This is a genomic window from Branchiibius hedensis, from assembly GCF_900108585.1.
Lineage (GTDB): Bacteria > Actinomycetota > Actinomycetes > Actinomycetales > Dermatophilaceae > Branchiibius > Branchiibius hedensis.
This window is the reverse complement of the sequence record NZ_UESZ01000001.1, coordinates 226889-455277: the sequence shown is the minus strand read 5'-3', so window position 1 is coordinate 455277 and position 228389 is coordinate 226889. Positions and strand designations below refer to the sequence as shown.

General features: G+C 67.3%; 235 protein-coding genes, 1 tRNA gene and 3 pseudogenes (2 of these 239 running past the window's edge). 93 read left to right on the top strand and 146 right to left on the bottom strand.

Translation table 11 applies throughout. The annotated features are described in order from the left end of the window. The 3 genes in view from DR843_RS02355 to DR843_RS02345 are tightly spaced (at most 18 nt apart) and all read right to left on the bottom strand, a layout consistent with a single transcriptional unit that may run on beyond the window. Positions 1-156, bottom strand: the start of a protein-coding gene (locus DR843_RS02355; protein WP_245933950.1) for a GNAT family N-acetyltransferase. Its footprint begins 468 nt before the window's first position; the window shows 156 of its 624 coding nt (coding positions 1-156); it begins with the start codon at positions 154-156; its stop codon lies off the left edge, out of view. Beyond that, positions 132-1010 (bottom strand): cobalamin-binding protein, encoded by an 879-nt coding sequence (locus tag DR843_RS02350; RefSeq protein ID WP_109683926.1) that lies wholly within the window; start codon positions 1008-1010, stop codon positions 132-134. Before DR843_RS02350 ends, DR843_RS02355 begins: the two co-directional genes overlap by 25 nt. Before the next feature lie 18 nt (positions 1011-1028). Beyond that, positions 1029-2471 carry an AAA-type ATPase lid domain-containing protein gene (locus tag DR843_RS02345; RefSeq protein ID WP_109683925.1) on the bottom strand — a complete coding sequence of 481 codons (1443 nt, stop codon included), beginning with the start codon at positions 2469-2471 and terminating at the stop codon, positions 1029-1031. A 157-nt stretch (positions 2472-2628) separates the two neighbouring features. Between DR843_RS02345 and DR843_RS02340 the strand changes: the two genes are divergently transcribed. Genes DR843_RS02340 through DR843_RS02315 form a run of 6 tightly spaced genes read left to right on the top strand, consistent with a single transcriptional unit; the run spans position 2629 to position 7618 of the window. Beyond that, complete coding sequence (locus tag DR843_RS02340) at positions 2629-3675, top strand: amidohydrolase family protein (RefSeq protein WP_109683924.1); 1047 nt, start codon at positions 2629-2631, stop codon at positions 3673-3675. Beyond that, entirely contained in the window at positions 3672-4442 is a 771-nt protein-coding gene (locus tag DR843_RS02335; protein ID WP_109683923.1) for an iron-sulfur cluster assembly protein, read from the top strand. Before DR843_RS02340 ends, DR843_RS02335 begins: the two co-directional genes overlap by 4 nt. Beyond that, positions 4439-5473 carry an NAD(P)-dependent alcohol dehydrogenase gene (locus DR843_RS02330; protein ID WP_211310170.1) on the top strand — a complete coding sequence of 345 codons (1035 nt, stop codon included), beginning with the start codon at positions 4439-4441 and terminating at the stop codon, positions 5471-5473. Before DR843_RS02335 ends, DR843_RS02330 begins: the two co-directional genes overlap by 4 nt. Before the next feature lie 16 nt (positions 5474-5489). After that, positions 5490-5810, top strand: coding sequence for a putative quinol monooxygenase (locus tag DR843_RS02325; RefSeq protein WP_109683922.1), 321 nt, complete (start codon positions 5490-5492; stop codon positions 5808-5810). Between the two features lie 51 nt (positions 5811-5861). Continuing rightward, positions 5862-7163, top strand: a complete 1302-nt coding sequence (egtB, locus tag DR843_RS02320; RefSeq protein WP_109683921.1) for an ergothioneine biosynthesis protein EgtB — start codon at positions 5862-5864, stop codon at positions 7161-7163. Then, a complete protein-coding gene (locus DR843_RS02315; protein ID WP_109683920.1) occupies positions 7160-7618 on the top strand; it encodes a PPOX class F420-dependent oxidoreductase in 459 nt (152 codons plus the stop codon). The genes egtB and DR843_RS02315 overlap by 4 nt, the downstream gene beginning before the upstream one ends. Here the strand turns inward: DR843_RS02315 and DR843_RS02310 are convergent, their stop codons facing one another. Further along, positions 7619-8515: an amidohydrolase family protein gene (locus DR843_RS02310; protein ID WP_109683919.1), complete on the bottom strand. Its 897-nt coding sequence runs from the start codon at positions 8513-8515 to the stop codon at positions 7619-7621. It abuts the gene before it with no gap. A 22-nt stretch (positions 8516-8537) separates the two neighbouring features. Beyond that, a complete protein-coding gene (locus tag DR843_RS02305; protein ID WP_109683918.1) occupies positions 8538-9116 on the bottom strand; it encodes a dihydrofolate reductase family protein in 579 nt (192 codons plus the stop codon). 88 nt (positions 9117-9204) lie between these two features. Between DR843_RS02305 and DR843_RS02300 the strand changes: the two genes are divergently transcribed. After that, positions 9205-10758, top strand: a complete 1554-nt coding sequence (locus DR843_RS02300) for a sodium:solute symporter (protein WP_211310169.1) — start codon at positions 9205-9207, stop codon at positions 10756-10758. An 11-nt stretch (positions 10759-10769) separates the two neighbouring features. Here DR843_RS02300 and DR843_RS02295 read toward each other — a convergent pair whose 3' ends face one another. From DR843_RS02295 to DR843_RS02280, 4 genes are read right to left on the bottom strand one after another with little or no spacing between them, the layout of a single operon-like run. Beyond that, positions 10770-11144, bottom strand: a complete 375-nt coding sequence (locus tag DR843_RS02295; RefSeq protein WP_146202463.1) for a HicB family toxin-antitoxin system — start codon at positions 11142-11144, stop codon at positions 10770-10772. Continuing rightward, complete coding sequence (locus DR843_RS02290; RefSeq protein ID WP_109683915.1) at positions 11141-11359, bottom strand: hypothetical protein; 219 nt, start codon at positions 11357-11359, stop codon at positions 11141-11143. Before DR843_RS02290 ends, DR843_RS02295 begins: the two co-directional genes overlap by 4 nt. A 43-nt stretch (positions 11360-11402) precedes the next feature. Further along, entirely contained in the window at positions 11403-14885 is a 3483-nt protein-coding gene (locus DR843_RS02285) for a TM0106 family RecB-like putative nuclease (protein ID WP_109683914.1), read from the bottom strand. A 49-nt stretch (positions 14886-14934) separates the two neighbouring features. Beyond that, the gene (locus DR843_RS02280; RefSeq protein ID WP_109683913.1) at positions 14935-16116 is read right to left on the bottom strand and encodes an RtcB family protein; all 1182 of its coding nucleotides are present in this window, start codon (positions 16114-16116) and stop codon (positions 14935-14937) included. A 232-nt stretch (positions 16117-16348) separates the two neighbouring features. On the opposite strand from DR843_RS02280, the gene DR843_RS02275 reads away from it, so the two are divergent. From DR843_RS02275 to DR843_RS02220, 12 genes are all read left to right on the top strand, one after another. Continuing rightward, entirely contained in the window at positions 16349-17590 is a 1242-nt protein-coding gene (locus DR843_RS02275) for an alpha/beta fold hydrolase (protein ID WP_109683912.1), read from the top strand. Between the two features lie 25 nt (positions 17591-17615). After that, on the top strand, positions 17616-18692 hold the full coding sequence (locus DR843_RS02270; protein ID WP_109683911.1) for a lysylphosphatidylglycerol synthase domain-containing protein: 1077 nt from the start codon (positions 17616-17618) through the stop codon (positions 18690-18692). Next, positions 18689-19378, top strand: coding sequence for a DsbA family oxidoreductase (locus tag DR843_RS02265; RefSeq protein ID WP_109683910.1), 690 nt, complete (start codon positions 18689-18691; stop codon positions 19376-19378). The genes DR843_RS02270 and DR843_RS02265 overlap by 4 nt, the downstream gene beginning before the upstream one ends. Positions 19379-19396: 18 nt before the next feature. Then, positions 19397-20380, top strand: coding sequence for a glutaminase A (gene glsA, locus DR843_RS02260; RefSeq protein WP_109683909.1), 984 nt, complete (start codon positions 19397-19399; stop codon positions 20378-20380). A 136-nt stretch (positions 20381-20516) separates the two neighbouring features. Continuing rightward, entirely contained in the window at positions 20517-21365 is an 849-nt protein-coding gene (locus tag DR843_RS02255) for a nitrilase-related carbon-nitrogen hydrolase (protein ID WP_109683908.1), read from the top strand. 5 nt (positions 21366-21370) lie between these two features. Further along, the gene (gene hydA, locus DR843_RS02250; protein WP_109683907.1) at positions 21371-22792 is read left to right on the top strand and encodes a dihydropyrimidinase; all 1422 of its coding nucleotides are present in this window, start codon (positions 21371-21373) and stop codon (positions 22790-22792) included. Between the two features lie 6 nt (positions 22793-22798). Beyond that, the gene (locus tag DR843_RS02245) at positions 22799-23815 is read left to right on the top strand and encodes a TIGR03842 family LLM class F420-dependent oxidoreductase (protein ID WP_109683906.1); all 1017 of its coding nucleotides are present in this window, start codon (positions 22799-22801) and stop codon (positions 23813-23815) included. Between the two features lie 3 nt (positions 23816-23818). Next, complete coding sequence (locus DR843_RS02240) at positions 23819-24682, top strand: ABC transporter permease (protein ID WP_109683905.1); 864 nt, start codon at positions 23819-23821, stop codon at positions 24680-24682. Beyond that, positions 24580-25473, top strand: a complete 894-nt coding sequence (locus tag DR843_RS02235) for an ABC transporter ATP-binding protein (RefSeq protein WP_109683904.1) — start codon at positions 24580-24582, stop codon at positions 25471-25473. Before DR843_RS02240 ends, DR843_RS02235 begins: the two co-directional genes overlap by 103 nt. Continuing rightward, the gene (locus tag DR843_RS02230) at positions 25470-26237 is read left to right on the top strand and encodes an ABC transporter permease (RefSeq protein WP_109683903.1); all 768 of its coding nucleotides are present in this window, start codon (positions 25470-25472) and stop codon (positions 26235-26237) included. Before DR843_RS02235 ends, DR843_RS02230 begins: the two co-directional genes overlap by 4 nt. Before the next feature lie 77 nt (positions 26238-26314). After that, entirely contained in the window at positions 26315-27505 is a 1191-nt protein-coding gene (locus DR843_RS02225) for an ABC transporter substrate-binding protein (RefSeq protein ID WP_245933948.1), read from the top strand. Positions 27506-27573: 68 nt separating this feature from the next. After that, on the top strand, positions 27574-27903 hold the full coding sequence (locus DR843_RS02220; protein ID WP_109683902.1) for an antibiotic biosynthesis monooxygenase family protein: 330 nt from the start codon (positions 27574-27576) through the stop codon (positions 27901-27903). Between the two features lie 3 nt (positions 27904-27906). On the opposite strand, the gene DR843_RS02215 is transcribed toward DR843_RS02220, so the two are convergent. The 3 genes from DR843_RS02215 to DR843_RS02205 all read right to left on the bottom strand — a co-directional run bounded on the left by DR843_RS02215 (position 27907) and on the right by DR843_RS02205 (position 31308). Beyond that, positions 27907-29439 (bottom strand): AMP-binding protein, encoded by a 1533-nt coding sequence (locus DR843_RS02215; RefSeq protein ID WP_109683901.1) that lies wholly within the window; start codon positions 29437-29439, stop codon positions 27907-27909. A gap of 85 nt (positions 29440-29524) precedes the next feature. Continuing rightward, the gene (locus DR843_RS02210) at positions 29525-30172 is read right to left on the bottom strand and encodes a response regulator (protein WP_109683900.1); all 648 of its coding nucleotides are present in this window, start codon (positions 30170-30172) and stop codon (positions 29525-29527) included. After that, positions 30169-31308, bottom strand: a complete 1140-nt coding sequence (locus tag DR843_RS02205; RefSeq protein WP_109683899.1) for a sensor histidine kinase — start codon at positions 31306-31308, stop codon at positions 30169-30171. Before DR843_RS02205 ends, DR843_RS02210 begins: the two co-directional genes overlap by 4 nt. Positions 31309-31472: 164 nt before the next feature. Between DR843_RS02205 and DR843_RS02200 the strand changes: the two genes are divergently transcribed. Beyond that, entirely contained in the window at positions 31473-31952 is a 480-nt protein-coding gene (locus DR843_RS02200; RefSeq protein WP_109683898.1) for a DUF6326 family protein, read from the top strand. Between the two features lie 53 nt (positions 31953-32005). On the opposite strand, the gene DR843_RS02195 is transcribed toward DR843_RS02200, so the two are convergent. Further along, positions 32006-32079: transfer RNA gene (locus DR843_RS02195), tRNA-Met, on the bottom strand. Between the two features lie 60 nt (positions 32080-32139). After that, positions 32140-35166, bottom strand: a complete 3027-nt coding sequence (locus DR843_RS02190; RefSeq protein WP_245933946.1) for a UPF0182 family membrane protein — start codon at positions 35164-35166, stop codon at positions 32140-32142. A gap of 133 nt (positions 35167-35299) precedes the next feature. On the opposite strand from DR843_RS02190, the gene DR843_RS02185 reads away from it, so the two are divergent. Beyond that, complete coding sequence (locus DR843_RS02185; RefSeq protein ID WP_425451536.1) at positions 35300-35845, top strand: PPA1309 family protein; 546 nt, start codon at positions 35300-35302, stop codon at positions 35843-35845. Between the two features lie 4 nt (positions 35846-35849). On the opposite strand, the gene DR843_RS02180 is transcribed toward DR843_RS02185, so the two are convergent. Both DR843_RS02180 and DR843_RS02175 read right to left on the bottom strand, forming a co-directional pair. After that, positions 35850-37001 (bottom strand): YlbL family protein, encoded by a 1152-nt coding sequence (locus tag DR843_RS02180; protein WP_170119721.1) that lies wholly within the window; start codon positions 36999-37001, stop codon positions 35850-35852. Then, complete coding sequence (locus tag DR843_RS02175; protein WP_245933945.1) at positions 36998-37405, bottom strand: molybdenum cofactor biosynthesis protein MoaE; 408 nt, start codon at positions 37403-37405, stop codon at positions 36998-37000. The genes DR843_RS02180 and DR843_RS02175 overlap by 4 nt, the downstream gene beginning before the upstream one ends. 176 nt (positions 37406-37581) lie before the next feature. On the opposite strand from DR843_RS02175, the gene DR843_RS02170 reads away from it, so the two are divergent. Both DR843_RS02170 and DR843_RS02165 read left to right on the top strand, forming a co-directional pair. Continuing rightward, positions 37582-39024 carry a zinc-dependent metalloprotease gene (locus DR843_RS02170; protein ID WP_109683895.1) on the top strand — a complete coding sequence of 481 codons (1443 nt, stop codon included), beginning with the start codon at positions 37582-37584 and terminating at the stop codon, positions 39022-39024. Then, positions 39021-39668, top strand: coding sequence for an NUDIX hydrolase (locus DR843_RS02165; RefSeq protein ID WP_109683894.1), 648 nt, complete (start codon positions 39021-39023; stop codon positions 39666-39668). The genes DR843_RS02170 and DR843_RS02165 overlap by 4 nt, the downstream gene beginning before the upstream one ends. On the opposite strand, the gene DR843_RS02160 is transcribed toward DR843_RS02165, so the two are convergent. Beyond that, positions 39572-40222, bottom strand: coding sequence for a M48 metallopeptidase family protein (locus tag DR843_RS02160; protein WP_211310168.1), 651 nt, complete (start codon positions 40220-40222; stop codon positions 39572-39574). The genes DR843_RS02165 and DR843_RS02160 overlap by 97 nt on opposite strands. 131 nt (positions 40223-40353) lie before the next feature. Here DR843_RS02160 and DR843_RS02155 point away from each other — a divergent pair, with 131 nt between their 5' ends. Both DR843_RS02155 and DR843_RS02150 read left to right on the top strand, forming a co-directional pair. After that, entirely contained in the window at positions 40354-41229 is an 876-nt protein-coding gene (locus tag DR843_RS02155; RefSeq protein WP_109683893.1) for a hypothetical protein, read from the top strand. A gap of 10 nt (positions 41230-41239) precedes the next feature. After that, complete coding sequence (locus DR843_RS02150; protein WP_109683892.1) at positions 41240-42559, top strand: ABC1 kinase family protein; 1320 nt, start codon at positions 41240-41242, stop codon at positions 42557-42559. A gap of 210 nt (positions 42560-42769) precedes the next feature. Here DR843_RS02150 and DR843_RS02145 read toward each other — a convergent pair whose 3' ends face one another. From DR843_RS02145 to nudC, 4 genes and pseudogenes are all read right to left on the bottom strand, one after another. Then, on the bottom strand, positions 42770-43162 hold the full coding sequence (locus DR843_RS02145) for a WhiB family transcriptional regulator (RefSeq protein ID WP_425451535.1): 393 nt from the start codon (positions 43160-43162) through the stop codon (positions 42770-42772). 96 nt (positions 43163-43258) lie between these two features. Then, positions 43259-43483 carry a hypothetical protein gene (locus tag DR843_RS02140; RefSeq protein ID WP_109683891.1) on the bottom strand — a complete coding sequence of 75 codons (225 nt, stop codon included), beginning with the start codon at positions 43481-43483 and terminating at the stop codon, positions 43259-43261. 142 nt (positions 43484-43625) lie between these two features. Next, positions 43626-45739: pseudogene (locus DR843_RS02135) on the bottom strand (ATP-dependent DNA helicase UvrD2). Then, entirely contained in the window at positions 45733-46644 is a 912-nt protein-coding gene (nudC, locus tag DR843_RS02130; RefSeq protein WP_109683890.1) for an NAD(+) diphosphatase, read from the bottom strand. Before nudC ends, DR843_RS02135 begins: the two are co-directional and overlap by 7 nt. A gap of 50 nt (positions 46645-46694) precedes the next feature. On the opposite strand from nudC, the gene DR843_RS02125 reads away from it, so the two are divergent. Next, complete coding sequence (locus DR843_RS02125) at positions 46695-47969, top strand: phosphotransferase (RefSeq protein WP_170119720.1); 1275 nt, start codon at positions 46695-46697, stop codon at positions 47967-47969. Positions 47970-47995: 26 nt separating this feature from the next. On the opposite strand, the gene DR843_RS02120 is transcribed toward DR843_RS02125, so the two are convergent. Next, positions 47996-49666 carry an HNH endonuclease signature motif containing protein gene (locus DR843_RS02120; protein ID WP_170119719.1) on the bottom strand — a complete coding sequence of 557 codons (1671 nt, stop codon included), beginning with the start codon at positions 49664-49666 and terminating at the stop codon, positions 47996-47998. 364 nt (positions 49667-50030) lie between these two features. Between DR843_RS02120 and DR843_RS02115 the strand changes: the two genes are divergently transcribed. Together DR843_RS02115 and DR843_RS02110 are read left to right on the top strand one after the other, a co-directional pair. Then, entirely contained in the window at positions 50031-50705 is a 675-nt protein-coding gene (locus DR843_RS02115; protein ID WP_109683887.1) for a hypothetical protein, read from the top strand. Positions 50706-50895: 190 nt separating this feature from the next. After that, positions 50896-51663: a metallophosphoesterase family protein gene (locus tag DR843_RS02110; RefSeq protein ID WP_109683886.1), complete on the top strand. Its 768-nt coding sequence runs from the start codon at positions 50896-50898 to the stop codon at positions 51661-51663. Here DR843_RS02110 and DR843_RS02105 read toward each other — a convergent pair. From DR843_RS02105 to moeB, 4 genes are read right to left on the bottom strand one after another with little or no spacing between them, the layout of a single operon-like run. Next, positions 51658-55017, bottom strand: coding sequence for an ATP-dependent helicase (locus DR843_RS02105; RefSeq protein ID WP_245933944.1), 3360 nt, complete (start codon positions 55015-55017; stop codon positions 51658-51660). The two genes, DR843_RS02110 and DR843_RS02105, sit on opposite strands and share 6 nt — an antisense overlap. Further along, complete coding sequence (locus DR843_RS02100; protein WP_170119718.1) at positions 55014-58169, bottom strand: UrvD/REP family ATP-dependent DNA helicase; 3156 nt, start codon at positions 58167-58169, stop codon at positions 55014-55016. Before DR843_RS02100 ends, DR843_RS02105 begins: the two co-directional genes overlap by 4 nt. Before the next feature lie 41 nt (positions 58170-58210). Beyond that, entirely contained in the window at positions 58211-58513 is a 303-nt protein-coding gene (locus DR843_RS02095) for an MGMT family protein (protein ID WP_109683884.1), read from the bottom strand. After that, a complete protein-coding gene (gene moeB / locus DR843_RS02090) occupies positions 58506-59579 on the bottom strand; it encodes a molybdopterin-synthase adenylyltransferase MoeB (protein WP_245933943.1) in 1074 nt (357 codons plus the stop codon). The genes DR843_RS02095 and moeB overlap by 8 nt, the downstream gene beginning before the upstream one ends. 84 nt (positions 59580-59663) lie before the next feature. Here moeB and DR843_RS02085 point away from each other — a divergent pair, with 84 nt between their 5' ends. From DR843_RS02085 to DR843_RS02075, 3 genes are all read left to right on the top strand, one after another. Beyond that, on the top strand, positions 59664-60311 hold the full coding sequence (locus DR843_RS02085) for a TetR/AcrR family transcriptional regulator (protein WP_245933942.1): 648 nt from the start codon (positions 59664-59666) through the stop codon (positions 60309-60311). Positions 60312-60388: 77 nt separating this feature from the next. Beyond that, positions 60389-60610 carry a DUF3107 domain-containing protein gene (locus tag DR843_RS02080; RefSeq protein WP_109683881.1) on the top strand — a complete coding sequence of 74 codons (222 nt, stop codon included), beginning with the start codon at positions 60389-60391 and terminating at the stop codon, positions 60608-60610. 121 nt (positions 60611-60731) lie between these two features. Then, a complete protein-coding gene (locus DR843_RS02075; RefSeq protein ID WP_146202462.1) occupies positions 60732-61001 on the top strand; it encodes a GlsB/YeaQ/YmgE family stress response membrane protein in 270 nt (89 codons plus the stop codon). A gap of 55 nt (positions 61002-61056) precedes the next feature. Here the strand turns inward: DR843_RS02075 and DR843_RS02070 are convergent, their stop codons facing one another. Next, on the bottom strand, positions 61057-61755 hold the full coding sequence (locus DR843_RS02070; protein ID WP_109683879.1) for a ferritin-like fold-containing protein: 699 nt from the start codon (positions 61753-61755) through the stop codon (positions 61057-61059). 335 nt (positions 61756-62090) lie between these two features. Here DR843_RS02070 and DR843_RS02065 point away from each other — a divergent pair, with 335 nt between their 5' ends. Then, on the top strand, positions 62091-63401 hold the full coding sequence (locus tag DR843_RS02065; RefSeq protein ID WP_425451534.1) for a DEAD/DEAH box helicase: 1311 nt from the start codon (positions 62091-62093) through the stop codon (positions 63399-63401). Continuing rightward, entirely contained in the window at positions 63398-63805 is a 408-nt protein-coding gene (locus DR843_RS02060) for a LuxR C-terminal-related transcriptional regulator (protein WP_109683877.1), read from the top strand. The genes DR843_RS02065 and DR843_RS02060 overlap by 4 nt, the downstream gene beginning before the upstream one ends. Here the strand turns inward: DR843_RS02060 and DR843_RS02055 are convergent. Further along, positions 63792-64652 (bottom strand): RecB family exonuclease, encoded by an 861-nt coding sequence (locus tag DR843_RS02055; RefSeq protein ID WP_245933941.1) that lies wholly within the window; start codon positions 64650-64652, stop codon positions 63792-63794. The genes DR843_RS02060 and DR843_RS02055 overlap by 14 nt on opposite strands. Beyond that, positions 64649-65512, bottom strand: a complete 864-nt coding sequence (locus DR843_RS02050; protein WP_109683876.1) for a PHP domain-containing protein — start codon at positions 65510-65512, stop codon at positions 64649-64651. The genes DR843_RS02055 and DR843_RS02050 overlap by 4 nt, the downstream gene beginning before the upstream one ends. A gap of 60 nt (positions 65513-65572) precedes the next feature. Between DR843_RS02050 and DR843_RS02045 the strand changes: the two genes are divergently transcribed. From DR843_RS02045 to DR843_RS02035, 3 genes are read left to right on the top strand one after another with little or no spacing between them, the layout of a single operon-like run. Further along, positions 65573-66142 (top strand): hypothetical protein, encoded by a 570-nt coding sequence (locus DR843_RS02045; protein ID WP_109683875.1) that lies wholly within the window; start codon positions 65573-65575, stop codon positions 66140-66142. Continuing rightward, positions 66139-66759 (top strand): hypothetical protein, encoded by a 621-nt coding sequence (locus DR843_RS02040; protein ID WP_146202461.1) that lies wholly within the window; start codon positions 66139-66141, stop codon positions 66757-66759. Before DR843_RS02045 ends, DR843_RS02040 begins: the two co-directional genes overlap by 4 nt. A 33-nt stretch (positions 66760-66792) precedes the next feature. After that, positions 66793-68307 (top strand): aminopeptidase P family protein, encoded by a 1515-nt coding sequence (locus DR843_RS02035; RefSeq protein ID WP_109683873.1) that lies wholly within the window; start codon positions 66793-66795, stop codon positions 68305-68307. A gap of 58 nt (positions 68308-68365) precedes the next feature. Here the strand turns inward: DR843_RS02035 and DR843_RS02030 are convergent, their stop codons facing one another. Together DR843_RS02030 and DR843_RS20740 are read right to left on the bottom strand one after the other, a co-directional pair. Continuing rightward, positions 68366-69148 carry a L,D-transpeptidase family protein gene (locus tag DR843_RS02030; RefSeq protein WP_170119717.1) on the bottom strand — a complete coding sequence of 261 codons (783 nt, stop codon included), beginning with the start codon at positions 69146-69148 and terminating at the stop codon, positions 68366-68368. 207 nt (positions 69149-69355) lie between these two features. Continuing rightward, complete coding sequence (locus tag DR843_RS20740) at positions 69356-69490, bottom strand: hypothetical protein (protein WP_281268774.1); 135 nt, start codon at positions 69488-69490, stop codon at positions 69356-69358. A gap of 100 nt (positions 69491-69590) precedes the next feature. Between DR843_RS20740 and DR843_RS02025 the strand changes: the two genes are divergently transcribed. From DR843_RS02025 to DR843_RS02010, 4 genes are read left to right on the top strand one after another with little or no spacing between them, the layout of a single operon-like run. Beyond that, complete coding sequence (locus tag DR843_RS02025; RefSeq protein ID WP_146202460.1) at positions 69591-69998, top strand: hypothetical protein; 408 nt, start codon at positions 69591-69593, stop codon at positions 69996-69998. Positions 69999-70007: 9 nt separating this feature from the next. Then, entirely contained in the window at positions 70008-71345 is a 1338-nt protein-coding gene (locus DR843_RS02020; protein ID WP_109683870.1) for a magnesium transporter MgtE N-terminal domain-containing protein, read from the top strand. Further along, positions 71338-71859, top strand: coding sequence for a DUF1003 domain-containing protein (locus DR843_RS02015; RefSeq protein WP_109683869.1), 522 nt, complete (start codon positions 71338-71340; stop codon positions 71857-71859). The genes DR843_RS02020 and DR843_RS02015 overlap by 8 nt, the downstream gene beginning before the upstream one ends. 42 nt (positions 71860-71901) lie before the next feature. Beyond that, positions 71902-73035: an Mrp/NBP35 family ATP-binding protein gene (locus DR843_RS02010; RefSeq protein ID WP_109683868.1), complete on the top strand. Its 1134-nt coding sequence runs from the start codon at positions 71902-71904 to the stop codon at positions 73033-73035. A 46-nt stretch (positions 73036-73081) separates the two neighbouring features. Here the strand turns inward: DR843_RS02010 and DR843_RS02005 are convergent, their stop codons facing one another. The 3 genes from DR843_RS02005 to sigE all read right to left on the bottom strand — a co-directional run bounded on the left by DR843_RS02005 (position 73082) and on the right by sigE (position 74755). After that, on the bottom strand, positions 73082-73489 hold the full coding sequence (locus tag DR843_RS02005) for a twin-arginine translocase TatA/TatE family subunit (protein ID WP_170119716.1): 408 nt from the start codon (positions 73487-73489) through the stop codon (positions 73082-73084). Positions 73490-73583: 94 nt separating this feature from the next. Continuing rightward, a complete protein-coding gene (locus DR843_RS02000) occupies positions 73584-74114 on the bottom strand; it encodes an anti-sigma factor family protein (RefSeq protein ID WP_109683867.1) in 531 nt (176 codons plus the stop codon). Beyond that, positions 74114-74755 (bottom strand): RNA polymerase sigma factor SigE, encoded by a 642-nt coding sequence (sigE, locus tag DR843_RS01995; RefSeq protein ID WP_109683866.1) that lies wholly within the window; start codon positions 74753-74755, stop codon positions 74114-74116. The genes DR843_RS02000 and sigE overlap by 1 nt, the downstream gene beginning before the upstream one ends. Positions 74756-74834: 79 nt before the next feature. Here sigE and DR843_RS01990 point away from each other — a divergent pair, with 79 nt between their 5' ends. Then, complete coding sequence (locus DR843_RS01990; protein WP_109683865.1) at positions 74835-75470, top strand: O-methyltransferase; 636 nt, start codon at positions 74835-74837, stop codon at positions 75468-75470. A 69-nt stretch (positions 75471-75539) separates the two neighbouring features. On the opposite strand, the gene DR843_RS01985 is transcribed toward DR843_RS01990, so the two are convergent. Further along, complete coding sequence (locus DR843_RS01985; protein ID WP_109683864.1) at positions 75540-75707, bottom strand: DUF3117 domain-containing protein; 168 nt, start codon at positions 75705-75707, stop codon at positions 75540-75542. Positions 75708-75828: 121 nt separating this feature from the next. Here DR843_RS01985 and DR843_RS01980 point away from each other — a divergent pair, with 121 nt between their 5' ends. Further along, a complete protein-coding gene (locus DR843_RS01980; RefSeq protein WP_109683863.1) occupies positions 75829-76296 on the top strand; it encodes an NfeD family protein in 468 nt (155 codons plus the stop codon). 1 nt (position 76297) lies between these two features. After that, entirely contained in the window at positions 76298-77587 is a 1290-nt protein-coding gene (locus tag DR843_RS01975; RefSeq protein WP_109683862.1) for an SPFH domain-containing protein, read from the top strand. A 10-nt stretch (positions 77588-77597) separates the two neighbouring features. Here DR843_RS01975 and DR843_RS01970 read toward each other — a convergent pair whose 3' ends face one another. The 5 genes from DR843_RS01970 to dapE are packed head-to-tail and all read right to left on the bottom strand — an operon-like array spanning position 77598 to position 81242. After that, complete coding sequence (locus tag DR843_RS01970) at positions 77598-78842, bottom strand: hypothetical protein (protein WP_245933940.1); 1245 nt, start codon at positions 78840-78842, stop codon at positions 77598-77600. Further along, positions 78839-79414: a DNA-3-methyladenine glycosylase I gene (locus DR843_RS01965; protein WP_109683861.1), complete on the bottom strand. Its 576-nt coding sequence runs from the start codon at positions 79412-79414 to the stop codon at positions 78839-78841. Before DR843_RS01965 ends, DR843_RS01970 begins: the two co-directional genes overlap by 4 nt. Further along, a complete protein-coding gene (locus tag DR843_RS01960) occupies positions 79407-79847 on the bottom strand; it encodes an SRPBCC family protein (RefSeq protein ID WP_109683860.1) in 441 nt (146 codons plus the stop codon). Before DR843_RS01960 ends, DR843_RS01965 begins: the two co-directional genes overlap by 8 nt. Further along, positions 79844-80173: a DivIVA domain-containing protein gene (locus DR843_RS01955; RefSeq protein ID WP_245933939.1), complete on the bottom strand. Its 330-nt coding sequence runs from the start codon at positions 80171-80173 to the stop codon at positions 79844-79846. Before DR843_RS01955 ends, DR843_RS01960 begins: the two co-directional genes overlap by 4 nt. A 4-nt stretch (positions 80174-80177) precedes the next feature. Next, complete coding sequence (dapE, locus tag DR843_RS01950) at positions 80178-81242, bottom strand: succinyl-diaminopimelate desuccinylase (RefSeq protein ID WP_109683858.1); 1065 nt, start codon at positions 81240-81242, stop codon at positions 80178-80180. Positions 81243-81303: 61 nt separating this feature from the next. Between dapE and dapD the strand changes: the two genes are divergently transcribed. Together dapD and DR843_RS01940 are read left to right on the top strand one after the other, a co-directional pair. Next, positions 81304-82236 carry a 2,3,4,5-tetrahydropyridine-2,6-dicarboxylate N-succinyltransferase gene (gene dapD, locus DR843_RS01945; protein WP_109683857.1) on the top strand — a complete coding sequence of 311 codons (933 nt, stop codon included), beginning with the start codon at positions 81304-81306 and terminating at the stop codon, positions 82234-82236. Further along, entirely contained in the window at positions 82217-83137 is a 921-nt protein-coding gene (locus DR843_RS01940; RefSeq protein ID WP_109683856.1) for a hypothetical protein, read from the top strand. Before dapD ends, DR843_RS01940 begins: the two co-directional genes overlap by 20 nt. Positions 83138-83198: 61 nt before the next feature. Here DR843_RS01940 and DR843_RS01935 read toward each other — a convergent pair whose 3' ends face one another. From DR843_RS01935 to fdxA, 3 genes are all read right to left on the bottom strand, one after another. Beyond that, positions 83199-84488 carry a citrate synthase gene (locus DR843_RS01935; protein WP_109683855.1) on the bottom strand — a complete coding sequence of 430 codons (1290 nt, stop codon included), beginning with the start codon at positions 84486-84488 and terminating at the stop codon, positions 83199-83201. 200 nt (positions 84489-84688) lie between these two features. Next, complete coding sequence (gene dapC / locus DR843_RS01930) at positions 84689-85807, bottom strand: succinyldiaminopimelate transaminase (protein ID WP_109683854.1); 1119 nt, start codon at positions 85805-85807, stop codon at positions 84689-84691. Next, positions 85804-86124 (bottom strand): ferredoxin, encoded by a 321-nt coding sequence (gene fdxA, locus DR843_RS01925; protein WP_109683853.1) that lies wholly within the window; start codon positions 86122-86124, stop codon positions 85804-85806. Before fdxA ends, dapC begins: the two co-directional genes overlap by 4 nt. 187 nt (positions 86125-86311) lie before the next feature. On the opposite strand from fdxA, the gene DR843_RS01920 reads away from it, so the two are divergent. Beyond that, entirely contained in the window at positions 86312-87301 is a 990-nt protein-coding gene (locus DR843_RS01920) for an IS481 family transposase (RefSeq protein WP_109683852.1), read from the top strand. After that, positions 87252-88283, top strand: a complete 1032-nt coding sequence (locus DR843_RS01915) for a GNAT family N-acetyltransferase (protein ID WP_425451533.1) — start codon at positions 87252-87254, stop codon at positions 88281-88283. The genes DR843_RS01920 and DR843_RS01915 overlap by 50 nt, the downstream gene beginning before the upstream one ends. On the opposite strand, the gene DR843_RS01910 is transcribed toward DR843_RS01915, so the two are convergent. The 7 genes from DR843_RS01910 to DR843_RS01880 form a co-directional block, all read right to left on the bottom strand. Continuing rightward, positions 88271-88519 carry a DUF2630 family protein gene (locus DR843_RS01910; RefSeq protein ID WP_109688323.1) on the bottom strand — a complete coding sequence of 83 codons (249 nt, stop codon included), beginning with the start codon at positions 88517-88519 and terminating at the stop codon, positions 88271-88273. The genes DR843_RS01915 and DR843_RS01910 overlap by 13 nt on opposite strands. A gap of 85 nt (positions 88520-88604) precedes the next feature. After that, positions 88605-91439 carry an FAD-binding and (Fe-S)-binding domain-containing protein gene (locus DR843_RS01905; RefSeq protein WP_109683850.1) on the bottom strand — a complete coding sequence of 945 codons (2835 nt, stop codon included), beginning with the start codon at positions 91437-91439 and terminating at the stop codon, positions 88605-88607. Positions 91440-91449: 10 nt separating this feature from the next. After that, positions 91450-93174 (bottom strand): VanW family protein, encoded by a 1725-nt coding sequence (locus tag DR843_RS01900; RefSeq protein ID WP_109683849.1) that lies wholly within the window; start codon positions 93172-93174, stop codon positions 91450-91452. Next, positions 93171-93659 carry a flavin reductase family protein gene (locus DR843_RS01895; RefSeq protein ID WP_245933938.1) on the bottom strand — a complete coding sequence of 163 codons (489 nt, stop codon included), beginning with the start codon at positions 93657-93659 and terminating at the stop codon, positions 93171-93173. Before DR843_RS01895 ends, DR843_RS01900 begins: the two co-directional genes overlap by 4 nt. Continuing rightward, positions 93656-94399, bottom strand: coding sequence for a PIG-L family deacetylase (locus tag DR843_RS01890; protein WP_245933937.1), 744 nt, complete (start codon positions 94397-94399; stop codon positions 93656-93658). The genes DR843_RS01895 and DR843_RS01890 overlap by 4 nt, the downstream gene beginning before the upstream one ends. After that, positions 94399-96279: a translational GTPase TypA gene (gene typA / locus DR843_RS01885; protein WP_109683848.1), complete on the bottom strand. Its 1881-nt coding sequence runs from the start codon at positions 96277-96279 to the stop codon at positions 94399-94401. Before typA ends, DR843_RS01890 begins: the two co-directional genes overlap by 1 nt. Before the next feature lie 13 nt (positions 96280-96292). Next, positions 96293-97663: an MFS transporter gene (locus tag DR843_RS01880; protein WP_170119715.1), complete on the bottom strand. Its 1371-nt coding sequence runs from the start codon at positions 97661-97663 to the stop codon at positions 96293-96295. Between the two features lie 137 nt (positions 97664-97800). Between DR843_RS01880 and soxR the strand changes: the two genes are divergently transcribed. From soxR to DR843_RS01835, 9 genes are all read left to right on the top strand, one after another. Beyond that, positions 97801-98262, top strand: coding sequence for a redox-sensitive transcriptional activator SoxR (soxR, locus tag DR843_RS01875; protein WP_211310167.1), 462 nt, complete (start codon positions 97801-97803; stop codon positions 98260-98262). A gap of 83 nt (positions 98263-98345) precedes the next feature. Then, on the top strand, positions 98346-100067 hold the full coding sequence (locus DR843_RS01870; RefSeq protein ID WP_342767140.1) for an ABC transporter substrate-binding protein: 1722 nt from the start codon (positions 98346-98348) through the stop codon (positions 100065-100067). A gap of 63 nt (positions 100068-100130) precedes the next feature. Then, the gene (locus DR843_RS01865) at positions 100131-101141 is read left to right on the top strand and encodes an ABC transporter permease (protein ID WP_109683845.1); all 1011 of its coding nucleotides are present in this window, start codon (positions 100131-100133) and stop codon (positions 101139-101141) included. Continuing rightward, positions 101138-102118, top strand: coding sequence for an ABC transporter permease (locus DR843_RS01860; RefSeq protein ID WP_211310166.1), 981 nt, complete (start codon positions 101138-101140; stop codon positions 102116-102118). Before DR843_RS01865 ends, DR843_RS01860 begins: the two co-directional genes overlap by 4 nt. Beyond that, positions 102115-103122: an ABC transporter ATP-binding protein gene (locus tag DR843_RS01855; RefSeq protein WP_109683843.1), complete on the top strand. Its 1008-nt coding sequence runs from the start codon at positions 102115-102117 to the stop codon at positions 103120-103122. Before DR843_RS01860 ends, DR843_RS01855 begins: the two co-directional genes overlap by 4 nt. Next, positions 103119-104228: an ABC transporter ATP-binding protein gene (locus DR843_RS01850; protein WP_109683842.1), complete on the top strand. Its 1110-nt coding sequence runs from the start codon at positions 103119-103121 to the stop codon at positions 104226-104228. Before DR843_RS01855 ends, DR843_RS01850 begins: the two co-directional genes overlap by 4 nt. Before the next feature lie 49 nt (positions 104229-104277). Continuing rightward, positions 104278-104997: a VIT1/CCC1 transporter family protein gene (locus tag DR843_RS01845; RefSeq protein WP_211310165.1), complete on the top strand. Its 720-nt coding sequence runs from the start codon at positions 104278-104280 to the stop codon at positions 104995-104997. A 57-nt stretch (positions 104998-105054) separates the two neighbouring features. After that, a complete protein-coding gene (locus DR843_RS01840; RefSeq protein ID WP_109683840.1) occupies positions 105055-105951 on the top strand; it encodes an alpha/beta hydrolase in 897 nt (298 codons plus the stop codon). 4 nt (positions 105952-105955) lie between these two features. Further along, complete coding sequence (locus DR843_RS01835; RefSeq protein ID WP_170119714.1) at positions 105956-106636, top strand: helix-turn-helix transcriptional regulator; 681 nt, start codon at positions 105956-105958, stop codon at positions 106634-106636. Here DR843_RS01835 and DR843_RS01830 read toward each other — a convergent pair. From DR843_RS01830 to DR843_RS01805, 6 genes are all read right to left on the bottom strand, one after another. After that, on the bottom strand, positions 106633-108261 hold the full coding sequence (locus DR843_RS01830; protein ID WP_109683838.1) for a solute symporter family protein: 1629 nt from the start codon (positions 108259-108261) through the stop codon (positions 106633-106635). The two genes, DR843_RS01835 and DR843_RS01830, sit on opposite strands and share 4 nt — an antisense overlap. Next, complete coding sequence (locus DR843_RS01825; RefSeq protein WP_109683837.1) at positions 108258-108602, bottom strand: DUF485 domain-containing protein; 345 nt, start codon at positions 108600-108602, stop codon at positions 108258-108260. The genes DR843_RS01830 and DR843_RS01825 overlap by 4 nt, the downstream gene beginning before the upstream one ends. Positions 108603-108794: 192 nt before the next feature. Continuing rightward, complete coding sequence (locus DR843_RS01820) at positions 108795-110306, bottom strand: sodium/solute symporter (protein WP_109683836.1); 1512 nt, start codon at positions 110304-110306, stop codon at positions 108795-108797. Next, complete coding sequence (locus tag DR843_RS01815; RefSeq protein WP_109683835.1) at positions 110303-110671, bottom strand: DUF485 domain-containing protein; 369 nt, start codon at positions 110669-110671, stop codon at positions 110303-110305. Before DR843_RS01815 ends, DR843_RS01820 begins: the two co-directional genes overlap by 4 nt. A 1-nt stretch (position 110672) precedes the next feature. Next, entirely contained in the window at positions 110673-111428 is a 756-nt protein-coding gene (locus DR843_RS01810) for a LytR/AlgR family response regulator transcription factor (RefSeq protein WP_245933936.1), read from the bottom strand. 15 nt (positions 111429-111443) lie between these two features. Beyond that, positions 111444-112619: a histidine kinase gene (locus DR843_RS01805; RefSeq protein ID WP_109683833.1), complete on the bottom strand. Its 1176-nt coding sequence runs from the start codon at positions 112617-112619 to the stop codon at positions 111444-111446. A 100-nt stretch (positions 112620-112719) separates the two neighbouring features. On the opposite strand from DR843_RS01805, the gene DR843_RS01800 reads away from it, so the two are divergent. Together DR843_RS01800 and DR843_RS01795 are read left to right on the top strand one after the other, a co-directional pair. Next, positions 112720-114078 (top strand): NAD(P)/FAD-dependent oxidoreductase, encoded by a 1359-nt coding sequence (locus DR843_RS01800; RefSeq protein ID WP_109683832.1) that lies wholly within the window; start codon positions 112720-112722, stop codon positions 114076-114078. Beyond that, positions 114075-115559: an APC family permease gene (locus DR843_RS01795; protein WP_109683831.1), complete on the top strand. Its 1485-nt coding sequence runs from the start codon at positions 114075-114077 to the stop codon at positions 115557-115559. The genes DR843_RS01800 and DR843_RS01795 overlap by 4 nt, the downstream gene beginning before the upstream one ends. On the opposite strand, the gene DR843_RS01790 is transcribed toward DR843_RS01795, so the two are convergent. After that, on the bottom strand, positions 115556-116026 hold the full coding sequence (locus tag DR843_RS01790; RefSeq protein WP_109683830.1) for a glutathione peroxidase: 471 nt from the start codon (positions 116024-116026) through the stop codon (positions 115556-115558). The genes DR843_RS01795 and DR843_RS01790 overlap by 4 nt on opposite strands. 22 nt (positions 116027-116048) lie before the next feature. On the opposite strand from DR843_RS01790, the gene DR843_RS01785 reads away from it, so the two are divergent. After that, on the top strand, positions 116049-116774 hold the full coding sequence (locus DR843_RS01785; protein WP_109683829.1) for a Type 1 glutamine amidotransferase-like domain-containing protein: 726 nt from the start codon (positions 116049-116051) through the stop codon (positions 116772-116774). A gap of 4 nt (positions 116775-116778) precedes the next feature. Here DR843_RS01785 and DR843_RS01780 read toward each other — a convergent pair whose 3' ends face one another. Both DR843_RS01780 and DR843_RS01775 read right to left on the bottom strand, forming a co-directional pair. Continuing rightward, positions 116779-117222 (bottom strand): SRPBCC family protein, encoded by a 444-nt coding sequence (locus DR843_RS01780; RefSeq protein ID WP_109683828.1) that lies wholly within the window; start codon positions 117220-117222, stop codon positions 116779-116781. After that, positions 117215-117709: a DinB family protein gene (locus tag DR843_RS01775; RefSeq protein ID WP_211310164.1), complete on the bottom strand. Its 495-nt coding sequence runs from the start codon at positions 117707-117709 to the stop codon at positions 117215-117217. Before DR843_RS01775 ends, DR843_RS01780 begins: the two co-directional genes overlap by 8 nt. A 37-nt stretch (positions 117710-117746) precedes the next feature. On the opposite strand from DR843_RS01775, the gene DR843_RS01770 reads away from it, so the two are divergent. Next, the gene (locus tag DR843_RS01770; RefSeq protein WP_109683827.1) at positions 117747-118970 is read left to right on the top strand and encodes a kynureninase; all 1224 of its coding nucleotides are present in this window, start codon (positions 117747-117749) and stop codon (positions 118968-118970) included. Here the strand turns inward: DR843_RS01770 and DR843_RS01765 are convergent. Together DR843_RS01765 and DR843_RS01760 are read right to left on the bottom strand one after the other, a co-directional pair. Next, complete coding sequence (locus tag DR843_RS01765) at positions 118936-119640, bottom strand: alpha/beta hydrolase family protein (protein ID WP_109683826.1); 705 nt, start codon at positions 119638-119640, stop codon at positions 118936-118938. The two genes, DR843_RS01770 and DR843_RS01765, sit on opposite strands and share 35 nt — an antisense overlap. After that, positions 119630-119839, bottom strand: coding sequence for a TOBE domain-containing protein (locus DR843_RS01760; protein ID WP_109683825.1), 210 nt, complete (start codon positions 119837-119839; stop codon positions 119630-119632). Before DR843_RS01760 ends, DR843_RS01765 begins: the two co-directional genes overlap by 11 nt. Before the next feature lie 52 nt (positions 119840-119891). Here DR843_RS01760 and DR843_RS01755 point away from each other — a divergent pair, with 52 nt between their 5' ends. After that, positions 119892-121772, top strand: coding sequence for an ABC transporter ATP-binding protein (locus DR843_RS01755; RefSeq protein ID WP_109683824.1), 1881 nt, complete (start codon positions 119892-119894; stop codon positions 121770-121772). Between the two features lie 191 nt (positions 121773-121963). On the opposite strand, the gene DR843_RS01745 is transcribed toward DR843_RS01755, so the two are convergent. From DR843_RS01745 to orn, 7 genes are all read right to left on the bottom strand, one after another. Continuing rightward, positions 121964-122506: a hypothetical protein gene (locus tag DR843_RS01745; protein WP_109683823.1), complete on the bottom strand. Its 543-nt coding sequence runs from the start codon at positions 122504-122506 to the stop codon at positions 121964-121966. 72 nt (positions 122507-122578) lie between these two features. Continuing rightward, positions 122579-124336 (bottom strand): DUF429 domain-containing protein, encoded by a 1758-nt coding sequence (locus tag DR843_RS01740; protein WP_109683822.1) that lies wholly within the window; start codon positions 124334-124336, stop codon positions 122579-122581. 38 nt (positions 124337-124374) lie between these two features. Next, positions 124375-124674 carry a HigA family addiction module antitoxin gene (locus DR843_RS01735; protein ID WP_109683821.1) on the bottom strand — a complete coding sequence of 100 codons (300 nt, stop codon included), beginning with the start codon at positions 124672-124674 and terminating at the stop codon, positions 124375-124377. A gap of 8 nt (positions 124675-124682) precedes the next feature. Continuing rightward, positions 124683-124964, bottom strand: coding sequence for a type II toxin-antitoxin system RelE/ParE family toxin (locus DR843_RS01730; RefSeq protein ID WP_109683820.1), 282 nt, complete (start codon positions 124962-124964; stop codon positions 124683-124685). A 31-nt stretch (positions 124965-124995) separates the two neighbouring features. After that, positions 124996-126069 carry a redox-regulated ATPase YchF gene (gene ychF / locus DR843_RS01725; protein ID WP_109683819.1) on the bottom strand — a complete coding sequence of 358 codons (1074 nt, stop codon included), beginning with the start codon at positions 126067-126069 and terminating at the stop codon, positions 124996-124998. A gap of 82 nt (positions 126070-126151) precedes the next feature. Beyond that, entirely contained in the window at positions 126152-126700 is a 549-nt protein-coding gene (locus DR843_RS01720; protein WP_109683818.1) for a cysteine hydrolase family protein, read from the bottom strand. A 4-nt stretch (positions 126701-126704) separates the two neighbouring features. Then, positions 126705-127262: an oligoribonuclease gene (gene orn / locus DR843_RS01715; protein ID WP_109683817.1), complete on the bottom strand. Its 558-nt coding sequence runs from the start codon at positions 127260-127262 to the stop codon at positions 126705-126707. 39 nt (positions 127263-127301) lie between these two features. On the opposite strand from orn, the gene DR843_RS01710 reads away from it, so the two are divergent. Beyond that, on the top strand, positions 127302-128489 hold the full coding sequence (locus tag DR843_RS01710; RefSeq protein ID WP_109683816.1) for a DNA recombination protein RmuC: 1188 nt from the start codon (positions 127302-127304) through the stop codon (positions 128487-128489). 25 nt (positions 128490-128514) lie between these two features. On the opposite strand, the gene DR843_RS01705 is transcribed toward DR843_RS01710, so the two are convergent. Both DR843_RS01705 and DR843_RS01700 read right to left on the bottom strand, forming a co-directional pair. After that, on the bottom strand, positions 128515-129270 hold the full coding sequence (locus DR843_RS01705; protein WP_109683815.1) for a hypothetical protein: 756 nt from the start codon (positions 129268-129270) through the stop codon (positions 128515-128517). A gap of 34 nt (positions 129271-129304) precedes the next feature. Further along, entirely contained in the window at positions 129305-130231 is a 927-nt protein-coding gene (locus DR843_RS01700) for an NADP-dependent oxidoreductase (RefSeq protein WP_109683814.1), read from the bottom strand. A 128-nt stretch (positions 130232-130359) separates the two neighbouring features. On the opposite strand from DR843_RS01700, the gene DR843_RS01695 reads away from it, so the two are divergent. Further along, a complete protein-coding gene (locus DR843_RS01695; protein WP_170119713.1) occupies positions 130360-131268 on the top strand; it encodes an AraC family transcriptional regulator in 909 nt (302 codons plus the stop codon). 7 nt (positions 131269-131275) lie between these two features. Here the strand turns inward: DR843_RS01695 and DR843_RS01690 are convergent, their stop codons facing one another. Further along, positions 131276-131725, bottom strand: a complete 450-nt coding sequence (locus tag DR843_RS01690) for an anthrone oxygenase family protein (protein ID WP_109683812.1) — start codon at positions 131723-131725, stop codon at positions 131276-131278. A 69-nt stretch (positions 131726-131794) separates the two neighbouring features. Here DR843_RS01690 and DR843_RS01685 point away from each other — a divergent pair, with 69 nt between their 5' ends. Further along, positions 131795-132196 carry a winged helix-turn-helix transcriptional regulator gene (locus tag DR843_RS01685; protein WP_109683811.1) on the top strand — a complete coding sequence of 134 codons (402 nt, stop codon included), beginning with the start codon at positions 131795-131797 and terminating at the stop codon, positions 132194-132196. Here DR843_RS01685 and DR843_RS01680 read toward each other — a convergent pair. Beyond that, entirely contained in the window at positions 132136-132777 is a 642-nt protein-coding gene (locus DR843_RS01680; RefSeq protein ID WP_109683810.1) for a pentapeptide repeat-containing protein, read from the bottom strand. The two genes, DR843_RS01685 and DR843_RS01680, sit on opposite strands and share 61 nt — an antisense overlap. Before the next feature lie 5 nt (positions 132778-132782). Beyond that, positions 132783-133790: a 4-hydroxy-3-methylbut-2-enyl diphosphate reductase gene (locus tag DR843_RS01675; RefSeq protein ID WP_425451531.1), complete on the bottom strand. Its 1008-nt coding sequence runs from the start codon at positions 133788-133790 to the stop codon at positions 132783-132785. 140 nt (positions 133791-133930) lie between these two features. Here DR843_RS01675 and DR843_RS01670 point away from each other — a divergent pair, with 140 nt between their 5' ends. Next, on the top strand, positions 133931-135538 hold the full coding sequence (locus DR843_RS01670; RefSeq protein ID WP_109683808.1) for an ABC-F family ATP-binding cassette domain-containing protein: 1608 nt from the start codon (positions 133931-133933) through the stop codon (positions 135536-135538). Between the two features lie 5 nt (positions 135539-135543). Further along, positions 135544-136770: an exodeoxyribonuclease VII large subunit gene (gene xseA, locus DR843_RS01665; RefSeq protein WP_109683807.1), complete on the top strand. Its 1227-nt coding sequence runs from the start codon at positions 135544-135546 to the stop codon at positions 136768-136770. Positions 136771-136776: 6 nt separating this feature from the next. Here xseA and DR843_RS01660 read toward each other — a convergent pair whose 3' ends face one another. Then, the gene (locus DR843_RS01660; RefSeq protein ID WP_109683806.1) at positions 136777-138012 is read right to left on the bottom strand and encodes an MFS transporter; all 1236 of its coding nucleotides are present in this window, start codon (positions 138010-138012) and stop codon (positions 136777-136779) included. After that, entirely contained in the window at positions 138012-138596 is a 585-nt protein-coding gene (locus tag DR843_RS01655) for an ArsR/SmtB family transcription factor (RefSeq protein WP_245933935.1), read from the bottom strand. The genes DR843_RS01660 and DR843_RS01655 overlap by 1 nt, the downstream gene beginning before the upstream one ends. Before the next feature lie 82 nt (positions 138597-138678). On the opposite strand from DR843_RS01655, the gene DR843_RS01650 reads away from it, so the two are divergent. Further along, positions 138679-138903, top strand: coding sequence for an exodeoxyribonuclease VII small subunit (locus DR843_RS01650; protein ID WP_109683804.1), 225 nt, complete (start codon positions 138679-138681; stop codon positions 138901-138903). A gap of 2 nt (positions 138904-138905) precedes the next feature. Beyond that, on the top strand, positions 138906-140069 hold the full coding sequence (locus DR843_RS01645) for a cytochrome P450 (protein WP_109688313.1): 1164 nt from the start codon (positions 138906-138908) through the stop codon (positions 140067-140069). Here the strand turns inward: DR843_RS01645 and DR843_RS01640 are convergent. After that, the gene (locus DR843_RS01640) at positions 140039-140635 is read right to left on the bottom strand and encodes a DUF4245 family protein (RefSeq protein ID WP_109683803.1); all 597 of its coding nucleotides are present in this window, start codon (positions 140633-140635) and stop codon (positions 140039-140041) included. The genes DR843_RS01645 and DR843_RS01640 overlap by 31 nt on opposite strands. A 119-nt stretch (positions 140636-140754) precedes the next feature. Here DR843_RS01640 and glpX point away from each other — a divergent pair, with 119 nt between their 5' ends. Both glpX and DR843_RS01630 read left to right on the top strand, forming a co-directional pair. Then, positions 140755-141708, top strand: coding sequence for a class II fructose-bisphosphatase (gene glpX / locus DR843_RS01635; protein WP_281268886.1), 954 nt, complete (start codon positions 140755-140757; stop codon positions 141706-141708). Between the two features lie 5 nt (positions 141709-141713). Further along, on the top strand, positions 141714-142634 hold the full coding sequence (locus DR843_RS01630; RefSeq protein ID WP_109683802.1) for a carbohydrate kinase family protein: 921 nt from the start codon (positions 141714-141716) through the stop codon (positions 142632-142634). On the opposite strand, the gene DR843_RS01625 is transcribed toward DR843_RS01630, so the two are convergent. From DR843_RS01625 to DR843_RS01605, 5 genes are all read right to left on the bottom strand, one after another. Then, entirely contained in the window at positions 142631-143317 is a 687-nt protein-coding gene (locus DR843_RS01625; RefSeq protein ID WP_109683801.1) for an SDR family oxidoreductase, read from the bottom strand. The genes DR843_RS01630 and DR843_RS01625 overlap by 4 nt on opposite strands. 9 nt (positions 143318-143326) lie before the next feature. Next, the gene (locus DR843_RS01620) at positions 143327-144577 is read right to left on the bottom strand and encodes an ABC transporter ATP-binding protein (RefSeq protein ID WP_109683800.1); all 1251 of its coding nucleotides are present in this window, start codon (positions 144575-144577) and stop codon (positions 143327-143329) included. 29 nt (positions 144578-144606) lie between these two features. Continuing rightward, entirely contained in the window at positions 144607-145407 is an 801-nt protein-coding gene (locus DR843_RS01615) for a carbohydrate ABC transporter permease (protein WP_109688309.1), read from the bottom strand. Between the two features lie 63 nt (positions 145408-145470). Then, a complete protein-coding gene (locus DR843_RS01610) occupies positions 145471-146424 on the bottom strand; it encodes a carbohydrate ABC transporter permease (protein ID WP_425451530.1) in 954 nt (317 codons plus the stop codon). Beyond that, the gene (locus tag DR843_RS01605; RefSeq protein ID WP_109683799.1) at positions 146421-147722 is read right to left on the bottom strand and encodes an extracellular solute-binding protein; all 1302 of its coding nucleotides are present in this window, start codon (positions 147720-147722) and stop codon (positions 146421-146423) included. Before DR843_RS01605 ends, DR843_RS01610 begins: the two co-directional genes overlap by 4 nt. 75 nt (positions 147723-147797) lie before the next feature. On the opposite strand from DR843_RS01605, the gene DR843_RS01600 reads away from it, so the two are divergent. The 4 genes from DR843_RS01600 (at position 147798) to DR843_RS01585 (ending at position 152699) form a co-directional block, all read left to right on the top strand. Next, the gene (locus tag DR843_RS01600) at positions 147798-149477 is read left to right on the top strand and encodes a fumarate hydratase (protein WP_109683798.1); all 1680 of its coding nucleotides are present in this window, start codon (positions 147798-147800) and stop codon (positions 149475-149477) included. Beyond that, positions 149474-150097: a carbonic anhydrase gene (locus DR843_RS01595; RefSeq protein ID WP_109683797.1), complete on the top strand. Its 624-nt coding sequence runs from the start codon at positions 149474-149476 to the stop codon at positions 150095-150097. The genes DR843_RS01600 and DR843_RS01595 overlap by 4 nt, the downstream gene beginning before the upstream one ends. 72 nt (positions 150098-150169) lie before the next feature. Continuing rightward, complete coding sequence (locus DR843_RS01590) at positions 150170-151885, top strand: APC family permease (RefSeq protein ID WP_211310163.1); 1716 nt, start codon at positions 150170-150172, stop codon at positions 151883-151885. A 10-nt stretch (positions 151886-151895) separates the two neighbouring features. Then, positions 151896-152699, top strand: coding sequence for an MOSC domain-containing protein (locus DR843_RS01585; RefSeq protein ID WP_170119712.1), 804 nt, complete (start codon positions 151896-151898; stop codon positions 152697-152699). Here the strand turns inward: DR843_RS01585 and glmM are convergent. From glmM to rplM, 3 genes are all read right to left on the bottom strand, one after another. Further along, positions 152696-154042 (bottom strand): phosphoglucosamine mutase, encoded by a 1347-nt coding sequence (gene glmM / locus DR843_RS01580; RefSeq protein WP_109683795.1) that lies wholly within the window; start codon positions 154040-154042, stop codon positions 152696-152698. The genes DR843_RS01585 and glmM overlap by 4 nt on opposite strands. Positions 154043-154155: 113 nt before the next feature. Next, on the bottom strand, positions 154156-154659 hold the full coding sequence (gene rpsI, locus DR843_RS01575) for a 30S ribosomal protein S9 (RefSeq protein ID WP_109683794.1): 504 nt from the start codon (positions 154657-154659) through the stop codon (positions 154156-154158). 39 nt (positions 154660-154698) lie between these two features. Then, positions 154699-155148: a 50S ribosomal protein L13 gene (rplM, locus tag DR843_RS01570; protein ID WP_109683793.1), complete on the bottom strand. Its 450-nt coding sequence runs from the start codon at positions 155146-155148 to the stop codon at positions 154699-154701. 230 nt (positions 155149-155378) lie between these two features. On the opposite strand from rplM, the gene DR843_RS01565 reads away from it, so the two are divergent. Continuing rightward, the gene (locus DR843_RS01565) at positions 155379-155924 is read left to right on the top strand and encodes an ArsR/SmtB family transcription factor (protein WP_109683792.1); all 546 of its coding nucleotides are present in this window, start codon (positions 155379-155381) and stop codon (positions 155922-155924) included. A gap of 4 nt (positions 155925-155928) precedes the next feature. On the opposite strand, the gene DR843_RS01560 is transcribed toward DR843_RS01565, so the two are convergent. Genes DR843_RS01560 through mshB form a run of 4 tightly spaced genes read right to left on the bottom strand, consistent with a single transcriptional unit; the run spans position 155929 to position 160427 of the window. Further along, on the bottom strand, positions 155929-156927 hold the full coding sequence (locus DR843_RS01560) for a hypothetical protein (protein WP_109683791.1): 999 nt from the start codon (positions 156925-156927) through the stop codon (positions 155929-155931). Between the two features lie 22 nt (positions 156928-156949). Then, positions 156950-158632: an ABC-F family ATP-binding cassette domain-containing protein gene (locus DR843_RS01555; protein WP_109683790.1), complete on the bottom strand. Its 1683-nt coding sequence runs from the start codon at positions 158630-158632 to the stop codon at positions 156950-156952. A gap of 39 nt (positions 158633-158671) precedes the next feature. Next, positions 158672-159436 carry a DinB family protein gene (locus DR843_RS01550; RefSeq protein ID WP_109683789.1) on the bottom strand — a complete coding sequence of 255 codons (765 nt, stop codon included), beginning with the start codon at positions 159434-159436 and terminating at the stop codon, positions 158672-158674. Positions 159437-159476: 40 nt separating this feature from the next. Then, on the bottom strand, positions 159477-160427 hold the full coding sequence (gene mshB / locus DR843_RS01545; RefSeq protein ID WP_211310162.1) for an N-acetyl-1-D-myo-inositol-2-amino-2-deoxy-alpha-D-glucopyranoside deacetylase: 951 nt from the start codon (positions 160425-160427) through the stop codon (positions 159477-159479). Positions 160428-160529: 102 nt separating this feature from the next. Here mshB and pcaH point away from each other — a divergent pair, with 102 nt between their 5' ends. The 8 genes from pcaH to DR843_RS01505 are packed head-to-tail and all read left to right on the top strand — an operon-like array spanning position 160530 to position 166858. After that, positions 160530-161324 carry a protocatechuate 3,4-dioxygenase subunit beta gene (pcaH, locus tag DR843_RS01540; protein ID WP_109683787.1) on the top strand — a complete coding sequence of 265 codons (795 nt, stop codon included), beginning with the start codon at positions 160530-160532 and terminating at the stop codon, positions 161322-161324. Continuing rightward, positions 161317-161889 (top strand): protocatechuate 3,4-dioxygenase subunit alpha, encoded by a 573-nt coding sequence (gene pcaG / locus DR843_RS01535; RefSeq protein ID WP_109683786.1) that lies wholly within the window; start codon positions 161317-161319, stop codon positions 161887-161889. The genes pcaH and pcaG overlap by 8 nt, the downstream gene beginning before the upstream one ends. 4 nt (positions 161890-161893) lie before the next feature. Further along, a complete protein-coding gene (locus tag DR843_RS01530; RefSeq protein ID WP_109683785.1) occupies positions 161894-163111 on the top strand; it encodes a lyase family protein in 1218 nt (405 codons plus the stop codon). Beyond that, positions 163108-163893, top strand: a complete 786-nt coding sequence (locus DR843_RS01525; protein ID WP_109683784.1) for an alpha/beta fold hydrolase — start codon at positions 163108-163110, stop codon at positions 163891-163893. Before DR843_RS01530 ends, DR843_RS01525 begins: the two co-directional genes overlap by 4 nt. Then, positions 163890-164300, top strand: coding sequence for a 4-carboxymuconolactone decarboxylase (gene pcaC, locus DR843_RS01520; protein ID WP_109683783.1), 411 nt, complete (start codon positions 163890-163892; stop codon positions 164298-164300). Before DR843_RS01525 ends, pcaC begins: the two co-directional genes overlap by 4 nt. Next, the gene (locus DR843_RS01515) at positions 164297-165499 is read left to right on the top strand and encodes a thiolase family protein (RefSeq protein WP_109683782.1); all 1203 of its coding nucleotides are present in this window, start codon (positions 164297-164299) and stop codon (positions 165497-165499) included. The genes pcaC and DR843_RS01515 overlap by 4 nt, the downstream gene beginning before the upstream one ends. 4 nt (positions 165500-165503) lie before the next feature. After that, positions 165504-166196, top strand: coding sequence for a 3-oxoacid CoA-transferase subunit A (locus tag DR843_RS01510; RefSeq protein ID WP_109683781.1), 693 nt, complete (start codon positions 165504-165506; stop codon positions 166194-166196). Positions 166197-166198: 2 nt separating this feature from the next. Then, the gene (locus DR843_RS01505) at positions 166199-166858 is read left to right on the top strand and encodes a 3-oxoacid CoA-transferase subunit B (protein ID WP_109688304.1); all 660 of its coding nucleotides are present in this window, start codon (positions 166199-166201) and stop codon (positions 166856-166858) included. A gap of 13 nt (positions 166859-166871) precedes the next feature. On the opposite strand, the gene DR843_RS01500 is transcribed toward DR843_RS01505, so the two are convergent. From DR843_RS01500 to DR843_RS01470, 7 genes are read right to left on the bottom strand one after another with little or no spacing between them, the layout of a single operon-like run. Beyond that, entirely contained in the window at positions 166872-168725 is a 1854-nt protein-coding gene (locus DR843_RS01500; protein ID WP_109683780.1) for a sugar phosphate isomerase/epimerase and 4-hydroxyphenylpyruvate domain-containing protein, read from the bottom strand. Between the two features lie 12 nt (positions 168726-168737). Next, positions 168738-169544 (bottom strand): IclR family transcriptional regulator domain-containing protein, encoded by an 807-nt coding sequence (locus DR843_RS01495; RefSeq protein WP_109683779.1) that lies wholly within the window; start codon positions 169542-169544, stop codon positions 168738-168740. Between the two features lie 60 nt (positions 169545-169604). After that, positions 169605-170486: a shikimate dehydrogenase gene (locus tag DR843_RS01490; RefSeq protein ID WP_109683778.1), complete on the bottom strand. Its 882-nt coding sequence runs from the start codon at positions 170484-170486 to the stop codon at positions 169605-169607. Between the two features lie 58 nt (positions 170487-170544). Next, positions 170545-172257, bottom strand: coding sequence for an FAD-dependent oxidoreductase (locus DR843_RS01485; protein ID WP_211310161.1), 1713 nt, complete (start codon positions 172255-172257; stop codon positions 170545-170547). After that, positions 172250-173068 (bottom strand): sugar phosphate isomerase/epimerase family protein, encoded by an 819-nt coding sequence (locus tag DR843_RS01480; protein WP_109683777.1) that lies wholly within the window; start codon positions 173066-173068, stop codon positions 172250-172252. Before DR843_RS01480 ends, DR843_RS01485 begins: the two co-directional genes overlap by 8 nt. Beyond that, the gene (locus DR843_RS01475; protein ID WP_109683776.1) at positions 173065-174111 is read right to left on the bottom strand and encodes a Gfo/Idh/MocA family protein; all 1047 of its coding nucleotides are present in this window, start codon (positions 174109-174111) and stop codon (positions 173065-173067) included. Before DR843_RS01475 ends, DR843_RS01480 begins: the two co-directional genes overlap by 4 nt. Next, entirely contained in the window at positions 174111-175517 is a 1407-nt protein-coding gene (locus DR843_RS01470) for an MFS transporter (RefSeq protein WP_245933934.1), read from the bottom strand. The genes DR843_RS01475 and DR843_RS01470 overlap by 1 nt, the downstream gene beginning before the upstream one ends. 125 nt (positions 175518-175642) lie before the next feature. Here DR843_RS01470 and DR843_RS01465 point away from each other — a divergent pair, with 125 nt between their 5' ends. Genes DR843_RS01465 through DR843_RS01450 form a run of 4 tightly spaced genes read left to right on the top strand, consistent with a single transcriptional unit; the run spans position 175643 to position 178953 of the window. After that, positions 175643-176752, top strand: coding sequence for a DNA glycosylase AlkZ-like family protein (locus tag DR843_RS01465; RefSeq protein WP_109683775.1), 1110 nt, complete (start codon positions 175643-175645; stop codon positions 176750-176752). Next, positions 176709-177500, top strand: a complete 792-nt coding sequence (locus DR843_RS01460; protein WP_245933933.1) for a LamB/YcsF family protein — start codon at positions 176709-176711, stop codon at positions 177498-177500. The genes DR843_RS01465 and DR843_RS01460 overlap by 44 nt, the downstream gene beginning before the upstream one ends. 32 nt (positions 177501-177532) lie before the next feature. Continuing rightward, a complete protein-coding gene (locus DR843_RS01455; protein ID WP_170119711.1) occupies positions 177533-178099 on the top strand; it encodes a 5-oxoprolinase subunit B family protein in 567 nt (188 codons plus the stop codon). Then, positions 178096-178953 (top strand): 5-oxoprolinase subunit C family protein, encoded by an 858-nt coding sequence (locus DR843_RS01450; protein ID WP_109688297.1) that lies wholly within the window; start codon positions 178096-178098, stop codon positions 178951-178953. Before DR843_RS01455 ends, DR843_RS01450 begins: the two co-directional genes overlap by 4 nt. On the opposite strand, the gene DR843_RS01445 is transcribed toward DR843_RS01450, so the two are convergent. After that, positions 178950-179162 carry a PLD nuclease N-terminal domain-containing protein gene (locus tag DR843_RS01445; protein ID WP_109683773.1) on the bottom strand — a complete coding sequence of 71 codons (213 nt, stop codon included), beginning with the start codon at positions 179160-179162 and terminating at the stop codon, positions 178950-178952. The genes DR843_RS01450 and DR843_RS01445 overlap by 4 nt on opposite strands. Before the next feature lie 18 nt (positions 179163-179180). Beyond that, positions 179181-179786, bottom strand: a complete 606-nt coding sequence (locus DR843_RS01440; protein ID WP_109683772.1) for a TetR/AcrR family transcriptional regulator — start codon at positions 179784-179786, stop codon at positions 179181-179183. 87 nt (positions 179787-179873) lie between these two features. Between DR843_RS01440 and DR843_RS01435 the strand changes: the two genes are divergently transcribed. Beyond that, entirely contained in the window at positions 179874-181433 is a 1560-nt protein-coding gene (locus DR843_RS01435; RefSeq protein ID WP_109683771.1) for an MFS transporter, read from the top strand. Here DR843_RS01435 and truA read toward each other — a convergent pair. Beyond that, positions 181379-182205, bottom strand: a pseudogene (gene truA, locus DR843_RS01430) (tRNA pseudouridine(38-40) synthase TruA). The gene DR843_RS01435 and the pseudogene truA overlap by 55 nt on opposite strands. A 35-nt stretch (positions 182206-182240) precedes the next feature. Here truA and DR843_RS01425 point away from each other — a divergent pair. Beyond that, entirely contained in the window at positions 182241-182576 is a 336-nt protein-coding gene (locus DR843_RS01425) for a hypothetical protein (RefSeq protein ID WP_109683770.1), read from the top strand. A gap of 51 nt (positions 182577-182627) precedes the next feature. Here the strand turns inward: DR843_RS01425 and rplQ are convergent, their stop codons facing one another. The 7 genes from rplQ to infA all read right to left on the bottom strand — a co-directional run bounded on the left by rplQ (position 182628) and on the right by infA (position 186656). Continuing rightward, positions 182628-183224, bottom strand: coding sequence for a 50S ribosomal protein L17 (gene rplQ, locus DR843_RS01420; RefSeq protein ID WP_109683769.1), 597 nt, complete (start codon positions 183222-183224; stop codon positions 182628-182630). A gap of 49 nt (positions 183225-183273) precedes the next feature. Next, positions 183274-184299 carry a DNA-directed RNA polymerase subunit alpha gene (locus DR843_RS01415; protein ID WP_109683768.1) on the bottom strand — a complete coding sequence of 342 codons (1026 nt, stop codon included), beginning with the start codon at positions 184297-184299 and terminating at the stop codon, positions 183274-183276. Positions 184300-184445: 146 nt separating this feature from the next. Next, entirely contained in the window at positions 184446-185054 is a 609-nt protein-coding gene (gene rpsD / locus DR843_RS01410) for a 30S ribosomal protein S4 (protein ID WP_109683767.1), read from the bottom strand. 29 nt (positions 185055-185083) lie between these two features. Further along, on the bottom strand, positions 185084-185485 hold the full coding sequence (rpsK, locus tag DR843_RS01405) for a 30S ribosomal protein S11 (RefSeq protein WP_109683766.1): 402 nt from the start codon (positions 185483-185485) through the stop codon (positions 185084-185086). Positions 185486-185551: 66 nt separating this feature from the next. Next, complete coding sequence (gene rpsM / locus DR843_RS01400; protein ID WP_109683765.1) at positions 185552-185926, bottom strand: 30S ribosomal protein S13; 375 nt, start codon at positions 185924-185926, stop codon at positions 185552-185554. A 284-nt stretch (positions 185927-186210) separates the two neighbouring features. Beyond that, positions 186211-186324: a 50S ribosomal protein L36 gene (gene rpmJ, locus DR843_RS01395; RefSeq protein WP_020575560.1), complete on the bottom strand. Its 114-nt coding sequence runs from the start codon at positions 186322-186324 to the stop codon at positions 186211-186213. A 110-nt stretch (positions 186325-186434) separates the two neighbouring features. After that, a complete protein-coding gene (gene infA / locus DR843_RS01390) occupies positions 186435-186656 on the bottom strand; it encodes a translation initiation factor IF-1 (RefSeq protein ID WP_006946284.1) in 222 nt (73 codons plus the stop codon). Between the two features lie 341 nt (positions 186657-186997). Here infA and DR843_RS01385 point away from each other — a divergent pair, with 341 nt between their 5' ends. Then, a complete protein-coding gene (locus DR843_RS01385) occupies positions 186998-188329 on the top strand; it encodes a cytochrome P450 (RefSeq protein ID WP_109683764.1) in 1332 nt (443 codons plus the stop codon). Here DR843_RS01385 and DR843_RS19965 read toward each other — a convergent pair. From DR843_RS19965 to DR843_RS01370, 3 genes and pseudogenes are all read right to left on the bottom strand, one after another. Next, positions 188326-188994 carry a response regulator gene (locus DR843_RS19965; RefSeq protein WP_170119710.1) on the bottom strand — a complete coding sequence of 223 codons (669 nt, stop codon included), beginning with the start codon at positions 188992-188994 and terminating at the stop codon, positions 188326-188328. The two genes, DR843_RS01385 and DR843_RS19965, sit on opposite strands and share 4 nt — an antisense overlap. Continuing rightward, positions 188991-191246, bottom strand: coding sequence for a sensor histidine kinase (locus DR843_RS19960; protein ID WP_170119709.1), 2256 nt, complete (start codon positions 191244-191246; stop codon positions 188991-188993). The genes DR843_RS19965 and DR843_RS19960 overlap by 4 nt, the downstream gene beginning before the upstream one ends. An 82-nt stretch (positions 191247-191328) precedes the next feature. Beyond that, positions 191329-192680, bottom strand: a pseudogene (locus DR843_RS01370) (FAD-dependent oxidoreductase). A gap of 330 nt (positions 192681-193010) precedes the next feature. On the opposite strand from DR843_RS01370, the gene DR843_RS01365 reads away from it, so the two are divergent. Next, positions 193011-193268: a hypothetical protein gene (locus tag DR843_RS01365; protein WP_109683763.1), complete on the top strand. Its 258-nt coding sequence runs from the start codon at positions 193011-193013 to the stop codon at positions 193266-193268. Here DR843_RS01365 and map read toward each other — a convergent pair. The 34 genes from map to rpsL all read right to left on the bottom strand — a co-directional run bounded on the left by map (position 193265) and on the right by rpsL (position 220481). Then, the gene (map, locus tag DR843_RS01360; protein WP_109683762.1) at positions 193265-194125 is read right to left on the bottom strand and encodes a type I methionyl aminopeptidase; all 861 of its coding nucleotides are present in this window, start codon (positions 194123-194125) and stop codon (positions 193265-193267) included. The two genes, DR843_RS01365 and map, sit on opposite strands and share 4 nt — an antisense overlap. A gap of 6 nt (positions 194126-194131) precedes the next feature. Beyond that, a complete protein-coding gene (locus DR843_RS01355; RefSeq protein WP_109683761.1) occupies positions 194132-194716 on the bottom strand; it encodes an adenylate kinase in 585 nt (194 codons plus the stop codon). Continuing rightward, positions 194716-196035 carry a preprotein translocase subunit SecY gene (gene secY / locus DR843_RS01350; RefSeq protein ID WP_109683760.1) on the bottom strand — a complete coding sequence of 440 codons (1320 nt, stop codon included), beginning with the start codon at positions 196033-196035 and terminating at the stop codon, positions 194716-194718. The genes DR843_RS01355 and secY overlap by 1 nt, the downstream gene beginning before the upstream one ends. 134 nt (positions 196036-196169) lie before the next feature. Then, positions 196170-196637, bottom strand: a complete 468-nt coding sequence (gene rplO / locus DR843_RS01345; protein WP_109683759.1) for a 50S ribosomal protein L15 — start codon at positions 196635-196637, stop codon at positions 196170-196172. A gap of 1 nt (position 196638) precedes the next feature. Beyond that, on the bottom strand, positions 196639-196821 hold the full coding sequence (gene rpmD, locus DR843_RS01340) for a 50S ribosomal protein L30 (protein WP_109683758.1): 183 nt from the start codon (positions 196819-196821) through the stop codon (positions 196639-196641). Then, positions 196821-197519, bottom strand: coding sequence for a 30S ribosomal protein S5 (gene rpsE, locus DR843_RS01335; RefSeq protein WP_109683757.1), 699 nt, complete (start codon positions 197517-197519; stop codon positions 196821-196823). Before rpsE ends, rpmD begins: the two co-directional genes overlap by 1 nt. 46 nt (positions 197520-197565) lie before the next feature. Then, positions 197566-197946 (bottom strand): 50S ribosomal protein L18, encoded by a 381-nt coding sequence (gene rplR / locus DR843_RS01330; RefSeq protein WP_109683756.1) that lies wholly within the window; start codon positions 197944-197946, stop codon positions 197566-197568. Positions 197947-197949: 3 nt separating this feature from the next. Continuing rightward, positions 197950-198489: a 50S ribosomal protein L6 gene (rplF, locus tag DR843_RS01325; RefSeq protein ID WP_109683755.1), complete on the bottom strand. Its 540-nt coding sequence runs from the start codon at positions 198487-198489 to the stop codon at positions 197950-197952. Positions 198490-198511: 22 nt separating this feature from the next. Continuing rightward, a complete protein-coding gene (gene rpsH / locus DR843_RS01320; RefSeq protein WP_109683754.1) occupies positions 198512-198910 on the bottom strand; it encodes a 30S ribosomal protein S8 in 399 nt (132 codons plus the stop codon). Between the two features lie 93 nt (positions 198911-199003). Then, the gene (locus DR843_RS01315; RefSeq protein WP_052594758.1) at positions 199004-199189 is read right to left on the bottom strand and encodes a type Z 30S ribosomal protein S14; all 186 of its coding nucleotides are present in this window, start codon (positions 199187-199189) and stop codon (positions 199004-199006) included. Between the two features lie 3 nt (positions 199190-199192). Beyond that, positions 199193-199786, bottom strand: coding sequence for a 50S ribosomal protein L5 (rplE, locus tag DR843_RS01310; protein WP_109683753.1), 594 nt, complete (start codon positions 199784-199786; stop codon positions 199193-199195). After that, positions 199786-200157, bottom strand: coding sequence for a 50S ribosomal protein L24 (rplX, locus tag DR843_RS01305; RefSeq protein ID WP_109683752.1), 372 nt, complete (start codon positions 200155-200157; stop codon positions 199786-199788). Before rplX ends, rplE begins: the two co-directional genes overlap by 1 nt. A 3-nt stretch (positions 200158-200160) precedes the next feature. Beyond that, positions 200161-200529 carry a 50S ribosomal protein L14 gene (gene rplN / locus DR843_RS01300; protein ID WP_109683751.1) on the bottom strand — a complete coding sequence of 123 codons (369 nt, stop codon included), beginning with the start codon at positions 200527-200529 and terminating at the stop codon, positions 200161-200163. A gap of 119 nt (positions 200530-200648) precedes the next feature. Next, on the bottom strand, positions 200649-200936 hold the full coding sequence (gene rpsQ / locus DR843_RS01295; protein WP_109683750.1) for a 30S ribosomal protein S17: 288 nt from the start codon (positions 200934-200936) through the stop codon (positions 200649-200651). 1 nt (position 200937) lies between these two features. Beyond that, complete coding sequence (gene rpmC / locus DR843_RS01290) at positions 200938-201186, bottom strand: 50S ribosomal protein L29 (protein WP_109683749.1); 249 nt, start codon at positions 201184-201186, stop codon at positions 200938-200940. Next, positions 201186-201605, bottom strand: coding sequence for a 50S ribosomal protein L16 (gene rplP, locus DR843_RS01285; protein ID WP_109683748.1), 420 nt, complete (start codon positions 201603-201605; stop codon positions 201186-201188). The genes rpmC and rplP overlap by 1 nt, the downstream gene beginning before the upstream one ends. Beyond that, positions 201605-202459: a 30S ribosomal protein S3 gene (gene rpsC / locus DR843_RS01280; RefSeq protein ID WP_109683747.1), complete on the bottom strand. Its 855-nt coding sequence runs from the start codon at positions 202457-202459 to the stop codon at positions 201605-201607. Before rpsC ends, rplP begins: the two co-directional genes overlap by 1 nt. Then, positions 202459-202827 (bottom strand): 50S ribosomal protein L22, encoded by a 369-nt coding sequence (gene rplV / locus DR843_RS01275; RefSeq protein ID WP_109683746.1) that lies wholly within the window; start codon positions 202825-202827, stop codon positions 202459-202461. The genes rpsC and rplV overlap by 1 nt, the downstream gene beginning before the upstream one ends. 62 nt (positions 202828-202889) lie before the next feature. Continuing rightward, positions 202890-203171, bottom strand: a complete 282-nt coding sequence (gene rpsS / locus DR843_RS01270; RefSeq protein ID WP_109683745.1) for a 30S ribosomal protein S19 — start codon at positions 203169-203171, stop codon at positions 202890-202892. Between the two features lie 3 nt (positions 203172-203174). Next, positions 203175-204011 carry a 50S ribosomal protein L2 gene (gene rplB / locus DR843_RS01265; RefSeq protein ID WP_109683744.1) on the bottom strand — a complete coding sequence of 279 codons (837 nt, stop codon included), beginning with the start codon at positions 204009-204011 and terminating at the stop codon, positions 203175-203177. A gap of 24 nt (positions 204012-204035) precedes the next feature. Next, positions 204036-204341: a 50S ribosomal protein L23 gene (gene rplW, locus DR843_RS01260; protein ID WP_109683743.1), complete on the bottom strand. Its 306-nt coding sequence runs from the start codon at positions 204339-204341 to the stop codon at positions 204036-204038. Further along, positions 204338-205006: a 50S ribosomal protein L4 gene (gene rplD / locus DR843_RS01255; protein WP_109683742.1), complete on the bottom strand. Its 669-nt coding sequence runs from the start codon at positions 205004-205006 to the stop codon at positions 204338-204340. Before rplD ends, rplW begins: the two co-directional genes overlap by 4 nt. Positions 205007-205011: 5 nt before the next feature. Beyond that, positions 205012-205659 carry a 50S ribosomal protein L3 gene (gene rplC / locus DR843_RS01250; protein WP_109683741.1) on the bottom strand — a complete coding sequence of 216 codons (648 nt, stop codon included), beginning with the start codon at positions 205657-205659 and terminating at the stop codon, positions 205012-205014. A gap of 16 nt (positions 205660-205675) precedes the next feature. Next, positions 205676-205984, bottom strand: coding sequence for a 30S ribosomal protein S10 (rpsJ, locus tag DR843_RS01245; protein ID WP_006946210.1), 309 nt, complete (start codon positions 205982-205984; stop codon positions 205676-205678). Between the two features lie 431 nt (positions 205985-206415). Continuing rightward, a complete protein-coding gene (locus DR843_RS01240) occupies positions 206416-207279 on the bottom strand; it encodes a type IV toxin-antitoxin system AbiEi family antitoxin domain-containing protein (RefSeq protein ID WP_109683740.1) in 864 nt (287 codons plus the stop codon). 140 nt (positions 207280-207419) lie between these two features. Beyond that, positions 207420-209039 (bottom strand): outer membrane protein assembly factor BamB family protein, encoded by a 1620-nt coding sequence (locus tag DR843_RS01235; protein ID WP_146202457.1) that lies wholly within the window; start codon positions 209037-209039, stop codon positions 207420-207422. A 3-nt stretch (positions 209040-209042) separates the two neighbouring features. Next, the gene (ppsA, locus tag DR843_RS01230; RefSeq protein WP_109683738.1) at positions 209043-211412 is read right to left on the bottom strand and encodes a phosphoenolpyruvate synthase; all 2370 of its coding nucleotides are present in this window, start codon (positions 211410-211412) and stop codon (positions 209043-209045) included. 86 nt (positions 211413-211498) lie between these two features. Beyond that, on the bottom strand, positions 211499-212329 hold the full coding sequence (locus DR843_RS01225) for a pyruvate, water dikinase regulatory protein (protein ID WP_109683737.1): 831 nt from the start codon (positions 212327-212329) through the stop codon (positions 211499-211501). A gap of 2 nt (positions 212330-212331) precedes the next feature. Beyond that, complete coding sequence (locus DR843_RS01220) at positions 212332-213621, bottom strand: aspartate aminotransferase type Ic (protein WP_109683736.1); 1290 nt, start codon at positions 213619-213621, stop codon at positions 212332-212334. Positions 213622-213784: 163 nt separating this feature from the next. Further along, positions 213785-215881 (bottom strand): S53 family peptidase, encoded by a 2097-nt coding sequence (locus tag DR843_RS01215; protein WP_109683735.1) that lies wholly within the window; start codon positions 215879-215881, stop codon positions 213785-213787. A 214-nt stretch (positions 215882-216095) separates the two neighbouring features. Then, the gene (gene tuf / locus DR843_RS01210) at positions 216096-217292 is read right to left on the bottom strand and encodes an elongation factor Tu (protein ID WP_109683734.1); all 1197 of its coding nucleotides are present in this window, start codon (positions 217290-217292) and stop codon (positions 216096-216098) included. Between the two features lie 91 nt (positions 217293-217383). Then, on the bottom strand, positions 217384-219498 hold the full coding sequence (gene fusA / locus DR843_RS01205; RefSeq protein WP_109683733.1) for an elongation factor G: 2115 nt from the start codon (positions 219496-219498) through the stop codon (positions 217384-217386). Between the two features lie 138 nt (positions 219499-219636). Next, entirely contained in the window at positions 219637-220107 is a 471-nt protein-coding gene (rpsG, locus tag DR843_RS01200) for a 30S ribosomal protein S7 (RefSeq protein ID WP_109683732.1), read from the bottom strand. Further along, positions 220107-220481 (bottom strand): 30S ribosomal protein S12, encoded by a 375-nt coding sequence (gene rpsL / locus DR843_RS01195; protein WP_109683731.1) that lies wholly within the window; start codon positions 220479-220481, stop codon positions 220107-220109. The genes rpsG and rpsL overlap by 1 nt, the downstream gene beginning before the upstream one ends. Before the next feature lie 360 nt (positions 220482-220841). Between rpsL and DR843_RS01190 the strand changes: the two genes are divergently transcribed. Continuing rightward, positions 220842-221318 (top strand): GtrA family protein, encoded by a 477-nt coding sequence (locus DR843_RS01190; RefSeq protein WP_109683730.1) that lies wholly within the window; start codon positions 220842-220844, stop codon positions 221316-221318. Here the strand turns inward: DR843_RS01190 and DR843_RS01185 are convergent. After that, positions 221308-222093: a glycosyltransferase family 2 protein gene (locus DR843_RS01185; RefSeq protein ID WP_109683729.1), complete on the bottom strand. Its 786-nt coding sequence runs from the start codon at positions 222091-222093 to the stop codon at positions 221308-221310. The genes DR843_RS01190 and DR843_RS01185 overlap by 11 nt on opposite strands. Beyond that, on the bottom strand, positions 222090-222797 hold the full coding sequence (locus DR843_RS01180) for a class I SAM-dependent methyltransferase (protein ID WP_109683728.1): 708 nt from the start codon (positions 222795-222797) through the stop codon (positions 222090-222092). Before DR843_RS01180 ends, DR843_RS01185 begins: the two co-directional genes overlap by 4 nt. Before the next feature lie 180 nt (positions 222798-222977). Between DR843_RS01180 and DR843_RS01175 the strand changes: the two genes are divergently transcribed. Further along, positions 222978-225236: a hypothetical protein gene (locus tag DR843_RS01175; protein WP_109683727.1), complete on the top strand. Its 2259-nt coding sequence runs from the start codon at positions 222978-222980 to the stop codon at positions 225234-225236. A gap of 46 nt (positions 225237-225282) precedes the next feature. On the opposite strand, the gene DR843_RS01170 is transcribed toward DR843_RS01175, so the two are convergent. Next, positions 225283-226623, bottom strand: coding sequence for a hypothetical protein (locus DR843_RS01170; protein WP_146202456.1), 1341 nt, complete (start codon positions 226621-226623; stop codon positions 225283-225285). A gap of 375 nt (positions 226624-226998) precedes the next feature. Continuing rightward, positions 226999-228389 carry the end of a DNA-directed RNA polymerase subunit beta' gene (locus DR843_RS01165; RefSeq protein WP_109683725.1) on the bottom strand. Its footprint extends 2506 nt past the window's final position, so 1391 of the gene's 3897 nt are visible here — the last part of the coding sequence; its start codon lies off the right edge, out of view; it ends in the stop codon at positions 226999-227001.

The following is a 228389-nucleotide window of genomic DNA, read 5'->3' as shown; positions in this document are numbered from 1 at the left end:
GAGGTAGATGTCGGGCAGCAGACCCGGCGGGTCGAAGAGGCCGGACGCGTCGCCACCCATGGCGCCGGTGCGCACGCACACCTCGGCGAGCGCCGCTTCGTCCCCGGGTCGGTAGCCTCTGATCCGCCAGTTCATCGCAACCGCAGGGGTTTCCACGGTCGATCCGGCATCGGCACGTCGTGCAACAACGACGCGAGGGCCTCGACACCGTCCACCAGCCGCGGCCCGGGACGAGCAAAGGACGCGTTCGCATCGACCGCCCAGACCGGGACGTCCGGCAGCTGGTCGAGGATCTGGCTGCCCAGGCGAGCAGAGTCGGCGACGTCGTACCCGCACGGCGCCACCACGATGACCTCCGGTCGAGCGTCACGCACCGCCGCCCAGTCGACCCGCTCGGAGCGCTCACCGGCGACACCCAGTACCGATTGACCGCCGGCCAGGGTCACCATCTGCGGGATCCAATGCCCCGGAGCGAACGGCGGGTCGGTCCACTCCAGCACCAGCACCCGCGGCCGGGCCCGACCCGCGACAGTGCGAGCGACCGCGGCCAGGCGCTCCTGCAGGTCGGTCACCACCACCGCCGCTGCCTCGTCGTGACCGGTGGCCGCGCCGAGCGTCCGGATCGAGTCCACCACCTCGCCCATCGTATGCGGGTCGATCGTCAGCACCTGCGCGGTGCAGCCCAGGTAGGCCAACGCGTCATCGACCACCGAGACGTCGACCGCGCAGACGGCACACAGATCCTGCGTCACCACCAGGTCGGCAGCCAACGACCGCAACGCGTCAGCGTCCAGGTGGTAGAGGTCCTCGCCGCGGGCCAGCGCGGCGGCAACGTAGTCGTCGATCTCTCGCGGTGAAAGCCCCTGCGGCATCGCCGAATTCGAGACGATGATGCGCTCAAGCGCCTCCGGTGGCGTGTCGCATTCGAAGGTCACGCCCACCACATCGTCGCCGGCTCCGATCGCGAAGAGGATCTCCGTCGTCGACGGAAGCAGGGACACGATGCGCACGCCCCGACCCTACGTGGGTTACGCGCGGGGCACGTGCACGCCGTACTGCGACACCTTGCGGTAGAGGGTTGCCCGGCTCATCCCCAGGTGGGCGGCCGCCTGCTGCATCGTGGTCCCGGGGCGGGACAGGGCACGGACGATCTCGTCGCGCTCGAACCGTTCGATCCGCGACAACCGTCGGCTGGCGGCCGACAACACTGACGGCGGCAGGTGGCGTACGTCGATCACGTCGGCCCGCATCGCGGCGTGCCGGATCACGCGCACGAGTTCGGTGACGTTGCCCGGCCACGCGTGATCGGTCAACGCACGGCGGGCGGCGGCGGTGATCTCCACCTCGCGACCGCGGGCCCGCGCGGCCACGTGCAACGCGATCGGCACCACGTCCTCCGGCCGCTCCCGTAATGCCGGCAGCGGCACCACCGTCTCGATGAGCGGCAACAGCGGAGCGGGGACGTCCTCGAGCCGCTCAGCAGTTAGCACGATCGGCAGACCCGCGCTGGCGATGAGCAACTGGGCCAGCCGGTCCGCAGCCCACAGCGGCAACACGTCGACGTCGCCGACGATGACCGCCGTGTCGGGTTTGCCCACCTCCGGAGTCCACAGCATCAGCCACGGCTCGAGGTCCTGGGGTGCGGGAGCCGAGGCCGACAGGATCCGGCTTCGCGGTTGCACCCGCCGCAGCGCCTGCGCCAACAACGTCACGCGCCCTGCGCCGGCCTCCCCCACGGCCGCCACGACACGGCCGGCCGCGATCGCCGAACTGGCGTGATCCAAGGCCTGGCCCCAGCCGGTGGACAGCGCGAAGGTCGAACCGCTGCCCGGCTCCAGGTGTGGGGCCACCACCCGGAAGACCTCACCGCGCGGCGCCGGGTGTGGCGTGCGGCCCTGGGACCGGGTCAGCATCAGCGCCGCGGTGTTGCTGGCCGCGGACTGCGCCAGTGCCAGCAGCAGGTCGTGCGAGGAATCCGACCAGGTCGTGAGGTTGACCGCTCCCTGTAGTCGTCCGGACGTCGGGTCGAGCACGGGTGCTGCGGCACAGGTGTATTCGGTCAGGCTCTGCGCGTAGTGCTCCTTGGCCCGGACCACCGTCGGCGACCGGTCGGCAAGAGCCAGGCCCAGACCGTTGGTTCCGGCCTCCCGCTCGGAGTAGCCGAACCCGGGCGCCAGGTGCACCGCGTCCAACGCCCGCAGCAGCGAGTCGTCGCCGCTGTGCCGGTTGAGCACGATGCCGTCGGAGTCGGTGAGCATCAGGCTGATCGGTTCACCGGCGAGGGTCTGTTGCAGGTCCCGCAGCACCTGATCCCCGCATTGGAAGAACAACGATTCGGTGTCCAGTCCCCCGGTGAAGGCGGGGTGCACCTGGTCCAGCGACACGCCGTACTCCTGGCTGCGCTGCCACGACGCCAGCACCCGCTGGGACGCCGGCCGGCCATCGTGCGCCCGCTCGGGTAACACGTCCATGCCACACACCTCCTGGTGTGACCTACGTTACAAAGATCTGCGGGCGCCCGCCGGGCGCGACGTCTCAAAGTGAGACAGCGCAGGTGGGCCGGGCGGGACGTGGACGACCTACCTTCGGCGATGTGACACGAGTCACAGCACCGACCAGGAGGCCCGCATGTACACCAAGGACGGCGAGAAGTACTTCATCGTCGACGCCCACATCGCTTTGTGGGACGCGCGCGAGAGCAACCAGCGCAACATCCACGGCAAGCAGTTCATCGACTGCTTCTACGACTACCACCGCAACCTCTCCCCCGAGTCGGAGGTGTGGCCCTACGAGGACTACCTCTACCAGGGCGGCGAGCGGTTGATGAAGGACCTGTTCACCGACGGTTACGTCGACCACGCCATCTTCCAGCCGGCCTACCTCGGCGAGTTCTACAAGACCGGATTCGGGCAGACCGAGGAGGCGTTCGCCCTCACCCAGGCCAACCCGGACAAGCTGACCTACAACCACAACTTCGACCCGCGCAACGGCGAGGCCGGTCTGGACCAATTGCGCGCCGACGCAGAGCGATTCGGACTCAAGGGCGTCAAGCTCTACACGGCCGAGTGGCACGGGGAGAGCCGTGGCTGGAAGCTGGATGACCCGTGGGCCTACCGGTACTTCGAGCTGTGCCGCGAGCTCGGGATCAAGAACATCCACATCCACAAGGGTCCGACGATCCGCCCGTTGGATCGGGACGCCTTCGACGTCGCCGATGTGGATCACGTGGCCACCGACTTCACCGACCTGAACTTCATCATCGAGCACGTCGGCCTGCCCCGCCTGGAGGACTTCTGCTGGATCGCCACCCAGGAGCCCAACGTGTGGGGCGGTCTCGCGGTGGCGATGCCCTTCATGCACACCCGGCCGCGCTACTTCGCCCAGATCCTGGGTGAATTGCTCTACTGGATCGGTGAGGACCGGATCACCTTCTCCTCCGACTACGCGATCTGGACGCCGCGCTGGCTGGTGGAGCAGTTCGTGGACTTCCAGATCCCGGAGGACCTCACCGAGTACGCGCCGGTCACCACCGAGCAGAAGAAGAAGATCCTCGGCCTGAACGCGGCTCGCCTCTACGACCTGCAGGTGCCCGCTGAGTTGCAGTTGCCGACCGCCGATGAGACGGCGACCGGTCCGCGACAGCCGGAAGCGGCGGATCTGGTCGGCGCCAAATGAGCGCAGTTCTCACCCTTGAGGACTCGGTCATCGAAGCGCTCGGCGTCGTCCTTGACCCGGAACTCGACGAACCGATCACCGACCTCGGCTTCGTGCGCAGTGTCGCGGTCGATGGGTCGTCAGTGACGGTGCACCTGCGGTTGCCGACGTCGTTCTGTTCACCGAATTTCGCCTATCTGATGGCCTCCGACGCCAAGGATGCGCTGGTCGCGCTGGACTGGACCGACGGCGTGGTTGTGGAGTTGGACGATCACCACGACTCGCCGATCATCAACGCCGGGTTGGCCGGTGACCTGGGCTACCGGGGCACCTTCCGCCATGAGGCGCTGGACAGTCTGGACGAGTTGCGTACGACGTTCCGCCGCAAGGCGCACACCGCCGCCATGGAGCGTGCCCTGACCGACCTCCTGCGCGCCGACCCGTCCCGCTCGGTCGAATCGTTGGCCGACGTACGCCTGGGCGAGCTGCCCGAAGGTGAGCATCGAGCGGCCCTGGTGCGTCGGCGTACGGCGATCGGATTGCCCACGGGTCAGGACGATTACGTGCTGGTCGACCACGCGAACACCCGCCCGGGCAATGTGCCGCTTGCCGTTGCCCGGGCGCGGTCCACTCGCATCTCGATCGACGGCAACGCGCACTTCTGCCGCGGCCTGCTGCGTACCCGCTACCCCGGATCCGAGCAGGACCAAACCGTGCGGACCGACGGGCTGGAGCCCGCCGACGCCGCGTTCATTTCCCTCACCACCCTCAAGGAGTCTTTGTCATGAGCACGATGCGAGCCGTCCAGGTGGTCGGCTATCACCAGAACCTGCAGATGGACCAGGTCCCGGTCCCCGAGCCGACCGGCCCCTGGGACGTCGTGGTCAAGATCGGCGGAGCGGGTGTCTGCCGCACCGACCTGCACATCCTGGAAGGCCAGTGGGCCGAGAAGTCCCAGGTGCAATTGCCCTACACGATCGGGCACGAGAACGCCGGCTGGGTATCGGCGGTCGGCAGCGCGGTGACCAACGTGCAGGAGGGCGACACCGTCATCCTGCACCCGCTGATCACCTGTGGCCTGTGCCGGGCCTGCCGCAGCGGCGACGACGTGCACTGCGAGGCCAACGCCTTCCCGGGCATCGACACCAACGGCGGGTACGCCGAGTACCTCAAGACCTCGGCGCGCAGCGTGGTCAAGATCGACTCCTCGCTGCACCCCGCGGACGTGGCGGCGCTGGCGGACGCCGGCCTCACGGCGTACCACGCGGCGGCCAAGGCGGCCCGGCGCCTCACGCCGCGCGACAAGGTGGTCGTGATTGGTGCAGGAGGTTTGGGGCACATCGGGATCCAGGTGCTCAAAGCGCTCAGCCCGGCCGAGATCATCGTCGTGGACCGCAACGCGGACGCGGTGAAGTTGGCTCTGTCGATCGGCGCCGACCACGGTGTCGTCGCCGAAGGCACCCAGGTCGAGCAGGTGCTGGACCTCACCGGTGGCAACGGCGCCGAGGTGGTCGTCGACTTCGTCGGCGAGAACGGCGCGACGGCCGAGGGCACCGCGATGCTGCGGCAGGCCGGCGACTACCACGTGGTCGGGTACGGCGAGAACATCGACGTGCCGACCATCGACATCATCTCCACCGAGATCAACTACATCGGCAACCTGGTCGGCTCCTACAACGACCTGTGCGATCTGATGGAGTTGGCGCGGCGCGGGGCGGTGACCCTGCACACGCAGAAGTACGCGCTGGATGACTTCCAGACCGCGATCGACGACCTGGACAATGGTCGGGTGCGCGGCCGCGCCATCCTCGTCCCCTGAGTTGTTAGGAGTTGCAATGATTTTCATCACGGCACGTTTCCGGGTGAAAGCCGAAGACGCCGATCAGTGGCCGGAGATCAGCAGGTCGTTCACCGAGGCGACCCGCGCTGAACCGGGCAACCTGTGGTTCGACTGGTCGCGCAGCCTGGACGACCCGCAGGAGTACGTGCTGCTGGAAGCGTTCAAGGACGACGGCGCAGAGGCGCACGTCTCCTCCGATCACTTCAAGCAGGCACAGCAGGACCTGCCACCGCACCTGGAGGAGACGCCCCGGATCGTGAACTTCCAGGTCCCGGGCGAGGAGTGGTCCGAGCTGGGCGAAATGGCGGTCGACTAGCCGCTCTTTCGGGGGAGGTCATTGTCAGCGGCGCTGCGTAGCGTCGTTGACATGGCCTCCCCCGCTGCTGCGTCCGTGGACACCGCGTCCGACTTCATCGCCCGGTACGACGCGTTGCGGGCCTACACCGAAGCGTTGGCTTCCCCGTTGTCCCCCGAGGACCAGACGGTCCAGTCGATGGCGGACGTGTCCCCGACCAAGTGGCACCGCGCGCACGTCACGTGGTTCTTCGAGACGTTCCTGCTGGCCGAGCACGAGCAACGGTTCGCACCCTTCCAGGACAAGTATTGGTTCTTGTTCAACTCCTATTACGAGGCCGTCGGCCCACGGTATTCGCGCCCGCTGCGCGGCGTGATCTCCCGCCCGGGGGCGCACGACGTCGGGCGCTACCGCGCGAACGTCGATGACCGGATGCGGGATCTGATCGCGGGGCTGGATGAAGGGGCACTGTCGAAGGTGGCCCCGACCATCACCCTGGGTTTCCACCACGAGCAGCAGCACCAGGAGTTGCTGCTGATGGACATCAAGCACGTGCTGTCGTTGAACCCCTTGGAGCCGGTGTACGCCGGTCGGCCGCGCGCGACTCACACCCCACCCGGCCCGCTCGGCTGGGTTTCCTACGACGGGGGTCTGGTGGAGATCGGGCATCCCGGCGGTAGCGGGTTCTGCTTCGACAACGAACTGCCCGAGCACCAGGAGTTCCTGACGCCGTACCGCCTCGCGGACCGGTTGATCACCAACGGCGAGTGGCTGGACTTCATGGCCGACGGCGGCTACCGGCGCGCCGAGTTCTGGTTGTCCGACGGGTGGGGCCGGGTCCAGTCCGACGGTTGGGCAGCGCCGTTCTACTGGCAACAGGTCGACGGGGTGTGGTTCGAGCACACTCTGCACGGCACCTACCCGGTGGATCCCGCCCTGCCGGTCTGTCACGTCAGCCACTACGAGGCCGACGCGTACGCCGCGTGGGCCGGCAAGCGGCTACCGACCGAGGCCGAGTGGGAGCATGCCGCCCGACTGCACGAGGAAACGCCCTGCGCCGCAGACAATCTCGGCGACACCGCCGCGTTCCATCCGCGCGCTGCAGGAGAGCAGGACGGTCGGCTGCGCCAACTCTTCGGCGACTGTTGGGAGTGGACGCGATCGGCGTACCTGCCCTATCCCGGCTTCCACGCCAGCGAGGGTGCGATCGGTGAGTACAACGGGAAGTTCATGTCGGGGCAGATGGTGCTGCGCGGCGGGTGCGCCTTCACCCCGCCCGGTCACGCGCGGGCGTCGTACCGCAACTTCTTCCCACCCGGCGCCCGCTGGGCCCTGTCCGGGGTCCGCCTGGCCGACGATAACGTCGTGGCATGAGCCCGAAGATCGCCACGAACACCGCCGTGTCACTGGACGAATTGTTGGAGTTCGTCCGGCCGCGCCACCACCTGGTGCTGATCACCCAGCGACACGACGGTTCGCCGCAGGTGTCGCCGGTGACCGGCGGAGTGGACGACTCGGGCCGCATCGTCATCTCCAGCTACCCGCAGCGCGCGAAGACGCGCAACGCACGCAAGCGGACGCAGGTCAGCGTGCTGGTTCTCTCGGATGAATGGGACGACGCCTGGGTGCAGGTCGACGGTGACGCCGAGGTGATCGACGCGGTGGACGACGTCGAGCCGTTCGTGGAGTACTTCCGCAACATCGCCGGTGAACACTCCGACTGGGACGAGTACCGGGCAGCGATGATCACGCAGAACAAGTCGCTGATCCGGGTCACGCCGACCCGATGGGGTCCCGTGGCGACGGGCGGCTTCCCGCCGTCCTCCTGACTACTCGTCGAGGTTGAAGAGCCGGGCTGCGTTGTCCCGCAAGACCTTTCGCGACCACTCGGCGCCGAGATCAAGACCGAGGACCGCATCGACCTGGGTCAGGAAAGGGTGCGGGATGTTCGGGAAGTCGCTGCCGAAGAGGATCCGGTCACCAAAGTCCAGCAGTCGCGGCTTCGACGCCTCCGGGAACGGCATGAGGTCCTCCGTGAACGGCGTGAACACCATCGTCGTGTCCAGGTAGATCCCCGGGAAGTCGTCGGCCAGATCGAGGAACGCGTCGTACTCGGGCATGCCCATGTGCGCGATGATCAACACCAGTCGCGGGAAGCGCTCCAGCAACCGGCGGACCCCTGCCACACCGGTGTGATCGCCCGGCACCGGACCGTCGCCGGAGTGGATCACCGCGGGAATCTGCTTGTCCTGCAGTTGAGTCCACACCTGGTCCAGCAACGGATCGTTCGGATCGTAGTTGCCGACCTGGACGTGGACCTTGAAGATGCGTGCGCCCGAGTCGATGGCCTCGGCCACGTAGGTGGGTGCTTCCGGCTCGGGATAGAACGTCGCCGACTGCAAGCACTCGGGGACCTGCGCCGCGAACTGCGCTGACCACTGGTTGAGCCAGGCCGCCATTCCTGGTTTGTGCGGATAGTTCAGGCCGGAGAAGTGCGCCACGCCGAACGACCGCAACCGCGCCAGCCGGTCCGCGTCGTCACCGCGATAGGCGATCGGCCAAGCCCCGCCAATAAGCGGCCCGGCCGCATCGAAGTAGGCGCGCACCTTGGCCAACACCCGCTCGGGCATGAAGTGGGTGTGTACGTCGATCATCGAGTCCAGCCCGACGCTCGCCAACCGCCCGCGCACCGCAGTGCCTTCGTCCTCGGGAAGTGGTTCGCTCATCTCGACATCGTCGCAGCCGCGGTCAGCCCACCGGCTCGTAGGTCGCGACCAGCAGTCCGTCCGAGGTCGCCTCGCTGTCGACCAGTTGTAGCGGCACCGGGACGTCGGCAGGACCGAACAACCGGCGGCCAGAACCCAACACCACCGGATGGATCAGCAGCAGGAGCCGATCGATGAGTCCCCCGGGTAACAACGAACGGATCAACTGCCCGCTGCCCATCACGACCAGGTTCCCCTCGGTCGTCGCGCGCAACTCGGCGACCCGCGCTGGTACGTCACCGGTCACCAGCTGGGTGTTCGGCCACGGCGGCCGATAGTCCTCGTCAGAAGATGCGACGTACTTGGTGGTGTTGTTCAGGCCATCTCTGAACGGGCCACCCGCCTCGTTCCAATATCCGAGCATGTCCTCGTAGCTGAACCGGCCGAAGAGCCACGAGAAGCCTTGGCCCATGACCTTTCCCAACGCCTCGGCGACGAGCGGGTCGTCGGATGAGCGTGCCCATCCGCCGTACGCGAAGCCGTCGCGCCGGTCCTCATCGGGTCGGCCAGGACCCTGCAGGACTCCATCGAGACTGAGGTGGTTGACCACGACGACGCTCATGCGCACCCCTCCTTGTCGGGCTGAATATTATTTCCATGTCTTACAGTGTTACGGAAATCACTGCCATTGTCGTGAAGGAGCCACGCTGGTGGACAACGCCCTCAACCTCGCAGTCATCGTCATCTATCTGATCGTGATCGCGGTCGTGGGGCTACGCCTGTCCGGGCGGCAGAAGTCCGGCTCCGACTACTTCGTCGGCGAGCGCAGCATGCCGTGGTGGGCGGTGTGCTTCTCGGTGGTGGCGACCGAGACCAGCGTCCTGACGGTGATCAGCGTGCCCGGGGGAACCTACGCGGGAGCCGGATTCGGGAACGTGGAGCTCGCGTTCGGCTACATGATCGGTCGAGTCATCGTCGCGACCTTGCTCATCCCGCTGTACCGGCAGGAAGGCTTCACCAGCGCCTACCAGTACTTGGGGCAACGGTTCGGCCGGTGGAGCCAGGGCTTGGCGTCGGTGACTTTCGTGGTGACCCGGTTGATGGCTGAAGGCGTCCGCCTCTTTGCCTCCGCCATCCCGATCAAGCTGCTGCTGGATGAGTTCGGGATGAACGTCAACTACGGCGTCATCATCGTCGTCCTGACCATCATCACCGTGGCCTACACCTACCTGGGCGGGATCAAGGCGGTTATCTGGACCGACGCGATCCAGATGCTGCTCTACCTCGGTGGCGCCATCCTGGCGATCGTGGTGCTCGCCGGTCACGTCGGCCTGACGGGAGTGACCGACGCCTTCCACGCCGGCCAGTTCAAGATCTTCGACACCGACTTCGCCTTCTCCCACATCCTGACCAGCCCGTTCGCGTTGCCGACGGCGATCATCGGCGGGGCCATTTTCGCGATGGCGTCACACGGCTCGGACCAGTTGATCGTGCAGCGGATCCTGTCGACCAAGACATTGCGCGACAGCCAGAAGGCGATGATCGGTTCGGGCGTCTTCATCATCATCCAGTTCGCCGCGTTTTCGTTGGTGGGCGCCCTGCTGTGGTCGTACTACGGCGGACGCAGTGTGAAAGACCTCGGCCTGGCCACTCCGGATGACATCTACCCGAACTTCATCCTGCACGGCTTGCCCGTGGTCATCTCCGGACTGATGGTCGCCGGCATCCTCGGCGCCGCGATGGGCTCGTTGTCCTCGGCGCTCAACTCGATGGCCAACTCGACGGTCGCAGACATCGTGCATGCCTTCTCCAACAAGCAGTTGCCCGACCAGGTCGCGCTCAAGGTCGGCCGGGTGATGACCATCGTCTGGGCGATCCTGATGGCCGGATTCGCGATGCACTTCTCCGGCACGACCGGCAACGTCTATCTGACCGGTCTGGCCATCGCCGGCTACACCTACGGCGCCATGCTGGGCGCGTTCCTCCTGGGTCGCCTCGTGCCCCGGGCCGATCAGCGCGACGCCCTGGTAGCTTTCGTGGCCACCGTGATCGCGATGACCTACATCGTGCGGAACATCTCTATCGACGTGACCAAAGCAGGTGTCGCGACGACCGCCAGCATCGCGCCTCAGTGGTTGGTGCCAATAGGTGTCGTCATCACGTTGGTGGTCGGAGGCGTGATGAGCCTCTTCCACTCGCCCGCGTCGCAGAGTGACAAGAACGCACCGAGCTCAACGAACGACTCCACAGTCGTCGGCAGATGAAGGCTGCGCACTTACCCCTTGACTAATTGCTGCGCGCGTTGGTGGCTCACGTTCAACACCCGCCCGATGTCGCGTAGCGTGGCGCCCGATGCGGCTAACTCCCGTGCCGCCGCTCGAACCTCGGACGCCGCCCGGGCATTCGCTTCGGCCGATTCCTTACGCGACTGCTCGGCGGCCTGCAGGTGACGTCGAACCGAATCGCCGGGATCAATCAGCACATGGACGGTAACTGTGTCAGGTGGGACGTCAAGCGTCAGCGCGATTGCTTCGGTCGTCATCGCATCAACGTCGCGGAGCGTTCGCACCTGCGTCGCGATCCCGACCTCGGGAATATCGACGAACCACAATGATCCGTCCCGAGTCACCATTGCCGTGTAGGTGCTCACTGCCGCCACCATCCCTTGCCGAGCTTCGATTCAGCTTGTTTGTGGATAGCCCGCGTGAGGCTCTCGCCAATCTCGCTGTGTCGTGGCACGGGAACCAACTGACCGCCAGGGCTGTACACCTCGTGGTTCGCGCGCTGCCGCACCAGCAACCATTCGACATTCGCATCCTTCGCAGCCTTCGAAATGCGCTTGATCAGTATTCTGCGCGACGTCATCCTATTAGTCCAGTCCAGACTTGATGTACGTTGCAATCCCGCACTAGACACCTCCAGCTGCCGGACGACGTGTCCACGCCGCACCGTCGCACAGCGACAAGAACGCACCGAGTTCAAGGAACGAGTCCACGGTCGTGGGCAGGTAGGCGGTCAACGCGTCCGACCGGATGATCACCGCACTCCACATCGCGCGGGAGATCGCCACGTTGATCCGGTTGCGCATCAGCAGGAACCCCATGCCGCGGGGCACGTCTCCCCGCGATGACGCTGTCATCGACATGATGACCACCGGCGCCTGCCGGCCCTGGAACCGGTCCACCGTGCCGACACTGACGCCGGTCAGCTCCGCCTGGGCGAGATGATCCCTGATCAGTGCGACCTGCGCGTTGTACGGCGCGACCACCAGGACGTCCCGCTGCTCCAGTGGCCGTGGGGCCGAGTTCGGGTCGGCACGCCACGGCGTCCCCAGGACGCGAGTCACCTGCGCGACCACTGCGTCGGCCTCTTGCGGGCTCTGCACACTGTTGCCGACGTGTGGCACGGTGACCACACCCAATCCTGGCGGTACCTCCGCCAGCTCACGATGCGCCGCAACCTCCGCGGCGTGCAACCGCCCGCCGTAGGACAGCTGCGACACGCGCTCACACAACACCGGATGCATCCGGAAGGACTCTGCCAGGAAGTACCCCTGCTCCGGCGCGATCGTGTCCGCGCCGTCCATCAACCAGGCCAGCGCGGACTCATCGACCGCTTCGGGGTGACTGGCCTGGCTCACCTGCGGCAACTGCTGCGGATCCCCCACCAGCAGAAGTCGTTTCGCTGAAACACCGGCCCCGATGGTGGCCGCCAGGGAGAACTGCCCTGCCTCCTCCACCACCAACAGGTCCAGCGAGCCGGGCGGCACGTCCTGACTGCAGAACTTCCAGGTCGTCCCGCCGTACACGAGTCCGGTCGTGCGGGCCAAAAACGCGGCACGGTCCTTCGGCTTCGTCACGTCGGTCCACTCGGGCGAGTCGGTGCGCGGGTCCATCTTCCCGACCGCGTCAGCCTCGAGGCCACCCCGCACCAGTGCGTCCAGCAGGTGCTCCACTACGGCGTGCGACTGTGCGACCACTCCGATGCGCCAGTGATGTTGCTCGACAAGGGTTCTGATCACCGCACACGCGGTGTGGGTCTTCCCGGTGCCGGGTGGGCCCTGCACCGCGACGTACGAGTCGGCCATCGAGGTCAGTGCTGTGACGATGTCCGTGCCGTCGTCGCCGGAATGCGGTAGTCGCCCGCTCCCGACCAGCCGCGACGACCGGCGAGTGAGCAGATCGGTGACCGCGTTCTGCGGGAGGGGATCGCTCAGTGACTCCTGCGCCACCAGCGCGATCCGGTCCGCGATGACCTTCGAGCGCGGCGGCGACCCGGGAAGGAGCGCGACCGGCAACTGGGGAAAGGTCAGGTCTGCGGGTCGGCTCTCGGTCACCACGACGACGTCGGGATCATCGGTGAACTCAACGGCCGCTTCGCCCGAGCGCAGCAATGTCGCTGAGCCGGTGGGGAATTGGGCCTTCGGTGGCCCGGGGGCGTCGTACGCGATGGAGACGCTCGACCCTGGCGCGCTGCCAGGGCCCCATCGACCCGTCAGGCGCAGCACCCGGCGAGAGGCTGCGTTGGATCGTGTCGACGAGGGCGTCCAGTCCTGCTGCACCTCGATCTCATCGATCACGAAGACGTCACGTTGGCTTTCCAGTTCCTCCCGTGGTTGCCCGAGCAGATCGATGTGCTGCCACCACTGGACCTTCTCCTCACGCCGGTAGTAGGACAGCGCCGCGGCCAGCAACGCGCGGGCTTGCTCCTGGGCAGTGCGTTGCGCCGGGTCGAGTGGCCCGGAGGCTGCCACCAGCTTCTGGACGAGCGCGGCGCGGGCTTCCTGCTCGGGCGTGAGCCCCGGGGCGGTCACCAGTTCCTGCGCGGGGGCCTCGGCGCCCACCACCACGCCGGCCTCCGGGGCGCGCGCCAGCAGCCAGTCACGTAGCCGCAGCGTCGACAAACAGTCGTAGCCGTTGTAATCGGCCAGGTCACTGCGGATCCGCTCCGCCCCGGCGACGTCGCCGTCGCTCGTCTTCTGCAGGAACTCGTGGAACGCGACGATCGAAGCGTCGCCGGCGGTGACCCCGTCGGCGTCGCGCAGCTGGTCACCCATGTAGAGCGGCTCCAACTTCTTGATGCTGTAGGAGCCCTTGCCGATCCGGATCGCCGCCCGCACCGTGGCGTAGAGGTCGACGAACACGCCGGCGCGCAGCAGGTCGTCCAGTGCGTCTTCGTGCGTCTGGTAGCGGATCGCCAGGCGTTTGAGAGCCGAGGTTTCGTACGGCGCGTAGTGGTAGACGTGCATGTCCGGAAACTGCGCGCGGCGGGCAGTGAGCGTCTCGACGAAGCGAATGAACACCTCGCGCTCTTCGCTGCGGTCCAGCGCCCACCACGGGTCGAAGCGCTCGTCGGAGTCGAGAATCCCCCACAGGTACTCCAGCCCGCCGACCGCGGGATCACCCTCGTCGTACAGCGGATCGCCCTCGAAATCGAAGAACCAGTCGCCCGGCGACGGCTGTGGGAGCATCGCCAACGCCACCGCTGCACCGGGCTTCAGCTCGTACAGCATCGGGGCGTCATCGGGCAGATCCCGTTGCCGCACTTGCAGTTTCGCTTGCGCGCGGAGGCGGTCGAGAACATCGACTCCGATCCCCTCCGGGCCGGCTTCCAGAGCCGCCAGTTGCGGCATCGTCGTCACGCCCGCGGCACGCAGGACCGTCCGCTGCCCCGCATACACCCCCGCCACCGCCCACAGGTCGTCGTGCGCCTCGATCGCCGCCGTACAGTCGGCGCATCGGCCGCAGGCCACGAGATCGGGACGGCCCCACTGAACCGGGCCACTCGACGTACGGTGATCAATCAGCAACTGGCGCAGTCGGTTTCGTCGCTCTCGGAACACTGGCAGGACTTCGGAGATCGGGAACTCCTCGCGCGACCGGTCGCCGAGTAACAAGCCCACCCGCGGCGCCACTGGCACGCCCATGGCCAGCAGCTGATCGACGTACGCCCCCAGTTGCAGCAGCGCACGCGGCTTGGCCTCGCGCGCCAGCTTGGCGTCCCACACCTGCCAGCCGTCCTCGCCGGGCAGGACGAAGTCGGCGTAGCCGAAGAATTCCCCGTCGTAGAACGCCGGTTGGTAGAGCACCGCGTCACCTGCCAGCGCCCGCCGGGTGTGGTCGGCGGCCGCCCGCAACGACACCTCGGTGTACGGCGGTGACACCCTGGCCATCGACCGCACCTCACCCTCGGCGCGTAACCGCTCCAACTCGTGGTCCTCGTGCCGGTCGCCGAGCCGGGCGATGTGCTCCAGCAACGGATCCTGCGGCGCGGGCGCAGCGCTCGCCCGTCCCAGCAGCACGTCCAAACGGCACAACACCTGGAACTCGCAATCGGCCGCGGCCGACAGATCCGACGCGCTCCATCGCACGTCCCCCTCAACCAGCAACATGGCGCAAGAGTGGCACGGACCCCCGACAGTCACCAGGGATCCGTGCCGCTCAGTCGCCCTTGACGTTGACCAGCTGCCGCAGCGTGTGCCGGATCTCGACCAGGTCAGCGGCGTCCGCCATCACCTGGTCGATGTCCTTGTACGCCGCGGGGATCTCATCGACGAAGGCCGCGGTGTCGCGGTACTCGATGTCACCCATGGCCGCCCGCAGGTCGTCCTGGGTGAACGTCCGCCGGGCCGAGGACCGGCTGTGCACCCGGCCCGCGCCGTGCGGGCTGGAGTTCAGCGCCACCGGGTTGCCCTTGCCGACCACGACGTACGACGCGGTCCCCATCGAGCCCGGGATCAGCCCCCAGGTGCCGGCCGAGGCATCGATCGCACCCTTCCGGGACAGCCACACCTGCTTGCCGAAGTGCTGCTCGGTCTCGGTGTAGTTGTGGTGGCAGTTGACCTCCTGCTGCCGCTCCAGCGTCTGCGCCGCGCCGTCGGTCACCCAGTAGGCGAACTCGCGCACCACCCGGTCCATCATCTCGGCCCGGTTCAGGAACGCGAACCGCTGCGCCCACCGCAGCTGCCGCACGTACGTCGTGAACTCCGGCGTGCCCTCGACCAGGTAGGCGAGGTCGCCATCCGGCAACGAGATCCACCACTGCTTGGCCAGCCGCTGGGCGACCTTGATGTGGTGCTGCGCGATCTTGTTGCCGACACCCCGCGACCCGGAGTGCAGGAACAGCCAGATCCGGTCCTGCTCGTCGGCGCTCACCTCGATGAAGTGGTTGCCGGAGCCGAGCGTGCCCAACTGCAGCGGCCAGTTCTTGGCGTACGACGCAGGATCGAACCCGTATCCCTCTGCCAGTGAAGTCAGTTCGTCGATCCGCCCCTGCGTGTGCTCCCGGGTCACCTTCCGGTTGTAGGCCCCCGCGGACAGGGGAACGGAACGCTCGATGGAGACCCGCAGCTTGCTCTTGTCGCCCGGCAGGTCGGACACGGCGTACGGCGTGCGGACCGCCATCATCCCGCAGCCGATGTCGACGCCGACCGCGGCGGGGATGATCGCGCCCAGCGTCGGGATCACCGACCCGACGGTGGCGCCCTTGCCCAGGTGGGCGTCCGGCATCAGCGCCAGGTGCGGGTAGATGAACGGCATCGTGGCCGTCGCCTTGGCCTGCTCCAGCGTCTTCTCGTCAAGGATCGACGCCCAGTTCAGGAGCCGATCCGTAATCCTGTCCATGATGAATTCCTCTCTGTGTAAACGTGTTTCGGACACAAAAAAGCCCCAGCCGGTTGGCTGGGGCTCGCGGTGACGCGCGATCGGAGACTATTCCGACCGCGGGCGTACGGCAGCGAACCCCACCGGGCACTCCGGTTGGGGCTTACTGCGCAAGTACGTCGTGAACACGATGGGAACCGTACCCGCACCCTGCGCTCGGCGCAGCTGAATTTCTTCTCGTAGTCTCGAAGTCATGGCGACGACGACACGGATCCCGGGACTGGTACTGATCGACCACGAGATCGAGGTGCCGCTGGATCACGCCAATCCAGGTGGCCCGACGATCACTGTGTTCGCTCGCGAAGTCCGTCGCCCCGGCGATGGCGATGACCGTGACCCGTTGCTCTTCCTGCAGGGCGGTCCAGGCGGTGAAAGTCCCCGTCCCACAGGAATTCCCGAGCCATCGGCCTGGCTGAACCGCGCACTGCAGGACTACCGGGTCTTCCTGCTCGACCAACGCGGCACCGGCCGATCCACGCCGATCACCGCGTTGGCTGACAAGACCCCGCAGGAGCAAGCTGATTACCTCGCCCTCTTCCGCGCCGACGCCATCGTCGAGGACTGCGAGGTGCTGCGCGAGCAACTCCACCTCGACCGGTGGAGCCTGCTGGGGCAGTCCTTCGGTGGTTTCTGCACCCTGCGGTACCTCTCGGCGCACCCGGACTCGGTGAAGGAAGCCATGTTCACCGGAGGGGTGCCCCCGATCGGGGTGCCGGTCGATGAGATCTACGCCGCGACGTACGAACGGGTCATGGACCTGACGGCGCGGCACTACCGCGCCTTCCCCGGCGATCGGGACCGGATGCGGGCACTCGCCGAACGAGCCGCCGCAGGACGGCTGAGGTTGCCCAACGGCACCCAGGTCAGCGCGGATCACCTGCGCGGTATCGGTGCGCCGCTGGGCATGACCGGCGGCTCGGAGCAACTGCACTATCTGCTGGAGCGCGACCCGGACGGTCTGGGGTTCGGCTACGACCTGGCCGAATTGCTGTCCTTCAACGGGCACTCAGCGCTCTACGTGCTGGTCCATGAGGCGTGCTACGCCGACGGCGGCATCACCGACTGGTCCTCGGCCAGGGTGCGCCCGGACGCCTACCTCGACGATCCGAGCCTGTTGACCGGTGAGCACGTCTTCCCGTTCCACGTCAGCGCCGACCCGTTGCTCGCACCGTTCCAGGAGGCCGCCGATCTGCTGGCCCGCCGCGATTGGCCGCAGCTCTACGACCGGTCCGTGCTGGCCGACGTCGACGTGCCCGCGGCGGCGGCGATCTACTACGACGACCCGTACGTCCTGCGCGAACACTCGTTGCGGACCGTTGAGGAGGTGCCGGCGATCCGACCGTTCATCACCAACACGGTCCTGCACAACGGGTTGCGCCTGATGCCCGAGGAGATCCTGGGTCGTCTCATCCAGCTGGTTCGCGGCCAGGCATGAGGCGCGCGGCTCTACAGTGACGACCATGAGTGGTGAGGTCGCCGACCCCAAGCCGGGCAAGGCGCAGCGCAGACGGCTGTCCCGGTCGCTGGTGATCATCGCCCTGTCGATCATCGCTGGATACCTGATCATTCAGTTCGTCGGCCAGATCGATTGGGGACAGGTCTACCGGTCGTTCGGGCACGTGAGTTGGTGGCAGGTGCTGATCCTGGTGGGCGTGTTAGTGCTGCGCCAGACCCTCAACGCGGTCCCCCTAGCCACCTTCGTGCCGGGCCTCGGGCTCAACCACTCCTTGCAGAACGACGTCGCGGCCAACGTGGCCGGCACGGTGACTCCCCCACCCGGCGACGTGGTGGTGCGGATCGCGATGTTCAACTCCTGGAACGTCAACCCGGTCGACGGCATGGCCGGGGTCACGATGAACATGCTGAACTTCTACGCAGTGCGCCTGCTGGCCCCCGTGGTCGGACTGGTGCTGTTCACCGTCGCCGGGCTCGAACGGCACCGGGTTGGCTGGGCGCTGCTGTGTGCGCTCGGCGCGGTGGTGTTGATGCTCATCCTGGCCATGGTGCTGCGGGCGGAGGACTGGGCCGACCGCCTGGGGCGCGGCGCCGCCCTGCAGGCGCAACGCTTCAAGGCCAGTGCCGATCCGGACAAGTGGTCCGCTGCCGTCAACAAGTTCCGTGAGCAGATGTCCGACGGTTTCACCCAGCGATCCACGATCTCGATGCTCGCGCTGCTGGCAATGGTGGCGGTCGACTCGATGATCCTGCTGCTCGCCCTGCGCTTCGTCGGCGTGCCGGCCAGCGCACTGAGCATCGTTCTGGTGATTGGGACATTCTTCAGCGCCTACCCCCTCACCGCCATGCCGCTGTTCGGCTTCGGTGTCCTCGACGCCGTCCTGACGGCGGCTTTCGTGGAGGAATCCGGCCTCCACTACGAGCCGATCATCATCGCCGGTCTGGCCATCTGGCGCGCGATCACCATCCTCGGGCCGCTGCTCGCCGGTGCGGTGACGATCCTGGTGTGGCGGCGACGCTCGGGCAGCAACCTGAACCTGTGGGGAAGTAAAGACACGGCGCCGACGTTGAGCGAAGCGTGAAGATTGACATCTGGTCCGACATCGCCTGCCCGTGGTGCTTCATCGGCAAGCGGCGCTTCGAGAAAGCCCTCTCAACGTTCGACCATCGTGACGACGTCGAGATCCATTGGCACAGCTACCAGTTGGACCCATCGCTGCCGGCACACTATGACGGCACCGAGGTCGACTACCTGGTGGCCAGCAAGGGCATGCCGCGCGAGAACGTCGAGCAGATGATCACGATGGTCGCAGCGCAGGCCGCGGAGGAAGGTCTGCACTACGACTTCGACCACCTCGTGGTTGCCAACTCGCTGCCGGGTCACCACCTGCTGCACCTGGCCGCCCGTCACGGCGTCGCAAACGACGTCAAAGACGCGCTGCTGTCGGCGCACTTCGAGAAGGGCCAGGACATCGGCGACGCCCAGATGCTGGTCGCCATCGGTGAGCAGCACGGCCTGTCCGCGAGCGACGTACAGGACGCGTTGGCGGACCCGGAACTCACCCGGGAGATCGAGCAGGACTTCGCCACGGCCCGCGCCTACGGCATCAGCGGGGTGCCGTTCTTCGTGCTCGATGAGAAGTACGGCGTGTCCGGCGCCCAACCGTCGGAGGTGTTCGGGCAGGCGCTGGAGCAGGCGTGGCGGGACGCGCACCCGCTGATCGTCGCCGAGCAGGTCGGACCGGCCTGCGGGCCCGACGGCTGCTGAGGGCCCTACCATCGGGTCGTGACCGCTGACACCGCCGACCACCACTACGTCTCCTCCGGCAATCTGCCTGGGCACGACGAGGCCGACGCCTGGATCGGGCGGGCGTACGACGAGTTCCGACCGGTGGCCGACGGCACCGTCTCAACGGTGTATCCCGCTCTGGCAGAGGCAGACCCGGAGAAGTTCGCGCTCTGCCTCACCTCCGTCAACGGTGTCTCGCTCGACCGCGGTGACCTCGACCAGAAGTTCACCCTGATGAGTGTCTCCAAGGCGTTCGTGCTCGCCCTGGTCTGTGAGCACGTGGGGCTGGACGTCGTACGCCGAGTGGTCGGGGTCAACCCCACCGGACTGCCGTTCAACTCGTTGGCAGCGATCGAGCGGTTCGCGGACGGCCGCACCAACCCGATGGTCAACGCAGGCGCCATCGCCACCAGCAGCCTGGTGCCCGGGGCAGACTTCGAAGAGCGCTGGATCCTGCTCACCCGGACCATGTCGGCATTCGCCGGGCGCCCACTCACCCTCGACCAGGCGACCTACGAATCGGCCCGCAACACCAACATGCGCAACCGGTCGATCGCCTACCTGTTGCGCTCCTACGACGCGATCAACGGCGACGCCATGGCGGCGTTGGACCTCTACACCCGGCAGTGCTGCCTGGAGGTCACCACCCGCGACCTCGCGCTGATGGGAGCGACCCTGGCGACCGGTGGCATCAACCCGGTGACCCAGGAACGCGTCGTCTGCGCGGATACCGCCAAGGCGGTGCTGGCGATCATGACGATCGCCGGAATGTACGAGACCTCCGGGGACTGGTTCCTCGACGTGGGGGTGCCGGCCAAGTCGGGGATCAGTGGCTGCGTGGTCAGCGTCTCCCCCGGCAAGGGCGCCCTCGCGACGTACTCCGCGCCGTTGGACGCCGCCGGCAACAGCGTGCGTGGCGTGAAGACCGCGATCTATCTGTCCCAGCACCTCGGCCTGGACGTCGTCGCCGTCCCGCACTGAGCCCGCCACCCTGACCCGGACACAGCACCTGGGAAATCTCTGTACGCGTTACCGGGGTGTCACCGGCGGTAATGCGGTAGAAACGCGATAGGCGTTGACTGCCTACTTACGCATGTTTCAGAAGGGACACCACCGGATGACCGTCGTACGAGCCGCTATCACACAGACCACCTGGACCGGGGACAAAGCCTCGATGCTGGACAAGCACGAGGGATTCGCCAGAGAGGCGAAAACCCAAGGGGCCCAGGTGATTTGCTTCCAAGAGTTGTTCTACGGGCCGTATTTCGGGATCACCGAGGACGCGAAGTACTACGACTACGCGGAGCCGGCGGACGGTCCCATCGTGCAGCGCTTCGCCGCGCTCGCGAAAGAACTCGAGATGGTGACGATCCTGCCGATCTACGAGGAGGACATGCCCGGGCTGTACTACAACACCGCTGTGATCGTCGACGCCGACGGCACCATCCTGGGCAAGTACCGCAAGCACCACATCCCCAACCTCGACAAGTTCTGGGAGAAGTTCTACTTCCGGCCCGGCAACCTGGGCTACCCGGTCTTCGACACCGCCGTCGGCAAGATCGGCCTCTACATCTGTTACGACCGGCACTTCCCCGAAGGCTGGCGTGAGCTGGGCCTGAACGGCGCCGAAATCGTGTTCAACCCCAACGCCACCAAGCCGGGTCTGTCGAACCGGCTGTGGGAGATCGAGCAGGCCGCCGCCGCAGCAGCGAACGGCTACTTCGTCGCCGCCCCCAACCGGGTCGGGACCGAGGACAACGAGTACGGCGATCTGGCCGTGACCTTCTACGGCAGCTCCCAGTTCCTGGACCCCCGCGGCAACTACGTCGGTGACCTCGGCTCGGCCACCGACGAGGAGATCGTCGTGCGCGACCTCGACCTCGACCTGATCCGCCAGGTCCGCAACGACTGGCAGTTCTATCGGGACCGTCGCCCCGACTCCTACGTTGCGATCCCCAAGGCGTGACGAGCATGACTACTCTGATCACCGGAGGAACCGTCGTCAGCGCCACCGGACGCACCACCGCGGACGTCCTGGTGGAGGGCGAGAAGATTGCCGCGCTGCTGGCACCAGGCACCGCGCAGGCGCTCGGCATCCAAGCCGAAACCATCGATGCTGCAGGCAAATACGTCATTCCCGGTGGAGTCGACGCACACACCCACATGGAGATGCCGTTCGGTGGCACCTTCGCCAGCGACACCTTCGAGACCGGCACCCGCGCTGCCGCCTGGGGTGGGACGACGACGATCATCGACTTCGTCGTGCAGTACCCCGACCAGCGGATCATGGACCAGTACCACGCCTGGCACGAGAAGGCCGGCGGCAACTGCGCCATCGATTACGGCTTCCACCAGATCCTGTCCGACGTCCAGGACGACTCGCTCAAGGCGATGGACGAGCTGATCGACGAGGGCGTGACCAGTTTCAAGCTCTTCATGGCCTACAAGGGCGTCTTCCTGTCCGACGACGGACAGATCCTGCGGGCGTTCCAGAAGGCCGCGAGCAACGGCGCCATGATGATGATGCACGCCGAGAACGGCAGCATCATCGACGTCTTGGTGCAGCAGTCCGTGTCCGCCGGCAAGACCTCGCCGTTCTACCACGGGATCACTCGCCCCTGGCAGGCCGAGGAGGAGGCCACCCATCGCGCGATCATGATCGCCGACCTCACCGGCGCACCGCTGTACGTGGTGCACGTGTCGGCGAAGCAGGCCGTCGAGCAGATCGCTGCCGCCCGCGACCGCGGGATGAACGTCTTCGGCGAGACCTGCCCGCAATACCTCTACCTGTCCCTGGAGGAGCAACTCGGCGCGGTCAGCGAGCAATGGGGTGAGTTCGAAGGGGCCAAGTGGGTCTGCTCGACCCCCCTGCGTTCACGCGCCGAGGGCCACCAGGACCACATGTGGCAATCGCTGCGCACCAATGACATTCAGATGGTGTCGACCGACCACTGCCCGTTCTGCATGAAGGAGCAGAAGGAGATGGGCATCGACGACTTCTCCAAGATCCCCAACGGGATCGGCTCGGTCGAGAACCGCATGGACCTGATGTACCAAGGTGTCGTGAGCGGTCAGATCAGCCTGGAGCGCTGGGTCGAGATCACCTCGACGACGCCGGCGCGGATGTTCGGTCTCTACGGCACCAAGGGCGTCATCGCTCCGGGCGCCGACGCCGACATCGTGGTGTACGACCCGTCGGGTCACACCTCGATCGGCCTGGGCAAAGCGCACCACATGAACATGGACTACTCCGCGTGGGAGGGCTACGAGATCGACGGGCACGCCGACCTGGTGATGTCCCGCGGCACCGTCATCGTCGACGAGACCGGATACATCGGCGCCAAGGGGCACGGCAAGTACCTCAAGCGCGGCCTGTCGCAGTACCTGGTCTGAGCCGCAATGGATTTCGGTGTCGTCCTACAGACCAATCCGCCGGCCTGGCGGGTCGTCGACCTGGCCAAGTCAGCGGAGAACTACGGCTTCAGTCACGTCTGGACCTTTGACTCGCACCTGCTGTGGCAGGAGCCCTACGTCATCTACAGCCAGATTCTGGCGCAGACCCATCGCATCACCGTCGGCCCCTTCGTGACCAACCCGGCAACCCGCGACTGGACGGTGACCGCCTCGGTCTTCGCCACGTTGAACGACATGTTCGGCAACCGCACCATCGTCGGCATCGGCCGTGGCGACTCGGCGGTGCGCGTGACCAACGGCCGGCCGACCTCCTTGAAGGAACTGCGCGAATCCATCCACGTCATCAGGGAACTGGGCAACAGTCGGGCGGTCGATTACAACGGGTCGACCCTACGGTTCCCCTGGAGCAGCGGCAGTTCGCTGGAAGTCTGGGTCGCGGCGTACGGGCCATTGGCGCTCAAACTCACCGGTGAGGTGGGCGACGGGTTCATCCTCCAACTGGCCGACCTGGACATCGCCGAGTGGATGATCGGCACCGTACGCCGCGCGGCCGCCAAGTCGGGCAGGGACCCGGACTCGATCACGTTCTGCGTCGCTGCCCCGATGTACGTCGGGGACGACCTTGCGCACCAACGCGACCAGTGCCGGTGGTTCGGTGGGATGGTCGGCAACCACGTTGCCGACATCGTGGCCAAGTACGGCGCCGACGGCGCTGTCCCGAAAGCGCTGACCGACTACATCCAAGGGCGCGAGGGGTACGACTACAACCACCACGGTCGCTCCTCGAACACGCACACCGACTTCGTCCCCGATGACATCATCGACCGGTTCTGCGTGCTCGGAACGGCAGCGGACCACATCGAAAAGCTCACTGCGCTGAAGGAATTGGGCGTCGATCAGTTCGCCGGATACCTGCAGCACGACAGCAAGGACGAGACGTTGCGCGCCTACGGCGAGACGATCATCCCGGCGCTGCGCGACGACGTGACGGCGAAGGTCTGACTGATGCGGCGGTGGCGGGCGTGGGCCTGGGGCGCTCTGGGGATCGTGCTGCTCGCGGTGGTGTGGGAGGGATACAAAGCCCTCGGCCCGGCCGACGGCGTCCGGATCGGCGACACGATCGTGTTGCCGCGGACCAACGACTTGGCGATGCCGCACCTGTGGACGATGGTGCAACGGGCCGGCGAGCCGGTCACCTCAGCCCCGGGTGCGGCGCCGCTGTGGTCCTACGTGCTGTCGGCTGCCTGGCTCAGCTTCAAGGTGGCCCTGATCGGTTGGGCCATCGCGCTGGTGGTCGGGATGCTGCTGGCCCTGCTGATGCAGCGTTCCAAGATCGCCAACAGCGCTCTGCTGCCGTGGATCGTGCTCAGCCAGACGGTGCCGCTGATCGCGTTGGCTCCGTTGGTGAAACGGTGGAGCTCGGCGTTCCACATCGGCGGATTCGCCTGGGCGGACTGGATGTCCGTGGCCGTCATCGCCGCCTACCTCGCGTTCTTTCCGGTCGCCGTCGGCATGGTGCGCGGACTGAACTCTCCGGTCGCAGCGCAAACCGACCTGATGCGCTCCTACGGGATCGGTTGGTGGCAGACCCTGCTGCGGCTGCGCCTGCCGGCCGCGGTTGCCTACCTCATCCCGGCGCTGCGCCTGTCGATCGCCGCTGCCGTCATCGGCACCGTCGTTGCGGAGGTCTCGATCGGGATGGACGGCGGAATCGGCCGGATGATCATCGAATTCGCGCAAACCGGCAGTGCTGACCCCGCCAAGCAATGGTCGCCGATCGGCGGTGCGGTCCTGATGGGTCTGGCCGGAGCCGGGCTGGTGGCCCTGATCGGCCTGTTGTTGAAGCGTTACCGGAGGGCAGAAGCGTGACTGTTGTCGTTGAAGGTGTTTCGAAAGTCTTCCCCGGGAAGGGTTCCGACGAGGTCACGGCGCTGTCGGACATCGACCTGACCGTCGGTGACGGTGAGTTCGTCTCGCTGATCGGTCCCAGTGGCTGCGGCAAGTCGACGCTGTTGCGGCTGATCGCCGATCTGGACTCCCCCACCGGCGGGACACTCACTGTCTTCGACAAGACGCCCCGCCAGGCGCGGTTGGACCAGGACTACGGCATCGCGTTCCAACAAGCCGGGTTGCTGCCGTGGCGCTCCGTGCGAGCGAACGTCGAACTGCCGTTGCAACTGCACAAGGTGGCCGGCCGCAAGGAGCGGGTCAACGAACTGCTGGAGATGGTGGGGCTCTCGGACTTCGCCGACCGCTATCCCGACGAGTTGTCCGGCGGTATGCAGCAACGGGTGGCGATTGCACGAGCCTTCGCCGAGAAACCCAAGCTGTTGCTGATGGACGAGCCGTTCGGCGCCCTGGATGAGATGACCCGTGAGCGGATGCAAGGCGAATTGGTCCGGCTAGCATCGGAATCCGGCGCCGCCGTGATCTTCGTGACGCACTCGATCCCCGAAGCAGTCTTCCTCTCGGACCGTGTGGTCGTGATGTCGCCACGGCCGGGCCGGATCCGCGAGATCCTGAGCGTCGACCTCGGTCGCGGCGTCGATCGCGGTGAGGGGCTGCGCGAGGACACCTCGTTCTTCGAACGGGTCAGTGCGGTGCGCGAGGCCCTGCACGGCGGCGCTCCGACCGGGGTTCGCGGAGTGGAGACCCGATGAATCCCGTGCTGCGGTCCCGGCTGCGGGTGGTGCTGGCGCCGCTGGTCTTCGGGGTGCTGGCGATCGCGCTGTGGCAGTGGTTCGTGACGGCGAGGAACATCCAGCCCTACGTGCTGCCGAGCCCGTCGGCGATCTGGGAGCAGTTCACCGGGAGTATCGACATCATCCGCGACGCTGCGATCACGACCGCGAAGAACGCGTTGCTCGGCCTGCTCATCGGCACCCTCTTCGGGGTTGTCTGCGCGGCGCTGGCCGCCGCGATCCGCCCGATCGAACAGATGGCAGCACCGACCGTCGTTGCGTTGTCGGTGATCCCGATCGTGGCGCTGGCCCCGGTCCTCTACGCGATGTTCGGCGCTGCGGCTCAGACCGGCCGGGTCCTCGTGGCGGCCATCGCGGCGTTCGTACCGGTCTACATCAACGCCCTGCGGGGGTTGCGCACCGTGTTGCCCATCCACCGTGATCTGATGCGCTCGTACGCCGCCACCGGTTGGCAGGCCACGCGCTCGGTCACCCTGCCGGGCGCCGTACCGTTCATCTTCACCGGTATCCGCATCGCTTCGTCGGTTGCGGTGATCTCAGCTCTGATCGCGGAGTACTTCGGCGGCCCGCTGGACGGCCTCGGAATCTCGATCACGTCGGCCGTCTCGTCGAGCCGCTACTCGCTGGCCTGGGCCTTCGTGCTCGGGTCCGTCGTCATCGGTCTGCTCTTCTACTGCGTCACCTATGCACTGGAAGCGCTGGTCACCCGCCACCGCGCCTGACCGGACCTTGGTACGGCCCGATGACGCGCCGTACTCCCCTCTCCCTCAACGCAACACAGATCCACCAGGAGGAAGCAGTGACCCCACCTATCCGCCGGACCAGGACGATCATCGTCCTTGGCGCGGCCACCGCCCTCACCCTCGCCGGGTGCGGCATGAGCAGCAGTTCCAGTTCGTCACCGACCGCAACGCAACCGGCCACCGGGTCGGGAAGCGGTACGTCGGGCGGCGGCGCCACGAAGAAGGTCACCCTCCAACTCCAATGGGTCGCCCAGGGACAGTTCGCCGGCTACTACGTGGCAGCCAAGAAGGGGTACTACGCCAAGGAGGGGCTGGACGTCACGATCAAGCCGGCGGGCACGGACACGGTGCCGATCGACGTACTGGCCGCCGGTGATGCCGACTACGCCATCTCGTGGGTGCCGAAGGTGCTCGGCTCGATCGAAGGCGGCACCAAGGTGACCGACGTGGCACAGATCTTCGAACGCAGTGGCACCACGCAGATCTCCTTCAAGGACAAGGGGATCACCACGCCCGGCGACCTGAAGGGGAAGAAGGTCGGCTCCTGGGGCTACGGCAACCAGTGGGAGCTGTTCGCCGGGATGCAGAAGGCTGGCATCAACACCGACTCGCAGATCTCCTTGGTGCAGCAGGCCTTTGACATGAACGGCTTCCTGAACGGGGACATCGACGCTGCGCAGGCGATGACGTACAACGAGTACGCCCAGGTGCTGGAGACGATCAACCCCAAGACCGGCAAGCTGTACCAGCCCTCGGATCTGAACGTCATCAACTGGAACACCGTCGGCACGGCCATGCTGCAGGACGCGATCTGGGCGAACGCGGACAAGTTGGCCAGTGACAAGGACTACCAGGACACGACCGAGAAGTTCATCAAGGCGTCGATCGAGGGCTGGATCTACACCCGTGACCACCCGCAGGAAGCGGCGGACATCGTGGCGGCGGCGGGCTCCACCCTGCCGGCCGGGCACCAGTTGTGGATGGTCAACGAGGTCAACAAGTTGATCTGGCCGTCCACCGGCGGCATTGGCACCGTGCAGAAGTCGTCGTGGGACCAGACGGTCGACATCGCACTGCACACCAAGGACAACACCGGCAAGACGATCATCACCAAGGACCCGCCGAGCGACGCCTACAGCAACGTCTACGTCGAGAAGGCGTTGGCGGAGTTGAAGTCGGAGGGCGCTGACGTGATGGGCACGTCGTTCAAGCCGATCACCGTGACGCTCAAGGAGGGCGGCAAGTAGCAAACGCCGCTTCCCCGTCACGGCCCCCGCATCACAGGTGCGGGGGCCGTGACGCGCACAATGGGGTCATGACCGTGATCAAGATCAACGCCATCACCGTGCCCAAGGAAACGGGCGACGAACTAGCTCACCGGTTCGCCGCCCGGCTCGGCGCCGTCGACGGACAGCCCGGCTTCGGTGGTTTCGAACTGCTCAAGCCGACGGATGAGCGGGACCAGTGGCTGGTCGTAACCCGGTGGGACGACGAGGAGTCGTTCCAGGCCTGGGTCAGCTCGTCGGCGTTCCGCGAGGGTCATGGGCATGGCCATGACAGACAGACCACCGAGCGCGCCAAGCCGGTGGGCGTGGCCAGTGAGGTCTGGAACTACGAGGTCGCCGTCAAGAGCGAAACCGACTGACGCTCAGCGATATTGGGCTGCAAGTATTCCCTTGACCAGCTTCCCGGTCGCTGACCGCGGCAGCTCATCGGCAAAGTCCACGGAACGCGGAATCTTGTAGTCGGCGATCGTCCCGCGCAGACTGTCCAGAATCTCCGCTGCCAATTCGTCGCTGGGTTGGATCCCGGGCGCTGGCTGGACGACCGCCTTGGCCACCTCGCCCAGTTCGTCGTCCGGCACACCGATGACCGCGACATCAAGGATCGCCGGGTGCATCGCCAGCGCACTCTCGATCTCCTGCGGATAGATGTTCACCCCGCCGGTGATGATGGTGAAGGCCACCCGGTCGGTGAGGTAGAGGTAGCCGTCCTCGTCGAGATGGCCGATGTCACCGGTGGTGGTCCAGGTCGGATGCTGCGGGTGCTGCGCGGCCTGGGTCTTGGCCGGGTCATTGTGATATTCGAACGGCAGGGCGTCGCGCTCGAAGTAGACGACGCCGGTCTCGCCCACCGGAAGGTCGGCGCCATCCGGACCGCAGATGTGCAGCACGCCGAGCGCCGGGCGACCCACCGTGCCGGGCCGGATCAACCAGTCGTGCGAGTCCACGAACGTCAGACCGTTGGCTTCGGTCGAGGAGTAGTACTCGTGGACGATCGGCCCCCACCAGTCGATCAACCGCGCCTTGACCTCGACCGGGCACGGTGCGGCCGCATGGATCGCGACCTGCTGGCTGGACACGTCGTACTTCGCGCGCGTCTGGGCCGGGAGTTTGAGCATCCGCACGAACATCGTGGGCACCCACTGGCTGTGCGTGACGTGGTACTTCTCGATGGCCGCGAGCGCCTGCTCAGCGTCGAATCGCGTTGCCATCACGATGGTTCCGCCCAAAGCATTGACCACGCCGCCGAACCGTAGCGGCGCCGCGTGGTAGGTAGGGGCGGCGGAGTAGTAGACCGTGTTCTCGTCGAAGCCGTACAGCTGGGAGAACAGCGCGGTGTAGGTGTCTCCTGGATCGCCGACCTGGCGATCCGGCAGCGCGGACTTGATCCCTTTCGGTCGACCGGTGGTCCCCGAGGAGTAGAGCATGTCGACGCCGCGCGGTTCGTCCGCCAGAGGTGCGTCGGAGGTGTCAGCCAACACCTCGGCGTACGAACGGAATTCACCGGTCGTCTCTGCGTCGAGCGCGATCAGGACCGTCAGGCCGGGCACCAGCTCCGCGACCGCAGCGGCCTTGTCCAGGTGCGCCGCTGACACCAGCAGCGCCTTGGCGTCGCAGTCGGTGAGGATGTACGCCACCTCGTCGGCCGTCAGATGATGATTCACGCCGGTGACGTAATACCCCGAGCGCAAGCCAGCCCAGTAGACCTCGAACACGGCGGGGATGTTGTCGGACAGGAACGCGACATCGTCACCGACGCCGATCCCCGCGTCCCTCAGGTATCGCGCGAGTTTGCGGGAGTTCGAGTCGAGTTCGGCGAACGTCCGCACCTCGCCGGTGTCGGCGTGGATGACGGCCGGCTTGTCCGGGGTGGTCTCGACGTACGCTCCGGGATACATCCGCGTTCCTGCCTGTTGTGTTCCAGATCACAGGTGACGCTAGGTGCCCCCAGTCCCTGGCGCAAGCCCGGCCTTGGCGCGCAGGTCAGGTGCGCTTGGTGTCGTAGGCCCACATCGCGATCTCCACGCGGTTGCGAGCACCGATCTTGGTCATCAGCGACGCGACGTGGGTCTTGACGGTGCTCAGGCTGATGAACAGTTCCCCGGCAATCTCCGGGTTGGTCCGGCCGCGTGCAACCAGCGCCAGCACCTGCTCCTCACGGTCGGTCAGCGGCTCGATCGGCTGGGCCGGTACCTTCGGCGACTGGTCGGCAAACGTCGCCAGTAGCCGACGGGTGACGTTCGGGGCGATCAGCGCCTCGCCGTCAGCCGCCGCGTGGACGGCTTGCACCAAGAGCCCGGGGCCGGCGTCTTTGAGCAAGAAGCCGCGCGCGCCGGCGCGGAGGGCATCGAGCACGTACTCGTCGAGGTCGAAGGTGGTGATCACGACCACCGCCAGCGGATCGGCAACGCCCGGGCCGGCCAGCCGTCGGGTCACTTCGACGCCGTCCAGCAGCGGCATCCGGATGTCGACGAGAAGTACGTCGGGACGCAACCGGGCCACCAGGTCGAGTGCGGCACGGCCGTCGGCGGCCTCGCCGACAACCTCGATGTCAGGTTGCGCGTCGAGAATCATGACGAGCCCGGTGCGGACCAGGTCCTGATCGTCGACCACGACGACGCGGATGCTCATGCGGGCGGGTCCAGCGGCAGTACGGCTTCGACCACCCAGCCACCTGCAGGCCCGGGGCCTGCAGAGAACGACCCACCCAAGAGCTGGGCACGTTCGGCCATGCCGCGCAGGCCGAACCCGGGCGTCGGCGCCGCCCCGGGCTCAGTCCGCCCGTCGTCACTGACCCGCAGCCTGACGGCGCCGCCCACTCGGCGTACGTCGATCCGCACCCTGGTCGTGTCGCGGGCGTGCCGCCGAGCGTTGGTCAACGACTCCTGGGCGAGCCGGTACAGCGCGGCATCCACGGGTCCCGAGATCCCGGTCAGCGATGGGTCGACGGCGACGTCGACACGCGGCGGGCTGTCGGCGCGCACCAGAGCGGGCAGGTCGGCCAAGCCCATCGGCGGCGCATAGTCGACGGGCTCCTCTTCGCGCAGTAGCCGCACCATGGACCTCATCTCCCCCAGGGTCAGCGAGGCTTCCGACTCGATGGCGGCGAGGACCTCGGCCGCCTTCTCCGGCTGGACTGCGGCAAGGACGCCGCCGGCTTGCGCCTGCACCGCGATCGCCGAGACGTGGTGGGCGACGATGTCGTGCAGCTCGCGCGCCAGGGCCACTCGCTCCTGGTTCCTGACCTCGCGCTGTTGGCGGTCCCACAGATCGGCCCGGTAGCGGAACACCGCTGCCAGAGCGCAGATCAGGAGCAGGAGGACGCTGCCGCCGAACACGTCCGGCCAGCCGACATCGGCGGCACACATCCCGAGCGCGGCGACCGCCGCCACGAAGGCTGCGCCGACGACAATCTCCCGCCCAGCGCCCCACCGCACCAGGGCGTAGAGCAGGATCAGGACGGCCAGCATGCTGGTCAGGCCGAGGTCGCCGACGTGAGTGGCCAAAGTCAGGACCGAGAGCAGGCCGGCGAGGCTCCAGCCGAGGACGGCGGCCACCAGCGGGTGACTGCGCCGCCAGAGCAGAACCGGCATCAGCACCATCGCGATCAGGGTGACGAAGGGCCGCCAGGTGACGTCCGGCCGGAACATACCCTCGGCGACTGCGGCCACCTCGAAGAGACCGACGAGGATCCAATCGAGACGGCCCACCGGCGGGACGTTCGCAGGCCGCGGCTCATGCCAGACGGAGCGCAGCAGGGTGACCACAGCGCCAGCCTAGGGATCACGGGGTTGCCGCGGATCCGCCGAAAGCACGAGACGAAAGCCGTTCCATCGGCCACCAAGCTCCGGCCCCCGGTCTGATGTCCGCGGTGCCCGGGCGCAGGGATTGTGAACCTACCGATCCCGCACGAGCCACAACGGAGTCCCCGATGCAGACACCTCACACCAGCACGACCTTGGTCGATCACGTGGTACCAACGAAACTCAGACTCGCCGCCGCATGGACGGCTTTCATGTTCCTGTACGCCTACGTGGACATCCTCAACTTCTTCACTCCCGGCGTCGTCGAAGACATCCTGGCCGGGAAAGTGTTCGAGTTCGGGCTGTCACAGACCTTCTCGATCACGGCGCTGACGCTCGTGGCCATCCCGATTCTGATGATCCCGCTGTCGACGACGTTGCCCGCGCGGTCGAACCGGATCGCCAATCTTGTCGTCGCCGGGCTCTACACCCCGGTGACCGCATTCAACGTGATCGGCGAGTCGTGGCGATACTTCTACGGCCTGGGTGTCGTCCTCGAACTGATCCTGCTCGCGCTCATCGTGCGATACGCCTGGTCCTGGCCGCGCACCCCCCGCCGAATGGGCGACCACGACGCAGTCAGCGCACTCGCCCAGCAGGACAGCTAGGCACAGAAAAGCCCCCTGATCAGCATTTCTGCTGGTCAGGGGGCTTCTCGTAGTAGCGGGGGCAGGATTTGAACCTGCGACCTCCGGGTTATGAGCCCGGCGAGCTACCGAGCTGCTCCACCCCGCGTCGGCTCCGTAACCATACGTCAGCCGGGCAGCGCCCACCAAATCGAACCGGCCGCCGCGGTTACTTCGACGGTGCCGCGGACGAGGTGCTCAGCTTCTCCGCCTCGGCGATCAGGGTCTTCAGCTTCTCCTGCGCCGCGCCGTACGCCGTCCAGTCGCCGGCCTTCAACGCCGCCTCGGACTGGTCGTAGGCCTGCTGGATCTCGGCGATCACTTGCGGCAGCGTGCGGTTGCCGGTCGCCGGCGGATTCGATCCGGACGTCGTGGGAGTGGGCGTCGGCGTGGGCGTCGTCGTCGAGGTGGAGCCGGAACCGTCCTCCCCGGAGCCGGATGACGTCGAACCCGTCGAGTCGGTGGCAATCGCCGCATCCCCTGCCGTCGCGCCGGACGACCCGCCGAAGAGGGTGTTCAACGCTTCCTGCAGCGTCGCACCCCACGCCACCTTCTTGCCGAACCCCACCACGACCGCACGCAGCAGCGGGTACGGCGTGGACGAGGTGGACTTCACGTACAGCGGCTCCACGTAGAGCACCCCACCGCCTACGGGCACTGTCAACAGGTTGCCCTGCACGATCGAGGCGCTGGACTGGGTGTTGGAGGTGATGAACTGCGACAACGTCTGCTTGTAGGAGGCCGAGTAGGCCGAGGAACTTCGCAGCTCGTTCTGGAAGTTCTGCGGCCCCGTGACCGTCGCGTTGCTCGGCATCTTCAGGACCTTGAACTGCCCGTACGTCGAACTCTTATGTCCCGCAGTGGATCCCGCGTTCGCATCGACCGCCATGAACGCCGTCAGGTTGTTTTTGGTGTCGCCCACTGGCACGAAGTTCGTGGTCAACGAGAACGTCGGCGCGCTCTCCCCGGGCATCGCCATCGACAGGTAGTACGGCGGTTGCTGGGCGTTGGTCGAGCCCTGCGTCGGGTCGTCCGGCACCGACCAGAAGTCACCGCCGGAGAAGAAGTCAGAGGCGGTCGACACGTGGTACTTCGCCATCAATTCGCGCTGCACCTTGAACAGGTCCTCGGGGTAGCGCATGTGGGCCATCAGCGAGCCGGAGATCGCCGACAGCGGCTTGACCGTGCCACCGAACGCCTTGCTCCAGGTCTTCAGGATCGGGTCGGAGTCATCCCACGCGTAGAGCGTGATCGAGCCGTCGTAGGCATCGACGGTCGCCTTCACCGAGTTGCGGATGTAGTTGACCTGGCCGGCGTTGATGCTGCGCACGTTGCTCGACGTCGCCGTCACCGAGTCACTGGTCGCATCACCCAGCGAGGTCATCTCCGAGTTCGGGTACCGCGCGGTGGTGGTGTACCCGTCGATGATCCATTTGACGTGACCGTCGACCACCACGGGGTACGGGTCGCCGTCAACCGTCAGCCACGGCGCCACCTTCTTGACCCGGTCGACCGGGTTGCGGTTGTCCAGCAGTTTGGACGTGGAACCGATCGCGTCGGTGAGCAGCAGGTTGATCTCGCGGTACTTCAGTGCGTAGGCGAACCGGTTGATCGGGTTGCCGATGTCAACGCCGCCCGAGCCTTTGTACGACGTGCGCTGCTCCCCGCTGCCCGTTCCGTCGGTCGGGTAGTCCAGTTCGCGGTTGCCGGTGGAGCTGACGATGGAGTACTGCGGTGACGACTCGCCGAAGTAGACCCGGGGCTCGTAGGGGCTCAGGGCACCGGTCGAGGGCATGTCCTGCTCGATGAACTCCGGCTCACCGTTGACGGTCTGGGAGTTGCCCTTGGCCGCCACCACGCCGTACCCGTGGGTGTAGACCGTGTGCTCGTTGACCCAGTTGCGCTGTCCCGCGGGCACCTTCGACAGATCCAATTCGCGTACGCCGACCACCGTGTCCTGGTTCTGACCATCCACTTGGTAGCGGTCAACGTCGAGCGAGTCCTGGAACTGGTAGTAGTTCAGGCTGCCCTGCAACTGCTGGAAGGTCGGCGATACGACACTCGGATCCATCAATCGGATATTGCCGACGGTCGCCGAGTCCTTGCTGAGCTGGCCCGAGCGGGTGGTCTGCACCGGGTTGTACTGGGTGGTGGTGACGTCGGTCAGACCGTAGGCCGCGCGGGTCGCTGCCATGTTCTGGGTGATGTACCGGCTCTGCAAGGTCTGCGCGTTCGGCTGCACCCGGAAGCTGTCCATCAGCGCGGGGTAGATCCCGCCCAGGCCGACCGCGACCACGACCAGCATCCCCAGCGCAACCGCCGGCAGTCGCCAGGTCCGGGTCCAGATGGCGGCGATGAACAGCGCCGCGCACAACAGGCAGGCGAAGGCGAGGATGGCTTTGGTCGGCAGCACGGCGTGCTCGCCGGTGTAGTCCATACCGGTGAACTTGCGGGTGTCCGCGGTCGTCTGGGAGTAGCGCGCCAGCCAATAGGCGATGCCGCGGATCAGGATCAGGACCGCGAACAGCACCCCGAGTTGGATGCGGGCCATCGGTGACACGTGCACGCCGCCGGCTCCGACCGAGATGCCGCCGTAGATGTAGTGCGTCACCAGCGCCGCGATCAGCGACAGGATCAGCGCCAGCGTGAAGAACGAGACCAGGAACTCCAGCCAGGGCAGGGTGAAGACGAAGAAGCCGAGATCCTTGTGGAACTGCGGGTCGGTCTGACCGAACGGGGTGCGGTTCAACCACAGCAACGCGGTCTGCCACTGGGCGCTGGCGATCGAGCCGGCGAACAGCCCGAAGAAGGCGGGTACGGCGATGAAGGAGGCCTTGCGGAACGGCTCCAACAACTCCCGGTACCGATCCATCGACTCCAGTTCCGGCGTGCTGGGCGCGTAGATCGGGCGGCGCCGGTAGGCCAGAAGTTGACTGCCGTAGATCAGGCCGCCGGTGATCAACCCGCCCAGCAGGAACAGCAGGATCTTCGTGGTCAACTCCGTGCGGAAGACGGAGGAGTAGCCCACGCTGTCGAACCACAACTTGTCGGTCCACAGGTTCGACCACACATTGAGCAGGACGACCAGCACCAGCAGCGCAGCAAGGATCCAGACCCAGATCAGGCGGGAGCGCCGCATCACGGGCGCCCGACGGGTCGGTTGGTCGGCCTCGTCGAAGTCGTCGTCTGCGCTCACGCGGGTTCGATCTCCTGCCGTGCTCAGTCGGGCATGGGGCCTACAAACTAACCTGCCGCGCTATGGATCCGCGGCGGTGCCCGCACAGAGCGCCCTGCGGGCTACGGCACAATCGTGCTCGTGAGGCATCGTCGTGAGTGAGTCCCAGGACGCCGCTGAGGTCATGCGCGCCGCCCTCGATCCGCTGACCGTGTGCGCCGTCGACACCGAGCGGTACGTCGCGCGGTCCGGTTGGGATCAGCCGCCGCGCCTTTTCGCGATCGCAAGCAACGCAGGATTGTTGGCCCGGGAGCCGGCGCTGGCGGCCCAGTTGGTGGGCGCCGACCCCGCGGCGTACAGCACCATCGAGCAGGAGACGTTGGCGCCGACCGCCAACATCGAATCGCTGCTACGCCGGATGACCTGGCCAGAGGAGGTCGAGGGCGTTGCCCTGGTCGTCGAGCGGCTGGTCGTCCCGCCGGAAGCAGAGACCGGCTTGCCGTCGGATCCGGCGAAGGCGGCGGCCGCGCTGGCCGCGCACCCGGACCGCCGTGATGTCCGCCTGACGGCCGCGGTGCTGCGCTCGGGGCAGTCGGTGTGCCTGTTGCGGCAACGCGACCACGACAGCGACGACAAAGTCGCCATCGGGCAGGACATCGCGCCGGGTCTGGTGGCCGCGCTTCAGGCGACGCTGGACTGAAAGCTCAGGACGCCGTACACGTCGGCAGGCCCTGGGACTGACCGGCCGCGATCTTCTGGACATCGGACTTGGCCTCATCGAACGTGGCGATCTTGACCACGGTCAGTCCGGATGGCACGTGGCCGACGACCTCGCCGCAGTCGGACTCCGGGGCGAGGAAATAGGTCGCACCGGCGTCGCGGGCACCGATCATCTTCTGTCGTACGCCGCCGATCGGGCCGACCGTCCCGTCCTCACTGATCGTCCCGGTGCCGGCGATGCTCTTGCCGCCGGTCAACGATCCAGAGGTGAGCTTGTCGTAGATGGCCAAGGAGAACATCGTGCCCGCGGAGGGCCCGCCGACGTCTCCGGCGTTGACCGTGACCTTCACCGGGAAGGTGTACTTCGGGTTGGGCACGATGCCCAGGTAGGCCTTGCCGTTGTCCGGCCGGGCACCGGTTTTCGCCTCGAAGCTGACCCGGGCGCCGCCGCGTTCGACGGTGACGGGCACCTCGGTCCCCGCTTTCACGTCGTCGAGTGCGTTGATGGGGTCGTCGATGCGGTCGATCGTCTTGCCGTTGATCGTGAGCAGGATGTCACCGACGTGGAAGACCTTGCCGGACGGTGCATCCGAGGACACCGCCGCGACCTCGATCTTCTCGCCGACGGTGAAGCCGGCCGCCCGCAGCGCCACGGTCTGGGCGATCTCCTGCGACCCGGTCATCTCGGCGGTGCTCTCCTGCTGCACCTCATCGGCGGTCTGACCTTCCTGGAAGAAGGCCGACTCCGGGTAGAACTGGGCGTTTCGGTCGGTGAGTTTGGTCCAGGCCCATTCGATCGCGGAGACCGGGTACTGCGGTCCCCCGGCCAGGGAGACCGTGGTGAAAAGTAGTTGCCCGTCGGTGGGATAGGTGGTGGCGCCTTCGATGCTGATCACCGATTTGCCGTCGATCGTGCCCAGGGTGTTGGTCGCCGGGCCGGGTCGCAGGATCGCGACCGGCACTTTGATCAGACTCGCCAGGGACAGGCCGACGACGATCAGCGCGCTGACGATCAGCAGGGCCCAGGTGCGTTTGGTCACCGTGCGTCGCGGGGCGGGCGCGGGCGGGCTGGTCTGCAGATCGGGCCACGCCGCGGTGTCGGGAGCGGTGGGCTGCTGCCCCGGATCGTCGGTCACAAACCCACCCATTCCGTCTCGCCGTCGTCGAAGGCCTGCCGTTTCCAGATCGGCACCTGCGTCTTGATCGTGTCGATCAACGCTGTGCAAACACTCAAAGCGTCACCTCGGTGCGCGCTGCTCACGGCGACCACCACGGCGACGTCGCCCACGACCAGTTGCCCGGTGCGGTGGACCGCGGCGGCCGCAATGATCGGCTCGGTGAGCACGTCCTCGATCACCTGGGCCAGGACATCGGCTGCGCTCGGGTGCGCCTCGTAGGCCAACCCGGAGACGTCGCGGCCACCGTCCTGGGCCCGCACGTGCCCTACGAAAACCCCGGTTCCACCGGCGTGGGGATCGCCGACCGCTTCAATGACCGATCCCACATCGATCGGCTCGGCACTGATGGCCGCCAACCGCACCCTCGGTTCCACCTTGCGTGTCTCCTCGTCATCGCACCGGCCCGGTTACGCCCGTAGCGCAAGACCGTCGCACCCACCTGGGAACGCGGGAGCGGCCGGCGTGGTTATCTAAGTAGAGATAGTGACTGATCCCGAAGCGGATTCTCGCACTTGCGAACATTACGGATGGAGCCACGGTGAGCAACAGCCCGCTTGAACCCTCCGGCCCGGAGGAGCCGCCGGACCTTGCTGAGGTCCTGCGATCGTTGATGAACGGCGATTTCGGGGCGAACCCCGAGATGGCCGATGCCCTCAAGCAGATGGGCCTGGAAAACATTGACCCCGCCATGATGCAGATGGTCGGTGCCCAGATCCAGGCGATGATGTCCGGCTCGGCCGACGACGGCAGTTTCAACGTCGAATTGGCCACGGACGTTGCGCGCAAGCAGGTGTCCGCCGCGGGGGACGCGTCGGTCACGGTGGGCACCCAGCGGGACGTGGAGCAGGTCGTGCAGGTCGCCAACCTGTGGCTCGATGAGGTCACCGACTTCCCGGTCTCCGGGTCGGCGGCGGCGGCCAGTCGCGCCGAATGGGTCGAGACGACCATGCCGGCGTGGCGCGGTTTGGTCGAACCGGTGGCGCAAGGTGTGTCCGGTGCCATCCGGTCGGCGATGCAGGAGCAGTTCCGCTCCTTCGGATCTGAGGACCTGTCGCAACTCGGACTGCCTGCGGGACTGGACCCGAGCATGGTGATGGGCCAGATGGAACCCATTGTCGGCCGGATGAGCGCGGCGATGTTCGGGATGCAGGTCGGTCAGGCGGTCGGTGCGTTGGCCGGCGACCTGGTCACGGGGACCGAGGTCGGACTCCCCCTGGTGCCGGACGGCACCGTGATGATCCTGCCCGCCAACGTTTCTGCCTTCGCCGAAGGTCTGCACGTAGACGCCGGTGAGGTGCACCTGTACCTTGCGGTGCGCGAAGCCGCGCGCATGCGGCTTTTCCAGTCGGTCGGCTGGGTTGGTCCAGCGCTGATCGCCGCCGTGCAGAAGTACGCCGGTGACATCAGCATCGACACCGAGGCCATTGAGCGTGCGGTGCGCGAGGCAGACACCACCGATCCCGCCCAGTTGCAGGGCGTCCTGCAGGACTCCCTGTTCTCCCCCACTCCCAGCGAGGCACAACAGGGCGCGTTGGCGCACCTCGAACTGCTCCTGGCCCTGGTCGAGGGCTGGGTCGACGAAGTCAGCGAACGAGCCGTTCAACCGCACCTGCCGAACCTCGCAGCGCTGTCGGAGGCGGTACGCCGCCGGCGCGCCTCGGGCGGGCCCGCGGAGCGAGTCTTTGCCTCCTTGGTCGGCCTGCAACTGCGGCCTCGACTGATGCGCGAGGCGGCCGCGCTGTTCACCGCAGTGGAGGACGCCGAAGGCGCCGCCGGGCGGGACGAGACGTGGAAGCACCCGGACTTCGTGCCGACAGCAGCCGAACTGCCGGATCCGGCCGGTTATCTCGCCCGGCGCACCGGTGGCGCGGCGCCGACCCGCGATGCCGTCGACGATGCCCTGGACGCCCTTCTGGCGCAGGGCACCGCGGAGTGGGAAGCAGAAGGAGACGACCCGCAGGCACCCGACACACCGTCGTGACGTCGCTGCACGCATCGGCGACGGCCGCCGTGAGCAGCTACGAGCCAGCCACCATCGAGCAACGGCAGCTGCGTGCGCAGTTCCTGGCCCACCTGGAGCAGCATGGCGACGGGCTCTGGAAGTCCGGGCCGCCGGTGCATCTGACGACGAGCACCTTCGTCTATTCGGCGGATCTGGGATCGGTGCTGCTGGTTCTGCACACCAAGGCCAAGCTGTGGCTGCAACCCGGTGGGCATCTGGAGCCCGAAGACGTTGACCTGCCAGCCGCGGCACTGCGGGAAGCCACCGAAGAGACCGGGATCGCCGGTCTGCGGATCCTGCCCGGGATAGCCCACCTGGACCGGCACGCGTTGGCGGATGCGTTCGGGCGGTGCCGCGAGCACCTGGACGTGCGGTACGCCGCGATCGCGCCACACGGCTCGCAACCGGTCGTGTCGTCCGAATCGGACGCCGTGGCCTGGTGGTCGTTGGCCGATTTCCCCGAGCAGACCGATCCGGCGCTACCACTGGCCATGCGGACCGTTGCCGATCAGCTCCGCCACGCTGGTCAGGCGGGTAGCCCCTCGGCATCACCGGGGTCGTCAGCGTCCACGTCCGACTCGTCCATCCGCAGCGCACTGCCGAACTCCACCCCGTCCAGGTAGGCCTGAGCGCGCAGGAGATCCGGGTACCCGGCCAACAGCGCCCAGAAGTCCCGTCCATGCCCTGGCTGCAACAGGTGCGCCAACTCGTGCAGGAGCACCGAGTCCACGACGTAGGCAGGCATACCCTGCAGGCTGCTCGAAAGCCGGATGGTGCCTTCTGAGGGTGTGCAGGAGCCCCATCGGCGGCGTTGATTGCTGACCCAGCGCACCGACTCCGGGTGCGCCCGATCAGCCAGGTATTTCCGGGACAACGCGGCTGAGCGTTCCATCAGGTCTTGGTCGGGACGGCCCCGGCGGCGGCGACCGCGGGGTGTCTGCACCCGTTGCACCATGTCGGCCACCGCCTGGGCCTCCGCGCGACCGCTGAGGCCGGCGGGCACCAGCACGATGATGCGCCCGTCTGCCCGGTATCCGTTGATGGTTCGACGGCGGCGGGCCGATCGGCGTACCTCGACGACCTGACCGGACACCATCAGCAGTTCGCCCTGCACCGGTGTTTTGGGGGCCGCGGGACTCACGGGTCCATCGTCGCGGATCGGGTCGCTGATCGCCATGAGGCTGACCGTACGGGTCGCGGTCCCGTGCCGGCGAGGCGCGATGTCGATCGTGTGGATAACCGCGGGTCGGCCACTGCCCCTGTGGACATCGGACATCCGTGCGCCGCCACCCGTGGCAGGGTCCCGCTATGACGCAACCGCCGCCCTCGGAGCACCCTCTGCAGTTGCCGGCCGACCTGATCACCGACCCGGACGGGGTCCGCGGCGTGCGTTTCGGGGTCGGCGGCGCCCGGATGGTCGACGTCACGGGTCTGACCCGCGCTGAGGCCGAAGCCGTGAGCCGGCTCGGCGCCCTCACCCACGCGCAATGGTCAACCGCCCACACCACCCGACCGGTGGGTCAACGCTGGCCGCAGGTGGTGCAGGCTCTCGAGGTCGCCACGCGAGAAGTGACCGCGGACGACCCGACCGGCCAACAGGTCGTGGCGTTGGACGGTGGTGGCCGCCTGCCGGATGCGGTCGGTGAGGTGCTGCCGGTAGGGATCGCCACCGTGCGGGATCCCTGGCAGATCGCGGCCCTGGCCAGCAGCACCAGCACCGCCCCGGATCTGGTGGTTCTGTTCGGATCGCGGGCGGTCGCGCCGCACCGGTACCGGCCCTGGCAACGGCTCGGCGTACCTCATCTGCCTGTTGTCGTCGGTCCGCGGCGGCTGCACCTTGGCCCGGTCGCCGGGACGGGTGAGGTCTGCTTGCGGTGCGTCGACCTGCGCCGCACGGATCGTGACCCGGCGTGGCCGCAGATCGTGGCCGCCGCGAGCGCGGCGGATCCGGGCAATCTGCCGGACGTACTACCGGCGGACCTGCTGGCGATCGGCAGCGGCGCCGCGGCATTGATCATCCGCGCAGTCCTTGCTCCCACCGGTTTTCCGGCGGGACTCAGCGTCTCGGTGTCGGATGCGGGACCGTGGCTGCTGTATCACCACTGGCCGCGACACCCCGCCTGTGGTTGCGCCGCCCCACCCTTGGTGGAGCCCGCGTCAACGCAACTGCGGGAAGCTGGGTGACAATGGGCGCATGGCTCGTGTCCCGCGTAATTCGGTGAGCCGGACCGCGCGTCTGGCCACCTTGCCCATCGGGTACGGCGCACGGCAGACGATCGGTCTTGGCAAGCGGGTGGGCGGCGCGTCGGCCGAGGCGGTGACCGCACAGATCCAGGAGCAGACCGCGGCCCAGATCTTCAAGGTGCTGGGCACCCTCAAGGGCGGCGCGATGAAGGTCGGGCAGTCGATGTCCGTCTTCGAAGCGGCGCTCCCGGAGGAACTCGTCGGGCCCTACCGCACCGCGCTGACCAAACTGCAGGATGCCGCCCCGGCGATGCCGGTGAAGCTGGTGCACAAACAACTGACCGAACAGCTCGGGTCCCGCTGGCGCAGCTATCTGCGCGACTTCGACGACACCCCGGTCGCGGCCGCGTCGATCGGGCAGGTGCATCGCGCGGTGTGGAAGGACGGCCGGCCGGTCGCCGTCAAGATCCAGTACCCCGGCGCGGGTGAGGCGCTGCTGAGCGACATCGCGCAACTGTCCCGGGTGATGCGGCTGACCACCTCCTGGGTACCGGGGTTGGAGTTGCGACCGCTGCTGGAGGAGATCCGGGAGCGGATGCGCGAGGAACTGGACTACACGTTGGAGGCGACGATGCAGCGGCAGTTCGCCGCGGCGTACGCCGATGATGAGTGGTACGCCGTGCCGAACGTTCTCGCCGACACCCCGGGGGTCATCGTCAGCGAGTGGATCGAGGGCATCCCGCTGTCCCGGATCATCGCCGAGGGCACGAACGAGCAGCGGGATCTGGCGGCTTCGCTCTATCTGGAGTTCTTGGTTGCTGCGCCGGGACGAGCTGGACTGCTGCATGCCGATCCGCACCCGGGCAATTTCCGGTTGTTGCCGGACGGGCGTCTCGGGGTCCTGGATTTCGGCGCGGTCAACCGGCTGCCGGAGGGGATGCCGGCGGCGATGGGTCATCTCCTGACGGCTGCCGTGGACGCAGACGCCGACGAACTGCTGGCCGGTCTGCGTGCGGAGGGGTTCGTGCGCGAGAGCATCGACGTCGCTCCGGAGGCGGTGCTGGACTATCTGTCGGTTTTCGTGGAACCGCTGCAGGACAACGCATTCCAGTTCAACCGCGAGTGGCTGCGGTCGGTCTTCAACCGGATCAACGACCCCCGCAGTCCGAACTTCTCAGTGGGGATCAAGTTGAATCTGCCGCCGGCCTACCTGCTGATCCATCGGGCGTGGCTGGGCGGCATCGCGGTGCTGTGCCAGATCAACGGGGTGGCGCCGGTGCGCGAGATCATCAACGACTACTTGCCGGGGTCAGACCTGCCACCGGTCTGAGGCAGTACAGAACACGAGGTGCGAATCCCATGACGGATTCGCACCTCGTGTTTTCTACGGCCGTTGCGCCGCTCGACGGCGACGGCTGACGCGTGGTGGTCGACGGGGTACCTCCCCGCGGCCGCTGCGCGACTGTCGGACTCGGACTATCTCGACTTGCGAGTGCTGAAACATGCTGGAACTCCTGGAAAGTCATGGCTACTTGTTGATTCAGGCGGCGACCGCGTCCTTGCGCGGACGGCCCCGGGGCCGTTTGCGCGCGACGATGGCGCCGGAGACGAACAGCTCTCCGCCCCACACGCCCCACGGCTCGGCCCGCTCGATGGCTCCGGCGAGGCAGGCCTGCTGCAGCGGGCACTGCAGGCACATCGCCTTGGCACGCTCGACGTCGGCCGGGCTCTCGGCGAACCACAGTTCGGGGTTCTGCTGCTGACACGGCAACGCTGAGTCGTCGCCGGCGGGGGCAATCTGGTCGATGAGGTCGATCAACGTCATCGGGGCCACCTCCTTCATCTCCTGCGCGGCCGGTGCCCCGGTCGGGGCGCCGGTGTTGCTGCCACTGCCTGGTGCGGCGGTGGTTGCTCGGGGATCTGTCGTGAACATCGGGTGTGTTCCTGGTTCGGTTCGGTGGTCACGGCATACAAAGAGGCCGCGGACCCTGGCTGGGTTCCGCGGCCTGGAGGTGGCTGATCCTGGGACTTAGGTCAGGATCAGCTCCACGGACGCGGAACGAATGACACGGGTGGTGAAGAACGGGGCATCGGCGATGGACCGGCCGCACACCTCGTCACGCACACGCACCACTCCGGTCGCGGGGACACCGCTACGGCTGCCATCGAGGAAGGACTCAGGGGTCGTCGACAGGGCATAGCGGGACGTCGCGGCAGCGCGGTGCGTGCGCGTCATCAGCTTGTTGATCTCCATGTTTCGACCCTCCTTCGACTCTCGGTTGCGGCCCGTCGCGCGCATAGTGCGCGTCCCGGATGACTTTGTCGAGAGTAGTGCGACCGCTGCGAAGGCGGCAACTTATTTATTCAAGAATTTTTCGCGGCACGTCTTGAAACGGCTATTCCGTTGCAGCAGAGTGCTTTTCGGTCACCTCGGCCGGATCGTCCCCATCCAGTACGGCGAGCACCGCCGCGCCGTACATCCGCAGTTTGCGGTCGCCCACCCCGCTGATTTTGGCCAGGGAGTCCAGGTCGGCGGGCATGTCCTGGGCTATCGCGATCAGCGTGGCATCGGTGAAGACGATGTACGCCGGTTTGCCGTCTGCGGCCAACGAACGCCAGCTACGCAGCCGCTCGAACAGCGCTTCGTCGTAGGTGGGCGGGCACGCTGCACATCGGCCGATCTTGCGTTGGGCGGCCACCGTCAGCGCTGCTCCGCACGATCGGCAGCGGGTGGCGGCGCGGGCGCCGGCCTTGCGCGGGCGGTCCTTGGCCTTCGGTTGCACGGGTTGATCGGCGACGCCCTCGAGAGCGCCGGCCGTGCCGTAGAGGAACCGGGAGCGGGACCGCGAGGGGGCACCGCCGGGGTTACGGGCCAGGGCGTAGCTGAGCAGCAGGTGCCGCCGTGCCCGGGTCACGCCGACGTAGGCCAGCCGTCGCTCCTCGGCGACCTCCTCCGGCCCCTCGGCCATCGACAGCGGAAGCATGCCGTCGCTGCAGCCGACGATGACGACCGCATCCCACTCCAGACCCTTGGCGGCGTGCAGCGACGCGAGCGTGACGCCCTGCACCGTCGGTGGGTGCTGCTCCCCGCGCGCCGGTCGAGTTCGGCGACGAACTCGCGCAGCCGTGCTTCGGGTTGCTCGACGATGAAGTCGCCACTCAACTGGGCCAGTGCGTCCAACGACTGCCACCGCTCGAGGGCGGCACCACCGGTCGGTCGCACGGTGGTCAGGCCGGCTCCGGCGAGAGCGTCACGAACGACTTCCGGCAGCGGTCGCTCGAGGTTGTCCGAGCGGACGGCGCCGCGCAGCAGGACCAGCGCGCGGCGTACCTCATCACGGTTGAAGAAGCGCTCGCCGCCGCGCACCAGGAAGGGGATGTCAGCGTCGCTCAGCGCCTGCTCGATGGGTTCGCTCTGGGCGTTGATGCGGTAGAGGACCGCAATCTGGCTGGCCGGAACTCCTTGCCCCAGAAGACCTTTGATCTCCTGGGCGATGCCGGCAGCCTCGGCGGGGTCGTCGGGGTAGGTGAGCAGCCGCGGCAGCGGACCGTCGCTGGACTGGGCGTGTAACTCCACGTGCTCCTGCCCGCGGCCGATCACCCGGTTGGCCAGGGTCACGATCTGTGGGGTGGAGCGGTAGTTGCGTTGGAGGCGCACCACGGCGGCGCCCGGGTGGCGCTTGGTGAACTCCAGCAGGTGCCGTGGACTGGCGCCCGTGAAGGAGTAGATCGTCTGGGCGGGGTCGCCGACCACGCACAGGTCCTCGCGGCCACCGAGCCATTGGTGCAGCAACTCCTGCTGGACGGTGTTGACGTCCTGGTACTCGTCGACGACGAAGTGGCGGTACTGGTCGTGCACCTCGCGGGCGACGTCCTCGCGCTCGGCCAGGATGCCGTTCATCAGCAGCAGGACGTCCTCGAAGTCGATCGCGACCCGTTCGGTCTTGACCTCCTCGTAGGTGCGCCACAGGCGGGCCATGGCGGTCGCGTCCAGGTCGGCGACCTGCCGGCCCGCGCGGGCTGCGGAGGCCGGGTAGGCGTCGGCGGTCAGCATGTTGACCTTGCCCCACTCGATCTCCGCTGCGGCGTCCCGCAGCCCGACGCGGTCCAGTTGCAGCCGCACCCGGGAGGCGGCCTCGGCGACCACGGGGGCTTTGTGCGACAGCACCTGCGGGGGTGCGCCGCCGACGACCCGCGGCCAGAAGTACTGCAACTGCCGCAGCGCCGCTGCGTGGAAGGTGCGGGCCTGCATGGTGGGCAGTCCTAGTCCGCGCAGCCGGGTGCGCATCTCGCCGGCGGCGCGCGCGGTGAAGGTCAACGCGAGGACCTTGTCGGCGCGCAACTCCCCCGCCGCCACGCCGTACGCCAAGCGGTGGGTGATCGCGCGGGTCTTGCCGGTGCCCGCGCCGGCGAGCACGCACATGGCCCCCAGGGGGCGGCTGGCCACCTCGCGTTGCTCCGGGTCCAGGTCGGCCAGGAGGGCGTCGGGGCTGAGGGCGGCGCTCACCATCGGGTCGCCACAGGCAGGGGGCCGCCGTACCAGTGCTCGATCAGGTGCCGGGCGATGGACAACCGAGGGGGTACGCCGATGCGCTCGGCTCGCAGGTCATCGGTGAGTTCGTCGCGGGTGAACCAACGCGCTGCGACGATCTCGTGCGGGTCGGTGTCCAGCGCCGGTGCGTCGGTGTAGGCGACGTAACCGATCATCAGCGAGGCCGGGAACGGCCACGGCTGATCGCCCAGGTACTGCGCATCGCGCACGCTCACGCCGACCTCCTCCTGAACCTCGCGCGCCACGGCGGCAGCGAGGGATTCACCGGGCTCTACGAAACCAGCCAGCACCGACATCCTCGGAATTTCCCCCTCACGGGTGCCGAACCGGGTGCCCTGCGCCAGCAGCAGGCGATCGTCGGGGTCGATGACGGACATGATCACGGCTGGGTCGGTGCGGGGGTAGTGGTGATGCTCTTCGGCGGCGCATTGACGTGCCCAGCCGGCCTCGACGGGAACCGTGGGGCTCCCGTCCTGGGGGCAGAACCCCTGGGTCGCATGCCAGTTGGCGATCCCGGCGGCTGTGGCCAGGATGCTGCGCTGTTCGTCGTCCAGGGTCTCACCGACCGTGCGCAGATCGGCTACCGGCACATCGTCGCCAGCGCGTTCGGGATGTACGACGAGCAACGCCGGGCCGTCGTGCATGGCACCGAGGAAGATCGACAGGGCCTGCTGATCGGCACTGCGGGGCGACCGGAAGGCCAAGGTGCCGTCGGGGCGGACAGGGGCCCGACCGGCGTACCAGTCGAGCACGTTGGTGTCCGGGTCGGCCAGGAGGCGGGGTAACAGATCCACTTCCCGGCGGTCGTTGGCCCGGCGGTCGACACCGGGCCGGTTGAGCAACAGATCGAATTTCGGCGGCATCCCGGGCACGTTCCCAGGTTATAGAGGTGCCTGCGCCTACCGTGGTGGGCGTGCCTCGTCCCGCCAGCCACCTCGCCGCCCTCGCCGATGCCGCAGTCCCTGGATTGCGGCCCGTCGGATACGCAGCCGCGCCCGATAGTCCTGGCGATCCGTTCCAGACCGCGCACGTCACCGGGCGTGACGACAAGCAGTGGACGGTGCGGGTGGCCCTCTCGGCGGGCACCGGTGCTGCGATGGAGCAGTCCGACCAGCTGCTGCGGCTGTTGGCCCGGCGGCTGCCGTTCGCCGTACCGCACATCGAAGGATCGCTGACCACCGACGACGGTTGTTTCGTCGCGGTCATTCCACGCCTGCCGGGGGCGCCCGCGCTGTGGCGGGATCTGGAACCGGACTCGCAGCACGCGCGTGCCGTCGGTCGGGCGATCGCCGACATCCACAGCCTTGACCCGCGGTTGATTGACGAAGCCGGTCTGCCGTCGTACGACGCGGACGCCTACCGGGCACGCAGACTGGCGGCGCTGGACCGGGCGGCCGAGACCGGCCTGGTGCCAACCGGCCTCCTCGCACGCTGGGAGCGGGCACTGGAGGAGGTCAGTCTCTGGAAGTTCGCGACCCGGGTCACCCATGGCCCGGTGGAGGCGGCCCACGTCTTCTACGACGAAGACGGTGTCGCGGCAATCACCGGATGGGAAGACGCGGCGCTGAGCGACCCGGCGGTGGACTTCGCACCGTTGTGGGCTCTGGCGGACCCGCGCACCTTCGACACCGTGTTGGAGACGTACGCCGCGAACACACCGGACAGCGCTGACCTGCACCTCGAGCGTCGAATCCAGTTGGTGGCCGAACTGCAGCGCATCACCGCTTTGATGGATGCCGTCAACAGTGGGGACCAGGCTCTGATCGACCGGCGCACGGCCGCTCTGCGCCGGCTCGACGAGGCCACGCAGGACGACCTGAGCCTGCTACCGCCGGAGGTAGTGGGGCAGCGACTGAGCGTGGTTGCCGGCGACTACGCGGCAGCACAACCAGTGGATCCGACCCAGATCGAGGTGGTCGAGTCAGCCGATTACCCCGCCGAGGACGAGACCGTCGAGATCCCGCTGTCGGGTCCGGCCGGTCCGGCGGCGGCGGCTGAGACGATCCTGAGCCAGCCAACCGACGACGATCCGACGTCCACTGTCGACCCGGCCGCCGACTCGTCCGCTGTCGACTCGTCCGCTGTCGACTCGTCCGAGCCAGGTCCGACGCTGAGGTACGACGACGCCATGTACGACGAGGGCGACACGCAACCGGTCCCCCAGCGCCCGCGCGCCAGCAACGAGTAACCAGACTCAAGACCCCTGGCTGCTGTTCAGTTGCCGGGGTTCGTTTCGTAGGTGTAGCCGGCGGGGCTGGTCCAGGTGCAGACACCCTCGGGCGTCATGGTGACGTGCCAGCCGCCTTCGTGTTTGGCGCGGTGGTGGTGTCGGCATAGGCATTGCAGGTTGTCCGCGGCGGTGTTGCCGTCGGGGTAGCGGATGACGTGGTCGATGTCGGACAGGGTGGCGGGTCGGGTGCAGCCGGGGAACCGGCAGTGCTGGTCCCTGGCCCGCACGAATCGGGCCAGTCGGGCGCCGGGCCGGTACGACCGGTCCGCGGTTTCGATCACGGTCCCGGTGGTCGCGTCCGTCAACGCCCGAGTCAGCTTCACCCCCAACACTTGCGTCAACTCGGTGATCACGGCGGCGGGGATGATCCCGACCCGAGGCAGGAACACGTCCTCGATCCCAGCCACGTGTCTGGCGTGGCCTGTCGGGGGCGACATCATCGGGTCCACCTCGGGCGGCCCGGACTGTGGTGGCGTCGTGTCTGGTGGCGTCGTGTCTGGTGGCCCGGTGTCGGGCGGGTCCTGACCGACCGACTCCCTGCGTGCGCGTGCTTCGGCGTTGAGGTCTTCGAGTTCTTCGGCGATCAGGGCGCGTAGTTCTTCATCGAGTTGATCGAGCCCGTTGATCGGGGTCAGGCCATCTTCGTGCCAGTCGTAGTCCACTGACGCCTCATCGAACCCGTCGACCAGGTCATCCCAGTCCGGTTCCTCACACAACAACTCCTGCGCCGGTGCCGTTTCAGGAGCGGTGACGGGCACAGCGACGGGGATGGTGAATGTCAGCTGGGTGTCTACCCCGACCCCGGTCAAGACCAGGTCGGTCAGGGCATCGACCCGGCACTGCGGCAACGTCTTACCGGTGGTGGTGACCTGGTGCAGTTCCCGGGCCAACTCATCGACCGCCGCCATCAGTTTCGCCGCTTCCAGGGTGGGTAGGACCGCGGTCAGCTGGGACAGGCCGGGTTCGTGATGCGGGGACACCCACACCCCCACCTGTGAGCGGCGCCGTGCCTGGGCGGCCCGGTCAGCACCGGCCGGGTCCAGCCGGGCCCGTAACCGGCGCGCTTTCGCCCGCAACCGCACCGCCGTCATCGTTTCGGGGTCGTCGGCCAGGATCCGGTCCTCGATTTGGCGGGCGACGTGGTCGGGGGCTTCGGTGGTGACCTGCGCGACCGCGCAGGCTTTACCCGGGTCCAAGGTCCCGGACCCGACCCGGTCCACCAACCGCGGACACCGCTCAAGGGTGTCCAGGGCTTCACCGAGGCGGGTGTTGCTGTGCCGGTCCGACCAGCCCAGGCGGGTTCCGGTTTCCAGGGCGAACCATTCATCCACGAACGAGCCCGGGTCGTGGCGGATCACCCGGTGGATCAGCAACGGATACGCGCCCTCGATGGGGTTCGGGTCATCGCGGTGCTCGATCGCCGCCGCCTGCGTCAACCGGTGGGACTGGATCGCCCAGGCACTGTTCTGCACGTGCTGCGCGGCGACAATGTCGCCCATCAAGTCTTCCTCGGACAACCCCGCATAGTCACCCGCCACCCGGGCGTACGCGGCCTGCAACAACCCCGCCGCCGCGCCCAACAACTCCGCCACCGACGCGTCCGCACCCACCGGTGACAGGGTCACCGAGGTCGGAGTTGTAGCGGTCAAGGACATACCCCGATTGTACTGGTGTACGAACCCCGAAAACAGATATACACAACCCAAAATTCGTGGAATTGACACCGCGTGGCCGCGTCGCCGCGTGCCAATATTCGTCCATGACGACTGCAAGTTCAGAGGAAGCTGGCGACGCGAGTCGTCCGTGGCAGTCATTGTCGACAGGCTTCGAGCAGGCCCGGTCGCGTGAAGATTCTCTCGATCGATTGGTCGAGTGGCCGGCCGAGCGTGCTCTGCTGGGCGATGTAACCGGGCTGGCTGTCCCGGGTGTGGCTGGCCGCGGCAAGGACTCTACTTCCACCCTGCGCTTCAGGCTCGGCGCAGCCTGAAGACATAGCCAGACCGACCTACCCTGGCCAGCATGAAGCGGGACAAAGTGCCGATTCTCATTGAGGCGTCCGAGTACGAGGGGCAGCCGGCGATTGTCGTCGCCTGCAGCCAGCTCGGTTCGCGCTACACGCCCGCGCGGGCCAAGAAGATCGTTGAAGAGTGGATCGAGCTCCTCGGTGGGCCAATGCCCCTGGTCGACTTGGAGTTCACGACTCGAACACCGAAGCGAGTCTTCGCGGCTCTCTCAGGCCAACCTCAGCTGACCCGCCTCGCTGTCAAGTGGGGCGACTACGCGGACCTGAGACCGATCGCGGCGATGACCCAGCTGCGCAGCCTCGAACTTCGCGGCGCCTCAGCAGTCACGGACCTGCGCCCGCTGATGGGTCTCGACAGGCTAGAGGTGCTCGCCGTGGAAGGATTCCGGTCGATTGCAGAACCCTCGCCGCTTGTAAGCCTGCACGGCCTTCGTGAACTCGAGCTTGGCGGTGACTGGATGACGCCGCGCAACGGGCATATCGCGACCATCGGTTTCATGCGCGAGCTGCGACATCTTGAGGAGCTGCTGCTGCACACCCTGATCGTCGACGACCTCGACTACGGCCCTTTACTAGAGCTGCCGAGCCTTCGTGCCGTCCGGGTGATGAAGGTGCGCGGCATGCGACCGAATCACGACGAACTTCGCCGGCGCCTTCCCTGGAAGGCATGACTAGCGGACCAGTGGCGCCGAGCATCGGTTCACGAGACCTTCGCACATGTTCCGAACGGTGCTCTTGCCTTGGGCCAGCCGGTCCATACGCTCGGCTTCGGTACTTCGCGACACAGTTCTCGCGCTGCGCTGGCAGCGAAACCCGGTCGGTCAACACCCGGGATCCCATCATCAGCGTCATCGTGGAGTCATGGTCGCCACCGTTGCCGTGCTCTCCGATGTCCACGGCGTACTGCCTGCCCTCGACCGCGTGCTGCAGGAACCCGAGGTTGTCAGCGCCGACCTGACCGTCGTCACCGGCGACCACATCTGGGGTCCACAGCCCGCGGAGACACTCGATCGGCTCACCGCGCTCGGCGAGCGTGCGGTCCTTGTACGCGGGAACGCCGACCGGGAACTCTTGCAGATGTCCCGTGGGGAAGACATCGGCCTCGGCGAGGATCCGCTATCTGTCTGGGGCGCAACGCAACTCAGTCCCCACCACCAAACGTTGCTCGCCAACATGCCGGAGCACGTCACCCTCGATATCGAAGGATTCGGTCCGGTCCTCTTCTGTCACGCGACGCCCCGCAACGACGAGGAAGTCGTTCTGGTTGACACCCGGCTGGACCGGTGGACCGAGGTGCTGCACGACGTACCTGACGAGGTCGACACGATCGTGTGCGGCCACACCCACATGCCCTACCTTCGCATCGCGGACGGCCGCTTGATCGTCAACCCCGGCAGCGTCGGACTGCCGTACGGTCGCCCCGGTGCTCACTGGACGCTGCTCGCGAACGGTGCCGTCACGATGCGCCGGACCCTGATCGATCCCGACGAACTCATCGCCGCAGTCACCGCCGGCTCGTCGATGCCCGGAATCGCCGAGTGGGCCGAGGAGAATCTGCGCCATCCTGCCTCCGACGCGGAGGCACTGGCCGCCTTCGGCCCGCGGGACGGCCGCGACGCGCACCTATGAGGCGACCACCCCCGCCAGCAGTTGCTCGATCGCATCGTCCGGCGGTAGATCCGGATAGACGGTGGTCCCCGTTGCCGCGTAATAGAACGCCGCCGCCACCGTGGCCGGGTCCAGTCCGCGGAGCCGGGCATAGGCCAGCCGGTACGCCGCGAGTTGGAGTGCCCGGGTAGCCGCCTCCTGGCCGTGTGGCTGGCTGCCGGTCTTCCAGTCCACGATCACCACCCCGCTTGGGGACCCACCGTCCGTGACCGCCGCTGGGAACACCGCGTCGATGCGCCCACGAATACTCGCGGCGCCGATCCACGTCTCGACCGGCACTTCGATCTCCAGCGGTTGCCGGTCCGCCCACTCCGACGCCAGGAAGGTCTCCTTCAACTCGGCCAGATCCGCGAAGTGATCGGCGTCGTCGTCATCGGCACCAGGGAGTTGGTCGACATCAACCAATGCCGCCGACTGGTAGTGCTTCTCGATCCAGGCGTGGAACGCGGTGCCCTGGCGGGCCGCCGGCTGTGGGCGTACGGGCATCGGCCGGCGCAGTGCACGAGCGAATTCCTCCGGATCACGCGCCAGAGCGACGATCTGCGATGCGGACAGATGGCTGGGCAACGCGACCGATGTCGAGCTGTCCGAACCAGTGCGGTCGCGCTCCGCCAACAACGCGGTCAGGTCATCGCGCAGTTGGGGCGACAGCGAACTGGACCATTCCTCCCACGACGGGTGGTCCTGGTCAAGCCGTTGCCGCATCAGGTCCACCTGAGCGGCCGTGGCCCGCAAAGCTTCGATGGACGGCGAATCCACCTGTGGCGGAGGCCAACTCGCGCTGGGCGGCTGCTCCAACAACGGATTCTCGGCGTCTTCCGGCGGGAGTTCCTCCCAGTGCAGGATCCGGCCGCCCGGGACATCGCCCCCGTCGATCAGGTCACGGGCCTCCAGCAGGAACCGCGATGGCAGCCGGGGTTTCTTCGCTGTCCCCCACACCGAACTGGTCAGGAAAAGGGTGTGCTTCGCGCGGGTCACCGCCACGTACGCCAGGCGCCGCTCCGCGGCCAGCTCGTGCGCGCCGTACGCCAGTTTGAACTCGCCCAGTTGATCCCTGAGGTCCGTGTAGGTGTCGACCTCGGCCCAGTTCAGGACCGGCAATCCGGTCGCGTCGCCACGCAGATCGAACGGAATCCGCACCCCGCTGGTCCAGCCGGCATCGGTGGTCGCCCACGTCCCCGGGTCATGCGGCACGGCGTCTTTGCCGACCGCCCAACCGGCCCATTCCGGGCTCCACGTGGTGGCCCCGCAGTGCGCGGGGAAGACACCCTCCGACAGGCCAGCAACCGCAACGTCGTCCCACTCCAGACCCTTGGCGGCATGGATGGTCAGGACCTGCACAACCCCTGGAGCTGCCTGCACCACGGGTGCGTCCAGACCGTCCTCCTCCGACTCGGCGGCCTCCAACCACTCCAGGAAACTGCCGAGCGTCGCCCGGCCGGCCGACCCGGCGTACCGCGCGGCAACGTCGAGGAAGGCATCGAGCGCGGCCCCGCCACTGCCCGTGTCGTATTCGGGTCGGGCAGCCACTTCGACGTCGAGCCCGAGGCTGTGGATCGCCTCCACCGCCAGGTCGCCCAGCGGCAGGTTGTTCAGCCGGCGCAATCGCCGGACGACCTGAGCCAAGCGATGCAACCGTGCCAGGCCCTCGGCGCTCAGGCTCTCCCCGGAGGGCCCGACCCAGTCCGCGGCGGGCAGCTGCTCCAGGGTTTCCACGATGCTGGCCCGCTCCGCCGTGTCCGGCGCGAGATCACCGCCGGCAGGGGCCCGAGGGGTCAACTGGCGAGACCAGACACCAAGGGCGTCGAGGTCGGCCGCGCCGAGGCGTAGTGCAGAGCCGGACAGCAACCGCATCAACCGATCGCCGCGAGACGGGTCATGCACCGTCCAGAGCAAGCTGACGACGTCACCGACCTCGGCCACCGTGAGCAGACCACCGACACCGACCAGTTCGTAGGGCACCCCGGCGGCCTCGAGTGCCGCCGCGACCGGCACGAAGAGAGACCGTTTGCGACACAGCACGGCAGCGGACATGGCCGAGGGGTCCGGCAGGTCCCGTCGACGCTGCTTCAACCATTCCGCGATCTGCGCGGCCTCCGCGTCCAAGGTTGCGAAGCGGCCGATGATCACTTCGCCATCACCAGCGGTGGGGCCGGCCGACAACTGTGCGACATCGAGATCTCCTTGCACCGCAAGGGGTTTGGCGATCCGGTTCGCGACCGTGAGGATGCTGCGATCGTTGCGCCAACTGATACTCAGCTGCGCCTGAGCGGCAGGTACGGGTGCCTCGGGGCCCGGGCCGGCGAAGCGACGCGGGAAGTCGTCCAGCGTGCGTGCACTGGCCCCGCGCCAGCCGTAGATCGACTGGTGCGGGTCGCCCACCGCAGTCACGACGACCGGCTCGTCGGCGGTGACCCAGAGCGACTCGAGCAGGCGCATCTGAGCCTCACTGGTGTCCTGGAACTCGTCCAGCAGGACGGCCCGGTAGCGGGACCGCTCGGCCCGACCCAACTGTGGGAAGCGCATCGCCAACGTCGCGGCGATCGCCACTTGATCGCCGTAGTCCATCGCAACCCGCTCATGTTTGGCCCGCTGGTAGGCGGTCACCACTGGCAACAACTGCCGCAACTTGGCCGACTGTGCATCCAAACCGCCCGGAACCTTGCTCATCCGGCCTTTGGCCAAGGTAAGGAGGTGACTCTCGAGGTCTTCCAGGTAGGTCTCCATCTCATCGATCGGCAGCAAGTGCTCCGCCAACTCCCCCGACAGCGTGATGACTGCCTGGGTCACCGTCGCCGGGGCCAGTTCCACCGCGTCCATGGGCCCGTCGTAGGACTGCACCACCTGACTGGCTAGCTGCCAGGCGGCCGCCTCGGACAGCAGTTCCGTGTCGGGTTCGATGCCCAGCCGAAGCCCCTGCTCACCGACCAGGCGCGCGGCGTACGAGTGATAGGTCTGGACGGTGGGCGCGGCCAGCGCTGAGGCCACATCGTCCTGCACGACGGCCGGCAGCAACCCGGCGACGTCCAGTCGTCGTAGCCTCAGCTGCAGCCGGTGACCCAGCTCGGCGGCCGCCTTGCGGGTGAAGGTCAGTCCCAGCACTTCATCCGGGGTCACGTGCCGATTGGCGACCAGCCACAGCACCCGCATCGCCATCGTCTCGGTCTTGCCCGACCCGGCCCCGGCGACCACAACCAGCGGAGCCAACGGGTCCGCCTCGATGATGCGTTCCTGCTCCGCAGTGGGCGGCGGTGACGCGAGCGCCTCAGCGATCTGGCGCGCCCGCACCGGTCGCACAGCAGCTTGAACCGTCACAGCATCCGTCCTCGGTCGCGCAGCGGGCAACTGGACTGCACGTCGCAGATGTTGCACATCGACCCGGCCGTGGCGACGAACTCACGGTCAGCCATCTGCTCGGCCAGTTCGGCGATCCGGGTGTGTGCCCATTGCGGATCTTCCTGAGCCTCCAACGGCGATTGGACCTGGACCTTGGCCTCGGGTTTCGTGCCGGCGGCTTTGCCGAGTTGGACCAGTGCGGCACCCGCGGGTTGCTGCCCGGGCACACCCTCGAAGCCACCTTCGGCCACGGCTGCCTGGTAGGCCCCCAGTTGGAGGTGCTCGACCACCTCGGCTTGCGACACCGGCGTCCTACCGGTCTTGAAGTCGATCACCCGGACACCGTCCGGAGTCTCCTCCAGACGGTCAACCCGCCCCCGCAAGTCCGCTCGTCCGATCGTCACCTCAAAAGGCACTTCGGCACCGAGCACCGTTGTCCCTGGACCGGTGTGCTTGGTGAGGTATTGGTCCGCGCGGGTCAGCATCAGCTCAGCCAGCTGCCGTTGGGCGCGTTGGTTCCAGCCATGCGGCAGCCCGAGGGTCGACCACCGCTCGTCCAGCGCACGCACCATGGCGCTGAGTCCCTCGTCCCCGCGGGTTTCGATGATGTCGTGGATCAGCGTGCCCAGGCTCGCTGCGCCCCCGGTGTCGTGCTCGCCGCCGCTGTTGACGAGGAACCACCGCAGCGCGCAGGTGGAAAAGCTGCTGAGGGTGGATGGCGACACGCGCACCGGGAGGGGTGATGGTCGCCGCGGTAGATCGACCGATCGATTGCGCAGTGGCCACCACTGCTGCGGATCCGCACCTCGCACGCCCTCTTCGGCCAGCCAGGCCAACGCCATCGCCGCCGTCTGCGGTGCTTCCCCCGCGGCCACCGAGCGACGCAGGGCGGCAACGACACCGGCCAACGACATCGGCCGCGGAACCGGTGCGTAAGGCCGGTCTTCCAAGAGCGGGAACTCATCGATCAGATCCAGGAACGCCGAAGGCTGCTCTTCGTCGTTGTCGACTGCCGTGACGATCAACCGGTGCGAGGCGCGACTGACAGCGACCAGGAACTGACGGGTCTCGTCGTAGCGAACCGCCATCGCCGCGGCCTGGGCCGATCGCCCGCGACCGGTCACCACATCGACCAGGTCCGTGGAGCCGAGCAGCGAACCGCGCAGCCGCAGATCGGGCCAGACACTCTCCTGCACACCCGCCACCACGACCAGCGGCCAACTGCGCCCCGCCGCGGCCTGCGCAGTCACCAGCGCAACCTGGTCGCCATCGGGGGCGGCCTTGACCAACCGGTCACCAGGCACGTCCTGCCCGCGCAGGTGCTCCGCGAAGGCCCCCGCGGGCGCGGCCGGCAAGCGGTCCTGGAACAGTGCCGCCGCCGAGAACAACGCCACCATCGCGTCGAGATCCCGGTCCGCCCGCGTCCCGGCGGGGCCACCGGCGAACGCGTCGCGCTCCCACTCCTGCGCCAGGCCGCTGGCCGCCCACATTGCCCACAGCACGTCCTCGGCCGAGGCGGACGCGCCCTCCACCGCGAGCGCCGCCCGACCCGCGTCCAACACCGCCCGCACCCGGCGTACCGGGTCGGCGACGACCGGAAGCTCCACCGTCAGCTCCTGCTGCGAGAGCGTCGCCGCGACCAGCAATTCGTCGCTGGTGCGCGAGCCGCCGTCGGCCAGCTCGGCCTGCCGCAACGCCCGGCGCAGCCGGCGCAGCACCAGAGCATCAGCGCTGCCGAGGGCCGAACTGAGCAGATCCACCGCCAGCCCGGGCAGCTCATCGGCGGGCGGCGCGTCCCCGGCGATCAGCTCGAGAGCCTGCAGGAACGGGCGGACGGCGGGCTCGTCACGCAGCGGCAGCGTGGCAGCGGCCGTCGCCACCGGCACACCGGCAACACTCAACGATCGGCGCAGCGCGGTCGCCCGCGCCTGCCCGCGCACGATGACCGCCATCTCACCCCAGGGCAGCCCGGTCAGCAGGTGCGCCTGGCGCAAGGTGGCCGCGATGCCGCCGGACTCCGCGGCGACCGAGCGGTACACCTCGACCGTGGCCGTCGAGTCGTCGTCGGCTGCCCGGGCCTCCCGGTGCCGGACGCTGCCCACCGAACCGATCCGCGAACTGACCCGGGCGCTCACCTCACGCAGCGTTGATCCTTGCCGGTACGACGTGCCAAGGCTCAGTGCCTCCCCCGCCCCCCAGCGGCTCGCCAGAGCGAACGCCACCGCGGGATCGGCGCCCCGGAAACCCTGCACGGTGGCATCAGGGTCGGCCAGCAGCACGGTCCGTGCGACCGGCCCCGCTGCGGCAGCCAGCAATCGAGCGCCGGCCGGGGACAGCTCCTGCGCGTCGTCGATCACGATCACCGCAAGCCGGTCATGCAGGCGCTGGCGTGCTGCCGCATCCTCGATGAGCAGGTCCGTTGCAGCGCCCAGGATCCATGACGGGTCGAACCCGCCCGGCGCTGACAACGCAGTGACCTGGTCGTACTCGTCGAGCACCTGCGCGGCAGCAACCCACTCCGGACGGTCGTGCTCGCGGCCGAGCTGCGCCAGATCGGCTGCGCTCAAACCCGATTCGACCGCACGCATCAACAGGTCCCGCAACTCGTTGCGGAAGCCGCGGGTCCCCAACGCCTCGCGCACCGAGTCCGGCCAGTCCGGTCCGACCGGGTCACCCGCGGCGTGACCGGCCAGCAGATCCCGCAGCACAACGTCCTGCTCCGGTCCGCTGAGCAACCGAGGCGGTGGATCGCCGCGCAACGCCGCCTCCGCTCGCAGGATGCCCCACGCGAAGGCCTGCATGGTGCGGGCCAGCGGCTCGGTGCTGGTCCCCTGCAACCGGGTCGTGACCTGATCGCGCAGGCTGGCGGCCATGGTCCGGCTCGGCGCCAGCAGGACGCAGTGATCGGCCGGAACCCCAGCCCGCACCGCTCGCACGACCGCCTCGACGGCCGCCGTCGACTTGCCGGTGCCCGGTGCCCCCAACACCAGCAGAGCCCGGCCCGCTGCGCGCCCGGCGGCGAAGGAAACGGCGGCCTCCTGGACGGGATCCAACGACGGACCGGACGACACCGTCACAGCGGGTGCCAGCAACTGCACCTGCGGCTGGGTGCCCCCCTCCTGCGTTCTCACCGGTTCATCCCACCATCCCCCACTGACAACCTCGGCTGAATCTACGTCGGGCAGTGCCGCGCACGCGACATGTCGACCCGAAAACCACCGGCCACCAACGCGGTTCGCTCCGATGCGAAGTGTTCCAGCGCGCGTTCTTCGTGCCCCGCTGCCGGCCGCCCATCGGCCCGGACGACGCGCCACCAAGGCATCAGCGCGCCGTACGTCGACATCACGTTGCCCACCCGTCGCGGTCCCACGCCCACCAGCGCACCGATCTGTCCGTAACTCATCACCCGACCCGGCGGGATGGCCTCGACAACGTCGAGCACGGCCTCCACCACCGGCGGCAGGGGGTCAGCCATGGGCCGCCAGCCACGCGGCGTACCCACCCTCGAGCGAGCGGGCGGGGATCCCCAGATCCGCCAGCGCACGTACGCCGATCGCTGACCGGGTGCCGCCCTGGCAGTAGACGATCCACGGCTGAGTGGTCGTCAGCTCGGCAGGCACACCATCGGCCAACAACGAGTCCAGCGGCAGGTGCACCGACGACGGCAGGTGCCCCGCGGCGTACTCCTCGTCGGTGCGCACATCCAGCAGGACCCCGTCGTGATCGGCCAACTCGGCCAGGCTCGCCAACGGCACCTCGTCGTCCACGCTGGGGCTCCACGGCACGTCCGGGACGTCGCCACAGACCGGGCAGGACGGGTCTCGCCGCACCGGCAGCGCCGACCAGTCGGCCCGCAGCGCGTCATAACACTGCACGCGACCCAGCAGCGGCTGCCCGATACCCAACAGGATCTTCAGCGTTTCCAACGCCTGCACCGAACCCACCACGCCGGGCAGCGCGCCGAGCACCCCGGCCTCGGCGCACGTCGCCACCGTCCCTGGTGCGGGAGCGGCCGGGAAGATGCAGCGGTAGCACGGGCCACGGCCGGCCCAGAAGACACCGACCTGCCCGGCGAACCGGTCGATCGCCGCCCAGATCATCGGGATGCCGAGCGCGACGGCGGCGTCGTTGGTCGCGTAGCGCGCGTCGAAGGAATCACTGGCGTCGACGACCACATCGTGACCGGCGAGCAGGTCGCGAGCGTTCTGCGGATCGATGGCCACCGAGTGCGTGCGCACGGTGGCCGCGGAGTTCAACGCCAGGAGGGCCGCAGCGGCCGACTCGGTCTTGGCCAACCCCACCGAGGACTCGTCGTGCACCAACTGCCGATGCAGATTGCTGAGCTCGACCACATCGGGGTCGATCACCGTCAACTGCCCGACACCACCGGCTGCGAGGTAGCTCAGCACCGGTGAACCCAGGCCGCCGGCCCCCACCACCGCGACCCGGGCGGCGCCGAGCCGATCCTGGCCGGCCACTCCCACACCGGGCAGGCGCAGTTGGCGGGCATACCGTGCACGGTCCGGCGCGACGTGGATCACACCTGTCAGCATAGGATCGCAGGGATGTCACCAGGGTCGGCCGGTCTCTCCGGAGTGGACCCCGACCGATCGCTAGGAGTCAGAGTGCAGGAGCCGGGGCGTTCCGGACGGTTGCCGAGGTCGGCCCGTCGGGCGCAGTTGCTGGAGGCGGCGCAGGCCGTCTTCGTCGAATCGGGCTATCACGCCGCCGCCATGGACGAGATCGCCGAGCGGGCCAAGGTCAGCAAACCAGTGCTCTACCAGCACTTTCCGGGCAAGTTGGATCTCTACCTCGCGCTGATCGACCAACACACCGACGAAGTGATCACGCTGGTCCGGGCCGCTCTGGCCTCGACCACCGACAACCCCACGCGGTTCGCCGCCGCCGTCGCGGCGTTCTTCGAATTCGTCGATCGCCAGGACGCGGCCTTCCGGCTGGTCTTCGAGTCAGACCTGATCAACGAACCCGCCGTGGCCCACCAGGTGCAGCGGATCAGCACCGAGTGCTCAGCCGCGATCGCGGAAGTCATCGCCGAGGACACGGGCTTGTCGGCTGAGCAGTCCCAACTGCTCGGCGTGGCGCTGGTGGGAATGTCCCAGGTCGTAGCGCGTTATTGGGTACAACGCGGCGGCAGCATTCCACGCGACGAAGCCGTCTCCCTGGTGGCGACACTGGGCTGGCGGGGTCTGGCCGACTTCCCCAAGGTGGGCGAGGAGTTCGACACCGTTGGGTCGGAGGCCACTGCCGGCTGACTGCGTGGCACGCTGTCGCCAGGGGCGTGGTTCCCGCCGTGCCCGCAGCAGTCACCCCGAGTCGAAGGAGCAATCCCGTGGAGATCCGCATCGGCGTCCAGGACGTCGCCCGCGAAGTCGTTGTCGAGTCCGAACTGACCGGCGTTGAAGTACGCCAACTGGTGGAGGAAGCGATCGCTGGCCCGACCACCCTCAGCCTGACCGATGAGCACGGCCACACCGTGCTCATCCCGGGCGCCAAGATCGGGTACGTCGACATCGGCGCCGAGGCACGCGGCCGGGTCGGATTCGGCGGCTGACCCCACCGGAGCACTGACTGCCCGCCGTCCGGCGAGCCCCGTTGCTGAACGCCACCTGTATGCCGCACTGTGGAGGTTCTTGGTGCGCAACGGTGCGCACCCGGCCGATCGGAGTCACGTCATGCTCGCGTCGATCCTCGGATCACTCATCGTCGGTGCAGTCGTGGGCATTCTCGCCCGACTCATCCGACACGACGAGAACAATCTGTCCATGCTGGAGACGGTGCTCATCGGTATCGTCTCGTCGTTCATCGTTGGCCTGATCCTTGGTCTGACGACGTACAAGAACTCCAACGGCGGGATCCCGTGGATTGCGTGGGGGTTGTCCCTGGTCGCCGCCATCATCCTGATTCCGGTGTACGAACAGGTGCGCGGCAGGTCCAAAGCCTGATCTGCGCAGAACAGTAGGCCCCGGGCACTGCCCGGGGCCTACTACACGTTTGCGATCAGGCGTCCAGCCCCAGCGCGGCCATCCGGCGCGTGTGCTTCTCACCCAACCGGGTCAGCAACTGCTGGAAGCCGACCAGATCGAAGCCCTGGCCGGTGCCACGGTCCATGATCAGATCGAGCAGATCGTCGTTGATCAACGCCACCAGCTGAGCCTGGGACAGCGCCTCGCCCATCATCCGACGGCCGAGTAGCGCCAGCCGCCCGGCGAGCCGCTCGTCCTGTGCAATCGCCTCCAGCAGCGCGGTGCGGGCGATCGCAGCCTGCTCGTCGTCCGGCAGGGCGCGTCGGATCATGTCGGCCGTCGCGGGGTCGAGGACGTCGGTCAACTCACGATAGAAGTCGGTGGCGATGGCCGAGCCGGCGTAGATCTTCATCAGCCCCTCGTGCCAGTCCGCCGGCGTGATCCGGGCGTGCCAGTTGTCGAACGGCTCGTGGAAAGGTTGCATCGCCTCGGCGGGGTCGGCGCCCAGCTCCCGCAAGCGGGCCGAGAGTTGCTCGAAGACGGAGTACTCGCGAGCGGCGAGCGCCCCGAGAGCCTGCTGGCTCGGAACGGTCGGGGCCATCTCAGCGACCCGCGCGACGTCGAAGAAAGCCATCAGTTCGCCGTACGCGAGGACACCCAGCAAACTGGTCACGCCCGCCTCCGGAGCCGACGTTGTCCCGGTGGATGTCACCGTGCCGGAGTGTTCGATCATGAGAGGAGTCTAGGACCCGCGATAGCATGTACGTGTCATAACCGGTGCCCGGTCGGCCCAGACGATAGACATTCCAGTTTTTTTGCAGTCCGCTGCAGGTCAACGCCCCGCGAGGATCTCCCCCGCGAAACCCGCTGACCATCCGAAGACCTCCGATCGGCTCCCTGCCTGGCCGCCCGTGCGGCCCCACCGATCGAGGATCTGTTGACTGAGAACACCACCACTGAAAACGCTTCTGCCCCGAGGAACTCACGTTCGCCGATTTCGACGTCCACCCGGACATCGTCGCGGCGCTCGCGGACGCGGGCATCGTGCACCCCTTCCCCATTCAGGCCATGACCCTGCCGGTCGCCCTGTCCGGGCACGACATCATCGGCCAGGCCAAGACCGGAACCGGCAAGACCCTGGGCTTCGGGGTCCCCGTGCTCAACCGCGTGGTCGCGCCGGGTGATCCGGGGTACGCCGATCTGCCGGCTCCCGGCGCACCGCAGGCTCTCATCGTGGCCCCCACCCGCGAGCTGGCAGTGCAGGTCGCCGGCGATGTGGAGACCGCCGCGAAGCGGCGCGGCATCCGGGTCGTGACCCTTTACGGCGGGCGGGCCTACGAACCGCAGATCGATGCGCTGAAGACCGGCGTCGAGGTCGTTGTCGGTACCCCCGGCCGCTTGCTGGACCTGGCCGGTCAGAAGCACCTCAACCTTGGTTACGCCCGCACCGTGGTGCTGGACGAAGCCGACGAGATGCTCGACCTTGGCTTCCTGCCCGACGTCGAGCGACTGCTGGCCCTGACCCCGGCCGGCCGCCAGACGATGCTCTTCTCGGCCACCATGCCGGGAGCGGTCGTCACGCTGGCCCGGCGCTACATGACCCAGCCCACGCACATCCGCGCGATGCACGAGGACGGCGACAACCAGCACACCGTCAAGGCGATCGAGCAGTTCTTCTACCGCGCGCACGCGATGGACAAGGTCGAGATGCTGGCCCGCATCCTGCAGGCCCGTGACCGTGGCCTGACGATCATCTTCTCCCGCACCAAGCGCACCGCTGCGAAGGTCGTCGATGAGTTGACCGAGCGTGGTTTCAATGCCGCTGCGTTGCACGGTGACCTCGGCCAGGGCGCGCGCGAGCACTCGATGAACGCCTTCCGCAAGGGCACCGTCGACATCCTGGTCGCCACCGACGTCGCGGCCCGCGGCATCGACGTCGACAACGTCACGCACGTCATCAACTACCAGTGCCCCGAGGACGAGAAGACCTACCTGCACCGCGTCGGGCGCACCGGCCGGGCCGGCAACACCGGCATCGCGGTCACCTTCATCGACTGGGACGACATGCCGCGCTGGGGGCTGATCAACAAGGCCCTCGACCTCGGCGTGCCGGAGCCGGAGGAGACCTACTCCTCCTCGGAGCACCTCTACGAGCAGCTCAACATCCCCACCGATGTCACGGGCCGGGTCGGAGCGCCCAAAACCTCCGACAAGCCTGCGCGAGAGTCACGGTCAGGTTCGGATCGGCGTACGTCGGGTGGTCGCCAGCGCGCGGACCGCGGCGAGCGCTCGGAGCGCTCCGAGCGTGACGGATCGCAGCGTCGCCGCCGTCGTACCCGCAAGAGCTCCGACGGCGCGCCGTCACCCGACCGGTCATGACCGGCCTGGCGGCGGACCCGGAGGAACTGGCCGCTGCCGTGGGTGAGCGCCTGGCGCTCATCCGGCGCTCGTTGGCCGACGCCCAAGCGGCGGTCGGCACCGCGCAGGCGGCGGAGGCGCTGGCGCACAGCCTGCAGGTCACCGACCGGATGAGCGAGGAGATCGTGCGGCTCGTCGCACCCGATGCACCGACCCAGTTGCCGGATCTGCGCTCGGGTCTGACCGGCCGGGAGTTGGAGATCGCCGAACTCATCGCCCTGGACCAGTTGACCAACGCCCAGTTGGCGCAGCATCTGGACATCTCGGAGAAGACGGTCAAGACGCACGTCGGATCGATCCTGCGCAAGTTGCAGATCGCCCAGCGCTCGGAGATCGCCTGGACCCTCGGGGTCACGCAGAAGTAGGTTCCAGACCCTCCCAGGGCAGCGCAGCGGGCCCGGCCGCCTGCCCCTCGGGACAATGCTCGCGGAAGTCGCACCACCGGCACAGCGGGCCCGGCCGCGGTGGGAACGCAGTCGATGCCGCGCCCTGCTGCTCGTAGGACTGGTCTACGTCGATGAGGTCGGCGACGATCGAATCCGCTTCTGCCAGCTTGCGATCCAGCGACTCGTCGGTGTGCTCGTGGGCGATGACCTCGCCCGTGGGCACATGGTGCAACTCAACCGTGACGCAGCGCGCGCGGAACAGGCGGCTGACGGCGGCGGCGTAGAAAGCCAGGGGGAGCGACACCCGCGCCGCGGAGTCGTCGAGCGGTTTGCGGGAGGTCTTGTAGTCGACGATGACCAACTCCCCGCCGCGGTCGTCGATCCGGTCGATGCGACCCGTCAGCAACGCCCGGCCGACCGGCAGGTTGACCGACCGCTCCACCCCACGCGGCTGGATGTCCCGGTCGATGCCGCGCAGGTACTCCACGACCTCCTGCGTGATCCGCGAGCGCCAGGTCGCCGAGTGGGCGGGGTCGCGGAAGCCGACGTCACTCCACGCTGCGGCCAACGATCGCGCGACCGCGTCGGGGGTGCGTTGACCCGGGGCCAGGTCCCAGAAGTCACGCAGCACGTTGTGCACGACCACCCCGACGACGGTGTGCGCCCGGGGCGGGACCTTGGTCGGGGTCGGACGATCCAGATACGCGAAGCGGTAACGCCGGGGGCAGTCCAGGTAGGTCAGCAAGCGGGTCGGGCTGGCCCGGTACGGGCGGCGGTAGATCGGGTCGTCGAACTGCTGGTGCAGGGCGGGTTGCTCTGCCGTCACATCCACTGCTCCAGACCCACCGAGTGGGCACCCGGATCGCGCGCCCGCTCGATCAGCGCAGCGAGTGCCTCGGGGCTGGTGGTGTTCTCGCCCAACTGGTTGGGCTTGCCGGTGCCGTGGAAGTCACTGGATCCGGTGGGCACGAGGCCGAGCCGGTCGGCGATCGCGGCCGCGTGGGCCCGTTGCTGGGGTGAGTGGTCGCGGTGGTCGACCTCCAGTCCGGCCAGTCCGGCATCGGTCATCTGCTCGATCACCGCCTCATCGACCACGCGACCGCGGGCGGCGGCGAGCGGGTGGGCCATGACGGCGACTCCCCCGGCGGCGTTCACCAGTCGTACGGCGTCCACCGGGTCCGGGGCGTAGTGCGACACGTAGTAGCGGCCGCCGGTGCGCAGCAACTCCTCGAAGGCCGCTGACCGATCGGGCACGACACCACGGGCCACCAAGGCGTCGGCGATGTGGGGTCGGCCGATGGTGGCACCCGGTGGCGTGTGGTCGACGACCTCCTCCCAGGTCAGCCCGGTGTCCGGGGCGAGTCGCTCGACGATCCGCCGCGCGCGGCTGTCGCGGTCCCGGCGGGTGCGCTCGAACTCCGCGAGCAGCCCCGGGTCCGCCGGGTCCAGCAGGTAGCCCAGCAGGTGGATGCTGATGCCGTGCCAGGCGGTGGAGATCTCCGCGCCGGGCAGGAAGCCGATGCCCGACGCAGCAGCGGCGCGAGCCGCTTCGTCCCAGCCCGCCGTACTGTCATGATCGCTCAGACCGACGACGTCCAGCGCGGCTTCCTGGGCGGCCTGGACGATCTCCGTCGGGGTCATCGTGCCGTCACTGTGCCGGGAATGGGTGTGCGGGTCGATGGCCACCGGCGCAGCGTACTGCGCGTTGATTGGGTCATCGCTGCTCCGGTTTGAGAAGGTGTGGATATGTCAGATCCCGGCTCCACCCCGACACCCGAACCGCTGCCCGCTGCGCCGACGTACGAAAACAGCACCAGCGCGGTCGGTGAACCGCCGAAATCCATCCGCCAGGCGGTGGCGTTGATGTACGCCGGGGCCGTGCTGTCCGCGATCAACCTGCTGTTCGCGATCTTCTCCAAATCGCGCATCCACGACAGTTTCGTGACGGCTAACGCCAAGCAGGCGGCGGAGTACGCCAAGGACCACACCAAGGCCAAGCCGTTGTCGGCGACCGCCCTGGATCACGCGATCAGTCAGGCGTGGGTGGTCAGCATGGTCAGCGGGGCGATCACGGTCGCGCTGTGGATCGTCCTGGCTCAGACCAACAAGAAGGGGAACAGCGCGGCGCGCATCATCGCAACGGTCCTGACGGTCCTGAACGTGTTGCTGACCATCGCCAGTCTGCTCGGCTCGTTCAACCTGCTGACCTTCGTAGCCAGCATCGTGATGGTGCTGATCGCGGTCACCGTCACCTACCTGTTGTGGCGCCCGGAGTCTTCTGACTACTACGGCGCCGTCAAGGCGGCCAAGGCTTGATCGGGGTGCTACGCCGCCGGGTCGGCGCCGGGGCCGCCGCCGCGCTCACGCTGGCCGCCCTCACCGCCTGCAGCGGTACGCCGGCGGCCAACACCACCAGCGGCGACGCCACGACACTCAGCACCCCCGCACCCACCCCGGTCACGTCCACCGCCGCCGGCGCGAGCGTTTACGGTGCGTACGCGTTCGTGCAGCCTGCGGCCTGGATCGTCGACGCGGGCCGACAGACCAAGGGCGTCACGACGTACCTGAAGGCGCCGCAACCGGTTTCGGGTGTCATCCCGACCTTCACGGTGGCGACCAGCACCGTCAAACCGGTGCCGAGCCTTGACGACCTGGCCAAACAGGGTGCGATCACCGCACGGCAGCGCAGCGCCACCGTGACCGATGTCGCCGACCGTCTCATCGGCGGCGAACCCGCGCAGGGGTACGTCGTGACCAGCAGTACGCCGAAAACGGGGGCTACCGGGACCCAGGCCCTCAGCCAGACCCAGTACTTCGTCATCCACGACGGGACGATCTACGTGACGACCTTCACCTCGTCGACGGCGTCGGCCGCCAGCCTCAAACCGACCCAGGACGCGATTCTGGCCTCCTGGTCCTGGACGACACCCTGATCCGCTGTCGCTGCTGCGTGCGACCATGGCTGGGTGAGTAGTGAAGAGCAGCCCACCGCCGGACACCGCAGCCGCCCGTCCTCCGGAGCCTTCCGGGAGTTCGTCGCCGCAGGCTGGGCACCACGCGACGCCACGTTGCCCGATCGCCTCGACGTCGCCCCGTACGCACAGGTCCGCCGGGACGCCGTCTCCGCGGCTTTCCCGGGCGACCGGTTGGTGATCCCCGCCGGCGGTTTGAAGGTGCGCAGCAACGACTGCGACTACATCTTCCGCCCGCACACCGCGTTCGCGCACCTGACCGGCCTGGGCGCCGATCGTGAACCCGACGCCGTCCTCCTGCTCGAACCGCAGACCGACGGTGGCCATGAGGCGGTGCTGTTCTTCCGGCCGTTGGCCGGCCGGGACACCGAGGAGTTCTTCGGTGATTCGCGGTACGGCGAGTTCTGGGTCGGTGCCCGCCCCACCCTGGCCGACGTGGAGGCCGAGCTGGGCATCCGCGCCAGGCACATCGACGAACTACCCGATGCCCTGGCCAAGGACGCCGGAGTGGTCACGGTGCGGGTCGTGCGCGACGCCGACCCCATCACGACGCAGGCGGTGGACAAGGTCCGCGAGAGCAGCCACGAGTCCTCGACCCAGGAGTCCCAGGCATCCGCCGAGGAGGACGGCGATGAGGCGCTCGCGAAGTTCCTGTCCGTCCTGCGCCTGATCAAGGACGAGTGGGAGATCGAGCAGATGCGTCGCGCCGTCGCTGCGACCGCAGACGGGTTCGACGCGATCATCGAGGAGTTGCCCGAGGCCGTCCGCCGGGGCCGTGGCGAACGCTGGATCGAAGGGGTTTTCGGCCTGCACGCGCGCCACCAAGGCAATGGCGTCGGATACGAATCCATCTGTGCCAGTGGCGATCACGCCAACACCTTGCACTGGATCAAGAACACCGGCGAGGTGCTGGACGGTGACCTGATCCTGGTGGATGCCGGTGTCGAACTCGATTCGCTGTTCACCGCTGACATCACCCGCACGCTGCCGGTGAACGGCAAGTACACCGACGCCCAACGCAAGATCTACGACGTCGTGTTGAAGGCGCAGCGAGCCGGCATCGACGCGGTCCGGCCCGGCGCGAAGTTCTCCGACGTCCACGCCGCCGCCATCACGGTGATCGCGCAGACGCTGTTGGAGTGGGGCCTGCTTCCGGAGGGCGTCGACCTGGCGACAACCCTCAGCGACGAGGGCCAGTACCACCGGCGCTGGATGGTGCACGGCACCAGCCACCACCTCGGAATGGACGTGCACGACTGTGCGCTGGCGTTGCGCGAGGAGTACATGGACGCGGAACTGCAGCCGGGCATGGTGCTCACGGTGGAGCCCGGCCTCTACTTCAAGAAGGACGACCAGTTGGTGCCCGAGGAACTGCGCGGCATCGGGATTCGCATCGAGGACGACGTGGTGGTCACCGACACCGGCTGCGAGGTGCTGTCGTCCGGCATCCCGAGCGACCCCGACGCCGTCGAGGCGTGGATCGCCGGGCGATGGGGTGTGCTGGACTGACCGCCACTGAACGAAACGGGCGCTGCCGGAAGGCAGCGCCCGTTTCGTTCAGCCTCGCTCAGTAGATCGAGACGATCCGCGAGGGATACAGGATGTTGGAGCGGATCAAGAAGTCCTGCGCCGCTGGCAACAACCGACAGCAACCGTGCGAGGCGTTGTACGCCGGGATGTCCGCCGAACCATGGATCGCGATCCCGCCGACCACGTAGTACGGCTTGTACATCGACCCCAGCGCACCGGTCACCCAGCCGGAGGTGTTGCGGCGGTAGATCTTCCAGGTGCCGGTCGGCGTGGACCCGCTGTACCAGCGGCCCCAGGCGTAGAAGCGTTTGTTGGCGCCGGTGCTGGTGTTGAACACCCACCGAGCGGTGCTGCCGCCCCAACCAACGAGCAACAGTTGCCGACTCTTGTCCACCTCGATGCGGTAGCTGCCCTTGTGTCGAACCGCCGGCGTCTTGGCCTTGCCCACGACAGCCTGCTCCGCCGGACCCCAGACACCCGTGCGAGCCAGCCCCTGGGCCTTCTGGAAGGCCCACACGGCTTGGAGCGTGCCATAGCCGAAGACACCATCCACGCCGGGCATCCAGTAGTGCAGGCTGTACAGCTTGGCCTGCATCCCCTTGACGTCGCCGCCGCTCATCCCCCGCTTGAGGGTGCGGCCCGCCGCCGCACGGACCAGTGCCGGTGCGGCCTGCTGGGTGGTCTGGGCCTGCGCGGAGGGAGTCAGCAGGAGCCCGGTGCCGAGCGCGCCGACACCAGCGGCACCCATGATCGCCGTACGCCGCGTGAGGGCACCCGCTGTGGTCGAAGACTCGCGCGGTGCAGAGGTCCTGATGGTCATGGGTATCGACTCCTTCATCTGCCAGCCGAAGCGGGTCTGCAGCTGGACTCCTCGTGATCGGTGATGCTGGTCACGATGTGAGGAGCACCAAGAGCACAGAACCGGACATTCCTGTGCGATTCCAGCGCTGTACGTGGGCCCAGCATAAGTCAGCGACGCTGCACATGCAGCGTCGCTGTGGATCGCGGACCGGCCCGGAGGCTGGGGTCAGCGGCGGCGGTTCGACGGACGGCGCAGGGCCCGCTCGACGCGGGTGGACTGCGCAGCGTTGACGACGACCGCGGTGGCCTTGGTCATGGGCACTTGCTGGAACATGGTCGCCTCCTTCAAGACTTTGCTCACGAAGACCGGTGGTTGCCCGGCCTGACCCACCAAGTATATACTTCGAAATCGAAAACTTCAATTTGGAACTTCTGTGGCCGGGGTCACGTACACTGCGACCATGGTCGACGACGTCGAAACCCGCATCAGGACGGCGCTCACCCGCTCCGCAGTGCTGTGGATCGGTGCGCCAGGGGGTCGACTGCACGCTGCCTGGTTCGCTCGCGCCTCGGACCAGGACGGAACCTGCCTGGTGATCAGTGGCGCTGGTGAACAAGAGCTGCCCGTCCTGCCCGATCCCTGCGAGGTGGTCCTGCGCCAGCGGGACAACCGCACCCCCACCGGGCCGCTGGCTGCCCACGTGGAACTGATCGGCGCTCATGACCCCAGATGGGACACCTGCGTCGCGGACCTGGTCGCGGCCAAACAAGGCGTACCCAGCGCGGCCCAGCTGCGTCGGTGGCGCACGACGGCCAAGATCTGGGCGGTCACTCCCCGCGCCCCGGACCTGCTCACCCCAGCGGGATAACCTGGGCCGGTGAGCAGCCAGACCCGGGTTTTCGTCGCACGGATTGCGGGTTTGGTGGTCCTGGACCCCCTCGGTGACCAGGTCGGCCGGGTCCGGGATGTCATCATCACGTTCGCAGCCAACGGCCAGGCCCGGGCGATCGGGTTGGTCATCGAGGTGCCCGGCCGCCGACGGGTTTTCGTCCCGATGACCCGGGTCACCGGTATCGACCCCGGCGCTGTCTTCACCACCGGCCTGGTCAACATGCGACGGTTCGAACAACGCACCGGCGAGTACCTGGCCATGGCCGAACTGCTGGACCGCAGTGTGCAGGTGCGCGAAGAGGGACAGACCTTCACCGGTGTGGTCGAAGACCTGGGGATCGAGCAGAACGCCCGCCGGGACTGGATCGTCACCAAGGCATTCGTGCGGCGGGCCGAAGACGTGTCCGGTGCTTCCAAAGCGATGTCGCGCCTGACCCGCCGGCGTACCGGAACGACGTTCCTGATCGATATCGACCGGATCCTCGGGCTGCACCAGCAGGCCCCCGCGCAGAGCGCCGAAAGCCTCCTGGCCAGCTATGAGGATCTGCGCGTCGCCGACCTGGCCGAGGTCATCCACGACCTGAACCCCAAGCGGCGGGCCGAAGTCGCCGCGGCCCTGGACGACAGCAAACTGGCTGACATCCTGGAGGAACTGCCCGAGGACGACCAGGTCGAGATCCTCGCCGGTCTGGAGATCGGCCGCGCGGCCGACGTCCTGGAGGCGATGGAGCCCGACGATGCGGCCGACCTGTTGGCCGACCTGCCGCCGGACCAGGCCGAACAACTGCTGGCCCGGATGGAGCCGGATGAGGCGGAGCCGGTCCGCCGGCTCATGTCGTACGACGAGAACACCGCCGGTGGTCTGATGACCACCGAAGCCATCGTGCTCGGTCCCGAAGCCAGCGTCGCCGAAGGGCTCGCCCTGGTGCGTCGCGAACAGATCGCTCCCGCCCTGGCCTCGGCGGTGTACGTCTGCCGTCCTCCGCTGGAGACCCCGACCGGCCGGTTCCTGGGCATGGTCCACACCCAGGCCCTGCTCCGGGAGACGCCCTCCAGCCCGGTGGGCAGCATCGTGGACAAAAGCATCGAACCGTTGCTGGCGACGGCACCCCTTGGCCACGTCACGCGGACCCTGGCGACCTACAACCTGGTCAGCCTCCCGGTGGTGGACGATTCCGGCCGCTTGATCGGGGTCATCACCGTCGACGACGTCCTCGACCACATCCTGCCCGAGGACTGGCGCGAGGAACGCCACGATCTGCATCCCACGATGACGACCGGCCGCAGCGAGGACCGCGCGAACAGGAGCACCAGCCATGGCTGAGCGCGCCAAGCGTCGCCGCGACGCGCTGGATCAGCCCCGCGAGCAGTCGGTGCGGTTGTTGCCGCAGTCACCGCTGGACAGCGACGCCTTCGGCCGGTTCGCGGAGAAGTTCGCCCGCTATATGGGCACCGCGCAGTTCCTGGTGTGGATGACCGCTTTCGTCATCGTCTGGATCCTGCTGAACCTGGTCGGGTTGTTCGGCCTGCAATGGGACCCCTACCCGTTCATCCTGCTGAACCTGTTCTTCTCCACGCAGGCCTCCTACGCGGCGCCGTTGATCCTGCTGGCCCAGAACCGTCAGGACGACCGCGACCGGGTGGCGATCACCCAGGACCGGCAACGCGACGAGCGCAACCTCGCCGACACCGAGTTCCTCACCCGGGAGGTCGCCTCTTTGCGGTTGGCGGTGCGGGAGACCGCTACTCGGGACTTCGTGCGCTCCGAACTGCGCGCGCTGCTGGAGGAACTCGAAGAGCGCGGCATGGTGGCCCCCGGGGAAGACCGGGCCACCTGACCGTGGTCAGCGGCTCGCCGGGCGGCACCTAAACTGGTGGGTATGCCGATCCCCACTCCTGACCAGGTCCATGCGGCGCTCGCTACCGTCAACGACCCGGAGATCAAACGCCCGATCACCGATCTGGGCATGGTGCAGGACGTCGCGATCGGTGACGACGGCGTGGTAGCCGTGACGATCCTGCTGACGGTGGCCGGCTGCCCGCTGAAGGAGACCCTCACCCGTGACACCACCGCGGCCGTGTCACGACTGGAGGGCGTGACCGACGTGAAGGTCACCCTCGGCGTCATGACCGACGACCAGCGTGGCGCGCTGCGCGACAGCCTGCGCGGCGGCGCCCCCCAGAAGGAGATCCCCTTCGCGCAGCCGAATTCGCTGACCCGGGTCTACGCAGTGGCCTCTGGCAAGGGTGGCGTCGGCAAGTCCTCGGTGACGGTCAACCTGGCCGCAGCGTTCGCCGAGCAGGGCCTGCGCGTGGGCGTGGTCGATGCCGACGTCTACGGCTTCTCGGTCCCGCGGATGCTCGGCGTGGAGCACAAGCCGACCCAATTGGACGACATGATCCTGCCGCCGGTGGCGCACGATGTGAAGGTCATCTCGATCGGGATGTTCGTGCCCGGCAACCAGCCGGTCGTCTGGCGCGGACCGATGCTGCACCGCGCATTGCAGCAGTTCCTCGGCGACGTCTTCTGGGGTGACCTGGACGTGCTGCTGCTGGACCTGCCGCCCGGCACCGGTGACATCGCGATCTCGGTGTCCCAGTTGATCCCGACCGCGGAGATCCTGGTGGTGACCACCCCGCAGCAAGCCGCCGCCGAGGTCGCCGAGCGGGCGGGATCCATTGCCCTGCAGACCAAGCAGCGGATCGCCGGAGTCATCGAGAACATGTCCTGGCTGGAACTGCCCGACGGCAGTCGGCAGGAGATCTTCGGATCCGGCGGCGGCCAGGCCGTCGCCGAGTCGTTGACCCGCAGCATCGGGGCGACCGTGCCGCTGCTGGGTCAGATCCCGCTGGACACCCGCCTGCGTGAAGGTGGCGACGCCGGTGCGCCGGTCGTCCTGTCCGCACCGGACAGCCCCGCGGCCGTCGTGTTGCGCGGGATCGCCAAGCAACTGGGCCAGAAGGCGCGTGGCCTGGCCGGACGGTCACTGGGCCTGACCCCGGCAGGGCGCTGACGACGTACGTCGATCGGCAGCTGCCGGTTTCGGGTCGGTGCGCCGCTCAGGTGGCGTCGAAGTCGAAGGGCGTCGCGCGGTCCGGGTCGTAGCGCAGGGTCTGCACGGCCACCGGCGATGCCGCGCCCCCGGCCGCAGTGGCCAGGTCGGCGTCGGTCGCTTGCTGACTCTGCGGGATACCCAGGGTGTTGGACACGTCCTCGCCGAGCGCGTCTCGAACGATCCGGCGCGGGTCGTACTGACGCGGGTCGTACTGACGCCAGTCGACGTCCTGGAACTCCGGACCCATCTGCTCCTTGAGCTGGGTCTTCGCGCCCTCAGCCATCTCGCGAGCCGAGCGCACGAACTGGCGGAACTTGGCCAGGTACTCGGGCAGCCGGTCCGGGCCGATCAGGACCGCGGCCAGCACGATCAGGATGACGAACTCCCAGCTGCCGATCCCGAAGATGTTCACTGGTGGTCCCCCTTCCCGTTCGGCGGCGTGCGGCGGTCTGAGATTACCCCACGGGTGCGGCGGCGACCGCTGGCGTCCGGGAGGTTACGCAGCCTCAGTGCGGGAAGCCGACGTTGAGCACTGCGGAGCCCTTGACCGGCGCCGGGGACAACGAGGTCGCGGTGTCCACCTGTGCGCCGGGCAGGTTCGCGGCCTGGCGAACGAGCACCTCCGGGGTTTCCAACCGGACCGATGCACCTCCGGGCTGCACCGAGGTCGGACCGTGCAGGGCCACCAGACTCGCGCCCACGCACCCGGCGACGGCCGCAATCGCCAGACCGACCGAACGGCGGGCCGAGGTGTACTGCGGCGGAGCCGACGTGGGCAGCACGCTCACCCCCGACGAACCGCGTGAGGTCGTCATCGGCGCTGCCGGGTCGGCCAGGCTCAGCAAGGTGGTCATCAGCTGCTGGTGGTGGGCCGCATCGAGGCGCACCGAGCGCAACCGCTGGATCAAGGCACGCTCGGCGTCCACCTGGGCGCGACAGCCGTCGCACGCGACGAGGTGCTGCTCGATCCGCAGTTCCTGATCCGCGGTCAACAGCCCGTCGACGTAATCAGCGAGATCCTGCGGGTGCCGCGCCATCAGCGGGTCCCCGGAAGCACACCACCGATACCCGCCCGGGAGCGTGCGGGCGCCTGCACCACCGGCCGCGGCGCCGGGGCACGGTGCGCCAGCGCCTCGCGCAACTGCGCCCGGCCACGGTGGATCCGTGAGCGGACGGTGCCGAGCTTCACATCCAACGTCGCGGCGATCTCTTCATAGGACAGGCCCTCGATATCGCACAGGACCACCGCGGCGCGGAAGTCCGGCGGCAGGGCATCGAGCGCGCGCTGGATGTCGTCATCGAACGCGGCATCGGTCAGGACCTGCTGCGGGTCAGCGGATCGGGCGGGCAGCCGGGCCGCGGCCTCATCAGACAAGGCGTCGAAGCGGATCCGCTGCTTGCGGCGCATCTTGTCAAGGAACACGTTGGTGGTGATGCGGTGCAGCCAGCCCTCGAACGTGCCCGGCTGATAGGAGTGCAGGGACCGGAAGACCCGCACGAAGACATCGTGGGTGAGATCCTCGGCGTCGTGCACGTTGCCGGTCAGCCGGTAGGACAACCGGTAGACGCGGGCCGAGTGCTCCCGGACGATCTCTTCCCAGGTGGGCGGGGTCCACGGTGCGCCGCCGTCGGGCGGGGACCCGAGCGTCGTGGTGGCGTTTTGCGAGACTTCCGTCATAACACTGACAACGGTAGGCCGCGGGGCTTTGTTCCGGCTATTTTCTTCGGATGCCGACCCTGGGTGTGAGGATGGGGTGATGAACACCCTGAAGCCGGCCAGTCAGAGTTACGCCGAGGACTTCGTCCCTGAGCCTGAGGTGGTCACGGCGGCCCGCGAGCGCGGTGAGCAGTTGGGGGCCACCCCGATCGGTGCGGGCACCGGTGCCACCTTGCAGGTGCTGGCGGCTGCCAACGCCGCGCGCACCGTTGTCGAGATCGGAACGGGCGCTGGCGTGTCCGGGCTGTGGTTGCTGTCCGGGATGCCCGACGACGGCATCCTGACCACGATCGACATCAAGGCCGAGCACCAGCGCGCCGCGAAACAGGCGTACGCGGCTGCCGGTATCGCACCCGCGCGGACCCGCACCATCACCGGCAACGCGTTGGACGTGCTGCCGCGGTTGGCGGACGGGGCCTACGACCTGGTGCTGGTGGATGGCGCCAAAAGCCAATACCCGGCGTACGTCGAGCATGCCCTTCGGATCGTCCGTCCCGGTGGCGTGGTGGCCATCGACAACATGTTGTGGCATGACAAGGTCGCCGACCCCGCAGCGCGGGACGACACGACCGTGCTGCTGCGCGACCTGAGCAAGCAGTTACGGGAACGCGAAGACCTGGCGACCGCGCTGCTGCCGGTGGGCGACGGTCTGCTGGTCTGCGTTAAGCGCGCCTGACCCTGCACGTACGACGAACGCCCCGGTCCTTAAGGGACCGGGGCGTTCGTCGTCAAAGAGTGCGGGACCTCAGCCGAGGCATCCCTTGATCGCGTCGCCGAGCGCCTGAGCTTCCTCGGCGTTCATCTCCACGACCAGCCGGCCACCGCCTTCCAACGGCATGCGCAGCAGGATGCTCCGACCCTCCTTGGTCACCTCGAGGGGTCCGTCTCCGGTGCGGGGCTTCATGGCCGCCATGGATGTTTTCCTTCCGTGTCGCGGGACTGCCCGCCATTATCGCAGCCTCCTGCGCCTGCGGCGAAATCCTGCCTCCAGTACCCCCACCCGCAGGTAACCGTGCGCGTGAAAGACTCACAACATGGCGGCGGTGATCTGGCTGGTGGTGGGTCTCCTGCTCATCGCGGGCGAAACCCTGAGCGGCGATCTGTTCCTGCTCATGCTCGGTGGCGGCGCGCTCGCTGCTGCGGTCGCGGCAGTGTTCGGCGCACCGGTCTGGCTGGCCGCGCTCGTCTTCGCGTTGATCAGCGTGTTGTTGGTCGTGGGGGTCCGCCCGGTGCTCAAGCGCAAAATGACCGACGGCCCGATCGTGCCCACCGGCATCGATGCCCTGATCGGCCGCACGGCCACCACCCTGGGCGCCTTCGGCAACACCGGTGGCCAGATCCGCATCGACGGCGACGTCTGGTCCGCGGAACCGGCCGATCCGGACGATTCGTTCACTAGCGGTGAGCAGGTGATCGTCGAACGCATCGACGGCGCCACCGCCGTCGTCAGCCGGCCGCGACTAGCGGCCGGTCCATCGGGGAATGAAGTAGGAGTGGATTGAGATGGCTGCATTGATCGTCGCGATCGTGATCGTGCTGTTTGCGATCATCATCGTCGCGAAATCCGTGGCGCTGGTGCCACAGGCCGAGGCCGCCGTGATCGAGCGGCTGGGCCGCTACACCAAGACGGTGTCGGGGCAGCTGACCTTCCTGATCCCGTTCATCGACCGGATCCGGGCCAAGGTCGACCTGCGTGAGCGCGTGGTCTCCTTCCCGCCGCAGCCGGTGATCACCGAGGACAACCTGACCGTCCAGATCGACACGGTCGTCTACTTCCAGGTCACTGACCCCCGCGCCGCGGTCTACGAGATCAACGACTACATCGTCGGTGTCGAGCAGTTGACCACCACCACGCTGCGCAACGTCGTCGGCGGCATGACGCTGGAGGAGACGTTGACCTCCCGCGAGCGGATCAACAGCCAGTTGCGTGGCGTCCTCGACGAGGCCACCGGCCGCTGGGGTCTGCGCGTGGCCCGGGTCGAGTTGAAGTCGATCTTCCCGCCGCCCTCCATCCAGGAGTCGATGGAGAAGCAGATGAAGGCCGACCGCGAGAAGCGCGCGACCATCCTTGCGGCAGAAGGACATCGGGAGTCGGCGATCAAGTCGGCCGAGGGTGACAAGCAGAGCCGGATCCTGGCCGCCGAAGGCGCCAAGCAGGCCGCGATCCTGGGCGCGGAGGGTGAGCGACAGTCGGCGATCCTGCGCGCCGAGGGTGACCGGGCGGCCGCCTACCTGCGGGCACAGGGTGAGGCCAAGTCGATCGAGAAGACCTTCGCGGCGATCCGGGCCAGCAAGCCCACGCCGGAATTGCTGGCCTACCAGTACCTCAACACCCTGCCCAAGATGGCCGAGGGCACTGCCAACAAGGTGTGGGTGCTGCCCGCGGACTTCGGCTCGGCGCTGCAGAGCTTCGCCAAGTCCTTCGGCACCCAGGGCCCCGACGGTGCGTTCCGGTACGAGTCCACGGACAACCCGCCGCCGGTCGAGGAGGACAACGTCGCCGACTGGTTCAAGACCCAGCGCGACCCGGCCGTCGCCAAGGCGGTCGCCGACGCGGAGGCCGTTGCCCGCACCTCGATAGATCCCAATCCGGCCCGTCCGAGTACGTCGAGCGAGGACTCCGCGCCCGCGGCGGCTCCCGCTCCAGCCACCTCCGTACCGGACGCCCCGGCCCCGGCGCAGATCGAGGCGGCCGAGCCGCCGCAGTACCAGTTGCCGCAGCAGCCGCCGGCCCAGGAACAGCCCTACCAGGCTCCCCCGCAGCAGCCGTACCAACCGCCGCAGCAGGGCTGAGGTTCAAAGCTCAGATCGGGTTCCACGGCAGCGACGGGACGTGCATGAGAGTCCAGCACCACCACACCTGCCAGCCCAGTCCGAGCACGACCAACGCGACCGTCCGCGTGCGCATCAGCACGCGGGCGTCGCGGTCTTTCCAGCCGGCACCGATCCACACCACGATGATCGGGAACAGGAAGATCGCGTACCGGTAGGTGCTGGTCCAGGCGTCCACGACGGCCACCAGGTAGAAGGCGTACGCCGCGACCCACGCCCGCAGCACCGGCCCCAGCGCCGACGCCCAGGGTCCGATGATCGACACCACCACCACGGCGATCATGGTGAGCACCCACAGCGGCGTCCACGCACCGAAGAAGTACCGCAGGTTGGTGAACCACGGTGCGAAGAACTCGACCGACCGGCTGGCCCGCCACGCGGATTGGGTGAGCGCGTAGGCGTCCGATTCGCCCGTGACCAACCCCGCGATCGTCGGCCACAGCACCGCGGAGACGCCGCAGCTGACCAACAGGAAAGCCATCCCGGCCCACTCGGTCCCGGGGATCGGTCGGTCCCGGCGCGCCCGCCACCGCCAGATCACCGCGACCAGCGCGACCAGTCCCAGCGGCGGTGCGATCGGGCGGGCGAACCCGAAAGCCAGCGCGACCAGTCCGGCGATCGCCCAGTCCTCGCGGCTGACCGCGAGCAGGAATCCGACCAACAGCAGCATGGCCAGGGACTCGGTGTAGGCCAGCTGCAGCACCGGCGACATCGGCAAGGTGGCGTAGACCGCGATCGTGCACAGCGTCGCGGTGCTTCCGATCCGCGGGCGCAGCAGCGGGATCATCAGCAGGGCGGCCGCGGTGCCGAGCAGCAGGGAGAGCGTCGGTGCCACGACCTCGAAGCTGCCACCGGTGATGGTCATGATGCCGCGCACCAGCACGGGGAACGCGGGGAAGAACGCCCACGGGTTCTGTTGCACCGTGCCGGACTCGTCCCGGGGCAACTGCGTGGGGTAGCCGTGCTCGGCGATGGTGCGGTACCAGTCACCGTCCCAGATGTGGGTGATGTCCCAGTACGACGCGTGCCCGGTCGCGCCGTTGGCCCCGGGCATCGTGCTCAGATCCTGCTGGCTGGCGATCCACATCAGCAGGGCCGCACTGAAGGCCCGCGCGAGCAAGTAGACCCCGAGCACCGCCCAGACCAGTCGCTGCGCGGCCAGCCGCTGCCACCACGTGTCCCGCACCACCGCCGGGGACGTGGTCACCGTGGTCATGCCGCACCGCCGAAATCACAGTCGACCAGATGATCGGTGACGACCCCGCAGGCTTGCATCGCGGCGTACATCGTGGTCGGCCCGATGTGCTCGAACCCGCTCGCGCGCAGGGCTTTGGCCAGCGCGACCGATTCCGGCGTGGCGGCGGGCACGGCGGCGAGGTTCTGCGGCCGGGTTACCGGCGAAGGCTGGAAGGACCAGAACAACTCGACCAATCCCCCGTCGGCGCGCAGGGCGACGGTGGCCTTGGCATTGGCGATCGCGGCGTCGACCTTGCGACGGTTGCGCACGATCCCGGCGTCCGCCATCAGCCGCTCCCGGTCGGCGTCGGTGAAGGCGGCGACCGCGTCCGGGTCGAAATCAGCGAACGCAACCCGGAAGGCGGGCCGCTTGCGCAGGATGGTCAGCCAGGAAAGCCCCGACTGGAACGCCTCGAGGGTGATGCGTTCCAGCAACGCGGCCTCCTCGCGCACCGGGTGGCCCCATTCCTGGTCGTGATAGGCCACGTAGTCCGGGGCGGCTCCCCAGGGGCAGCGCGCCTTGCCGTCCGCGCCCCGCACCGCGTCACCCATCGAGTGACTCCGCGGTGCGGGCCATTGCGTTCACGGCGTGGCTGTAGACCGCCCGCGAGATCAGCGTGTTGACCGGTCCGGCGATCCGCGCCCAGCGCCAGGCCGGGGCGACGTCGGCGGTCCACACGACCGCACTGCCGGTACCGTCCGGGCGCACCTGCACCTGAACCTGCCCGGTCAGCACCGACCCGGTCTTGCGTACGGCGTAACCGTGCGGCTCGTCGTACGTCGTGATGGTCATTGGGTCGGCCAGGGTGAGCGGCCCGATCCGGGTCAGTCCGAGGATCGTGTCCCCGACCTGCTCGCCCGTCCCGCTGGTGACCGTGACCGTCGTGAACGGGAAGTACGCCGAGTGGCGGGCGAATTCGCTGGCGGCGCGCCACAGCCGGGCGGGGTCCGCAGCGCTGTGCGAACGGACGGTGACCGAGGTCACGCCGGCCCGGGGCCGTCGGTGAGGCTGTCCAGCCGCTGCCCGGTGAGCTCGGCGATCCGGGCACTCTGCTCGGCCAGCTGCCGGTCCTTGTCCGCCAACGCGTCACGCAACCGGTCAAGGGTGTCGTCGACCTGGCCCATCCGGTAGCCGCGCAGCGTCTGGTCGAACCGCAGTCCATCGACGTCGCCTGGGCGCACGGTCGGCGGCAGTTCCTCGAACGGGCTGGTGCGCACCGGCGGATCCAGGTGGCCGCCGTACATCCCGACCACACCCGCGACGACCAGGCCGATGACCAGCACCAGCAGGACGATCAGGAAAACAAACACCCAACTAGCGTAACCAACGTGTGAGGGCGTCCAACGCATCCGTGATCTGGGTCTCGTCGCACCATTCGTCGTCGGTGTGCGCCAGATTCGGGTCGCCTGGGCCGAAGTTCACCGCCGGCACCCCGAGGGCCGACAGCCGGGCCACGTCGGTCCAGCCCTCCTTGGCGATCACGGGCAGTCCGAGCGCCGCGACGAATGCCTGGGCTGCCGGTTTGTCCAGCCCCGGGCGGGCACCGTCCGCGGCGTCGGTGAGCTCGATGACATAGCCGCTGAAGACCTGCTGCACGTGTTCGAACGCCTCGGCGGCGCTCTTGTTGGGGGCGAAGCGGTAGTTCACGGTGACCACACATTTGTCCGGGATCACGTTGCCGGCGATCCCGCCGGCGATACCGACGGCGTTGAGGGCCTCGTGATAGTCCAGACCGTCGACGTTCACGGTCGCCGGCTGATAGGCCGACAGGCGGCCGAGGATCGCGCCCGCCTCGTGAATCGCGTTGTGCCCGTTCCACGGTCGCGCCGAGTGCGCCGAGATGCCCTTGGCCGTGACGTCGACGCGCAGCGTGCCTTTGCAGCCGCCTTCGATCCCGCCGTCGGTGGGCTCCAGCAGGACCGCGAAGTCGGCGGCGAGCAGACCGGGCTGGGTCCTGGCGAGGCGGCCGAGACCGTTGAACTGATCCTCGATCTCCTCGCAGTCGTAGAAGACGTAGGTGATGTCCCGACTGGGTTCGAGCAGGCTGGCCGCGAGCGCCATCTGCACCGCGACGCCGCCCTTCATGTCGGTGCTGCCCCGGCCGAGCAACCGGCCGCCGATCCGCTGGCTGGGGACGTTGGGGGGGTCGGTGATCGGCACGGTGTCGATGTGCCCGGCCAGGATCACCCGCTCCGCGCGGCCCAGATCGGTGCGGGCCACGATGGTGTTGCCGTCGCGCACCACCTGCAGATGGGTCAGCGGTGTGAGGGCCGCTTCGATGGCGTCGGCGAGTTCGCCCTCGTCCTTGCTGACGGACGGCACGTCGCAGAGCGCGGCCGTCAGCGCCACGACGTCCTGGTGCAGATCGAGGTGAGCCATACCCCCATCTTGCCGTGGGACGGTAGGACCTCGCCCATCGTGGTCGCCTACCCTTGGGGCCATGACGCAGCGACCGGCGTGGGGATACGGCCTGATCACCCTGACCGATGAGGGGCAGGCGCTCGACGCGTGGTTCCCGAGCCCGGCCCTGGAGCAGGCCCCGGCGGATGACCCGTATGCGGCCCCGGCCGACCTGGCGGCGTTGGCGGACGAGGACCCTGCCCGCGGCGTACGTCGAGTGGTCCGGCAGGTGAGCATCGACCTGGACGCGGCGCCCGCGGACGTCCCGGACGCCTACTTGCGGTTGCACCTGCTGTCCCACCGGTTGGTGCTGCCGAATTCGATCAACCTGGACGGGCTCTTCGGCGTACTGACGAACGTGGTGTGGACCAACCGCGGCCCCTGCGCGGTGGAGGGGTTCGAGGCGACGCGGCTGCGGATGCTGCTGGACGGTCCGGTCGCGGTCTTCGGCGTCGACAAATTCCCGCGGATGACCGACTACGTCGTGCCCGCCGGTGTGCGGATCGCCGATGCCGACCGGGTGCGCCTGGGCGCGCACCTGGCGCCCGGCACGACGGTCATGCACGAGGGGTTCTGCAACTTCAACGCCGGCACCTTGGGCACCTCCATGGTCGAGGGCCGCATCTCCCAGGGCGTCGTCGTCGGTGACGGCTCCGACGTGGGTGGCGGCGCCTCGATCATGGGCACCCTCTCCGGCGGCGGGACCGAACGCGTCGTCATCGGGCAGCGCTGCCTGATCGGGGCCGAAGCGGGCGTCGGCATCAGCCTTGGCGACGACAGCGTGGTCGAGGCCGGGCTCTACGTCACGGCCGGCACCAAGGTCACGCTGCCCGACGGGCAGGTCGTGAAGGCCCGCGAGTTGTCCGGGCAGCCCGGTCTGCTGTTCATCCGCGACTCCACGACCGGCGTCGTGCTGGCGAAGTCCCGCAAGGGCACGGGGATCACGCTCAACGATGCCCTCCACGCCAACTGAGGACCCGCGTGGCGTCGAGGCGTTCGACGACCACGACTTCTACGACGAGGAGCACCGCCGGCACCCGGTCCGGCGCGCTCTGGGTTGCCTGCTGCCGTTGGCCCTGATCGCCGGACTGGGGTACGGCGGGTGGCGGTTCTATGAGCACACCCGCGACAACTGGGGCAGTCCGACCTGTCAGGTGCGCGCGGACACCTTCGTGTCCGAGTGGACCCCCGAACAGGCGGCCAACGCCTCGACCATCACCGTCGTCGGCACCCTCAAACGCGGCTTGCCCGACCACGCCGCGACGATCGCCCTCACGACGGCGATCCAGGAGTCAAAACTGCGCAATCTGACGTACGGCGACCGGGACTCCCTTGGCCTGTTCCAGCAACGCCCGTCGATGGGTTGGGGTACCTCCGCGCAGATCCTCGACCCGGTCTACTCGAGCGACAAGTTCTACTCGGCGATGCTGAAAGTGCCCGACTGGCAGACTGATTCGGTCGGCGACGTCGCACAGTCGGTGCAAAAGAGCGGCTTCCCCGACGCCTACGACGAGCACGTCGACCAGGGCCGGACGCTGGCGACGGCGCTGTCCGGTCAGGTGACTGAAGGGGTCGGCTGCCGGTTGGATGCGGTCACCGGAACGGCGGATCCGGCAGCGACCGCCGCGAAGCTCACGGCGCAGAGCGGGGTGCGGGGCACGGTGTCCGGGTCCTCGATCACGGTGTCGGCGAAGTCCGAGCAGGAAGCGCGCGCCGTTGCGAACTGGGCTGTGACCCATGCCGATTCGGACAAGGTCACCATGGTCACGGTCGGTAGTCGGCAGTGGCAGCGGTTGCGCGGCGAGGACGGGCTGGTGTGGCACGACGCGGAGCAGCCGACGTCCGGCAGCACCGTGGTCCGCATCGACTTCTGAGCGGCAAACGAAGCGGCCCCGGGACCACAGTCCCAGGGCCGCTTCCTCGTTCAGTTACGGATCAGCGCTCGTCAGCAGCGACGTACTTGCGCTCGGTCTCGCCGATGTAGACCTGACGCGGACGGCCGATCTTAGTGGCCGGGTCGGACATCATCTCGCGCCACTGGGCGATCCAGCCGGGCAGCCGGCCGATGGCGAACAGCACGGTGAACATCTCCGTGGGGAAGCCCATCGCCTTGTAGATGATGCCGGTGTAGAAGTCGACGTTCGGGTAGAGCTTGCGGGAGACGAAGTAGTCGTCCTTCAGCGCGATCTCTTCCAGTCGCATCGCCATGTGCAGCTTGGGGTCATCGACGCCGAGCTTCTCCAGGACCTCGTCGGCGGACTTCTTGACGATGGCGGCGCGCGGGTCGTAGTTCTTGTAGACCCGGTGGCCGAAGCCCATCAGCTTGACGCCGTCTTCCTTGTTCTTGACCTTCTCGACGAACTTGTCGACGTCACCGTCGTAGTCGTTCTCGATGGTCTCGAGCATCTCCAGCACCGCAGCGTTCGCACCGCCGTGCAGCGGGCCGGACAACGCGTGGATACCGGCCGAGATCGAGGCGAACAGGTTCGCGTGGCCGGAGCCGACGAGGCGCACCGTGGACGTCGAACAGTTCTGCTCGTGGTCGGCGTGCAGGATGAACAGCCGGTCCAGCGCACGAGAGACGGCCGGGTCCACCACGTAGTCCTCGGTGGGGAAACCGAACGTCATCCGCAGGAAGTTGTCGGTGTAGCTCAGCGAGTTGTCCGGGTAGAGCGTCGGCTGGCCCTGCTGCTTCTTCTGGGCGTAGGCCGCGATGGTGGGCAGCTTGGCCAGCAGGCGGATGGTGGACAGCTCGATCTGCTCCTGGTCGGTGATCGAGAGGCTGTCCTGGTAGAACGTGCCCAGCGCGGACACCGCCGCCGACAGCACCGACATCGGGTGCGCATCGCGCGGGAAGGCGGCGAGCAGGTCCTTGAGGTTCTCATCCAGCAACGTGTGTCGCTGGATCTTGGTGGTGAACTCCTCGAGCTGCTCGGCGCTGGGCAGCTCACCGTAGATCAGCAGGTAGGAGGTCTCCAGGAAGGAGGAGTTCTCGGCCAACTGGTCGATCGGATACCCGCGGTACCGCAGGATGCCCGCGTCGCCGTCGATGTAGGTGATCGCCGACTTGCAGGACGCGGTGTTGACGAAGCCGATGTCCAGCGTCGCGTTGCCGGTCTCCTTCAGCAGCGCGGAGATGTCGTATCCCCCGTTGCCTTCGGTGGCTTCGTTGAGGGCGAACTCGAGGGTCTTGCCCCCGGCTTCGAAGGTGGCCTGATCGGTCATGGATGCACAGTCCTTCCTTGGACCTGAAGAAGCTCAGCGCGCGATGGCGCCCTGAGCCTTAGTCGTAGCCGGATGTTTCTGATTCGACGTTACTCCACAGTTCTAGGTGGCCCGTCACGGGTCCATCGTCAAGGAAGTGGCTGGTTTGACAGTCTGTGAAAGCAGACGCCGTCTGTGGGCCCCCGACGACGTGATCATCATCACACTTCGTGACGGTCGGCCGACCCGAGGCGTTCGACCGCTGCCCCGATCCGCTCGTCGGTCGCGGTCAGCGCGATGCGCACGTGTCGCGCATCAGCCGCGCCGTAGAAGTCACCGGGGGCAACCAGGATGCCGCGCTGCGCCAGTGCCGCGACGCTATCCCGGCAGGGTTCGTCGCGCGTGGTCCATAAGTACAGACCCGCATCGGAGTGCTCGATCCGCCAACCCGCGGCCTGCAGGGCGGTGCGCAGGACGGTCCGGCGATCGGCGTACCTGCTCTTTTGGACCGCGACGTGCTCGTCGTCGCCCACGGCCGCCAACAGCGCTCGCTGGATCGGCCACGGCACGATCATCCCCGCGTGTTTGCGGATCTCGACCAACTGCCGCACCAACGCGATGTCGCCCGCGACGAAGGCCGCGCGGTAACCGGCGAGGTTGCTCTGCTTGGACATCGAGTAGACCGCGAGCAGCCCGGTGAGGTCGCCCCCGGTCACCCGGTCGTCCAGCAGGCTCGGCGTCGGTTCGTCGGAGGTCCAGGACAGTTGCGCGTAGCACTCGTCGCTGGCCACGATCACGCCATGCTGGCGCGCCCAGTCCACGACCTTCTTGAGGTGCTCCAGCCCCAGGACGGCCCCCGTGGGGTTGCTGGGGGTGTTCAGCCACAACAGTTTCGGCGGCTTCGGACCGTATTCGAGCAGACCCTGCGCCGGCTTCGGGATGGCGCCGGCCAGCCGTGCGCCCACGTCGTACGTCGGGTAGGCCACCGCGGGGAACCCCACCTCGTCACCCGGGCCGAGCCCGAGCAACGTGGGCAACCAGGCGACCAGCTCCTTGCTGCCGATCGTGGGCATGACCCCGTCCGGATCGACGTACGTCGCGCCCCGCCGCCGCGCGAACCACGCCGCGATCGCTTCGCGCAGGTCGGGAGTCCCCCACACCTGGGGGTAGCCGTGCGCGTCGGAGGCCGCCTGTAGGGCGTGCTGGATCAGCTCGGGCGTCGGGTCAACCGGGGTGCCCACCGACAGATCGACGATGCCGCCCGGGTGGGCAGAGGCGATCGCCTTGGCCTCCGCGAGCGAATCCCACGGAAAGTCAGGCAGCTTCGCCCCGCGGCTCATTCGCCCTGGGGCGGCAGTGCGGCGATGATCGGGTGGTCCTTGGCGATGACGCCCATCTTCGCGGCGCCGCCGGGGCTGCCCAGGTCGTCGAAGAACTCGACGTTGGCCTTGTAGTAGTCGGCCCACTCCTCGGGAACGTCGTCCTCGTAGTAGATGGCCTCGACCGGGCAGACCGGCTCGCAGGCACCGCAGTCGACGCATTCGTCGGGGTGGATGTAGAGCGATCGCTCGCCTTCGTAGATGCAGTCGACCGGACACTCTTCGATGCACGCCTTGTCCTTGACGTCGACGCAAGGCAGCGCGATGACATAGGTCATGTCGGTGGAGGTCCTTCCGGGCTGGGTGACTGACTTGCCTAGTATGCCGAAGCGATGACCACTCCCCCTAGTTGTACTGCCCCGGGACGTTAGGAACGGTTCTCGGCCTGTCGGCGTGACTTGAGGAAGACCTCCGGGTGAGGTGTGAAGCGACGAAGCAAACACATCCCCAAACCCGGAGGTCCTCATGGTCCACGCTAATGCCCCGCTTTCTGCGACTGGTCGCCTGCGCCTGGCGCGGTGCGTGGTGGACGATGGGTGGCCGTTGCGGCGGGCCGCAGACCGGTTCGGGGTCTCGGTCACCACCGCGCACCGCTGGGCGGCCCGGTACCGCCAGCATGGTGCGGCGGGGATGTGCGATCGTCCCAGCCGGCCCCAGTCATGTCCGCACCGCACCAGTAGGCGCCGGGAACGGCGAGTCCTGGGGTTACGGGTTTCGCGGCGGTGGGGGCCGGCCCGGATCGCCTACCACCTGGGGATGAATCCGGCCACGGTGCACCGCATCCTGACCCGGTACCGGTGTCTTCGGTTGTCCTGGACGGACCCGGCCACTGGTGCCCCGGTACGGGCCGGTCGTCGAAAGGTGGTGCGCTACGAACGCGACGCCCCGGGTGATTTGGTCCACGTGGACATCAAGAAGCTGGGCCGCATCCCCGATGGGGGTGGACACCGGGTCCATGGCCGCGCTGCGGGGAAAGCTAACTCCCGTGCTACCTCCAGCAGTGGGCGGGGGTATGCCTACCTGCACCACGCGGTCGATGACCACTCCCGGTACGCCTACTCAGAGATCCTGGCCGATGAGAAGAAGGAGACCGCGACCGCGTTCATGCAACGGGCGGTGGCGCACTTCGCGCAGGTCGGGATCACCACGGACCGGGTGATGACCGACAACGGGTCCTGTTACCGCTCCCACCTATTCCGGAACATGCTGCAGGACCATGGGATCACCCATAAACGCACCCGCCCCTACACCCCGAAAACCAACGGGAAAGTCGAGCGGTTCAACCGGACCCTGACCGAGGAGTGGGCCTACGCCCGCCCCTACACCAGCGAGACCGAACGCGCCGCCGCGTACGAGGACTTCCTGCACATCTACAATCACCACCGCGCACACACCGCGCTCAAAGGTGGCTCACCCGCAGACCGCGTACCCAACCTGGCGGGGCACTACACCTAGTGAGCCTGACCTGACCGCGCACCTGGACCGCCTGCGCGTCGGCGAACGAGCGGTCGTGCGGTGGCGCCTGGAGGTCGGCGAACCGATGCTCACCGACTCCGTGGGGACCGTCCTGGCGGTGTCCGACACGTCGGTGAGTGTGCTGACCCGGCGGGGCCGAGTGGACATCGAGACCTCGCGGGTCGTCGCAGCCAAACCGCTCCCAGCCGCCCCGCACAGAAGGGGAGCTGCGCACCTGGCCCTGTCGGTCGGCGTACTGCAGGAACTCATGGTGACCGGGATGCCGCCGCTGGACTCGCAGTGGCAGGGTCGCTGGCTGCTGCGCGCGTCCGCCGGGTACACCGGACGGGCGAATTCCGTTCTGCCCCTGGGCTCCTCGGACCTGCCCGATCCGCTCCCCCACGTCACATCGTGGTACGCCGATCGCGGCCTGCCGCCGTTGGTGCAACTTTTCGGACCCTCGGGTTTCGATCCCGCCGTCGACGATTCGCTGGGTGCACTCCTCGTGGCCCGTGGCTGGCGGGTCTTCCAACGGACCCTGGTGATGACGGCACCGGTCCCACTGTCGCAGCGGCCGCCGTCCGTGGCCGTGCTGGAGACTTCCGACGAGCGCTGGTGGGCGGCGTCTTCACCACGCGAAGTGCAACACCGCAGGGTGGCAACGCGGATCAACGATCTCGTGCCCGCCTCGGCCTTCCCGCTCGCTCTGGAACGCGAACGACCCACGGGCGTAGCGAGATTGGCCTTTGCACACGGCTGGATGGGAGTGTTCTCGGTGCACGTGCCGCCGGATCAGCGTCGTGGCGGCATCGGGCGGTCGCTGATGCAGGCCGCCTTCGCAGAAGCCGCGGATCGTGGGGTTTCGCTGAGCTACCTGCAGGTCAGCGCCGACAACGTGGCGGCGGTGCGCCTGTATGAGTCACTGGGGTACGCCCGCCACCACGAGTACTACTACCTGCGGCCCACCGATCAGTTGAGGTAGCCCTCGACCTCACCGACGGGTCGCTCGGTGGCGGCATCCGGGTTCTCGTGCTGCTCGGCGAGGGCGTTGCGCTGCCGCAACAGATCCCAGGCCTGATCGAGTTGCGCCTCGATGTGCTTCAGCTCGCGTTGTTCCTCAGGGTCCAATCCCTTGCCAACCTGGGCAGCGCGCAGCGCGTGCTCGCGTGCCACCAACTCGTCGATGTGCTGGTGAACTTCCTTCGAGGTCTCGTCCATCGCCCCATCATCGGCCATAACCGCGGCACGTGGCTGGATCGGCCCTCCGTCCGGATCGAGTACCCCGCTGCTGCGTCCCGTGTCGTCAGGGACGGTCGGGGTCCAGCAGTTCGGCCAGGTGGATACCCTGACGGGACAGCAGGTCGTCGGCCTGGGTGCGACAGGAGAAGCCGTCCGCAAGCAGGACCGCATCTTCCTGCGACCGCAGGGCCGGCAGCAGCTGCTGCTCAGCCACGGCCACCGAAACCTCGTAATGCCCCTTCTCCACCCCGAAGTTGCCCGCCAGGCCGCAGCATCCGGACAGCCGGGTCACCGAGGCACCGGCAGCGGCCAGCAGCGACGCATCCGGCGACCAGCCCATGACCGCGTGATGGTGGCAGTGCGGTTGTGCAACGACCGCGGTGCCCTCCAATGACGGCGGCTCCCAACCGGTGGTTGCCGTCAGCAATTCGGCCAGGGTGCGGGTCGCAGCAGCTACCGACGCCGCTTCCGGCGTCCCCAGCAGCTCTGCAGCATCCGAACGCACGACGCCCGTGCACGAAGGTTCCAGGCCGACGATCGGGATGCCTTGCGCCACAGCGGGTTCGAAGTCCTCGACCAAACCACCCAGGATTTTCTTGGCCGCATCGAGCTGACCGGTCGAGATCCAGGTCAGCCCGCAACAGCCGTTGCGGGCTGACAGCACCGGCTCGTACCCGGCGGACCGCAACACCCGCACCGCTGCCTGACCGACCTGCGGAGCGAAGTGGTCGGTGAAGGAGTCCACGAACAGCGCAACCTGGTTCGGCGCAGCGGACGAACCCAGCGTGCCTATACCTGCCGATGCCGCCCACTGCCGGAAGGTCTGCGGCGCGACCGCCGGCAGCGAGCGACGCGGATCGACGCCGACCAGCTTCTTGGTGAACGAAGCCTTGTCCCCTGCGGACAGCAGCGCGTTGACCACTCGCGGCATCCTGGCGCCCATCCGCAGCCACTTGGGTAGTTGCCCGAGAACGTAATGGGACATCGGTCGCCGGCGACCGGCGTACGACTGATGCAGCACCTCGGACTTGTAGGAGGCCATGTCGATCCCGGTTGGGCAGTCCGAGAGGCACCCTTTGCAGGACAGGCACAGATCCAGCGCCTCGTGCACCTCCGGTGCGCGCCAGCCACCGGTCACCAGGGTGCCGTTCAGCATCTCCTGCAGCGCGCGCGCCCGGCCACGGGTGGAGTCCTTCTCCTCCCTGGTGGCCAGGTAGGACGGGCACATCACGCCACCAGCGTTGTCGGCGCGGCACTTGCCGACCCCGGTGCACCGATGCACCGCCTGGGAGAAGTCACCGTCGTCGTGCGGATACCGAAGGGCCAGCAACTCCAACGGCTTCCGAGCCGCGGGGATCCGCAATTGGTCGGTAGGCGCATCCGGATCGACCAGCACCCCGGGATTCAAGAGCCCCGAAGGGTCCCACACGCGTTTGATCGCGCCGAAGAGGGCGATCGCGGACGGGGAGTACATCGCTGGGAGCAGCCCGCTGCGGGCCCGGCCGTCGCCGTGTTCGCCGGACAGCGAGCCCCCGTAGGAGGCCACCAGCGCGGCTGACTCGTCCAGGAAGTCACCGAAACCCGTTGCGCCACCTGGGTGGTCGAGCGGGAAGTCGATCCTGATGTGCAGGCATCCGTCACCGAAGTGCCCGTACGGCAGGCCGGTCAGGTCGTGCTGCAGCAGGAGCGCGTCGAAGTCACGCAGGTAGTCACCCAGCCGCTCCGGCGGCACCGCTGCGTCCTCCCACCCGGCGTGCGCCGGACGACCTCGCGGGCTGCGTCCGGCCAGCCCGGCGCCGTCCTCACGGACCCGCCACAAAGCGGCTGCCGTGGCGGGATCGGAGACGACCAGCCCGTCGATCGCCCCACTACCGGTCGCCGCCGTGCCCGCCCGCGAGAGCACCTCGTCCAGGTCGTCCCCGCTGATCTCCACGAACAGCCAGGCCGCTCCGGCCGGCAGCGCAGGCACGGCGCCCGGGCCGCGTCGCTCGGTGAGGGTCTGCACGACGCGCTGATCGATACCTTCGATGGCCGTGGGTGCGAACTGCAACACAGCCGGGGCGGCGTCCCCGGCTGCCGCGATGTCGGGATAGCCAAGGGCAACCAGCACGCGGTAGGCCGGGTCCTTCACCAGTCGCACCGTGGCTTCGGTGCAGATGGCCAGCGTGGCTTCACTACCGACCAAGAAGCGGGTGACGTCAAAACCGTTCTCCGGCAACAGATCCTGCGCTGCGTAGCCGGACACCTGACGGCCGAACCGGCCGAACTCGGTGCGGATCGTGGCCAGGTTGTCACCCACGACACCACGCAGGTCATCCAGCAGGGGAAGGGACGGCACGGACGAGCCACTCGCCGTACGCAACGAGGTTCCGTCAGCCAGCAGCGACGTCATCGCCAGGACGTTGTCGGAGGTCTTGCCGTAGGCCAGCGCCCGGTTGCCGCAGGCGTTGTTGCCGATCATTCCGCCGATGGTGCATCGGGTGTGCGAGGACGGATCCGGCCCGAAGCGCAGGCCCTGGGCGGTCACCTGCTTCTGCAGCGCCGCGTGCACGACGCCGGGTTGCACCACGGCACTGCCTGCACCACCGGCGACCGGATCGGGCGAGACCGACAGCACCTTGTTCATGTACCGGCTGAAGTCGAGTACGACGCCCGGCCCGATCGCGTTGCCGGCCACCGAGGTGCCTGCACCGCGGGCGGTCAGCGGGACACCTTCGCTGCGGCAGGCCGCCAGGGTGGCAGCGACCTCGTCGGCGTCGTGCGGGAAGACCACGACCTGCGGCACCACCCGATAGAGCGAGGCGTCCGTGGAATACACCGCCCGAGTGGTGGTGTCGGCCCGCACGTCCCGCACTCCGGCACGCTGCAGGGCGGCGAGCACATCGCCGGGAACACTCACGTGGAGAAGGTTAGTCGCTGCCCTTGGCGGTGCTGGTCGGCACCTGGGAGGTATCGGCGGTCTGCCCCGTGCAGATGACCTGGTCGGCCGGCTGGTAGTGGGTGGTGAGCCTCTCGTTCTTCACGATCTGTCCGGCCAGGTTCTTCACCACTCGGGTCACCGTCACGTCGAATCCGTTGACTGCGGGCTGGTTGATGCAGCCGGCCGTGGCGATGTACTGCACCTTCGGCGCAGTGATGTTGAACGGCGCGCTCGTCGTCGAGGTCACGGTGAACGCCTTGGTGCCGTAGAGCCGGATCACCGCGGAGTGACCCTCGATGCCGGCCTGGATGAGGACCGGGTGACCGGAGTCGTTGGTCCACTTGTTGTCGATCGACGGGATCGACAGCGTGGCCTCCCGGCCCATCGGATAGCGGGAGATCCAGAACGAATGCGCCTTGTGCTCGTCCAACTGCATCCCGGCGAAGAAGACCGCGTTGTAGAGCGTGGTGGAGGTCTGGCTGATGCCGCCGCCCATACCGAGCACGTCGACACCGCCGGAGAGCACCGGCGCCTTGACGTAACCGGCCGCGGCATCGATCGGCATCAGCGTCTTGAGCAGGCTGAACTGCTCACCGGGTTGCACGACGACGCCGTTCATCTTCGCCAGCGCCGTCTTGATGTTGTGGGTGCGCGCTGCGTTGGAGGCGCCGGTCGGGAACTTGGACACGAACTCCGACATGAGCTGGGTGCCAACCGAATTCGCGGTGGTGGTGTCCGGAGATGCCTTCACGACAGTGGTGTCGAGGGTCATCGTGCGGTCGGCAGAGGTGATCGCCGCAAGCAGTTTGGCGCCAGCGCCCTTCGTCACCACGCTGTAGCCGTCGCTGCCTGGGACGACCGTCCGCTTGCCGTCCGCGGCCTGGATGATCTTGGCCGCCTGAGGTGCCTTCACCAGCGAACCCGCGGTGTCGCTCAACGCCTCGTCCAGGGCCGTCTCGTCGACCACCGGCGCCAGCTTCCCGTCCTTGACCGTGGTCGACAGGATGTCCGAGACGGTCGTCGTGGAGAGGCTGACCTTCTGGTTGTGCACCTGCACCGTGATGGGGTCGGCCATCGCCTTGTTGGCGAAGGTGTCCAGGTAGGTCTGCACGTCCTGTTGGCTCACCTCCGGCTCGGTCTGCTGCAAGGTGGCCTTGAAGGTGGTCGTCGTGGGCCACCCGGCGGCGATCTGCCGGGCGACGGCAGCGGCGTCCACACCCGTGCCGGGTTTGCCGTCGGTGACCTGCACGGCGCCCTGGACGAACTTGACGGTCGGGTTGACGGCGGCACCCTTGATTTTTTCGCCGGCCGCGGCGACCGCCTGTTGCAGGGCGGCCAGGTCGATGACCGGGTGGACGGTGCGCTTCGGACCGCCTCCGGTGTAGCGCTGGAACACCTCTGCGGGGCTCAGGGTGAACCCGGTCAGGTCCGTGAGCGCGGCACCCGTGTCCAGCGAGATCCCCGAGTCGGCCGGGACGATCTGCAGGTTGCCTGCATCGGTGCTGATGGTGATCGGCTTCGCCAGCGTCTGCTTCGATGCGGTCTGCACCTTCGTGGTGGCTTCGGCCAGCGAGAGCCCGCCGACCGGTGTGCCGTCGATGGTGGTACCCGCTGGGATGGTGTCGGCGCGCAACGCCGCCAGCCCGCCGTACCCGCCGAGCAGGATCACGGCGCCGGCCGTCGTCCCCGCGACGACCTTGCCTGCCGTCTTCACTGCAACGCTCCAAACTGTCCCCGGTAATAGACCAGCGCTGCACTCTGGTCGTCGCCGGTAGCCACAGAGACTACGTGCCCGACCAGCAATGTGTGGTCGCCTGTGCGCAGCGTGTCGGTGGTCTCACATTCAACGTGCGCCAGCGCCCCACTGAGCAGAGCGACACCTGTGAGTCCGCTGACATGCGGAATGCGGGCCAGTTGGTTGTGCAGCGGTCGGCCGCGCGTGGCCAGCCATTGCGCCGTTCCGGTCGCCGACGACGGCAGGATGCTGATGCCCCAGACACCGGCCTCCAGGACTGCATCGTGGAAGCGGGCGTCGACTTCGATACTCACCCCCAGCAGGACCGGGTCCAGCGAGAGTGAGACGACCGCGTTGGCGGTCATCGCGTGCTCGATGTCACCGGTCCGCGTGGTCACGATCGTGACCCCGGTTGCGAACCGGCCCATCACCCGCCGGTAGAAGTCCGGATCCACGCCGCTCACGACACGAACGCTTCCCGATCCCCCAACCGCAGGGCAACGTTGTTCGAGAGGGCGAAATACCCGTCGTGGACGCTCACCTGGGTGCGGTGGTGGGTCAGTGCCGTTGCCCGTACGCCGCCCGCCACCTCATCGACGACCCGATGGCTGACCGTGTCGTCGGCGACGACCGACGGATCCCAGGGTGCGTCCGCGGCAACCGGTCGCAGCCCCGGCGCGAGGGCCTGTTGCGCCACCCACGCCCGGTCCTGCCGGGCCCACGACTGCGGGACCACGGTCTGCCACACGGGTAGCTGGTCGGCGGCCGCCATCGTCAGCCGATGAGTAGCGATGTGGTCCGGGTGCCCGTACCCGCCGTACTGCTCATAGGTCACCAGGACATCGGGTTGCAAGTCCTGGATCAACCGGTGCAGCGCGGCGGTGGCGGCCGGCACATTCTTCACCAAGGCCCGCGGGTCGGCGGCGGCCGGGCTACCGGCCATCCCCGAGTCCCGGAACCCCAGCACGTGGCCGGTCGCGCCGAGAACCTTCAGGGCCCCGGCGAGTTCGGATCGGCGTACGTCGGCCAACTCCGCGCTGCCCTCCAGGTGCTTCAACTCCGGCGGGATGACCTCGCCCTCCTCGCCCAGCGTGCACGTGGCGACGTGCACGTCGTCCCCGGCGAGCGCGTGGTGGGCGATGGTGACGCCGTTCCACAACGTTTCGTCGTCGGGGTGCGCGTGGACGAAGAGCAGCCGGGTCATCAGCGCTTGGCGCGGGCCGCCGCTCGGGCTCGCTCGGTCGCCGACAGGTGCACCTTGCGGATCCGGACGGCTTCGGGGGTGACCTCGACGCACTCGTCCTCGCGGCAGAACTCCAGCGACTGCTCGAGGCTCAGCTTGCGCGGCGGGACGACCTTCTCGAAGTTGTCCGCGGAGGAGGCGCGCACGTTGGTGAGCTTCTTCTCCTTGGTGATGTTGACGTCCATGTCGTCGGCGCGGGAGTTCTCGCCCACGATCATGCCTTCGTAGACCTCGGTGGTCGGCTCCACGAAGAGCGTGCCGCGCTCCTGCAGGTTGACCATGGCGTACGCCGTGACCGCACCGGAGCGGTCGGACACCAGCGAGCCGCTGGTGCGGGTGGAGATCGGTCCGAACCACGGCTCGTAACCGTCGAAGACGTGGTGGGCAATGCCCGCTCCCCTTGTCTCCGTAAGGAATTCGGTGCGGAAGCCGATGAGGCCACGGGACGGCACGACGAACTCCATCCGGATCCAGCCGGTGCCGTGGTTGGTCATCTGCTCCATGCGGCCCTTGCGCGCGGCCAGGATCTGGGTGATCGCGCCGAGGAACTCCTCGGGGGTGTCGATGGTCAGGCGCTCGATCGGCTCGTGCAGTTTGCCGTCGATCTCCTTGGTGACCACCTGCGGCTTACCGATCGTGAGTTCGTAGCCTTCCCGGCGCATCTGCTCCACCAGGATGGCCAGCGCCAACTCGCCACGGCCCTGCACCTCCCAGGCGTCGGGGCGTTCGGTGTTGACGATCCGCAGGGACACGTTGCCGATGAGTTCGCGGTCGAGGCGGTCCTTGACCAGGCGGGCGGTCACTTTGGACCCGCGGACCCGGCCGACCATCGGGCTGGTGTTGGTGCCGATCACCATCGAGATGGCAGGTTCGTCGACCGTGATCAACGGCAGCGGGATCGGGTTGTCCGCATCCGCCAAGGTCTCGCCGATGGTGATTTCGGGGATACCGGCGACGGCGATGATGTCGCCCGGGCCGGCCTTCTCCGCCGGTTTGCGCTCCAGCGCCTCGGTCATCAGCAACTCGGTGATCTTCACCTTCTGCTGAGTGCCGTCGTGCCGGCACCAAGTGACCGTCTGGCCTTTGGCGATCTCGCCGTTGAAGACGCGCAGCAGGGCCAGGCGACCCAGGAAGTTGGAGGAGTCCAGGTTGGTGACGTGCGCCTGCAGCGGTGCCTCATCGTCGTACGTCGGAGCCGGGATCGTCTCCAGGATGGTCTTGAACAACGCCGTCAGGTCTTCGCCCTCGGGCAGTTCACCGTTGCCCGGACGCTCCAGCGAGGCACGACCGGCCTTGGCGGAGGCGTAGACGATCGGGAAGTCGATCTGCTCCTCGGTGGCGTCGAGGTCCATGAACAGTTCGTAGGCCTCGTCGACGACCTCGGCGATCCGGGAGTCGGGGCGGTCGACCTTGTTGATGCACAAGATGACCGGCATCTTGGCCGCGAGCGCCTTGCGCAGCACGAAGCGGGTCTGCGGCAACGGGCCCTCGGAGGCGTCGACCAGGAGCACGACACCGTCGACCATCGACAGGCCGCGCTCCACCTCGCCACCGAAGTCGGCGTGCCCGGGGGTGTCGATGATGTTGATGGTCAGGCCGTCGTCGAGCCCGGCTTCCTTGGCAGCGGGACCGGAGTAGTGGATCGCGGTGTTCTTCGCGAGGATCGTGATGCCCTTCTCGCGCTCCAGGTCACCGGAGTCCATCGCTCGCTCGTCGACGTGCTGGTGCTCACCGAAGGCACCGGCCTGCCAGAGCATTTTGTCTACGAGAGTGGTCTTGCCGTGGTCGACGTGGGCGACGATGGCGACGTTACGGATGTCGCTGCGGGTCTGCTGGGCCATGGTTACCAGTGTCTCAGGGATTTTGGAGTGGTTTTGCCACCCGCCCGGCGAGCGCTGCGCCGGCCAGCGCGACGGCGGCCCCGGCCAGCAGCATGACCCCGAATCCGGCGGCGGTGGCATGGCCGGTCGCGATCAGCGCACCGCCCAGCGCCCCGACGACGCTGCTGGCGGTGGCTTGGGCGATGTAGATACCGGACTGGTAGTGGCCCTGCTCGGCCACCGGGGCGGCCGCGAGCATCGCCACGGACAGCGTGGGGGTGGCCAGTCCGATGCCGAGCGAGGCGATCGACCAACTGATCATGCCGATCAGACCGGGCACTGGGGACAGGACGAAGGTCGCTGTGCCGGCGATACCGAGAGCCATCAGGCCCAACGCAACGCGCAACCGGGTGGCGGCGGGAAAGGCCTGGATTCTGTCTCGCGCGTTCAGCCAGGAACCGAACGCCCACAGCGCCGCGGTCAGCGTCATCACGACACCGGCGTGGCTGAGGCTGTAGCCGCGCAGACTGACCAGCAGCAGCGGCAGGAAGAGCGAACCGACGGCGAAACTGCCCGCCACCATCGCCCGCATCGCGATGATCGCCGGCGGGCCCGGGTGGGCTCGCAACGTGCCGGCCGGCAGCGTACGCATCAGGGTCACCGCGAGCATGGCCAGCGCGGGGACCAGCAGCCAGAGGTGACCGGTGCTGCCCACCCAGGCCAGCAGACCCAGGACGAGGCTGGCCAGTACGGCGGCCAGCACCCGCCGCCGACCCTCCCGTTCCGCGGGTTGCACAGAGGATCCTGCGACCGAGCGGCGTAACGCCGGCGCCACCATCGCGAGGGCCGGCAGCATCAGCAGTCCGGTGAGCACGAACGACCAGCGCCAGCCGACCCCGTCGGCCAGGCCTCCGGCCACGACGGGACCGACGACCGACGGTGCGACCCAGGCGACGGCGAAAGCGGCGAAGACCTTGGCCCGTAGCTCCTCAGGCAGCAGTTGGGCCACCAGCACGGTGACCGAGATGTCGAGGATCGCTTCGCTGGCTCCGGACAGCAGACGCGTGCCGGTGAAGATCGCCATGCTCGGCGAGATCGCGGAGCCCAGTTGCGCCGCTATGAACAAGAAGGCCGCGAGCACGATCCCGCCGGCCGGCCCACGGCGATCGACGCGGATGCCCGCCCAGGCCGTGGCCGCGACGTACGTGATCATCGGTGCGGCCGCAGCGGCGCCGAACCAGGCCAGCCCGTGCAGATCGTCGGCGACCCGCGGCAGGACCGTATTCGTGGCCCGGTCGGCGTAGGCGCCCAGGGTGACCAGTGCGGTCCCACCAAATGCCACCGTCGCATTTCCGTTGCTCCACAGGCTGATCGGGGCCGTTGCCGGTGCCTCACATGTCGTCACACAGGCATTCTGTAATCTCAAGTGGACTTGAGTTCAACTCGGCTCGCATCCGCGCGGGTTATCGACAGGTGCGCAGGTTGTAACCCGCGCATCTGTCGATAAGCCGCGCAACTGTGTTTCGGCCCCGGAGGATCGACATGCCCGAGCTTCTGCCCATCGGCGACATCGTCCGCCGCAGCGGATTCAGCGCGCCCACGCTGCGCTACTACGAGGCCGAAGGGCTGATCAGTAGCGAACGCACACCGGGCGGACACCGGATCTACCCGCGCGCCGTCCTGCGCCGCCTGGCTTTTATCCGCGCCGCGTCCACCATCGGCCTGTCGCTGCAGCAGATCCGTGAGGAATTGGAAACCCTGCCCGGCGGCCGCACCCCGACCAAAGCGGACTGGACCCGGCTGTCCCGGCATTGGCGGCACTATCTGGAGGATCGGATCGCCGCTCTGGAGCGGTTGCGCGACGGTCTCGACGGCTGCATCGGCTGCGGTTGCCTGTCCCTCCAGCGGTGCTCGGTGATGAATCTGCGCGATGAACTCGCTGCCGAGGGACCTGGCGCCCGGCTGCTCCCGCGGACGCTACGCGAGGACGTCGATCCGGCCTGAGCGAGGCGAATGTCTCAACACCGCAACGGACGCCCCGGAACCCACATCTTCGGCACAGCATTGCTATACGGTTCCCGGAAACCGTGGCCGTCCCGGCGGCGGTCGCAAGGAATCTGCCCGAGCAGGAGTTCAATCACATGAAGTTTTCCCGGCTGACCGCGCCACTGGCCATCGCCAGCGTCGCCGCCCTGACGCTGTCCGGCTGCGCCAAGTCCGACCGCGGCGACTCCGGAGCCACCGGTAGCGGTACCGGTGGCGCCTCCAACGCCACGCTCACCTTCGGCGCGGCAGGTGCCCCCTCGACCTTCGACCCGTTCTACGGCTCCGACGGCGAGACCTTCCGGGTCAGCCGGCAGATCTTCGACACCCTCGTCGCGATCAAGCCCGGAACCGCTGACCCCGAGCCGGGCCTGGCGACCAGTTGGACGGGGTCCGCCGACGGTAAGGAGTGGACCTTCAACCTGCGCCAGGGCGTGAAGTTCAGCGACGGTACGCCGTTCAACGCCGAAGCGGTCTGCAAGAACTTCGAGCGGATGGACTCCCAGAACCAGGCCGGCCAGAGCGCCTCGGAGTACTGGACCACGGTGATGGGCGGCTACAACAAGTCGGCCGACGACCTGTACCAGGGGTGCACCACCGAGGGCACCGACAAGGTCGTCCTGAAGTTCGCCCGGGCCTCCTCCAAGATCCCGAACGGTCTGTCCCTGACGTCGCTGTCGATGCAGAGCCCGACGGCGATGGACAAGTACAAGGCCAACGACATCAAGGCCCAGGGCGACGGGTTCGTGCAGTCGGAGTACGCGCAGAAGTACCCGACCGGCACCGGCCCGTTCAAGTTCAGCAGCTACGACGTCACCAACAAGACGATCACGCTGGTGCGCAACGACGACTACTGGGGCCCGAAGGCCAAGGTCGCCAAGTTGGTTTTCTCGATCATTCCCGACGAGTCGCAGCGTAAGCAGTCGTTGCTGGCCGGTCAGATCGACGGCTACGACCTGCCCAACCCGACCGACTGGGACTCGCTGAAGTCCGCTGGGATGAACCTCGAGGTGCGCCCGGCCTTCAACATCCTCTACCTGGGCCTGAACGCCAAGGCCGACCCGGACCTGAAGGACCTCAAGGTCCGCCAGGCGCTCTACTACGCCATCAACCGCGACCAGCTGGTGAAGTCCCAGTTGCCCTCTGGCGCAACGGTGGCCACTCAGTTCATGCCCAACACGGTCGACGGTTACAACAAGTCGCTGCAGCCCAATGCGTACGACCCGGCCAAGGCCAAGTCGCTGCTGGCGGAAGCCGGTAAGAGCAACCTGAGCATCGACCTGTGGTACCCCTCGGAAGTTTCACGGCCGTACATGCCCAGCCCGATCAAGATCTTCAACGCGATCAAGGCGGACTGGGAAGCGGTCGGCGTGAAGGTCAACACGATCACCAAGCCGTGGGCCGGTGGCTACATCGACCAGACCCAGGCCGGCAAGGCGCCTGCCTACTTGATGGGTTGGACCGGTGACTTCAACAACACCGACAACTTCCTGGGCAGCTTCTTCCCCGCGACCGGGCAGATGGACGTGGGCGCCTACCCGTGGGGCGCCACCCTCGAGAAGGACCTGAAGACCGCGGACAGCACGGTCGACGCGAGCGCCCGCAACGCGGCGTACGAGAAGATCAACGAGCAGATCATGACCGAGTACCTGCCCGGTCTGCCGATCTCGAGTTCCCCGCCGGCCATCGTCTTCGGCAAGAACGTCACGGGTGTGGTTGCCAGCCCGCTGACCGCCGAAGACTTCGCGACCGCCGTCAAGAACTAGCCACCCGGGGCACGCCGGCCGCATCCAGCGGCCGGCGTGCTTGCCCGCGATAGGGGAATTCGCTTGCTGCGCTTCATCGTCCGGCGTCTGCTGCAGATGATCGGCGTGCTGCTGGTGCTGTCGTTGCTGGTCTTCTTCTGGTTGCGGGCGCTGCCCGGCGGGCCGGTCTCGGCACTGCTCGGCGAACGCGCGACACCGGAAACCCGCGCGGCCATGGAGAAGGCGCTCGGCCTGGACCAGCCGTTGCCGATGCAGTACCTGCGGTTTCTGAACAACGCGATCCACGGCCAGTTCGGAACCTCGATCGCCGTCCAACCTGGTGCCGATGCGATGCAGGTCTTCCTGAACCGGCTACCCGCCACCATCGAGCTCTCCGTCCTAGCGCTGATCTTCGCGCTCGCCGCGGGAATTCCGTTGGGCTATCTGGCCGCTCGACACCGCGGCACCTTCCTCGACGGTGGGTCGGTGATCATCTCGCTGATCGGCGTCGCCGTCCCCGTGTTCTTCCTGGCCTTCGTGCTGAAGTACCTCTTCGCGGTGGAGTTGCACTGGTTGCCGCTGAACGGCCGCCAGGACCCCAACCTCGATGCCACCCGGGTGACCGGGTTCTACATCCTCGACGGCATCATCACCCGCGAGTACGACGCGGCGTGGGATGCCTTCAAACATCTGATCCTTCCAGCGCTCGCCCTGGCGTCGATCCCGTTCGCGGTGGTCCTGCGGATCACCCGGGCCTCGGTGCTGGAGGTCATGGATGAGGACTACGTGCGCACCGCCGAGGCCAAAGGCCTGACCAACCGGACGATCCGCGGTCGACACATCATGCGCAACGCAATGCTCCCGGTGGTCACCACCATCGGCCTGCAGGTGGGCGGGCTGCTCACCGGTGCGGTGCTGACCGAGACGGTCTTTTCGATCGCCGGGCTGGGCGACGCCATGAACGTCGGGTTCTCCCAGAAGGACTACCCGGTGCTGCAGATCCTGATCCTGATGGCGGCCCTGACGTACGTCGTGGTGAACCTCCTCGTTGACATCGCGTATGCGTATCTGGACCCGAGGGTGAGGACGCGATGACGCCTCATCCCATGGGCCGCAAGAAAGAACGCATCGACGACCTCGCCCGCTCCGGCTCGACGGCGGTGCTGGAGCGCACCGACGAGGCCGGGGCGGTCAAGGACAGCGAGGGCGTCAGCCTGCTCGCCTCCGCCTGGCGACGGCTGCGTCGCAACCCGATGTTCCTCTTCGGGCTGGCAATCGTGGCGATCTTCCTGTTCGTGGCGATCTTCGCTCCGCTGCTGGCCCGGCACAACCCGGGGACGCAGTACCTGATCAGTCAGGTCACGCCGAACACCCCGATCCCACCGGCGCAACCGGGCTTCCCGCTGGGCGGCGATGACCAGGGCCGCGACCTGCTGTCCCGGTTGATCTGGGGTTCCCGGCAGACGCTGATGGTCGGTGTCGGCGCGACGATCGCCGGTCTGCTCGGTGGTCTGATCCTGGGCACCCTCGCCGGTGCCCTCGGCGGCTGGGTCGACTCGGTGGTGATGCGCATCGTCGACGTGATGCTGTCGGTGCCGTCGCTGCTGTTGGCAGTGTCCGTTGCTGTCCTGTTCGGTCAGGCCTCGCAGTGGACGGTGATCCTGGCCATCGGTATCGCGCAGGTGCCGATCTTCGCGCGATTGCTGCGCGGATCGATGCTGGCCCAACGCGGCAGTGATCACGTCCTGGCCGCCCGGGCACTCGGCGTACGGGAACGATCGATCGTCTTCCGGCACATGCTGCCCAACTCCCTCGGGCCGGTCCTGGTGCAGGCCACGATGGTGGTGGCCACCTCGATCATCGACGCGGCCGCACTGTCCTTCCTCGGCCTGGGCAACCCCGACGACTCCTCACCGGAATGGGGCCAGATGCTCGGCAACTCAGAGCAATTCATCGACACCTACCCGCACATGGCCTTCTACCCGGCGATCTGCATCATCGTGGTCGCGCTCGGCTTCACCCTCGTTGGTGAGTCGCTGCGCGAGGCCCTGGACCCCAAGAGCAGACGATGAATACCGAGCAGACGATGAACAGCCCGCTGCTCAGTGTGCGCGACCTGACGGTGACCTTCGGTCGCGGCGACCGCGCCTTCCGAGCGGTCGATGGCGTCGACTTCGACGTGCGGGCAGGGCAGACCGTCGGCCTGGTGGGTGAGTCCGGCTGCGGCAAGTCGGTGACGTCGCTGGCGATCATGGGCCTGCTGCCGGGTCGCGGCAACACCGTCACCGGGACCGCCACCTTCGACGGCACCGACCTGCTGTCGCTGTCGTCGCGCGCCATGCGTGATCGGCGTGGTCGCGACCTGGCGATGATCTTCCAGGACCCGTTGTCCTCGCTGAACCCGGTGGTACCCATCGGCACCCAGGTCACCGAGGTGATGACCCGGCACCGTGGTCTGTCCAAGAAGGCGGCGACTCCCCTGGCCCGCGATCTGCTCGAGCGCGTGGGGATTCCGGATCCGGACCGCCGGTTGAAGGAGTATCCGCACCAACTGTCCGGCGGGATGCGCCAACGTGCGCTGATCGCCATGGCGTTGGCGTGTGAGCCGCGACTGCTGATCGCCGACGAACCCACGACGGCACTGGACGTCACCATCCAGGCGCAGATCCTGGCGCTGCTCAAAGAACTGGTCACCGGCTCCGATACCGCGCTGATCATGATCACCCACGACCTGGGCGTGGTGGCCGGACTGTGCGACGAGGTCAATGTGCTGTACGGCGGCAAGATCGTCGAGCGGGCTTCTCGCCACGAGTTGTTCGAGAGTCCGCGGCACCCCTACACCAACGGTCTGCTGGCGTCGATCCCGCGGCTGGACGCCCCGCGCGGTGAGCGGCTGACACCGGTGCCGGGTTCGGTTGCGGACAACCTGCCGTGGACCCACGCCTGCGCCTTCGCTCCCCGCTGCTCGCAGCCGATCGAGACCTGTGTGCAGAAGATGCCCGAACTCGCCGATGACGGCGACCGGTTACTGCGCTGCCATAACCCGGTCCCGGCCAAGCAGGAGGTAGGCGCGTGAAACTGGTGGACGCCAAGGACGTCGCGGTCCACTTCCCGATCAAGGGCGGGGTGATCTTCGACAAGACGGTTGGTTACGTCTACGCCGTCGACGGGATGGACCTGCAGATCGAGGAGGGCGAGACCTACGGCCTGGTCGGTGAATCCGGTTGCGGCAAATCAACATTCGGTCGAGCTCTGCTGTGGTTGGACGAGCCGACCGGGGGCAGTGTCACGATCGACGGGGACGACCTGGCGACCCTGTCCAAGGAGTCGCTGCGCCGCAAGCGCAAGGACATGCAGATGGTCTTCCAGGACCCGCTGTCCAGCCTCGATCCGCGTCAGACCGTCGAATCCCTTCTCCTGGAAGGGATGGCGGCCCATGGCCTGGCCAAGGACAAGAAGGCCGCCAACACCCGGCTCCGTGAGTTGCTGGCGGCAGTTGGTCTGCCGCCCCAGGCGTTGTCGAAGTATCCGCACGAGTTCTCCGGCGGCCAGCGACAGCGGGTCGGTATCGCCCGGGCATTGTCGGTGGATCCGAAGTTGATCGTCGCCGACGAACCGGTCAGTGCCCTGGACGTCTCGGTGCAGGCGCAGGTGATCAACCTGCTGGAGGATCTGCAAGAGCAATTCGGCCTGACCTACCTGGTCATCTCCCATGACCTGGCGGTCGTGCGGCACATCAGCGACCGGGTCGGTGTGATGTACCTGGGGGCATTGGTCGAGGAGGCGCACGCTGACGACCTCTACGCAGCGCCCCTGCATCCGTACACGCGGGCCCTTATGTCCGCCGTACCCGTGCCCGATCCGACCGCGGAGGACACCCGCGAACGGTTGCTGCTGACCGGTGACCTGCCCAGCCCCGCCAATCCACCCAGTGGCTGCCGCTTCCACACCCGGTGCCCGTGGAAACAGGCGACCCGTTGCGACACCGAGCGCCCACAGTTGCGGTCGGTCTCCATCGACGGTATCCCTGAAACCCACCGGGTGGCCTGCCATTTCGCGGAAGGCATCTTCGACGGCAGCCTGACCGAACACGAGGTCGAGGCCGTTGCCGTCGACCCTGCGGCGACCGGCACCCCCGACGAGGGGGACCTCTTCCAGCACGGTTCGATCTCGGAGTTGTAGAGCCTCACCTTCCTAGCAGTCGCCGTGCCGTTCGGGCACAGTTGACGTTGTGACCGAGCAGACTGTGACCCCGCACGAAGGGGAAGCCCATCATGAGGGTGTCGCCTCGAAGCTGAACTGGTTGCGAGCCGGCGTCCTCGGCGCCAACGACGGCATTGTCAGCGTCGCGGGCATCGTGGTCGGTGTGGCGGGCGCAAGCTCGCAGCGTTCGGATATCGCCGTTGCAGGTGTCGCCGGTCTGGTCGCCGGTGCGCTGAGTATGGCCGCCGGAGAGTACGTTTCGGTGAGCACCCAGCGGGACACCGAGAAGGCATTGATTGCCAAGGAGACGGCCGAGCTCCGGGATATGCCGCAGGAGGAGCTCGAGGAGCTCACCCAGATCTACCAGGCCAAGGGCCTGGATCGGGACCTCGCCGAGCAGGTCGCTCATCAACTCACCGAGCACGACGCCCTGGCCGCGCACGCCGACGCCGAACTCAACATCGACCCGAACGAGTTGACCAACCCCTGGGAGGCGGCGTTCGCCTCGTTCCTCGCCTTCACGGTCGGCGCCGCCCTGCCCCTGGCAGCGATCCTGCTGCCCGGTCCGACCTGGCGGGTACCGATCACCTTCATCGCCGTGCTGATCGCACTCGTGATCACCGGTTCGGTGTCCGCGCGCCTGGGCGACGCTCCGGTGCGCCCGGCGGTGCTGCGCAATGTGATCGGTGGTGCGCTGGCCATGGCCATCACCTACGGCATCGGTCACGCGATCGGTCTGGCTATCTGACCTGTGACCCGGAAACGGTGACAGCACGTTGTCGCCGGGCCAGCGCACGCTGGGGCCATGGACACCACAACCAGCATCCTGACGCCTGCCGAGTCCGCCCTGGCCACGTTCGGTCACAACAGTGCCGCACTCAGCGCCGAGCACGCCGCGCAGTGGACCTCTTCCACCGGGAATCTGTACCACCTGCCCGACGGCCTGACCTGGCCGCAATACCGGGCCAGCAGTTCGATCGGCGATCCGACGCTCGACCCGGACGGGCGCGATGAGGTGGTGGACGGCGTACCCGTCCGGATCATCGAGCCGCTGACCCGTCCCACCCGCGGCACCTACCTCTACCTGCACGGCGGCGGGTGGTGCCTGGGTTCGCACCGCACGACCGACAGCCGCTTGCGGGCGATTGCCGAGCACACCGGGCTGCGCGCGATCTCAGTCGGTTACCGTCAGCCGCCCGAGCACCCGTTCCCGGCGTGTCTGGACGACTGCGTTGCGGTCGCGGACGCGACGCGGGGTCCGCGCTTGATCGGCGGCGACTCGGCTGGCGCTCACCTGGCTGCGCTTGTCCTGCAACGGCGTCCAGCATCCTGGCTCGGTGCGCTGCTCACCTTTGGCGTCTACGACCTTGCCGGTACGCCGAGTGCCGGCTCCCGATTGGACACCCCCGTGAGCATGTTGCTGGCCGATACCCCGCGAGAGCGGTGGCGCGAGCCGCAGTTCTCACCGCTGTTCGGCGACCTGACCGGGATGCCGCCGGCCCTCTTCACCGTTGGCACCCGCGACACGCTCTTGGACGACACCCTCTGGATGGCCGACCGGTGGCGGCAGGTGGCTGCGGTCCGGCTGGAAATCGTCGCCGGAGCGGGGCATGCCTTCACCTTGGCTGACCTGCCGGTGCGCTACGAGACCGAAGCGCTGTATCGCGAGTGGCTCACCGAGCGCATCGAGGCAGCACACTGATGCCATGACGCGGCTCGATCGGCTGTTCGCACTCACCGAGCGCTTGCGGGCGGCCAGCCCCCGACTGGTGACGGTCGCCGCGCTGGCCGCCGAGCACCAGGTCAGCGACCGAACGATCCAGCGGGACCTGCAGACCCTGATGGCCGGTGGTGTGCCGGTGCGCTTCGAGGAGGGCCGGGGCGGGGGTTGGACGATCGATGTGCAACACAGCCTGCCGCCGCTCAACCTGACCGAAAGTGAGGCCGTCGCAGTGATGCTCGCGCTCACCGAGACCGGCCGGATGCCCTACGGGTCCGCCGCCGCCTCCGCACTCCGCAAGGTCCGGGCAGGCTTAGGAGCCGCCGCGAAGAGTCATGTGGGTCAGTGGGATTCACAGGTGGCCGTGGTCGCGAAGGAACCGGTCGCGCACGACGTCCTGCAGGCAATCGAGTCGGCAGTGACCGCCTCGACGGCCCTGGCCCTTGACTACGTGGCGGGCGACGGCGCGACCAGCGAGCGCGTCGTCGAGCCGGTCGGGATGCTTCGCGGCCAGGACCACTGGTACTTGATTGCATGGTGCCGCACCCGAGACGGCTTTCGTGCCTTCCGCACCGACCGCATTCGTCGCGCCACCGGCAGCGATGAGCCGGTGGCGCGACGTGACCTCCCCACGGTCTTGCGGGACGAAGGCGTGCAGATTCGTTAGTGGTCGACGGCTCCTTCGGCGCCGACGCCGGTGAGCGAACGCACCTCCAGCTCAGCCCATTTCGCCTCGTTGTGCTCCTTGCTGGTCACGGTGCCGAGCCAGCCGAGGAAGAAGCCGATCGGGATCGAGATGATGCCCGGGTTGTCCAGCGGGAACCAGTGGAAGTCCACACCCTGCAGCATCGACTCGCTCTTGCCGGTCGCTGCGACCACCGGCTTACCGGACACGACCGGCGAGAAGATGATCAGCGTCACCGCCGAGATCAGACCGCCGTAGATGCTCCACACCGCGCCACGGGTGTTGAACCGCTTCCAGAAGAGCGAGTACAGGATCGTCGGGAGGTTCGCGCTGGCCGCCACCGCGAAGGCCAGCGCCACCAGGAAGGCGACGTTCTGACCGATCGCGAAGATGCCGCCGATGATGGCCACCGCACCGAGGGCCAGCGCCGACAAGCGTGCCACCTTGACCTCTTCCTCCGGCGTCGCTGTGCCCTTCTTGATCACCGAGTTGTAGACATCGTGCGACAGCGAGGCGCTGGCGGTGATCGTCAGACCCGCGACCACCGCAAGGATCGTGGCGAACGCGATACCGGCGATGATGCCCAGCAACACGGTGCCGCCCAGTTCGAACGCCAACAGCGGAGCAGCCGAATTCGCTTTCCCGGGAGCGGCATTGATCTTCTCCGACCCAACGAGGGCTGCAGCACCGTACCCGATCACCAGGGTGAGCAGGTAGAAGATGCCGATCAGCCAGATCGCCCAGACACCCGAACGACGGGCCTCCTTGGCCGACGGCACGGTGTAGAAGCGCATCAGCACGTGCGGCAGACCGGCCGTTCCGAGCACCAAAGCCAGGGACAACGAGATGAAGTCGATCTTGGTGGTGGTGTCCTTGCCGTATTTCGCACCCGGATTGAGCAGTTTGTCCCCACCGGCGTCCGCGGCACCGCCCAGCAGGCTGGACAGGTTCAGCCCGAACTTGCCGAGGGTCCAGACACTCATCACGAAGACACCGATGATCAGCAGGGTCGCTTTGATCATCTGCACCCAGGTGGTGCCCTTCATCCCGCCGACCAGTACGTAGACGATCATCAGCACGCCCACCGCGATGACCACGATCCGCTGGCCGACGGCACCGTCGATGCCCAGCAGCAGCGCGACGAGTCCACCAGCACCGGCCATCTGGGCCAGCAGGTAGAAGAACGACACGGCCAGCGTCGAGATCGCCGCCGCCATCCGGACCGGGCGCTGCTTGAGCCGGAAGGACAAGACGTCGGCCATCGTGTATTTGCCGACGTTGCGCAGCAGTTCGGCCACCAGCAGCAGCGCGATCAACCATGCGACCAGGAAGCCGATCGAGTAGAGGAAGCCGTCGTAGCCGGTCAGCGCGATCGCTCCGGCGATGCCCAGGAAGGAGGCCGCGGACAGGTAGTCACCGGCGATCGCGATGCCGTTCTGCCGTCCGGAGAAGGCCCGACCGCCGGCGTAGAAGTCGGTCGCGGAGCGGTTGGTGCGCGAGACCCTCAGCACGATGTAGAGGGTGAAAGCCACGAACAGAAGGAAGATCCCGATGTTCAAGGCCGGGCTGCCGACCGTTGCGGCCGTCTGGACGCTGAGTGTGTTCATTCGCCGTCCTCCGCCATCCGCGCCTTCATCTTGGTGGCGATCGCCTCGGCGCGCGGGTCGAATTCCTTGTCGGCCCAGCGCACGTAGAGCATCGTGATGGCGAAGGTCGACACGAACTGCAGCAGACCGAAGATCAACCCGATGTTGATGTTGCCGATCACCTTCTTGGACATGAAGTCGTGCGCGAACACCGCACACAACACGTACAGGAAGTACCAGGACAGTCCGGCGATCGTCATCGGGAAGACGAAACCGCGGAATTTCCTTCGCATCTCGACGAATTCGTCGCTGCGCTGCACCTCCTCCGCCAGGGTCGGTTCCTCTTGGACGTCGTTGGCCACGGGCGCCACCTTCCTTGCGTTCTGGGGTCGAGGTGTTCTGCGTCGACCACCGGCGGGATCGATCCGGCCAAGAGTGACTCAGATCACAAGCGCCTTGGGTGATCGCGCGGGAGTGGTGCGCCAGGCGATCGGTTCGGATCGGCGTACGGCGATAGGTCGCGCGACGAGCGGTAGGCCGCCCGCGACGAACGGTCAGCGCGCGCTGACCCCGACCTGTTCCGGCGTGTGCAGCCGCATCAGCACCCCCACCGTCCGCGCGGGGACGCTTCCGGGAGTTGCGAGCGAGACGATGACCATCACCGCGAAGGTCAACGGGGTGCACCACGCGGCGGGTTGGCTGAGCAACGCGCCCGGCCATCCGGACAGGTCGCGCTGGAACATCGTGATCACGACCGCCGTCGTGGCCGTGATCCCGCCGGTGAGCAGGCCCGCCACTGCCCCCGTCCGACTCAGGCCACGCCACCAGATGCCGAGGACCAGCAGCGGTGCGAACGTCGCGGCGGCCACCGCGAACGCCAGGGTCACGGTGGTCGCCAGACCCACCGACGGCAACAGCAACGAGAGCAGGTACGGCGCGCCCAGCGCTGCGAGTGCTGCCAACCGGAAACCGCGTAAGGGCTGGGAACCCGTGCTCCCACGCGCCTCCCACAGGTCGTGGTGCAAGGCCCCGGTCACGGACATCGCCAGCCCGGAGGCAGTGGACAAGAATGCGGCGAAGGCGCCGCCAGCGACCACCGCGGTCAATGCGTGCGCCGGAACCCCGGCAAACGCGGCGCCCGGCAGACCCAGCACGACGGCATCGGTGCTCACGGCAGAAGGTGCGGGGTCCAGATAGACCCGGGCGAGCACCGCCCACAGCGGCGGGAACAGGTAGAACACCCCAAGCAGCGCGATCACGGCGACCGTGGTGCGGCGCGCGTCGGTGCCGTCGGGATTGGTGTAGAAACGCACCAGGATGTGCGGCAGCCCCATAGCGCCCAGGGCCAGAGCGACCAGCGTGCTCCAGGTGGCGTAGACCGGGTGCCCGTACTCGCCCAGTCCCCACAGCGAACCGGCCCAGCCCGGGTCCGGCGGCGTCATGCCCGGTCGGCCCTGCAACCACCAGTAAGCCAGCAGGATGCACACCGGGACGCTGATCGCGGTGAGCTTCAGCCAGTACTGCATCGCCTGCACGGCGGTGATGGAGCGCATCCCGCCGGAGGCCACGTTGGCGAGCACGACGACCGCCACGACCAACCCGCCGACCCAGGTGGGCCAGCCGGTCAGGTGGGTCAGCGCCAAGCCAGCCCCCTGGAACTGGGGCAGCAGGTAGAGCCAGCCGATCGCGACCACGAGCACGGCTGCCAGCCGCCGCACGAACTGCGAGTCGAGGCGCATCTGGGCGAAGTCGGCCAGCGTGTAAGCGCCGGACCGGCGCAACGGAGCGGCCACGAGAACCAGGAGCACGACGTACCCGACGGTGTAGCCGACTGGCAGCCACAACAGGTCGACCCCGCGTTCGTAGACCAGCGCTGCGACCCCGAGAAACGATGCGGCGGAGAGGTATTCACCGCAAATGGCGCTGGCGTTGCGCCAGGGTCGCACCGTGCGTCCCGCGACGTAAAAGTCGCTGGTGGGGCGTGACCACCGCAGACCCCAGGAGCCGACGGCGAGGGTCAGCACGCAGACGGCCACCACCGCGCCGAGCGAGAGCCACTGGGTCACGCACTGTCCTCCGCGACGGCTTCGGCGAACTGCTGCTCGATCCGGGTGCTGGCCCGCACGTAGAAGCGGGCTGCCAGATAGGCAGCGGGATAGACCAGTACGCCGAGCAGCCACCAGGGCAGGCCGATGCCGGCGATGCGCGTGGTGCTGATCGCCGGCACCAGGGAGAAGGCCAGGGGCAGTCCGCCCAGAACGATCGCCCCGACCGCCAGCACCGTCAGGCTCAGCCGCAGTTGGGCGCGCATCAAACCCGCGAGGTACACGTCACCGACGTCGCTCTGCTCGTGCAGCTCCACGGCTCGCGGGCGGGCCCGCGCGGCGCGGGCGGCGGAACTGGTGATGCGCACCCGGCGGGACTCGGGCATGTCAGCCCGGCTGCCGCAGTAGGCGGTCCCGCAGTGCCCGGGTGTGCCGTCGGCTGACGCTCAGTTCTTCACCGTCGACGACGACCGTGCAGTGACCGTCGCGCATCCGTACCTGCCCGACGAACTTGGTGGCCACCAGGATGCTGCGGTGAATCCGGATGAATCCGGCTGCCTCCCAACGCTGCTCGAGGGTGGCTAGCGGGATACGGACCAGGTGCGTGCCGGAGTCGGTGTGCAAGCGCGCGTAGTCGCCCTGGGCATGCACGTACCGGATGTCGTCCCGACGGATGAAGCGGGTCACGCCGCCGCGCTCGACCGCGATGGTTTCCTCATCCGCAGCCGAACCGTCAGAGTCCGGCAGAGTTCGGGAGCCGCTGACCCGGCGGACCGCTTCGGCCAGACGTTCGGCCCGCACCGGTTTCATCAGGTAGTCGGCGACCTGCAACGCGAAGGCATCGACGGCGTACTGCTGGTGCGCGGTCACGAGCACCACCTGCGGCCGCTGCGCGAAGCGGGCGATGACGCGGGTCAGATCCATCCCGTCCAGCCCCGGCATGCTGACGTCACTGAAGACGACGTCGATCTCCTCCGCCTCCAGGGTCCGCAGCGCCTCGGATCCACTGGGCGCAACGTGCACCCGACCGATCCGGTCGTCGGCCGCCAGCAGATGGACCAACTCGTCCCGGGCCGGCGCCTCATCGTCCACCACGAGCACCCGCAGGGGCTCAGGTGGTGTGACGGGCGGCACAGGACTCACGGGGTCCAACCTATTTCACGCGCGCACGTGCTCCGCGAACTTCGGCACGCGCAACGTCACTTTGCTGCCCTCCCCCGGAGCCGTCTCCACCACCAGACCGTAGGCGTCGCCGTACACCTCTCGCAGCCGCGCATCGACGTTGCCCAGACCGATCGAGTCCGCGCCCTGGCCGTCCAGCGCGCGCTGGATGACCTGCGGATCGGCGCCCACCCCGTCGTCCTCGACCACGATCTCGGCGACCGACCCTGCGTCCCGCGCCGTGATGCTGAGTACGCCGATCCCCTCCTTGGCGGCCAAACCGTGCCGGACCGCGTTCTCCACAAGTGGTTGGACCGCCAAGTAGGGAAGTGCGACCGGCAGCACCTCCGGGGCGATCAGCAACTCGATCTGCAGCCGGTCGCCGAACCGCGCCTGCTCCAACTCCAGATAGCGCTGCACGTTGCGCAATTCATCAGCGAGCGTGGTGAATTCGCCGCCGCGCAGCGAGTAACGCGTGAAGTCGGCGAACTCCAACAACAGGTCCCGCGCCCGGTCGGGATCGGTGCGGACGAAGGAGGCGATCGCGGTCAGGCTGTTGTAGATGAAGTGCGGGCTGATCTGGGCCCGCAAGGCCCGCAGTTCGGCGGCCATGGCACGAGTGCGCTCGCGGCCGACCTCGGCGACTTCCAACTGGGACGAAACGTACCCGGCGACCTGCTCGGTGGCCCGCACCAGACCGGGGCTGGTCTGCGGCCCGTACGCCGCGAGCGTGCCGACGACTCGTTCGTCGACGACCAGCGGGGTCACCAGGCCGCTGCGGATCGGACAGTCCGGGTCAGCGCAGACCAACTCATCGGGATCGATCAGGACCGTGCGGCCGGTCTCGATCGCGCGCCGGAGGTGAGCGGGCGCCGTACGCCGATGGTGGGCTTCGCCGGCACCCTCCCAGGCGAGCACGCCGCTGAGGTCACCCAGGGCCACGGCGGGAGTGCCCAGGATGGCCTGCAGCGGGCGCGCGGCACGGGCGGCGCCTTCGGCAGTCAGCCCCTCGCCCAGGTCACCGGCGGCTTCGGCGGCGGTACGCAACGTGCGGTAGGTCGCCCGGTCCACGTCGGAGACGAAGCCCGTCGCACTCTGCCGCCGGTGGATCGCGACGGCGGCCCAGACGAACGCGAACAAGGCCGCGACCACGATCGCGGTGGGCCAGTGCATTCCTGCATCGAACCACTCCGTACCCCTTGCCTCCTGCCAAGGATTGTGAGTAAATCAACCGGGCCCACGAACGAAAACAAAGTATTGAGGCGTATTCACAGTGGTTTATGAGCATCTGTATCGCGATGCACGACGGATTCCGTTCTGGCTCGATACTCCTGAGCGACCGGCGGCCCGACCAGCCCTGACCGGCGACGTCTCGTGCGACCTCGCGGTCGTGGGCGGCGGCTTCACCGGCTTGTGGACCGCGTTGCTGGCCAAGGAGGCCGACCCGTCGCGGGACGTGGTGCTCCTGGAGACCGACCGGCTGGCGTGGGCGGCCACTGGACGCAACGGCGGGTTCTGCGCAGCGGACCTCACCCACGGCTACGACAACGGCCTGTCGCGGTTCGGTGCAGCGGCCATGCCGGCGATCGAGAAGCTCGGGATGGACAATCTGGATGCGATCGAGGCCACCGTTCAGCGCCTCGGCATCGACTGCGACTTCGAACGCACCGGCGAGGTGGACGTCGCGACGCAACCGCATCAGCTCGCCGAGCTCGGTGAGAACCTCCTGTCAGCGGCCGGGGTACGCGCCGAACTGGACTCCCCCACCTTCCTCGGCGGCGTGTGGGACAAGACCGGTGTCGCGATGCTCAACCCAGCCAAACTCGCCTGGGGGTTGGCGGACGCGGCGGAAGCACTCGGCGTACGCATCGTGGAGAACACACCGGTCCGGTCACTGTCGGCGGGATCCCGCATCGCCCTGGGGACCGACCACGGGACGGTGCACGCGGACCGGGTTGCGTTGGGCACCAACGTTTTCCAACCCCTGTTGCGTCGGCTGCGGCTCTACACGGTGCCGGTCTACGACTACGTGCTGATGACTGAGCCGCTCAGCGACGCCCAGCTGTCCGCGATCGGTTGGCGTCACCGGCAGGGCTTCGGTGACGCCGGCAACCAGTTCCACTACTACCGGCTCACCGCCGACAACCGCATCCTGTGGGGCGGTTACGACGCCATCTACCACTTCGGGCGCAAGATCAAACCGGAGTACGACGATCGGCCGGCGACGTTCGAAACCCTTGCCGCGCACTTCGTGCAGACCTTCCCCCAACTTTCCGGATTGCGGTTCAGCCACCGTTGGGGTGGCGCGATCGACACCTGCACCCGGTTCTTCGCCTTCGTCGACACCGCCATGGACGGACGCGTCGCCTATGCGATGGGCTACACCGGATTGGGTGTGGGGGCAACGCGTTTCGGCGCGCACGCGATGCTCGATCTGTTGGACGGCAAGGACACCGAGGTCACGCGGTCGCCGTTGGTGAAGAGCAAGCCGCTGCCCTTCCCGCCCGAACCGTTGGCCTACACGGGCATTCAGTTGACCCGGGCGTCGCTGGCTCGCGCCGACGAGCATGACGGCCATCGCAACCTGTGGCTGCGAACCCTGGATCGTTTCGGACTGGGATTTGATTCGTGAGCAACGACGGAGAACTGCGCACCGTCCATGTGCTGTCCCGGCAGCTGAAGACGCTGCCGCTGGTCGGCATCATCTTCTTCAGCGTCTCGGGCGGCCCGTTCGGCCTGGAGGAATCGATCAGTAGCGGTGGCGCCGGCATGACCATGCTGATGCTGCTCTTGATACCTGTGGTTTTCGGTATCCCGGTGTCCCTGATGGCGGCGGAGTTGGGCTCGGCGTTGCCGGTCGAGGGTGGTTACTACTACTGGGTGAAAGTGGGGTTGGGCAAGTTCGCCGGCTTCACCGAGGGCGCGTGGCAGTGGATGAACAGCTTCCTGGACACCGCGCTCTACCCGATTGTCTTCGCCGACTACCTGGCCACCTATTGGGCTCCCGCCGAACGCGGCCGGGGTGTGTTGTTCTCGTTCTTCGACGGTCAGTTCAGCATCGACACGCACTGGGTCGTCGCGGTGGTCTTCATGGTCATCCTCGCCGGACTGAACATCCGCGGCTCGCGGGTGGTCGGCGACAGTTCGCTGCTGCTCTTCGCCGTGGTGATGGTGCCGTTCGCGATCCTGTCGGTCTACGGCATCGTGCACAACTTCCAGCACGACAGCTGGGACAAGGTCGTTTCGCCGTTCACGCTGCCCGACCAAACCTCGTTCAGTGCCTTCGGGGCGTGCCTGGGCATCGTGATCTGGAACTACATCGGCTGGGAGAACCCCTCGACCCTGCTCGCGGAGGTCGACAAGCCGGCACGGACCTTCCGTCGGGCACTGCTGATCGCCATCCCGCTGATCACCATCAGTTACGTCCTACCGATGATGGCGGCTCTCGGCTCGGGACTGCATGAGGACCTCGGCGACTGGTCCGACGGCGACTTTGCTTCTGTGGGAACGCTGCTCGCCGGCCACTGGCTCGGGCTGCTGATCGCCTTCGGCGTGGGAATCGCCCAGATCGGTCTCTTCTCGTCGCTGCTGATGAGCGGCTCGCGGGTGCCGCGCGTGCTGGCGGCCGACGGCTACCTGCCGCGGTGGGTCGCCAAGGACCACCCGAAGTACAAGACCCCTGTGGCCGCCATCGTGCTGTCCGTGGTCATCTTCGCGATCTTCTGCACGATGGACTTCTCCGCTCTGGTCGACGCCGACGTGCTGACCAACATGGCGGCGATCCTGCTGGAGTTCGCGGCGTTCATCGCGCTGCGCCGCAAACTGCCGAACATGGTGCGGCCGTACAAGGTGCCCGGCGGGATGGCGGGCGCACTGTCGCTCGTGGTCTTCCCGTTGATCTTCACGATCTGGTTGGCGTGGAGCACGTTCACCGACGAACCCGCCGCGTTCTGGATCGGCATCATCATCCTGGTGCTCGGCGTCGTGCTCTACCCGATCGCCGACAACCTGCTCAAGCGCGGCACACCCGACGCGCCGGTCGACTCAGACCTGGTCGACCTCGGCCCGTCGGTGGACACCACCGCTGCTCTCGAGCGGGGGCTGACGGTCTAGGCGATGACCTGCTGGATCGCGGTCACGACCTCCGGCGCGTCCGGCTCGGTGCGTGACCCGAAGCGGGCGACCACGTTGCCGTCGGCGTCGATCAGGAACTTGGCGAAGTTCCACTCGATGTCCGCACCGTCGCCGATCAGCGCACGGTAGATCGGGTGCCGCCCGGCACCGTTGACCTCGACCTTCTCGCTCAACGGGAAGGTGACCCCGTAGGTCGCGCTGCAGAACTGCGCGATCTCGTCGGCGCTGCCGGGCTCCTGCCCGTTGAACTGGTTGCACGGGAAGCCAACGACGGTGAATCCGTTGTCGGCGTAGTCCTTCTCGAGCTGCTCCAGCTTGGCGTACTGCGGGGTCAAGCCGCACTTGGAGGCGACGTTGACCAGCAGCGCCGGCTGGCCAGCCGTCAGATCCCGCAGCGTGCCCGGTGTGCCGTCGAGGCGGGCGATGGATTCATCGAGGATGCTCATGGCCTCACTCTAGGCTCGGGCTGTGACCACAGCTGAGCCCACCATCCTGGCTACTTCCGGCGGTCTGCGCTCGGGTGAGCGCACCTACTGGGAGTTCGCACCGCTGACGACCTACGCGGTGGATCTCGCAGGTGTCGTCGGGCGCGCACCGCGGGTCTGCTTCATCTCGACCGCGGTCGGCGACAACCCGATGGTGATGCACAACCTGGCCGAGGCCGGTCGAGTGGCGGGGTACGACGTGTCCCACCTGCAACTGTTCGGGATGCCGAACGTGCCGTCGATCAGGGAGCATCTGCTCGGCCAGGACGTGGTGTGGGTGATGGGCGGGTCGGTCGCGAACCTGCTGGCGGTATGGCGGGTGCACGGTGTTGACGTCGCGTTGCGGGAAGCCTGGCTGGCCGGGGTTGTCCTCACCGGCGTCTCAGCCGGCTCGATCTGCTGGCACGTCGGCGGTACGACGGACTCCTTCGGTCCGCAGCTGGCACCCGTGACCGACGGGTTGGGGTTCCTGCCCTACGGCAACGGCGTGCACTACGACACCGAGGAGCGCCGCCGTCCGCTGCTGCATTCCCTGGTGGCCGACGGAACTCTCCCCGACAGCTACTGCACCGACGACGGCGTGGGGATCGTCTACCACGGGACCTCGTTCGCGGAAGCCGTGGCCGAAAACCCTTCCGGCGGCGCCTACTTCGTCAGCCGATCAGGTGACCGAGCACGGGAGGACGCGATCGACGTACGTCGATTGTGACGGTTTAGCTCTCAGCGAGCGCGGCCAGGCGGTCAAGGGAGGCCCGCAACTGATCCGCTCCGGTCGCCCGGGCGCGCACCAATCTCTTCTCGTCCCTCAGGTCGGTCCAGTCGTACGTGTGCGTGACCTGGGCACCACCGGACTTCAACGGCTCTATCTCCCAACGCCATTCGTGACCGGGCATCGCTCCGCCCACCTCCGACGGGCGCCACGCGATGACGCGGCCCTCCTCGAAGTCAACGATGTGGTTCTCCCGGACGTTGCCGTTGCTGTTGTGCATGACAAAGACGTCGCCGACGGCGTGGACGCGTTGCCCTTCATCGGCGCGGCCCAGATTGTCGTTGCCATCCCACTGCGGCTGGTTCGCCGGATCGGCGATCAACTCGAAGATGGTCTCCGCGGGGGCGTCGATCACCCGGCTGGCGGACACCCGTCGTACCTCAGTCATGGGTCCATCCCAGCACATCACGCGTCAGTTCGAGTTGGCCCAGGTGCTGCGCAAGCTCGTGAACGACGTGCAGGACGACCCACTCGGGCGTGACGGTGGCCAGGTCGGCGCTGGCCGTGGTGCTGCGCGCGTCCCGATCCGCGATCCCCTCGGCGATCATGCGACGCGTCCACGCCACCGTGTCCGACCGGACGTTCGCGATGCGCTCGAGAAGCTCGACCGTCGTGCCTTCGGCCCGGAACTCACCCGATCTGTCGCGCGGCAGACCGAGCCCGCAACCGAACGTGCCCAGCCACCAACGGCTCATCTCGATGCAGTGATGCACGATCGCGTACGCCGAGTTGGCACCTTCCAAGGGCGGCCGCCGGTTGATCTCGTGGTCACCCAGCGCAGTCACGATCGCAGTCATCGCCGTCCAGCAGCGGTCAGCAGTATCAAGACAGGCGGCGACCCAGTCGTCGGTCACGGGCACTTGGCTTCCAGGCACGCACGCAGCCTGTCACGACTGGGGGCATGATGATGCCGTGGATCTGCTCGCTGACGCCGCCGCCCGTGACCGCACCGACCCGCTCGCCTTCGCGCGGGACCTGTTCGTCCCCAGTGCGACGCCGCTGGTCGCCTACCTGGACGGCAACTCACTCGGGCGGCCACTGAAGGCGACCCGACAGCGGCTGACTGCTGTGGTCGACGGCGCCTGGGGCACCCGGCTGATCCGGTCGTGGGACGAGCAGTGGATGGAGCTGCCGTTCGCTCTCGGCGACGATCTGGGGGCGGCCTGCCTCGGAGCCGCCCCTGGGCAGACGGCGATCGGCGACTCGACGACGGTGCTGCTCTACAAGTTGCTGCGCGCGGCGGTCGCCCACGCCGGCCCCGCGCGACCCGAGATTGTCCTGGACTCGGAGAACTTCCCCACGGATCGCTATGTAGCAGAAGGGATTGCGGCCGAGACCGGTGCCAAGCTGGTGTGGCTGCACCCGGATCCGGCCCTCGGCGTCACCGCTGCCAATGTCGCCTCAGCCCTTGGTCCGCGCACTGGTGTCGTGCTGCTGTCGCAGGTTGCCTACAAGTCCGGCTACCTCGCCGACCTACCGGCCATCACCCGAGTCGCGCACGACGCAGGAGCGCTGGTGTTGTGGGACTTGTGCCATTCAGCCGGCTCGGTGCCGGTCGCACTCGACGCCGCTGGAGTCGACCTCGCCGTGGGGTGCAGCTACAAGTACCTCAACGGTGGGCCGGGAGCGCCGGCCTTCTGTTACGTCGCCGCTCGCCTGCAACCGGTTCTCTCGCAACCGATCCAAGGCTGGATGGGCAACAGCGACGTCTTCGCCATGGGCCCGTCCTACGCCCCCGCGTCCGGCATGCGCCGGTTCATCTCTGGGACGCCGCCGGTGCTGGCCATGACCGGGATCCAGGACACCGTGGCCCTCATCGACTCCGTCGGGATCGAGGCAGTGCGCGAAAAGTCTACTGCCTTAGGAGAATTCGTCATATCCTACGTCGACTCGACGCTTTCCCAGTACGGCGTGCAGGTGGCTTCGCCGCGTAACCCCGCCGAACGCGGTGGGCACGTCACGCTCTCGCATCCGGACGCGCGCTCGTTGGTGTCCGCGCTGTGGGAGCGTGACGTGATCCCGGACTTCCGTGAGCCGGACGGCATCCGGGTCGGCGCGGCACCCCTGTCGAGTAGTTACACCGAGGTGGCGCAGGGTTTGCTCAGCCTCGAGTCGCTGCTGCGATCGACGCGCTGACATCGGGCCAGAACCGCGAGTCGGGATCGACCAGGTCGAAATGGTGGGCGCCACGGATCCACTGGACCTCGAGGTCCGCGTTGACGTGCGGTGGCACGGCCTGGTCGAGGTCGCCGTGCAGGATGGTCAGCCGATCGACCTGTAAACCACTGGGGTCCAAGGCTTTCCAGTCGGCTGGCTTGTCCTGGGGCGAACCGCCGATCCAGTCACGCACCGCATGGCGGCCATGCCCGCCCCGGTAGGACTTGGCGAAATCCCCCACCGGTGCGAGAGCGACGGTCGATCGGGTGCGCTCAGCACCGTGCCGCATCACCAATGCCCCGCCCGCGGAGTGACCGACCCAGGTGGCAGCGCCGAGCACGTCGTCGAGGTCGCGCAGATCCTGCGCGCTGGCCCAGGGGGCGCCCGGGATCCGTCGGTACTCCGCCAGCACGACCCGTAGATCGATGGCCGCGAGCGCCACGGCCATCGGTCGTAGGTACGTGCGGTCGACGGAGGGCCGGAAGTAGCCCCCGTGGACCAGGACGGTCAACGGGTGGCGCGGGTCGCCGTACTCCTCCCAGACCTGATCGGTGCCTGGTCCGTAGGAGCAGAGGCGGCCCGGTGGCTCCTCGTTGGCGAGCAGCCGGACGAGGACCGCGTCCTCAATCGCCTCGCTGTCAGTCGTCAATCGCAACCATCACGTCGGAGGCCTTCACCACGGCGTACGCCTGCTGACCGACGGTCAGGCCCAGGTCGTCGACGGCCTCGTTGGTGATCGCAGCCGTCACGGTCGAACCGTTCACATCCAGGCGGACGTGGGAGGTGGTCGCGCCCTTGACGATCTCGACGACGGTGCCCTGCAGGATGTTGCGCGCGCTGATCTTCATAAGCCAAACCTACCAAGGCGCGGTGTCGGTCCCAGAGCGTAATTTCAGGGGAATGGACGTCCACTCCGCCGCTCGCAGCGCGGTCTACCGCTCGATGCAGACGCGCCAGGACAAGCGGCCGATCTCGCGAGCGCTGCTGCGCCGCATCTGGGGATTCGGGCGCCCGCACCGCCGCGAACTTGCCTTCTTCTTCGTCGTCAGCATCATCACGGCCGTCCTCGCGGTCGCCAGTCCGTTGGTGGCGGGGCAGGTCGTGGATGCGATCACAGCGGGCGACCCGTCGTCGCGGGTCGTCGGGTTGGCGGTCCTCATCGCGGTCATTGCGCTGGGCGAGGCGGCATTCGGGATGCTGCAGCGCTGGCTGTCGGCCCGCATCGGTGAGGGGGTGATCCTCGACCTACGCACCGCCGTCCATGATCACGTGCAGCGGATGCCCGTCGCGTTCTTCACCCGCACCAGGACGGGTGCGCTGGTGAGCCGGCTGAACAACGATGTGATCGGCGCGCAGCGGGCATTCAGTACGACGCTGTCCGGCCTGATCGGGAACCTGGTCACGCTGGTCCTGACGTTGATCGTGATGATCAGCATCTCCTGGCTGGTCACCGTGGTGGCGCTGATCCTGGTACCGCTGTTCTGGTTGCCAGCTCGGCTGATGGGCTCGCGTCTGGCGGCGGCTTCCCGGGAAGCCGCCGAACACAACGCGGCGATGAGCACCCAAATGACAGAGCGCTTTTCGGCTCCTGGCGCCACCCTGGTCAAGCTCTTCGGACGGCCGGACGAGGAGTCTCAGGAGTTCGCGCGCCGGGCCGGCCGGGTCCGCGACATCGGCGTGCGCTCGGCGATGATCCAGCAGACCTTCGTCACGTCGCTGACCTTCATCTCGGCGCTCGCCCTGGCAGTCGTCTACGGGCTGGGCGGTGTCCTCGCGCTCGGTGGCAGCCTGCAGGCCGGTGCGGTCGTATCGCTCGCGTTGCTGCTGACCCGGCTCTATGCGCCGCTGACCGGTCTGGCCAGTGCGCGCGTCGATGTGATGAGTGCGTTGGTCAGCTTCGAGCGGGTCTTCGAGATCCTCGACCTGGTGCCGCTGATCACCGATCCGGCGTCGCCGGTGCCGCTATCGGACGGGCCGCTCTCGGTCCGGTTCGAGCAGGTGCGCTTCGCCTACCCCGCACCGGACAAGGTATCGCTCGCCTCCCTGGAGGACGTGATGACCCTTGATGCGCGGGGTGGCGAGGAGGTGCTGCACGACATTTCGTTCGAGGCTGCGCCCGGTCAGATGCTGGCACTGGTGGGCAGTTCCGGGGCGGGCAAGTCGACCATCGCCTCGCTCGTCCCCCGCCTCTACGACGTGGACAGCGGCTCGGTATCCATTGGCGGTGTCGACGTGCGCTCGCTGTCGGCAGCGTCGCTGCGGGCCGCGACGGGCACCGTCACCCAGGACGGCCACCTCTTCCACGATTCGATCCGGGCCAACCTGCTCTATGCCCGCCCGGATGCGACCGAGACCGAATTGGCCGAGGTGATCGAGCGGGCACGGCTGGGTGAGGTGGTGGCCGCGATGCCGGACGGTTTGGACACGGTGATCGGTGAGCGTGGCTACCGGCTGTCCGGTGGTGAGCGGCAGCGACTGGCCATCGCGCGGCTGCTACTGGCCGGGCCGCGCGTCGTCATCCTCGACGAGGCGACCGCCTCACTGGACGCGACCAGCGAGGCGGCGGTCCAGGCGGCGCTGGCGGAAGCCCTTGCTCGGCGTACGTCGATCGTGATCGCGCACCGGCTCTCCACGATCCGGGCGGCCGATCAGATCCTGGTCATCGAGGCGGGTCGGATCGTCGAGCGGGGCACTCACGAATCGCTGTTGGCGAGCGGTGGCCGGTACGCCGAGTTGTACCGCACGCAGTTCGCGGAACAACCGAGCACCGCGCCGAGCTGACGCTCAGGAAGTCAGCACCGGGTCTGTCACCGCCATGCCAAGGTGCCCGGCAACGGCAGCCATCGTCGGGTCGTGCGTCGCGACCACGAGGGGTGAGCCAAGCAGCAGTGCCGTGGCCAGATGCAGCGCGTCGAGCGTCCTGACTACTTATGTCTGACATTCGGCGCTAACGAACCCCCGACTGGCGCCGATCACGCGATCACATAGACCATGCCGCGGCGGTCCGCGACGACGCAGGTCGTGAACGACTCTGCCTTTTCGAGCAGCGACAGGTCGTAGTCGAAGCAGCCCGTTGCCGGCGGTAAATCATCCTCGCAGCCGGTCCGAAGCGCTTTCGTGAACCCGGAGATCAGCATCCGCAGATCGTCTCGAATCGCAGGGACCTCATCGGGAAGAATCGCGCGCACCCAAGGAACATCGCCGTGGTTACGGTCGTAACCCACGCTGCCCTCGAACATCCGGTACGCCGGGCGCGCGACGTGGCCCTCGGCGGGGCGGGTGAGCCGCTGGAGATCGATCCAGGCCCTCTCCAGGTCAAGCTCCCCGCGGCAGGTCTGCGTCCAGCCGTCATACCAGGGGTCGTCTTCATCGGCCGGAATGTGCTGGCAATGCGGCGGACAACCGATCCCGATCAGAGCGTCGAAGGGGTCATTTCGAACGATGCGGAACGGCGTTGTTCGCGCGACGTCGGACAGGTCGGCGTCAAAGGCCGCAGCGGAGTATCTGATTCCCATTCAGGAATCGTGGCGTTTCCGGGTGATCGACGCGGGGCCGTTGGCCGCGCACTGTGGATAACCGCCCCTTTGCTACCGCTGGTCAGTGAGCTTGCTCAACCGGGCACGCAGCCGGTCGCGGCGGTGCGCGTTACCGGGCAACGTCACGTACTCCTCGCCGTAGCTGGCCAGCAGGATGTCGTCGAGACGGCGTACCGCTCCGGACGGCCGCCGGTATCCCATCTGCCGGGTGATGGCCTCGGCGTCGACAGCGCGGATCGCGGTGGCCAGGTCGGCCAGGTTGGCGATGCCCAGTGATTCGACGAGACCGGCGATCCAGGCGTAGTGCTCGGGCCGGGACCAGGCGGCCCCATGGAACTCACCGGCGAGGAACGCGGCGAGTTCGCGCGGAGCGATCGTCGACTCGTTCGCCTTCTGCGCGATCTCCGCGACGCCCAGCTGTTCCTGGAGCCGCTCCCGGATCGTCGCGAACTCCTGGTCGGCCAACTCGATCAGACCGGCTGCGAGGGTGAACCGCCGGTCGAAGTCGGCCCGGAACTCCTCGGGCACGGTGCCCTTGTAGCGGATGTCGTGCTCGAACTCGGCCCACGCGTGCTGCAGCACTGTGCGGATCTGCACCTGGATCTCCCGCTGCCCGACCGCCGGATGATCGAGCTGATCCTCTGGTGACAGTCGGATGCTCAAGTGCCTACTGGCATAACCGAATCGGCCCTGACTGGCCGTCTCGCGGCCCATGTCCCGGTCATCAAGCACCACCGCGTCCTCAGCCAGCAACTCCGCGACCGCGGCGACGTCGGAAGGCACGTAGGTGATGACCCGCAACCCGATGGTGTCGTGGATCTGGCCCAGCGGATCGTCGTACAGCGGGACGCCATCCGCGGTGCGAGCCGCCTTCTCCGCGAACGAGGCAACCGACTTCGCCCGCCCGGTCACACTCAGGTAGTTCAGGCCGGCGTCGTCGAGGATCCCGGTCACCACCTCGGTGGCCTCGGCCGCTGCGGCACGAATCGCCGGGAAGTCTGCCTCGTAGGCGGCGACCGCGCGGCGCACCTGTTGCACCTGGCCGGCCACTCGCGGTGGCCTCGGCGAAGGACTCAAACCCGTTGGCAGCGTGGGGGTGACGATGTAGCCATCTGGATACTCGCCGTACGTCGTGGTGTCACCGGGACGCTGTTGGCGGTAGAGCACGACGTACGCGCAGATGACGGCGTCCACCTGGTCCTCGACCCCGCGCAACTGGGCCTTGGTGGTGGCGGATTCGACGGCGGCCACCTGCGCACGCCATTGGTCGTTGCCGATCAGTCGCAGCGGTGGGGTCGCGGTTGCGAGCGATTCCAGGAGGCCCAGTAGCGTGCGCATCTCTTCGCGCAGCTGACTCAGGGAGCGGCCCTGTTTGTTCTTGTACTTCAGCGTCCGACCCAGCTTGAACAGCGCGACCGTGGCCGGGTGAGGGTAGACCTCGACGGCACGGCGATCCTTGGTTGAATCGGGGTTCAGGTCGAGTCCGAGCCGGGCGCTGATCCGGCCACCGCGAGTGCCGTCGGCAAAGGCCTGGATCCCGGCGTTGACCGGGTGCGCGCCGGCATCGAACCGGGCGAAGTCGCGGTTGAGCGCCTGCTCGGCGGCCCGGTTGCCGGTGGCGTTGGTGACCACCAGCGGGGCATCGATACCGACCACGACCCCGCCCTTCAGGTAGGGCTGGATCGCCTCGACGATCTCGTCGTCGGTGCGGGCGGCGCTCAGGTGAACAAGGGCGCCCGCTTCGTCGAGCACAGCGACCCCGCTGGGGTTGCGCTCACCCCAGGCGAGGTCGATCCCGATGAAATGCATGTGCCAGCCTCCCTTACTCGGATGGGCCTTGCGGAGGCTCAGGCGACATGGAGTGGCGTGATTGCCGCTACCTGGTCGGCGACTCGATCCTCGGCAACCTCCAAGTCGTAACGGGACTGCAGATTGAGCCAGAACTGCGGTTCGATCCCGAAGTAGCGACCTAGCCGCAGCGCAGTGTCGGCCGTGACAGCACGCTTGCCATGCACGATTTCGTTGATGCGCCGCGGCGGAACACCGATCGCTACAGCAAGTTTGTTCTGGGTGATGCCGAACCCCTCGATGAAGTCCTCCATCAAGACCTCACCGGGGTGGACCGGCGGGTAGAGCTTCTGAGCCATCTCTCCTCCTAGTGATAGTCCACGATCTGTACGTCCTCGGCACCACCATCAGCCCAACGGAAGCAGATCCGCCACTGATCGTTGATCCTGATGCTGTGCTGGCCGACCCGATCACCCTTGAGTGCCTCCAAGCGGTTGCCCGGCGGAACTCGAAGGGCGTCCAGCGTCGTCGCAGCATCGATGAGATGCAGCTCTCGATTCGCAGCCTTGTGGATGCGCGGATCCAACCGCTTCACCGACTCGCGGCGCCAGATCTTCTCCGTGTCGCGGTCAGCGAACGATCTGATCACAGGAGCAGTATAACGCTCTGCGTTAATAACGTTATACGTTAAATCGGAACTCCACGACGTCGCCGTCGGCCATGACGTAGTCCTTGCCCTCCATGCGCGCCTTACCGGCCGCGCGGGCCTCGGCCACCGATCCGGTCGCGACCAGGTCGTCGAAGGAAATGACCTCGGCTTTGATGAAGCCCTTCTGGAAGTCGGTGTGGATGACCCCAGCGGCTTGCGGTGCGGTCCAGCCCTTGTGGATCGTCCAGGCCCGCGACTCCTTCGGCCCAGCCGTCAGGTAGGTCTGCAACCCCAGAGCGTGGAAACCCTTGCGCGCCAGTTGGTCCAGACCAGACTCCTCCACGCCGTACGACTCGAGAAGCTCAGCCGCCTCGTCCTCGTCCAACTCCGTGAGGTCCATCTCGAGCTTGGCGTTCAGGAAGATCGCGTCGGCGCCGCCCACCAGGTCCGCCAACTGCGCCTGTAATTCCTTGTCGCCCAACTGGTCCTCGTCGAGGTTGAACACGTAGAGGAACGGCTTGGCCGTCATCAACCCCAGCTCACGGATCGGCTCGACATCGACGCCAGCGGCGAACAGCGTCGTGCCTTCCTCCAGCACCTTCTGCGCCTCGAGCGCAGCGTCCAGCACGGACTTGTCGACCTTCTTGCCGCTGACCTCCTTGGTCAGCCGCGGCACGGCCTTCTCCAACGTCTGCAGGTCGGCCAGGATCAGCTCGGTGTTGATCGTCTCGATGTCCGAGGACGGCGAGACCTTGCCGTCCACGTGGACGACGTCAGGGTCGTCGAACGCCCGGATCACCTGGCAGATCGCGTCGGCCTCGCGGATGTTGGCCAGGAACTTGTTGCCCAGGCCCTCCCCCTCGGACGCGCCGCGCACGATGCCGGCGATGTCGACGAAAGACACCGTCGCGGGCAGGATCTTCTCGCTGCCGAAGATCTCCGCGAGCACCTTCAGCCGCGGGTCGGGCAGCGGGACCACGCCGACGTTGGGCTCGATGGTCGCGAACGGGTAGTTCGCCGCGAGCACGTTGTTGCGGGTCAGGGCGTTGAACATGGTGGACTTGCCGACGTTGGGCAGTCCGACGATTCCGATGGTGAGGGCCACGGGTTCAAGAGTTTACGGGGTCGCCGGTCACACGGCGTACACGCCGATCAACGGTGCTGTGTCCGACGAACCGGTCACCTTCTCAAAAATCGAGATCGGCAGCGGCGACCACCGAGCCGGTCGCGTCCGGGGTCTTGCTGAAACTCCAGTAGAGATTCGTGTACTCGATCGCTTCCTTCGGCCCGATCGGTGAGCCCCATTGCCGCATGTCCTCGGTCGTGTGCGCATCGGATACCAGCGTCATGTCGTAGCCGCGGGTCAACCCGCCGTGCAGCGTGGAGCGGATGCACGCGTCGGTCTGTGCGCCGGTGACGATCAGCCGACCGGCACCGGCCGCCGCGAGGACCTCCGCCAGGTCGGTGCCGGCGAACGAGTCGCCGAACTTCTTGTGCACCACCGCTTCGCCCTCGGTCGGCTGCAACTCCGGCACGATCTGCCAGCCGTCACTGCCTTCGGTCATGCCGTCATCGGAGTGCTGCACCCACACGACCGGGGTGCCTGCCGCGCGCGCCCGCGTGACCAGGTCGGCGATCGTTGCAACCACCTCGTCGCGGTGATAGGCGTCGGCCACGACGTCATTCTGGACGTCGATGACCAGCAGCGCGCTGCCGTCGGGCTTCGTATTGGCCATCGGGTCAGCCTTTCTCGGGGACCTGCAGGTAGGAGGTGTAGTCGGCGAGCTCGGCAATGGATTCGCGGATGTCGTCCAGCGCGCGGTGCGCCTCCCCCTTGGCGTGCGTCACGCCGTACTTGCCCTGCATCACCAGCTTCCAACTGGACACATCCAGCATCCGGTAATGCAGGCGCTTGGCCAGCCGCGGCCACTCCCGGTCGATGAACTTGCGGTCCTGGTGGATCGAGTTGCCGGCCAACACCACGGGCGCCTCACCAGGAAAGTGTTCGTCAACGAACGCCAGCAGTCGATCTTCGACGTCCTCGGCCGGCGTTCCGCTCTCGTTCTGGGCGACCAGCGCCGCACGGACGTGAGAGAACTTCTCCCAGAACTCCCCCACCATCCGCTGCTTGACCCGCTCCGGGTCGACGTGCTGCACGGCCTCGAGCGTGCCCGACTCCGCGAACTCCCAGTCGGTGGCGATCGCGGCGACCTCCAGGATCCGGTCTTCCACCGGGTCCAGTCCGGTCATCTCCAGGTCCACCCACAGCAGCGTCGCGCTCGCCAACTTCGAACTCATGAGCCCTAGGTTGTCAGACCCTCCTGACAGGCTCTTCTCATGAACGTTTTCCTCGCCGCTCTCGCCGGGTTCGTGCTGGGTGCCGTGCTCACCTGGCTCGTTGTCCAGAGCAGGTACGCCGCGCGCCTGGCGACCGCTGTCACCGAGCGTGACGGGCTGCGCACCCAAGTACAGTCGCTGGCCGCGGCCTCCACGGAAGACCGGCACACCGCGGCCGAATTGGCACCGATGCGCGCGACGTTGCAGCACGTGTACGAGCAGGTGGCCGAGTTGGAGCGTGCCCGCGAGCAGCAGTTCGGCGCCCTGGGTTCGGGATTGACCGATGTACGCCGAGTGACCGACCAGCTGCGCTCCGAAACCGCCACGCTCACCGGGGCTTTGAAGACATCGACGCACGCCGGACAGTGGGGTGAGGCCGAATTGCGCCGCATCCTCGAGGCATCCGGGATGCTGCCGCGCGTGGACTTCGAGGAGCAGACGTCGGGGATCAATCGGGACGGCTCCGGAGTGCGTCCGGATGCCATCGTGAAGCTGCCCGGCGACAAGATCCTGGTGGTTGATGCGAAGGCACCGACCGGCAAGTTCCTGGCCGCGAGCGCCGATGGGTTGTCCGACACCGAGCGTGCGCAGCTGCTGGCCCAGCATGCGACCGCGCTGCGGGGGTACGTCGACTCGTTGGGCAAGAAGGCGTATTGGACAGCGTTCGATAACACCCCCGAGCTGGTGATCTGTTTCGTGCCCAGCGAGGCGCTCCTGGCCGCCGCGTTGCGCGCTGATCCTGCGCTGTTCGAGCGGGCGATCGAGCAGAAGGTGGTGTTGGCGTCACCCGCCAGCCTGTTCGCCATCCTGCGCGCGACTTCCCTTGCCTGGCAGCAGGATTCGCTCACCACCAACGCCCGCGAGTTGCTGAAGGTTGGCCAGGAGCTCTACGAGCGGCTGTCCACTCTGGGCACGCACACCGCGACGTTGGGTAAGTCGCTGGAGAAGTCCGTGGCGACGTACAACGCTCTCGTCGGCAGCCTGGAGTCGCGGGTGCTGGTCAGCGCGCGCAAGCTGCACGAGCTGGGCGTGGCCGGTGAGCCGCCGGCACCGATCCAACCGCTGGAAGTAGCACCGCGCAGCTTGTCCGCGCCGGAGTTGGTGGAAGCCCTGCCCGATGTGGACCGCCCAGAACTCGATTTCCGGGTGTCGGCCGCTGCGTCGGAGGCCGACCGGGCGACGGGATGAGCGACCGCGTAGCGGCTCGCACCAATTACACGAAGGCGCCTACCAGGCTGAACGCCAAGGAGATTGCGAGCGATCCAGCGATCATGGTGACGAAGCCGGTGCCGCCACCGAAACGGGCCGCACGCGGCTTCGGATCCCGCAGGCACTCAAAGACTGCGTAGGCGAGCAGCCCCAGACCGAAGGTGATCCCGCACATCCAGAACCAGTACCAGCGGTTCGCGATTCGTGGCGCGACGCCGCCACAGATCCCCGCCAGGCCAACCAGTAGGAAAGCCAACCGCGCCAGGTTGACCGGTGTCGGCAGCGAGACGTCGCCGCGAATCACCGACGACCCGTGATGTGCGACGAACTCCCGGCCCAACCACGCCTGCGTCGCATCGCCGAAGCCCTGGGACCCGGGCTCGGCAGGCATCGATCCGAGCTGCGAAATGCGTATCCAGTGCTCGCGGTACTGCGAGTCGGACCACACGAGAATTCCGGCATTGTCGGCATCGACCGAGTGGTCATCGGTGCCAGGCCAGCCGCCGAGGGGACCATTGGCACCGGCGTCCCAGGTCGGCTGCTGGTCAGTGAACCGCCACCCGGTCACCTCACCGGCCGCCACCTGTGCACGCAAGTGATCGGCTGAGGACTCCCGCGGCGCGGCCCACAAAGACCATCCAGCCAGCCCGATCCACAGGGCCACGAGCACGATGCCGATGATCCTTCGCGAGGACCTCCACCACGGCGCGCTGCATGCCGGCGCCTGTAGATCAGCGTCAGCCGGCAGCACATCGGTCATGCTGCGCATCGTGGCAGACAACACCACCTGGTGGCTACGGGATCAACACGATCTTGCCGCGAGTACGCCGCAGCTCCAGTTGAGCGAAGGCAGCTTGGACCTCCCCCAGTGGGTAGGTCGCCTCGATCGGAAGTTCAAGACGACCGTCCGCCAGCCGGGTCACGACTTCGCCCAACACCTGCGCGGTGGAACCATCGGCGCTACCGGCCCCGAGCACGCCGTTCTTGCCGACCTGCTCGAAGTCGATGATGGTGTTGATCCGGTCCCCGGGTACGCCGAGGTCGAGCGCCAGTTGCACGTAGCCGCCGCCGAAGAGGTCGACGAACGCATCGATGCCGTCGGGTGCCGCTGCCCGCAGTCGCTCCGCGACCGCATCGAGACCACCGCTCCGGTCAATCGGGGTGACTGCTTTGCTCTGCAACCACTCGGCGTTCTCCAAGGACCCGATTCCCAGGACCGTTGCCCCGCGCTCGACCAGCAACTGGGACACCAAGCCCCCGACGCCGCCGGCCGCCGCAGAGACCGCGACGACGTCACCCGGTTGCGGCTGCACGGCGTCGGTCGCTGCCCACGCCGTCGACCCGACCACGAACGCACTCCCGGCGATCTCCCAGGAGACACCGTCCGGCTTGGGGACCAGATGTGCTGCCGGCACGGCAACCGACTGTGCGTGACTCGAGCGGGTGTCCACCCAACCGACGACCTCATCGCCGATGCTCCAGCCATCGACCTCATCGCCAACCGCGGTGATCGCACCGGCGAGGTCGCTGCCTTCGCCACACGGCAACGTGGTGGGGTAGAACGCTTCCAGCAGACCCTTGCGGATCGACGCCTCGCCCGGGTTGATCCCGGCCGCCCGCACCTGGACCACGACCTCATCCGCCGCCGGAACGGGAAGGTCGGTCTCGATGACCTCAAGCACCTCGGGACCGCCGAACTGGTTGAAACGCACTGCCTTCATGAGCACTCCTTCTGGGTGGTGTTTCCCGCCGTGAGTGTCGCGGGAATTCTGCTGACACCAGTTCACCGCCCCACGATCAGACGATCCATCCTTGAATGTCCATATTTCTTGTGCCATCGTCCAGAGACATGGACGTACTGAGTGACTTGCTGCAGCGCTCCCGGGCGCGGGGCGCGGCGTTCTCCCGCACGACGATGTACGGCGACTGGTGCGTCCAGTTCCCGGTCGGCGGCACCCTGGCGATTCACTCGATCATCGACGGCGACCTTGAGGCGTGGACTGTCGATGCACCAGATGCCTCCATCCGGGTGATCGGCGGCGACCTGATCCTGCTTCGCTCGACCCCGCACCTGATGGCATCCGACGCGACTGCACCACCACAGCCGCTGCCCGACTCAGGTGGATCCCGATCGGCCTCGGCTGGCAATCCCGGCGAAGGCCGCCAAGCTCAATTCTTCTGCGGTGCTTACGTTTTCGACGGCGACCTATCCAAGTCCCTGCTGGACGCACTACCGCCGATCGCCCGCATCCGACCCCGCGCCGGCAGCGCCCTGCGCAGCACCCTCGATCTGCTGATCGCCCAAGTCGAGGTGGGCGGCGCGGGCCAGCAGGTCCTTCTCGACCGCTTACTCGACGCGGTGCTCGTGCTCGCCCTGCGTGAATGGTTTGCGGCAGCGCAGTCGACTCCTCGCTGGATCTCCGCGCTGGATGATCCAGCGCTCGCGCCGGCGCTGCAGGCCATCCACACCGCGCCGGAACGCACCTGGACGGTCGCCACGCTGGCAGGGCTGACCCACCAGTCCCGGTCGGGGTTCGCCCGCCGATTCACCGACACGATCGGCGTACCACCTCTGACCTATCTGGCCGACTGGCGTATGTCGGTGGCGAAGGAAGCCCTGCGCGACACCGGCGACAGCATCGCGACGATCGCAGCCTCCGTCGGCTACAGCTCGGAGTACTCGTTCGCGACGGCATTCAAACGCCACACCGGACAAGCACCGGGACGGTGGCGCAGTATCTACGCCGCCGCGGCGTGAGGGACGGTCAGCGGACGGTAGCGGTGGCGAGGGCCACGAGTCCCGCGACGATCATCACCATGCGCAGGTAGTGCCAGCCATCCCAACGGTGCAGTTGCTCGCGCCAGTCCTCCGGTGCGCTCTGCGGCGTCCAACTCTTCGAGCGGTTGTTGATCGGCACCAGGACGAGCACCGACAGCAACACGCTCGCGGCGAAAAGCACCGCAGCGACGATGGCCCAGCCTGCTCTCGGCTCGTTCCATTGCGTAACGGCCACGGCGACGGACAACCCCAGCGAGGCGACGTACCAGAACGGCATCACGGCACCGAGGACTCGGGCGCCGTCTGCCCTGCCCAGGAGGCCGGCGTTGTCGGGCAGTCGCTCGAAGATCGCGTTCACGATGAAACCGACGCACAACTCCACCCCCACCATGGTGCCGGCGACGACAAGGGCAAGGACACAGATCGCGGTGCTCATGCGATCAGCGAATCAGTGAACCACCAATTTTGGTAGTACTCACTTTTTTGTGAGTACTACCATCGTGCTATGCCGACCCCCGAACCGACTGAGGTCGAACTGGCCGAATGCCCGGTCGATACCGCGCTCTCGGTCATCGCCGGCCGATGGAAGGGCACCATCTTGTGGCGCCTGGAAGCGCGCCCGATGCGCACTGGCGAGCTACGCCGCAGCATTCCCGCCGTGAGCGAACAGATGCTGATCCGGCATCTGAAGGAGTTGGTCGCTGATGGGCTGGTGGCCCGCGATGCCGAGCCAGTGGTGCCGCCGAAGGTGACGTATCGGATCACCGACTACGGGCGCACGCTGGCGCCTGTCCTGTGGCAATTGTGCGACTGGGGTCGGCGGCACGCGGAACGTTCCGCAGTCGGTCAGCCCTCGACCAGCAGACCGGTCTCTGCAGCCAGCAGCGGCGCCACCAACGACAGCTGAAGGTCGCTGATCGTCGCACCGCGCGCACCCGAAATCGACCGCAGCGCAGCGAAATCCAGACCCCGCAGGTCGAGGTCGGCGTTGGTGCAACCCCTCAGGTCAATTTCTTCACACCGGCAGTCGACGAACGCGACCCGCTCCGACGACGCCCCGGGCATATCGACTGATTCGAAGACACAGTCCTCGAAGAGAACATCCGTCAGCCGGGCATCGCGCAGGTTCACGTAACCGAACCGCAGACCCCGCACCAGCACTCCACGCAACGTCGCTGCGGACAGGTCCCAAGACCCGACGCGGCCCGCGATCACCGAGCAGTTGCGCCAGATCGATCCTGCTGCCGCCCAGGTCACGGACTGCACCGACGAAACCGAAACGTCGACGAATGTCGTTCGCGCAGAGACGAATTCGTCGAGCACCAGACGGGTGAAGGAACACTCGAAGAACTCGGCCCGGTCCAGATCCAGATCACCGGACAGGTCGGCGTACGCCATGCCCTCGGCATCGTCCTCGGCCCGTGGCGGCAGCGACGCGGCCACCACATCGGAAACCGACGGCGCCAAAAGACGCGGGGCCGCAACCATGGCCGTTAGTGCAGGGAGCCTGCGTCGTGCCGGACCTTCGTGCCCTGCCCCGCCGCCTTCAGATCGCGGCGCAACTCGTTCGGCAGCGCGAAGAGCAACGACTCCTCGGCGGCGGTCACCGGCCGCACATCGTCGTACCCACGGTCAGCCAGGAAGCTCAGGACGTCGCGGACCAGCACCTCCGGTACCGAGGCACCCGAGGTCACCCCCACCGTCGTCACGCCGGCCAGCCACGCCTCGTCGATCTCGTCGGCGTAGTCCACCAGGTGCCCGTCGCGGGCGCCGTGCTCCAACGCCACCTCGACCAGCCGCACCGAGTTGGAGGAGTTGCGCGAGCCCACCACGATCATCAGATCGGTCTCGGGCGCCATCTGCTTGACCGCGAGTTGCCGGTTCTGCGTCGCGTAGCAGATGTCGTCTGACGGCGGATCCTGCAACGCGGGGAATTTCTCCCGCAACCGGCGGACCGTCTCCATCGTTTCGTCGACCGACAGCGTGGTCTGCGACAACCAGACGACCTTGGAAGGGTCGCGCACCTCGACCTGGTCCACGTGATCGGGCGACTGCACCAGGATGATGTTGTCGGGGGCTTCCCCGGAGGTGCCGACGACCTCCTCGTGACCCTCGTGGCCGATCAGCAGGATGTCGTAGTCGTCGCTGGCGAACCGCTTGGCTTCCCGGTGCACCTTGGTCACCAGCGGGCAGGTCGCATCGATCGTCTTCAGGCTGAGCGCGCGGGCTTCCTCGTGCACGATCGGTGCCACGCCGTGCGCCGAGAAGATCACCGTGGCGCCTTCCGGCACCTCATCGGTCTCGTCGACGAAGATCGCGCCGCGCTTCTCCAGGGTGGTCACCACGTGTTTGTTGTGCACGATCTCCTTGCGCACATAGACCGGCGGCCCGTAGAGGTCCAGGGCCTTCTCGACCGTCACCACGGCCCGGTCCACGCCGGCGCAATACCCGCGGGGAGCCGCGAGCAGGACCCGCTTCGCTGAGGAAGTCATGCCCTCCATCGTAGGCGGCGACGCGAAACCCATTAGCCACCCGCCGCCGACCCGACCTACGCTTGGACTCATCATGAAGAACTGACCGAGCCGTTGTCCCGCGTCGCGGATCACCCCGCGGGATATCTCGCGACCGCTCGGAGTTCCCCATGTCAGACCCCTACCTCACCGACCCGTTGGGTCCCCTCGTCGTCGACGCCGTCAGCCGCACGTTCGACGGGCGCACCGTGCTGGACGACCTGAGTTTCACCGCCGCACCGGGCACGCGCCTGGCCGTCGTCGGCGAGAACGGCGCCGGGAAGACGACCTTGCTGCGCATCCTGGCCGGGGTCGACCGACCCGACACGGGGCAAGTACGTCGACCCACCGATCTCGTGTACGTCCCCCAGGACCCGGATCCGGTCGCCGGCACCGTGCAGGACCTGCTGGACAACGCCCTGCGACCACTGCGGGATGCCGTGCGCACGCTGGAGCGACTCGGGGCCGCTCTCGATGGGGCCGGCGAGCAACACATCGCCGACTATGACCGGCTGCTGGCCTGGGCCACGACCTACGACGCGTGGTCGGTCGACGAGCGGGTCGCCGCCACCGCCGACGCACTGGGTGTCGCCGCCCTCGACCAGGACCGCCCGGTGAGCAGTCTGTCCGGCGGTCAACGCACCCGGCTGAGCCTGGCCGCAGCGCTGGTCCGTCGACCGGCCGTCCTGATCCTGGATGAGCCCACCAACCACCTCGACCCCGACGGCGTTGAACTCCTGGAGCGCGAATTGCCCACGCTGCCAGGGATTGTCGTCTTCGCCAGCCACGACCGCACCTTCCTGGACCGCGTGCCGACCCAGCTGCTGGACCTCGATCCGAACGCCCTGGGGACCGACGGCGAAGGCGGGCGGCTCTTCGGCGGCGGCTGGTCGGCGTACGTCGATCATCGTGACGCGGCCCTTGCCCGGTGGGCCCAGCAACACCACGAGCAGCAACAGCAGATCCGAGCGTTACGCGCCCAGACCCGCGTCGGCACCGAAGCAGTCGCGCACAATCGCGGTCCGCGGGACAACGACAAGTTCATCTACGGATTCAAGGGCCAACGGGTGCAGAAGACGCACGCCCGGCGGGTGGCCCAGGCCGAGCAACGACTGGTCGAGGCAGAACGCGAGCAACTACGAAAACCCCCGCGGCGGTTGACCTTTGACGCGCCGCTGACCGCGGACACCCGAGCGACAGGGGAGGTCATCCAGGTCCGAGATCTGCTGGTCCGCGAGCGCGTGCAGCTGCCCCGCCTGGACGTCGTGGCCGGCGAGCACGTGCTGGTCACCGGCCCCAACGGCTCGGGCAAATCCACCCTGCTCAACGTTCTCGCCGGGGTTCTGCCGCCCGATGAGGGGAGGGTGCGGGTGACCGCGCCGCGGATCGGGTTGCTGCCCCAGGACGTGACGTACGACGACCCGAACCGTACGCCGATCGACCTGTTCGGCGCGGACCAGCCGGTGAGTCTGCGCGAGCTCGGGCTGCTGCTGCCCCGCGACGAGCATCGCCCCGTCGGGGAGTTGAGTGCGGGGCAACGCCGCCGGTTGGCCCTGGCGATGCTGATTGCACGCGGCCCCGACCTGCTGTTGCTGGACGAGCCCACGAACCACCTGTCCCTGCAGCTGGCCGGTGAACTCGAGGATGCGCTTGGTCGATCACCGGGGACGGTGCTGGTGGCCACGCACGACCGGTGGCTCACACGCCGCTGGGAGGGTCCGAGGGTGGCTCTACGGTAGGGCGTATGGCCTCTCTGCCCGAGCGTGCGCTGGACACCAGCGCCGAGCAACCCTGGCCGGTGCGGGTGCTCTCGATGAAGATCGAGGAGTACGTCGCGAAGATGTCGCCGCTGTGGGTCGAGGGGCAGATCGTCCAACTGACCAGGCGGCCCGGCTCCCCCACCTGCTACGTCACGCTGCGCGACCCCGAGGTCGACATGTCGCTGTCCGCGACCGTGCACACCAACACCCTGGCGGCGATGGGTCCGAACATCGCCGAGGGCACCCGGGTGGTCGTGCACGCCAAGCCGACCTTCTGGACCAAGCGCGGCACCCTCCACCTGGATGTGCGCACCATGCGGCACGTCGGCGTCGGTGAACTGCTCGCGCGGCTGGAGCATCTGAAGCAGTTGCTGCGCTCCGAGGGCCTCTTCGACGCCTCCCGCAAGAAGCCGCTGCCGTTCCTGCCGCGCCGGGTGGGGTTGATCTGCGGGCGCAGTAGCGCGGCGGAGAAGGACGTCGTCGAGAACGCGCTACGCCGTTGGCCCGCAACGCGATTCGAGATCCGGACGGTCGCGGTGCAGGGCGTAGGGACCGTTGAGCAGGTCAGCGCGGCGCTGGCCGAGCTCGACGCCGAGCCCGAGGTCGACGTCATTGTGATCGCGCGCGGCGGTGGGTCGTTCGAGGACCTGCTGCCGTTCAGCAACGAGGCCCTACTGCGTGCCGTCGCGGGTGCCCGCACTCCTGTGGTTTCCGCGATCGGCCACGACGTGGACACCCCGCTGTTGGACTATGTCGCCGATGTGCGAGCTTCCACACCCACCGACGCGGCGGCGCTGATCGTGCCGTCGCTGGCGGAGCAGACCGCGCTGCTGGCTGCGTTGCGCGGCCGCTCGGGCCACCTGCTGCGATCGCGTGTGGCCGGCGAGCGCCGTCAGCTACGAGCGCTCACCAGCCGCCCGATCATGGCGCAGCCGCGCACGATGGTGACCACTCGGCGTACGTCGATCGTGGACTTGCACGAGCGGGCGCGGCGGGCGGCCTCGCGCCGGTTGGAGCGAGAACGCACCGCGATCACCCACCAACGCACCCACTTGCGGGCGCTGTCGCCGCTGCAGACGTTGCAACGGGGGTACGCCGTGGTCCGGCTGGCCGACGGTTCGGTGGTGACCGCCGAAGACCAGGTAAACAAGGGCGACGCCCTGACGGTGACCGTGGCCGAGGGTCGGTTCCGCGCGACGCGTACCGACTGAACCGCATCACGCCGCGGCGACGTGCGCTTCCTCGACGCTGTGCGGGCGATCGTCCAACTCCCGCCACCGCGGATCGAGCGCCGGCAGCATCGTGACCACGAAATAGGCCACGCCGACTGCGGCCAGGGCCCAGGAGATCCCGACCCGGCTCGCGAGGAGTCCACCGAGCAGTCCGCCCAGCGGCATCAACGACCAGCAGATCGCCGTGGTCAGCGATGAGACCCTGCCCATCAGCGGCTGCGGGATGCGCTCGTAGATGACCGCGCCCAGCACCGGGTTGATGAAGCCGGATGCGAACCCGGCGCCCACGGCGACCACGAGCAACGCGACCAGCGGCACGTCGAGAGCCATCGCGATGAACCGGGGCGCACCGGCAAAGAGAAAGGCCACGAGATAGACCACATAACGCGGTAACCGCTCTGCCCAGATCGACGCGATCAGTGCGCCGAGTGCAGCCGCCGCCCCGAAGGTGGCGAAGAGCAGGCCGATGACCCGCGCGCCACCACCGCTGTCGACGGCCCACACCGGCACGAGCACCGTGCTCCACGCTGCGTCCAGCAGATTGGTCAGCGCCACCATCGCCGTGATGCCGATCAGCACCCGGTCCGTGCGTAGGAAGGCGAACCCTTCGCGCAACGAGCGTAGGTAGGACGACTGGGGCACGGCGTCAGTCTCTGTGCGCAAAGCCGTTGTCGCCCAGGCAAATACGGCCGCGGACACCGCGAAGCTGACTGCGTCGACGAGCAGGGCGTTGGCGGCTCCGGCGCTGGCGATGAGCAGACCGCCGAGGGCCGCACCAACCATCGAGGCGGTGCGCTCGATCGTGCCGAACAGACCCGTGGCGCGCTCCATCGGGACGGCGGCATGCCGCACCACGGCCGGGATGATCGCACTCTTGGCCGCGTCACCGGGCCCCCGCAGCGCACCTGCCACCGCGACCAGCCCGACGAACACCGGGAACGGCAATCGGCCGGTGTCGTGCAGTAGCGGGATCGCGCCGACGACGACCGCGGAGCCCAGATCGCACGTGATCGCCACCGGACGGGCACCGAGGCGATCGATGACCGGACCCACCAGCACCTTGCCCACGACGAGCGGCAGCGCCTCGGCGAAGGCGACCACCCCGGTTTTGGCGGCACTGCCGGTGGTGGCGAGCACGTACAGCGGGATCGCGATCATCGTGATGCGCGTGCCCAGCAGCGAGATCGCCTCGGAGACAAGGGTTCCGACCAGCGCCCGCATCAGTCGTCCTCGGGCAGATCATCCCGCGGTGCGATGGCACCGGGATACGGGAACGCGTTGACCTGCACGACGAACCGTTCGGCGGTGGGGTCGTCGTCCTCCGGCAGCCCCGACAACCACTCCTCCAGCTTGGCGGTCAGTTCCTCGGCATGCTCGGGGGTCATCCGGTGGTGGAAGTCGCTGAACGTCGAGGCTCGTCGCCACTGCGCCGGAAGCAGTGGCCGCTCCTCCACGGCCCGCTGCAATTGCTGCTGGTAGATCGTGACCACCGTCTGCAGGTAGGCCTCGACCTGGTCGCGTTCTTCGGGGGAACTCACCTCTTCGGCGTCGACCGTCGTGGAGGTGTGCTTCGCCCGCCACCATCGCTCCCGGCCGCTGCCCCGATCCGGGTCGTCCTCGATGAATCCGTGCTGGGCCAGCTGCCGCAGATGGTAGGAGGTGGCGCCGGTGTTCAGACCCAGCTGCTGCGCCAACGAGCTGGCGGTCTGTGGTCCGTTGACGCGCAGCAGACCCAACATCCGCAACCGGGCCGGGTGCGCGAGGGCACGCAACTGATGCGGGGAAGGACTCACGGAATCAGGCACGTCCCGAGTCTGCCATTACAAAGGTTTATTTGCAAACACTTCTTTGCATTCTTTCGCCCGCCTGCCCCTTACGCTGGAGCGCATGACCGACCCGCAGATTGCTGATCTGTCCTACGAAGACGCCCGTGACGAACTCACGTCCATCGTCGCGACGCTCGAGGCGGGCAACCAAAGCCTGGAGGAGAGCATGTCGCTGTGGGAGCGCGGCGAAGCCCTCGCCCAGCACTGCCAGCAGTGGCTCGACCAGGCGGAGAAGCGCATCGAGGCGATGACCGCCGAGCAGATCCAGGAATTGCACGAAGAGTGAGCGTGCTCGACACCACCGACACCGGGTTCATCGACGATCCCTACCCGACCCTGGCCGCGTTGCGGGCCGAGTGCCCTGTCCTGTGGCACGACGACTGGGGCATGTTCCTGGCCACCACGCACAGCGCAGTCACCGCGACGCTGAAGAGCCGCGACTTCGGTCGCATCTGGTCCGACTTCGAGCCGGAAGATCAGATGGCTCAAGTCAATTCGCTGCATCGCAACCAGTTGATGGAGAACGAACCGCCCGCGCACACCCGGCTGCGGCGGCTGGTCGCCGGTGCCTTCGGCCGTGGCCACGTCGAGCGGATGCGCCCGCGGGTGACCGCCTTGGCGGAGGAACTGATCGACGCCTTCGAGGGCGGCGACATCATGTCGCAGTACGCCGAGCCGTTGCCCGTCTTCGTGATCGCCGACCTGCTGGGCGTCCCCCGCACCGATCACACCGACCTTCGCCGGTGGTCGCAGGCGATCGTGCACCTTTACGAACCCAGCACCACGGATGCGACGAAAGCCGCTGCGGCACAGGCAGCTGAGGAGTTCTCGGCCTACGTGCGGGACGTCGTCGCCTTCCGCGAGCAGCACCCGAGCGAGGACCTCATCACCGATCTGCTCACCGAGCGCGCCGAGGGTGACCGGCTCAGCGAGGACGAACTCGTCGCGACCGTGGTCCTGCTGCTCAACGCCGGCCACGAAGCCAGCGTCAACGCCTTCGGCAACGGCCTGGTCGCCGCCCTCGAGCACCCCGACCAGTGGCGGCGGCTGGTCGACGGCACCGTCGATGTGGTGACCGCCACCGAGGAGTGGCTGCGCTTCGACGCACCGTTGCAACTGTTCGAGCGCACCGCTGTCGCCGACACCCAGGTCGCGGGGGTGCCCATCGCCGAGGGACAGAAGATCGCCTGCCTGATGGGTTCGGCCAACCGCGACCAGGGCGTATTCGGTGGCACCGCAGACGAGTTCGACCTGACCCGCGACCCGAACCCGCACGTTGGCTTCGGCCTGGGGCGGCACTTCTGCGTCGGTGCGCCGCTCGCCCGGGTGGAGTTGCAGGCCTCGATCGCCACCGTCGTACGCCGATTCCCGGCTTTGCAGTTGACGGCCACCCGGCGCCGGCCGACCTGGGTCCTTCGTGGTTATGAGGCCGTTGAGGTCTTCAGCGCCTGACTGATCGGCTGGAGCGCGCCGGCGAACTGCTGCAGTTGCTCCCAGGTACCCAGGCCGGTGACCACCGTCGACAGCCCGGACAGCGGCGTGCTGCGCACGAGCGACTTCTGGCCCTTGCTCGCGCGGTCGTATTTGGCCCAGGTCACCCCGTCGATCGTGACGCTGCCCGCCGGCACCCCGGAGTAGGTCTGCTGTTTGACCCAGGTGGCGTCGCCGTCCTTGGTCTGGAAGGCCGCGACGTAACCGCCGTTCGGGGCGTCGTAGCCGGCCTGCCACGTGGCGGGCTGCTTCTCGAAGGTGAGCAGCGTGACGTTCTGCGCGGCCCAGCCGTCGGGCAATCCGACCGGGATCGCGATATCCCACTTCTGCTGGGCCCCGATCTCCCGCGCGATGCCCTGGGGGTCGGCGATCGGCGTACTGACGGAACTGACCCGCGGCACCATCGCCACCCACACCGCGACGGCAGCCAGCAGCACGATCATCGAGATCACCATGCTTCGCACGCCGCCGCGCATGCGGCGCGGCGCCGGCGCGGGAGCCTGTTCCTGGGTCGCGGTGTCACTCACCGCTCTATCATCCCTCACCCGGCCCGATAGGCTCAGATCGGCCGACGCCACCGGGCGATCGGAAGCAAAGGAGCATCCATCATGTCTGACGTCAGCGACACCCCGACCGCAACCTCGCCCTGGAACTGGTGCGGGTCACCGAGGCCGCCGCGATGGCCAGTGGCCGATGGGTCGGCCGCGGCGACAAGAACGCCGCCGACGGTGCCGCTGTCGAGGCGATGCGCAAGCTGATCTCTTCGGTGTCCATGCGCGGAACCGTCGTGATCGGCGAGGGCGAGAAGGACGAGGCGCCGATGCTCTACAACGGCGAAGTCGTCGGGGACGGCACCGGCCCGGAGGTCGACGTCGCGGTGGACCCGGTCGACGGCACGACCCTCACGGCCAAAGGCATGAACAACGCGGTCTCCGTCATGGCGGTCAGTGAGCGACACTCGATGTTCGACCCGAGCGCCGTCTTCTACATGGACAAACTGGCCACCGGACCCGAAGCTGCGGACGTCGTGGACATCCGACTGCCCGTCAAGGAGAACGTCAAGCGGGTCGCCAAAGCCAAGGGCAGCAGCATCTCCGATGTCACCGTGGTCCTGCTGGACCGCCCGCGACACGCCCAGATCGCCGAGGAGATCCGCGAGCTCGGCGCCCGGATCCGCTACATCTCCGACGGCGACGTTGCTGGCTCGATCAGTGCCGCCCGCCCGGGCACCGGTATCGACCTGCTGCTCGGCATCGGCGGCACCCCCGAAGGCATCATCAGCGCGTGCGCGATGAAGTGCATGGGCGGCATGATCCAGGGTCGGTTGTGGCCGAAGGACGATGCGGAGAAGCAGAAGGCGCTGGACGCTGGCCACGACCTGGACCGGGTCCTGTACACCGACGATCTCGTCACGGGCAACAACTGCTTCTTCGTGGCGACCGGTATCACCACCGGATCGCTGCTCAAGGGCATCCGCTACTACGCAGGCGGCGCCACGACGTACTCGTTGGTGATGCGCTCCCGCAGCGGCACGATTCGCACCATCGAGGCCGAGCACCGCTTGGACAAGCTGCACACCTACGCCCCTCGAATGAAGTAGGCACCGTGGCCAAGGTGCTGGTCGCCGGGGAAGCTCTGATCGACGTTGTCCGCCGACAAAACGGGTCCGTTGAGGCTCACGTCGGCGGCAGTCCGCTGAACGTCGCCGTGGGGCTGGCCCGGCTTGGCCACGACACCGAGTTGGCGACCCACATCGCTGGCGACCCGTACGGCGCGCTCATCGTCGAACACCTCTCCCGCGACTCGGTTCAGCTCACCGCGGGCTCCGACACCGCCGCCCGAACCAGCACCGCACAGGCCACGCTGGCGCAGGACGGTTCTGCCAGTTACGAATTCGCCATCGACTGGCGGTTGGAGCAGCACCTCTCGGCGGACTTCGGCCACTTGCACACCGGCTCGATCGCCGCCGTCCTGCAACCGGGAGCCATCCAGGTCGAGCAGGCGATCCGCACCGCGCGGGAGCACGCCACGATCTCCTTCGACCCCAACGCGCGTCCCTCGCTGATGGGTGACCCGCATGACGCACGCGCGCAGATCGAGCAGCTGATCGGGTTGTCCGACGTCGTGAAGGCCAGCGACGAGGACATCGCCTGGCTCTACGGGGAGCAGGCGTCCCTGGACGCGGTGCTGAACCTGTGGGGTCAACTCGGCCCCTCTCTCGCGGTCGTGACCCGTGGACCGTCCGGCGCACGTGTGCACCTCAGCCGGACCGGCGAATTCGCTGACGTACCAGGGGCTTCCGTGAATGTCGTCGACACCGTCGGTGCCGGGGACTCGTTCCAGGCGGGTCTGGTCTCCGGTCTGCTCGACGCTGGCCTGCTCGGCGGACCGGATGCCCGGGCAGCCTTGCGCAGCGCCACACTGCAGGACGTGCTGCCCGCCGCCGAGCGCGCCATCGCGTGCTCCGCGATCACCGTCTCGCGCGCGGGCGCCAACCCACCCCGCCGCGACGAGCTACCTGCCTAGCGCGGACCCGGCCGGATCGACAATTCCTCGATGCAGGCATCGCGGCCGATCGTGAGCGCCAATCGGACTGCAGCAGCGACGGATTCGGGCCTGAGGTAGAGCGACTCGTCGTACTCCTCCCCCTCGATCTGTTTCAGCTCACGCTGCATATCGGTGGCGACCCGGCCGGGATGGATACCGGATACTCGTACGCCGTGTGGCCGCTCCTCCTCGCGCAGCGCGTCCGTGAACGCTCGCAGGGCGAACTTCGAGGCGGAGTAGAGCCCGCCGCCCGCGTTGGAGCGCAGGCCGCTGCCGGAGTTGATCGTCACCACGGTCCCCCGTGCAGCACGCAGCAGTGGCAGCAGCTCGCGAGTCAGGTCGGCCACGGCAACGACGTTGAGTTCCAACGTCTTTCGCCACTCACCGCGAGACAGGTCTTCGACACTGCCCGAGCCCAGGATGCCGGCCGAGTGCACCACGGCGTCCAGCCGGTCGATGCCGGCGACCGCTGACGCGACCTGCTCCGGAGCCGCCAGATCCGCGACAAAACCGGACGCTGACGGATACGCCGCAACCGCCGCAGCGACCGAGTCCGCTGAGCGACCACCGATCAGCAGGTGGTGATCGGGCGCCAGTGCGGCTGCGACGGCAGCGCCGATGCCACGGGTACCGCCGGTGATCAGGACAACGGGAAGATCCACGTGGACAGCTTAGGAGGCGACTTTCTGCTCCCGCGCTTTCGCCCGGGCCAACGCCGCCTTACGGGCCTCCTCGGACTCCTTGGCGATCTGCGCCGCCTTCTCGTCATCGCGGGTCAGGTTCTCGCCGGTTTCGGGGTCGAAGACGTGCATGCTCCCCGGGCTGAAAACGAAGGTCACCTCATCGCCCTCGAGGATCCGGGACCGTGAGTCGAGGTTGACCACCAGCTGCGTGCGCAGGCTCTCCCCGTCCAGATCGCGGTCGAGATCCGCGAGCGCCTGCCCGACCTTCGGGTCGGCGTCGAACGGCACGTAGGCGTACTGCTCGTTGCCCAGCCACTCGGTGACGTCGACGACGGCATTGAACGACGCTCCACCGTCGACGGGGTTCACCTCCTCGTGCTTGATCTCCTCCGGGCGCAGACCCACGATCACGACGTCGTGGTTCGCGACCTTCTCGGCGAGATCGTCGGGGATGGGCACGTCGACGAACGGCAGCTTCAAGGTGTTGCCGTCGACCTGGGCAGGCAGGAAGTTCATCGGCGGTGATCCGATGAAGCCGGCGACGAAGAGGTTGACCGGCTGTTCGTAGAGCTCCCGCGGCGAAGCCACCTGCTGCAGAATGCCTTTGGAGAGCACGGCGACCCGGTCCCCCAGAGTCATGGCTTCGACCTGGTCGTGCGTGACGTAGATCGTGGTGATCCCGAGCCGGCGCTGCATGCGAGCGATCTCGGTGCGCATCTGGCCACGCAGTTTGGCGTCGAGGTTCGACAGCGGCTCGTCGAAGAGGAAGGCGTCGGCCTCCCGGACGATGGCCCGGCCCATCGCGACCCGCTGCCGCTGCCCACCGGACAGGTTGGCTGGTTTGCGCTCGAGGTGCTCGGTCAGTTCCAGCATCTCCGCGGCCCGGTCGACCTTGGCCTGGATCTCCGCCTCGGAGTGCTTGCCCTTGGCCAGGCGCAGTGGGAACGCAATGTTCTCGCGCACGGTCAGGTGCGGATAGAGCGCGTAGTTCTGGAAGACCATCGCCAGGTTGCGATCCCGCGGCGCCAGGTCGTTGACCCGCTTCTCGTTGATGTCCAGTTCGCCGGAGGTGATGTCCTCCAGGCCCACCACCATCCGCAGCAGAGTGGACTTCCCGCACCCGGACGGGCCGACCAGGATGACGAACTCACCGTCCGCGATGTCCAACGAGACGTCGTTGACCGCAGGGAACCCATCGCCGTACTTCTTGACCAGGTGTTTGAGTTCGATGTGTGCCATGGGCGCTCCTAAGAGTCGGGATGGTCGGGTTAGCCCTTGACCGCACCGGAGGTGAGTCCGGTCACGATGCGACGCTGGAAGACCAGCACCAGGATGACTACGGGGATGGTGACGACGACGGCCGCCGCGCAGATCGCGCCCGTCGGTTGTTCGAACTGGCTTGCGCCGGTGAAGAAGGCCAGGGCCGCCGGCACCGTGCGCGCGTTGGACGAGGTCAGGTTGGAGGAGAAGACGAAGTCATTCCACGCGGTGAAGAAGGAGATGATCGCCGTGGTGAAGACACCCGGTGCGGCCAGCGGGACGATGACCTTGCGGAACGCCTGCCAACTGGTCGCACCATCCACCTGAGCCGCCTGCTCCATCTCCCACGGGATCTGCTGGAAGAACGCGGTCAGGGTCCAGATCGCCAACGGCAGGGTCAGCGCCAGGTACGGGATGATCAGACCGGGGATGGTGTCGAAGAGACCGATCTGCCGCCACAAGTTGAACAGCGGTGTCACCATCGCGATGACCGGGAAGAACGAGACCGCGAGTGCCGTACCCAGGATGAGCTTCTTGCCGGGGAAGTCCAGTCGCGCGATCGCGTAGGCGCAGAACGTCGCCAACACCACCGCGATCAGCGTGGAGATCACACAGACGATGATCGAGTGCCACAGCGCGGGGACGAACAGGTCCTTGGCGCCGCCGGTGAAGATCAGTGAGTAGTTGTCCCAGGTGGGCTCTTTCGGCCAGAAGTTGCCGAACGAGTTCTGCGTCGAATCACCCAGTGCTGCAGTTGATTTCAAGGACGTCGCGAAGATCCAGATCAACGGGATGATCGTCCACAGCATGATCGGGATGGAGACGGCGAACAGTCCCCACTTGGTGCGGTTCTCTCGTGATGAGGCCACGGGTCAGCTCCTTCCCGCCGTCAGATCGACCTTGAATCCCTTGATGAAGATCCCGGCGATGATCAGCACGAAGATGAACAGGATCACCGCGAGCGCCGAGCCCATCCCGATCTCCACCCGGTCGATGGTCTGCCGGGCGACCAGGATGGACAGCGTCGTGGTGTTGTTCGCACCGCCGGTCATGATGAACGGGTTGTCGTAGATCCGGAAGGCGTCCAGGGTCCGGAACAGCGCCGCCACCAGGATCGCGGCTTTCATGTTGGGCAGCACCACCCGGGTCATTCGCTGCCACCACGTCGCCCCGTCGACCTCGGCGGCTTCCTCCAGCGAGGAGTCCACGTTGGCCAAGCCGGCCAGGAGCAGCAGCGACACGAACGGGGTGGTCTTCCAGATCTCCGACAGACAGATGACGAAGATCGAGGACCACGTCCCGCCGAACCAGTCGTAGTTCAGATCCCACGCGCCGAACGTCAGGGTGTGCAGCCAGTGGTTGATGAAACCGGTGTCGACCTGCGCAGCGTACTTCCAGCTGAAGGCGGAGACGACGGTGATGATGGCGTACGGGATCAGCACGATCGTGCGCAACGTGCGCCGCGGGATGATCACCTTGTTCATCACCAGCGCGATCAGGAAACCGAAGATCAACTCGAAGAACAGCGTGATGACGGTGATGATCACCGTGACACCGACCGACTTCCAGAACAGCGAGTCACCGAACGCGGTGAGGTAGTTCTGCAGGAAGACGAACCGCCGACCGGAGGGGTCGGTGAGCCGGTAGTTGAACAGCGACAGGTAGACCGCGTAGCCGATCGGATACATGGTGACCAGGACCATGACCACGAACGCCGGCCCGGCCAGTTTCCAACCCAGGGATCGTTCGGCCTTGGCCCGGTCGGACAGCTGCGGCTTGTCCTCTCGTGCCTCGCTCCGGCTCGTGGGAGCCTCCACGGCGGTCACAAGAGCGCCTTTCCGTTCAGCACCTTCAGGATGAAATCCTGCGCCTTGGCCGGTGTTTGCTGGTTGACCGAACTCGGCGGACTGAACTGTTGCTGGATCCCGGAGGAGATGTCGCCGTAGTACTGCGACTGCGGCCGCGGCGCCGCTTGTTGCAGCGACTCCTGGATCAGATTGGCCATCGGGAACGCTTTCTTCACATTTGCCTCCTCGAAGACCGCCTTGCGGCTGGCGGGGTTACCGGTGCCGAGCATGTACGTCGTCTGGTTCTTCTCGTTGGAGATGCACGCGGCCGCCTGGTAGGCCAGATCCGGGTGCGCACTCTTCGCACCGACCCCCAACTCGATCCCCCCGAACGGTGGCCGGGAGGTCTCCCCGGCGACGGTCTGCGGGTACATCGTCCAGCCGATGTCGTTCAGGAACGGCACCTTGGCGCTGGTCAGTGCCGCGTAGGTGTACGGCCAGTTGACCAGGAAGCCGCTGGTGGTGGTGTTCTGGAAGAGGTTGAGCGCCTCGGTCTCGGTCGAGGACCCCATCGCCGGGCCGCCGACACCGGTCGAGGCGACCTGCTGAATGATCTTGGCCGCGTCGCGCCCGGCCTGACTGTCCAGCCCGAGCTTCAGATCGGTGTAGCGGGCGCCGGGGTTCTCCACGATTTTGCCGCCCGCTCCGGAGATCAGCGCATTGATCCAGACCATGTAACCCTCGTAGAGCGAGGCCTGAACCCCGATCTTGGTGTTGGTCTTCTGCGCGGCGGCGATCAGCTGGTCCCAGGTCACCGGTTTGCTCATGTCCAAGCCGGCCTTCGCAGCGACGCTCTTGCGGTACCACAGCAGCTGGGTGTTGGCCCAGAACGGCACCGCGACCAATTTGCCCTGCCACTTCGAGGCATCGATCGCCGATTGCACTCTGTCCTGGGTGAATTCGGCTTGCATCGACTGCGGCACCGGGGCGAGATAGCCCGCCTCGGCGAACTCGGCGACGAATACCGGGTCCATGCTCATCAGATCCATCGAAGCGTCGCCGGCGGCCAGCCGCCGCAACAGTTGGATCCGCTGGTCGCTGGCACTGTTGGGCAACTGCTGGATGGTGATCGTGTACTTGCCGTTCGACGCGGCAGTGCACTCCTTCGCCAACTGCGCCTGACCGCCCTTGGTGGGGTCCGAGCCGCCACCGTCGGGGTTGATGTACCAGGTGAGATTCGGCGTTCCCCCGCTCGCGGAGGAGCAGGCGGCGATTCCGGCAGATCCGACCAACGCAATCACGACGGCTGTGGCTTGCTGCTTGATCGTCCGGCGCATACCTCGTGCCTAACCGATCCCCGCTATCGGAGCCACCACAGCCTCACCCTCAGGGGTGTCGATAATCTGGAAGGTATGGCCGACTTCGCCTATGAGGACCTGCTGCCCGCTGGGACGGACGACACGTCGTACCGTCTGCTGACCACCGAGGGAGTGCGCACGGTTGACGGACCGGGCGGGCGCACCTTCCTGGAAGTCGACCCGGCCGTCCTGACCCTGCTGACGGACACGGCGATGCACGACATCGCGCACTACCTGCGGCCGGCGCACCTGGCCCAGCTGCGCTCGATCCTGGAGGATCCGCAGGCCAGCGCCAACGACAAGTTCGTGGCCACCGACCTGCTCAAGAACGCCAACATCGCCGCGGCCGGTGTGCTGCCGATGTGCCAGGACACGGGTACGGCGATCGTGATGGGCAAGAAGGGATCTCACGTTCTCGTCGAGGGGCAGCAGCCCGACGAAGAGGCCATCGCGCACGGCGTCTTCGACGCCTACACCCGGCTGAACCTGCGCTACTCGCAGATGGCGCCGATCACGACGTGGGAGGAGAAGAACACCGGGTCCAACCTGCCCGCGCAGATCGAGTTGTACGCCGATACCGCTGCCGGTCACGAGACGACCTACAAATTCCTCTTCATGGCCAAGGGTGGCGGGTCGGCCAACAAGTCCTACCTCTACCAGGAGACCAAGGCGATCCTGAATCCCGACGCGATGATGCGCTTCCTGGACGAGAAACTGCGCGCGATCGGAACGGCCGCGTGCCCGCCGTACCACCTGGCCATCGTCATCGGCGGCACCAGCGCCGAATTTGCTTTGAAGACAGCCAAATACGCCAGCGCGAAGTACCTCGACAACCTGCCCACCTCCGGGGACATGACCGCCCACGGGTTCCGGGACACCGAGTTGGAGCAGCAGGTCCTTGAGTTGACCCGCAATTTCGGGATCGGCGCGCAGTTCGGCGGCAAGTACTTCTGCCACGACGTGCGAGTGGTGCGGCTGCCCCGGCACGGTGCCTCCCTGCCGGTCGCCATCGCGGTCAGCTGCTCGGCGGACCGGCAGTGTCTGGGCAAGATCACCGCTGAAGGCGTCTTCATCGAAGAACTCGAACGTGACCCGGCCCGGTTCCTGCCCGACACCACGCACGAGGACCTGGAGGAGGCTGGTGACGTCGTGCAGATCGACCTCAACCAGCCGATGCCGGCGATCCTGGCTGAACTGTCGAAATACCCGGTCAAGACACGGCTTTCGCTGACCGGCCCGTTGATCGTGGCCCGGGACATCGCGCACGCCAAGATCAAGGAACGTCTGGACGCCGGCGAGCCCATGCCGCAGTACCTCAAGGATCACCCGGTCTACTACGCCGGCCCGGCCAAGACCCCCGACGGTTACGCCTCAGGCTCCTTCGGGCCGACCACCGCCGGACGGATGGACTCCTATGTGGACCAGTTCCAGGCTGCAGGTGGTTCGATGGTCATGTTGGCCAAGGGCAACCGGAGCAAACAGGTGACCGACGCGTGTGCGAAGCACGGCGGTTTCTATCTCGGCTCGATCGGTGGCCCGGCGGCCCGCCTGGCCAAGGACTGCATCAAGCACGTCGACGTCATCGAGTACCCGGAGTTGGGCATGGAAGCGATCTGGAAGATCGAGGTCGAGGATTTCCCGGCCTTCATCGTCGTCGATGACAAGGGTGAGGACTTCTTCGCCTCGGTCGCCAAGCCGGTCGCCTTCTCGATCTCGACCAGGCCCGGCCTGTGAGCCACCCGCTCACCCCGCAGTGGGCGTGGGACGAACTGGCCGCCGGCAACGCGCGGTTCGTCGCCAACAGTCCGCGACACCCCAACCAGGACGCGCAGCGACGACACATCCTGGAGGCCGGGCAGACCCCGTCAGCCATCTTCTTCGGCTGCGCGGATTCCCGGGTGGCCGCTGAGATCATCTTCGACCAGGGCCTGGGTGACCTGTTCGTGGTGCGCACCGCTGGACACGTCGTCGATAACGCGGTGCTGGGCTCGGTCGAGTTCGCGGTCGCCGTCCTGGGTGTGCCGTTGATCGTGGTCCTCGGCCACGATTCGTGTGGCGCGATCAAGGCCACTGCTGACGCGGTGCTGACCGGCGACGTGCCCACCGGCTACATCCGCGACATCGTCGAGCGAATCACCCCCAGCGTGATGACCGCCCGCAAGGACGGCGCCACCACCCTGGAGGAGTTGGAAGCCGAACACGTGCGCAACACCACGCAGTTGCTCACCGAGCGATCCGTGGTGGTGCACAACGCCATCGCCGCCGGCAAGCTGGCGATCGTGGGCGCGACGTACGACCTCGGCGGTGGCAAGGCCACCGTGGCCACCACGGTGGGTGAGGTCAGCACCACCTGACAGCCTGAATGCCGGCTGTGAGTTCCCCGCAACCGGTCGCCTACCGGCGCGCATCCGCTCTACCTTCTACCGGTGAGCACTACCCCTGATGCCGCACCGATCGGCTTCCCGGAGACCGCTGGTGACAAAGGCCTGAAGTCCGGCGCGGTCGGGCTGATCTCGACCATCGTCGTCGGCGTGGCCTCCACCGCCCCGGCCTACTCTCTCGCCGCGAGTCTGGGATTCGTCGTCGCCAGCGGCGGTGCCCTGTTGGCCGGGGTCAAGGCCCCGGCGATCATCCTGTTGGCGTTCGTTCCGATGTACTTCATCGCGGTCGCCTACCAGGAGCTCAACAAGGCCGAACCGGACTGCGGTACGTCGTTCACCTGGGCCTCACGGGCCTTCGGCCCCGCCGTTGGGTGGATGACCGGGTGGGGCATCATCGCCGCCGACGTCATCGTGATGGCCAACCTCGCGCAGATCGCCGGCTCGTATTCGTTCTCCTTCGCCAACACCCTCGGTCTGCACAACACGCTGTCTTCCAACACGTTCTGGTCAACGGTCGCCGGCATCATCTGGATCGCGGTGATGACCTACATCTGCTACCGCGGCATCGAGATCAGTGCCCGGATCCAGTACGGATTGCTGACCATCGAAGTGCTCGTGCTCTTCCTGTTTGCAGCGGTCGCGCTCTACAAGGTCTACTCCGGCCACGCCGAGTCGTATTCCCTTCACCCGCAATGGTCCTGGCTGTGGCCGGGGGGCCTCTCATTCACTGACGTCATCGCGCCCGCCCTGCTGACCGCGGTCTTCATCTACTGGGGTTGGGACTCCGCGGTGTCCATCAACGAGGAGACCGACGACCCCGCCACGACCCCCGGCCGGGCTGCGGTCCTGTCCACGCTGATCCTGCTGTTCACCTACGCCATCGTGACCGTCGCGGCGGTCGCCTTCGCCGGCACGGGCACCGAGGGGATCGGCCTGGGCAACGCCAAGAACGCCGAGGATGTCTTCACCGCCATCTCTCCGCAGCTGTTCGGTAACAGCGGCCTGGGGCACGTCGGTCAACTGCTGCTGGCGGCCTCGATCCTGACCTCGGCCTCCGCCTCGACCCAGACCACGATCCTGCCGACGGCGCGCACCGCGCTGTCGATGGCGGTCTACAAGGCGATCCCGGAGCGGTTCGCCCGGATCCACCCCAAGTACCTGACGCCCACCTGGTCGACGATCGGCATGGGCGTCATCTCGATCGTCTTCTACCTGCTGTTCACGCTGGTCAGCCAGAGCCTGTTGTCGGCGCTGATCGGCTCGATCGGTCTGATGATCGCCTTCTACTACGGGCTGACTGGCTTCGCGTGCACCTGGTTCTACCGGCGCAACCTGTTCACATCGCCGCGCAATTTCGTCATGCAGGGGCTCTTCCCGTTCCTGGGCGGGGCGATCCTGATCGGTGCGTTTTGCTATGCGATCAAGTCCTACATCGCTCCTGACTGGTTGCAGGACGACGACGGCAACAACATCACCATCTTCGGTCAGGGTGCGGTCGCCGTCGTGGGCATCGCGGCGCTGGCCCTCGGCATCGTGCTGATGATCGTGTGGTGGTCGATCAAATCGGACTTCTTCCGGCAGAAGACGCTGCCGCGCAAGGCTGCTCACGAGCTCGTCCTCGCCGGCATCCCGCACGACCCGGCTGGTGACGCCGAGATCCGACTGCCCGACGCCGGCCTGCCCGACATCCTGATCAGCGATGACCTGTCCAACCTGCCGCCCGGCCAACGAGCCGTCCGCCGCGAAGACCTCAACGACTAACCTAGGACCCGTGCAGGTCACAGCGCTCAACCTCCACCCGGTCAAGTCCACAGCCATCCGAAGGGTTGACTCGGCGTACGTCGGGCTAGCGGGTCTGCGCGGCGATCGGGAGTGGATGATCGTCGACGACGCGGGCGACATGGTCTCTGCGCGGGAGATCAACCAGCTCTTCACGATCGTCGCCGACACCCCGCAGACCGGGGGCACAGCGGACCTGACCTTGTCCGCCCCCGGCACCGAACCGCTCGAGATCTCCTTCCCGTACGCCGGCCGGCTGGCTCCCGCCCGCCTCTTCACCCGGCCGCACACCCAGGTGCGCTACGCCGGCCCGGCGGCCGATCGGTGGCTGGCTGGGGTCCTGGGCAGGGATGATCTGCACCTGGTGTGGTGTGAGGATCCGTTGCAGCGCTCCCTCAACCCGCAGTTCTCCCGACCGGAGGATCACGCGGTCTTCCAGGACGGCTACCCGGTGACGTTGGCGAGCACTACCTCAGCGGCACTGCTCAGCGACTGGGCAGGCAAAGACCTTGCGGTGCAACGATTCCGGGCTAACGTGGTGATCGACGGCAACGAGGCGTTCGTCGAGGACACGTGGACGTCGGTGCGCATCGGTGACGTGCCGTTCCGCGTCGCCAAGGCAGTGGATCGCTGTGTGATGACGACCATTGATCCGGTCAGCCTCGACCGCTCCAAGGAGCCGATCGCGACCTTGGCGAAACATCGTCGCTGGGACGGCAAAACCTGGTTCGCGATCCACCTGATCCCCGACGCCGAGGGCGAGATCCACGTCGGCGACGAAGTGACGCCCGCTTAGAGCGCCAACTCGGTGAGCACCACGGCCGCCAACCGCTGCGCGACATCCTCGGCGTGCTGCGCGGTCGCCGCTTCGACCATCACCCGCACGACCGGCTCGGTGCCGGATTTGCGCAGCAGCACCCGGCCGGTGCCGGCCAGCTCCTGCTCGATCGACACCACCGCTGCCTGCACGACGGCGTTGCTGTCGACGGCGTTCTTGTCAACGCCCGCGACGTTGATCAGGAACTGCGGCAGGCGGGTCATACACGCCGCGAGGTCGGCCAGGGACTTGCTGGTGCTGGCGATCCGGGCGGCCAGGGTCAGCCCGGTCAGCACGCCGTCACCGGTCGTCGCGTGATCGAGCATGATGACGTGGCCGGACTGCTCCCCGCCGAGGGAGAAATTGCCCGACTTCATCTCCTCCAGGACATAGCGGTCGCCGACCGCGGTCTGCAGGACGTTGACCCCTTCGCGCTGCATCGCCTGCAGCATGCCCAGATTGCTCATCACGGTGGCCACCAGCGTGTCGCCGCGCAGGACGCCGCGCTCCTTCAGGTCCAGCGCCAGGATGGCCATGATCTGGTCGCCGTCGACGACCTGACCGCTGGCGTCGACCGCGAGGCACCGGTCGGCATCTCCGTCGAAGGCCAGGCCGAGGTCCGCACCGACCTGCGCGACCATGACCCGCAGGTGGCCGAGGTGGGTCGAGCCGTACCCGTCGTTGATGTTCAACCCGTCCGGCTCGGCGCCGATCACGGTCACTCGCGCGCCGGCTCGGCGGAAGACCTCCGGGGCGACCTCACTGGCGGCGCCGTGAGCAGCGTCAAGGACGACGTGCAGCCCGTCCAATGCCGCGGGTACGGCGCCCAGCAGGTGCTCGACGTACCTCTCGCCGCCGCCGGGCAGGGTCTTGGCCCTCCCGACCGCGGCACCGGTCGGGCGCTGCCAGTCCGCCCGCAGGCTCGCCGCGATCGCGTCCTCGGTGGCGTCAGGCAGTTTGAATCCACCGCGGGAGAAGAATTTGATGCCGTTGTCGGGCATCGGGTTGTGTGAGGCGGAGATCATCACGCCCAGATCGACGTCCAGGTCGGCCGTCAGATAGGCGATCGCGGGGGTTGGTAGCACCCCGGCGTCGTAGACGTCGACGCCCGCGGAGGCCAGCCCGGCGATCGTGGCAGCGGCGAGGAACTCACCGGATGCTCGCGGGTCGCGGCCCACGACGGCCGACGGCCGGTGACCTGCGAACTCGCCCTTCTCCGCCAACACGTGCGCTGCGGCGACGGCCAGGTCGAGCGCGAGTTCCGCGGTGATGTCCCGGTTGGCGACACCCCGGACACCGTCGGTCCCGAACAATCTGCTCATTGGACCAAAACTAGCCGACGAGACCCGTTAGTCACGAAACGTCGGGCCGTTCGGCGCAGAAACAGCGAAGCCCGGACCCACCAGGAGTCCGGGCTTCGGTGAAGCAGCTGCGATCAGCGCTTGCTGTACTGCGGCGCCTTACGGGCCTTCTTCAGACCAGCCTTCTTGCGCTCCGGGACGCGCGCGTCACGGGTCAGCAGGCCGGCCTTCTTCAGGGCCGGACGGTTCAGTTCCTCGTCGACGCCGTTCAGCGAACGCGCGACGCCCAGACGGACGGCACCGGCCTGGCCGGAGGGGCCACCGCCGTGCACGCGGACCAGCACGTCGTACGCGCCGTCCAGCTCCAGGACCTTCAGCGGCTCGTTGACCAGCTGCTGGTGGACCTTGTTGGGGAAGTACTCCTCCAGGGTGCGGCCGTTGACCTTCCACTCACCGGTGCCCGGCACGATGCGGACGCGGGCAATGGCCTGCTTGCGGCGGCCGGTGGCGGCGCCGGGTGCAGAAGCGGTCGGACGCGGACGGTTCTCGTCCACGACCTCGGCGCCACTCTCGGTGGTGTATTCGGTCAACTGCGGCTCGTCGTCCTCCAGGACGTCGACCTCGGTGTAGTCAGCCACGATTCTCCTTCAATTCAAAGTGTGTAGAGGGGCGCGGCTTTACTGCGCGACCTGGGTGATCTCGAACGGGGTCGGCTGCTGCGCGGCGTGCGGGTGCTCCGGGCCGGCGTAGACCTTCAGCTTCTTGAGCTGGGCGCGACCGAGGGAGTTGTGCGGCAGCATCCCCTTGATGGCCTTCTCCACGGCGCCGGCCGGGTCCTTGGCCATCAGCTCGGTGTAGGAGGTGGTCTTCAGACCGCCCGGGAAACCGGAGTGGCGGTAGGCCTTCTTCTTCTCCAGCTTGGCACCGGTCAGCGCGACCTTGTCGGCGTTGACGATGATGACGAAGTCACCGGTGTCCGCGTTCGGGGCGAAGATCGGCTTGTGCTTGCCGCGCAGGAGGATGGCGGTCTGGCTGGCCAGACGGCCGAGGACGACGTCGGTGGCGTCGATGACGTGCCACGTGACGTTGTCCTGCAGGTCCGCCGGCTTGGGCGTGTAGGTACGCACTGTCGTTACCTTTTCCGTTGGTTCTTCTGGTGAAACGTGCTGCGGGCTTCTGCTCGAAGCCATCGCGCACAAGTCTGCGGGGCCCTGAAGCACCCGAGTCACCATTCTACGGAGACCCCGGTCGGTGCCCCAAATCGCGAGAGAACCGCGGCATTCCGCGGGATTGTTCCGCCTGACCGCTGCCGCGCGGCGCCTTTGCACAGAGATTATGCACAGATATTGTGCAATTCATGGCCGGTTCGGACTCCCCCTTACGAACTCTCGCGCACCCGTTGCGGTCACGGATCCTGGCCCACCTTCGCGTCCACGGCGAGGCCACGGCCACCGAGTTGGCGACGGCCCTCGACACGCACACCGGCGCGACCTCCTACCACCTTCGGCGGCTGGCGGACGCAGGACTGGTCTTCGACACCGGTCACGGTGACGGAAAGCGGCGGGTGTGGGGCGCCGTACGGGAACCAACGGTCGATGACGCTCCCCTCGACGAGGACGACGAGGCGGCGGCCCGGTGGTTGCAACACGACTACGTCGAGCACTTCGGTGAGCGCGCCGGGGCCTGGATCGAGGCGCAGGACGACTGGCCGCCCGCGTGGCGGGCCGACTGCGGACTGGTGGACCACGCGGTGCTGGTCACCCAGGAGCAACTGACGGCGTTGGCCGCCGAGCTGGGTGAGGTCTTCGAGCGTTACCGACGGGCCGGTGCGGGTACACCGGGGGCACGCCGGGTGGCGGGGTACTCCGCCTTGTTGCCGATCGACCCACCGCCTGCCCGCTGAGGTCTCAGTCCGAAACCCACTGCCACTCCGGATCGAACGATACGAACTGCTGGTGGAACTGCCGCTGCCAGGCCGCCACCGTCGCGGTGAAGTCGGCATCGGTCGCCCGGTGGAACTCTTCGGCGATCGAGCCGTGGGTGGCCACCAGCATGGCCCGGTAGTAGGCGAGCGCCTTGCTGGTCCCGAAGCGGTCGGCCAGGTACTGCACGAACATCCCGGCCCGGAAGTAGCCGTCGTCGGTGTCGTCGACCACCTCGGTGTCGGACGGCAGCCGCGCCGGGGGTTCTTTCTCCGGGCCGGTCGAAACCTCTTGATTGGCCGCCCATTCGGCGTACCCCTCGACCATCCACTCGGGTACCGACGGGTCGTCGAAATCCACGGGCAGAGTGTCCGCATGGAACACCTCGTGGTCCATCACGTGGGTGAAGTACTCGTCGTCGTCGAGGACCCGCCCGCCGTCGCTGAAGCGGTGCCCGGTGGGAATCACGATCCACGCCGCCTTCCCGTACGGCATGGTGATCCCGTCGGCGTCGGCGACATTCGAGTCCCCGGTCCACTTCTGCGCCGTGCTGTCGTCGGCGGCGGCGAGGATCAGGTACTTGTCCTTGGCGTGCTGCCCGCTGAGGGCTTCGATCCGCGGAATCGACTCGTCGGCGGCATCGGTCACCGTCGTCAGGACCGAGTCCGAGGTGTTGCCGACCGCCACGACTCGTCCGCTGATCCGATAGTGCAGGCCTTTGACCTCGGCCACCTCGAGGAAGACCCGGCTCAGCGTCAGCCGGTCGACGACCTCATCGGGCAGTCCCTGTCGCATCGAACCGTCGGTGCTCGTGGCGGCGGCCGACGGTGTCGCCGACGACGGCGCCGCACCGGCGGATGACGTCGGGGAACTGGTTGCAGCGACCGACGCGGTGGGAATCGCCGGCAGGGTGATGGTTGCGCCGCAGGCGGTCAGTGACATCGCGACCGCAGCGAGCGCCGCGGCCCCCGTGCGGCGTTTCATGGGCGAACTGTATCCCGGCGGCTCACCGGGCTCGCTCGACGCGCTTCTCGTCCCAGACCGGTTCGGGCGACTCGTAGACCCGGCCATCGGCACCGAAGACCAGGTAGCGGTCGAATCCCCTTGCGAACCAACGGTCGTGGGTGACCGCCACGACGGTCCCTTCGAACTGCTCCAGGCCCTCCTCCAGCGCCTCGGCCGATTGCAGATCGAGGTTGTCGGTGGGTTCGTCCAGCAGCAGCAGGGTCGCTCCGGACAACTCCAGCAGCAGGATCTGGAACCGTGCCTGCTGGCCGCCGGACAGGGAGCCGAACGTCTGCTCCGCGGCGTGCGCGAGCTCGTACCGGTCCAGCACCCGCGACGCCTGCTCGCGTGGCATCCCCGCGCGGTGCTCGTCACCGCGGTGCAGGATCTCCAGCAGCGTGCGGCCGACCAACTCGGGATGGGCGTGGGTCTGCGCGAACCAGCCCGGTCGCACTCGCGACCCCAGGCGCACTTTCCCTTGGTGCGCAACGGGATCCGGCGCCACGTCACCAACGGGTTGGTGCTCGATATCCGGGTCCGAGCCGCCCGCGGCCAGCAGACGCAGGAAGTGGCTCTTGCCCGAACCGTTGGATCCGAGGACGGCCACGCGCTCGCCGTACCAGATCTCCAGGTCGAACGGCTTCATCAGACCGGTGAGTTCGAGGCCCTCGGCGACCACGGCGCGTTTGGCGGTGCGGCCGCCCTTGAGGCGCATGGTCACCTTCTGCTCGAAGGGGACCGCCTGCGGCGGCCCGGCCTCCTCGAATTTGCGCAGCCGGGTCTGGGCGGCGTGGTAGCGCGGCGCCATCCCGTCGTTGTACGCCGCTTTGACCTTGAGCGTGTTGACCAGGGTCTTGAGCTTGGCGTGCTCCTCATCCCAGCGGCGCCGCAACTCCTCCAACCGCGCGTTCCGGTCGATCCGGGCCTGGTGGTACGTCGAGAATCGGCCCGGGTGCGTCCAGGCGACTGCGCCGGCGGCCTGCGGTTCGAGGGTGACGATGCGGGTCGCGACCTGCTCCAACAACTCCCGGTCGTGGCTGATCAGCAGCACGGTCTTGGGCGAGTCGTGCAGGGCCTGCTCCAACCAACGCTTGGTGGGCACGTCGAGGTAGTTGTCCGGCTCGTCCAGCAGCAGCACTTCCTCCGGGCCACGCAGCAAAGCCTCGAGCACCAGGCGTTTCTGCTCACCCCCCGACAGCGTGTGCAGATCACGGAATTGCGCTCTGTCATAAGGGATTGCGAGTGCAGCGACCGTGCAGACGTCCCACAGCGTCTCGTACTCGTAGCCGCCCACCTCGGCCCAGTCCGCGAGCGCCTGGGCGTAGGCCATCTGGGCCGGTTCGTCGTCGCGCTCCATGATGGCCATCTCGGCGGCGTCGACGGCTCGCGCGGCCTTAGCGATGGGCTCGGGCGCGACGCTGACCAAGAGATCGCGGACGGTCTGCTCCTGGCCCTGCTTGCCGACGAACTGCGACATGATACCCAGTCCGCCCGAGCGGGTGATCGCCCCCTCGTGAGCGTCGATCTCACCGGAGATGATCCGCAGCAGCGTGGTCTTACCCGTGCCGTTGGGGCCGACGAGCGCAACCTTCGCGCCTTCCCCGACCCGCAGGCTGACCCCGCCCAGCAACGGCCGCCCGTCCGGCAGGTAGTACTCCACGGTGTTGACATCGACGTGACCCACGATCGTCAAGCATGACTGACACAGGGGACGGCGCGCACCTCAGTTATCGAGTTGATCCAGGTCACGCACCGCAAACCGGTGGTGCCAGAACGTCTCATTGAGGATCACCCGCAGGCACTCGGCAACCTCCGGGTGCTCATCGGGCCAGTTCGGATTGGACGACAGCTTCGCGGGCTGACCCAGTTCATCGTCACGCAGCCCCTCGAGGTACGCCGTGAGCCTGCTGGCCGACGCGTCGTACAGCCCGCGCGCTTGGGCCCACGTGACGTCGGTGTCGGTGTCCCACGGCACGTCCGGATGCGGCGGCATCTGGTCCCACGGCAGATCCAACGGCTGCCATGGCGACGGGTCGCCGAGGATCGCGCGGTCCAGCCAACTGGTGATGGCGAAGCTGAGGTGACGCACGGTCTGGATGACCGACCACTCGCCGCCGATGTGCGCGTTCTGCTGTTGTTCCGACAACGCCGCGGCCCGAGCAAGCGTGGGCTGCCACGTGTGCTGTAACTGTCGCCACGCATCCCGATAGCCCTGGGCGGTGGTCGGTTTCAGCATCGCATGCTCGGGATAGCGCCGATCGAGCTCGGCGTCTATCAGCGGCGCCACCAGCACGCTGTTGATGATCAGCCCGTCGATATCACCCCAGATCTGGGCCCGCTCGAAGCTGACGCCGTTGAACCTCGTCCCCGACAGATCGACCTCGCGGAACTGGGCGTCGTTGAAGTAGACGTTGTCCAGGTTGCTGCCGCTCAGGCGCACCCGGGTGAAGCGCGACGTACTCAGATCTTCGTCTTGAAAATCGACCATGAGCCGACCGTAGGACTCATTGCGGACGGATCGTTGCCGGTTAATCGATCGATAGCCCCGCGAAGATGTCGGTTGCTCCAGCAGGCGGCGGCGCTCCACCGGCCAGCCGGTAACACTCCTGCCACAGCAGACCCGGCGGCGAGCCCTCGAGGGCGAAGAAGAACTCGTCCGGCTTGATCTGGCTGCGGTGCGCCCGCAACGCCGCGAATCGTTGGGCGGCAACGGGATAGCCATCGACCCGGACCGCGATGTCGTCGTCGGCGACACACATCGGCGGTCGCTGCCCGGAGTCGAGGTCGAAGTCCGCGAAGAAGTCTTCGCCGCGATCCTCCCCCGCCTCGATCGCTGCCTGGCGCTCGGCTTGCGCGCCCGCGATCATCGTCCGCATCTGGCTCTCGGAGTAGGCCGGCCAGAGCACCCGCTGCACCTGCCACGGCTCGCCCAGATCCGGACGGTAACTGGGCACGGCGGCCAGCGCGATGGCGTAGGTAGCGACCCGGTGCGCCTGGATGTGATCGGGGTGGCCGTAGAAGCCGAACTCGTCATAGGTGATCAACACCTGGGGACGGCGGTCCCGGATCAGCGGCACCAGCGCGTTGGCCGCCTCCAGCAGGTCGGCGCGCCAGAATGACGCCTCGTCGGCATCCGGCGGCGGAGCGGCCATCCCGTCCGGACCGAACACCATGCCCGTGTCGTGCCAGCGGCCGTCACCGCCGAGCCGGACGAAATCGGTCACACCGAGGGCGGCCATCGCCTCGGTGAGTTCGACGACGCGGACCTGCGCCAGCGCGTTCTCCTGGTCGTGCGACAAGTGCGCGAGTTCCGGGAGCACGATGTCGCCCCGCTCGCCCAACGTGCAGGTGACGAGGGTGACGCCCGCCCCTTGATCGGCGTACGTCGCGATGGTCGCCCCGGTCGTGCTGCTCTCGTCGTCGGGGTGGGCGTGCACCAGCATCAGGCGGCGGTCGGGCGGGGCAACAGGTCGGCTCACCCGCACCACCGTAGGCCTTGTCACGAAATGTTCGCTGAGCGAACACTTGTGCATTATGCGAACTAGTGACTAAGGTCTCATTCGGGAGCTAAGGAGTTGGACATGAGCGAACTGACCATCGAGACCGCGGATGCCGAGGGCGCCCTCGCCTCACAATCGGCGATCAGCCGGGAGATCGAGGCGATCCAGACCACGGACGCGTCGGCCGATCCGCTGCTGCAACCCCGGGTGGACTTCCCGCCGTACCGCAGCTCGCTGTTGCGCCACCCGACGAAGGCGGCCTGGCACGCCGACCCCGAGGAGCTCGAATTGCTGGCTCCGGTCTTCGGGCAGCGCGACGTCGATCCCCTGGAGGCCGACCTGACCCTGGCCGGCACGGGTGAGCCGATCGGCGAGCGGATCCGGATCTCCGGCCGCATCGTCGATGGCGACGGCCGCCCGGTGCGCCGACAACTGGTCGAGATCTGGCAGGCCAACGCGGCGGGCCGGTATGTGCACAAGCGTGACCAGCACCCTGCCCCCCTGGACCCGAACTTCACCGGAGCCGGTCGCACCCTGACCGATGATGACGGCAACTACGAATTCACCACGATCAAGCCAGGTCCCTACCCATGGGGCAACCACCGCAACGCCTGGCGCCCCGCCCACGTGCACTTCTCGCTGTTCGGCACTGAGTTCACCCAGCGGATGATCACCCAGATGTACTTCCCCGGCGACCCACTCTTCCCACTCGACCCGATCCTGCAGTCGATCACCAACCCGGCGGCTCGCGAGCGACTGGTCGCCAGCTACGACCACGATCTGTCCGAGCACGAGTGGATCCTGGGCTATCGGTGGGACATTGTGTTGACCGGCACGCACGCCACCCGGATGGAGCAGGAGCACGACGATGCCTGAGTTGACCCCAACCCCCGGACAGACCATCGGTCCGTTCTTCCACTACGGATTGCCCTGGGAGACAGGACATCTCATCGCCTCGGTTGGAACGCCCGGTGCAATCAGACTGCACGGGCGGGTCCTCGACGGCAACGGCGACGGCCTGCAGGACGCGCTGGTCGAGATCTGGCAGGCCGACGCCGACGGTCGCATCCCGCAGCAGCAAGGTTCGCTGCGCCGCGATCGGGACGAATTCACCTTCACCGGATTCGGCCGGACTGCCACCCGCCGCGACGGCTACTTCACCTTCTCGACGCTCACCCCCGGGCCGACCAGGGACGGCGCTGCACCCTTCTTCGCGGTGACCGTCTTCGCCCGCGGCCTGCTCAACCGGTTGTTCACCCGTGCCTACGTGCCCGGCGACGACACCGCGTTGGCCAACGACGCGTTGCTGAGTTCTGTTGACCCCGAGCGTCGTTCGACTTTGCTGTGTGTGCAGGAGGACGAGCGGACGCTGCGCTTCGACATCCGCTTGCAGGGCGAGGACGAGACCGTCTTCCTGAGCTACCCGCGCCATCAGGACTGATCCCATGCTGCTGACCCCGGGCGCCGATCGCGCCGACGGCCTGACCGATGACACCGCGGTGCTCTCGGCGATGCTGTCGGTCGAATCTGCGTGGGCCGGGGTGCTCGGCGACCTCGGCGTGCTCACCGCGCAGCAGGCGCAGGTGGTCGCCGACGCGTGCAACCCCAGCAGGTACGACGTGTCGCAACTAGCCGCCAACGTCGAGTCCGGCGGTAACCCGGCCATCCCGGTCGTGGCCGCACTACGGGCCCAGGTTGCCGAAAGCGATTCAGCGACGGCAGCTTTGGTGCACAAGGGACTCACCAGCCAGGACGTCATCGACACCGCCGTGATGCTGATCGCGCGGGACTGCGCCGCGCAGCTGCAGCGCAGTCTGCTGGCGGCCGCCGATGCCGTTGCTGACCTGGCGCAGCGCGAACGCGGCACCGTCATGACCGCGCGCACCCTCGGTCAGCCGGCGGTCCCCACGACGTTCGGCGCGAAGGCGGCGGGTTGGTTGCGTGGGCTGGATGATGCCCTGCGCGCTGTGTCCGCGCTGAACTTCCCGGTCCAGTGCGGTGGCGCGGCCGGCACGTTGTCACTGCTGGAGACGCTGGCCCCCGGGCTGGCTGCCACCGCACCCGGTCTCCTGGCCGATCGGTTGGGCCTGACTGAGCCGTTGGGTCCCTGGCATACCGACCGCTCCCCCGTCACCGCCCTCGGCGATGGCCTGACCCGCGCGTCGGACATCCTCGGCAAGATCGCCGGCGACATCGTCCTGGCCGCCCGCCCGGAGATCGGTGAGTTGTCCGAGCCGCAGGCGACCGGTCGCGGCGGATCCTCGACGATGCCGCAGAAGCACAACCCGGTGTTGTCGGTGCTGGTCCGCTCCGCCGCGCTGCAGGCGCCGCACCTGTCGGCATCGCTGCACACCAGCGCCGCCCTGGCCGCCGACGAACGCCCCGACGGTGCGTGGCATGCGGAGTGGCAGCCCGTGATGTCGCTGCTGACCCTCGTGCCGACCGCAGCCAGTCAGGCGGCAGAGGTCCTCAGCGGCCTGGAGGTGCACCGCGAGGCCATGCAAGCCAACGTCGATGCGGCAATGCCCGCACTGGTCGCCGAACGACGGTCGGTGCGCCCCGACGAATCGGTCTCTGCCGCGGACTATCTGGGGGTTGTGCCTGCGTTGATCGATCGCACGTTGGACGCACACGCCACGTTGCGCAAGGAGCTGGATTCGTGAAGCAACCCACTGTGTCCCTCCTGCGCGACGATGGCCCGCAAGCCGTCCTGCTGATCGTCGGCCCCTCTCTGGGCACCGCAGTCACCCCGCTGTGGGACGCCTGCGCACGCGCCCTGGCCGGGCCGGTCACCGTCGTCGGCTGGGACCTTCCCGGGCACGGCCGAAGCGTCCCTGATCCGGATCCGTTCACGATCGCCGACCTGGCAACAGTCGTGTGGAGCGCGACCAGTGCTGTGCGCGAGGAACATTCGGCGGCGCCGTACTACGCGGGTGTTTCGCTCGGCGGCACCGTCGGACTGCAGCTGGCCATCGATCACGGCACGGAACTCGCCGGTGTCGCGCCGGTGTGCTCCGGCGCCAAGATCGGTACGCCCGAAGGCTGGCACGACCGCGCCACTCTGGTCCGACGCGCGGGCACCCCGGTCATGGTGAGCGGTTCGGCGCAGCGCTGGTTCGCGTCCGGCTTCCTCGAGCGTGACCCTGGCACCGGGACCACCCTGCTGAACGGCTTACAACACACTGACAAAGAGTCCTACGCCGCGTGCTGCGAGGCGTTGGCCGCGTTCGACGCACGAAACAGTCTGTCGGACATACGGATCCCGGTCCTGGCCGTCGCCGGAGACCATGACGAGGTGACCCCGTTGTCGTTCGCCGAGGAGATCGCAGCCGGCACCAACGGTCAGGCGGCGCTGATCACCGGCGCCGCCCATCTGGCACCGGCCGAGCAGCCTGCTGCCGTTGCGGCGCTGCTCGACACCTTCCTGACCAAGGAGATCCGATGAGACCCGACCGCACCGAATCCGACGCCACCAGTGAGGGTTTGGCCGTCCGTCGCGCGGTGTTGTCCGACGCCCACGTCGATCGAGCGCAAGCAGCCACCACGGCGTTCACCGAGCCCTTCCAGGACCTGATCACGCGCTACGCCTGGGGTGAGATCTGGACCCGGCCGGGCCTGGACCGACCGACCCGCAGCGCCATCACCCTGACCGCGTTGATCGCCCGGGACCATTGGGACGAGTTCGCGATGCACGTGCGCGCCGCGCGCCGGAACGGGATGAGCGTCGAGCAGATCCAGGAAGTACTGCTGCAGGCTGCGATCTACCTGGGGGTACCCAGCGCCAACCACGCGTTCGCGATCGCCGAACGCGAGATCGCCGCATTTGATGAGCAAGAGGGAGCCGGAGAATGAATCAGTCAGCGTTCGTCTATGACGGGGTGCGTACGCCGTTCGGCCGGTTCGGCGGCGCCCTCGCCGGGGTGCGTCCCGACGACCTGGCCGCAACGGTGGTCCGGTCGATCGTCGAACGGACACCGGCGCTGGGTGCCGACCCGAGCGTCATCGACGAGGTGATCTTCGGCAACGCCAACGGAGCCGGCGAGGAGAACCGCAACGTCGCTCGCATGGCCACCCTGCTTGCCGGCCTGCCCACGAGCCTTCCCGGCACCACGGTGAACCGGCTGTGCGGCTCGAGCCTCGACGCCGCGATGATTGCCTCTCGTCAGATCGAGACCGGTGATGCTGAGGTGATCCTGGTCGGCGGGGTGGAATCGATGACCCGGGCGCCGTGGGTGCTACCGAAGACCGAAAAGCCCTATCCGGCAGGTAATCTGCAGCTTTCGTCCACCACCCTGGGCTGGCGACTGGTCAATCCCGCGATGCCGGCGGAATGGACCGTGTCGCTGGGTGAAGCCACGGAGCTGCTGCGCGAGAAGTACGACATCAGCCGCGAACGACAGGACGAGTTCGCCGCGCGTTCCCACCAGCTGGCTGACGCGGCGTGGCGCGATGGCTTCTACGACGACCTAGTCGTCGCCGTCGACGGAGTGGAGTTGGCTCGCGATGAGTCGATCCGCCCGGAGACCACCCCGCAGACCCTCGCCAGGTTGCGCACGTCGTTCCGCAAGACCGACGGCACCGTCACCGCCGGCAACGCATCACCGCTCAACGACGGCGCTTCCGCCCTGCTGGTGGCGTCCGAAGCCGCCGGCGAGCGACTGGGTCGCGCCCCCCTTGCCCGCATCGCCGGGCGCGGCGCGGCTGCGGGCGACCCGCGGTACTTCGGGTATGCGCCGGTCGAGGCCGCCGAGCGGGCCCTGCGCCAGGCCGGCATCTCCTGGTCCGACGTCGGCGCGGTCGAGCTCAATGAAGCCTTCGCCGCGCAGTCGCTGGCGTGCCTTGACGCCTGGCAGATCGATCCGCAGATCGTCAACGCCCATGGTGGCGCCATCGCCATCGGGCACCCGCTGGGTGCCTCCGGCGGCCGGATCCTGGCCACGTTGGCCAAGCAACTGCGACACAGCGGGCAGCGCTGGGGCGTGGCCGCCATCTGTATCGGCGTCGGCCAGGGGTTGGCCGTCGTCCTCGAGAACACCACGCAAGGGGCCTGAGGCCATGGTCGAAGTCACCCAGAGCGCTGCGGCAGCGGTAGCCGACATCCCGGACGGCGCCACCATCCTGGTCGGCGGGTTCGGCACGGCCGGGCAACCGGTCGAACTCATCGAGGCACTCGTCGACAGCGGCGCCACCGATCTGACGATCGTCAACAACAACGCAGGCAACGGCGACGTCGGACTCGCCGCGTTGATCGGTGCCGGCCGGGTCCGCAAGATCATCTGCTCCTTCCCCCGGCAGAGCGACAGCCACCAGTTCGACGCGAAGTACCGCGCCGGCGAGATCGAACTCGAGCTGGTGCCGCAGGGCAACCTGGCCGAGCGGATCCGTGCCGCCGGTGCCGGGATCGGGGCCTTCTTCACCCCCACCGGGTACGGCACGCCGATCGCCGAGGGCAAGGAAACCCGCGAGATCGACGGGAAGCATTACGTGTTGGAGTACCCGATCCGCGGCGACTTCGCGTTGATCAAGGGCCACACCGCTGACCAGGTGGGAAACCTGGTCTACCGCAAGACCGCTCGCAACTTCGGACCGATCATGGCCGCCGCTGCCGACCGGACGATCGCGCAGGTGCACCAGGTCGTGCCGGTGGGCGACATCGACCCGGAGAACGTCATCACCCCCGGCCTGTATGTCGACCAGGTGGTCGTCATCCCGCAGGCCGCCGTACCCGATCAGGAGCAGGGACAGTGACCATGACCACCGACGCCACGAGCACACCCAGCCGGCTGGACAAACATGCGCTGGCCAAGCTGATCGCTGCCGACATCCCGGCCGGCGCCTACGTCAACCTGGGGATCGGCCAGCCCACGCTGGTCTCGAACTACCTCGACCCGGCCAGTGGGGTCACCCTGCACACCGAGAACGGCATGCTGGGGATGGGTCCGGAGGCCACCGGCGATCAGGTCGATCTCGACCTGATCAACGCCGGGAAGATCCCAGTCACCGAGTTGCCGGGTGCCTCCTACTTCCACCACGCCGATTCCTTCGCGATGATGCGCGGCGGTCACCTCGACATCTGCGTGCTGGGCGCCTACCAGGTGTCGGTCACCGGGGACCTTGCCAACTGGCACACCGGAGCCCCCGACGCCATCCCCGCAGTGGGCGGCGCGATGGACCTGGCCATCGGCGCCAAGGACACCTTCGTCATGATGAATCTGCTGACCCGACAGGGCGATTCGAAACTGGTGGAGACCTGCAGCTATCCGCTGACCGGCGTTGCCTGTGTCAGCCGCATCTACACCGACCTGGCGGTGTTCCTGATCGAGCAGGACGGCGTGGTCGTGCGGGAGACGTTCGGCATCGGCTTCGATGAGTTGGCCGACCTGGTGAAGGTTCCGCTGCGCCAGGGCTGATCGCCCCCACGCGTCAGAGCTCGATGTCGCGCTGCGCCGCCAGGCGCACGGGAGTTCCGGCGGCGCCATACCCGTCGTACCCCCCACTGCGCTGGACCAGTTCGACGTAGAACGCCCCGGCGATCCGGTCGGTGTAGACGTGCAGCAGCTCACCGCCGCTCTCGTCCCGGTCGTACATCACGCCCGCCTCGCGCCACTGCGCCAATTGCTCCTCTGGTAGGTCGAACCGAGCGTCCAGATCCACGTAATAGTTGGCCGGCACCGCGAGCAGAGGTACGCCGGCCGCCCGCATCGCGGTGGACGCCGCGAGAACGTCGGAGCAACCGAACGCGAGTTGGTTCAGCCCACGGCGCGGAGCCGCGAAGTGCCCTTCGGTAACGTTGAGTACGACGCGCGCCGAGCTTGCGTCGGAGTGCATCACCCGGCTGCGCAACCGTCCGCGAGGGTCGATGAACTCCGAAACGTCACCGGGCAGCAACCCGAAAAGGGTCCGGTAGAAGGAGATCTCGGCCTCACTGACGTCGAACGCGACGGGGTATCCGAGATGATCCAACGCGGACCACGCACCCTCGCCGGCCGGTCGCGGAATCCGCTCCGGCACGAAGTCCAGGCGCCAGTCCTCGCGGGTGCCGGGTTGTCCGGAAACGAAGTAGTGGATTCCGGCCGGACTGTCGACACCGGCCAGCGGTGCTTCGCCTTCGCCCCGGCGAAGCGGCAGGGCGGGCCACAAGAGGGCTTCCCGGCGCCCGGTGAACCCGCTGACGTCGTCGACCTGCAGACCCACGCCAGTCACGGTCGGCCGGGGTTGGTCCGCTACCCACCGATCAGTGTCAGGAGTCGACTCATTGGTGAGCAGGTTGGCTCCGCCGTTCGCCCACCACGTCACCGGCTTGCTGCGGTGCCGCCCGGCGACTCGGAAGCCTGCCGCCGTCAGCAGGACATCGAGTTGCGCTGGCTCTGTGGCGATTTCGATGAACCCGACCTCTGGATCAGAGGGCACCGGTGGTGGATCGAAGAGGCCGATGCGTGGTCGGGCGACACCGGCGGCGGCCCAGTGCCGACGCAATTCCTCCTCCAGATGTAACAGGGAACGCTTGGCGTCCAGCGCGGTGATCGAGGCATCGGCCTCCCGGATCACGTCGCTGAAGACTTCCAAGGACAGCGGGCCGCGGTAGCCGACCTCGAAGACCTTGGCGACCAGCGGCGCGAGATCGAAGCCACCTTGCCCGGGGAAGACCCGGTGGTGGCGACTCCACTGCAGCACATCCATTCCGAGCACCGGGGCGTCGGCCACCTGCAGGAAGCCGATCTGGTCACCAGGAATGTGTTCGAGTGCTTCTGCTCCGTCACCGCGGGCGAGCATGTGGAAGGTGTCCACCGCAACGGTGACCGCAGGGTGGTCGGCCCGTTGCACGATGTCCCATGCCTGGCCGATCCGGCTGACGTGTCGCCCCCAGGCAAGCGCCTCGAACGCGATGCGGCAGCCCTGGTCGGCGGCAAGTTCACCCAGTCGGTGCAACTGCTCGGCGGACAGATCGGGATCGTCGATCGCCCCCGGCAACGTGTTGGAGCAGGCCAGCAGGGTCGTGACGCCCAGATCGCGCATCACCGTCAGCTTCACCCGCAGCCTGTGCTCCACCGCGGCGAATGCTTGCGGTGCAACGCCTTCCACGTCGCGGACCGGCTGGAACAAGTCAATGCTCAACCCCAGTTCCGCGCATCGATCCGCGACCTGGGCCGGTGAGAGTGGGCTGGAGATCAGATCCTGGTCGAAGATCTCGATCCCGTCGAATTTTGCGGCAGCGATGGCCGAGAGCTTGTCCGCCAGCCCCCCGCTGACGGAAACGGTCGCGATCGACTGATGCATCGGCGTACCCGCTCAGAGTCCGGCGAGCCGGACGTCGTCGCTGATGGCCGTCGCAGCCCTCAACAGTGCGGGCAGGAACTGCTCGGTGCGCAGTTGCTCGGCATTGCCCGCCCTGGTCGACACGTTCACGGCCGCAATGACCCGCCCGTCCGAGCCCCGGATCGGTGCCGCCAAGGAAACCAGGCCGATCTCGAGTTGCTGATCGTTGAGGCTGTAGCCGCTCTCTCGCACCCCGGCGAGTTCCTTCTCCAGTTGGCTGCGGCTGGTCACGGTCTGTGGCGTGAGCGGTACGAGATCGGTGCGGGCCAGTACCTCGTCCAACTCTTGGGGGTCGAGGTCGGCCAACAACACCTGGCCCATCGAGGTGGCGTACGCCGGGAACCGGGTGCCGACCGTGATGGCGACGGTCATGATCCGTTTCAACGCAACCCGCGCGACGTAGACGATGTCCGAGCCGTCCAACACTGCAACAGAGGAAGATTCACCAACCTGATCGGAGAGTTCCTGCAGATGGGGCTGGGCGATCTCGGGCAACTGCAGGGACGACAGATAGGCATGACCCAGATTCAGCACCTGCGGGGTGAGCCGGAACAACCGGCCGTCCGTGCGCATGTAACCCAGGTCGATCAACGTCAGCAGGAAGCGCCGCGCAGTGGCCCGGGTCAGCCCCGTACTTCGGGCGACATCGCTCAGGGTCTGCTCCGGGTGCGCCGCGTCGAACGCTTGGATCACTGCCAGCCCCTTGGCCAGACTCTGCACCCGGCCGTCACGCTCCACTGCCGGTGCGTCGGTGTCATCAACGGTCACGAGTGCCCCCATGTGCGCATAACGTACGAATGTTCGTATCTCGCACCATCGTATCGGTCCGGTGTGGATTCGTCAGTGCGCCGCGGACTCCGCGTCCACCAGCGCCAGAAAATGCGCCCGCATACGGACCCGGTCAGCCGTGACCCCGGTGATCAGCCCGAACGCGTCAACCGCCTGTCCCACTGCCATGTTGCCACCGTCCAGCACCCGGCAACCGGCTGCTTCGGCGGCGACGATCAGCGGCGTGCGCACCGGCCGATACACGATGTCGCCCACCCACAACCGGGCATCCAGCAGGGCCGCATCCACCGGAATTCCGGGGTGATGGTGCATCCCGACCGGGGTGGCGTTGACCAAACCGGTGGCCCTGGTCAGCCGGACTGGCAACTCGTCGATCCCGCCACCGTGCACCCGCGCACCCGGGAAGTACGCCGCCAGGTGGTTCGCGCGCTCGGTCGCCCGGTCGGCGTCGAGGTCCAGGATGTCGAGGCGCTCGGCGCCTGCTTCGAGGATGGCGTAGGCCACGGCCGATCCGGCGCCGCCAGAACCCATCAGTACCACGCGGGTCAGATCGGCACCGGGCAGACCGGTGGCCAGACCCGAGGCGAAGCCCGAACGATCGGTGTTGTGCCCGATGAGCCGACCATCCTGCACCAGAACGGTATTCACTGCCTCAAGACGTTGGGCGTCCTCGGCGATCTCGTCCAGATGGGCGATCGCCAACTGCTTGCACGGGAAGGTGATGTTGAAAGCGTTGTAGCCCAGCCCGACTGCCTCGTGCAGGATGTCTCCCACCTGCTCAGGACGCCGGCCCATCATCGCCAGGTCCAGCGGGCGGTAGAGGTAGCGCAACCCGTGCGCGTCGGCCTCGTGCTCGTGCATCGGCGGGGTCAGCGACGGCAGGACGCCATCACCGATCAACCCGACCAGGTAGGACTGCGCAGTCGTGCTCATCTCGTTGCCTCCACGGCTTGCGATGAAAACGTTTGTGCCGCGGCCGCTTCCAGACCAGTCAGATATCCGAAAACCATCGCCGGCCCGATGTTGATGCCCCCGACGGGTAGTGCCCGCCGAAGACCGAGCCCTGGTCGGTACCCACGGCGTACAGTCCGGGAATGACCGAACCGTCGGCGCTCAGCACCCGCGAACGCTCGTCGGCGCGCAGCCCCAAGAACGTTCCGAATGATCCCGGCAGCACCTTCACCGCGTAGTACGGCGGACGGTCCAGTACCGCCAGTGTCGGGTTCGGCCGCACGGTCGGGTCACCGGAGTATCGATTGAATGCAGTTGTCCCCCGGCCGTATTCGGGATCCTGCCCGCGAGCCGCCTCTTCGTTGAACTGCTGGACGGTCTTCGCCAACTGAGCGCCGTCGATGCCGCACTTCTCGGCCAGCTCCTCCAGGGTGTCCGCGCGTTGGAGATAGCCGCTGCGCAGGTAGGGCCACACCGGCACCGGGAAGGGTTTGGACATTCCCAGCGGGTACCGTCGCTGCGCTCGGTGGTCTGCGATCAGCCAGGACTCCACGGGCTGGCCCTCGGGTGTTGCCCGCAACATGCCGAGCACGTAGTCGTGGTAGCCGTTGGCTTCGTTGACGAATCGTCGCCCATCCGCCGTGACGCCGATGATGCCTGGTTTGCCGCGGTCCATGATGTGCGGGAAGACCCCGTCTGCTCGGCCGCGGTGCGGCACGAGGGAGACCGGGCACCAGGCGACCGGTGAGGCAACGCTCGTGTCCAGATCGCCACCGGCCCAGGTGCCCATCCGTAGCCCGTCGCCGGTGTCGGTGGCCGGAGCCAACGTGTGATGGTCCGCTCCGGTGCCGTGCGGGAAGAACTCGACCCGTCGCCGTACGTCGGCCGGGAACCCACCCGCTGCCAGCACAACTGCGCGTCGGGCACCGACCGTCACTGTGCCACGGGGACTTTCGAGCACGGCACCGCGGATCGCGCCGCTGCTGTCGCGGATCAAGGAGCGCACCGCCGTGTTCACTCGGACGTCGACGCCGAGGTCGTCGGCCGAGGCGAGGAGGCGGGCGATCAGGGCGGCGCCGTTGACCAGGTGGCGGCTCTCCCGGTGCAGGGTCAGGTCCAGCAGGTGCCTGGTGGTTCGTTTGGTTGCGTGCCACAGTCCGCGCGGATCGCGTTGTGCGGCGCGTAGGAAGCCCTGCAGGTCGGGACCGGCCATAATGCCCATGCCCAGGAACGAGGTCTCCCATAGTTGTTTCGGCAGGATGCTGCGCACCCGCTCCGGCAGCGTGTTGGTGTCGATTGGATCCGGTCCGACCGAGCGGTGCCCGGTGCCGGCGCCCGGAGTGTCCCCGTAGATGTCGTGGATCCAGGAGCCCGGGGTGAAGGTGAGGTGGGTCCGCTGCTGGAAGAAGTCGACCATGCGCGGCGCGGCACGCAGATAGGCTTCCACGCGCGAGGCGTCGAACTGCTCGCCCAGCCGCTGCTCGAGGTAGGTGCGCGGTCCGTCCAGCGGATCCTCGTCCACCCCGTCGGCCTTGGCGAACGACGTGCCCGGTGTCCACATCCAACCGCCGGAGCGACCGGTCGCACCACCGCAGCGGTCCGCCTTCTCCGCCACCATGACCGAGCAGCCACTGTCCGCGGCGGTGACCGCAGCAGCCAAACCACCGGCGCCCGATCCGACCACGAGCACATCGACGACTTCGTCGAAGGCCTCGACAGGGCCCTGCTCGCTGAGCATCGCTGCGTCAGTCATCGTGTCCTTCCTCCGCTTCCTTGATCGCGGAAACCGTTGTGTCGTACAGATACTGCGCCCACTGCTGCGCAGATCGGGTCCGCCGACCGATCGCACTAGGGCACTCGACGCTGACAACCACCTCAGGAGCAACCGCTTGCAAGAGACCGGTGACGTCGGCGTCGCCCAGCCCCGGGGCGAGTCGCTCGACCCGCGATTCCGCGACCAGAGCGGCCTTGTCAGCAGGTCGCTGGGCCGGGGCGTCGCAGACCTGGACCAGACCGACCCGGCCAGCCACTCGGCGTACCTGATCGGTCGTTGCCCCGAAGCGCAACAGGTGCAGAGCGTCGAGCAGGATCAGACAGTCGGCGTGCTGGGCCAGGTCGAATGCCTCGGGCAGCGAGTGCAGGCTGTTGTAGGAGATCGGCTCCAGGGTGACCGTCAACGAGCGATCCCGCGCATCCGCAACCACCCCGGTGATCGCACCCAGCGCCCGGTCCCGATCCGGGTCATCGACCGCGACAGTCACCGACTGAGCACCGAGGGCGGCCGCAGTGTCCAACATCGGCAGCCAATCATCCTGTGTCACAGCGCCATTCAACAGAATGAACTCCACGTCCTGGACGCTCACGCCGAGGTCGGCACAGCGCTCGACGGTTTGCTGGAGCAGCGGCGACCCGATACTGAGGTCGAAGGGCGACTCAGCTGCGGTGACCGCGCGGGCCCGCACGCCGACCACCTCGAAACCGGCGCCTGCGGCGACCTCGACCAGCTGCGGCGGGGTGAGCTCGATGAGGGACAAGTGAGCCAGGCCGAGAGTACGATCGGTCATGACGCGACCGCCATCTCGGCGCCACGGGCGATCGATTGCTCGATGGCGTCGATCACCCGCAACGTCTCCAGACCGGAGCGGCCGGTGACCAACGGGGCGCACTCTCCTCGGATCACCGCTGCGAAGTGCGCGATCTGTTCCGCCAACGGATCGGTGCGGTGCACCTCCAGCACGCGCGTCTGCATCGGCGACCACCACGATGGTTCGCCGGTCGTGGTCCGCAGCCGCATGGTCGGCACGCCGAGCGAGCCGAGAGTGCCACTGATCCGGTAGCAGTCCTCATCGGGGAACGTCGGGTAGGCCAGGTTCTCCTGTGCGGTCTGCTCCCAGGACCACGGCGAAGCCGCCGCATCGGACAGGGTGAAGGTCCCGAGCGCGCCGCTGGCGAACCGGAACAGGATCGCGGCCGTGTCTTCGACGGGGAACCCCCGGGTCGCGTTGGCGGCGATCGCCTCGACCTGCACGATCGGACCGAACAGCCCGAGCAACGCGTTCACGTCGTGCACCAGGTTGATCAGCACCGGACCACCACCGGGTTCGCGCCGCCACCCACCTCCGACGTCGAAGTAGTCGGCCGGCTTGGCGAACGTCGCCGAACCGCTCACCGCGACAATGCTGCCCAATGCGCCGGAGTCGATGATCGCGCGGGTTTCGCGCAGCAGCGGGCTGTGCTGGCGGTGGTGTCCGACCAACAAGGGCACGCCAGACGTCTCCGCGGCTGCGACCAGCACTTCGGCCTCAGCCGTTGTCGGCGCGAGGGGCTTTTCGACGAGGACCGGGATGCCCGCTTCGATACAGGCCAGGCCGCCCGGCACGTGCTGCGCGTTGGGGGTCGCGACGATGACACCGTCGGGGCGGCACCGATCGAAAAGGTCCGGCCAGCTGTCGACGCACGGGACGTCGTACGCGGCTGCGACCTCCCGGCCGGTGGGGGCCGGGTCGAGCACCCCCACCAACCGGGTCGCATCGCAGGCGACGATTTCTTCGATGTGCCGGCGGCCGATCAGACCTGCTCCGGCGACGGCGATTCCCAGTTGCGGCATCAGACCGACACAGGCTGGGATCGCGCCTGCTCGTACTCTTCCTTGCTCAACGGCTGGGCGTCGCGCTTACCCAACTGATCCAACGGGATCCGGAAGGGTTCGCGCACCGTGTACGCCGCGATCGCCGCCAGGATGGTGAAACCGAAGACGAACAGTCCCACGGTCAGTGGCACCGATCGGTTCGTCCCGGGAGGGGCGATCCAGCTCTCCAGAGTCGGGATGAAGCCGGTGAAGCCGAAGCCCACCTGAGTGGCGATCGCCGTGGCGGTCACCCGGGTCTTGGTCGGGAACAGCTCCAGGAAGAAGGAGGGGTACACCGCGTTGTAGCCCTGGTAGAAGACGCCCCACATGACCACGGCCATCACCAACGCGGCCAGGTCGTTCTTGTGCTGGATAGCCACCAGGTAGGGAAAGACCAGGGCACCGGACAGCAGGGTCCCGGTGATGTAGACCGGTCGGCGACCGATCTTGTCCGACAGGCGCCCGACGAACGGGATGATCAGGACGGCGGCAATGTTGCCGGCCACCGGGATCCACAAGAAGGTCGTCTTGTCCATCTTCAGGCCGTAGCCGTCCTGGGTGGCGTAGGCCGCACCGAAGACGGTTGTCGTCACCGCGACGGCGTTGACGAAGCACATGATCATGACTCGAGCCATGTTGGCCTTGCTCTGGGCGAAGGCCGTCGGGATGGGGGCGCGAGGCACCTCGTTCTCCAGGATCTCCTCCTGGAAGGCCGGAGTCTCATCGACCCGGCTGCGGATGATGTACGCCGCGAGCACCACCAGCGCGCTCAAGAGGAAGGGGATGCGCCAGCCCCAGCTGGTGAACTGGTCGTCGGGCAACCACGCGGACAGCGGGATGAACAGCGCTGCCGCCAGAATCTGCCCCGCCTGCGTGCCCTGCAAGTTGAAACTGCCGTAGAAACCGCGCTTGCCGAACGGTGCGTGCTCCAGCGTCATGGCGGCGGCACCGGCCAACTCACCGGAGACCGCGAAGCCCTGCAGCAGCCGCAGGAAGACCAACGCAGCCGGCGCCCAGAGGCCGATGGTGTCGTAACTGGGCAGACAGCCGACCAGGAACGTCGATGTCCCCATCATCATCATGCAGATGACCAGGACCTTCTTGCGTCCGATGGTGTCTCCGAAGTGGCCCATGAAGAACGCACCGACCGGCCGGGCGACGTAGCCGACACCGAAGGTCGCCAGCGACCCGATGATGGCGACCGCGTCGTTGCCCTTGGGGAAGAAGACCTGGGGGAAGACCAGAGCCGCGGCGCTGGCGTAGAGGAAGAAGTCGTAGTACTCAAGCGCACTACCCACCCAGCCGCTGGCCGCGGCCTTTCCTGGGGTCTTCTTCAGTTCCGGGCGGTCATGGCCCGGTAGATGCATATCCGACAGATCCGGCATGGGGTGCTCCTTTGACGTCGCCCTGCTCACGCTCTGCGAATGTTCGCATTGCGCACATCTGTTCTTACAGCGAACAATGTAGCGCAGATCACAGTCCGATGGGAACCCCCTGATTCACTGGACTCATGGCCGGGTCGCCGATCACTCTCACTCGCCCGCAGGCGCGAGCGATCGCCGTACGTGCCCCCTTGCTGACCGCCGCCCGGCCTGCGGGCCTGCTGCCCTTGGTTGACCACCTGGGTTCGTTGCAGATCGAACACACGGCGTACGTCGCGCCGACCGCCCACGTGGTCGCGTGGAGTCGGCTGGGGCGCAGCTATGACCCTGCCGAACTGGATGACGCCGTGGTCAGCGGTGACCTGGTGGAGTTCCTGATGCGCCTGGTGCCGGCCCGGGACATGGCGCTCTACCGGGCCGAGATGGCCAACTGGCCCGGCGACGAGCCACTGCGGGAATGGCAGGAGGACGGGGCCGAATGGCTGGCGGCCAACGACGACTGCCGACTGGACATCCTCGCCCGCCTCACCGACGAAGGCCCAACCGCCGCAAGCGATTTCCCGGATACCACGATTGTCCCCTGGCGCTCCTCAGGGTGGACGAACGACAAGAACGTGAACGCCGTGCTCGCCATGATGGTCCGTCGCGGAGAAGTCGCCGTGGCCGGACGCGAAGGTCAGGCCGTGCTCTACGACCTGGCCGAACGGGTCTACCCCGACGATCCGGTGCCAGCGCTGGAGGTGGCGCGGACGGCACGCGCGGCACGCTTCCTGTCCGCGATGGGCATAGCCCGCAGCGGTGGCCAGCAGGATCCACGAGAACCGCTGGTGATCAACGAGATCGGGGTTCCGGCGCGGATCGAGGGACTGCGCGGGATCTGGCGGGTGGACCCGACGTACCTGACTGACGCGCCGTTTCTGCCACGGGCCGCGCTCCTGTCTCCCCTGGACCGGTTGGTCTTCGACCGGAAGCGCACCGCCGAGCTCTTCGACTTCGACTACAAACTCGAGATGTATACCCCGAAGGACAAACGCCGCTGGGGCTATTGGGCGATGCCGGTCCTTTACGGCGACGAACTCGTCGGCAAACTCGACGCACAGACCGATCGCGACGCCGGCCGACTGCGAGTCCACGCCCTGCACTGGGATGTCGATCCGAGCCGCGCCATGATGGATGCCGTGCAGCACGAAATCGATGACCTGGCAGCGTGGCTCGGCGTGCGGCGCAGCGATGGCTGAGCGCATCGACCTGAACGCTGACCTGGGCGAGTCCTTCGGTCGGTGGCAGTTGGGTGACGACGCCGGCCTACTGCCCTTCCTCACCTCGGCCAACATCGCGTGCGGATTCCACGCGGGCGATCCGGCAACCCTGGTGCGGACCTGTTCGATAGCCGTCGAGCATTCCGTCCGGATCGGGGCTCAGGTCGCCTACCGGGACCTGGCCGGGTTCGGCCGTCGTTTCGTGGACGCGTCCTACGAGGAACTGTTCGCCGACGTGCTCTACCAGATCGGTGCGCTGGACGGCATCGCCCGCAGCCAGGGCGGCCGGGTTGCGTACGTGAAACCGCATGGCGCGCTCTACAACACCGCGGTGCACCACGAGACCCACGCGCGCGCAGTGGTGGACGCAGCGATCGCCGCGGGCGGTCTGCCGGTGATGGGCCTACCCGGGTCACGGCTGCTCACGTTCGCCGCCGCGGCCGGATTGACCTGTTACGCCGAGGCATTCGTCGACCGAGGCTACGCCGCGGACGGCACCCTCGTGCCGCGCTCGGCGAAGGGCGCCGTCATCACCCACACCCTCGAGGTGTGCGATCGTGCCACCTCCATCGCGGTGGACCACCGGGTGCGCTCGATCACGGGCGAGATGGTGCCGATTGAGGCCGATTCGCTGTGCTTGCACGGCGACACCGCCGGCGCGGTGGACCTGGCCCACGCGGTGCGGGATGCCCTACAGGCCGCGGGCGTGCGCGTGGCGGCGCCGTGATCCTGCGCCCGTACGCCGATCGCGGACTCCTCGTGGACCTCCCCTCCCGCGCGGGCCGGCGAGCGCTCCTGCAGGCACTGGACGGCCGGGCGGATCTGGAGGTCGTGGCCGGGGAGCACTCGGTGCTGGTCCTCGCACCGCCCGGCCGGCGAGCAACGGTTGCCGAGGAGTTGCGAGCGCTGGATCTCACTCGACCGGTCGCTGCGGACGGTGCCCGCGAGCACACCATCGCGGTGACCTACGACGGGGCCGACCTCGCGGTCGTCGCGGCGGTGTGGGGCTGTTCGCCCGAGGCGGTCGCGGACAGACACGCCAGCATCTCCTGGACCGTCGAATTCCTTGGTTTCACGCCGGGTTTCGGCTATCTCGTCACCGATCAGGAGCTGCCGCAGATGCCGCGCCGCGACTCGCCCCGCACCCGCATCCCGGCCGGCTCGGTCGCCCTGGCTGCGCACTACTGCGGCATCTACCCGCAGGCCACCCCCGGCGGCTGGCAGCTGATCGGCCACACCGACGCCACCCTCTTCGACCCGGGAGCAGACGACCCGGCCCTCCTGCACCCCGGCGACACCGTCCGCTTCTCACCGTCGTGGCCGTGATCCACGTCGTTGCAACCGGGCCGCAGGCGCTGATCGAAGACCTCGGTCGCCCCGGTCACCTTGCGATCGGGGTCGCTCCCAGTGGGGCCATCGACGCCCCAAGCCTGCGGCTGGCCAATCGAGTCGTTGGCAACCCCGAAGACGCCGCCGGCCTTGAGGTTGTGCTGGGCGGGCTGGTGTTGCAGGCAGATTCGCCAATTGTGGTCATGGTGGCCGGTGCCCCCGCTCCGGTAACCATCGACAGGAGGGCCGTCCCCTTCGGTGAGCCCGTTACCGTAGCGCCGGGGTCACGGCTCGCCCTCGGCCGACCACCAGCGGCCCTGCGGAGTTACGTTGCCATTCGCGGTGGGATCGACGTCCCTGCCGTCCTGGGATCGCGCAGCACCGACACCTCCAGCGGTCTCGGGCCGACACCCCTGCAAGCCGGAGACCAACTCCCGGTGGGCCCTGCCCCCGACCAACCGGTGACCCACGCCGACCACCTGCCCGTCCCTGGTGGCCCGGTCCAGGTGGTGGCGCATCTGGGACCACGTGACGATCTGTTGACCAATGAAGCGAAAGATCAACTGGCCCAGAGCGTTTGGCGCGTTTCGAGCCACACCGACCGGATCGGCGTACGACTGGAGGGTCCGCCCCTCGACCTCACGCACACCGGGGAGCTACCCAGCTCGCCGATCATCGCCGGCGCGATCCAGGTGCCGCCGTCCGGGCAGCCGATCATCTTCCTCAACGATCACCCGACCACGGGTGGATACCCGATCGTGGCGTGCATCCGCACCGAGGATCTCGCTCACCTCGGCCAGGCGCGGCCAGGCGATGTGGTCCGAATCTCCCTGCGGGACAACCCGATCTAGCGTCGACCCCGCGCCAGATAGGCGATTGGACCAAGCGGTTGCACGAAGCATCCCGCGGCCCACAGCAGCTTCGGCCCGCGCACGGCGGAGGCCGGCCGGCGGACCAGATCGGTCAACGCGTATGCGGTGAGGACCACCTCGACGGCACCCGCCGCTACGACTGCGGCCTGCTGGCCGGTGGACAGGTCGGACCACTTCTTCTTCGCCATGAAGGCACCGTAGCCCGGCTACGTGAGCGCCCGCGTCGCCTGGCGTGCGATGCCGTCCAGCAACTCACCTTCGGGCGGCCAGGGGAAGCGGCGGACCGCGTCGGTCAGGCTCACCAGACCGTGGATCGCGCACCACAGGAGTACCGCCCGATGACGCGCCTCATCCTCGGGCAGCGGCACGTGCCGCAACACCGACACGGTCATTTCGAACTGGTCCTTGCCCGGATACTGCTCCCCCACCAACTGCGTCACGCCGAGGGTGGTGGTGAACAGCGCCTTGTAGGCGCCGGGGTAGGTGCGGGCGAACGCCAGGTAGCCATCGCCGTACGCCCTGATCTGCTCGTACGGCGTAGGGCCGGCTTCCGCGGCGGCCTCTTGGAGGGCGGCCCCGAAGCGTTCGTAGAACGCGGTCTTCATCGCCATCAGCAACTCGTCGAGGGAGTCGAAATGCAGATAGAGCGAGGTCGTGGCCACCCCCACCTCACGGGCAACCGCGCGCAACGAGAGCGCCCAGGGGTCTTCAGCCTGCTCGGTCAACCGCATCGCGGCCTCGATGATCTCCTCGCGCAGCCGGGCGCCCTCGCCTCGGACGGCGGGGCGACGTCGCGCGGTGTCGCTGCTCACGACCTCATCCTAGCTGCGGGTTGACACCCGTAGCCTAACGAGCGTTAGGCTACGGATGTTCACCAAACCCAGGACCGGAGACAAACCATGACTGCCAGCCGCACCCCCGGCCGCACCCTGTTGTTGATCTGCACGGCGATGTTCATGCTCATGCTCGACCTCACGATCGTCGCGGTGGCCCTGCCGGACATCCAGGAGTCGCTGCACGCGGGCCTGTCCGATCTGCAGTGGGTCATTGACGCCTACACGCTGCCGCTGGCCGCGCTGCTGCTCACCGCGGCCACGATGGGTGACCGGATCGGCCGACGTCGGGTCTTCCTCGCCGGAATGGCGATCTTCACCCTCGGCTCCCTTGCCTGTGCACTGGCAGTGAATGCCCTGGCATTGAACCTGTCTCGCGCTTTCCAGGGCATCGGCGCTGCGATGCTCTTCGGCGTCGCGATGCCGATCCTGGGCGACGCCTTCCCCGACCCCAAGGCGCGCGCCAAGGCAATCGGCGCCTTCGGAGCGACGCTGGCGTCGGCTACCGCGGTCGGGCCGCTGCTGGGCGGCGCGATCGTCGACAACATCGGCTGGGCGTGGATCTTCGCGATCAACGTGCCGGTCGGCATCCTGGCGTTCGTCGGTGCGTGGCGCTGGATGGCCGAATCGCGTGCGGCGACCCCGCGGCCGGCCGACTGGTGGGGCACGCTCGCGCTGACGGTGTCGCTGACGGCCTTGGTCTTCGCGATCATCCGCGGCCAGGCGCAGGGGTGGGGATCGCCGGTGATCGTCGGCGGATTCGCGCTCGCGGCCGCTGCGCTGGTCGCCTTCATCGCCCGAATGGCCACCACCCCGGCACCGCTGGTGGACCTGCACCTGTTCACCGAGCGGCGTTTCGTGGGAGTGGGTCTCGCCGCCCTCCTGATCGCCGGCACCATCGTCGCGGCGACCAACTACGTCGGCCTGTACTTCGTGAACACCCTCGGCTACACGCCCTTCCAAGCCGGCCTTCGGTTCCTGACGCTGACCCTCGCGTCCTTCGTGGCGGCGCCCATCGCCGCCCAGCTGATGCATCGCATCCCGCTGCAAGTCTCCGTGCCCGTCTCACTCGCCTTCGTCGGTGTCGGCATGTGGTGGGCCTCGCACGTCGACGCCGCATCGGACTGGACCGCGACCGCACCCGGATTCGTCCTCGCCGGTATCGGTCTGGGCGCATCCAGTGCCGTGCTCTCAGCCGCCGCGCTGGCGACCGTCGAGCCGGACCGGGCCGGGATGGCCACCGGGTTGGTCAACACGCTGCGCCAGGTCGGCACCGCGACCGGGGTGGCGATCTGTGGGGCGCTCTTCACCGCGACCGCCACGTCCCACGTGCACACCTCGCTGGATAGCGCCGCCCCCGCCGCGCAGGTGACCGCGATGGCCGACGCCGTGTCCTCCGGAGCCGGCGTCCGGGTGGCCGCCGCCGTCCCACCGGCGCAGCAGGAGACGGTCGCACACGTAGCCCGGGCCGCGACCGCCGAGGCGATCCACACCGTGCTGTGGGTGGGTGGCGCCGTCGCTCTGATCGGTGCCGTGGTCTGCCTGGCGCTGCTGGTGCAACGCCGACCGGTTCAGTCCGGCAGCGAGCGCACCGAGCGCGACTCCTTGGCTCGTACGCCGAGTTGATCGTCGCGGGGGTACCTCACCTCTTCGAGGCACAACCCGTGCGGTGGCATCACCAGGATCGCTGAATCCCGTTGCCGCGCAGCGAGTTTCTCCCCGGCCAGTACCTCGGCTGTCGTCCCTCACCGACCGGCACGACCACCCCGACCAGGGATCGCACCATCGAGTGACAGAACGCGTCGGCGATGACGGTGGCCACCAGGACACCGTCATCGTCGCGAGTCCAGTCGTAGCGCAGCAGCGTGCGAACGGTCGTCGCACCCTCGCGGCGTTTGCAGAAGGCAGCGAAGTCGTTGAGGCCGACCAGCGCGTTCGCGGCCTCGTGCATCGCGTCGACGTCCAGCGGTTTGCGCCACGACACGGTGTCGCCGCGTCGGGTCGGATCCGCCCAGCCGTCCGCGAGCCGGTAGCTGTACCGCCGCGACGTCGCCGAGAACCGTGCGTCGAAACCCTCCGGCGCCTCATGGACCGCGCGCACCCGGATGTCCTGCGGCAGCACCCCGTTCAGGCGCGTGACTGCCGCCGCGTCAGGGGTGCGGTCCGAGCGGCCCGGCAGATCGTCGTACGCCGATCGGTCGACGTCCAGGTGCGCGACCGCTCCGCGGGCGTGGACTCCCGCGTCGGTGCGTCCGGCGGTCGTCAGCTTCGGCGGTGGTGTCCGCAGCACCGTCGCCCAGGCGGCTGCGAGTTCGGACTCGACGGTCCGCAGTCCGGGTTGTGCCGCCCAGCCGGCGAATCCGGCCCCGTCGTACCCGAAATCCACCCGCACACGCACTCGTTCAGCCTAGCCAGTCGCCCTACCCTGGGAAGATGCCGGAGGTCACCGTCGCCGATGACGAGCTGCACGTCGCGTTGAACCATCGCGAGCACCTGTTGACGCTCACCTCGACGTTCGAGGTGCCGTTGTCCGCGGTCGCCGACGCCCGGGTCTTCGAAGAGGGTCAGCCCCTGCCGTGGTGGCGGGTCGGCACCCACTTTCCCGGCGTGTTCCGCGCCGGCCGGTTCCGCGGGGACGGTCTGCGGTACTTCATCTTCCACCGCTCCGGCCGGCCCGCGATCGACATCACCCTCACCGACGAACGCTTCGACCGGTTGATCATCGATGCGGCCGACCCGGAGGCATTGGTGCAACAGCTCCAGCCATGAGAAAGGTCCCGCCCGGTAGACCGGACGGGACCTTCTTCGGTGATCGAGCGATCAGGCCTTCGCGTCGCCCTCTGCCGCAGCGGAGTCGTCCGCCGCGGAGTCGTCGGCTACGGTCTCGTCGCTGGCCACAGCGTCCGCCTCTTCGGCGACCGTCGGCTCGTCAACGGGAGCCTCTGCTTCGACGATCTCCTCGGCGGGAGCAGCGTCCTCGTCAGCGGCCTTCTTCGAAGCAGCCTTCTTGGTCGCACCCTCGGCCTCGGCCACGACGGCGCGCTTCGGCTTGGCGTTCACCGGCTCGCGGACGAGTTCGATGACGGCCATCGGCGCGTTGTCGCCCTTGCGGGGGCCGATCTTGGTGATGCGGGTGTAGCCACCGTCGCGACCGTCCATGTCAGGCGCGATCTCGGTGAAGAGGCGGTGCACGACACCCTTGTCGCGCACCACGGTCAGCACGCGGCGGCGCGAGTGCAAGTCACCGCGCTTGGCGAAGGTGACCAGCCGCTCGGCCAGCGGACGCAACCGCTTGGCCTTGGCCTCGGTGGTGGTGATGCGGTCGTGCTCGAACAGGCTGGTCGCCAGGTTGGCGAGGATGAGCCGCTCGTGCGCGGGTCCGCCACCGACGCGGGGGCCCTTGGTAGGGGTAGGCATTGGTTCTCCTAGTAGTTCTGGGTTCGGCTAACGCCAAATCCCTTGCGGCTCAGTACTGCTCGTCCTCGGCGAAGGCGGCGTCGTCATCGTCGACGTCATCCTCGTAGCGGTCGGCGATGGCGCTCGCGTCGAACCCGGGCGGGCTGTCCTTGAGCTGCAGACCCATCTCCTGCAACTTCTCCTTGACCTCATCGATGGACTTCGCACCGAAGTTGCGGATATCCAGCAGGTCGGCCTCGCTGCGGGCGACGAGTTCACCCACGGTGTGGATGGCCTCGCGCTTGAGGCAGTTGTAGGAGCGGACCGTCAGGTCCAGGTCCTCGATCGGCAGGGCCAGGTCAGCGGCCAGCGCAGCGTCGGTCGGCGAGGGGCCCATGTCGATGCCCTCGGCCTCGACGTTGAGCTCACGGGCCAGACCGAACAGCTCGACCAGCGTCTTACCGGCGGAGGCCATGGCGTCGCGCGGAGCGATCGCGTTCTTGGTCTCCACATCGACGATCAGCTTGTCGAAGTCGGTGCGCTGCTCGACACGGGTCGCCTCGACCTTGTAGGTCACGGCCAGCACCGGCGAGTAGATCGAGTCGACCGGGATCCGGCCGATCTCCTGGTCAGCGGACTTGTTCTGCTGCGCCGAGACGTAGCCACGACCACGCTCGACGGTCAGCTCGACCTCGATCTTGCCCTTGTCGTTCAGGGTGGCGATGTGCAGGTGCGGGTTGTGCACCTCGACACCGGCCGGCGGCGCGATGTCCGCAGCGGTGACCTCACCGGGGCCCTGCTTGCGCAGGTACATCACGACGGGCTCGTCGTGCTCGGAGGAGACGACCAGACCCTTGACGTTCAGGATGATCTCGGTGACGTCCTCCTTGACCCCGGGGATCGTGGAGAACTCGTGCTGCACACCGTCGATGCGCAGGCTGGTGACGGCCGCGCCCGGAATGGACGACAGCAGGGTGCGACGCAGGGAGTTGCCGAGCGTGTAGCCGAAACCGGGCTCCAGCGGCTCGATGACGAACCGCGAACGGTTGTCGGAGACGAACTCCTCGCTGAGGGTGGGGCGCTGTGCGATGAGCACTTTTCATTCCTTCCCACGGGCGACCGCTATATGACGCCTCGTGACTGGCCGCCGGATCATCTGTCCGAACCGGCGGGGTTCGGTACGCCGAGCGCCCACCTTCGCTTGTGACAAGCCCAGGTGGGCACGCGGCGTACCGGCGTGGATCAGTTCTTCGAGTAGAGCTCGACGATCAGCTGCTCAGACAGCGGCACGTCGATCTGCTCACGGGTCGGCAGCTGGTGGACCAGGACCTGCAGGGTGCCCTCGGACACGTGCAGCCAGGCCGGGACCGGGCGCTCACCGAAGGTCTCGCGAGCCAGCTGGATCGGGAAGGCTTCCCGGGACTTCTCGCGGACCGTGATGATGTCGTACTGCTCGACGCGGTAGGACGGGACGTCGACGCGCACGCCGTTGACCTCGAAGTGGCCGTGCGTGACCAGCTGGCGGGCGGCCCGACGGGTACGGGCCAGGCCGGCGCGGTAGATCACGTTGTCCAGGCGGGACTCCAGGATGGTCAGCAGGTTCGCACCGGTCTTACCGGGGCGACGCGCCGCTTCCTTGTAGTAGCGGACGAACTGCTTCTCCATGACGCCGTAGGTGAAGCGAGCCTTCTGCTTCTCCTGCAGCTGGTTCAGGTACTCCTTCTCCTGGATGCGACCGCGGCCGTGCTGGCCGGGCGGGAAGGGGCGCTGCTCGAAGCTCTTGTCGCCGCCGACGAGGTCGACCTTGAGGCGACGAGACTTCTTGGTGATGGGTCCGGTGTAACGGGCCATGATTCAGATCTCCTTTACGGTCTGTCGCGTCAGCTGCGGCGCTTGGGCTGGCGGACACCGTTGTGCGGCTGCGGGGTGACGTCGGCGATCGCGCCGACCTCGAGGCCCGCGGCGGCCAGCGAACGGATGGCGGTCTCACGGCCGGAGCCCGGACCCTTGACGAAAACGTCGACCTTGCGCATGCCGTGCTCCATGGCACGGCGGGCGGCGGCCTCGGCGGCCATCTGCGCGGCGTACGGCGTGGACTTACGCGAGCCCTTGAAGCCGACCTGGCCGGCGGAGGCCCACGCGATCACAGCACCCGTGGGGTCGGTGATCGAGACGATGGTGTTGTTGAACGTGCTGCGGATGTAGGCGTTGCCAGCGGCAACGTTCTTCTTCTCCTTGCGGCGCACCTTCTTGGCGCCCGCTACACGGCTCTTGGGAGGCATTCTCTTCTAACTCCTGTGTCAGTTCTCAGCTGTGCTCGAAAAGGCAGCAGTCCGCTGGTGAGCGGATTACTTGGCCTTCTTCTTGCCGGCCACGGTCTTCTTCGGGCCCTTGCGGGTGCGCGCGTTGGTCTTCGTGCGCTGACCGTGGACGGGCAGGCCACGACGGTGGCGCAGGCCCTGGTAGGAGCCGATCTCCACCTTGCGGCGGATGTCGGCGGCCACCTCGCGGCGCAGGTCACCTTCGAGGCGGAAGTTGCCCTCGAGGTAGTCGCGGAGCTGAACCAGCTCTTCGTCGCTGAGGTCACGGACACGGGTGTCCGGGTTGATGCCGGTCGCTGCCAGCGTCTCCTGGGCGCGGGTCTTGCCCACGCCGAAGATGTAAGTAAGGCCGACCTCGACGCGCTTCTCGCGCGGCAGGTCGACACCGATCAAACGTGCCATGGCGGCTGTTCTCCTGTGATTGGTCGCCACGGGCCTTTCGGGCCCGCAACGTGCGGAGGTCTGGTGCAACGTCGGTCCCGTTGGTCGACGGCCCTCATGTGGTGAGCGCCGGCTCGAACCGGAGTGGTTCTTGCGGGTCTTCGGCCTCCGCGGCCGAAGGTGGCGTCCTGCGCAGCTGCGCAGGGGCTGGGCGTTGCGGTTGTTGTCATTCAGTTGTGTGGTGCGGGTACTACGTCTTGCTGGTCTTGAAGACCGGCGGGTCGTGCGGGGCGGTGGCCCTGCGATCAGCCCTGGCGCTGCTTGTGGCGCGGGTTCTCGCAGATCACCATGACCCGGCCGTGACGGCGGATCACCTTGCACTTGTCGCAGATCTTCTTGACGCTCGGCTGGACCTTCATCTGCCTACCGTCTCGAAGTCGGGCCGTGCTGCGGACAGCTCGGCGGTTGACGTGTGGGTGGGTGCGTCCGGGATGGACGCGGATACTGCTGGTTGTTGCTGGTATCGCGGTCAGCGGTACCGGAAGACGATCCGGCCGCGGGTCAGGTCGTACGGGCTGAGCTCCACCACCACGCGGTCCTCAGGGAGGATCCGGATGTAGTGCTGGCGCATCTTGCCCGAGATATGAGCGAGAACCTTGTGACCGTTGGTCAACTCCACCCGGAACATGGCGTTCGGGAGAGCTTCCACGATCGTGCCCTCGATCTCGATGACACCGTCCTTTTTGGCCATAAATCTGCCCCCGCCTGCGCGGGTTAACCTCCAGAATTGTCTGACTGCGATGAGTGCGGACCGGGAATTGCGGTCGGCATCCGTGTGAACGGTGTGCCTTCCGCGGACATTCCTGACCCGACGTACTAGCCTACCTGCCCGCGCGATACCGCCCAAATCGCGGCGTCGAGGGAGTCGGATCAGCCGATCCGCGCGGGTTGGCAACAGATGCGCGAGTTACAACCCGCGCGGCTGTCGATAACCCGCGCAGATGGCACCGAGCAGCTACCTACCGCCCAGTAGCCACCGTTATGTAATCTGGGTCACTACAGCTGTCGAAAACCACCGGGAGCAGTACGACCATGAGCCTGACCCACCTGCCCAGTCTGCATCGCCCCGCCAGCCACGGCGCCGGCGTACGTCATAAGGCGCAGTCGATGCTGCACTGGGGGCTGTCCCAGGGCCTGCCCAACGTCGTGGTCAAGATGGCCGCGCGCAAGGGCGACCTGCAGGGCCTGCTGACCCAGGCGGGCAGCGGCGATGAGATCTGGGAGGTCATCGACCAGGTTCGCGCGCAGGGGCCGCTGGTCAAAGGCCGGGTCACCTTCATCACCGCGGACCACGCAGTCGTGAGCGAGGTGCTCACCTCCAAGGCATTCCGCACCGGCAACCCGCTGGACCGCCTCGGCTTCCTGGCCACTGCCAGCATCCGGCTGCGCCCGGACACGATGCACCCGTTGGTCGAGCCGTCGCTGCTGGTCACCGAGCCGCCGGATCACACCCGCTATCGCAAGCTGGTGACGCGCGTCTTCACGATGCGCGCGGTGGAGAAGTTGCGTGACCGCGCCGAGACCGTCGCGCGCGAACTGCTCGATGAGCTCGAGGGCCGGGTCGACCTGGTCGAGCAGTACTGCAGCCTCCTGCCGGTCACCCTGATCTCGCAGATCCTCGGCATCCCGACCTCCGAGCGCCGCAACGTGCTGGCGATGGGTTCGGACATCGCCGCCAGCCTCGACTTCGGACTGTCCTGGCCGGAGTACCGCGACGTCGACGCGGGTCTGCGCCGGTTCGACGCGTGGCAAGAGGCGCACATCGAGACGCTGCGCAAGAACCCCGGCGATGACCTGCTGAGCCAACTGGTCCACGTGCAGGACGAGGACGGCACCCTCGACATGGCCGAGTTGAAGGCCACCGCAGGCCTGGTGCTGGCGGCGGGCTTCGAAACCACCGTCAACCTGCTCGGCAACGGCATCAAGCTGCTCCATGACAACCCAGAGGAACTCAGCAAGCTCCAGCAGGATCCGGCCCTGTGGCCCAACGCGGTCGAGGAAGTGCTGCGCATCGATCCCCCGGTGTTACTGACCGCTCGATTCGCCCCCGAGCCGACGACCCTTGAGGGACAATACATTTCGGCGGGCCTGCAGGTCGTCGTACTCCTGGCCGGGGCCAACCGCGATCCCCACGTGTTTGAGGACCCGACCCGCTTCGATGTCACACGAGCCAACGCCCGCGACCATCTGTCGTTCTCCGCCGGTCGGCACCACTGCCTCGGCGCGGCGCTGGCCCGGATGGAAGGCGAAGTGGGGCTGAAGTCGTTCTTCGACCGCTACCCCGACGTCACCCTGCTGCCGGGGGCGCAGCGCCGGCCGACCCGCATCCTGCGTGGCTGGCGAACCCTGCCCGCGCAGGTCTAGAGGTCGACGTACCCGTCCTTGGTCGCTTCCCGCAGCGACGCGTACAGATTGCTGACCGGGCGCCCCAACTCGGCGTACCGCGCGGCGATCCGTTGCACGTAGGTCTCCACCGTGCGCGCCGAAACCGGTTGCGGCAGAGACTTACCGATCGCCTTCTTGGGTACGCCGGCCGCCAGCTGCCGCAGTACCTCCACCTCGCGCGGCGCAAGGGAGGCCATCAGCCCGGGTTCGGTCAGTAGCGCCTCGGCGAAGTGTCCGGACACCGCGAACTCCCCCGCTGCCACCGACCGGATGGCATCGACCAGGTCTTCCTCGGGATCGGACTTCAGCGCCAGCCCGGAAGCACCCGCGCTGACCAACGCGCGCAACTGCGCCGGGCGAGTGCTCGCCGTGAAGAGCAACACGCGCAGGCCACGCCCCACGACCATCGCGACGTTGGCTTCGGGGTCGCTGCCGTCGTCAACGTCGACGTCCAGCAGCACCAGGTCGGGTCGGGCGTTGCGGTCCCAGTCCAGGTCCTTGACGCTGGACACGAGGAAATCGACGTGAATGTCCGGCGCGATCTGAGCCAGCCCGCTGATCACTCCCCGCAACACAATCGGGTGATCATCGACCACCCCGATCCGGATCGGGGTGGTCGCCGCGCCCTCCAAATGCTCGCTCACGGTCCGATCATCGCCGACCCTGACGCCCCAGGGACAGTCCGGGGAACTCCGGACACCTGAGCCGAATCGAACTGCACCACAAGGTACGTCGATCCATCCGTTCGCACCGAACCCACACCGAGCGCCGAAATCTGCTCGCATGCCTCTTGGTCCACCGGTCGCACCGTGACGGTGGTCCGGGTGCCATCCGGGCCCGCAGTGCTGGAGACCCCGATGCGGGCGGGCGCACAGTTCCTCAGCGCTGCGAGCACCTGCGTCACGAAGGCCATGTGCTCGGATGGCATCGGCGCCACCTGGCTCAAGGTCACCTGGGCGCCGCTCTCGCGCAGACTGTGCACCGGCGCGGTCAGATCGGCCGGCCATTGCGTCGTCGGTCCGCCGAGCCCGTCGCGCACCCACGCCTCGAGCACGGCCGCCCGCCGACGGACCGCGTCGTCACGAGGATCGCTGTCCGGGCTGGCGACGTCGGCAAGGAACGGCTGGATCCGGGCGCGCAGATCCCCCACCCGGTCGCGCAGCGCCTGCTCTCGCAGGTCCGCCTCGACCTGACGCACCACACTGTGCTGCCGGATGTCGTTGTCTTGCAACGCTCTTCGAACTCCCCGCTCGGTCCACCACGCACCGCCGAGGATCAATGGAGCCAACGCGAACGGCGCGAAGAGGGCACCGGCCAACCCCAGGATCTGATTGAGACTGGATCCGGTGACGACCAGCAGCGCGACCGGCAGGGTCGCAATGACCAGGACGGCAATCGCGCACTCCAGCAGCGAGCGCCCGACAACCGAGAAAGCGGTCAACGGCATCGCCGACGAGGCCAACCAGAACAGCGTCGGGTCGGAGGCACCGGCCGGGAGCGCATAGGCGTTGAGACCGATCGCCGTGCAGGCGATCGCCACCATCACCAGGTTCATCCGCCACCCGATGTCCCGCTGCCGGTAGGCCCAAGCCCCGAAACACCACGCCAGCACCACCAGGACGGTTCCGAGCACTCCCGCCCACGGGTGCTGCAGTTCGCCCGCGCGCAGCGCACACTGCAGCACACACGCCACGACGAACGGGCCACTGATCAGCACAGCGACCCGCCGGGCCCGGACCTGGTCGACCCAGTCGGTGTCCTCACTGGTCTGCGACGCCCACTGCAGCCGCACCCGGGTGCCGGTTGCGCCGGAGGTGATGCTCGCCGTACCGGCGATGTCACCCATCCTGGCCACGATCCCGTCCCGGACCCCGAACCGGTCGCGCGGCACCTGGGCGGGTTTGAAACCCCGCCCCTGGTCGATCACGTCGACCACAACCGCATTGCCGACGTCCCGCAGTACGACCCGCGCCTCCCCGACACCCGCGTGCCGGCGGACGTTGCGCAAGGCCTCGCGCACCACGGCGGCGACCACGTCCACGACGTCGGGCGCAACCGTGACGGACGCAAGGTCGAGGTCCACCGTCAGTCCGCTCTCGGCGGCGACGTCGCTCAGCACACCGCCCAGGTCGACCGTGGGCGGATCGGTAACGCTCAGATCGGCCAGCCGGTCAGCCGCCTCCGCAGCGATGGAGCGCACCTCGGCGCGGTCGAGTCGCTCACTGAGCGTCACTGCCCGCAGCGCATGGGCGACCTCGTCATGCAGGAACCGGTCGACCCAGCGGGTGTGCGCTTCCTTGCCGACCGACCGGGCCTCCGCGGTCAGCTGGATCACCTGCCGGCGCTCCCGCGCATCATTCACTTCCCCGACCCTGCGCAGCAGACCGGCCGCCTGGGCTGTGGCGATCGCCGCCGCACACGCCCCGAGGATCTCCACGACGGCCAGGGCTGGGTGGCGTGGATCCACGACCCAGCGACCGACCACCGCCACCACCACCACCGCGGCGGCCAGCAGTGCGCCCCGCCAGTCCGGCAGGCCGAGCAGCACGTACAGCAGAGGCAACGCCAGCACGACGGTGACCCACCACCCGGCGCCGTCCGCGCGGAACCCCACCCGGCCGAGGCCACAGATCAGCGCGGTCGCGGCGGCGACGACCGCAACGACGATCGCCACGTCACGACGAAAGCCCGAGCGCCACACCGATGCCGCCAGCACGAGCAGGGCAACGGTCGTGCCGATGCCGGCGATCGCCGCCGCCGTGGAGTCGAGCAGCAGGTTGGCCGAACTGGCCCACATGACCGCCAGGAACAGCACGCAGGCACCGAAGTAGAAACCCCGGCTGACCCGCTCCATGGTGCGCGACCACGATGCAGCGGGGACATCAGCGGCAGTCACGACACCCAGCGTGTCATCTGCCTCGACCCCTGGCCACCAGGGGTCGCGGCTACGTGCCGATCGGCGTACGCCGCGTATCGGCTCAGCCGGTAACCCGCGCGATCTGGACCATCTCCTCGCGCGGTACGACCTTCACCCGCTCGCGAGTGTGCTGGTGGTTCTCACCCAACGACCGCTCGTGTTCGTCGAGCCGCTGCCAGCCCTCCCACGTCGTGAAGTCGATGCCCGCTCGGCGAGATAGCGCTCGACCGCCTCGGGTCGGGGCGACTCCGGCGCCGCCAACTGGTCCACGTCTTCAAGCAGCAGCGAAATGGTCTGCGCCGCATCGGACTTGGTGTGCCCGATCAGGCCAACCGGCCCGCGCTTGATCCACCCGGTGACGTAGGCACCCGGCAGCGGCGAACCGTCGATCTGCAGGACCCGCCCGCCGTCGTTGGGGACCACGCCGCGCGCGCCGTCGAAGGGCAACCCGCTGAGGTTGTCCGAGTAGTAGCCGATCGCCCGGTAGACCGCCTGCACCGGCCAGTCCTTGAACTCCCCGGTTCCCCGGACGTTGCCGGTGCCGTCCAGCTCGGTGATCTCGGTGCGCAATCCGACGACCCGCCCGTCCTCACCCAACACCTCGACGGGGTTGTTGCAGAAGTGGATGTGGATGCGGTGCGCAGCGCCGGTCTCGTCCTTGGCCAGGTAGTTCTGCAGGACGTCGACGGTCAGCTTCTGGCTCTTGGAGTTGCGCAGTGCGTCCATCGAGCCTTCATCGAACTCGAAGCCCTCCGGGTGGACGACGACGTCGATGTTCGGGCTGTGGGACAGCTCGCGCAACTCCATGGGCGTGAACTTCACCTGAGCTGGTCCGCGGCGGGCGAAGACGTGCACGTCCTTGGCGGCGTTGGCCTTCAGCCCGTCGTAGACGTTGTCCGGGATCTCCGTGACCAGCAACTCATCGGCGGTCTTGGCCAGGATGCGGGCGACGTCCAGGCCGACGTTCCCGACGCCGATCACGGCGATCTCTTCGGCGTGCGGCTGGAAGTCCCAGGTGCGCGGCGCTTCCGGGTGCCCGTCGTACCACGCCACGAAGTCCGCGGCCCCGTAGGAGCCGGCCAGGTCGATGCCCGGGATGTCCAGGTCCCGGTCCCGACGAGCGCCGGTGGCGAAGATGACCGCGTCGTAGAACTGGCGCAGGTCATCGAGTTTCACGTCCGGGCCGTAGGAGACGTTGCCGAAGAAGCGGATCTGCGGCTGGTTCATCACCCGGTGCAGCGCTTTGACGATTTCCTTGATCCGCGGGTGGTCCGGTGCCACGCCGTAGCGGATCAGACCGAACGGGGTCGGGTCAGCCTCGAGGATGTCAACGCTCACATCCCGGTCCGACTTGGTCAGGATGTCCGCAGCGTAGATCCCGGCGGGACCAGCGCCCACGACGGCGACGCGCAGATGCCTACTCAATGGTGTGCTCCATCAACAACAGGGGGTGGTCAAAAACTAAGGCCATCCTAACTCGATGCCGCGGCACCACGAAAATGGCATGCCAAACGTTATGTTATGCATTCCATAATGTTGAACGCTGTCCACGATCCGGCCACTCCACCAGGGGAATTTCTATCCTTTCCGGTGTGGCTTCACCCGCCGTTCAGCTCGATGCATCAGCATCCTTAGGAAGCGCTGTGCAGAAGGTGTCCGGATTCCGTGCCGGTCCGTCTCCTTCTACGGTGTGGGACACGAGTCGCCGGTACCGGATGCTCGAGGCAACAACGAGGTTGACGGATGAGCAGTCAGAGCAGGCCCCTGCTGATATCGCTGGTGGCGATCGGGGCATTGACCGCCGTGGCCGCGGCCACCAACCACCCGGCAACGACCCCCGACCCCGTGACCACGCACGCATTCGAGCAATTGGCGCAGCGCGCCGGCGCCCAGGTGGACACCGGGATCAAGCCCGCGGGGGCAGCGTCCGACCACGCCGCCGTCGTCGCGCCGCCGGCACCTGGCGACACCAGCAGCGCGTGGAGTATCGAGGTCCGCTAGTCCGCCAAGGGCCCGAACGGCAGACCGTGTGCGGCCAGTTCGGTCGCGCCGCCATCCGGGGCCGTGAGCACCCACAGACCGCCGGGGGTGCAGGCCACGGTGTGCTCCCAATGCGCCGCACGTGACCCGTCCAGGGTGATGACCGTCCAGCCGTCGTCCAGTTCCTCGGTCTCGAAGGTCCCGAGAGTGACCATCGGTTCGATGGCAACGGTGGCACCCACCCGCACCCGAGGACCCTTGGCGCTGACGCGCTCGTTGAAAACCGTTGGCTCCATGTGCATTTCGCGGCCAATACCGTGACCGGTGTAGCCGTCGACGATCTCGAAATCGAGGTCGAGGCCCGCTTCGCGGTACCGGTTGGCGGCAGCGTGCACGCTGTCCTGGATGTCCCCGCCCAGTTCGTAGACGCCACGACCTTCACGAAAGCCGCCGATACCCGCCCACATCGACTCGCGGGTGGCCTCGACCAGCGCCCGATCCGCAGCTGAAGCGTGTTGGTCGCCGCCGACGATCAGACTGATCGCGCTGTCGCCGTGCCAGCCGTCGACGATCGCGCCGCCGTCGATCGACAGCAGGTCACCGGTGTGCAGCACCTGATCGCCCGGGATGCCGTGCACCACTTGCTCGTTGACCGAGGTGCAGATGACGGCAGGAAAACCGTGATAGCCCAGGAAGTTGGACCGTGCACCGTTGCGGGCAATCACCTCGGCCGCAACGGCGTCCAGTTCCCACGTGGTGATCCCATCGCGTACGGCGTCCCGGACAGCCGCGAGAAGCTCGGCCACCACGAGGCCGGCCCGGCGCATCGCCAGGAGCTCATCGGTGGACTTGGTGGGCAGTTGCTCCCGGCCGAACACGAAATCTCAGGCCGATTGCTCGTTGCCGACGGTGTCCAGCACAGCACCGATGCGCGTCTCGACCTCGTCCACGCTACCCAGGCCGTCGACCTGGCGCAGCAGTCCGCGATCGGCGTACCGCTGGGCCAGCGGCGCGGTCTCGCGCTGGTAGATGTCCTGCCGCTCGCGGATGACGTCCTCGGTGTCATCGGCTCGACCACTGGTCTCGGCGCGCTTGAGGATCCGCTGCACGATCTCGTCCTCATCCACGGTCAACTCGATGACCGCGTCCAGGCTCAGACCCTGCCCCGCGAGGTAGGCATCCAGCGCGTCCACCTGCGCCAGGGTGCGCGGGTAACCATCCAGCAGGAAGCCCTGCGCGGCATCGGGCTCGGCGAGCCGGTCCGCCACGATCTGGTTGGTGATCTCATCGGTCACGTAACCACCGGAGGCCAGGATGTCCTTGACCTGCAACCCCAGCGGCGTTTCGTTCTTGATGTTGGAACGGAAGATGTCGCCGGTCGAGACGTGCGGGATGCCCCGGTGGGCTGCCAGCCGCTCGGCCTGGGTGCCTTTGCCCGCTCCGGGAGGACCGAGGATGATCAATCGCATCAGCGCAAGAACCCTTCGTAACGGTGCTGCTGCACCTTCGACTCGATCTGCTTGTAGGTGTCGATTCCGACACTCACCAGGATCAGGATCGATGCACCACCGAACGGGAAGTTGCCACCCGCGTTGAACTTGGCGAGGGCAATGACCGGGATCAGTGCGATGAACGCCAGCCACAACGCGCCGACGACGGTGATGCGGTTCAGCACGTAGCTGATGTAGTCCGCGGTCGCCTTACCAGCGCGCACGCCGGGGATGAACGATCCTGACTGCTTCAGGTTATCGGCCACTTCGTTCGGCTGGTACGTGATCGACACATAGAAGAACGTGAAGAAGATGATCAGGACGGTGTAGGCGATCATGTACGTCGGGTGGTCGCTGCGCGCCAGGTTGTTCAGCACCCACTCGGCCCAGCCACTACTGGCACCGTTGGCGGGTCGGACGAACTGGGCGATCAACACCGGCAGCGACAGCAGCGAGGTCGCGAAGATGATCGGGATCACCTGCGCCATGTTCACCTTCAGCGGGATGTAGGTGGAGGTGCCGCCGTACTGCTTGCGCCCGATCGTGCGTTTGGCGTACTGCACCGGGATCCGGCGTTGGGAGTTCTCGACGTAGACCACCGCGGCCGTGATCAAGATGCCCAACAGGATGATCAGCACGAATTGACCCCAGCCCTGCTGCCGGGTGGCCCAGACCGAGGCCGGCACGCTGGAGGCGATCGCCGTCAGGATCAGCAGCGACATACCGTTGCCGACACCGCGCTCGGTGACCTGCTCACCCATCCACATGATCAGACCGGTACCGGCGGTCAGCACCAGCACCATCAGCACCAGGGTGAAGGCACTGTCGTCGCTCATCACCGTCGGGCAGGTCAGCGAGGTACCGCCCAGCAACCGGGACGGATCCGCCTTGGCCGCAGTGACCAGGGTCGCGGACTGCAGCAGCGCCAGGCCGATGGTGATGTACCGGGTGTACTGCGTCAGCTTCTGCTGACCGGCCTGGCCCTCCTTGCGCAGCGTCTCGAACCGCGGGATGACCACCGTGAGCAACTGCACGATGATGCTCGCGGTGATGTAGGGCATGATCCCGAGCGCGAAGATCGACAGCTGCAACAGCGCGCCACCGGAGAACAGGTTGGCCAGGCCGAGCAGGCTCTGGCTGCCGCTCGCGTTCCGCTGGCACTGCTGGACGAGACTGAAATCGATGCCTGGCGTGGGAATGTGCGACCCCAGCCGGAAAATGGCCATGACCCCGAGCGTGAACAAGATCTTGTTCCGCAACTCGGGGGTTCTGAACGCGCGGCCGAAAGCGCCTAGCACGGGTCCTCCTACCTAGGTTCTCGCCTGAGGTTACACAGGCCAGACAGCAACGCCTCGACGCCGGTGCACCGGCGAACCGGGACCTGCGCCGAGGCGTGTGCGATGAGCAAGTACGTCGTCGCTTGGCTGAACGATCACACGAGGGTGATCGTGCCGCCCGCAGCTTCGATCTTGTCCTTGGCGGTTGCCGAGAACTTCGCGGCGGTGACGTCGACCTTGACGGTCAGCTCACCGGTGCCGAGAACCTTGATCGGCTGACCCTTGCGGACCGCGCCCTTGGCCACCAGCGTCTCCGCATCGACCTGCCCACCCTCGGGGAAGAGGGCGGAGATCTTGTCCAGGTTCACGACCTGGTAGGTCACCTTGAACGGGTTCTTGAAACCACGCAGCTTCGGAAGCCGCATGTGGATCGGGGTCTGACCACCTTCGAAGGCAGCCGACACCTGGTAACGGGCCTTGGTGCCCTTGGTGCCACGGCCGGCAGTCTTACCCTTGGAGCCCTCACCACGACCCACGCGGGTCTTGGCGGTCTTGGCGCCCGGGGCAGGCCGCAGGTGGTGCACCTTGAGGGCGTGGCCCTCGCTCTGCGTCTCTTCAGTCATGTCAGTCAATCTCCTCAACGGTCACCAGGTGGCGAACCGTCTGGACCATGCCGCGGAACTCGGGACGGTCCTCTTTCACCACCGTGTGACCGACGCGCTTGAGGCCCAGCGAACGCAACGTCTCGCGGTGGTTGGCCTTGGCGCCGATCTCGGAACGGGTCTGCGTCACCTTCAGGGAAGTCATCAGGAACCTACCTTCGCGGTCTTGGCAGCGTCGGCCTTGGCGGCTGCGTCCTCTGCCAGCGCACGCTGCAACCGCACCGGGGCCACCGCGTCCAGCGGCAGACCACGACGGGCGGCGACGGCCTCGGGCCGCTCCAGACCCTTCAGCGCGGCAACGGTCGCGTGCACGATGTTGATCGGGTTGCTGCTGCCCAACGACTTGGACAGCACGTCGTGGACACCGGCGCACTCCAGGACGGCGCGCACCGGACCACCGGCGATCACACCGGTACCGGCGGAGGCCGGACGCAGCATGACGACGCCCGCGGCGGCCTCACCCTGCACCGGGTGCGGGATGGAGCCGGCGATCACCGGGACGCGGAAGAAGTTCTTCTTGGCCTCTTCAACGCCCTTGGCGATGGCGGCCGGAACTTCCTTGGCCTTGCCGTAGCCGACACCCACGGTGCCGTTGCCGTCGCCCACCACGACCAGCGCGGTGAAGCTGAACCGGCGACCACCCTGCACGACCTTGGCGACGCGGTTGATGGTGACGACGCGCTCCAGGTACTGGTTGCGGTCATCGTTACCGCCGCGACGGTTGTCCCGGCGGTCGTCACGGCCACCGCGACGGTTGTCCCGGCGGTCGTTGTTAGTGTTGTCGGTGTTGGAGTCAGTCGTCCCCTGGGCGGAGCCAGCGGCGCGACGCTGCGGTCCAGCCATCAGTTCTTCCTCATCTCAATCAAAACCTGAATGCTCGGGTTGCTCATCACAGGGTCAACCCGCCTTCGCGGGCGCCGTCGGCAATCGCGGCGACGCGACCGGTGTAGCGGTTACCACCACGGTCGAAGACAACGGCCTCGATGCCGGCTTCCTTCGCACGAGCAGCAACGAGTTCACCAACCCGCTTTGCCTTGGCGGTCTTGTCGCCCTCGAAGCCACGCAGATCAGCTTCCATGGTCGAGGCCGACGCGACGGTCTGGCCGACGGTGTCGTCGACGACCTGCACGAAGACGTGCCGGGAGCTGCGGGTGACCACCAGACGGGGACGCTCCGGCGTACCCGTGAGGTTCTTGCGCAGCCGGAAGTGGCGGCGGTTACGGGCGGCCGAACGGGTGCTCGAACGCTTGACGATCCTGGCGTTTGCCATGGCTTACTTACCAGCCTTTCCGACCTTGCGGCGGATGTGCTCGCCTTCGTAGCGCACGCCCTTGGCCTTGTACGGGTCGGGCTTACGCAGCTTGCGGATGTTTGCAGCGACCTCGCCGACCTGCTGCTTGTCGATCCCGGAGACCGAGAACCGGGTGGGGTTCTCGACCGTGAAGGTGATGCCCTCCGGTGCGGGGACCAGGATCGGGTGGCTGTAACCCAGGGCGAACTCGAGGTCCTTGCCCTTGGCGGTCACGCGGTAACCCGTGCCGTGGATTTCCAGCTTCTTGGTGTAGCCCTCGGTGACACCGATGACCATGTTGTTGATCAGCGTGCGGGTCAGGCCGTGGCGGGACCGCGCGTCGCGGCCGTCGTTGGGGCGGCTGACCTGCAGCGCGCCGTCCTCACCCTTGGCGACCGAGATCGGCTCGGGGACGACGAAGCTCAACTGACCCTTGGGGCCCTTCACCGCAACGGACTGACCGTCGATGGTGACATCCACGCCGCTGGGCACGGAAACCGGGAGACGTCCAATACGTGACATCGCAGTACTCTCCTTTTCCCGATTACCAGATGTAGGCGAGGACTTCCCCGCCAACACCCTTAGAGGCCGCCTGCTTGTCGGTCAACAAACCGGACGACGTGGACAGAATCGCCACTCCCAGACCACCGAGGACTCGGGGCAGGTTGGTGGACTTGGCGTAGACACGCAGACCCGGCTTGGAGATCCGGCGAACACCCGCGATGGAACGCTCGCGGTTGGGGCCGTACTTCAGGTCGATGATCAGCGTCTTACCGACGGTCGCGTCCTCGACGCGGAAACCGGCGATGTAACCCTCGGCCTGCAGGATCTCGGCGATGTGCGACTTCAGCTTGGAGTACGGCATCGACGTCGAGTCGTGGTGGGCCGAATTGGCGTTGCGGACGCGCGTCAGCATGTCCGCAATCGGATCGGTCATGGTCATGGGCTCTTGCCCTCCCTCACCGGGGTTTCAGTTCCCGCTGCGCGGGACCGACCTACGGTGTAGTTGTTTTCGGAATGAAGAAGGTTGGGTGGTCTACCAGCTGGATTTGGTCACGCCGGGCAACTCGCCCCGGTGCGCCATCTCGCGCAGGCAGATACGGCACAGGCCGAACTTGCGGTACACCGAGTGCGGCCGGCCACACCGCTGGCAGCGGGTGTAGGCGCGGACGGCGAACTTCGGCTTCTTGTTGGCCTTGTTGACCAAAGCTGTCTTAGCCATTGCTCACTGCTCCTTGAACGGGAACCCGAGCTGCTTGAGCAGCGCACGGCCCTGGTCGTCGGTGGTGGCGGTCGTGACGACCGTGATGTCCATACCGCGGACGCGGTCGATCTTGTCCGGGTCGATCTCGTGGAACATCGACTGCTCGGTCAGACCGAAGGTGTAGTTGCCGTTCCCGTCGAACTGCTTACCGGACAGGCCGCGGAAGTCGCGGATACGGGGCAGCGCGATCGAGACCAGACGGTCGAGGAACTCCCACATCCGGTCGCCGCGCAACGTGACGTGCGCACCGATCGGCATACCCTCACGCAGCTTGAACTGCGCGATGGACTTGCGGGCCTTGGTCACGGTCGGCGCCTGGCCGGTGATGGCGCTCAGGTCGCGAATCGCGCCCTCGATCAGCTTGGAGTCCTTGGCCGCGTCGCCGACACCCATGTTCACCACGACCTTGGTCACGGTGGGCACGAGCATCACGTTGGGGATCTCGAACTGGCTCTGCAGCGCGGGCCGGATCTCCTCGGCGTACCGCGTCTTCAGGCGCGGCGTGACCTTCTCGGCGGCGGTTGCCGTCTGCTCGGTGCTTTCTACGGTCGTCATCACAGGTCCTTACCGGAGCGAACCGACACCCGGGTGCGCACCGTCTTGGTACGACCGTCGCGCTCCACGCTCTCGACCCGCGTCTTGATCCGGGTCGGCTTGTTCGTCTCGGGGTCGACGATGGCCACGTTGGAGACGTGGATCGGCGCCTCGACGACCTCGATGCCACCGGAGCTGCTGCCCGGCTGACCAGCGCGCACGTGCTTGGTCACGCGGTTGATGCCCTCGACCAGCACACGCTGAGTCTCGGGGTACACGGCGATGACCTTGCCCTGCTTGCCCTTGTCGCCACCGTTGGCCTGGGAGCGACCGCTGATGACCTGAACGAGGTCGTTCTTCTTGATCTTCATCTTGGGCTTACGAGTTGCCATGGTTCACAGCACCTCCGGGGCCAGCGAAATGATCTTCATGAATTTCTTGTCGCGCAGTTCGCGGCCCACCGGGCCGAAGATGCGCGTGCCACGCGGGTCGCCGTCACCCTTGAGGATCACGGCCGCGTTCTCATCGAATTTGATGTAGCTGCCGTCGGGACGACGACGCTCTTTCTTGGTCCGGACGATGACCGCCTTGACGACATCGCCTTTCTTGACGTTGCCACCCGGGATGGCGTCCTTGACGGTCGCCACGATGGTGTCACCGATGCCGGCGTAGCGACGTCCGGAACCACCGAGCACCCGGATGCACAAGATCTCCTTGGCACCGGTGTTGTCGGCGACTCGCAGTCGCGACTCCTGCTGGATCACAGTTCTTCTCCTGTCGTCTCACTGGTTCTCACGAGTCCGTGAGCCTTGCGGAACGGATATGGGTCTTGGTTGGTACGACGGCCGGCAACCGACCGCCGTACCCGAGGGTCATCCGCGAATTACTTGGCGCGCTCGAGGATCTCGACCACACGCCAGCGCTTCTGCGCCGACAGCGGACGGGTTTCCATGATCAGCACCAGGTCGCCCACGCCGCAGTCGTCGTTCTCGTCGTGCGCCTTGACGCGGCTGGTGTGCTTCATGACCTTGCCGTACAGGGCGTGCTTCTTGCGGTCCTCGACCTCGACCACGACGGTCTTCTGCATCTTGTCGCTGACCACGTAACCCCGGCGGGTCTTGCGGTAGTTACGCGCACCGGTCTCCGGGGCGTTCGTTTGGGTGTCGGCCATGTCAGCCCTCCTGCTTGCTGGTCTCGGCGGCACGTCCGATGCCGAGCTCGCGCTCACGCATCTCGGTGTAGAGCCGAGCGATGTCTTTCTTGACCGCGCGCAGCCGGGAGTTGTTCTCCAGCTGGCCGGTGGCCGACTGGAAGCGCAGGTTGAACAGCTCGACCTTCGCCTTGGCCAACTCCGACTTCAACGACTCGTCGTCGAGCTCGCGCAACTTGGCCGGAGCCAGGTCCTTGCTACCCACTGCCATCAGTAGTCACCACCTTCACGGGACACAAACCGGCACTTCATCGGCAGCTTGTGGATCGCCAGGCGCATTGCCTCGCGGGCCACATCCTCCGGAACACCGGAAATCTCGAACATCACGCGACCCGGCTTCACGTTGGCGACCCACCATTCCGGGGAACCCTTACCGGAACCCATGCGGGTTTCGGCCGGCTTCTTGGTCAGCGGACGGTCCGGGTAGATGTTGATCCACACCTTTCCGCCACGCTTCATGTAGCGGGTCATGGCGATACGAGCGGACTCGATCTGCCGGTTGGTGACGTACGCCGGCTCCAGAGCCTGGATGCCGTAGTCACCGAACGCCACGGTGGTGCCGCCCTTGGCGGCGCCGCTGCGGCCGGGGTGGTGCTGCTTGCGGTGCTTCACACGACGCGGGATCAGCATCAGCCCTCGCCTCCTTCTACGGTCGCAACCTGCGCGACTGCTTCTTGAGCCGGCTGCTGGTCGTTCTCGACCACGCCGGGCTCGGTGGTCTGCTCCTGCGAGCCGGACTCCTCGCGGCGCGGACGACGCGAGTCACGACGGTCATCGCGGCGGTCGTCACGACGACCACGGGCCGGACGCGACGGCGCAGCCGCCTGCTCGCGAGCCAGTTCCTTGGCGGTCAGGTCGCCGTTGTAGATCCAGACCTTCACGCCGATGCGGCCGAACGTCGTACGGGCCTCGTAGAAGCCGTAGTCGATGTTGGCGCGCAGGGTGTGCAGCGGAACGCGGCCCTCGCGGTAGAACTCGGTGCGGCTCATCTCGGCGCCGTTCAGACGACCGGAAACCATCACCCGGATGCCCTTGGCACCGGCGCGCTGCGCGGACTGCATGCCCTTGCGCATCGCCCGACGGAAGTTCACGCGGGCCGACAGCTGCTCGGCGATGCCCTGGGCGACCAGCTGGGCGTCAGCCTCGGGGTTCTTGACCTCGAGGATGTTCAGCTGCACCTGCTTGGCGGTGAGCTTCTCCAGCTCGCTGCGCAGGCGGTCGGCCTCGGCACCACGGCGACCGATCACGATGCCCGGACGGGCGGTGTGAATGTCGACGCGGACGCGGTCACGGGTGCGCTCGATCTCCACGCGGGAGATGCCGGCACGCTCCATGCCCTTGGCCATCAGGTTGCGGATCGCGACGTCTTCCTTGACGTAGTCGCGGTAACGCTGCCCGACCTTGCTGCTGTCAGCGAACCAGCGGCTCTTGTGCTCGGTGGTGATACCGAGACGGAAACCGTTCGGGTTGACCTTCTGCCCCATCAGCGGCCTCCATCCGTGCGCTCGGGCTGGGTGACGTACACGGTGATGTGGCTCGTGCGCTTCAGGATCTGGCTGGCCCGACCCTGGGCACGCGGCCGGAACCGCTTCATGGTGGGACCTTCATCGACGTACGCCTCGGAAACCACCAGGTCCCGCTCGTCGAACGCGGTCGAGTTCTTGTCGGCCTCGAACCGTGCGTTCGCGATCGCGCTGCGCAGTACCTTCAGCACCGGCTCGCTCGCGGTCTGCGGCGCGAAGGTGAGCACGTTGATGGCATCCGTGGCCTGCTTGCCGCGGATGAGGTCCACCACGCGGCGCGCCTTCGTCGGCGTCACGCGCACAAAGCGTGCCTGCGCCTTGGCTTGCATCGCTGTCCCTTTGCTTTCGTCAGTCTTAGTACTCATGTGGGTGCTCCGTAACCCCCGCCGCGTCAGCGGCGGCGGCCCTTCTTGTCGTCCTTCTCGTGACCCTTGAAGGTCCGAGTCGGGGCGAACTCACCCAACTTGTGGCCGACCATCGACTCGGTCACAAAGACCGGGACGTGCTTGCGGCCGTCGTGCACGGCCAACGTGTGGCCGAGCATGTCCGGGGTGATCATCGACCGGCGAGACCAGGTCTTGATCACGGTCTTGGTGCCCGCTTCGTTCTGCGCCGCCACCTTTTTGGCCAGGTGGTCGTCGACGAACGGGCCCTTCTTCAAACTACGGGGCATGGCTTAGCGCTTCTTTCCAGTACGACGGCGACGAACGATGAGCTTGTCGCTCGACTTGTTCTGACGACGGGTACGGCCCTCGGCCTGTCCCCACGGGCTGACCGGGTGACGACCACCGGAGGTCTTGCCCTCACCACCACCGTGCGGGTGGTCCACCGGGTTCATCGCGACACCACGGACGGTCGGGCGCTTGCCCTTCCACCGCATGCGGCCAGCCTTGCCCCAGTTGATGTTGCTCTGCTCGGCGTTGCCCACCTCGCCGACGGTGGCGCGGCAGCGCACGTCGACGTTGCGGATCTCACCGGACGGCATACGCAGCTGGGCGTACGGGCCGTCCTTGGCCACCAGCTGCACGCGGCTACCGGCGCTGCGCGCGATCTTGGCGCCGCCACCGGGCCGAAGCTCGATGCAGTGGATGACCGTACCGGTCGGGATGTTGCGCAGCGGCAGGTTGTTGCCGGGCTTGATGTCGGCGGCCGGACCGTTCTCGATCGTGTCGCCCTGGCGCAACTTGTTCGGCGCGATGATGTAGCGCTTCTCGCCGTCGGCGTAGTGCAGCAACGCGATGCGAGCGGTGCGGTTCGGGTCGTACTCGATGTGAGCGACCTTGGCCGGCACGCCGTCCTTGTCGCCCCGGCGGAAGTCGATCACGCGGTAGGCGCGCTTGTGACCGCCACCGATGTGCCGGGTGGTGATCCGACCCGAGGCGTTGCGGCCACCGGTCTTCGTCAGCGGCTTGACCAGCGACTTCTCCGGGGTCGAACGGGTGATCTCGGCGAAGTCGGCCACCGACGAGCCACGGCGACCGGGGGTCGTCGGCTTGTACTTGCGGATTGCCATGTCAGTCCTTCAGTCCTCGTCGCTTCAGCTGATCTCGCCGAAGATGTCGATGGCGCCCTCTTTGAGGGACACGATCGCGCGCTTGGTGTCCTTGCGCTTGCCGGAGCCGTTGCGGGTCCGGCGAGTCTTGCCCTGACGGTTCAGGGTGTGCACGGAGTCGACCTTGACGTTCCAGATCTGCTCGACGGCGATCTTGATCTCCGTCTTGTTGGCGCTCGGGTCGACGATGAAGGTGTACTTGCCCTGGTCGAACAGGGCGTACGACTTCTCCGACACGACCGGCGCGATCAGGATGTCGCGGGGGTCCTTGCGCTGGATGCTGGTGCTCACTTCGCGCTCTCCTTCTCGTCTGCGGCGGCGTCAACCGACTGGCTGCTGCCACCGAGGAACGCCTCGAGCGCGGCCTGCGTGAAGACGATGTCGTCGGCGCAGAGCACGTCGTAGGTGTTCAGCTGGTCGGCGTACAACACGTGCACGTCAGCCAGGTTGCGCACCGACAGCAACGCGTTCTCGTTGCCGCGGTCCAGCACCACCAGCAGGTTCTTGCGCTCGGTCAGTCCGGCCAGCAGCGTCGCCGCGGCGCGGGTCGAGGGGGTCTCCCCCGCGACGATCGAGCTCAGCACGTGGATGCGGCCGTGACGGGCGCGGTCCGACAGTGCACCGCGCAGCGCGGCAGCCTTCATCTTCTTGGGGGTCCGCTGCGAGTAGTCCCGCGGCTTCGGACCGTGCACAACGCCACCGCCGGCGAACTGCGGCGCACGGGTCGAACCCTGGCGGGCGCGACCGGTGCCCTTCTGGCGGTAGGGCTTGCGGCCACCACCGCGGACTTCACCGCGGGTCTTGGTGGAGTGGGTTCCCTGGCGGGCGGCGGCCAACTGCGCGACGACGACCTGGTGGATCAGCGGCACGTTGGTGGCCACGTCGAAGACCTCGGCGGGCAACTCGATGCTGCCGGCCTGCTTCCCCGCGGGGTCAGTGATCGTAATAGTGGTCATGAGACTCAGGCTCCCTTGGCAGCCGTCTTGACGAAGACCACGCGGCCGCGAGCGCCGGGAACGGCACCCTTGACCAGCAGCAGGCCCTTGTCGGCATCGACGGCGTGGATCGTGAGGTTCTGGGTGGTCTGGCGTACGCCGCCCATGCGGCCGGCCATACGCATCCCCTTGAAGACGCGGCCCGGGGTGGCGCAGCCACCGATCGAACCCGGCTTGCGGTGGTTACGGTGCGCACCGTGGCTGGCGGAAACGCCGTGGAAGCCGTGGCGCTTCATGACACCGGCGAAGCCCTTGCCCTTGGTGCGGCCGACGACGTCGACCTTCTGGCCGGCCTCGAACGCCTCGACCGTGATCTCCTGGCCGGGCTCGTACTCGGCGGCGTCTGCGGTGCGCAGTTCGACCAGGTGACGGCGCGGGGTAACCCCGGCCTTCTCGAAGTGGCCGACGAGCGGCTTGGTCACCTTGCGCGGGTCGATCTGACCCCAGCCGAGCTGAACGGCGTCGTAGCCATCGGCCTCGCCGCGCACCTGGGTGACGACGCAGGGACCCGCCTGGATGACGGTGACCGGCACGAGCCGACCGTTCTCATCCCAGACCTGGGTCATGCCGAGCTTCTCGCCGAGCACGCCCTTGACGGTTTTGGTGGCAGTCATGTTCCTCTACCCCCGCTCAGAGCTTGATCTCGATGTTGACGTCCGCCGGAAGATCGAGACGCATGAGCGAGTCGACGGCCTTCGGCGTCGGGTCAACGATGTCGATGAGCCGCTTGTGCGTGCGCATCTCGAAGTGCTCGCGGCTGTCCTTGTACTTGTGCGGCGAACGGATCACGCAGAAGACATTCTTCTCCGTGGGCAGCGGCACAGGGCCCACCACCGTCGCACCGGCACGAGTCACGGTGTCCACAATCTTGCGCGCGGAAGAGTCGATGACCTCGTGGTCGTACGACTTCAGCCGGATGCGGATCTTTTGTCCCGCCATTCGCGTGCGTCTCTCTCTCGCCGGATTACCTAGAAAACTGTTGTGATCGAACCGCCGGTTCATCCGCCCCCCGCGGTCGGGCGTGTCGCGCTGTGCCCGTGGCACAACCACTCACATTTCCCATGGGTGGGCGGTCGCTCCGTTGGATCGACCTGCTTACGCTTCCCATCACCGCCGTGCGGCCCTGCTCGTCTCCCGTGGGAGAACCAGGTCCAGCTCCTGCTCGTGATGAGGCGGCGCTCGTCGTACTTCCCCGGTCTTCTCAGCCCGGGACGGCACGTGGGCGCGCGTCAAGCAACCGTTCTAGTGTGCCAGAGAGGGCGGTGCCGGGCCAAATCGGTGGCGGAGTGACGCCCGCTGGGCGCATCTGCGCAGGGTAGCGACATCGGCGCGCGTTGCAATCCGCGCACCTGTCGACAACCCGCGCAGATTCAGCAGGCCATCGCCAGTGCCGCCCCGACCTTCGCCGCCACCCGCCCGTGGAACAGGTCGGACCAGACCAGGCGTACGACGATCCAGCCCAGCGAGCGGATCCGGTCCTCGCGCTGTTTCTCGCGCCACAAAGCCCCTGGCTCGTCGTACTTGCCTGCCCCGTCGAACTCGATCAGCACCCGGGTCCCCCGCACCCGGAAGTCGGTGCGGTATCCCTCTCCGTTGCGGGTCCACCGGCCGGTGTCCGGCACCCGAAACTGGGGATCCACCAGGATTCCGGCCTCGCACAACCGCATGGCCGCCAACGTCTCTGCCGCAGACTCGTGCCGCGCATCGGCCCGCAGCGCTAATTGGCGGACCCGCTCGGCGCCGGTAGCCAGTCGCCGTGCCGCCGCGGCACGCGCAAGGTCCTCGCGCGTCAGCAGCGCCCGATGGAGCGCATCATCTGCTGCCACCAGCCCGGCTTCCAGATCCAGCGACGCGATCTGCACCACGGTCGTGGCAACGTGTTCCACACCCTGGGCGGGTGGATGGCGCCGTAGCGCCGCGTGCAGATGGACACCGGGGGCGCGTTTGGACCGGCCACCGCCGACGCGACACAGGTGCACCGTGGACAGATCCGCCCGATGCAACGCCAGGCCGTGACACACCGCCGCCGAGACGTAGCCCGCGACCGCGGTGGCCCCGAACTCGACCAAGAAGGTGTCGAGCAGTTGCCGGTGTCGATCCGAGTCGTCCGTCGGCGGCCGGGTCAGGTACCAACCCCGGCGCAGCCTGGTCCAGGAACCGTCGGCGACCAGTCGTTGCAGGTCTCGCTCACTCATGCCCCGGACCTGCGCCTGCCGCCTGGAGATCACGTCCATCCGGTCAGCGTGACCGCCGCACGGACCGTGCGACGCAGCTGGCCGACATCTGTGGACAACATCCGCGCGGGTTGCCGACATCGGCGCAGGTTGCAACCCGCGCACCTGTCGACAACCCCCGCGAATCCGACCGAGGGGACTCAGCGCGACACGTACGCAAACGTGTGGGTCGAGGTGTCGCCGAGCTGCTCCAGGAGCACACCGGACTCCGTCCACCCGCTGAACATCAGCTGATCAGGCAGCGCGACGGACCACGTCCGGGCGCCGTTGGCGATTGCTAGCCCGTAGATCTTGCCTTGTTGAGTCACGGCCACGTCTGCACCGGAGCAGATGACGAATTCGCCTGCCTGCGTGTCGGACTGCCACTCGACATGCCCGGTCCTAGGGTCGATTGCCCGCAGCGTCGCCGTCTGGCTCTCCGGCTCGCTGTCGCTGGTCACGTTGTCGTTGAGGTGGGTGGCCGATTCTGTGAGAAGGCGGCCGCCGCAGAATGCGCGAGCGATACCGGGCACGGTGCGTACGACCTTGAACGGCGGATTGGCCTCATGCAGCTGACTGGCATCTACCGTGCCGTCGTTCTCGGCGACCGTAACCAGCGGACGCTCTGCGGAGTTGTCGTGCGCCAGTGGAACGACGACCGCGCCCTGGAGTTTCTGCCCGTCGATCGAGAGTTGGCTCGGCCCGTGCACGGCGATCACGTGACCGCGGTAGATAGCAGTTGCAGCCCCACCTGGGAGCTTCTTCACGGAGCCGTCGGCTGAGTCGAACCCGATCCCTTCATCTCCGGCGCCAGTGAGCGAGTCAACGTAGTCGACACCGTCGACCTGCAAAATGGGTGCGCCGTAGCCGGCGTTGGTTACACCTTTAGGCAGCGTCTGACGCCAACCGCCGACCGCCTCCGCATCGAACCGCGCCACTTGCATTGGAGCCGTCGAGGGGGCCGGACCGTCCTGAGTGTCCGCGGTGGCGTCACTTGATTCATTCGCCACGAGAACGAAGTCGGAGCTGACCCCCAGAAAATCGTGTATGCCGCTGGAACCCAGAACTGCGGATCCCTTGGTGCGGCCCGTATCGGCGTCGATCGCCAGCAACTGCGCCGGCCCGGCGGGCTCGGACTCCTGGAACTGATCATCGTCCGTCGGCGAGGGCTGCGGTGGACTGGTCACCGCGATGCACCATAGGTTGCTGCCGCCGGACCGGCAGGTCGATGAGGTGCCATCGGGCAATGACCGACGCCACCCGAACGCGCCTGTCCTCAGATCAACACCGATGAGTTGCGCAGCGCCTCGGGCGGCCGTCACCTGCACGACGAGGTCTTTCTTGCCAGCCGCCACGATTTCCGACTGGCAGTAGTCGCTGGACTCCGGGTCAGTCGCAGTGCACTCGGGAGCCCACTGGGTCAATTCGTGCGTCCAGGCCAGCCGCGGGTGCGTGCCGAGGTCGACCGAGTACGTCGGCGGATCCGGTTGCGAGACAGGGGTCGACGACCGCGGCCACACCGCGGCCGTGGCTCCGGCAGCGACCATCAGCACCGCGACAGCAGCCGCCGGCCAACGCCACCGGCGCCACCGCGACCGGTCGGCCGGTTCCGGCTCGTCCACGGCCGTGGCGGGATCGAAACCGGCGACGACGTGTGCAGGCTCGCCAGGACGTACGACGGGTGCCGGCTCACCAGCAAGCTCGGGCCGAAGATCCCTCCCGCACCCCGGGCAGTACCGCAGATCCTCGTAGTTGGTGTTCCCGCAGGTCGCGCAGTACACGGATCAGGCGTTCGCCTTCTTCGCCAACCGCAGCCAGGTTTCCACCACGGTGTCGGGGTTCAGCGACATCGATTCGATGCCCTGCTCCAGCAGCCAGTCGGCCAGGTCCGGGTGATCCGAGGGACCCTGGCCGCAGATCCCGACGTACTTACCCTGCTTGCGGCAGGCTGCGATCGCCATGGTGAGCATCTCCTTGACGGCGGGGTCGCGCTCGTCGAAGCCGGCGGCGACCAGCCCGGAGTCGCGGTCCAGCCCCAGGGTCAGCTGCGTCATGTCGTTGGAGCCGATCGAGAAGCCGTCGAAGTGCTCGAGGAACTGCTCGGCGATCACCGCGTTGGAGGGCACCTCGCACATCATCACGACCTGCAGGTCGTTCTCACCGCGCTTGAGCCCGTACTTCGCGAGCAGGTCGATGACACCCTTGGCTTCGGCGAGGGTTCGCACGAAGGGGATCATCACCTTCACGTTGGTCAGGCCCATGTCCTCCCTGACGTAGCGCAGTGCCTCGCACTCCATCGCGAAGCACTCCTCGAAGTCCGGCGACAGGTACCGCGACGCGCCGCGGTAGCCGATCATCGGGTTCTCCTCGTGCGGCTCGTAGCGCTGCCCGCCCAGCATCCCGGCGTACTCGTTGGATTTGAAGTCGCTCATCCGCACGATCACCGGCTCGGGCGCGAAAGCCGCTGCGAGAGTAGCGACTCCCTCGGCGACCCGCTTGACGAAGAACTCCCGCGGCGAGTCATAGGCGCTGATCAGCGATTCGATCTCGGCCTTCACCCCTGGCTCCTGGTCGTCCAACTCCAACAGGGCCCTGGGGTGGATGCCGATCTGCCGGTTGATGATGAACTCCAACCGGGCCAGACCGATGCCCTTGTTGGGCAACCGGCTGAACTCGAACGCCTGCTCGGGGGTGCCGACGTTCATCATCAGCTTCACCGGGATCTCGGGCATCTCGTCCAGCGCGGTCTCCTGGACCTCGAAGTCCAGCGAGCCGTCGTACACGAAGCCGGTGTCCCCCTCGGCGCACGAGACGGTCACCTCGGTGCCGTCGCCGAGGGCCGAGGTCGCATCGCCGGTGCCGACCACAGCGGGGATGCCCAACTCGCGGGCGATGATCGCCGCGTGACACGTCCGCCCGCCGCGGTTGGTGACGATCGCGCTGGCGCGCTTCATGATCGGCTCCCAGTCCGGGTCGGTCATGTCCGCGACCAGGACCTCGCCGGGCTTGAACTCGTGCATCGTGTCCAACGTCGTCATTTTGCGTACGGCGCCCGACCCGACTTTCTGCCCGATGGCGCGGCCCTCGGACAGCACCGGTCCGCGAGCCTTGAGCACGAATCGCTGCAGCGTGGAACCGCTCTGGCGCGACTTCACCGTCTCCGGACGCGCCTGCAGGATGTAGATCTTGCCGTCGACGCCGTCGCGGCCCCACTCGATGTCCATCGGACGGCCGTAGTGCTCCTCGATCTTGAGGGCGTGCGTGGCCAGTTCGGTGACCTCGTCGTCGGTCAGGGACAAGCGCGCCGCCTCGGCGACGTCGACCGGGACGAACTCGGTGGTCTCCCCCACCACGGCCGAGCCGGTGTAGACCATCTTGGTGGCCTTCGCCCCGACACCGCGCTTGAGGATGGCGGGCCGACCGGCTCGCAGCGCCGGCTTGTAGACGTAGAACTCGTCGGGGTTGACCGCGCCCTGCACGACACCCTCGCCCAGACCGAAGGCGGAGGTGATGAAGACCGCGTCGTCGAAGCCGGACTCGGTGTCCATCGTGAACATCACGCCCGAGGCACCGATATCCGAGCGGACCATCCGCTGGATGCCAGCCGACAGGGCAACCGCGGAGTGGTCGAAGTTGCTGTGCACGCGGTAGGCGATCGCGCGGTCGTTGTAGAGCGAGGCGAAAACCAGCTTGATCGCGTGCAGGATGTTGTCGATCCCGCTGATGTTCAAGAAGGTCTCCTGCTGACCGGCGAACGACGCGTCCGGCAGGTCCTCGGCCGTCGCGGACGAGCGCACCGCCCAGGTGGCGTCAGGAGCGTCAGCGGTCAACTCGGCGTACGCCGATCGGATGTCGGCCTCCAGATCGGCCGGGAACGGTCGGTCCTGCACCTCCTGCCGGATCGCGGCACCGACGCGGGCCAACTCCTGCACGTCGTCGACATCCAGGGCGGCCAGCCGGGAGTTGATCGAGTCGGTGAGGCCGGACTCGTCGAGGAACCGCCGGTAGGCCTCGGCGGTGGTGGCGAACCCGTTGGGCACCGAAACACCCGCCTTGGACAGGTGCTGCACCATCTCACCCAGCGAGGCGTTCTTGCCGCCGACTGTCTCCACGTCGGCGAGGCCGAGATCCTTGAACCACTCGATGTTGCTCATCGTTTCCCTCACTGGTTGTGCATCTCGCCGGCCGGCGAAAAGTCCTCGTCACGAAGCGTCTTGACTGCGAATCGTAGAGCAGCGGCTCAGCCCGGGCGGACGCTTCCCGCCCGCTGTTGTTGGATCACCGCTGCGATCTCCTCCACCGACATCGTCGAGGAGTCCACGTAGGGGATGCGTTGCTGGCGGAAGAGCGCTTCGGCGCTGCGCAATTCCCAACTGCACTGGGCCAGCGACGCGTATTTGCTGCCGGGCCGGCGCTCGCTGCGCACCTGCGACAACCGGGCCGGCGTCGAGAGCAGGCCGAAGAGTTTGTCGCGGTACGGCGCGATCGGGCGGGGCAGCGACGTGGTCTCGAAGTCCTCGTCCACCAACGGGTAGTTGGCGACCAGCAGGCCGTGCGTCAACGCCAGGTACATCGTCGTGGGCGTCTTACCGCAGCGGGAGGGTGCCGTCAGGATCAGATCGGCCTTGGCCAGGTGCCGCAGACTCTGGCCGTCGTCGTGCTCGATGGCGAATTCGACCGCCTTCATCCGCGCGTCGTAGCGGCCGATGTCGCCCAGGCCGTGCGCGCTGCCGGAGGCGCGCGCCGCCTGCACGTGCAGCAGTCGCTCGACGGTGTCCAGGTGGGAGCCGAACATGTCGATCATGGCCGCGCGCGTCGTACCCAGCGCGTTGCGGACATCGTCCGGCGCCACCGTCGAGAAGGCCAGCGCCTGCACCTCGTCACTACAGGCGGCGTCCATCACCTCGACCACCTTCAGCGCCTGCTCGACCGTGGTGATGAACGGGTACTTGTGCCGGGTGAAGGCCACCTCGGGGAACTGCTGCAGGATCATGTTGCCCAGCGTCTCCGCCGAGATTCCCGTGCCGCCCGCGAGGAAGAACACCGGGATCGGAGCGGCGGGGGCCTGCATGTTCAGTCCGCGAGCTTCTCAGCAGCAGCCAGCAGTACGCAGGTCGCGACCGCTTCCATCGCCACCCGCACTTCGTCCAGCGACGGGAAGGTCGGCGCGAGGCGGATGTTGGTGTCCTGCGGGTCGACGCCGTAGGGGAACGATGCCCCCGCCGGGGTCAGTGCGACGCCGGCCTCCTTGGCCAGTTGCACCACTCGCGAGGCGGTGCCCGGCAGAACGTCGAGGCTGACGAAGTAGCCACCGATGGGTTCAGTCCAGGTCGCGATGTGCGGGTAGCGGCCCAGCCGGGTCGACAGCACCTCCTGCACGGCGTCGAACTTCGGCTTGATGAGCGCAGCGTGCTTGCGCATGTGCGCGCGCACCCCGTCGGCGTCCTTGAAGAACTCCAGGTGGCGCAGGTGGTTGACCTTGTCCGGGCCGATCGAGCCCATCCCCAGGTGCCCCAAGTACCACTTCACGTTGCGCTCGCTGGCGGCCAGGAAGGAGACACCGGCACCGGCGAAGGTGATCTTGGACGTCGAGGCGAACATGATCGGCCGGTCCGGGTTACCGTTCGCGGCGGCCAGCGAGATGATGTCCGCGGTCTTCGTCTCCACGTCAGTCAGGTGGTGCAGGCCGTAGGCGTTGTCCCACAAGATCTTGAAATCGCTTGCGGCAGTAGGCATTGCGGCCAACCGTGCAGCTTTATCGGCCTCAGTGACCGAGCCGGAGGGGTTGGCGTAGGTCGGCACCAACCACATGCCCTTGATGCTCGGGTCGTCCTTCACCAAGGCCTCGACCACGGCCACATCAGGACCATCGGCCTCCATCGGGACCGGGACCATCTCGATGCCGAGCCACTCCAGCAACGCGTGGTGCCGGTCGTAACCGGGCACCGGGCAGAGGAACTTGATCGGCCCCTGGTCCTTCCACGGCGTCCCGTCGACCGGGCCCTTGAGCATGCAGTCGACCAGGACGTCCTTCATCAACGTGAGGCTGGCGTTGCCCTGGGCGACCAACTGGGCGACCTGGACGCCGAGCAGTTCGGCGAACAGTTCTCGCAGGCCGAGCAGCCCCTCGAGCCCACCGTAGTTGCGCACGTCGACACCGCCGGACGTGTGCGTGGTCGGCAGCGTCAGCAGCGCCTCGGACAAGTCCAACTGCTCAGGACCGGGCTTGCCGCGGGTGAGGTCGAACTTCAGGCCCTGAGCCACCAGATCGTCGTACGCCGATCGCTGGGTGGCCAGGAACGCGGCCGGATCGTCCGGCAGGGGGGCAATGTCGGAATGGGAGGGTACGGCGGGCCCAGCCACGGGGAGCTCCTTCGCGTTGATCAGTGCGCACCCATCTTTCCAGGCCTGTCGACCCCACCCGCAGGCGCGTTCGAACTGCGGACGGACGCGGGTACGCCGAGGGGCCGGCTTGCGCGCGCAAACCGGCCCCCGTCGTGCGAACCCGAAGGTCGCGTGCAGCGGATTACCGCAGCGGTTTGGCTGCGGTGACTGGCGCACCGTGCTTGATGCCACCACCGACACCGCCGCCACCGACGCCCAACTTCTTGCTCGCGGTGATGCCGATGAAGAAGCTCACCCCGTTCGGCGTACCCACACCGGTCACGTCGTCATAGCCCTTGCGGGTGAAGATCGTCCCGGTCTGGTTGATGGTGCGGGCGGTGGTCCGCAGACCGCCGCTGGCGTCCACCCCGTTGACGAAGTCGACCCGGACCTCGGCCTGGCTGACACCGGTGCTGGCGATGTCGTTGAAGGTCGGGGTGCCGGCCAACTTGTACATCGCGGGGTTCAAGAAGCCCAGCGGACCACCCACGACCTGGTCGGCGAGGGCCACCTCACCGGCGAACAGCGGGCTGGACAGCGAGGTGCCGCCGATGCGGTACTCGCTGTACTTGGTCGAACCGTCGGGGAACGCCTGGGTCTCGCCGACCAGGAACCCGGTCTGCGGGTCGGCATCCATCGCCACATCCGGCACCGCGCGGTAGTCGCCCTTACCGAAGTAGTTGCTGATGGATGCCGGGACAACGCCCTTCTGGTACGCCGGCTGCGTGAACAGCTGGCTGGTGCCACCACCGCCGCCGTAGACGTAGGCCGGTGCAGCCGGGGTCCACGCGCCGTTCGTCAGAGTCGACTTGCCGGTGCCCCAGCCCTGCTCCCAGCCGTAGCTGCCGTCGGACTTCACCGCCAGCGAGGTACCGCCGACGGCAGTCACGAACGGGTCGGAGGCTTCGTAGTCGACCGTCCGGTAGCCGAGGTCGGCGACCTCGTCACCGTTGTCACCGGAGGAGAACAGCAGGCTGATGCCTTCGGCCGCTGCCTGGATCGCGCTCTGGTGGGAGTCAGCAACATCGGCAAGGGAGGTCGGTTCTCCCGCGTCACCGTAGGAGTTGCTGACGACCATCGCGAGTTGGTTGTCGACCACGGTGTTCAACGCCGAGTTCAGGTCGCTGTCGTAGCAGCTGGCGCCACCGACGTAGAGGATGTTCGCCTGCGGGGCCGTTGCGTGGACGGCTTCGACGTCGAGGGTCTCCTCGCCGTACCAGCCGTTGCCGCCACACTCATCGATCGAGTTGTAGCTGGCCGGCAGGGACTGGCTGAACTGGTAGCCCCGCAGCGGGTGGCTCGGATCGTTGCGCTGGGCGTAGGTCTGCGCATCCGACAGGATCGTCGGCGACGCGAAGGCGTCGATGATCGCGACCGTCGCCCCACGCCCGTCGTACCCCGCCTTCAGCAGGCGGTCCTCGCCGTACGCACTGCGGATCTGGCCCGGCTTGTAGCCGCACACGACGTACGGCATCGGGTTGGTCACCCCGGGCAGGGTGGGCAGGCCGGTGGCCTTCTTCTCCCCGTAGTAGCTCGAGCACGGGCCGGAGTTGATGAACACGTCCGGCGGCCCGGGCAACGTGTCATCGCTCGTGACCTTCGTCGACGCGGTTGCCTTGTCGGTGGAGACGCTGTGCGTGGTGTTCCCGGTGCTCGTCGAGGGCACCGCTCGCAGCGTGCTGTCCAGACCGGACACCCCCGCAACCAGACCGGCGATGTTCGTCGGCACGCTCAGCGCAGCGGACGGCGCGGTCTCGGTGCGGCCCTTGTACTTGAAGTGACTCATCGAGGCACCGAAGGCTTTGTTGACCTGCGCAGTGCTGCCGGACACCGTGACGTAGCGGTGGTTGGCCGGGATCTGCCCGATCTTGAGGCCCTGGCTCTTGAGCCAACTGGTGACCTGCGCAACCTGGGCATCGGTCGGCGCGAACCGCGATCGCCACTGGGCGGCTGTGACGTACTTGTGGTAGTTGGCGTTACCCGGAGTGGCCACCGCCGTGGCCAGGGCTTCGGCTCCCGCCTCGTCGCGCAGGTTCAGCACGACTTTGAAGTTCAGGCCGGTACTGGCCGGCACGGCGCCGACGCGCGCTGCCTGCGCGGCCCACGCGGGTTTGCCGTTCAGCACGTGTCGGCCACCGGTTTCGGCGGCATTGGCTACGGATGGTGCGGCGAAGGCGATAGCCAGGACGGCGGATGAGCCGGCCGCGATCGCGACACGCGCGGAGAGAGTACGACGCATGGGGCGCCTTTCAATGACGTGGAGCTCCCGGAAATGTTGCGGCCGGGATGGTGGCCGCAAGCACCTTCGATCCTGCGCCGGTCGCGTTTCCGGCAACACTTCCGCCAGCTGCCAAAACACTGCCAATATCCTGGGAAAGCCCTGGGTACAGCAGAAGGCCCCGGGCGAACCCGGGGCCTTCTGGGCAGTCAACGGCGGGTGAACCCGCCGATGATCACTTGATGATCTTGGTGACGCGACCCGCGCCGACGGTACGACCGCCCTCACGGATAGCGAACTTCAGACCCTCGTCCATGGCGATCGGCTGGATCAGCGTGACGGTCATCTCGGTGTTGTCACCGGGCATCACCATCTCGGTGCCTTCCGGCAGCTTCACGACACCAGTCACGTCCGTCGTGCGGAAGTAGAACTGGGGACGGTAGTTGTCGTAGAACGGCGTGTGACGGCCACCCTCGTCCTTGGACAGGATGTAGACCGACGCCTCGAACTCGGTGTGCGGGGTGGTGGTCGTCGGCTTGGCGATGACCTGACCGCGCTCCACGTCCTCACGCTTGATACCGCGCAGCAGCAGGGCGGCGTTGTCGCCGGCCTGGCCGCTGTCCAGCATCTTGTTGAACATCTCGATCGAGGTGACGGTCGTCTTGACGGCCGCGCCCTCACGCAGGCCGACGATCTCGACCTCCTCGTTGACGTTCAGCACACCGCGCTCGATACGACCGGTGACGACGGTGCCACGACCGGTGATCGTGAAGACGTCCTCAACGGGCATCAGGAACGGCTTCTCGGTGTCGCGCTCCGGGTCCGGGATGTACTCGTCCACGGCGTCCATGAGGTCCTCGACGGACTTGGCCCAGGTCGGGTCGCCCTCGAGCGCCTTCAGCGCCGAGACCTTCACGACCGGGACGTCGTCGCCCGGGAACTCGTAGGAGGACAGCAGTTCGCGGACCTCCATCTCGACGAGTTCGATGATCTCCTCGTCGTCCACCATGTCCGCCTTGTTCAGGGCGACCACGATGTAGGGAACGCCGACCTGACGGGCCAGCAGCACGTGCTCCTTGGTCTGCGGCATCGGACCGTCGGTCGCTGCCACCACCAGGATCGCGCCGTCCATCTGGGCGGCTCCGGTGATCATGTTCTTGACGTAGTCAGCGTGACCCGGGCAGTCAACGTGCGCGTAGTGACGCTTGTCCGTCTGGTACTCGATGTGCGCGATGGAGATGGTGATACCGCGCTGCTTCTCTTCGGGAGCCTTGTCGATCTCGTCGAACGCGAACTGGGGGTTCAGGTCCGGGAACTTGTCGTGCAACACCTTCGAGATCGCAGCCGTCAGCGTCGTCTTACCGTGGTCGATGTGACCGATGGTCCCGATGTTGACGTGCGGCTTGGTCCGCTCGAACTTGGCCTTACCCACTTGGGGTCCTCCTTCAAGGACTGGTTTCTAGCGCCGGGGCGGCGCCGGTTGGTTTTCTTTCGTTACCGGTTGGCTGACAGGCGTGCGCCTGTCACTCGCCCCGGACTTTCTTGATGATCTCGTCCGCGACATTCTTCGGAACTTCCGCGTACGAATCAAATTGCATGGTGTAGTTCGCCCGGCCCTGGGTCTTGGATCGCAGGTCCCCGACGTAGCCGAACATCTCTGACAACGGCACGACCGCGCGAACGATCTTGGCACCGCTGATGTCCTCCATGGCCTGGATCTGGCCACGGCGGCTGTTCAGGTCACCGATGACGTCACCCATGTAGTCCTCAGGGGTACGCACCTCGACGGCCATCATCGGCTCCAGCAGGACCGGGTCGGCCCTGCGGGCAGCCTCCTTCAGCACCATCGAGCCGGCGATCTTGAACGCCATTTCGGAGGAGTCGACGTCGTGGTAGGCGCCGTCGACCAGCGTGGCCTTGATGCCCACCAGCGGGTAACCGGCGAGGACACCGAGCTGCATGGCCTCCTGGATGCCGTGGTCGACCGAGGGGATGTACTCCCGCGGCACGCGACCACCGGTCACCGCGTTGACGAACTCGTACAGCTCGCCCTCGTGGGTGTCCAACGGCTCCAGGGTGACCTGGACCTTGGCGAACTGACCCGATCCACCGGTCTGCTTCTTGTGCGTGTAGTCGTACTTCTCCACCGCACGGCGGATCGTCTCGCGGTAGGCAACCTGCGGCTTGCCGATGTTCGCCTCGACCTTGAACTCGCGGCGCATGCGGTCCACCAGGATGTCCAGGTGGAGTTCGCCCATGCCCTTGATGATCGTCTGGCCGGTCTCCTCGTCGAGCTCGACCTGGAAGGTCGGGTCCTCCTGAGCCAGCTTCTGGATCGCGATGCCCAGCTTCTCCTGGTCACCCTTGGTCTTGGGCTCGATGGCCACGGAGATAACCGGCTCCGGGAAGGTCATCGACTCCAGGACGATCGGGTTGGCAACGTCGCACAGCGTGTCGCCGGTCGTGGTGTCCTTCAGGCCGATCGCCGCGTAGATGTGCCCGGCAACAGCTTCCTCGACCGGGTTCTCCTTGTTGGCGTGCATCTGGAACAGCTTGCCCACGCGCTCTTTACGACCCTTGGTCGAGTTGAGCACCTGGGTACCGGCCGCAATGCGACCCGAGTAGACCCGGATGAAGGTCAGCGACCCGAAGAACGGGTGCGCCGCGATCTTGAACGCCAGCGCCGAGAACGGCTCGTCGACGCTCGGGGTGCGGGTCAGTTCGGTCTCTTCGTCGTTCGGCTTGTGACCCACCATCGGGGGCACGTCCAGCGGCGAAGGCAGGTAGTCCACAACCGCGTCCAGCATCGGCTGCACACCGCGGTTCTTGAACGCCGAACCACACAGGATCGGGTAGAGCTGCGAGGTGACCGTCAGCTTGCGGATGGCGCCCTTGATCTCCTCGACGGTGAGTTCTTCACCTTCGAGGTACTTCTCCATCAGGGCGTCGTCCGCTTCGGCAACCCGCTCGACCAGGGCCTGGCGGTACTCCTGGGCCTTGTCCTGCAGGTCAGCCGGGATCTCCTGGATCTCGTACTTGGCGCCCATGGTGACGTCACCCTTGGCGTCACCCGGCCACACCAGCGCACGCATCTCGACCAGGTCGACGACGCCGACGAAGTCGTTCTCGGAACCGATCGGCAGCTGCAGCACCAGCGGCTCAGCACCCAAGCGGTCCTTCACCGTCTGCACGGTGAAGTAGAAGTCGGCGCCCATCTTGTCCATCTTGTTGACGAACGCGATGCGGGGCACGTCGTACTTGTCGGCCTGCCGCCAGACGGTCTCGGACTGGGGCTCGACGCCCTCCTTGCCGTCGAAGACGGCGACGGCGCCGTCCAGGACGCGCAGCGAGCGCTCCACCTCGACGGTGAAGTCCACGTGACCCGGGGTGTCGATGATGTTGATCTGGTAACCGTTCCAGAAGCTGGTGACGGCAGCGGAGGTGATGGTGATGCCCCGCTCCTTCTCCTGCTCCATCCAGTCGGTCGTGGAGGCGCCATCGTGCGTCTCACCGATCTTGTGGTTCACGCCCGTGTAAAAAAGAATGCGCTCGGTCGTCGTCGTCTTACCGGCATCGATGTGCGCCATGATGCCGATGTTGCGGACCTTCTTCAGGTCGGTCAGCACGTCCTGTGCCACGTTGTCTCTTCTCGTCTCGCTCGGTGTGTGAGTGATGTGAAGTTAGGGGGAGGTACGGCGAGTGGTCGCCTGCGGCGGCCACCCGGCGTACCGTTCGGTCCGGCCGGCGGGCGGTGACCCACCAGCCGGACCGTCGGGTCACCAGCGGTAGTGCGCGAAGGCCCGGTTGGACTCGGCCATCTTGTGCGTGTCCTCACGGCGCTTCACCGCGGCACCCAGGCCGTTGGAGGCGTCGAGGATCTCGTTCATCAGACGCTCGGTCATGGTCTTCTCGCGACGCTGGCGCGAGTAGCCGACCAACCACCGCAACGACAGGGTCGTCGCACGGTTCGGCTTGACCTCGATCGGCACCTGGTAGGTCGCACCACCGACACGGCGGGACTTGACCTCGAGGCTGGGCCGGACGTTGTCCAGCGCGCGCTTGAGGGTGACCACCGGGTCGGTACCGGTCTTCTCACGGCAGCCCTCCAGGGCGCCGTAGACGATGCGCTCGGCCACGGACTTCTTACCGTCCAGCAGCACCTTGTTGACCAGCTGGGTCACCAGGGTGGACTGGTAGACGGGGTCGTTGAGCAGCGGACGCTTGGGAGCAGGACCCTTGCGAGGCATTACTTCTTCTCCATCTTCGCGCCGTAACGGGACCGGGACTGCTTGCGGTTCTTGACACCCTGGGTGTCCAGCGAACCGCGGATGATCTTGTAGCGCACACCCGGCAGGTCGCGCACACGGCCGCCGCGGATGAGCACCATCGAGTGCTCCTGCAGGTTGTGGCCCTCGCCGGGGATGTACGCGGTGACCTCGATACCCGAGGTCAACTTCACGCGGGCGACCTTACGAAGCGCCGAGTTCGGCTTCTTCGGGGTCGTGGTGTAAACGCGGGTGCACACGCCGCGTCGCTGGGGGCTGCCCTTCAGGGCCGGCTTGGTGGACTTCGTGACCTTGTCCTGCCGACCCTTGCGGACGAGCTGGTTGATAGTAGGCAACCTGTTGTCTCCGTAATCGTCGAATCTTGTCTGTTCGCTTGTCGCGGTGCGTGCTCGGACGCTCCGCGACCGGAACTCCTTGAACTCACCTCTCCGACCCCCGCACTCGGGCGTGTCGGTTCGGCGTCCTCCCCCGCACTTCCGGATACCGTCCGACTGCCCGGCGAGGACGTGTGGTGGTCTGATGTCCGACAACCGACCCGCGCTGGTCATCACGGGTGATGAGTCACAGCAGATCAACGACGGCAGGGCAGAGCCCACGCACGGTTATCCAGTCTACTGCCGCCCGCAGAAGCGGCCAAATCAGTAAAGGCGCGGCGCGACCGCATCCGGCGGCCAGCGTTGTTACCATCATGTCCTGTGACAGTCAACGCACAGGATCTCGGCCCCGCAGCGAATTCCCGCTCAACCGGTCGACGCCCCGACTTCGCGCGGCTGGCGCGCTTTGCCGCCGTGGGTCTGTTGGGTCTGATCGCCGACGTGGGCGGCTTCAACCTGCTGCGGTTCGCCGGGCCGGACGGTCACGGGGTGATGTACACCTACGTGCTCGGCGCGAAGTTCATCTCCAGCACCTTGGGCGTCGTGGTGGCCTGGCTGGGCAATCGCTACTGGGTCTTCCCCGACACCCGCCGAGACAAACTGCACCACGAGTTCGTCGCGTTCACCATCGTCTGCATGATCGGCGTCGGGATCGGCGTCGCGTGTCTGTGGGTATCGCACTACCTGCTGGGCCTGCAAACCCAGCTGGATGACAACATCTCGGCGAACGTGATCGGCCTGGGCCTGGCGACAGCGTTCCGCTACTGGGGCTACAAGCGCTTCGTGTTCACGGGCTGACGGCGGGCGTCCGACCCCGCCGCACGACCTCCGTGAGGCGTTCGGTCGGGATCCGGCCAGCACGAATCGCCTTGCGCTGCCAGCGCATCCGGGCCGCCAGCCCCATCATTTCCAGGCCGAGCGAGACGGTCTTGGTGAAGTCACCGGTCACCGACGACACCCCGACCCGCTCGTGGTAGTTGACGGGAACCTGCACCACCTTGCCGCTGTCGATCACGGCCAGGATCAGCATCTCGAGCCCGTACGCCGAGCCGGGCACCGTCGAGCGCGCCAAGATCTGCTCGACCTGCTCGCGCGTCATCACCCGGAAGGTGCAGCCGACGTCGGACAACGAGGGGGTGTTGTAGCCGACCTCGATCATCTTGGCCACCGCCCAGTTGCCCCACCGCAGGAACCAGCCCATGTTCGCGCGCTCCCAGATGAACGCAGACACGGTACGGGAGCCTATGACGACGTCACATTCGGGCAGGAACGCCACCAGTTTGCGCAGATCCTTGGGGTTGAACGTGCCGTCCGGCTCGCAGATCACCACCAGGTCGGTCGTCGACTCGATCAGCCCGCGCTGGATCGCGGCGCCGTACCCCTGGGTGGTTTCGAAGATCTCCCGGCCACCGGCCGCAGCGATCTCCTCAGAGGTCCCCGGCGCGGCATTGTTGTTGACCGCGATGACCTCATCGACTTCCGGCAGTTCCAGGAAACCCCGGATGCAGTCGCCGATGCTGTCCTTCTCGTTGTACGTCGGCAGAATCACCGACAGTGTCTTCCCGTCGATCATCGGCCCGCACCAGGGGTCGCGATGGCCAGCATCTGCCCCGCCATTGGTTTGATCGGAGAGCGTAGGTACCACGGCACCAGGAACGACAGGTTCGCCGCGGACGACTTCATCGTGAACGGCATGAATCGGGCAAACACGTTCTCCACCTGGTATCCGCGGGAGGTGAGGTAATCGCGCATCGAGACGTCCGTGAAGACCGCCACGTGCGTGTAGTCGTCGAAATACCGTTTGTAGCTGAGCCGGAAGTTCGGCTGCATCAGCATCAGCCGCCCGCCCGGGCGCAGCACCCGGGTCGCCGAATCCAGCAACTGGTTGGCCTGCTCGCGGGTGAGATGCTCCAGCAGGTTGGAGGCGAAGACAACGTCAAAACTGTCGGGCTCGAACTGCGACAAGTCGGTGCAGTCCCCCACCACCGGTTCGACGTGCGCGGCGGCCGCGTCCTGGACCGTCGGATCCAGATCCAGCGCCACGACACGACGTGCAGTGACGTTGTTAGCAAAATCACACCAGCCGGCCCCGAGCTCGAGGACGTCCGCGTCAGCCGGAATCCAGCGAGAAAAGTAGGCGGTCAGGTGACGCCAGATCGCCGCACGATGCGGGTCCTCGACCAAGCGAGTCTCGAAATACCGCGGGTCATAGCCCGGTCGGAACTGGCTGCCCTCTGGTGGGTCCGATGCTGACGTCGTCTCTGCGTACGAAGACAATCGCGTTCTCTCGTTCTTGGGATCCGAGCTTGGGCGTCAGGACTTTAACACGCGGCCATCAATGTTCTGTGGATGCGCTGTGGGCGCGCGTACGCTCGGGGCCGGACCATATCCGCCCCACCACGCAGGAAATCTCGGCGATCCGACCTGCCGGCGGGACTACCCCAAGATGAGAGCACGATGACGACCACCTCGACGGCGACCGCCCCCGCCGACACCACGACCCGTTACGCATGGGGTCGCGACCTGCTCAGCAACGTATGGGTGCTGATCGCTCTTGTCGGTTTCCAGGCGTACGTCGTGGCCGCCGGACTGCCGGCCTGGCACGCGGTGCTCGCGTCGGCGGGAGTCCTGATCACCCAGGTCTTCCCCGGGGCGCTCATCTGGCGCACGATCCGCCCGCGCAACGGCTGGCTCCTGGAAGACCTCTTCATGGGCTTCGCGATGGGGATCTGCGTGGCGGTACCCGCACAGATCATCGCCGGCTTGCTGCACAGTCGGATCCCGGCGATCGTGCTTCCGCTGCTGGTCGCCGCCATCCTGCTGGCGGTGCCGGTGACTCGTCGGCGGATCCAGGAGGCGCAGTGGTCGCCACTGCCGTGGTGGTTCGGATTCGGGGTGTCGCTGACCGCGCTGGCCTTCCTCACAGGTTTGATCAACTACTCCCGGACCAACCGCCTGCACTGGGGCTCCGGAGCCGGCTCCCCCCAGGTCGATACTTATCTGCACATGGCTCTCGCCGCCGAGTTGTTGCAGCGCGGTCCCGTCGAATGGCCCACGGTCAAGGGGGCGACTCTGGGCTACCAGTGGTTCACCCACGCGTGGATCGCACATGTCACGGCGGTCTCGGGAGTGCCCCTCGATGAGGTGCTGATGCGGTTCATGCCCGCGCTGATGCCGATCGTCGCGGTGGTCAGTGTGGCCGTCCTCGGTCTTCGCCTGTCCGGTAGCCCGGTCGTGGGTGTGGTGTCGGCCGTCGGGTCGACCGTCCTCGGCCAGGGCTCCGTGTTCGGACTGTCGAACCCCGCCCTGCCGCTGACCCCCTTGTCACCGACGGTCGGTCTGGCGATCGCGCCGCTGATGGCGTTCATCGCGGTGCTGGCCATGCGCTGGCGTGGCCAGGCGCGCAGCGGTGCCTGGATCGCGCTACCGCTGCTGACCTGCATCTCGACCGGCTTGAAGGGGTCGGCGGGCCCGATCGTGGTCGCTGGTATGGCCCTGGCCATCCTGGCCATGGCCATCTGGCATCGCCGCCTGGTGCTTCCGGTGATCGCGGACCTGGTGACCGTCGGCGTCACCTTGGGCTTGACGATGATCGTCGTGTATCGCGGCTCCGCGGCAGGGCTCGCCTTCGACCCAGCCGCTGGAGCTACCCAGACTGCACTTGGTCGGCTCCTCGGTGGAGTCCCGACCTGGAAGATGCAGGTCGTCGCGGCCGCAACGGCGTTCGCGGCCGGTATGACCCGGGCGCTGTTCGCCTTCGCGTTGCCTTTCCGCACCGAGGACCGCCGCGATCCGCTGACCTGGGTGCTTATCGGATCGGCCATCGCGGGCGCGGCACCGGTCGCGCTCTTCTATCACCCGGGCGCCAGCCAGTACTACTTCCTGATGACCGCCATCCCGTTGGCCGCGGTCGGCTCAGCGCTGGGTGCGTGGCGGGTCTACCACGCACTTCGACCACGCGAACGATGGATCGTGGGCGGAGTGGGCCTGGTCGGGGCTGCGCTGTTCTATTTCGTTCCCGTCTGGTTGACCGGTGGCCAGGTCGGACACCACCAGCTGCGCAAGGCCGTCACGCAGATCGCCATCGGCGTAGTCATCGTGATCGTGTGCGCTGCGGTGGCCTGGTTCGCAGCGAGGCATCGGCGGGTGGTGACCGCAGCAGCGACGGCGGCCGCCGTGGTTGCCCTGTCCGGGGCCTTCGGCGTCGCCAAGTACTACGAACACGGCCTGCCCATCTGGCGGATCCCACCAGCGGTGTCGATCATGAGCCAGAGTGCCGTCACCGACGACCAGATCGCCGTGGCTCGCTACATCCGAGACCACTCCGACGTCGACGACCTGGTCATGACCAACCGGCACTGCACCACACCGATCAAACCCGACCACTGCGACACCCGGCGCTGGTTGGTGACGGCGTTCACCGAACGTCAGTCGTTCATCGAGGGCTGGACCGCCACCCCGGAGGCCACCAACCTCGCGCCGCACGGTCGGGACTCGATCACGATCAACTACTGGCACCCCGAGTTGCTGGAACTGAACGACAACTTCTACACCAACCCGACCGCCGAAGCCCAGCGCAAGTTGTGGGACGAGGGCGTGCGGTGGATCTACATGGAGAACACCATGCCGCACGCGGAGACGCTTGCGCCGTACGCAACGCTGCGCTTCTCGACGCCGGACGCGTCAGCCTGGCAACTGAACAAGCCCGCGGGCTGACACCCACGGGCTTGTTCTCGGTGCTGCTCTTTCGTGCTGGTGAACCTCAGCGAGCGAGCGACGTACGGGCCATCGAGGTCCGGGTGAACACTGCGCGCACACTCTGACGGCCCACGGGGGTCGATGCCGTTGTCGGACCGGTCCAGTCGAAGCGTCCGGTCACATCGACGATGACCTTCATCGAACCGTCACTGTTGTAGACCGACAGGTTCAACGCCTCCTCACTGCCTTCGCGGGCGAGGAAACCGTTGGCGCGTACCCCGCCAGCCACCGAGTTCAGATTGCTCGTGCCCGGCCGGGTGCCGCTGCCGTCCCAGATGGTCTGGTAACTGGTCGTCGAGGGCTTGTAACCGGTCAATGTCCCCTCGACGGCACCGGTGAGCATCGGGCTGCCGATCGACGAGCCCAACTTGGTCGTCACCGTCTGCTGCTTGCCGACCGCCACGAAGTTCATCACCCGGGTCGGCTTGACCACCACGTGCTTGAAGGTCGGCGTGACGTTGCCCGAGTAGTAGACGCCGAGCACGTCGAGCAGGTAGTTCACCGGCTGCTGCCCGGTGTTGGCAACCCCAAAGCTGTAACTGCCGTCACTCTCGCGTCGGACCGGCACCACAGCGGTGTTGGGAGAGGTCTCACCCTTGGCGAAGTTCACCGATGAGGTGGACGGCCAGCGGGTTTCGTCACCGTTCCACAGGCTGAGGCTGCCCGAACCCTTGGCCCCGAGCGCCGTGAGGTTCACGAGCAACGCGGTCGGCGTCGTGCCGGTCCAGTTGCCACTGTCCGGCGGCCAGTCCATCGAGATGGTGTCGTAGTACTGCCCCAGCAACATGCCGCCGTCTTTGCGGGTGTCGACCCAGCGGTCGGGGACGAAGGGCTCGAAGCCGGACCCGTTCGCGGTGGTGTAGGCCGCGTTGCTGTACCAACCCTCGAGGTCCACGATGACGTTGGTCTTGCCGCTACCGCCGATCTGGATCGACAGTCCCGAAGTCGATGCGAGCGCCACGGTGCTGCTGACGGCGCCGGTCCATCCCTTAGTGAAGTTGATGTTGGACGTCGCGGGCGCGGTCGCTCCGCTGAAGATCGTGCCCCAGCCGGCACCGGTTGCCCCGGTCACCGTCAGATTGACGACGACCGACTGCACACCGGTGGCGGGCAGGCCGAGGGCCGTGAGTTTGCTGCGCGGAATGACGACGGTCTTGCCCGCGGCGACCGCTCCACCCGAGGTCCGGGTGTCCAGCAAGCGGGACGGTGTCGAGGGGTGATACAGGCCGTCCTGGGAGACGGTGGCCGCACCGGCAGGAGTCTGTGCTCCGACACCGACAGCGGCACTAGCAAGTACGACACATGAGCCAACAATGGCCGATGCCTTCAAAGTGCGACGAGACACGCAGGTCCTCCCCTATGACTGCGGAGCCTGCTGCTCCGTCGGCTGAGCGTAACCTGAACTCCCCCTTGGCCAACTCCGAGATCATCCGCGATACGGGATCGTTATCGGATTGGCAGGTGCCTCCCAGCGGCACCCGAAACGACCGGTGGGTCCGCATCCGAAGATGCGGACCCACCGGTCGTCGTACGTGCTGGCTGTCAGCTGTCGAACTGGACTGACAGCTTCCTCGTGCTCCGCTGCGGCCGCCCCTCGCTAGCGCTCGGGACAACCTACGCTGCACCCTTCGTCAGCTGTCGAACTGGACTGACAGCTTCCTCGTGCTCCGCTGCGGCCGCCCCTCGCTAGCGCTCGGGACAACCTACGCTGCACCCTTCGTCAGCTGTCGAACCCAAGCGACACGTCGTCCAGACGGACCGCCTCACCCGACCCCGGGCCGAAGACCGGGTAGTCGTAGGGCTGGTAGTCCGGCAGGGCGTACAGCTGCGCCTTGGCCTCTTCGGTCGGCTCCACGCTCACGTTGCGGTAGCGCGGGAGACCGGTTCCGGCCGGGATCAGCTTGCCAAGGATGACGTTCTCCTTCAAGCCGAGCAGCGGGTCGCTCTTGGCGTGCATGGCCGCCTCGGTGAGCACTCGGGTGGTCTCCTGGAAGGAGGCCGCCGACAGCCACGAGTCGGTCGCCAGGGACGCCTTGGTGATACCCATCAGCTCCGGACGACCCGAGGCAGGCTTGCCGCCCTCGGCCACCGCGCGGCGTGAGGAGTCCTCGAACCGGCCACGCTCGGCCAGCTCGCCCGGCAGCAGGTCGGTGTCGCCGGCCTCGATGATCGTCACGCGACGAAGCATCTGACGCACGATGACCTCGATGTGCTTGTCGTGGATCGCCACACCCTGCAAGCGGTACACGGCCTGGACCTCGTCCACCAGGTGCTTCTGCACCTCGCGGGCACCCAGGATGCGCAGCACCTGCTTGGGGTCGATCGCACCCTGCACCAGCTGGGCACCGACCTCGACGTGCTCGCCGTCGGCGACCAGCAGACGGGCCCGCTTGCTGACCGGGTAGGCCTGCTCCTCGGAACCGTCGTCCGGTGTGATCAGGACTCGACGCGCCTTGTCGGTCTCCTCGATGACGACCCGGCCGGCCGCTTCCGCGATCGGCGCGACACCCTTGGGCGTGCGGGCCTCGAAGAGCTCCACCACACGCGGCAGACCGCGGGTGATGTCGTCACCAGCAGCCGCACCACCGGTGTGGAAGGTACGCATCGTCAGCTGGGTACCGGGCTCACCGATGGACTGGGCCGCGATGATGCCGACGGCCTCACCGATGTCGACCAGCTTGCCGGTGGCCAGGGAGCGGCCGTAGCACATGGCGCAGGTGCCGACGCGGGACTCACAGGTGAGCACCGAGCGGACCTTGACCTCGCGCACGCCAGCGGCGATCAGCTTGTCCAGGTTGACGTCACCCAGGTCGGAGCCAGCAGCAGCCAGCACCTCACCGTCGATGACGACGTCCTCGGCGAGGTTGCGGGCGTAGACCGAGGTCTCGACCGACTCGTGCTCGACGTGGCTGCCGTCCGGGGTCTCCTGGGAGATCGGCATGACCAGACCGCGGTCGGTGCCGCAGTCGTCTTCGCGGATGATGACGTCCTGGGAGACGTCGACCAACCGGCGGGTCAGGTAACCGGAGTCGGCGGTCCGCAGCGCGGTGTCCGCCAGTCCCTTACGAGCACCGTGCGTGGAGATGAAGAACTCCAGCACCGACAAGCCCT

Coding starts and splice junctions, on each gene's coding strand:
- DR843_RS01685 (WP_109683811.1), top strand. CDS start 131,795: ATGCCGACCCCCGAACCGACTGAGGTCGAACTGGCCGAATGCCCGGTC.
- DR843_RS01970 (WP_245933940.1), bottom strand. CDS start 78,842: ATGACCACGGTGACCACGTCCCCGGCGGTGGTGCGGGACACGTGGTGG.
- DR843_RS01530 (WP_109683785.1), top strand. CDS start 161,894: ATGCTGCTGACCCCGGGCGCCGATCGCGCCGACGGCCTGACCGATGAC.
- DR843_RS02335 (WP_109683923.1), top strand. CDS start 3,672: ATGAGCGCAGTTCTCACCCTTGAGGACTCGGTCATCGAAGCGCTCGGC.
- rplF (WP_109683755.1), bottom strand. CDS start 198,489: ATGTCACGTATTGGACGTCTCCCGGTTTCCGTGCCCAGCGGCGTGGAT.
- DR843_RS02065 (WP_425451534.1), top strand. CDS start 62,091: ATGACCCTGCCGGTCGCCCTGTCCGGGCACGACATCATCGGCCAGGCC.
- DR843_RS02210 (WP_109683900.1), bottom strand. CDS start 30,172: ATGAGCATCCGCGTCGTCGTGGTCGACGATCAGGACCTGGTCCGCACC.
- DR843_RS01550 (WP_109683789.1), bottom strand. CDS start 159,436: ATGGTCGATTTTCAAGACGAAGATCTGAGTACGTCGCGCTTCACCCGG.
- DR843_RS01965 (WP_109683861.1), bottom strand. CDS start 79,414: ATGGGTGACGCGGTGCGGGGCGCGGACGGCAAGGCGCGCTGCCCCTGG.
- DR843_RS01475 (WP_109683776.1), bottom strand. CDS start 174,111: ATGCCGCAACTGGGAATCGCCGTCGCCGGAGCAGGTCTGATCGGCCGC.
- DR843_RS01860 (WP_211310166.1), top strand. CDS start 101,138: ATGACGCCTCATCCCATGGGCCGCAAGAAAGAACGCATCGACGACCTC.
- rplV (WP_109683746.1), bottom strand. CDS start 202,827: ATGCAAGCCAAGGCGCAGGCACGCTTTGTGCGCGTGACGCCGACGAAG.
- DR843_RS01175 (WP_109683727.1), top strand. CDS start 222,978: ATGACGACCACCTCGACGGCGACCGCCCCCGCCGACACCACGACCCGT.
- rpmJ (WP_020575560.1), bottom strand. CDS start 186,324: ATGAAGGTCCAGCCGAGCGTCAAGAAGATCTGCGACAAGTGCAAGGTG.
- DR843_RS02220 (WP_109683902.1), top strand. CDS start 27,574: ATGACCGTGATCAAGATCAACGCCATCACCGTGCCCAAGGAAACGGGC.
- DR843_RS01940 (WP_109683856.1), top strand. CDS start 82,217: ATGCCCTCCACGCCAACTGAGGACCCGCGTGGCGTCGAGGCGTTCGAC.
- DR843_RS01425 (WP_109683770.1), top strand. CDS start 182,241: ATGCCGGAGGTCACCGTCGCCGATGACGAGCTGCACGTCGCGTTGAAC.
- pcaG (WP_109683786.1), top strand. CDS start 161,317: ATGCCTGAGTTGACCCCAACCCCCGGACAGACCATCGGTCCGTTCTTC.
- DR843_RS01615 (WP_109688309.1), bottom strand. CDS start 145,407: ATGCTGTGGACGATCATCCCGTTGATCTGGATCTTCGCGACGTCCTTG.
- DR843_RS01755 (WP_109683824.1), top strand. CDS start 119,892: ATGGACGTCCACTCCGCCGCTCGCAGCGCGGTCTACCGCTCGATGCAG.
- xseA (WP_109683807.1), top strand. CDS start 135,544: ATGGCCTCTCTGCCCGAGCGTGCGCTGGACACCAGCGCCGAGCAACCC.
- sigE (WP_109683866.1), bottom strand. CDS start 74,755: ATGACGGAAGTCTCGCAAAACGCCACCACGACGCTCGGGTCCCCGCCC.
- DR843_RS01920 (WP_109683852.1), top strand. CDS start 86,312: ATGGTCCACGCTAATGCCCCGCTTTCTGCGACTGGTCGCCTGCGCCTG.
- DR843_RS01675 (WP_425451531.1), bottom strand. CDS start 133,790: ATGGAGGGCATGACTTCCTCAGCGAAGCGGGTCCTGCTCGCGGCTCCC.
- DR843_RS01680 (WP_109683810.1), bottom strand. CDS start 132,777: ATGGTTGCGGCCCCGCGTCTTTTGGCGCCGTCGGTTTCCGATGTGGTG.
- DR843_RS01790 (WP_109683830.1), bottom strand. CDS start 116,026: ATGAGCATCCTCGATGAATCCATCGCCCGCCTCGACGGCACACCGGGC.
- DR843_RS01315 (WP_052594758.1), bottom strand. CDS start 199,189: ATGGCTAAGACAGCTTTGGTCAACAAGGCCAACAAGAAGCCGAAGTTC.
- DR843_RS02120 (WP_170119719.1), bottom strand. CDS start 49,666: ATGTCCTTGACCGCTACAACTCCGACCTCGGTGACCCTGTCACCGGTG.
- DR843_RS01805 (WP_109683833.1), bottom strand. CDS start 112,619: ATGCACTGGCCCACCGCGATCGTGGTCGCGGCCTTGTTCGCGTTCGTC.
- DR843_RS02045 (WP_109683875.1), top strand. CDS start 65,573: ATGTCAGATCCCGGCTCCACCCCGACACCCGAACCGCTGCCCGCTGCG.
- rplP (WP_109683748.1), bottom strand. CDS start 201,605: ATGCTGATCCCGCGTCGTGTGAAGCACCGCAAGCAGCACCACCCCGGC.
- DR843_RS01710 (WP_109683816.1), top strand. CDS start 127,302: ATGAACGTTTTCCTCGCCGCTCTCGCCGGGTTCGTGCTGGGTGCCGTG.
- DR843_RS01720 (WP_109683818.1), bottom strand. CDS start 126,700: ATGGCCAATACGAAGCCCGACGGCAGCGCGCTGCTGGTCATCGACGTC.
- DR843_RS01705 (WP_109683815.1), bottom strand. CDS start 129,270: ATGACCGATGTGCTGCCGGCTGACGCTGATCTACAGGCGCCGGCATGC.
- DR843_RS01935 (WP_109683855.1), bottom strand. CDS start 84,488: ATGACCGATCAGGCCACCTTCGAAGCCGGGGGCAAGACCCTCGAGTTC.
- rpsC (WP_109683747.1), bottom strand. CDS start 202,459: ATGGGGCAGAAGGTCAACCCGAACGGTTTCCGTCTCGGTATCACCACC.
- rpsD (WP_109683767.1), bottom strand. CDS start 185,054: ATGGCCCGTTACACCGGACCCATCACCAAGAAGTCTCGTCGCCTCAAG.
- DR843_RS01835 (WP_170119714.1), top strand. CDS start 105,956: ATGACGCGGCTCGATCGGCTGTTCGCACTCACCGAGCGCTTGCGGGCG.
- DR843_RS02230 (WP_109683903.1), top strand. CDS start 25,470: ATGAATCCCGTGCTGCGGTCCCGGCTGCGGGTGGTGCTGGCGCCGCTG.
- rpsQ (WP_109683750.1), bottom strand. CDS start 200,936: ATGGCCGACACCCAAACGAACGCCCCGGAGACCGGTGCGCGTAACTAC.
- DR843_RS01470 (WP_245933934.1), bottom strand. CDS start 175,517: ATGCCGGATCTGTCGGATATGCATCTACCGGGCCATGACCGCCCGGAA.
- DR843_RS01460 (WP_245933933.1), top strand. CDS start 176,709: ATGACCTGGCAGCGTGGCTCGGCGTGCGGCGCAGCGATGGCTGAGCGC.
- DR843_RS02115 (WP_109683887.1), top strand. CDS start 50,031: ATGAAGCGGGACAAAGTGCCGATTCTCATTGAGGCGTCCGAGTACGAG.
- DR843_RS01365 (WP_109683763.1), top strand. CDS start 193,011: ATGAGCAGTCAGAGCAGGCCCCTGCTGATATCGCTGGTGGCGATCGGG.
- pcaH (WP_109683787.1), top strand. CDS start 160,530: ATGAGCGAACTGACCATCGAGACCGCGGATGCCGAGGGCGCCCTCGCC.
- DR843_RS01735 (WP_109683821.1), bottom strand. CDS start 124,674: ATGGCTCAGAAGCTCTACCCGCCGGTCCACCCCGGTGAGGTCTTGATG.
- DR843_RS01510 (WP_109683781.1), top strand. CDS start 165,504: ATGGTCGAAGTCACCCAGAGCGCTGCGGCAGCGGTAGCCGACATCCCG.
- DR843_RS01215 (WP_109683735.1), bottom strand. CDS start 215,881: ATGCGTCGTACTCTCTCCGCGCGTGTCGCGATCGCGGCCGGCTCATCC.
- DR843_RS01490 (WP_109683778.1), bottom strand. CDS start 170,486: ATGAGCACGACTGCGCAGTCCTACCTGGTCGGGTTGATCGGTGATGGC.
- DR843_RS02235 (WP_109683904.1), top strand. CDS start 24,580: ATGGTCGCCGATCGGCGGTGCGGTCCTGATGGGTCTGGCCGGAGCCGG.
- infA (WP_006946284.1), bottom strand. CDS start 186,656: ATGGCCAAAAAGGACGGTGTCATCGAGATCGAGGGCACGATCGTGGAA.
- DR843_RS01600 (WP_109683798.1), top strand. CDS start 147,798: ATGGCCGACTTCGCCTATGAGGACCTGCTGCCCGCTGGGACGGACGAC.
- DR843_RS01565 (WP_109683792.1), top strand. CDS start 155,379: ATGGCCGGTTCGGACTCCCCCTTACGAACTCTCGCGCACCCGTTGCGG.
- rpsS (WP_109683745.1), bottom strand. CDS start 203,171: ATGCCCCGTAGTTTGAAGAAGGGCCCGTTCGTCGACGACCACCTGGCC.
- DR843_RS02150 (WP_109683892.1), top strand. CDS start 41,240: ATGGCTCGTGTCCCGCGTAATTCGGTGAGCCGGACCGCGCGTCTGGCC.
- DR843_RS02325 (WP_109683922.1), top strand. CDS start 5,490: ATGATTTTCATCACGGCACGTTTCCGGGTGAAAGCCGAAGACGCCGAT.
- DR843_RS01485 (WP_211310161.1), bottom strand. CDS start 172,257: ATGACTGACGCAGCGATGCTCAGCGAGCAGGGCCCTGTCGAGGCCTTC.
- DR843_RS01830 (WP_109683838.1), bottom strand. CDS start 108,261: ATGAACACACTCAGCGTCCAGACGGCCGCAACGGTCGGCAGCCCGGCC.
- DR843_RS01910 (WP_109688323.1), bottom strand. CDS start 88,519: ATGGACGAGACCTCGAAGGAAGTTCACCAGCACATCGACGAGTTGGTG.
- DR843_RS01980 (WP_109683863.1), top strand. CDS start 75,829: ATGGCGGCGGTGATCTGGCTGGTGGTGGGTCTCCTGCTCATCGCGGGC.
- DR843_RS02280 (WP_109683913.1), bottom strand. CDS start 16,116: ATGGACAGGATTACGGATCGGCTCCTGAACTGGGCGTCGATCCTTGAC.
- DR843_RS01620 (WP_109683800.1), bottom strand. CDS start 144,577: ATGGCACACATCGAACTCAAACACCTGGTCAAGAAGTACGGCGATGGG.
- DR843_RS01385 (WP_109683764.1), top strand. CDS start 186,998: ATGAGCCTGACCCACCTGCCCAGTCTGCATCGCCCCGCCAGCCACGGC.
- DR843_RS01225 (WP_109683737.1), bottom strand. CDS start 212,329: ATGCAGGCCCCCGCCGCTCCGATCCCGGTGTTCTTCCTCGCGGGCGGC.
- DR843_RS02145 (WP_425451535.1), bottom strand. CDS start 43,162: ATGTTCACGACAGATCCCCGAGCAACCACCGCCGCACCAGGCAGTGGC.
- DR843_RS01670 (WP_109683808.1), top strand. CDS start 133,931: ATGTCAGACCCCTACCTCACCGACCCGTTGGGTCCCCTCGTCGTCGAC.
- rpsJ (WP_006946210.1), bottom strand. CDS start 205,984: ATGGCGGGACAAAAGATCCGCATCCGGCTGAAGTCGTACGACCACGAG.
- soxR (WP_211310167.1), top strand. CDS start 97,801: ATGCCCGAGCTTCTGCCCATCGGCGACATCGTCCGCCGCAGCGGATTC.
- ppsA (WP_109683738.1), bottom strand. CDS start 211,412: ATGAGCAACATCGAGTGGTTCAAGGATCTCGGCCTCGCCGACGTGGAG.
- DR843_RS01500 (WP_109683780.1), bottom strand. CDS start 168,725: ATGCATCAGTCGATCGCGACCGTTTCCGTCAGCGGGGGGCTGGCGGAC.
- fdxA (WP_109683853.1), bottom strand. CDS start 86,124: ATGACCTATGTCATCGCGCTGCCTTGCGTCGACGTCAAGGACAAGGCG.
- DR843_RS02010 (WP_109683868.1), top strand. CDS start 71,902: ATGCCGATCCCCACTCCTGACCAGGTCCATGCGGCGCTCGCTACCGTC.
- DR843_RS01815 (WP_109683835.1), bottom strand. CDS start 110,671: ATGCCCGAGTCCCGCCGGGTGCGCATCACCAGTTCCGCCGCCCGCGCC.
- DR843_RS01445 (WP_109683773.1), bottom strand. CDS start 179,162: ATGGCGAAGAAGAAGTGGTCCGACCTGTCCACCGGCCAGCAGGCCGCA.
- DR843_RS02015 (WP_109683869.1), top strand. CDS start 71,338: ATGGCTGAGCGCGCCAAGCGTCGCCGCGACGCGCTGGATCAGCCCCGC.
- rpmC (WP_109683749.1), bottom strand. CDS start 201,186: ATGGCAGTGGGTAGCAAGGACCTGGCTCCGGCCAAGTTGCGCGAGCTC.
- DR843_RS02290 (WP_109683915.1), bottom strand. CDS start 11,359: ATGACGTCGCGCAGAATACTGATCAAGCGCATTTCGAAGGCTGCGAAG.
- dapD (WP_109683857.1), top strand. CDS start 81,304: ATGACGCAGCGACCGGCGTGGGGATACGGCCTGATCACCCTGACCGAT.
- DR843_RS02070 (WP_109683879.1), bottom strand. CDS start 61,755: ATGATCGAACACTCCGGCACGGTGACATCCACCGGGACAACGTCGGCT.
- DR843_RS01855 (WP_109683843.1), top strand. CDS start 102,115: ATGAATACCGAGCAGACGATGAACAGCCCGCTGCTCAGTGTGCGCGAC.
- DR843_RS01480 (WP_109683777.1), bottom strand. CDS start 173,068: ATGACCGATCGTACTCTCGGCCTGGCTCACTTGTCCCTCATCGAGCTC.
- DR843_RS01990 (WP_109683865.1), top strand. CDS start 74,835: ATGAACACCCTGAAGCCGGCCAGTCAGAGTTACGCCGAGGACTTCGTC.
- DR843_RS02275 (WP_109683912.1), top strand. CDS start 16,349: ATGGCGACGACGACACGGATCCCGGGACTGGTACTGATCGACCACGAG.
- DR843_RS02340 (WP_109683924.1), top strand. CDS start 2,629: ATGTACACCAAGGACGGCGAGAAGTACTTCATCGTCGACGCCCACATC.
- DR843_RS02240 (WP_109683905.1), top strand. CDS start 23,819: ATGCGGCGGTGGCGGGCGTGGGCCTGGGGCGCTCTGGGGATCGTGCTG.
- DR843_RS02095 (WP_109683884.1), bottom strand. CDS start 58,513: ATGGCTGACCCCCTGCCGCCGGTGGTGGAGGCCGTGCTCGACGTTGTC.
- rplO (WP_109683759.1), bottom strand. CDS start 196,637: ATGACTGAAGAGACGCAGAGCGAGGGCCACGCCCTCAAGGTGCACCAC.
- rplR (WP_109683756.1), bottom strand. CDS start 197,946: ATGGCAAACGCCAGGATCGTCAAGCGTTCGAGCACCCGTTCGGCCGCC.
- rpsG (WP_109683732.1), bottom strand. CDS start 220,107: ATGCCTCGCAAGGGTCCTGCTCCCAAGCGTCCGCTGCTCAACGACCCC.
- DR843_RS01560 (WP_109683791.1), bottom strand. CDS start 156,927: ATGAAACGCCGCACGGGGGCCGCGGCGCTCGCTGCGGTCGCGATGTCA.
- hydA (WP_109683907.1), top strand. CDS start 21,371: ATGACTACTCTGATCACCGGAGGAACCGTCGTCAGCGCCACCGGACGC.
- nudC (WP_109683890.1), bottom strand. CDS start 46,644: ATGCCGCCGAAATTCGATCTGTTGCTCAACCGGCCCGGTGTCGACCGC.
- rpsM (WP_109683765.1), bottom strand. CDS start 185,926: ATGGCACGTTTGATCGGTGTCGACCTGCCGCGCGAGAAGCGCGTCGAG.
- rplD (WP_109683742.1), bottom strand. CDS start 205,006: ATGACCACTATTACGATCACTGACCCCGCGGGGAAGCAGGCCGGCAGC.
- DR843_RS01840 (WP_109683840.1), top strand. CDS start 105,055: ATGGACACCACAACCAGCATCCTGACGCCTGCCGAGTCCGCCCTGGCC.
- DR843_RS02215 (WP_109683901.1), bottom strand. CDS start 29,439: ATGTATCCCGGAGCGTACGTCGAGACCACCCCGGACAAGCCGGCCGTC.
- DR843_RS01695 (WP_170119713.1), top strand. CDS start 130,360: ATGGACGTACTGAGTGACTTGCTGCAGCGCTCCCGGGCGCGGGGCGCG.
- pcaC (WP_109683783.1), top strand. CDS start 163,890: ATGAGACCCGACCGCACCGAATCCGACGCCACCAGTGAGGGTTTGGCC.
- DR843_RS02285 (WP_109683914.1), bottom strand. CDS start 14,885: ATGTTGCTGGTTGAGGGGGACGTGCGATGGAGCGCGTCGGATCTGTCG.
- DR843_RS01605 (WP_109683799.1), bottom strand. CDS start 147,722: ATGCGCCGGACGATCAAGCAGCAAGCCACAGCCGTCGTGATTGCGTTG.
- DR843_RS01740 (WP_109683822.1), bottom strand. CDS start 124,336: ATGCATTTCATCGGGATCGACCTCGCCTGGGGTGAGCGCAACCCCAGC.
- rplC (WP_109683741.1), bottom strand. CDS start 205,659: ATGACTGCCACCAAAACCGTCAAGGGCGTGCTCGGCGAGAAGCTCGGC.
- glmM (WP_109683795.1), bottom strand. CDS start 154,042: ATGAGCAGATTGTTCGGGACCGACGGTGTCCGGGGTGTCGCCAACCGG.
- DR843_RS01515 (WP_109683782.1), top strand. CDS start 164,297: ATGAATCAGTCAGCGTTCGTCTATGACGGGGTGCGTACGCCGTTCGGC.
- DR843_RS01780 (WP_109683828.1), bottom strand. CDS start 117,222: ATGACTGAGGTACGACGGGTGTCCGCCAGCCGGGTGATCGACGCCCCC.
- orn (WP_109683817.1), bottom strand. CDS start 127,262: ATGAGTTCGAAGTTGGCGAGCGCGACGCTGCTGTGGGTGGACCTGGAG.
- DR843_RS01760 (WP_109683825.1), bottom strand. CDS start 119,839: ATGAAGATCAGCGCGCGCAACATCCTGCAGGGCACCGTCGTCGAGATC.
- DR843_RS02200 (WP_109683898.1), top strand. CDS start 31,473: ATGCAGACACCTCACACCAGCACGACCTTGGTCGATCACGTGGTACCA.
- DR843_RS01355 (WP_109683761.1), bottom strand. CDS start 194,716: ATGCGATTGATCATCCTCGGTCCTCCCGGAGCGGGCAAAGGCACCCAG.
- DR843_RS02330 (WP_211310170.1), top strand. CDS start 4,439: ATGAGCACGATGCGAGCCGTCCAGGTGGTCGGCTATCACCAGAACCTG.
- DR843_RS02060 (WP_109683877.1), top strand. CDS start 63,398: ATGACCGGCCTGGCGGCGGACCCGGAGGAACTGGCCGCTGCCGTGGGT.
- DR843_RS02305 (WP_109683918.1), bottom strand. CDS start 9,116: ATGAGCGTCGTCGTGGTCAACCACCTCAGTCTCGATGGAGTCCTGCAG.
- DR843_RS01700 (WP_109683814.1), bottom strand. CDS start 130,231: ATGAAGGCAGTGCGTTTCAACCAGTTCGGCGGTCCCGAGGTGCTTGAG.
- DR843_RS01745 (WP_109683823.1), bottom strand. CDS start 122,506: ATGGGAATCAGATACTCCGCTGCGGCCTTTGACGCCGACCTGTCCGAC.
- DR843_RS02075 (WP_146202462.1), top strand. CDS start 60,732: ATGCTCGCGTCGATCCTCGGATCACTCATCGTCGGTGCAGTCGTGGGC.
- DR843_RS01890 (WP_245933937.1), bottom strand. CDS start 94,399: ATGACCCGGCTGCTCTTCGTCCACGCGCACCCCGACGACGAAACGTTG.
- rplE (WP_109683753.1), bottom strand. CDS start 199,786: ATGACGACCGTAGAAAGCACCGAGCAGACGGCAACCGCCGCCGAGAAG.
- DR843_RS01185 (WP_109683729.1), bottom strand. CDS start 222,093: ATGATCGACGGGAAGACACTGTCGGTGATTCTGCCGACGTACAACGAG.
- DR843_RS02345 (WP_109683925.1), bottom strand. CDS start 2,471: ATGGACGTGTTACCCGAGCGGGCGCACGATGGCCGGCCGGCGTCCCAG.
- DR843_RS01240 (WP_109683740.1), bottom strand. CDS start 207,279: ATGGACGTGATCTCCAGGCGGCAGGCGCAGGTCCGGGGCATGAGTGAG.
- DR843_RS02255 (WP_109683908.1), top strand. CDS start 20,517: ATGACCGTCGTACGAGCCGCTATCACACAGACCACCTGGACCGGGGAC.
- DR843_RS01435 (WP_109683771.1), top strand. CDS start 179,874: ATGACTGCCAGCCGCACCCCCGGCCGCACCCTGTTGTTGATCTGCACG.
- DR843_RS02110 (WP_109683886.1), top strand. CDS start 50,896: ATGGTCGCCACCGTTGCCGTGCTCTCCGATGTCCACGGCGTACTGCCT.
- DR843_RS02025 (WP_146202460.1), top strand. CDS start 69,591: ATGGTCGACGACGTCGAAACCCGCATCAGGACGGCGCTCACCCGCTCC.
- DR843_RS02270 (WP_109683911.1), top strand. CDS start 17,616: ATGAGTGGTGAGGTCGCCGACCCCAAGCCGGGCAAGGCGCAGCGCAGA.
- DR843_RS02140 (WP_109683891.1), bottom strand. CDS start 43,483: ATGGAGATCAACAAGCTGATGACGCGCACGCACCGCGCTGCCGCGACG.
- DR843_RS02245 (WP_109683906.1), top strand. CDS start 22,799: ATGGATTTCGGTGTCGTCCTACAGACCAATCCGCCGGCCTGGCGGGTC.
- DR843_RS02000 (WP_109683867.1), bottom strand. CDS start 74,114: ATGGCGCGGCACCCGCAGGATCTCGCTGATTACGTCGACGGGCTGTTG.
- DR843_RS02160 (WP_211310168.1), bottom strand. CDS start 40,222: ATGGCGATCAGCGACCCGATCCGCGACGATGGACCCGTGAGTCCCGCG.
- DR843_RS01690 (WP_109683812.1), bottom strand. CDS start 131,725: ATGAGCACCGCGATCTGTGTCCTTGCCCTTGTCGTCGCCGGCACCATG.
- DR843_RS01660 (WP_109683806.1), bottom strand. CDS start 138,012: ATGCGGGCGCTGGTCGGAACCCTTGTCTCCGAGGCGATCTCGCTGCTG.
- egtB (WP_109683921.1), top strand. CDS start 5,862: ATGGCCTCCCCCGCTGCTGCGTCCGTGGACACCGCGTCCGACTTCATC.
- dapC (WP_109683854.1), bottom strand. CDS start 85,807: ATGAGCCGCGGGGCGAAGCTGCCTGACTTTCCGTGGGATTCGCTCGCG.
- typA (WP_109683848.1), bottom strand. CDS start 96,279: ATGGCCCAGCAGACCCGCAGCGACATCCGTAACGTCGCCATCGTCGCC.
- DR843_RS01650 (WP_109683804.1), top strand. CDS start 138,679: ATGACCGACCCGCAGATTGCTGATCTGTCCTACGAAGACGCCCGTGAC.
- DR843_RS01505 (WP_109688304.1), top strand. CDS start 166,199: ATGACCACCGACGCCACGAGCACACCCAGCCGGCTGGACAAACATGCG.
- DR843_RS01985 (WP_109683864.1), bottom strand. CDS start 75,707: ATGGCGGCCATGAAGCCCCGCACCGGAGACGGACCCCTCGAGGTGACC.
- rpsH (WP_109683754.1), bottom strand. CDS start 198,910: ATGACCATGACCGATCCGATTGCGGACATGCTGACGCGCGTCCGCAAC.
- rpsK (WP_109683766.1), bottom strand. CDS start 185,485: ATGCCTCCCAAGAGCCGTGTAGCGGGCGCCAAGAAGGTGCGCCGCAAG.
- DR843_RS02030 (WP_170119717.1), bottom strand. CDS start 69,148: ATGACCATCAGGACCTCTGCACCGCGCGAGTCTTCGACCACAGCGGGT.
- dapE (WP_109683858.1), bottom strand. CDS start 81,242: ATGGCTCACCTCGATCTGCACCAGGACGTCGTGGCGCTGACGGCCGCG.
- rplB (WP_109683744.1), bottom strand. CDS start 204,011: ATGGCAATCCGCAAGTACAAGCCGACGACCCCCGGTCGCCGTGGCTCG.
- DR843_RS01495 (WP_109683779.1), bottom strand. CDS start 169,544: ATGGGGGCACTCGTGACCGTTGATGACACCGACGCACCGGCAGTGGAG.
- rpsE (WP_109683757.1), bottom strand. CDS start 197,519: ATGGCTGGACCGCAGCGTCGCGCCGCTGGCTCCGCCCAGGGGACGACT.
- DR843_RS02315 (WP_109683920.1), top strand. CDS start 7,160: ATGAGCCCGAAGATCGCCACGAACACCGCCGTGTCACTGGACGAATTG.
- DR843_RS01465 (WP_109683775.1), top strand. CDS start 175,643: ATGGCCGGGTCGCCGATCACTCTCACTCGCCCGCAGGCGCGAGCGATC.
- rplQ (WP_109683769.1), bottom strand. CDS start 183,224: ATGCCTACCCCTACCAAGGGCCCCCGCGTCGGTGGCGGACCCGCGCAC.
- DR843_RS02155 (WP_109683893.1), top strand. CDS start 40,354: ATGACGCAACCGCCGCCCTCGGAGCACCCTCTGCAGTTGCCGGCCGAC.
- rplX (WP_109683752.1), bottom strand. CDS start 200,157: ATGGCAACTCGTAAGCCCAAGATGAAGATCAAGAAGAACGACCTCGTT.
- DR843_RS01975 (WP_109683862.1), top strand. CDS start 76,298: ATGGCTGCATTGATCGTCGCGATCGTGATCGTGCTGTTTGCGATCATC.
- rpmD (WP_109683758.1), bottom strand. CDS start 196,821: ATGACTTCCCTGAAGGTGACGCAGACCCGTTCCGAGATCGGCGCCAAG.
- DR843_RS02310 (WP_109683919.1), bottom strand. CDS start 8,515: ATGAGCGAACCACTTCCCGAGGACGAAGGCACTGCGGTGCGCGGGCGG.